The organism is Allobosea sp. 10L417, assembly GCF_056395485.1.
Genome location: NZ_JBFTJP010000008.1, coordinates 1 through 219,678, shown reverse-complemented (window position 1 = coordinate 219,678; position 219,678 = coordinate 1). Strand labels below are relative to the sequence as shown.

The window sequence follows — 219,678 nt, the reverse complement described above, 5'->3', positions numbered from 1 at the left end:
GGCAACACCGTAGCCGCCGCTTTGAATTGACAGTCCGGGCCGCCTTAAGCATATTTATCCACAAGGTGACGCGCCCCGTTCGGGCGGCGCTTATGTTTGCGGAATCAAGGCCCGAACGATGCGGATGACGGCGCGACGAGAGTTCAGGAGTTGGGTGCGACGATAACGTCGTAACCGGGTCTTACCGTGGCTGCGCGCCTGCAGCATCCATCCCGGATCGTCGTTCTCAGTTCAGCGCCAATCCGTTCTCACCCCGTCCCCTTCGCGAGGATCTTCGCCCCATGGCCCCCGCCCCTGCTTCCGCCAGCCAATCCGTGCTCGTGCCGACCTATGCCCGCGCCCCCGTCGCCTTCGAGCGCGGCGAAGGCCCCTGGGCGATCACGGCTGACGGCACCCGCTATCTCGATTTCGGCGCCGGTATCGCCGTCAACGCGCTCGGCCATGCCCATCCGCATCTGGTCAAGACATTGACCGAGCAGGCCGGCAAGATCTGGCACACCTCGAACCTCTATGGCGCACCCGAGGGCGAGCGGCTGGCCCGCCGGCTCTGCGAGGCGACCTTCGCCGAGCGTGTCTTCTTCACCAATTCGGGCGCCGAGGCGAACGAGTGCGCCATCAAGATGGCGCGGAAATACCATGCCGCGAAGGGCCATCCCGAGCGCTATCACATCATCACCTTCGAAGGCGCCTTCCACGGCCGGACGCTGGCGACCATCGCTGCCGGCGGCCAGCAGAAATACATCGACGGCTTCGGCCCGAAGGTCGAGGGCTTCGACCAGGTGCCGTTCGACGACGAGAAGGCGCTGCGCGCCGCGATCACGCCGGAGACCGCCGCCCTGATGATCGAGCCGATTCAGGGCGAGGGCGGGCTGCGCTCCGTGCCGCCCCGCTTCCTCAAGCTGCTGCGCGAGCTCTGCGACGAGAATGGCCTGCTGCTGATCTTCGACGAGATCCAGACCGGCGTCGGCCGCACCGGCAAATTCTTCGCTCATGAGATGTACGGCGTCGCGCCCGACATCATGTCGATCGCCAAGGGCATCGGCGGCGGCTTCCCGATGGGTGCCTGCCTCGCGACGGAGGAAGCCGCCTCCGGCATGACGCTCGGCACCCACGGCACCACCTTCGGTGGCAACCCGCTCGCCATGGCGGTCGGCAACGCCGTGCTCGATGTGGTGCTGGCACCGGGCTTCATCGAGAACGTCGGCAAGATCGCCCTGCGGCTGAAGCAGTCGCTGGCCGAGCTCAAGGACAGGCATCCCGATGTCATCGCCGATATCCGCGGCGAGGGGCTGATGCTCGGCCTCAAGCTCCACACGCCCAACACCGACTTCGTCAATGAAGCCCGGGCACAGGGCCTCTTGGTCGTCGGTGCCGGCGACAACGTCGTGCGCCTGCTGCCGCCGCTGATCATCACCGAGGCGGATGTCGCTGAAGCCGTGTCGCGGCTCGACAGGGCCGCCGGCGCCGTCGAGGCGACGCTGAAGCGCCCGGCCGCCGAATAAGTTCAACCCACCCACCCCGCGAAGCGAAGGAAGCGCCCGTGACGCGCCATTTCCTCGATCTCTCCGATTTCTCCGGCAGTGAGCTGCGTGCGATCCTGCGCGCGGGCGAGGAGATGAAATCGCGACGTCGCACACCGGCCGCCGCGGGGGATCGCCTGCTCGAAGGCAAGGTCATCGCCATGATCTTCGAGCAGCCCTCGCTGCGCACGCGCGTTTCCTTCGATGTCGGCATCCGTGAGCTCGGCGGTTCGCCGATGATGGTCGCCGGCCATGAGATCGAGCTTGGTGAGCGCGAGACCATTGCCGATACCGCCCGCGTCCTCTCGCGCTATGTCGATGCGATCATGATCCGTATCCTCGATCACGACTCGCTGGTGGAGATGGCGAAATACGCCACGGTGCCGGTGATCAACGGGCTGACCAAGCGCCAGCATCCCTGCCAGGTCATGGCCGATGTCATGACCTTCCAGGAGCGCAAGGGCTCGATCCAGGGCAAGCGCATCGCTTGGACCGGCGACACCAACAACGTGCTGACCTCCTGGGTCCACGCCGCCGGACGCCTCGATTTCGAGCTCGCGATAGCGACACCCGAGGAACTCGCCCCGCCTCCGGCCCTGATCTCCTGGGCCAAGAAGCAGGGTGCGAAGCTCTCGCTGACCAGCCGGCCCGAGGAAGCGGTGGAGGGCGCCGACTGCGTCATCACCGATTGCTGGGTGTCCATGGGTGACGAGGAGGGCACGCGCCACAATCTGCTGCGGCCCTATCAGGTCGATGAGAGGCTGATGGAGCGCGCCGAGAAGGACGCGATCTTCATGCACTGCCTGCCGGCCTCGCGCGGCGAGGAGGTCACCGACCAGATCATGGACGGTCCGCAATCGGCGGTGTTCGATGAGGCTGAGAACCGGCTGCATGCGCAGAAGGGCATCCTCGCCTGGTGCTTCGGCGGAGTGGCGGCCTGATGGCCGCCGACGACACAGGCGTCACCGCGGGGCTCGACGACCGGGTCGTGCCCTTCGCCGTGCCCGATCTCGATGTGCGCGGCCGCGTGGCGCGGCTGGGCCCGTCGATCGACACGATTCTCGAGCGACACAACTATCCCGCGCCGGTCTCGCGCGTGCTGGGCGAGGCGGCGGCGCTCACCGTGCTGCTGGGCACGGCGCTGAAGTTCGAGGGGCGCTTCCAGCTCCAGACCAAGAGCGACGGCGCGATCTCGATGATGGTGGTCGACTTCAACGCGCCCGACAATTTCCGCGCCGTCGCCCATATCGACGAGGCGAAGCTTGCCCAGGCGATCGCGCTCGAGAAGCTTTCCACCGGCGAGCTGCTGGGCGAGGGCCACCTCGCCATGACGGTCGACCAAGGGACGACCACGACCCGCTACCAGGGCATCGTCGCGCTGAAGCGGCAGGGGCTCGAAGAGGCGGCGCATCAGTATTTCCGCCAGTCCGAGCAGATCCCGACCCGCGTGCGGCTCGGCGTCGGCACGGTCACGACCGGCGGCCGGCCGCAATGGCGCGCCGGCGGCATCCTCGTCCAGTTCATGCCGCATTCGCCCGATCGCCTGCGGGCCGCCGACATCCATCCCGGCGATGCGCCGGAGGGGCATGAGATCCTGAGCGGTGATCCCGACGGCATCAGCGACGACGCCTGGATGGAGGCGCGCTCGCTGGTGGAGACGGTTGAGGACCATGAGCTGCTTGACCCGATGCTGGAGAGCGAGCGCTTGCTCTACCGGCTCTTCCACGAGCGTGGCGCCCGCGTCTTCGAGCCGGTCCTCGTCCGCGAGGCCTGCCGCTGTTCGCGTGAGCGCGTGCTGGCGATGTTGCGCGGCTTTTCGCCCGAGGACCGTCGCGCGATGATCGCCGATGACGGGAAGCTCGGCGTCACCTGCGAGTTCTGCTCGCGGCGCTACAGTTTCGACCCGGCCGAGGTCGAGGACGGGTTGTCGGCGGGGCTTTGACGTCATGCTCGGGCTTGACCCGAGCATCGCATGACGAGAAGGCTGCGTTTCCCGAACCTCTCCGGTGGAAGATTCTCGGGTCCGCGCCGGGCGCGGCCCGAGAATGACGTCAGCTTCAGCCGTTCTGACACTCCGCCATCAGCTTTCGCATGAACGCCTCGCCGGCCTGGAGCTGCTCCAGCGTGATGTATTCGTCGGGCTGATGCGCCTGGTCGATCGAACCGGGCCCGCAGACCACGGTCGCCAGCCCCGCATGCTGGAAATGCCCTGCCTCTGTCGCATAGGCGACCGCGATGGTGTGGTTGCGCCCGGACAGGCGCATGGCGAGCCGCTCGGCCTCTGAGCCCGGCTCGGGCGCGAGCCCCGGCACATCCGAGGTCATTTCCGTCAAGATCGCCGCGCTCGGTGCGGTCGAGCGCATGCGCGCCTGAACCTTGTCCGACACGCCGGCAAAGCGTGCGGGACCCGCCTCGGGATCGGAGGTCGGTAGCGTGCGGATCTCCCAGAGGATCTCGCTGTGATCGGCCAGGATGTTGCGGGCGATGCCGCCATGGAACGAGCCGATATGGACGGTGTCGTAGGGCGGGTCGAAGCGGCCGCTTGCATCCAGCTTCTGCTTGGCGTCCTCGGCCATGTGGTCGAGCTCGGCTGCGAGCAGCGCTCCGGCATGGACGGCGCTGGCGCCGAGCTGCGGCTTGGAGGAATGCGCGGCGAAGCCCTTGATCACGGTCTGGAACGTCCTGACGCCCTTATGCGCGTCGCAGATGTCGAGCGAGGTCGGCTCCCCGACGATGACCGCGCGCGGCCGCGGCAGCGTCTTGCTCATCGCGGCAATGCCGTCGACGACGCCGAGGCAGGTCACTTCCTCGTCATAGGACAGGAAGAGGTGGATCGGTGTCTTGAGGTCGGCGGCGAGGAAATCCGGCACCAGCGCCAGCCCCAGCGCCAGAAAGCCCTTCATGTCGACGGCGCCGCGGCCATAGGCGCGGCCGTCCTCGACATGCAGCGTGAACGGATCACGGCTCCATGCCTGGCCGGTCACCGGCACGACGTCGGTATGCCCGGACAGCACGACGCCGCCGCGATCCTGCGGGCCGATGGTCGCGAATAGCGCCGTCTTGTCGCCCGCTGCATTCGGAAAGCGCACGGACGGCACTCCCCAGCCGGCGAGATAGGCCTCGACGAAATCGATCAGGGGCAGGTTGGATTTGTCGCTGACCGTGTCGAAGGCGACGAGGCGGGCGAGCATCTCGAGCGGCGTGTAGCGCTGCCCGGTTTGAGCGGAGGCGGTCAATGCAGAACCTTCTTCACATAAGGGGAGTCGAGCGGGAAGAGCGGCACTTCCACGTCGAAGATCGTGCCGCTCTCATCCTGCATGGCGTAGAAACCGTGCATCGAGCCGTCCGGCGTCGTCAGCGGGCAGCCTGAGGTATAGTTGAAGCTCTCGCCCGGTCTAAGCACCGGCTGCCTGCCGACGACGCCCTCACCGCGCACCTCGTGCATCTCGCCGCGCCCGTCGGTGATGAACCAGTGGCGGGTCATCAATTGCACCGTCTGCGTCGAGAGATTCACGATCTCGATCGCGTAGGCCCAGAAATAGCGGCCCTGCGCATGCGAGGATTCCGCTTCCAGGAAGGATGGCGCCACGGTCACACGCACGCCGCGCGTCTGTGCCTGATACATGGTCGAGGCTCCGGCTGCAGCCTGTGACGACGTCTGCCGCCACGGTTCAGTTATCGGCCTGCCAGCGGCAGCGTCAATGCGTCCGTGCCGTGATTCTGGCGTGGACAACCCTGTGGCTATTGCCCGGCATGCGGTCCACCGTACTTGGCCTTTCCGGAGTGCTTCGCTAGCTATGATCGATTACCCCTGCGGACCTCGCATGTTGCCCTTCAAGCCCGGCATCCAGCCAGATAGCTCCATCCGCGCCTTCATCGAGCAGGGCGCGATCAGGCTTGCCCGGCCGCCGGCGGAAGGGCAGATTCAACCCGCGAGCCTCGATCTGCGGCTGGGCGATCGTGCCTATCGTGTCCGTGCCAGCTTCCTACCCGGCCCCGAGCGCACGGTGCGCAGCCGGATCGAGGATCTCTCGCTGCATGAGATCGATCTGACGCGCGGCGCGGTACTGGAAACGGACTGCGTCTATATCGCCGAGCTGATGGAAGGTCTGAAGCTGCCCAAGGGCCTGCGCGCCGCCGCCAATCCGAAGAGCTCGACCGGCCGTCTCGACGTCTTCACCCGCGTCATCACCGACCGGGCTCGTGAATTCGATCTGGTCGAGGACGGCTATGAGGGGCCGCTCTTCATCGAGATCTCGCCGCGCACCTTCCCGGTGCTGGTACGTTCCGGCTCGCGGCTCTCGCAGATCCGCTTCCGCTCCGGTGAGACCCGGCTCGGTGACCGTGCACTCGAAGGGGTTCATGCCCGCGAGACGCTAGTCACGGCCGCCGAACCCTCCTTCCAAGGCGGCGTCGCCGTCAGCGTCGACCTCTCGGGTTTCGACGGGTTGCTCGGCTATCGCGGCAAGCATCATACCGCGCTGATCGATGTCGATCGCGTCGGCGCCTATCGCGCCGCCGATTTCTGGGAGCCGATCGCCGCCGACGGCTCGCGCAGCATGATCCTCGACCCCGGCCAGTTCTACATCCTGGCCTCCAAGGAGGCTGTGCACGTCCCGCCGGACTATGCCGCGGAGATGACGCCTTTCGATGCGCTCGTCGGCGAATTCCGGGTGCACTATGCCGGCTTCTTCGACCCCGGCTTCGGCCACAGCGCTGCCGGTGGCCAAGGCGCGCGCGCCGTGCTCGAGGTTCGCTCCCGCGACGTGCCCTTCATCATCGAGGACGGCCAGATCGTCGGGCGGCTCGTCTACGAGACCATGGCGGCACGGCCGGAGGCGCTCTACGGCGCCGGGCTGAAATCGAACTATCAGGGCCAGGCCCTCAAGCTCTCCAAGCATTTCAAGGCCTGACCGGGACTGGGGCGGCGAACGCGCGATGCTTGACACGTCGTCTCAAGGCTGGTCCTTGCCCTGAGCTTCACGGCTGAAGACACTGGCTTGCTCGGAGGCGCGCAAGAATGCCCTCGCGTTTTCTCGTCACCGGCGGTGCCGGCTTCATCGGTTCGGCGGTTGTTCGGAAGCTGATCGGGGAGACCGAGCATCAGGTCTGCGTGGTCGACAAGCTGACCTATGCCGGCAATCTGGCATCGCTGGATCCTGTTGCAGGCAGCAACCGCTACCGCTTCGAGCAGGCGGATATCGGCGACGCCCTGCGGATGAAGGCGATCTTTGCCGATTTCGCTCCCGACGTGGTGATGCATCTGGCGGCCGAGAGCCATGTCGACCGCTCGATCGACGGACCGGCCGCCTTCATCGAGACGAATGTCGTCGGAACTTTCACGCTGCTGCAGGAGGCGCTGCGCCACTACCGGACGCTGCCGGGCGAGGATAAGGCGCGCTTCCGCTTCCACCATATCTCGACCGACGAGGTCTTCGGCTCGCTTGGTGCAGAAGGGTTCTTTCGGGAAGATACCGCCTATCAGCCGAACTCGCCCTATTCGGCCTCGAAGGCGGCGTCGGACCATCTCGTGCGGGCCTGGCACCACACTTACGGCCTGCCGGTGGTGATGACCAATTGCTCGAACAATTACGGGCCCTATCACTTCCCCGAGAAGCTGATCCCGCTGATCATTATCAACGCGCTCGAGGGCAAGCCTCTGCCGGTCTATGGCAACGGGCTCAATGTGCGCGACTGGCTCTATGTCGACGACCATGCCGACGCCCTGCTCACGGTTGCGACCGCCGGCAAGCTCGGCGAGAGCTACAATATCGGCGGCCATAACGAGAAGACCAATATCGAGGTGGTGAAGGCGATCTGCGCCATCCTCGACGAGCTCAGGCCCGATCCGAAGGGTGCGCGCGAGCGCCTGATCTCCTATGTCACCGACCGGCCGGGCCACGACGCGCGCTATGCGATCGATGCCGGCAAGATCGGCCGCGAGCTCGGCTGGACGCCGAAGCAGACTTTCGAGACGGGCTTGCGCCGCACCGTCGAATGGTATCTCGCCAATCCGAAATGGTGGGGCGACATCCGTTCCGGCATCTATCGCGGCGAGCGCCTCGGCGCGGCCTGAAAAGGGAACGGAAGCGATGCTGAGCGTCGAGGAAACGGCGATCCCTGCCGTCAAGGTCATCACGCCGAAGAAGTTCGGCGATCATCGCGGCTTCTTCTCGGAAACCTGGAGCCGGAAAGCCTTCGCCGAGGCTGGGCTCGATCTCGATTTCGTGCAGGACAACCAGTCGCTGTCGGCACCGGTGGGCACGCTGCGCGGGCTGCATTTCCAGTCGCCGCCCTTCGCGCAGGACAAGCTGGTGCGGGTGACGCGCGGCCGTATTCTCGACGTCACGGTCGACATCCGGGCCTCGTCGCCGAGCTTCGGCAGGCATGTCGCAGTCGAGCTCTCGGCCGAGAACTGGAAGCAGATCCTGGTCCCGGTCGGCTTCGCCCACGGCTTCGTCACGCTCGAGCCGGATACCGAGGTGCTCTACAAGGTTACGGCGCCCTATGCGCCCGAGAACGATCACGGGCTCGCCTTCGACGACCCGGCGCTCGGCATCGACTGGGGCGCGCCGCTGGCCTCGCTCACCCTCTCCGACAAGGACCGCAAGCATCCGCGCCTCGCCGAGATGCTGCGTTATTTCGACTGATGACACTCCGCATCGCCGTCACCGGCTGGACCGGCCAGGTCGTCCGCGCCATGCTGGAGCGCGTGCCCGTCGGCGCCGAGGTCATCGCGCTGCGCCGGCCGGACCTCGACCTCGCCATCCCCAGAACGGTCGCGCCGGCCCTGCGCGCAGCCCGGCCTGACGTCATCGTCAACACCGCGGCCTATACGGCCGTGGACCAGGCCGAGAGCGAGCCGGAGCTTGCCATGCGCGTCAACGGCGAAGCGGCTGGCGAGGCGGCCCGGGCCGCCTCGGCTCTCGGCATTCCCGTGATCCAGCTCTCGACCGACTATGTCTTCGACGGCGCGCTCGACCGCCCCTATCGCGAGAACGACCCGACCGGGCCGATCTCGGCCTATGGCGCCAGCAAGCTCGCCGGCGAGCAGGCTGTCGCTGCGGCGACCGACAACCACGCGATCCTGCGCACAGCCTGGATCTACAGCCCCTTCGGCAAGAATTTCGTCAAGACCATGCTGCGCCTGGCCGAGACGCGCGACGAGGTCGGCGTCGTCGCCGATCAGCTGGGCTGCCCGACCAGTGCGCTCGACATTGCCGACGCGATCTTCGCCGTGGCGCGCAATCTCATCGAGCGGCCGGGCGAGGCGTCCCTGCGCGGCATCTTCCATATGGCAGCCCGGGGCGAGGCCGTCTGGGCGGATGTTGCCGAGGCGATCTTCGCCGAACAGGTGCGCCTGGGCGGCAAGCCGGTCGCGGTGAAGCGCATTGCCACAGTCGATTACCCGACGCCGGCGCGCCGGCCGGCGAATTCGCGGCTCGACTCGACGAAACTGGCAGTGACACATGGCGTCGGCCTGCCGGAGTGGCAAGGCTCGCTTCGGACTTGTGTCGAGCGGCTTCTCAAGGATCAGGACTAGACGATGAAGGGCATCATCCTCGCCGGCGGCTCCGGCACGCGGCTGCATCCGATGACTCTGGCGATGTCGAAGCAGCTTCTGCCGGTCTACGACAAGCCGATGATCTATTATCCGCTCTCGACGCTGATGCTCGCCGGCATCCGCGAGGTTCTGATCATCTCGACCCCGCACGATCTGCCGAACTTCAAGCGCCTCCTCGGCGATGGTTCGGACTGGGGCATGAGCCTCAGCTATGCGGAACAGCCCCATCCAGGCGGGCTGGCCCAGGCCTATCTGATCGGGGCCGATTTCGTCGCCGGCGAACCCTCCGTGCTCATCCTCGGCGATAATCTGTTCTATGGTCACTCCCTGCCCGAGATGATGGCGCGGGCGGCGGCGCGGACCAAGGGCGCGACGGTCTTCGCCTATCACGTGCGCGATCCCGAGCGTTACGGCGTCGTCGCGTTCGATGCTTCCGGCAAGGCGATCTCGATCGAGGAAAAGCCTCCCGTACCGAAGTCGAACTGGGCTGTAACGGGCCTCTATTTCTACGACGGCCAGGTCGTCGACATCGCAAGATCCCTGAAGCCCTCGCGGCGTGGCGAGCTGGAGATTACCGACATCAACCGCATCTATCTGGAGCGCGGCGAGCTTTCTGTGGAATCCATGGGCCGCGGCTTCGCCTGGCTCGACACCGGCACCCCCGACAGCATGCTCGAGGCCGGCGAGTTCGTCCGCACGCTGGAAGCACGCCAAGGCCTGCGCATCGCCTGCCCCGAGGAGATCGCCTATCGCCAGGGATGGATTTCAAGCGTCAAGTTAAGAGTTCTCGGCGAGGAAATCGCTAAGAGCGATTACGGCCGCTACATCGTTCAGATCGCTGAAACGGGGGCATAGCTCGGCGGGCCAGGGCAACGGAGCCAGCAGCCGAAACGACGATTTGGGAGCGCCAAAAGCCGGTTCACACCGGTGCCGATTGCGCCGCCGAGAAGAAAAAGACGGCGAGCGCCAGCAGGAAAGCGAAGCTGACGAAGCGAACGGGAGACATGGTGACCTGCGGCGGATGGAACGTTGCGCGGGACGATGCCGGCAAGCTCTGAAATCGCGATCAATTCGACAGGTAAAATTGCGTCGATTTGCATGGTTCCGGCCTTTGAGGCTGATGTTTTGGCTTTCGCCCCCTCCCGGAGGCACCCCGGCAACGCGAGATTTGTTGGCTTCGCCCTCTGTCGGGATCGAAATCGCGTTTCGCGGGTTCATTCCTCGCGCTGCCAACCGGGCGCAAGGAGTAGGACATGATCACGATCAGGCACACCGCCGTTTCCCTCGCGGCCTTCATGATGTTGGCTCCGCCAGCCATGGCGCAGTCGGCGCGCTCGCTCGGGCCTTCCACGGGTTCCGTTCGCATCGAGCAGCTTCAGGCGGGCTTTATCGCCTCGGGCGAGGGAGGCGGCGGAACCTTGCGCTTCCGTGGCCGCTCCTATCCGATCACTGTCGGCGGTCTCGGAATCGGTACGGTCGGCGCCTCCCGGACCGTCGCGACGGGGACGGTCTATGGGCTGCGCAATGTCTCCGACTTCCCCGGCGCTTATGTCCAGTTGAAGGAAGGCTGGGCCGTGGGCAATAAGGGAAGCGGCAATGTCTGGCTGCGCAACGACAAGGGCGTGACCCTGCGGCTCGCGACGCGTCGGGAGGGGCTTCAGCTTTCGTTTGGCGCCGACGGCGTGTTGGTCGCCTTCAAGCAATAGCCTCCATCGCGGGCTGGCACGGGTCGGCGAAGGTCATCTCGCGCATTAGCCACTAGGCTTTTGCGCAGCCTCGGCTATGGTGCGGCCCGCCTTGTCGATGCTGTTGATCCCGTTTGTCGCTCTCTTCGCCGCCGCCTTCCTGGCGGCGTTGCTATGCGTTCGGCTGCGCCCGCTTCTGTTGCGCTATGCGCTGGCTCGGCCGAATGCGCGCTCAAGCCACAAAGTGCCGACGCCGCAGGGCGGGGGCATCGCTGTGCTGATCGGAACCCTCCTGGCCTTGGCCGTGGCGCTCTGGCTCGGCCGGGCGGAAAGCGAAGCGTGGCGGACGGTGCTGATCCTCGGCTCGGCAGTCGTGGCGCTGGCCGTGGTCGGAGCCTGGGACGATATACGGCCTCTGCCGGCCAGCCTCCGTCTGGTGCTGCAGGCCGCCTGCGTCGGCTATGTGCTGTTTGGCGCCGCGCCTGGATTGCGCCTGTTTCCGGAGATCGTGCCGCTGGCGGTCGAACGGGCGCTGGCCCTTCTGGCCGGAGTCTGGTTCGTCAACCTCGTCAATTTCATGGATGGGCTCGACTGGATAACCGTCGCGGGTATCGTGCCGCTTGCCGGGGCTCTCGCGCTGGCGGGAAGCCTGGGCGCGATCGATCCGGTTACCGGTTGGCTGGCCGCCGCGCTCTGTGGCGGGTTGATCGGCTTCGCCCCCTTCAACAAACCGGTAGCGCGGCTGTTTCTCGGAGATGTCGGCTCGCTCCCGATCGGCCTCGTCACGGCCTATCTGCTCTACCGGCTCGCCGGGACCGGCGCCTTTGCCGCGGCGGTGATCCTGCCGCTCTACCACATCGCCGATGCCACCATCACGCTGCTGCGCCGGCTGGCGCGCGGCGAGAAGGTCTGGGAGGCGCATCGCTCGCATTTCTACCAGCAGGCGACGACGAACGGCTTCAGCGTGATTGCTGTGGTCCGCCGCGTCGCGCTCTTGAATGTCGCTCTCGTCGTGTTGGCTGGCATCTCGATCGCCTGGCCGCAGACCGGGGTCCAGCTAGGTTGCCTCGTTGCCGCCGGCCTGCTGACGGGTTTGCTGCTGCGCCGCTTTGCGGCAGGTCCGCGCCATGGCTAGCCCATTGATCCTCGTGACCGGCGCCAGTGGCTTCGTCGGCCCGCATGTCGTTGCAGCTCTGACGCAGGCCGGCTATCGCCTGCGTCTCGCCCAGCGCCGGCCCCATGATGTGCCACCCGGCGTCGAAACCATCCTGACGGGCGACCTGGCGGGGCCGATCGATTGGACGCCGGCGCTCGAAGGCGTCGATCACGTGGTCCATATGGCGGGCTTGGCCCACGCCGGGCCTGGCTTGGACGAAGCGCTCTACGCCCGCATCAACACCGAAGCGACGCTGGAACTGGCACAGGCGGCCGCGGTGGCCGGCGTGCGGCGCTTCGTCTACCTTTCCTCGATCAAGGCATTGTCCGGCGCTTTCGACGGGCCTCCCCTGTCAGAAACAGCGGAGCCTGTGCCCGGCGATGCCTATGGCCGTTCCAAGCTCGCGGCCGAACGAGGGCTCGATCAGCTCTCTCTCGATTGGGTGGCGCTGCGGCCGGTGCTGATCTATGGCCCAGGCGTCAAGGCCAACATGGCGGCATTGCTCAGGCTGGCAAGCCTGCCGCTGCCCCTCCCGCTTGGTGCCCTAAACGCGCCACGCTCCTTGCTCGCCGTCGAGAACATGGCCGATGCCGTCCGTTTCGCGTTGACGCCCGATTGCCCGGCAAGGCAGGCCTATGCGGTCGCCGACCCCGAGCCGATGAGCGTCGCCGACATGCTGGCGGCGTTGCGCTCCGGCCTCGGTCGTTCGCCGGGGCTGATTTCGGTGCCGGAATCGCTTCTCAGGCGGCTGGCGCGTCTCGCCGGGCGCGAGGAAACCTTTCTCAAGCTGGCAGGGAGCCTCGTCGCGCGGCCCGAGCGCCTGCTCAAGGCCGGCTGGCGGCCGCCTGTAGAGACGGGCGCGGCTCTGGCGCGCCTTGCTGCTGCGCCTCGCGCTGGCTGAAATCGGGGATCGCCTCTTCGAGCACTGCATTGGCCGCGCCACGGTCGTCGGCCTTGATCGCCGCTTCAAGCCGGGTCAGCCAGCCTTGCAGGCGGGCGCGGCCGGCGAAGATCGGCTTGGCGGCCATGACGCCGTCAAGCCCCGTTTCGGCCATCGGCTCGTCCCGGGCAAACAGGATTTCGTTCAGGCGTTCGCCGGGCCTGACGCCTGACACGATGATCTCGATATCCTCGCCCGGCTCGAAGCCGGCAAGGCGGATCATCCGCTCGGCCAGATCCATGATCCGCATGGGCTGGCCCATCTTGAGCACATAGACCGCCGCCCGCTCGGCATCCTGCCCGCCGACGGTGGCGTGCGACGCCGCGGTCAGCACGAGGTCGCAGGCCTCGCGGATCGTCATGAAGTAGCGGATCATGTCGGGGCTGGTGACGGTGACGGGGCCGCCGCGCGCGATCTGCGCCTTGAATTTCGGCACTACGGAACCGACCGAGCCGAGCACATTGCCGAAGCGCACGGCCACGAGCCGCATGTCGGAGGCGGCGGCCACAAACTCGGCATCGCGCGACTGCGCATACATCTCGGCAAAGCGCTTGGTCGCGCCGAGCATGGAGACCGGCTCGATCGCCTTGTCGGTCGAGATCATCACGAAGGTCTTCGCCTGCGCCGCAACGGCGGCGTCGGTCACGTTCGCCGAGCCGAAGATGTTGGTCTTGATGCCCTCGCTCCAATCCGCCTCGAGATAGGGGACGTGCTTCAGCGCGGCGGCGTGGATCACGATATCCGGCCGGAAGGCAACGAAGAGGGGGACGATGCGCTCGCGGTCTCGCACATCGGCCAGGACGCCCGAGACAGCCGTGTCCGGGGCCTGGACGGCCAGCTGCTCGGTAATCTGGAACAGGGCGGGCTCGGAGCTCTCGACGATCAGCAGTTCGGCGGCGCCGAAGGCGGCGCAGCGCAGGCAGATCTCCGAGCCGATCGAGCCGCCCCCGCCCGTTACGATCACCCGCTTGTCTTTGAGGAACCCGCCCAGCCGTTCGCGGTCGATAGCGACCGTCGAGCGGACCAGCAGGTCTTCGATTTCCAGCGGTGCAACCTCGGTGTCGCGCGCGCCCTCGCCGAGCGCCTCGATGCGCGAGATCGGCAGGGCGAGTTTACGGGTCCTGGCGAGCCATTTCTCCGGCTGCGCCTCCGGCAACAGCGCCGAGGGCGTGGCGACGATGCGGCGGAAGGCCTCGCCACGTTCGGCGGCCTCGGACGCGATTCCTTCGATGTCGGACAGCAGGCCGAGCACCGGGACGCCGCGGATCGACTGGCCGAGATCGTCGGGGCGGGGCGACAGAATACCGGCAGGGCGTAGTCGCTTCATCGTTCCCGTCTCGATGGCGCGGATCACCATTTCGACTTCGACGCCGCGCCCGAGGATCAGCGTCGGCAGGGTCGCCTCGCGTCCGCTGGAGCGCGAGCGGGCATATTTCAGATAGCGATAGGCAAGGCGCGGTCCGCCCAGTAGCGAATTCTGGACGAGCCAGTAGAGAGCGATGGTGATTTTGCCAAAATAGAAATTGCCATAGAAGTTGGGCGCGACGAGCACATAGTCGACAGCCAGCAGCGAGACGGTGAGAACCGAGACGGCCTTGACGATATTCGATAGGTCCGGCAGCGAGGCGAAGCGCCACTTCGAGCGATAGAGCGAGAAGAACCAGTAGACCAGCCCGGCATAAGCCACGAAGAACGGCAGGAATCGCGGCAGATAGCGCAGATGCTCGTCGAGCAGCGCGCCTTCGAAGCGGACGACGAAGACGAGCCAGATCGCCAGCGCCGTCATCACGAGGTCGTGGACGACGACCGCCGTCTTCTTCAGATTCTGTTTGGGCAGGATGGCCATGTCAGGCGGGGTATCCCGCTCCCTCGATGGCTTGTCAACGCGCGATGGGCGCTTGCTCAGTTAGCGGGCGGCCTGGCTTCCAGCGCGCTGAGGACGAAGGCGATCATTTCGTCGGGCGATGGGCCGGGAATACACTCGCATTGCGTGATCAGCAGCGGGTGCATGAAGCGAATCATCGCCGTGCGGATGCAGCCCGTCGCATGGGCAGGCTCAACAGGCCGAAACTCGCCTCGGGAGATGCCGTCGGCCACGACACGGCGCAGGACAACGTCGAAGCGCTCGATATGGGCGATGATCGCATCCCAGCTTTCCTCCATGGCCGCGCAGACCATTTCCTGCATGCGGGCATGCCCGGCGAAGCGGGCGGCGTTAAGCCGGTAGGAGGTCGCGAGGATATCGCGAAGCCGGTCGGCCGCAGGCCGATCCTCGGCGGCGATGGTGGCGATCGCTTCTTCCTGCTCGCGCTTGTAGCGCTCCAGCACGGCTTCATTGATCGACTTCTTGGAATCGAAGAAGCGGTAGACATTGGCGGGGCTCATCCGTAGGGACTTCGCGATGTCCGCCACGGTCGTCTTCTGATAGCCGATGTCCCGAAAAAAGCGCTCGGCGGTGTCGACGATGATCTGCTTGGTATCGCGTTCGGAATGACTCACGGCGTCGCCGGCTTGTTTGTATTTCAACGAATGCGGTGAAGAATTGATCCTTATGACGAATTTCGTCATTCGTCAACGTTATGGCAGATAAAGACTTTTGCGTTGACCTGCATCAATTTTGGCTGAAGTGAAATCCTGACAAGCCGCTGCAATGGCCGATGGGCCGCGATCCGCGGGCGCTGCCCTATGCGGTCGGAGATCGCGATTTTGCGATGTCGAGCAGCGCATCGATGTCGAGATGGCGCTCTATATGGCCTGCAAGCGCGTCGAGCGTGCTGTCGACGGTGTCGCCATAGCCCAGCGCCGAAGGCAGTTTGGCCCCTGCGATACGGGCGAGCCAGGCGCTGCGCACTGCATCCGAGGCAAAGATGCCATGCAGATAGCTGCCGGCAACCCGTCCGTCGGCGCTGGCCGCACCCTCGGCCCGATCATCGACCTGGAATGGCGCGCGGGCGGTGTCGCCGCCCACGGTTCGGCCGAGATGGATTTCATAGGCCTCCCCGTTGGTGGCGCTGGCAATGTGGCAGAAGCCGACCTCGCGAACGGTCTTCTCGGCATCAAGGCTGGTTTCGACATCGAGAAGGCCGAGGCCGGTCGCCTCGCCGGCAGGGCCTTCCAGGCGGAGCGGGTCGCGCACCACGCGTCCGAGCATCTGATAGCCGCCGCAGAGGCCGAGGATATGCCCTCCACGTCGGCGATGGGCGAGGATGTCGATGTCCCAGCCCTCCCGTCGCAGTGCCGCAAGGTCCCGCAAGGTCGTCTTGGAGCCCGGCAGGATGACGAGATCGGCATCCCCCGGGAGCGCCTGGCCCGGGCCGATCATCGCGAGGTCGACGCAGTCCTCCAGCTTGAGCGGATCGAGGTCGTCGAAATTGGCGATGCCCGGCAGCACGGGCACCGCGATCTTGATGCGCGCACCGGGCTTGCGTCCTGAACGGATATCGAGGCCGTCTTCCGCAGGCAGGCGCGCCGCATCTGCGAACCAGGGGATGACGCCGAGCGAGGGCCATCCCGTGGCCGCCGCTATGGTGTCCAGGCCGGGGCCGAAAAGCCCCACATCCCCGCGGAAGCGGTTGATCGCGAAAGCGCGGATCATCGCCCGGTCGGCCTGATCCAGCACTGCATGGGTGCCGACGAGGCTGGCGATCACCCCGCCCCGGTCGATATCGCCGACCAGCACCGCAGGAACGCCGGCGGCTCGCGCAAAGCCGAGATTCGCGATGTCGCGCGCGCGCAGATTGGTCTCGGCCGGCGAGCCCGCTCCTTCGACGAGGATCAGATCGGCCTGCTCGCCGAGGCGCTCGAAGCTTTCCAGAACGCGGGGCAGAAAATCGCCGCGCCGAGCGAAATCGCGGGAAGTGAGCCGCCCGGCGACGCGGCCTTGCAGGATGACCTGGCTGCCTTGCTCGCCCTCGGGTTTCAGCAGCACCGGGTTCATGTCGGGATGCGGCGCGATGCGCGCGGCGCGCGCCTGCAGCGCCTGCGCGCGCCCGATCTCGCCCGCTGCCGTGGCGGCGGCATTGTTCGACATGTTCTGCGGCTTGAAGGGGGCTACGGCGAGACCGCGATTCGCAAAGAGCCGGCAAAGGCCGGCGACCACCAGCGACTTTCCGACATTGGAGCCGGTGCCGAGGATCATGATGGCGGGCGTGGACGCGCGGGACATCGCCCTGCTTAGCCCGGTTTCACGGGGTGCGGAAAGCCGCCAGCCGGGGCAATCGTCACGCAAGGAAGGTGTTGAACTTTGGTGCCGTCTGCATCGGGCGTGCCCAGGCGGAATACGCCCCGGAAGGATCACCATGCTGACAAGGTTCGCCGGTCCACTGCGGCACCTTGCTACGCCAAAGGGGCGAAGTCGTAACAGGATCCCGCCGAGGACCGGCTGAGACTCAATAGACACTGACCGATGATGAATGTCAACATTCATCACTCGGCACTTGATGCGGGCGCTCCGGCTCGGCACAAGCATCGGGATGCGCGCCGCCATCCGGCATGTTAAAGCCGGCTTCGTCCTCTTTTCTGCCGGCCTCTGCGATGAATCCGATCTTCTCCGCCCTTCCGACCACCGTCTTCGAGACGATGTCGCAGCTCGCGCGCGAAACCGGCGCGGTCAATCTCGGCCAGGGCTTTCCGGACGATCCCGGTCCGGAGGATGTGCGGCGCAAGGCCGCGGACGCCGTCTTGGACGGCTGGAACCAATACCCGCCGATGATGGGCCTGCCGGAGCTGCGTCAGGCCGCAGCCACGCATTACAAGCACTGGCAGGGGCTCGATCTCGATCCGAACACCGAGGTGATGGTGACGTCCGGCGCGACCGAGGCGATCGCCGGGGCGCTGATGGCTCTTGTCACGCCCGGCGACGAGGTCGTGCTGTTCGAGCCGATGTACGACGCCTATCTGCCGCTCGTGCGGCGCGCTGGCGGCATCCCGAAATTCGTGACGCTGACGCCGCCGCATTTCGGTCTGACGGAGGAGGCGCTGGCCAAGGCCTTCTCCCCCAAGACGAAGGTCGTGCTGTTCAACAACCCGCTCAACCCGACGGCGACGATCTTCGGCAAGACAGACCTCGATCTCCTCGCCGATTTCTGCGTCCGGCACGACGCCATCGCGATCTGCGACGAGGTCTGGGAACATGTCGTCTTCGACGGGCACCGCCATGCCTCGGTGCTGGGCCGGCCGGATATGCGCGAACGTACCGTCAAGATCTCCTCTGCGGGCAAGATCTTCTCGCTCACGGGCTGGAAGGTCGGGCTCGTCATGGCCGCTCCGGCGATCATGCGGGTCCTTGCCAAGGCGCACCAATACATCACCTTCACCACCCCGCCGAACCTGCAGGCGGCCGTCGCCTATGGGCTGGGCAAGGGCGATGACTATTTCGAGGGTATGCGTGCCGATTTCCAGCGCTCGCGCGACCGCTTCGCCGCCGGCTTGCGCGATCTCGGCTTCGCGGTGCTGCCCAGCGCCGGCACCTATTTCCTGAACGTCGATATCGCCCCGCTCGGCGAGAGCGACGACGCCGATTTCTGCCGCCGCCTCGTCACCGAAAGCGGCGTCGCTGCGATCCCGGTCAGCGCCTTCTACGCCGAAGGAGCGGTCAAGAACGTCGTCCGCTTCTGCTTCGCCAAGCGCGACGCGACGCTCGATGCGGCGCTGGAGAGGCTTGCGACCCGCCGTCCGCGTTGAGGCGGATGTATGTTCGTCAGCCGCCGATCAGCTTGGTCGCGACGGCGCCGGCGGCGACGAGCCGCTTCTGGAGGTCGGCAGCGAGCGAATCCCCGCCTGGCGTGCGCCGCGCCGTCTCCGTCGCCGCCATCAGCTGGGCCAGCGCCTTCTGCGCCAGCTCCTTGTCCTTGTTGCGCCGCGCCAGCTGAAGCATGGCTTCGGCCTGGTTGGCGAAGCTGCGTGCCCAGAGCAACGGCACCTTGTCCTGCCGTCGTTCCTGCAGGGCGGCGGCAAAGGCTGCGATCGCCTCCTCGACGACGACTGGTTCGCTGTAGCGTTCGCCCATGGCGGCGAGCACGCTGCCCATCTGATCCTGCAGCTCAGCCCAGCGCAGCGGCTCGCGGCTGCGCTCCGTCGCCATGGATACGCGGTTGAGGCCGTTGAAGGCGCGCTCCAGCAGCGAAAGATCGCTCCGGCGCCGGCCGAGCGTCGCCCGGGCGCGCGAGATCATATGCTCGGCTTCGAGCCAGCGCGGTTCGTCATCGGCGCGGTTCCAGGCGCTGAGGACGCTGGCGTAGGTGGCTATGGCTTCCTCGAGAAGCTCGTCATCCTTCTGCGCGACCCCGAGCTTGACCGCGATGCGGCCGATGCGCAGCTTGAGCGCTCGCCACAGCGGTGGATCCTCGTCGCGGCTGAGATATTCGGCGCCCGAACGGCAATGGGCGAGCGCGGTCGTAAGGAGTTTCGCCTCTCCGGTGAGCCCCGCAAGGCCCTCGAGAGCAGCAGCCAACGCGTCCTGGGCGCCGGCAAAAGCCACGGTATCCGCCAGACGGTCGAGACCTTCGAGCAAGCGGCGCAATGTTGCGACGGCCCCGTCATAGCCCTCACGCCCGCCGAAATCGTCGCTGATGCGTGCCAGAGCCTTGGCCTGTTCCAGCGCCGCCGCACGGCTGCGCTCGACATCGGCGAGGCCGATCAGGGTGGAGGCCTCGCCGTAGCGGGTTGAAGCCTCCTGATAGCTCTCGGCGGTCGTGCGCAGGAAGCTGAGCGCCGCCCGGTCCGCCCGGTTCTCGCCGATCAGCAGCCGGCGTTCGATCGGCAATGTCGAAAGGTCGGTCGATCCGCCGATGGCATGCAACTCGGCCTGCGCCAGAGCCCTGTCCGCTTCGGCAAGACGCCCGGTGGCCAGGGCGCCGGCGGCCTCACGGCGCAGGCGCTGGATCTCGCCGTCGCCGTGTTCCATCGCCAGGCGCTGGACCAGGGCCTGGAAATCCCCCGCCTTGCGATCGAGCAGGGCCTCAGTGGGAGGTGTCGAACCGGGGCGGCGCAGCCAATCCGCGATCATCGCCGCCAGCGCCACCGGCGGCAGGCCGTGGCGTCCGGCGACGCGCGCCAGAAGCGGGACGATCTCGTCGGGTTGACTGATGTTTGCCTCCCGCTCCGGCTCGGCCTCAAGCATTTTCGCGCGAAGTGGATACCGGTTCGCGTGAAGAAAATGCGACAGCACAAAGAGATAGAGCATTCCGCGCGTCGAAGAACACGGAATGCTCCAAATGCTTATTTCGCGGCGATGACCGCGATCTCGACCGTGAACTGCGGCGCGGCGAGCTTGGCCTCGACGGTGGCGCGGCCCGGGGTCTGGCCGGCAACGACCCATTTGTCCCAGACGGCATTCATCTCGGCGAAGGTCGACATGTCGGAGAGCCAGATGTTGACCATCAGCAGCTTCGACTTGTCGGTGCCGGCCTCGGCCAGGAGCCCGTCGATGATGCCGAGGATGTCGGCGGTCTGCTCGCCCACGCTCTTGCCGGCGGCCTTGTCCGCAACCTGGCCGGCCAGATAGACGGTGTTGCCGTGCACGACGGCCTTGGACATGCGCGGGCCGACGCCGATACGTTGAATGGTCATAATCTGATCTCCTTGAACGGACGCTTCGCTGGTAGCCCGGCCCGGTCGGTTTCGCAAATGATATGCGCCTGACCTTAGGGAAGATGTCGTCAAATCCCCCTGCCGCGGCAGGGGGGTCAGGCGAAGCTCGCCCAGCCCGCCCAGAGCGCCGCGTAGCGCCCGGCCTTGCCGACGAGCACGAGTGCGACGAAGCGGCCAAAGGGATAGTTCAGCGTGCCGGCAGCGAAGGTCAGGGGGTCGCCGACGATCGGCAGCCAGGCCAGCAGCAGCGATGGCCAGCCGAAGCGGGCGAAGAGGCCCTGTGCCTGAGTGAAACGCTTCGGATCGGGCCGCAGGCGGACCGGCAGCCGGTCGACGCCATGGCGCGCGATCAGCCGTCCGAGCCACCAGTTGAGGATCGAGCCGGCCGTGTTCGCCAGGCTCGCGGTCAGGAACAGCGCGAGCGGGTCGACGCTCTTTGCCGCGAGAAGCCCGACGAAGACGGCCTCGGACTGGGCCGGCAGCAAGGTTGCAGCGACGAAGGCCGCGCCCGCCATGGCGGCGAGGGATGCGAGCGGTTCCATGGGGCTCTCGGAGAGGCTGCTACGGCAAGGAGCGCTCGGTGGCTTGAAATGCTTAAAGCCGCCGCAGGGCGACCTGCTGGATGCGGTGGCTCGCGCCCTTGGTCAGGATCAGGCTGGCGCGCTGACGCGTGGGCAGGATGTTCTCTTGCAGGTTCGGTAGATTGATGCCGGTCCAGAGCTTCTCAGCGATCGCGAGCGCCTCTTCCTCGCCGATCTCCGCATATTTGCGGAAGAAGGAGCGGGGATCGCGGAAGGCGGTCTGGCGCAGCGTCATGAAGCGGTTGACGTACCAGCGATGCAGGTCGTTCTCATCGGCGTCGAGATAGACCGAAAAATCGAAATAATCCGAGACGAAGGGGATGGCCGTGCCATCCTTCGGCATCCGGCTCGGCTGCAGCACGTTGAGCCCTTCGAGGATCAGGATGTCCGGCCGCTCGACCGTCACCGTCTCGCCCGGCACGACGTCGTAGACGAGGTGCGAATAGACCGGCGCAGCTACCTGCGGCTTGCCGGCCTTCACATCCGACAGGAAGCGCAGGATCGCCGCCCCGTCATAGCTCTCGGGGAAACCCTTGCGCTGCATCAGACCGCGCCGTTCGAGCTCGGCATTTGGCAAAAGGAAGCCATCGGTGGTGACGAGCTCGACCTTCGGCGTGTTCGGCCAGCGCGAGAGCAGGGCCTTCAGCACGCGTGCGGTCGTCGACTTGCCGACCGCGACCGAGCCGGCGACCCCGATGACATAGGGCACCTTGACCTCGGACTCGGCGATCAGGAAGCGCTGCGTCGCCTTGAACAGCCCCTGCGTCGCCGCGACATAGAGCGAGAGCAGGCGCGACAGCGGCAGATAGATCGCGACGATCTCGTCGAGCGAGATCGGATCGTTGATCGATTGCAGCTTGGTCAGGTCGTCGACCGAGAGCGTCAGCGGAGCATCGGCGCGCAGATGCGCCCATTCGTCGCGCGAGAACAGGCGGTAGGGCGAGACCAGTTCGCGCTCGGGCGCAGGCGTGACGAGACGCTGGTCCATGACGCGGCCCGCAATCCAGGATTCGAGATTCAACGCGGGTCCATCCTCGCGGTACTCAACGGGGCCGGGCCGCCTTTTCCGCCAGTCCGGAGCGGGCGGTGCGGGCCTCAAGCTGGCTCAAGACGTCCCGCAATGCAACATTGCGCGCCTTGAGCACCACCAAAAGATGATACAACACGTCCGCGCTCTCGGCGATCAGCTCGTCGCGATCGCCCTTCACGGCGGCGATCACGGCCTCGACCGCCTCCTCGCCGAACTTCTTGGCGGCCCGTTCCGGCCCCGCCGCAAGCAGCTTGGCGGTCCAGGATTCCTCGGGCGAGGCGCTGGCGCGCTCGGCGATGCGGGTTTCGAGATCGGAGAGCGTGAAGTTGGCCATCAGTCCAGCCTCATCCGAAGCCCGGCTTCCGCCATATGCGCCTTGGCCTGCTGGATCGTATAGGTGCCGAAATGGAAGATCGAGGCTGCCAGCACAGCCGAGGCATGGCCCCTGCTGACTCCGGCGACGAGATCGTCGAGATTCCCAACGCCGCCCGAGGCGATGACAGGGACCGAGACTGCGTCGGCAATCGCACAGGTCAACCCGAGATCGTAACCCGACTTGGTGCCGTCCCTGTCCATCGAGGTGACGAGGAGCTCGCCCGCTCCCAGCGAAACGACTTCGCGCGCAAAGGCGACGGCCTCGATGCCGGTGGCGTTGCGCCCGCCATGGGTGAAGATCTCCCAGCGGCCGGGCGAGACCTGCTTGGCGTCGATCGCGACCGTGATGCACTGGGCGCCGAACTTCTCCGCCGCTTCCTTGACGAACTGGCGGTTGGTGACGGCGGCCGTGTTGATCGAGACCTTGTCGGCGCCGGCGAGCAGCAGCGCGCGGATATCCTCGACCTTGCGCACGCCGCCGCCGACGGTGAGCGGCATGAAGCAGGCTTCCGCCGTGCGCGTCACCACGTCCAGCAGGATGCCGCGATCCTCATGGCTCGCGGTGATGTCGAGGAAGCAGAGCTCGTCGGCGCCGGCCGCGTCATAGGCCTTGGCGGCTTCGACCGGATCGCCGGCATCGACGAGGTCGAGGAACTTGACGCCCTTGACCACACGGCCTTCCTTGACGTCGAGGCAGGGGATGATGCGGGTCTTCAGGGTCATGCCGCGGCTCCCTTCGTCGCGCTCCGAAGCCGCGCCAGCGCCGCCGCCGGGTCGATCCGCCCGTCATAGAGGGCACGGCCGGTGATCGCGCCTTCGAGGATGGCGGCATCATCGGCGCAGAGGCGCTCGATATCGGCCATCGAGGCAAGTCCGCCCGAGGCGATGACCGGGATCGAGACCGCCTTCGCCAGCGCGATCGTGCCTTCCCAGTTGATGCCCTGGAGCATGCCGTCGCGGGCGATGTCAGTGTAGATGATCGCGGCTACGCCGGCATCCTCGAAGCGCCGGCCGAGATCGGCCGCCGCCAATGTCGAGGTTTCAGCCCAGCCTTCCACGGCGACGAAGCCGTCGCGCGCATCGATGCCGACCGCGACCTGTCCCGGAAACGCCTTGGCCGCCTCGCGTACGAAGCCGGGATCGCGCACCGCCGCCGTGCCGATAATGACTCTGGCGATGCCCTTATCGAGCCAGCCGGCGACCGTCTTCATGTCGCGGATGCCGCCGCCGAGCTGCACCGGAAAGGCGACACGCTTCAGGATGGCCTCGACCGCCGCCGCGTTCATCGGCTTGCCGGCAAAGGCGCCGTCGAGATCGACGACATGCAGCCACTGGAAGCCCTGGGCCTCGAAGGCGGCAGCTTGCGCGGCCGGATCGTCGTTGAAGACGGTGGCCTGGGCCATGTCGCCCTGCTTCAGCCGCACGCAGCGGCCTTCCTTCAGGTCGATCGCGGGAAAGAGGATCATGGCTTCCAGCTCAGGAAATTGGCGATGAGCTTCAGCCCCAGCTTCTGGCTCTTCTCGGGGTGGAACTGCGTGCCGGCGACATTGCCATGCGCCACCATCGCGGTAACCGGCCCGCCATGGTCGGTCAGGGCCAGCACGTCCTGCGGGCGCTCCGCCGCCAGCGCGTAGGAGTGGACGAAATAGGCGTGCAGCCCCTGCGGCCCGGTCTCGATGCCATCGAGCAGCTTGTGCTCATCCTGCTTGTGCAGGACGTTCCAGCCCATATGCGGGATCTTGAGGCTGTCGTCGTCCGGCTCGATCAGCGTGACGTCGCCGGGGATCCAGCCGAGCCCCTGGGTGACGGTGTATTCCAGCCCGCGCGACGCCAGCAATTGCATGCCGACGCAGATGCCGAGGAAGGGGCGGCCCTTGGCGCGCACGACCTCTTCCAGCGCCTCGACCATGCCCGGCACGGCATCGAGCCCGCGCCGGCAATCGGCGAAGGCGCCGACGCCCGGCAGCACGATACGGTCGGCCGCGCGCACGATGCCGGTGTCGCTGGTGACGTGGATGGTCGAGGCGATGCCGCTTTCCTGCGCCGCCCGCTCGAAGGCCTTGGCGGCGGAGTGCAGATTGCCCGAGCCGTAATCGATGATGGCGACGCTCTGACTCATCGCCCGCGGGCCTCCGGGAACAGGCCGATGATCGGCAGCGGTCCGCTCGGGCGGACCATCGGGGCAGGAGCGGCAGGCTCTGCACGCGGCGGCGCGGCCTTGCCGGCCAGGCCCCGCTCGAAATAGCGGCGCTCGGCCTCGGGCAGGCTGCGGGCCTCGACCACGTCGGCGACGCGCCAGCCCTTGCGGAGCAGCTTTCGGACGACGAGGTCGTTGCCCTCGACGCCGAGGAACAGCGCGCTCGACCAATAGATCAGCGACAGCGCGCTCGGATGCAGGCCGAAGCGGCTGCGCAGATAGATGAGCCCGGCCACGGCCAGCGCGAACAGCAGGGTCATCAGCCACAGCCTCTTGCCGAGGAGCCAGAGGCCGGTGAGTAGGAAGGCGCCCCAGGAGAAGCTCTCGGGAATGAGGCGCGCCTGCTCGATTTCCTCGCCGCGGCCGCCTGCGGCCGGCGGCGGTGTCAGGACGGTGTAGAATGCCATGGCCGCCTCCTAGAGCATTTTCGAGCGAAGTGGCTACAGGTTCGCGTGAAGAAAATGCGTAGACGAAGAATCAGAGAGCGCCCTTGGTCGAGGGGATGCGGTCGCCCTCGCGCGCATCGACTTCCAGTGCCTGGCGAAGCGCGCGTGCCAGCCCCTTGAAGCAGCTTTCCGCGATATGGTGGGCGTTGTCGCCGTAGAGCGTCTCGACATGCAGCGTGATGCCGGCGTTGATGGCGAAGGCCTGGAAGAATTCGCGCACCAGCTCCGTATCGAAACTGCCGATCTTCTGCGCCTTGAACTCCGTGCGGAACACCAGGAACGGCCGGCCGGAGACGTCGATCGCAACGCGCGTCAGCGTTTCGTCCATCGGCAGGTGGACATCGGCATAGCGGCGGATGCCCTTCTTGGTGCCGAGAGCTTGCTTCAAAGCCTCGCCCATGGCGATGCCGGCATCCTCGACCGAATGGTGGTCGTCGATATGGGTGTCGCCTTTCACCGCGACCTTGAGATCGATCAGAGAATGGCGGGCGAAGAGGTCGAGCATATGGTCGAAGAAGCCGACGCCGGTGGCGATCTCGGCCTTGCCGGTGCCGTCGATCAGAAGCGAGACCGCGATATCGGTCTCGTTGGTGCGGCGCATCACTTCGCCCGAACGCATGCTGGCCTCTCAAGCCTTGGCGGGAACCGGCCCCGCTTTAGCAGGGGCGGGCGGAGATGGCCACTGGCCGCTCCAACAGCCGTCATGCTCGGGCTTGGCCCGAGCATCTCACGTCAGGAGAGGTTCCGAAACCTTATCCTGCTCGCGATTCTCGGGTCGTTGCTTCGCTACGCCCGAGAATGACGGCCAGAGTCAAACCCTCGCCAGCGCCTGCTCCAGATCGGCGATCAGGTCGTCGGCGTGCTCGAGCCCGATCGAAAGGCGGATCATGCCGTCGGTGACGCCCATATCGGCACGGACCTCCGGCGTGAAACGCTGGTGCGTGGTCGTCGCCGGATGGACGATGAGGCTCTTGGCGTCGCCGAGATTGTTGGAGATGCGGATCAGCTTGCAGGCGTTGAGCAGGCGGTAGGCGGCGTCCTTGCCGCCCGGCACCTCGAAGGCGATCAGCGTCGAGGGGCCGCTCATCTGGCGGGCGATGATCTCGGCCTGGGGGTGGCTCTTGTGGCCGCAGAAGATGACCTTGGACGGCTTGGCATGAGCGGCGAGCCAATCCGCGACCTTGGTGGCGTTCTCAGCCTGCTGGCGCACGCGCAGCGGCAGCGTCTCCAGCGCCTTGAGCATCACCCAGGCGTTGAAGGGGGAAATCGCCGGGCCGGTCTGGCGCAGGAAGGTCTGGATATCGCCTTCGATCAGCTCCTTCGAGCCGACGACGAGGCCGCCGAGGCAGCGGCCCTGCCCGTCGATATGCTTGGTCGCCGAGTAGACGACGAGATCGGCGCCGAGCTCGAGCGGGCGCTGGAAGAGCGGGGTCGCGAAGACGTTGTCGACGACGAGCCGGGCGCCGGCTGCCTTGGCGATCTTCGCGACGGCCGCGATGTCGATCACCTCGAGCGTCGGGTTCGACGGCGTTTCGAGGAAGAAGGTTTTGGTGTTCGGCCGGACCGCCTTGCGCCAGGCCTCGATATCGGTGCCGTCGACCAGCGTCGACTCGACGCCGTAGCGCGGCAGATGGTCCTCGACGATGTAGCGACAGGAGCCGAACAGCGCCCGGGCCGCCACGACATGGTCGCCTGCACGCAAGGGCGCCATCACGGCCGCGGTGACGGCAGCCATGCCGGTCGCCGTGGCGCGGCAGGCCTCGGCGCCTTCGAAGGCGGCCATGCGGCCTTCGAGCATCGACACCGTCGGGTTGGAGAAGCGGGCGTACTGGAAACCCGGATCCTTGTTCAGGAAGCGGGCCTCGCATTGCTCGGCGCTGTCGTAGACATGGCCCTGCGTCAGGAACAGCGCCTCGGAGGTCTCGCCGAACTGCGAGCGCATGGTGCCGGCGTGGACGAGGCGGGTTTCAGGATGCAGCTTGGCTGCGGCGTTGTCCGATGCCGACATGGGGAACCTCAGTCCGTTCTTTATAACGGACAACGCCACTAGCACTTCCCCTTCTGTTCGTAAAGAAGAACAGAATTTCCTTTTTTGAAAACCGCTCTCGCGACAAACCTTCTGCGGCTTCAGGTGCAGCGTTCGGTTGGGCGCCCGAGCGGCTTCAGGAAGCCGGTGAGGTCGGCCGTGACATGATGGACATGTCCAGCCTCGACTGCGACCTGTTCCCAGGTCTCGCGGAAGGGATCAGGCGTCTTCGGCACGATCAGCACGGTCTTCATGCCGAGCGCGCTCGGCACGACCAGGTTCTTCTCGATATCCTCGAACATCGCCGCCCGGCCCGGATCGACGGAATGCTTGGCGAGGAAGGTCTCATAGGTCGAACGCTCGGGCTTGGGCGTGAAGCCGGCCTGCACGATGTCGAAGATATCCTCGAAGTGATGGAGGATGCCGAGCTTGCTGGCGACGTTCTCGGCGTGCCCGCGCGAACCGTTGGTCAGGATCAGCTTGCGGCCGGGCAGGGCCGCGATCGCCTCGCCGAGATCGGGATTCGGGTCGAGCAGGGTCAGGTCGATCTGGTGGGCAAAGTCGAGGAAATCGCCGGGATCGACGCCGTGCTCTTCCATCAGCCCCTTCAGCGTCGTGCCATAGTGCTGGTAGTAATATTTCTGCAGCGCGCGCGAAGAGAGCCCATCAAGCCCGAACAGCTCTGCGAGGAACAGGGTGATGCGCTCGTCGACCTGCGGCCAGACCTTGGCCTCATGCGAGTAGAGGGTGTTGTCGAGATCGAAGATCCAGTGATCGACATGCGCGAAGCCCTCTGTCGGAAAGGGCGGTGCCGCGGCAGGTATGTCAGCGAGTATTTTCATAGGACTCCGTGATGTGGCGATCCGGAGTCTGCGCCGCAAGTCCTTGGCCAAGGCTTAATCGCCATAGCGCTTCCCACCGTCATGGTCGAGCTTGACCCGACCATCTCCGAAACCAGTGCTTTCTGGCCACGCGATTTCCCGGGTCGGCGCTTTGCGCCGCCCGAGAATGACGGGCGAAATCAGCGCCGGATGATCGTGCCGGCGCCGGTGTCGGTGAACAGCTCGATCAGCGCCGCATGCGGCACCTTGCCGTCGAGGATGACGACGGCCTCGACGCCCTTCTCCAGGGCGTAGATGCAGGTCTCGATCTTCGGGATCATGCCGCCCGAGATCGTGCCGTCGGCGATCAGGCGGCGGCATTCCTCGACTGTGAGTTCCGGAATCAGCTGCTTGTCCTTGTTGAGCACGCCCGGCACGTCGGTCAGCAGCAGCAGGCGCTTGGCATTCAGCGCGCCCGCAATGGCGCCGGCGAAGGTGTCGGCGTTGACGTTGTAGGTCTGGCCGTCGGCTGCGGCGCAGACCGGCGCCAGCACCGGGATGAGCTCGGCCTTAAGCACAGCGTCGAGCACCGTGGTGTTGACAGCCTCGGGTTCGCCGACGAAGCCGAGATCGAGAACCTCCTCGATCTTGGAATCGGGGTCGACGATCGTGCGGGTCACCTTGCGCGCGGTGACCATGTTGCCGTCCTTGCCGCAGAGCCCGATGGCGCGGCCGCCCTCGCGGGTGATGTAGCCGACGATCTCCTTGTTGACCGAGCCGGCGAGAACCATTTCGACGACCTCGACGGTCGCTTCGTCGGTGACGCGCAGGCCCTGCTTGAACTCGGACTGGATGCCGAGCTTCTTCAGCATCGCCGCGATCTGCGGGCCGCCGCCATGGCAGACCACCGGCTTCAGGCCGGACTGCTCGAGCAGCACGATATCCTCGGCGAAGTCCTCGGCGGTGGCGGCATCGCCCATGGCGTTGCCGCCATACTTGATGACGATGATTTCCTGGTCGTAGCGCTGCATGTGAGGCAGCGCCTGGACGAGCAGCTCGGCGGATTGCGACGGCGTCAGAAGGGGATGGTCGGTCATTCGGGCAGGCTCCGCGCGGCCGCAGGAAGGGTCCGGGCGCGCTTCTACCCGAACTTGCGCGGCGGCGGAAGGACGTCCGGCGCCGGTCAGGCGCGCCCGGTCGTCAACTCCGCCTGGCTGTCACGGCCGCGACGGCGAGGCCGAGCCAGCCGCCGAGCATGAACCAGCCGCCGATCGGCGCCGCGCGCGGGAACAGCGCCTCGTTGGCGAAGCCGCGGCGGGCCAGATCGGCCGCGAACAGCACCGCACCGAAGATGATGGCCGAGAGCGCGAAACGGGCCAGCGCATCCTGCAGATGCCCGCCCTTGCGGGCGGCGGTGGCGCCAATGACGACGGAAGCGTGGAACAGCAGCATCTGCCCGGCAGTCTGGACATTGGCCGTGCCCGTTACGTGGGCGGCAGCCGCTAGCAGCGCGACGCCCGCCAGGCCCATCAGGGCGGCGAAGGTGAGATGGGTCTTTGTCGCGTTCATGCGATTATCACAACCGCTCGGCGAGAACCCGGCCGATCGCGGCGCGCAATTCGGGAATGCCCACTCCCTTTTCGCTGGAGGTCAGCAGCACCTCGGGGAAGGCCGCCGGCCGGCGCTTGATCTCGTCATAGGTCGCCTCGCACATGAACTGCTGGTCGCCCGGCTTCAACGCATCGCCCTTGGTGAGCACCACCTGATAGGACACGGCGGCCTTGTCGAGCGTCTCCAGCACGGCGCCGTCGACATCCTTGATGCCATGGCGCGCGTCGATCAGCACGTAGACGCGCATAAGGTTCGAGCGGCCGCGCAGATAATCGTGGATCAGCCTGGTCCAGGCCGCGACCTTCTCCTTGCCGACGGCGGCATAGCCATAGCCGGGCATGTCGACGATGGTCAGCCGCTCGTCATGGTCGACCTGGCGGAAGAAGTTGAGCTGCTGCGTCCGGCCCGGCGTATGCGACGTCCGTGCCAGGGCGTTGCGCCGCGTCAGCGCGTTGATCAGGCTGGACTTGCCGACATTGGAGCGGCCGGCGAAGGCAATCTCCTGCCCGACCATCGGCGGCAGATCGTCGATCTTGGTCGAGGCCCAGACGAAATCCCACGGCCCCTCGAAGAGTTTGCGGGCGGCTTCGATCTCTTCGGCGTCATAGGGCTTGGTCGTGGAGGTGGTCATGGCTTCCGCTCTTTCGAAATCAGAAGCCCTCATCCTGAGGAGCCGCGCAAGCAGCGTCCCGAAGGATGCTCCCGCGCGTACCGGAACATCCTTCGAGACGCAGCCTGAGGGCTGCTCCTCAGGATGAGGGCTGAGGATGGCTCGCTCTTACACGGCTGCGCGCAGCGCGTCGATGTCGGCGCCCTGGATCGCGTCGATATGGCGCGCGATCCTGTCCGCCTCCCAGTCCCACCAGCGGGTCGCCAGCAGTTCCGCCACGATCTCGGGCGCAAAGCGCATCTTCACGACCCGGCCAGGATTGCCGGCGACGACCGCATAGGGCGGCACGTCCTTCGTGACCTGCGCCCGCGTGCCGATGATCGCGCCGTCGCCGATCCTGACGCCGGGCATGATCACCGCCTCGCGCCCGATCCAGACATCGTTTCCGATGACCATATCGCCGCGATTGTTCGGGCCGGGGCGCTTGAGCGCCTCGGGATCGCCGAGGCCGAACATCTGGAAGGGGAAGGTCGAGAAGCCGCCGATCGGATGATTGGCGCCGTTCATGATGAACTGCGCCGCCTGCGCGATGGCGACGAATTTTCCGATGATCAGCCGGTCGCCGATGAAGTCGAAATGATAGCGCACGCAGCGGGCGACGAAATGCTCGGGCCCGCGCGAGTCGTCGTAATAGCTGTAGTCGCCGACCTCGATCAGCGGATGATCGACGACCGCCTTCAGGAAGGCGGTGCCCTTCCAGCCGGGGATGGGATGGCGCGTCTGCGGATCGGGAAGCGGCATCGCGGGAAGGCCTTGGCCTGAAAAGGCGAAGGGCGGGAAGACCCGCCCTTCGATCACTCACTTCTTGTTGGTGTTGGCCGGCTTTGGCGGCGCCGGTGCGGCGGGCGCTGCAGCCGGCTTCTTGCCGAACATGCCCTTGATGTTGTCGAACAATTCGATCTTCACCCCGTTCTTGCGCATGATGAAGCCCTGCTGGGTCACCGAGAGCAGGTTGTTCCAGCTCCAGTAGATCACCAGGCCAGCCGGGAACGAGCCGAGCAGGAAGGTGAAGAACACCGGCATCCAGGTGAACATCATCTTCTGCACCGGGTCCGGCGGCTCCGGGTTCATCTTCATCTGGATGAACATCGTGATGCCCATGATGATCGGCCAGATGCCGAGATGCAGATAGCTCGTCATGGCCGCGGGCAGGAAGAAGAAGATGTTCGTCGGATCGGGCGCGGCGAGATCGTGGATCCAGCCGAAGAACGGCGCGTGCCGCATCTCGATGGTGATGAACAGGATCTTGTAGAGCGCGAAGAACACCGGGATCTGCAGCAGCACCGGCCAGCAGCCGGCCACCGGGTTGATCTTCTGCGTCTTGTAAAGCTCCATCAGCGCTTGCTGCTGCTTCATCTTGTCGTCGGCGTAGCGCTCGCGGATCGCCGTCATTTCCGGCTGCAGCGCCTTCATCTTCGCCATCGAGGCGTAGGACTTGTTGGCGAGCGGGAAGAACAGCGCCTTGAGCAGCACCGTGACGATCAGGATCGCGACGCCGAAATTGCCGACATGCTTGTAGATCCAGTCGAGCAGCAGGAACATCGGCTTGGTAATGAAATAGAACCAGCCCCAGTCGATCAGCAGGTCGAAGCGCGTGATCTGAAGATCGCGCTCATAGCCATTGATCGCCGCGACTTCCTTTGCACCGGCGAAAAGCTTCGACTGCGACGCAGCACTCGCGCCCGGCGCCACCGCCACGGCTTCGCCGAGGAAGTCGGCCTGGTAGGTGCGCTCCGAACCGGTCTGGACCGAAGAAAAACGGCCTTCGAACTTGCGCTTCTGGTCGGGGATGACGGTCGCCGCCCAATATTTGTCGGTGATACCGACCCAGCCGCCGACAGCATCCTTCCAGTTCCGGCCGACGGTTCCGGGCGACAGCGCCGGCTCTTTATCGAGCTTATCGTAGGTCCATTCCTGCAGGCCGTGGTCGCCAACATAGCCGACGAGGCCTTCGTGGAGAACGTAATAGCCCAGCGTGTGCGGTCGGCCCTGACGGACGACCTGGCCGTACGGGAAGAGCGTGACCGCGGTGGCGCCCTTGTTCTCGACCTCGTCTTGGATCGTGAACATAGCGTTGTTGTCGACGCTGATAATGCGCTTGAAAATCAGGCCCTGGCCGTTGTCCCAGCTCAGCGTGACCGGCGTGGTCTGCGTCAGGGTCTGGTTATCCGCAGTCCAAACGGTTTTTGCGTTGGGCACCGCTACCGAGCTGCCGGGCGCTGCGACCCAACCGAAATCCGAATAATAGGCGTTGGGGCCGCCGGCGGGCGAAAGCAGGACGATGATCGGGCTGTTGGGATCTACCGTCTCGCGGAATGCCTTGAGCGAGACGTCGTCCACGCGAGCGCCAGTGAGCGAGATCGAGCCAGCGATCCGGGGCGTGTCGATCTTGACGCGCGGGCTGGCGGCCAGTGCCTGCTCGCGCGTGCCGACGGCCTGCGTCGCGGGAGCGCCGGGCGCGGCGGAGCCGCCGGGCTGGCCCGGCGTGGCGGGCGTCGGGGTCGAGCCGGAAGCTGCGGGCGCCTGCTGGCTCTGGGCCTGCTGGTTCTGCCGCGCGGCCTCCTGCTGCTTCTCCATCTGCGGCTTGGCATAGAAGAATTGCCAGCCGAGCAGGATGACTACGGACATGACGATCGCGAGAAGCAGATTGCGGTTGTCTTCTTTCATCATGATCGGAAACGAATCTCGCTTGGTCCGGCAGGGGGCGGCGTGTCTGGTCAGCCTCGCGGCGCCACATCGCGCTTCATGCGCGAGCGGTGCCGGTCAGCATGCGGCTTTTGAGGCTTCGCCCGGTCGATGGCAATGGACAGATCGGCCACGAGTGCGTGAAAATCTGCCTTCAGCACTTCGGAGCGGGCAACGACCACGATGTCGCAGGGCTTCGCGGTCTGGTCACGCAGCGCCTTGGCGGCGGCTGCGCGCAGGCGGCGGCGGATGCGGTTGCGCTTCACGGCATTGCCGGTCTTGCGCGAGGCGGTGAGCCCGAGCCTGAGCCCGTCCCGCTCTTCCTCGGGCATGCAGTCGCGCACCTGTGCCATGAAGGCAGGCGAACGAAAACGGCGGCCGTGGTCGGCCGCCGCCAGGAATTCTTTGCGTTGCGTCAGACGGGCGAGGCGCATGGCGGTTGGCCAGTCTTCCGGAACGGGCGCGCTATGGTCACGCGCCAGTGCTTGTCAGGCCGACAGGCGCTTGCGGCCGTGCGCGCGGCGAGCAGCGATGACCTTGCGGCCACCCTTGGTCGCCATGCGGGCGCGATAGCCGTGGCGGCGCTTGCGAACCAGCTTGCTGGGTTGATAGGTTCTCTTCACGGTCCGTCTCCGGGGCCTTTATGAGCACGACGGCCGCGGCTTTCCGGGGAAAGCATGGCCAACCGAGCCTGTCATGCGATAAGGGTCGGCGCGGCCTTTCGGCTGCGCAGGTGGCGGGCTTATGACGGATGGACGACACCGAGTCAATGCCGAATGATCCGCGAAGCCGCCATCGGCGGGGAAGCTCTGCGCAGCATTCAGCGCGGCCGGCGCTTCGTGCCCTGGCGGACGTTGAAGGCCAGAACCAGGATGGAGCCGCCCGTCAGAGCCGCGGCCACGCCGGCCGGGCTGGCGTGCAGGCCGAAAGCGAGGCAGGCGCATAGCCCGACCAGTACAAGGATGGCGAGGGCGAGCCGTTCGTCATCGATGAACAGAGCGGCAATTTCGCGCAGGATCATGCCGATCGTCTTCATGCTGCAGTCTCCATGGAGTTCCGGCGAAAGGTTGCGGCGAGGGTGAGTCCGCTCGCCAGCAGGAGTGCCGCCAGCGCCGGGATTGCGAAGTCGCCGCCGGGCCAATCGACGCCCAGCCCTTCGCCCGTCCAGTAGATGCCGAAGGCCGATATCATCACGCCGACGGCGAATTTCAGGGTGTTCTCGGGAACGCTGGCGAGTGGCTTGCGCAGGACGAGGCCGAGCGCCAGCACGAGCGCGCAGGCTGCGAGCGCCCCGAGGCTGGCGGGCCAGAGCAGGCCCCGGCCGGCGCCGACGGCGAGCACGATGAAGACGACCTCGATGCCTTCGAGCATCACGGCTTTGAAGGCGGTGAGCCCCGCTATCCAGTCGTGATGACCTGCCGTTCCGGCATCGCCGGCCTGCAAGGCCCCGGTTTCCTTGATGAAGGCTGCCTCCTCGTCATGGAGAGCGATGAAGCCCGCGGCCCGGAGGATGGCTTTTCGGAGCCAGCGCAGGCCGAACATCAGGAGCAGAATGCCGATGGTAAGCTGCAGGGCTTGCAGTGGCACCCGTGTCAGGGCCGAGCCGAGCAGCAGCACCAGCAATGCGAGCACGGCCAGCGCGCAGCCCGTGCCGATGAGCGCCGGCCGCCAGCCGCGGACGGTCCCGACTGCGAGGACGATGGTGAAGGCTTCGACGACCTCGACCAGCGAGGCGAGGAAGGCGGCGGAAAGCGCTGGAGCGGCCATGGTCCACGTCATGAGCGACCTCTTGTGAATGGTCTCGCCGGTAGGTGACAATGGCGGCTTCTGCTGTCACTGCCGCTTCGGTCTTGAATGGCTGGGGTAAAATGCTATTTGTAACAGTGGTAACATTCAAGAGGTTCCATGGCGTCGCTAGAGTGGTTGTTGCTGACCTACAAGGTTCCGGCCGAACCGGCGCGCAAGCGGGTCTCCATCTGGCGCAAGCTCAAGGGGATGGGCGCGGTCTATCTGCAGGGCGGCGTCTGCCTGCTGCCGAAGACCGACGACCATCTGCGGCGTCTCAAGATGCTCGAGAACGAGATCGCCGAGGCGGAGGGCGAGGCGCTGCTGCTGGCGACGGTCGGCCTCGACCAGAAACAGCAGGAGAAGGTCGTCGCGCGCTTCAATGCCGATCGCGACGACGAGTACAAGGAATTCATCGAGAAGTGTCTCGCCTTCGAGGCCGAGATCGACGAGGAAACGCGGGTCTCGCATTTCACCTTTGCCGAGCTCGAGGAGAACGAGCAGGAGCTGATGAAATTCCGCAACTGGATCGAAAAGATCCGCAAGCTGGATTTCTACGGCGCGCCCCGCGCCGGCGAGGCGGCCGAGCGCCTGCAGCGTTCGGAAGCGATCCTCGACGCCTATGCGCATAATGTTTTCGCGGCGCAGGAGGAGAATCGCGCTCCCGAGGCGCCGAAGCGACCGTGACCGCGCTGGTGGATCTGGTGCCGGCAGGCTTGCGCTTCGCGCTGACATCCCCGATATAGCGCCCGGGAGGTTGGCGAGGGACGTCTCACTCGCCAACCGGGTCAGGTCCGGAAGGAAGCAGCCCTAACGAGACCGAACGGGTCTTCGTCCAGCCTCCCACCTCATGCGCCGCGTGAAAGCGCCGTGCACCCGCGCCAAGCCTGGGCCGAGGTCAAACGGCGCGGCGCGCAAGTTGCCATAGCGCCATTGACCCTCGCCTCCCGATTGGCGAAACCAGTTTTCATGACCGACCAGATCGACGCCGCCTCTGCTGACGAACCGGGTTTCGCCGGTTTCGATCCGGCGCCTGCGCCGCAGGCGGCGTCCGGTGCGGCGCCCGCGCCCTATCGCGTGCTGGCTCGCAAGTACCGGCCGGCGCATTTCGGCGATCTGATCGGCCAGGAAGCGATGGTGCGCACGCTCACCAACGCCTTCGCCGCCGGCCGCATTCCGCAGGCCTGGATGCTGACCGGCGTGCGCGGCGTCGGCAAGACGACCACCGCCCGCATCCTGGCGCGTGCGCTCAACTTCCAAAAGCCCGACGGACAGGGCGGCCCGACCACCGATCTGCGCGAATTCGGCGTGCATTGCCGCGAGATCATCGAGGGCCGCCATATCGACGTGATGGAGATCGACGCTGCTTCGAACAACAGCGTCGACAACATCCGCCAGATCAACGACGCCGTGCGCTATGCCCCGGTCTCGGCGCGCTACAAGGTCTATATCGTCGACGAGGTGCACATGCTCTCGACCGGCGCCTTCAACGCATTCCTGAAGACGCTGGAAGAGCCGCCGCCGCACGCGAAGTTCATCTTCGCGACCACCGAGATTCGCAAGGTGCCGATCACGGTGCTGTCGCGCTGCCAGCGCTTCGATCTGCGCCGAGTCGAGGCCGATGTGCTGGTCGATCACCTCGCCGGCATCTGCAAGGCCGAGGGCGTCGATGCCGAGCAGGAGGCGCTCGCCGCCGTAGCCCGCGCAGCCGAGGGCTCGGTGCGCGATTCGCTCTCGATCCTCGACCAGGCGATCGCCCATGCGGCCGGGCGGATCACGCTCGACGACATCCGTTCCATGCTCGGCCTCGCCGACCGGGCGCGCGTCATCGACCTCTTCGAATCAGTGATGAAGGGCGACATCGCCGCGGCGCTGGGCGAGTTGCGGGCGCAGTACGATGCCGGCGCCGATCCGGCGGTGGTGCTCAACGACCTCGCCGAGTTCACGCATCTCGTGACCCGCCTCAAGCTCGTGCCCGAGGCGGTGAAGGACAACAGCCTCGCCCAAGCCGAACGCGTGCGCGGCGGCGATTTCGCCCAGCGCCTCTCGATCCGCGTGCTCGCCCGCACCTGGCAGATGCTGCTCAAGGGCATCAGCGAGGTGAAGCAGGCCGACCGCCCGGTGATGGCTGCCGAGATGGTGCTCGTGCGCCTCGCCCATGCCGCCGACCTGCCGACGCCTGACGAGGCGTTGAAGCTGCTGCGCGACGGTATGGGGTCGATCCCAGCCGGAAACGGCAATGGTGGCGGCGCGCCGCGCCCGCCTTCCGGCGGCGGCAACACCGCGCTCGCCGCCCGGCCGATCCTCGCCAGCGCCAATCCGGCCCCTGTGCCGGTAGCGCGCATTGCCGCCGCCCCCGCCGCGATCGTCGCCTCGATCGAGGATGTCGTCGCGTTGGCGTCGCAGAACCGCGACATCACGCTGAAGATCGCCCTGGAGCGCGATATCCGGCCGGTGCGTTTCGAGCCCGGCCGCATCGAGTTCTCGCTTGCCGAGGGCGCCTCGCGTACCCTCGCGCAGGATCTCTCGCGCCGCCTCAAGGAGTGGACGAACCAGACCTGGATGGTCGCCGTCGTCAACGAGGAGGGCGGCGCGACCCTGCGCGAACAGGCGGTGGCGGCCAAGGACCGGCGCGAGAGCGACGCTGCGGCTCATCCCTCGGTCAAGGCCGTGCTGGAGCGCTTTCCCGGTGCGCGCATCGTCGACGTCCGTGATCCGCGCGCCATCGCCGCGGCCGAGAATGCAGCCTCGGCGCCGGCCGAGGACGAGTACCTGCCTGATGCCGAGCCGCTTTTCGATGATTCCGAGCCGGATTTCGACGGCATCGATTTCTGAGTTTTTTAAGGAGGATTTCCCATGCGCGACATGATGGGTCTGATGAAGCAGGCTCAGCAGATGCAGCAGAAGATGGCCGACATGCAGGCCGAGCTCGACGCCATCGAGGTCGAGGGCACGGCGGGCGGCGGCATGGTCACGGTCACGATGACGGCGAAGGGCGCGCTCAAGGGCGTGAAGATCGACCCGAGCCTGATGGTGCCGGACGAGCGCGAGATCCTCGAGGACCTGATCGTCGCCGCCGCGAACGATGCCCGGACCCGTGGCGAGCGCGTCATGCAGGAGCGCATGGCCGAGATCACCAAGGGCCTGCCGATCCCGCCGGGCATGAAGCTGTTCTGAGACAGGCCGCCATGCCCGGGCTTGACCCGGGCATCTCGTGCAGAAGGGCTCCCGTCCTGAGATGGTCGGGTCAAGCCCGACCATGACGTATCCATCGACGAGTCATCATGTCCCGCGCCATTGCCGGTCCCGAGATCGAAAGGCTGATCCAGCTCCTGGCCAAGCTGCCGGGGCTCGGGCCGCGCTCGGCCCGGCGCGCGGCGCTGCATCTGGTCAAGAAGCGCGAGCAATTGCTCGGGCCGCTCTCCGAGGCGATGGCGGTGGCGCGCGAGCGCATCGTCGTCTGCTCGCGCTGCGGCAATGTCGACACCAGCGACCCCTGCGGACTCTGCTCCGATCCGCGCCGTGACGACGGGCTGATCGTCGTCGTCGCCGATATCTCGGACCTCTGGGCGCTGGAGCGCTCCGGCGCGGTCTCTGGCCGCTATCACGTGCTCGGCGGCGTGCTCTCGGCGCTCGATGGCGTCAGGCCCGAGCATCTCTCGCTCGATGCCCTGGTGGCGCGCGCTTCCGATCCGGCGGTGAAGGAGATCATCCTCGCGCTCAGCGCCACGGTCGACGGCCAGACCACGGCGCATTTCATCACCGACCTGCTCGCGCATCTGCCGGTCAAGGTGACGAAGCTCGCCCATGGCGTTCCGGTCGGCGGCGAGCTCGACTATCTCGACGACGGCACGCTGGCCGCCGCGATACGCCAGCGCACGGGGTTTTGAGACGTCGCGCGTCATTCTCGGGCACAGCGACGCGCAGACCCGAGAATCGCTGGCCGGACGAGGCGCGCGAGCGTTTTTGTCACGGGATGCTCGGGTCAAGCCCGAGCATGACGGCCAAGCGGAAGCGTCCTCAGAACTTGTAGGCGATGCTGGCGCGGGCGCTGTGCGCCGTGAATTCCTGATCGCCTGTCAGGCCCGGAAAGGCGCCGGAGCTCGCGAAACGGTTCCGCCCGAAATCGGTGTAGCGGTACTCGGCGCCCAGGATCAGGTTGTCGGTGAAGGCGAAGTTGACGCCGGCGCCGAGGTTCCAGCCGGTGCGTGCGCTGGTCAGCCTTTCGCCGAAGCCGGCCGGATCGAAAACGCGCCGCTCATATTCGGTAAAGGAGGCGCCGCCTGCGGCATAGATCATCATGCGGTCGAAGGCATAGCCGATGCGGATGCGCGCCGCGCCCTGCCAGTCCTGCGAGACGCGGCCGTTGACGCCGATGCCGGCGAAGCGGCTGCGGCTGTTGACGGCTTCGATATCGCCCTCGAGGCCGAGCACCACGCTGCCGAACTGATAGTTGAAGCCGGCATGGGCGCCGCCGAAGGCGGAATCGTCGTCGATGCGGAAGCTCATCGGCGCGAAGGGGCCGATCGGCGCGCCGATCCGCACGCGGTTGCTGCCCCAGGAGTAGCCGCCCTGGAGACCGGCATAGACACCGGTCCAGGAATAGAGCGCCGGCAGTTCAGGCGCGGGCGGCAGGGCGACGCCGCGCAGATCGGCCGCGGCGGACGCGCCGGACAGCAGCGCCACGCATCCTGCCAGGGCATATCTCAGCTTCGACATCGGGCTTTCCGAGGACATGTGATGCGCCCGAATGGTCGAACGCGCCCGGACATAACGAAGCATTAAGGTTAACAATCGGCTAAATTGGTGCCGGGGGAGGAAAGCGCGGGAACGATTGCGGCCGAGCGCGGTTCACCGCAAGCTGCGGCGAGGCAGGGCGGAGCGCGAAATCCGAGATGGCATTCCTGAAGCGGATCACCGGTGCGGCCGGCATCGGCGTCGCGCTCGGCTATCTGTCCGGGGTACTTGCCAATCGCCGCGGCCGGCGCCGGCAAGAGGAGGCTCGCGGACGGCAAGCGCGTACGCCGCTTCAGATGACGTGGCTTGGCTGGAAGGACGTGCTGCTGCGCTTCGTCGGCAATGTCGCCGACAACCGGCTGACCTCCCTTGCCGGCGCGGTCGCCTTCTTCACCCTGCTCTCGCTGGTCCCGGCGCTGTCGCTGCTGGTGACGATCTACCGCTATTTCACCGATCCGGCGACCATCGCCGGGCAGCTCGACGCGGTGACGACCATGTTCCCGCAGGCCGCGCGGGAGCTCATCCACGAGCAGGCGATGCGGCTCTCGACCCAGTCGGGAGTCAGCCTGTCCCTGACCTTCTACATCAGCCTCCTCGTCGCGGCCTGGTCCGCCAACGCGGCGGTGAAGGCGATCTTCGACGCGCTCAACATCATCTATCGCGAACAGGAGAAGCGGAGCTTCCTCAAGCTCAACGCGATCTCGCTGTTAACCACGGTGAGCGGCGTCGTGCTGCTGGTCGCGGCGCTGGTCGCAATCGCCAGCTTGCCGGTCGTGACCGCGCTATTTCCCTTCCATTTCGAGCTGGAACGGCTGATCCGGCTGGTGCGCTGGCCCGCCTTCTTCGTCATGGCAACGCTCTCGATAGCGGTTCTCTACTGGATCGGCCCGAGCCGCCAGCGCATGCGCTTCGTCTGGGTCATGCCCGGCGCCATCGCTGTGGCCCTTCTATGGGGCGCGGCCTCCTATGCCTTCTCCTGGTATGTCAGCACGCTCGGCAACTACACCGCCGCTTATGGCTCGCTCGCGACCGTCGTGGTGTTCATGACCTGGCTCTGGCTCTCGGCGACCATCGTGCTCGCGGGGGCCGAGCTGAACGCGGAGCTGGAACACCAGACCGCGCACGACACCACGACGGGCAAGCCGAAGCCTCTCGGCCAGCGCGGCGCCACTCTCGCCGACCGGGTCGGCCCGGCGAAGGCGGAGTGATGCTCGATCCCGAAACCACACGCCAGGACGATCTGCGCAGTGGGACCGGTCCCTGGCGGGCCGGCATCGACCGGCCGGCCGGGCAGCCGCTTGAAGCCGATACGCGTTGCGACGTGGCCATCGTGGGCGCGGGTATCACCGGCGCGCTCTTGGCCGAGCATCTGACGGCGATGGGGCTCGACACCGTCTTGATCGATCGCGAGCGCGAAGGGTTCGGCAGCACGGCGGCCTCGACGGCCATGCTGCAATGGGAGATCGATCTGCCGCTGCGCGAACTGGCGGCGCTTTATGGTTTCGACCGGGCGGCCGAGATCTATCGGCTCAGCGCCGGAGCGGTTGCCGGGCTTAGCCGGCTTGTCGGCGAGCTCGAGCTTTCCTGCAGTTTCTCGCCGCGCCACACGATCTATCTGGCCGCCGGGGAGATTGGGCCGCGCGAGTTGCGCGATGAGGCCGAATTGCGCGGCCGCGCGGGATTGCAGGGCGAATTCGTCGAGCACGCAGCCCTGCTCGGCAGCTTCGGCTTCGACCGCAAAGTGGCGATCGTCTCCCCCGGCTCTGCCGAGGCCGACCCCGTGAGCCTCTGTCACGGCCTGATCGCGGTCGCCGCCCGGCGCGGCGCGCGCCTGATTCGCGACGAGGCGATCGGTTTCGATGGAGCCGCCCGTGGCGCGGCCGTCGGCCTGTCAGGGGGCCATGTCGTCGAAGCCGGGCATGTCGTGCTCGCAACCGGCTATGTCATGCCGGAGATCGTGCGCGACGACCTGCACCGCGTCGCGTCGAGCTGGGCGATCGCCACTGCCCCGCAGCCGCCTGGCGTTTTTTGGCCGGGTCCGGCTCTCGTCTGGGAAGCTTCCGAGGATTATTGCTACTGCCGGACCACGGCCGGCGGCCGCATCGTCTTCGGCGGCGAGGACGAGGATTTCGCGGACCCGGAGCGGCGCGAGGCGCTGGGAATACTGAAGACGCAAGCCCTGCTGCACCGGCTTCAGGCATTGATCCCCCAGGCGCGCCTCGATGTCGACCATGCGTGGTCCGGTGCTTTCGGCCAGACGGAGGACGGCTTGCCGCTGATCGGGCGCGTGCCGGGTCATCCGCGTCTCCTCGCCGCCTACGGCTATGGCGGCAATGGCATCACCTTCAGTTTCCTCGCGTCCCGCCTGATCGGCTCGCTCGTCCGTGGCCGGGAGGAAGGCTGGTTCGGGCATTTCGCGATCGACCGCTCGCGGCCTGGGTGAACGATCGCATTGCAGCGTTGCAATCTCGCCTTTGCCGGCGAAGGTGGCGACAAGCGGGGTGGGAAGCGCCATGTTTGATGACGGCGGCCAGTACGGCTGCCGTGAAAGGATCCCGCCATGTCCGCGACCGCAGAGAAGACCGCGCCTCTCGCCATTCTGGAGGCGCATGACGCTCCCTATCATGTCGGGGCTGTCACCTTGCGCGTGCGCGATCTCCCCAAGCTGGTTGCCTATTATCGCGATGCGATCGGGCTGCGGCTGAGCCGGCAAGACCGTGACAGCGCGGAGCTCGGCATCGGCGGGCAGGTGCTGGTCCGGCTTCAGGCCGGGGCGGCGCAGCCGAGTTCGGCGGCCGGCCTTTTCCATCTCGCCATCCTGCTGCCGTCGCGGCGCGATCTCGCCAACTGGCTGAAGCACGCCGCCGAGACGCGCATCCCGCTCGAAGGCGCCTCCGATCACCTTGTCAGCGAGGCACTCTACCTTTCGGACCCCGAGGGCAACGGCATCGAGATCTACCGCGACCGCAAACGGGCGGAATGGCCGCGCCGTCCCGATGGCGGCATTGCCATGGCGACCGAGCGGCTCGACCTGGACAAGCTGCTCGCCGAGGCCGAGAGCGCCCCCTATGCGGGCATGCCCGAAGGCACCGGCATGGGCCATATTCATCTGCGCGTCGGCGACACGGTGGCGGCCGAGGCCTTCTATCGCGACCTGCTCGGCTTCGATCTGATGGTCCATTATCCCGGCGCGAGCTTCCTCGCCAGCGGCGGTTACCACCACCATATCGCCGGCAATATCTGGGGCAGCCGCGGCGCCGGGCCGCGCCGGCCCGGGGAGGCCGGGCTCGATCGCTTCGAGGTCGTGGCGCGGGGCGAGGTAGATTTCGCGGCGATGCGCGAGCGCATCCTTGCCGGCGGCGGCAGCGAGGCCGAAGGGGCGCCGACGATTGCCGACCCCTGGGGCAACAGGCTGGTCCTGGCCCGCTGAGAAAGCTCAGCGCGTCAGCAGGTGGGACCGACGACTTCCGCCCGCATCGTGCTTGAAACCGTTCGCCTCCCAGAACGCTGCGGCATGTAGATCGCCAGCGCGCAGCGATAAGCGCGGCGCCAGTGCCAGCCCCTGCTGAATGAGCGCCGCGGCGAGCGCGCGGCCGACACCGCTGCCGCGATGCAGCGGCCTGACATAGACATGTCTGACCCGCAGGAGGTCCGGCTCGGGATCGTAGGGATCGGGCGTGAGGGCGCCGATGCCGGCGAGTTCCCCTTGCTGAAAGGCCGCGAAGGCAGCGAAGCGGTCGTCGCTGCCGGCATAATGCCCTGCCAGCCATTCCTCGCGCAGGCCTTCGACGAAACGATAGCTTTCCGCGCTCGCCTCGTGGCGCAAGGCCTCGAAATCGTCCGGCAGGCTTTCGGCCAGCCGGACGATCTGAATGGCTGGCGGGTTCACAGACCCTCGAACAGGGCGCTGGAGATGTAGCGCTCGGCGAAGGAGGGGATGATCACCACGATGGTCTTGCCGGCGTTTTCCGGCCGCGCGCCGACTTCGAGCGCCGCTGCAACGGCGGCTCCCGAGGAGATGCCGGCCGGAATGCCCTCGCTTCTGGCGAGCGCGCGCGCCGTTTCGAAAGCGGTCTGGTTGCCGACGGTGACGACCTCGTCGATCACGCTGCGATCGAGCACGCCCGGCACGAAGCCGGCGCCGATGCCCTGGATCTTGTGCGGGCCGGGCTGTCCCCCCGAGAGGACCGGCGAATCCTCGGGCTCGACCGCGACCATCTTCACGCTGGGCTTGCGTGCCTTCAGCACCTGGCCCACGCCGGTGATGGTGCCGCCGGTGCCGACGCCGGAGATGATGATGTCGACCTGGCCGCTGGTGTCGTTCCAGATCTCCTCGGCCGTCGTCTTGCGGTGAATCTCCGGATTGTGCGGGTTCTCGAACTGCTGCGGGATGATCGCGTCGGGAATCTCGCTCTTGAGCTCCTCGGCCTTGGCGACGGCGCCGCGCATGCCGCCGGGGCCGGGCGTCAGGACGAGCTCGGCGCCGAGCAAGGCGAGCATCTTGCGCCGTTCCAGAGACATCGTCTCGGGCATGACCAGGATCAGGCGATAGCCGCGTGCTGCCGCGACGAAGGCGAGCGCGATGCCGGTGTTGCCTGATGTCGGCTCGATCAGCGTGCCGCCCGGCTTCAGCGCGCCCGAGGCTTCCAGCGCATCGATCATGTTGACCCCGATGCGGTCCTTCACGCTGGAGATCGGGTTGAAGAATTCGAGCTTGGCGAGGATCGTCGCCTTGACGCCGCGGTCGGCCGGCAGGCGGTTCAACCTGACGAGAGGGGTGTCGCCGATCGTGTCGGTGATCGAGTTGTAGATGCGCCCGCGTCCGGGGGCCTTTGTCGCTTCAGCCATGGATGAATCCTCCTGGAGGGCCTGCCGGCGGTGAAGCTAGGTCAATTCACAGATTGTGTCGATTAAAGAAACAAATCACAATCTTAAATAGTGAAATCTGCTCCGGAACTACCTCTGCCGAAGACGGATTTAGCCTGCGCCCGCTGGCAGAGCTCTTCCACGGTCACCTTGTCGAGCATTGCCAGGAAGGCGGCCGACGCGGCCTCAACCTCCGGCCCGACGACCTCGTCGACCAGCCGCGATTGCGGCAGGGGGCCGAGCCCTTCTTCGCCGGATTCCTGCATCGCGGCGCGGGCGATGTCGCCGGCGGTGATCTTGCGCCTTTCGCGGGCGAGTTCATAGCCGCCGCGCGGGCCGCGCACGCCCTTGAGAATGCCGACGCGGACAAGCGTCTGAAGCAGCGTCTCCAGATGGCGCGGCGGCAGGGCATGGCGCGCGGCCAGAAGCTTTGCGGCGACCGGCGAAGGCCGGGCGTGCAGCGCGATGTCGACCACGGCTGCGATGGCAAGCAGGCTGCGGCGCGAGAGCAGCATCATGGCCGCTTCTCCCGGTTTTTGCCGCCGCCGACGCCGGTGGAGCCGAAGCCGCCCGCGCCGCGCGCGGTGGCATCGAGGCTTGCGACCTCCGTCAGCGTGGCATGCGTCGCGGGCGCGATCACCAGCTGCGCGATCCGGTCGCCGCGCGCAATGGCGAAGGCCTCCTGCCCGAGATTGATCAGCGGCACCTTGACCTCGCCGCGATAATCGCTGTCCACGGTTCCCGGCGCGTTCAGCACGGTGACGCCGTGCTTGACGGCAAGGCCCGAGCGCGGGCGAACCTGCCCCTCGAATCCATCAGGCAGCTGCATCGCGAGCCCCGTCGGAACCAGCGTCCTCTCGCCGGGAGCCAGCACGAGCGGCTCGCCGATGGCGGCGCGCAGATCGAGGCCGGCCGCGCCGGCCGTCTCATAGGCCGGCAAGGGCAGATCTGCGCCATGCGGCAGTCGTTGCAGCGCAACCGTCACCATCGCGATCAGCCCGCCCGGTCGGTCGGGGCAAGGCCCGCGATATGGGCGATCAGCCGGCTCGCAACCTCATCCTTCGGTAGCGTCGGCCAGGTTTCGACTCCCGCGGCCGTGACGAGATGGACCGTATTGGCATCGCCGCCCATCACGCCCGTGCCGCCGACGTCGTTGGCGACGATCAGGTCGCAGCCCTTCTTCGCGAGCTTGGCCTTGGCGTAGTCGATGACGCTCTGGGTCTCGGCGGCAAAGCCGACGACCAGCGGCGGGCGCCCGCTCTTGCGATGCGCCACGGTGGCCAGAATGTCGGGGTTCTCGACCAGCGCGAGCGGCGCGAGCGCCTTGCCGTCCTTCTTCATCTTTTCGGGCGCGGCATCGGCGACGCGCCAGTCGGCGACGGCGGCGGCGAAGATCGCGATATCGGCCGGCAAGGCGGTTTCGACTGCGGCCAGCATCTGGCGGGCGGATTCGACATGGACGGTCTCGACTCCGTCGGGATCGGGCAGATTCACCGGGCCGCTGACCAGCGTCACCCGTGCGCCCGCCGCCGCCGCCGCCGCCGCGATGGCGTGGCCCTGCTTCCCCGAGGAGCGGTTGGCGATGTAGCGGACGGGGTCGATCGCCTCATGCGTCGGCCCCGAGGTGATCAGAACATGCCGGCCAGCGAGCGGGCCCGGCTTGGTGTGGTCGCCGCCGGGCAGCCGGCCGAGGAAGCCGATGGCACGGGTGGCCGCGGGTTTTTCGCCGGCCAGCGCGGCCTCGATCGCGGCCAGCAGCTCGGGCGGCTCCGCCATACGGCCCGGCCCGCTTTCGCCGCGCTCGGCCATCGCCCCGACATTCGGGCCGACGACGAGGACGCCGTCCTTTTCGAGTTGCGCCATGTTCCGGCGCGTCGCCTGGTGCTGCCACATCCGCGGATTCATCGCTGGCGCGATCAGGATGCGCTTGTCGGTGGCGAGCAGGGCGGTCGAGGCGAGATCGTCGGCGAGGCCGTGCGCCATCTTGGCGATGAGATCTGCAGTCGCCGGCGCCACGACGATGAGATCGGTCGAGCGCGACAGCTGGATATGGCCGATATCCGCCTCGTCGGTCAGCGAGAACAGGTCGGTGAAGCAGCGCTCGCCGGCAAGCGAGGAGACGGTGAGCGGCGTGACGAATTGCTCGCCGGCCCTGGTCAGGATGCAGCGCGAGGCGATGCCGCGATCCTTCAGCCGGCGGATGACTTCGAGCACCTTGTAGGCGGCGATGCCGCCGCCGATGATCAGGAGAACGGAGCGGGAAGCGGACAAGGCGGCTCCTCGGGCAAAGGCTTGCGGCGAACTGACCGCTTCCTAGCACCCGTGGTGCGGCGCTGTCATGCGCCGCGCAAGCTGCCGCCTTCGTCAGTCGCGCGGCAGGTCCGGCACCTTGTAGGCCGTCGTCGCCTTGATCCGCTCCATGGCGAAGCGCGAGGTGACGTTCTTGAGCGGGATCGTCTCGATCAGCTTCTTGTAGAAGCCGTCATAGGCCGCCATGTCGGCGACGACGACGCGCAGCATGTAGTCGACATCCCCCGCCATCCGGTAGAATTCCATCACCTCCGGCATCGCCGCGACCATCTGCGCGAATTTCTCCAGCCAGGGGCCGGAATGATCAGCCGTCTCGATCTGGACGAAGACGGTGAGGCCGAGCCCGATCTTCTCCGGCGCGACCAGCGCGACGCGCTTCAGGATCACCCCGGCCTGTTCGAGCTTCTGGATGCGCTTCCAGCATGGCGTCTGCGACAGCCCGACCCGGTCGGCGAGCTCGGCAATGGAAATATTCGCGTCGGCCTGCAGGACAGTGAGAATTTTCCGGTCGATGGCGTCCATTCTCTCAAACTCGCTCTCTGGAGTGTTTTATGCTTCAATACCGCCATCATAGAGATAAAATATCTTTTTGAGGCTAATCTATTGCATTCAGATAGAAAATCCTTTTCTCAATCTGTCAATGGGGTGCCTTTCCGGCACCGTTCTGAAGGGTTTCGACGATGGATCGCCGCCAGTTTCTCATCGCCGGTTCGAGCCTGGCGGCAGCTTCAACTTTCGCCGGCGTTGCTCGCGCGCAGCAGAGCGTCACGGCCCGCGTCGGCTATATCCCGATCGTCGGTACGGCGCCGTTCTTCGTCGCCAATGGCGAGGGCTGGCTGAAGCAGGGCGGCATCGACGTCGCCGTCACCGTCTTCGAATCCGGCCCGAACATGATCCAGGCGCTCGCCTCCGGCACCATCGACGTCTATGTCGCCGGCGTAGCCCCGCTGGCCGTCGCCCGCTCGCGCGGCGTCGATATCCGCGTGGTCGCCTCGACGGCGATCGGCGAGAACGTGGTCGTCAGCGCGCCGTCGCTGACGAAGTTCTTCACGCCGAGTACCGGTGCCGCAGCCGCCTTCAAGGCCTTCCGAGCCGCCAATGGAAAAGCCGCCCGCCTCGCAACCCAGCCGGCTGGCTCGGTGCCGAATACGACGCTGCAATATTGGCTCTGGGAGGTCGCGAAGGTCGACAGGGCGGACGTCGAGATCGTGCCGATGGGCATCGACGCCACCCAGCAGGCGATTCTCGCCGGCGCCGTCGATGGCGGCAGCGTCCGCGAGCCGGCGCTGACGATCATCCAGAGCCGCAACCCGCAGATCAAGCTGATCGCCGGCGGCGAGGAGGTCTTCCCCGGCCAGCCCGGCACGGTCGTCGCCGTCTCCGGCGCCTTCGCCACCAAGAACCCGCAAGCCGTGCAGGCGCTCGTCGACGGCCTCGTCAAGGCCGCAGCGCTGATCAAGGCGAACCCCGCCAAGGCCGCACCGCATGTCGGCGCCGCCCTGGGCAAAGGCATTGTCGACCCCGAGCTGATCCAGAAGGCGCTGGTCTCGCCCGCGAGCCGGTTCGAGATCGATCCGCGCAAGATCATCGAGCCCTCGCGCGCCATGCAGGCCTATCAGGTCAAGCTCGGCTCGCTCGAGAAGGAGCTGCCCTTCGACGGCCTGTTCGAGACGCAGTATTACGAGCGCGCGGTCAAGACGAACGGCTGACACGGTGGCACGGCTTCGGGCTCCGGCCCTCGCCCTTGTGGGCCTCCTCGCCTTTCTGCTGCTGTGGGAGGCGATGCCTTGGTTCGGGTTGGTGAATCCGGCCTTCCTGCCGCCGCCCAGTGCGCTGCCGAAGGCTTTCATGCGTGAGGTCTCGTCCGGCGCCTGGTTGACGGCCATACTGGGCTCCCTCTGGCATTACTTCGTCGGGCTCTTCGTTGGCGCGGGGCTCGGCATCGCGGCCGGCGTCCTCGTCGGCATGTCGCGGATCGCCGAGGAGGCGACGGCCTGGGTCGTGCGCGTGCTCCGGCCGATCCCCGGCCTCGCCTGGGTGCCCTTCGCCATCATCTGGTTCGGCGTCACGCCGGGCGCGGCGGTCTTCATCATCGCCATCGGCGTGTTCTGGATCGCCTTCTTCGCGGCGCAGGGGGCGATCCGCGGCGTCGATCGCGATCTCGTCGAGGTCGCCGACGCCTTCGGCTTCCGCTCGCCCTGGCAGCGCCTCTTCAAGATCCTCCTGCCGGCGGCGATGCCGGGGATCCTCGTCGGCTTCCGCACGGCGCTGGGCCAGGCCTGGATGGCGGTGGTCGCGGCCGAGATCTTCGGCGTCGCCGGCGTCGGCCAACGCATGATGCAGGCCTCAAGTCTGCTCGCGACCGACATCGTCGTCGTCTACATGCTGACCATGGCGGCGCTTTACGGCCTGCTCGACACCGGCTTCGTCGCCTTCCAGAAATGGGTGCTGCGTTGGAAAGCGTGATCGAGATCAAGGGTCTGTCGCTGACCTTCACCCGCGACGGCGAACAGACCGAAGTGCTGCACAAGCTCGACCTCAGCGTCGGGCGCGGCGAGTTTCTGGCCATCGTCGGGCCATCGGGCGTCGGCAAGTCGACGCTGCTGCGCGTGATAGCCGGTCTTGCGCAGCCGAGCGGCGGCGAGGTCGTCATCCACGCGAAAGATACGACGCGAAGGCCGGTTGCCCTCGTCTTCCAGGATTCGCGCCTGCTGCCCTGGCGCAAGGTGGTGTCGAATGTCGGCTTCGGCCTCGAAGGCCGGGCCTCGCGTGCCGAGCGCCTGGCGAAGGCGGCCGAGATGCTCGATCTCGTGGGCTTGAGCCCACTGGCGCAGCGCTGGCCGCATCAGCTCTCCGGCGGCCAGCGCCAGCGCGTCTCGCTCGCCCGCGCGCTCGCCGTCGAGCCCGAGATCCTGTTGATGGACGAGCCCTTCTCCGCACTCGACGCGCTGACCCGCGAAACCCTGCAGGACGAACTCATCCGCGTCTGGCAGCGCACCGGCAAGACCGTGCTCTTCGTCACCCACGACATCGACGAGGCCGCCTATCTCGCCGACCGGGTCGTGATCCTCTCCGGCGCGCCCGGCCAGATCATCGCCGAGCATCGCACCGAAGCGGCCCGCCCCCGCCGGCGCGGTGCCGCAGCGGAGACAGAGATCGTGCGGGCCGTTCGCCAGGGGCTCGGCGCCGACATCGTCATGGACGGCGCGGCGATCTGATCGAACGCGCCGCTCAGTCCTTGCCGAGAAAAGCCTTGAATGCCTCGCTGTAGTCCTTGTGCCAGCGCGAGAGCGGCGGGCGGTTCTCGATGATGTCGCCCATTGCCCAGGCCATCCGCTTTTCGTCGAGAGTGCGGGTCGTCTCGCCATCGGGGCACAGGATGTAGAAGTCCCCGGCACCGAGACGCTCCAGCATGAAGTCTACAGTCTGCTCCGGCGTCCAGGCACCGTCCGGCTTCTCGACGCGTCCGCGCGCCGTCAGCGGCGTGAAGACGAAGCCGGGGATCAGCAGATGGGCGGTCACCTTGCAGCCTTTGGTGCTGCGCAGTTCGTGCTGCAGCGCCTCGGTGAAGGCCTTCACCCCGGCCTTTGAGACATTGTAGGCCGGGTCGCCCGGCGGGGTGGTGATGCCCTGTTTCGAGCCGGTGTTGATGATCAGCGCCGGCTCGCCATGGGCGATCATCTCCGGCCCGAAGAGCTGCGTGCCGGCGATGATGCCGCCGAGATTGACGGCGAGCGTGCGTTCCCAATTGTCCTGCTGTCCGAAGATCGCGCTGCCCGGCTGGGTACCGGCATTGTTCATCAGCACATGGACCTTGCCGAAGCGGGCGATGACCGCCTCGTGCAGATGGGCGATCTCGTCACGGCGCGAGACATCGGTTTGGACCGCGAGCACATTGGCGTCGCCGATCAGCGCCGCCAGAACCTGACCGGCTGCCTTGAGCGCCTCGGCGTCCCTGTCTGCGATCGCGATCCTCATGCCGCGCTCGGCGAAGGCGCGGGCAGCGGCGAAGCCGATCCCTGACGCGCCGCCGGTGATGACCGCGACATGCGAGGGAGCGAGAGCGGGGTGGCTTGTCATGATCTTCTCGGTCCGGGATTGGGGCGGTGGAGCTAAGGCGCGAGCCGCGGCGACATCATGGCACGCTGCCCGCCGCAAGCGCATGACGGAGAATGCGGCGGGATCCGCCTCACCTCCTTGTCATTGGTGTGGAAGACTGGATTGAGGCATGGGTCGGGTATTCGAGGACAGTGACGAGATCATGCAGCGCATTTTCGATGGGCGTTTCCTGGGCAAGGCCATGTTGGCGCTGGGGCTGTTGGCGCCCGGGCTGACGCTGGCGGGCGAGTCCGCCCCGGTGACCTCGCCGCGCGTTACCGCCACGCTGCTGTCTGGTCGCGATGCGGTGACGCCCGGCGAGCGCTTCAAGGTCGCGCTGGTCCAGAAGCTCGCGCCGCACTGGCATACCTATTGGCTGAACCCCGGCGATTCCGGCGAACCGACGGCGATTCAGTGGACGCTGCCCGCCGGTGCCACGGCCGGCGAGATCCAGTGGCCGGCGCCGAAGGCGATCCGGGTCGAGCCGCTCGTCAATTTCGGCTTCGAGGGCACGGTGCTGCTGCCGGTCGAGATCACAGTGCCCGCCGACGCCAGAGCCGGTGACAATTTCACGCTCAAAGCGGATGCGACCTGGCTGGTCTGCGAGAAGATCTGCATTCCCGAGGAGGGCTCGTTCACCCTCGATCTGCCGATTGCGGCTGCCGGCATCACCGACGAGGCGGCGCAGGCGCGCATCGATGCGGCCTTGGCAGCCCTGCCGAAACCGGCATCGTTCCGCGGCAAGCTCCGCGGCGAAGGCGACAAGCTCGTGCTGGATCTGCCGGGGCTTCCGTCCGGAGCGAGCGATCTGCGCTTTTTTCCGGTTCTCGATACGCTGATCGAGCATGCGGCCGACCAGCCGCTCGCCGCCGGCGCGAAGCCGATGCTGACGCTGGTGCGCTCGGGCGCCTTCAAGCTGCGGGAGCCCGAGGTTTCAGGCGTCCTGACCTTCAGCGAGAATGGCGAGGCCAGGGCCGTGACGCTCGCCGCCGATGCCGACCCCGCGCTGCTGACAGCGGCCGAAACAGCTACGCCGGAGGCTCGGCCCGCCGTGGTGCGGATTCCGGTCCCGGTCGAAGGCACCGATCTGACGATCTGGGCCGCGTTGGCACTGGCCTTCGTCGGCGGATTGATCCTCAACCTGATGCCCTGCGTGCTGCCGGTGCTTTTCATCAAGGCGCTCGGCTTTGCGCAGCTCGCTCACGCCCATCGCAACGCGGTGCGTGAGCAAGGTTTGCTCTTCCTCTGCGGTGTGCTCATCGCCTTCACGGTGCTGGCCGGTGCGGTGATTGCGCTGGGAGCGCTCGGCAACAGCGTCGGCTGGGGCTTCCAGCTCCAGTCCCCGCCGCTCGTCATCGCGCTGGCGGTGGTGATGGTGCTGATCGGCCTGAATCTGCTCGGCGCCTTCGAGATCGGAGCCTCGGTCGCCGGCGTCGGCGACGGCCTCGCCAGCCGTGGCGGCCGCGTCGGCGCCTTCATGACCGGCGTGCTCGCCGTGGTCGTGGCGACGCCCTGCACGGCGCCCTTCATGGGGGCGGCGATGGGTTATGCGGTGGCGCAGCCGCCAGCCGTCGCTTTCTCCGTCTTCGCGGCGTTGGCGCTCGGCTTTGCGCTGCCGGTGGTGGCACTCTCCTTCGCGCCCGGCCTGCTGCGCCTGTTGCCGAAGCCCGGCCGCTGGATGCTGGTGCTGAAGCAGGCCTTCGCCTTCCCGATGTTTGCGACTGCGGTCTGGCTGATCTGGGTCGCCTCGGTGCAGAGCGGCCCGCAGGGCGTTCTGGCGGCGCTCGTCGCCGTTCTGGCGGCGGCCTTCGTCGTCTGGCTTGTCGGCGTCACGCGCGGCTCTCTGCCGCGTCGCGTTTTCGGCTCGGTGCTGGCCGCGCTGGTCGTGCTCGGCGCCGGCTGGTTCACGGTCCAGAACGCCGTTCCCGGCGCGACGACCGAAGCGCATGCGGGCGATATCGAGGCCTGGTCGCCCGAGCGCGTCGTGGCGCTGCAGGCGCAGGGAAAGCCGGTCTTCGTCAACTTCACCGCTGCGTGGTGCATCACCTGCATCGCGAACGAGCGCGTCGCGCTCTCCCGCCAGGAGGTGAAGGATACTTTCGCCAAGCTCGGCGTGGCCTATCTCAAGGCCGACTGGACGAATCGCGATCAGCGCATCGCCAAGGCGCTGGCCGAGCAGGGCCGTGCCGGCGTGCCGCTATACCTGTTCTATCCGGGTCGCAAGGACGGGCAGGCCGAGATCCTGCCGCAGCTCCTGACGCCCGATGCTGTGATCGCGGCCGCCCAGCGCGCGGCGGGCCGGGAGGCGAAGACCGCGGCGGCAACGCCTTAATCTTCCGGTGAACAGAGAGGGAGACAGACATGAAAAGCCTGACCAGACAGATTTTCATCGCTGGCCTCGCTATGGCCGGCCTCGCCTTTCCGGCGGTCGCCTCCGCTCAGGGAGCCGCCAAGGTCGGTGCGTCGGCCCCGGCCTTTCAGGCCGTGGATGCCGACGGCAAGACCCGCAACCTCTCCGAGTTCGCAGGCAAGACCGTGATCCTCGAATGGACCAACCACGAATGCCCCTATGTGCGGAAGCACTACAGCAGCGCGACCATGCAGACGCTGCAGAAAGACATGGCGAAGGAAGGCGTCGTCTGGCTCTCGGTCATCTCCTCGCCGCCGGGCGAGCAGGGCTATGTCGACGGTGCCAGGGCCAAGGAGCTGACGGTTCAGCGTGACGCCGCGCCGGCCGGCATTCTGCTCGATCCGAAGAGCCAGGTGGCGCGGGCCTATGGCGCGCAGACCACGCCGCATATGTACATCATCGATCCCAAGGGCACGCTTGCCTATATGGGCGCGATCGACGACAGGCCGTCTTCCGCAGCCTCGAGCCTCAAAGGCGCCAAGAGCTATGTCCGCCAGGCGATCGCCGAGCTGAAGGCCGGCAAGCCTGTTTCTGAGGCGAGCACCAAGGCTTATGGCTGCGTCGTGAAATACGCGCCGCTGAGCTGAGGCTCAAAGCAGTCATTTTCGGGCAGAGCGTAGCGCAGGCCCGAGAATCTCCGGTAAGAGTTGCTCGGGTCAGGCCCGGGCATGACGGCCTGCTGTCGCGTGGTTATTGCGAGCGCGGGCCGAGATCGCGCGGGGCGGCGTTGATCGTCACGATCTGCCCGTTGCGCAGCTCCAGCACGGCAAGCCCGCGTTCCACCTGCCCGTCCGGCCGGAAGCGGAAGACGCCGTCGGCGCCGGCAAAGCCGGAGGCATTGGTCAGAACGCTCTCGGAAAAGCGCTGCGAGCCCTGCGTGCGGGCCAGCGCTGCTGACAGCGAAACCGCGTCATAGGCGAGCGTCGCGGTGCGGGTCGGTGCGCTGTTGAAGCGCTGCTGGTAGCGCCCGGCGAAGGCGTTGAAGCCGGCAGTGTCGGGCGAGGCGAACCAGCCGCCCTGGATCGCCGGCACGCGTGCGATCCCGGCATCGTTCCAGACGCCGGTGCCGAGCGGCTTCACCTTCGCGGGATTGTAGCCGGCTTCCTGCAGGAGCTGGCCGAGCGTCGGCATGGTATCGGCGGCGGCGGGCACGAACAGCGCATCCGCCTGCTGCAGCGAGGGCATCAGCCGCTGGACCGCGCTGCGCATCGCCGCGGGATCGGCGCCGAAATGCTCGATCGCGGCGACACGGCCGCCTCTGCTGGCGACGGCTTGCTGGAAAGCCGCCTCGACGACCTTGCCATAGGCGGTATCGGGGAGGAGTGCGGCAAAGGATTTCCGGCCCTGCTGGCTGGCATAGGCGATGACGCGGTTGACGTCGTTCTCGGGCGGGAAGGAAAGCAGATAGACGCCGCGCGAGGCGACGCTGGTGTCGCTCGAGAAGGCGATGATCGGACGATTCGCACCGCGCGCCACCTGCGCCGCCGCTTGCACCGAGGGGGCGAAGAGCGGGCCGATGATCAGTTCGGCCCCTTCCGACAGCGCTTCCTGCGCTGCCGCACGCGCGCCTTCCGGCGTGCCGCGGTCGTCCTTCACCAGGAGCGTGAGATCTGCGTTCGGAAACTCGGCCAGCGCCATCTCGGCGGCGTTCTTCAGCGAATTGCCGACGACCGCGCCCTGCCCTTCCGCCGTCAGCGGCAGCACGAGGCCGACCTTGACCTTGCCGTTGCCGATGGTCTGCCCGGTCGGTGCCGCGCCCGGCGCGGAATCGAAGCCCGGCAGGCCCGAGGTGCCGCCGCCGCAGGCGGCCAGCGTGAGCGGTAGAAGGACCGCGAGAGCCCGTGCCTTGAACCGCAGGACCGGCGCGACATACCGATGATGCAACACGGGCGATCTCCAGTCGTGGCCGGGCAGGCAGGCGCTCGCCCGGCGATGAGTTCCAGCGGAAGAATCTCCCCGCCGGACACGTGCCAGTGCGGAATCTTATTTTCAAGTTGTTAACTATGAGTTGCACACGCAGCGCGACGTTGTGCCATGGCGTGGTGGCTGCCGCTGTGGCAGCGTGGCGCGATGTCGAACGATGCCGCAGCCCGCCCTCCCAGTTACACCGCCTTCGGCCTGCGCGCCGAGGCCGAGCCGCTGGCGCCAGGGCTGCACATCGTCGCGACCCCGATCGGCAACCTGCGCGACATCTCGTTCCGGGCGCTGGCGACGCTCGCCGCCGCCGATGCGATCCTCGCCGAGGATACCCGCACGTCGAAGACGCTGCTGGCGCATTACGGTATCTCGACGCCGCTCCTGCCCTATCACGAGCACAATGCCGCGCAGATGCGGCCGAAGGTGCTGGCGAAACTGCGCGAGGGCGGCAAGCTCGCCCTGATCTCGGACGCCGGCACGCCGCTGGTCTCCGATCCCGGCTACAAGCTCGTGGCCGAGCTGGTGGCTGAAGGCCTGCCGGTCACCGGCATTCCCGGCCCTTCCGCGGTGCTGGCGGCGCTGGTGCTGGCGGGGCTGCCGACCGACCGTTTCTTCTTCGAAGGGTTCCTGCCGCCGAAATCGGGAGGACGTCGCACGCGGCTGACCGAACTTGCCGCCATTCCCGGAACGCTGGTCTTCTTCGAATCGCCCCGCCGCCTCGCCGAGATGCTGGCCGATGCAGCCGCCGTGCTGGGCGCGAGGCCGGGGGCTGTCGCGCGCGAACTCACCAAGTTCTACGAGACGGTCAGGCGCGGCACCCTTCCAGAGCTGGCCGCCCATTATGATGGCGAGGAGGAGGCGCGCGGCGAGATCGTCGTGATCATCGGCCCGCCCGGCGCCACCGAGCTCGTCCCGACCGATGATGTGATCGACGAACGGCTGCGCGTGGCGCTGGCCAGGGTCTCGCTGAAGGAGGCCGTCGCGCAGGTCGCAGCCGAGACCGGCCAGCCGCGCCGGAAAGTCTACGCGCGCGCCCTCGAACTCACCCGCGACCATCCGTGAGCGGAGCGGCGGCCGATCCGGGCAAGCGCAGCCGCAAGGCAAGACGCTCCGGGCTTACCGGCCACCGCGCCGAATGGCTCGCCATCCTCTGGTTGACCGCGAAGGGCTATCGGCTGCTCGAACGGCGCTTCGGCGGCAAGGGCGGCGAGATCGATCTCGTGATGAAGCGTGGCCGCACCGTGGCCTTCGTCGAGGTCAAGGCACGTGGCCGGCTGGAGGATGCGCTGACTTCGGTGACCCCGGAAAAGCGCCGTCTCGTCGAGCGGCGCATCCGGCACTGGCTCTCGCGCAACCCCTGGGCGAACGATCATCATCTGCGCGCCGATGCGGTGTTCCTGGCGCCCTGGCGACGGCCGCGCCATGTGCCGGCCGCCTTTGCGCTCGTCCTGTGACGCAAGAGCATTGCGCAAAAAAGTGGGTACCGGTTTTTGCTGCAGAAATGCTCTAAGATTTTAAGATCGATCACGTTTTTCGAATTTTGACGATTCCGTCAGAATGCGACGTGATCGATGCCACCCACTTGCAGGAACCCCGCCCGCGGCCCGATAAGAACCGGCCGCAACAGGAAGGCCTGCCATGACTCTCTCCGTCGCTATCCAGATGGACCCGATCGAGCGCATCCGGATCGCCGGGGACACCGGCTTCTCCCTGATGCTGGAAGCGCAGGCGCGCGGCCACACGCTCTACACCTACACTCCCGACAAGCTCTCGATGCGCGACGGCAAGGTCACGGCGCCGATGCGCCCGGTCACGGTGCGGGATGCCGAGGGCGATCATTTCACGGCGGGAGCCGAGGAGAAGATCGATCTCTCGACGCTCGATTTCGTCCTGCTTAGGCAGGACCCGCCTTTCGACATGGCCTATGTCACCACGACGCATATGCTGGAGCGCATCCACCCGAAGACGCTGGTGGTCAACAACCCGGCGGAAGTCCGCAACGCGCCGGAGAAGATATTCGTCACCCATTTCCCGGAGCTGATGCCGCCGACGCTGATCACCCGCGACAAGGCCGAGATCGAGGCCTTCCGCGACGAGCATGGCGAGATCGTCATGAAGCCGCTCTACGGCCATGGCGGCGCGACGGTGTTCAAGACCAGCAGGACCGACCCCAATTTCGGCTCGCTCTTCGACCTGTTCAGCAATCTCTTCCGGGAACCCTGGGTGGTGCAGGGCTTCATCAAGGAGATCACCGAGGGCGACAAGCGCATCATCCTGATCGACGGCAAGGCGGCGGGCGCGGTCAACCGCGTCCCGGCGGTGGGCGACCTGCGCGCCAACATGGTCCGCGGCGGCGCTGCCCGGCCGACCGACCTGTCGAAGAAGGAGCTTGAAATCTGCGAGGCGATCGGCCCGGCGCTGCGCGAACGCGGCCTTTTGCTCGTCGGCATCGACGTCATCCACGGCAAGCTCACCGAGATCAACGTCACTGCGCCGACCGGCGTTCGCGCGATCAAGAAGCTCGGCGGGCCGGATCTGGCGGCGCAGCTCTGGGACGTGATCGAGTCGAAGCGCTGAGCCACGCCTGGCTTCTGAGGGAGTGAGCCCTCATCCTGAGGGCAGCCTCAGGCTGCGTCTCGAAGGATGATCTAACTTGCTCCGGAGCTTCCTGCATCCTTCGAGACGCTATTCCTTGGGAATGGCTCCTCAGGATGAGGGCTCGGAGGGTTGGATTAGACTAAGCCGCGACGCTGCCGCCGCTCAGCGGGTTCATCTCGTCCCAGCCATAGCGCAGCGTCTCGAAGCGCATCGTCAGCGCGTCGAGCAGCAAGAGCTTGCCGACCAGTGGCTCGCCGAAGCCGGTGATGGCGCGGATCACCTCCAGCGCCATCAGCGAGCCGAGGACACCCGGCAGGGCGCCGAGCACGCCGGCTTCCGCACAGGTCGGGATCGAGCCGGGAGGCGGGGCCTCGGGGAAGAGGCAGCGCCAAGTTGGATTCGGCACGCCGTCCGGGCCGGTTTCATGGGCGCGGATCGTGGTCAGCGAACCGTCGAAGCGCCCCAGCGCCCCCATCACGACCGGCCGGTGCTCGTGGAAGCAGGCGTCGGAGACGGCATAACGCGTCGCGAAATTGTCGGAACCCTCGGCCACCACGTCGTAGAAGGCGATCAGCGCGCGGGCATTGTGCGGGTCGATGCGGGTGACATGCTCCTCGACCACGACGTTCGGGTTGAGATTGCGCACGAAGCGGGCGGCTGCGACAGCTTTGTGGGCGCCGATATCCTCGGTCGTGAAGATGGTCTGGCGCTGCAGGTTCGAGAGCGAGACGATGTCGTCGTCGACGATGCCGATCTTCCCGACGCCGGCTGCGGCGAGGTACTGGATCAGCGGTGCGCCCAGTCCGCCGGCGCCGATGACGAGCACGCGCGCATTCTTCAGCTTCTGCTGCCCCGGGCCGCCGATCTCCGGCAGCACGATATGGCGCGCATAGCGCTCGATCTCGTCGTCGCCCATCATCATCGTGGCAGCGTAAGACCACTGCCGAACTTCGGCAATCGGCATGGTCGATTGCGGCATCGCCGAGCATGAACTTTGGCTGGCTTGGCCGCGCCGCCGAGCCATGCCATCGTGTCGCCATCGAGGGCCGGACAACGGCGCCCGGCTTCAAAGGGGATCGGTTCATGCGTCTGGGTTCTTTTGCGGCGGCACTGGCCGGTGTTGCGCTTTCGGCTGTGGCGGCGCTGGCGCAGCAGGCGATCAAGCCGGCCGTGGTCTATGACAAGGGCGGGAAATTCGACAAATCATTCAACGAGGGCGTCTTCATCGGCGCCGACAGGTTCAAGAAGGAGACCGGCGTCGATTTCCGCGATTTCGAGCCGACGAACGATGCCCAGATCGAGCAGGCACTGCGCCGCTTCGCCCGCGACGGCCATTCGCCGATCATCGCGGTCGGCTTCTCGCAGGCGACTGCGCTGCAGAAGGTCGCGGCCGAATTCCCCAACCTGAAATTCACCATCATCGACATGGTGGTCGACCTGCCGAACGTGCAGTCGATCGTCTTCAAGGAGCATGAAGGCTCCTATCTCGTCGGCCTGCTCGCTGCGATGGCCTCGAAGACGGGCAAGGTCGGTTTCGTCGGCGGCATGGATATTCCGCTGATCCGCAAATTCGCCTGCGGCTATGTCCAGGGCGTCAAGGCGGGCAAGGCCGATGCCGAGATCTACCAGAACATGACCGGCTCGACGCCCTCGGCCTGGGCCGATCCGGTCAAGGGCGGCGAACTCGCCAAGTCGCAGATCGATCGCGGCGCCGATGTGATCTACCACGCCGCCGGGGGCACCGGCATCGGCGTGCTCAGGGCCGCGGCCGATGCCGGCAAGCTCGGTATCGGCGTCGATTCCAACCAGAACGCGCTCCATCCCGGCAAGATCCTGACCTCGATGCTCAAGCGCGTCGACGTCGCCGCCTACAACTCCTTCAAAGCTGCGCAGGACGGCTCGTGGAAGCCGGGCATCTCCGTGCTCGGCCTCAAGGAAGGCGGTATCGACTGGGCGCTGGACGACGCCAACAAGGCGCTGATCACGCCCGAGATGAAGGCCGCGGCCGACAAGGCAAAGGCCGACATTATCGCCGGTACAGTGAAGGTCCACGACTACATGTCCGACCAGAAATGCACGATGTGAGCGAGGGATCGTGCCGACGGGACCGAATGATGCGCGGAGAACCCTTCTCCCGTGTGGGAGAAGGGCAGGGATGAGGGCCCGCCCTATCCGTAGAAGGTGCAGCGGCGGTTGCCTCGCCCCAACAATCAGCGGCGGTCCCTCACCCCTGCCCCTCTCCCATCCGGGAGAGGGGTTCTGCGTCGTGGTTCCCGTGTGATGATGGAGGCCGTCTCTCCACCCGCCATCGAGCTCGTCGGGATCTCCAAGCGCTTCGGCCCGGTCGCTGCCAACAGGGACGTGTCCCTCTCGGTCGCGGCCAGCTCGATCCACGGCATCGTCGGCGAGAACGGCGCCGGCAAATCGACGCTGATGTCGATTCTCTACGGCTTCTACGAGGCCGATGACGGCGAAATCAGGATCGCCGGCACGCCGCGCCGCATCCGTTCCTCGGCGGATGCGATCGCGGCCGGGATCGGCATGGTCCACCAGCACTTCATGCTGGTTGAGACGCTGAGCGTGGTCGAAAACGTGGTGCTCGGCGCCGAAGGCGGCACCTTCCTCACGGGCGGACTCTCGCAGGCGCGGACGGCGCTGGCCAGGCTCTCGCAGGACTATGGCCTCGTCATCGATCCCGATGCGATCGTCGGCGAGCTTTCGGTCGGCCTGCAGCAACGCGTCGAGATTTTGAAAGCTCTCTATCGCGGTGCGGAGATCCTCATCCTCGACGAGCCGACGGCGGTCCTGACGCCCGCCGAAGCCGATCAGCTCTTCGCCCTGCTCCGGGCCCTGAAGGCGCAGGGCAAGACCGTCATCCTGATCACCCACAAGCTGCGCGAGATCATGGATGTCACCGACAGGGTTTCGGTGATGCGCCGTGGCGAGATGGTTGCTCATGTCGCCACTGCCGAGACCTCGCCGCCGCAACTCGCCGAGGCGATGGTCGGCCGGCGCGTGCTGCTGCGGGTGGAGAAGCCGCCGCGCGAGCGCGGTGCGCCCGTCCTGGAGGCGGTCGGCCTGTCCTGCCGTGATGCGCGCGGGGCTGACACGCTTCGGGACGTTGGCTTGACCCTCCATGCCGGCGAGATCGTCGGCATCGCCGGTGTCGCCGGAAACGGCCAGAGCGAACTCCTTGAAGTGCTGGCCGGGCTGATCCAGCCGACGCGCGGTGTCATCCGCCTCGGCGGCGAGATCCTGTCGGGCACCGATCGCCATCCGGCGCGGCTGCGTGAACTCGGGCTGATGCATATCCCCGAGGATCGCCATCGCAGCGGGCTCGTCACCGCCTTCTCGGCTGCCGAGAACGCGATCCTCGGCTATCAGCATGATCCCGCCTTCGGTCCCGGCCCGCTCCTGTCGCCCGCCCGGATCGAGGCCCATGCCCGCGATGCATTCACCGCTTATGACGTGCGCCCGCCCGATCCGGCGCTGAAGACGTCGAAGTTCTCCGGCGGCAACCAGCAGAAGATCGTCCTCGCTCGCGAGATTGAGCGGCATCCCAAGGTTCTGCTGGTCGGGCAGCCGACGCGGGGCGTGGATATCGGCGCGATCGAGTTCATCCATCGTCGTCTGATCGAACTGCGCGATCGGGGCGTCGCGATCCTGCTGGTATCGGTCGAACTCGAGGAGGTGATGGCGCTTTCCGACCGAATCATCGCCATGTGCGGCGGCCGGATCACCGGCGAGCGGGCCGGGTCCGGTGCTGATGAGCGCGAACTGGGCCTGCTGATGGCTGGCGTCGAGGAGGCCGCATGATGGAACAGAGGCTGACATTGGTGACGCTCGGCGTCGCCGATCTGGAGCGCTCGCGGCGATTCTATGGCTCCCTGGGTTGGCGCGAGATCGAGCCGCGGCAGGGCAGCGTCGCCTTCTTCCAGCTGAATGGCATCGGCCTGTCGCTGTTTCCGCGGGCCGAGTTGGCGAATGACGCGCAGGTGGCCGACGGACCGACCGGCTTCTCCGGCATCACCCTTGCCCACAACTTGCGCAGCGAGCACGAGGTCGATGCGCTGTTCGCGGAAATGGTTGCGGCGGGAGCTACGGCAGTGAAGACGCCCCGGAAAGTGTTCTGGGGCGGCTATTCCGGATATGTCGCCGATCCCGACGGCCATCTCTGGGAACTCGCCCACAATCCCTTCTTTCCGCTCGACTCCGCTGGCAACGTGACGCTCGCTGGATGACCGCGGCCCCGCTCGACCTGCCGCGCTGGGCCGATGTCGCGCTGGTGCCGCTGGTATCGGTCGCTGCCGCGCTGCTCGTGGCCGGGCTCGTCGTGCTCGGCATCGGCGAGAACCCGCTGGAGGCGACGACGCTGCTGTTGCGCGGCGCGCTGGGCAGCGCTGAGGGCATCGGCTTCACGCTGTATTACACGACGAATTTCATTTTTACGGGGCTTGCCGTTGCGGTCGCCTTCCATGCCGGGCTGTTCAACATCGGCGGCGAGGGGCAGGCGACAATAGCCGGCGTCGCGATGGCCGTTGCTTGCCTCGGCCTCTCCTGGGCGCCGGGCATCCTCGCGGTCCCGCTCGCTGTCCTGGCTGCGGCGGCGGGCGGCGCGTTCTGGGCCTTCATCCCGGGCTGGCTCCAGGCGAAGCGCGGCAGCCATGTCGTGATCACCACGATCATGCTGAATTTCGTCGCGGCGACGCTGATCGTCTACCTCCTGCGCGAGGTGATCGGGAAACCCGGCTCGATGCAGCCGGAGACGCCGGATTTTCCGGCCCAGGCCGTGCTGACGCCGATGCACCAGCTTCTCGCTCCGCTCGGGCTGAGCCTCCCTTCGACCCCGCTCAACAGCGCCTTCCTGCTGGCGTTGATGGCGCTCTTCGCCGTCTGGCTGCTGATCTACCGCTCGCGGCTCGGCTACGCGATCCGCACCGTCGGAGCCAATCCGCGCGCCGCTGCCTATGCCGGCATCTCGCCGGCTGCCGTCACGATGGTCGCGATGGCGATCTCGGGCGCGCTCGCCGGCGGCCTCGCGGTCAATGAGGCGCTCGGCGTGCAGCATCGGCTGGTGCTTGATTTCACCGCCGGCTACGGCTTCGTCGGCATCGCCGTCGCCTTGATGGGGCGCGGCCACCCCGTGGGCGTCGCGCTCGCGGCCCTGCTCTTCGGCGTCCTCTACCAGGGCGGGGCGGAACTCTCCTTCGACAAGCCGGCCATCACCCGCGACATGGTGGTGGTGATCGGCGGCGTGCTCATCCTCTTCGCGGGAGCGCTCGACGGGCTCTTTCGCCGGCTGGTTGCGGGTGTGCTGCGCATCTGCCGGGGTGCCGTCTGATGGATTGGCTCCAGACGCTCGCCGTCGTGCTCGATTCGACGATCCGGTTGTCGATCCCGCTGATCTGCGCGGCGATGGCTGGTCTGTGGTCGGAGCGGGCCGGCGTCGTCGATATCGGCCTCGAGGGCAAGATGCTGATCGGGGCCTTCGCCTCGGCCGTCGCGGCCTTCGTCACCGGCTCGGCCTGGATAGGTCTTGGCGCCGGCATCCTCGCGGCAGTGGCGCTGGCGCTGGTCCACGGCTTCGCCGCCATCACCTGGCGCGGCAACCAGATCGTCTCCGGCGTCGCCATCAACATGCTGGCTGCGGGTCTCACGGTTGTCCTCGGCAATGCCTGGTACGGGCAGGGCGGGCGCACGCCCTCGCTGGAGGGGGCCGCACGCTTCGGCGAGCTGACGCTGCCCTTCGCGCCCTGGGCGCGGGAGCACGTCCCGATTCTCGGCCAGCTCTATGACGAGGTCGTCTCGGGCCATGCCGCGCCGGCCTATCTTGCCTTCGCCTGCGTTCTCGTGACGGCCTTCGTGCTGGGCCGGACGCGCTTTGGCCTGCGCATCCGTGCCGTCGGCGAGAATCCGGCTGCGGTCGATACCGCCGGTATCTCCGTTGCCGGTCTGCGCTATGGCGCGGTCGCGATCTGCGGCGTACTCTGCGGCATCGGCGGCACCTATCTCGCCGTCGCGCAATCGGCCGGCTTCCTGCCGCATATGACGGCCGGGCGCGGCTTCATCGCGCTTGCCGCCGTCATCTTCGCGAATTGGCGGCCCTGGCCGGCGCTTGGCGCCTGCTTGCTCTTCGGCGTGCTCGACGCGGTCGCGATAAGGCTTCAGGGCGTGACATTGCCGGGTATCGGCCTCGTGCCGGTGGAAGCGATCCAGGCATTGCCCTATCTGATGACCATCGTCCTGCTCGCGGGCTTCATCGGCAAGGCGACGCCGCCCAAGGCCTCCGGCCTGCCCTATGTCAAGGAACGCTGATTTGCCGGCCGCGCCCGATTTCGACACGCTCTTTGCCGCGGCCGCGGCGATCCAGCCGCGCGCCTATGCGCCCTATTCGCGCTTCAAGGTGGGTTCCGCGCTCCTCGGCGATGACGGCGCCGTGTATGCCGGCTGCAATGTCGAGAATGCCGCCTATCCGGTCGGCACCTGCGCAGAGGCCGGCGCCATCTCCGCGATGGTCGCCGGGGGTGGGCAGGCGATCCGCGCAATCCTCGTCTTCGGCGACGGCGCCGAACTCGTGACGCCTTGCGGTGCCTGCCGCCAGCGCATCCGCGAATTCGCCGCGCCCGAAACGCCGGTGGCGATCGCGGGGCCCGAAGGCATCCGCGCGCGTTTCACCCTGGCGGAGCTGTTGCCAGCCTCCTTCGGACCGGCCAATTTGCCGCGGTGATTTGCGACGGCTGCTGCGGTGGCCGGGGAGAGGGACTGATGGCGGCCGATCCGGTGTTCGATGAGGCGGCATCCGTGCTGGCCGAGCGTGGCGTAGACACGATCGATTGCGCGCTTGTGCTGGGCACCGGCCTCGGCTCCATCGCCGAGGATGTGCAGGATGCAGTGCGGATCCCTTATGCCGAATTGCCCGGCTTTCCGCGCGGCGAGGTGTCCGGTCACGCCCGCCAGCTTTGCTACGGCACGCTGCATGGCCGCAAGGTTCTGATCTACCAGGGCCGCGCCCACTATTACGAGGGCGGCGATCCGGCCGTCATGCGTGTTCCGCTCGGTGTTCTCACGGCCTTCGGCTCGCCACCGCTGATCCTGACCAATGCGGCGGGATCGCTGTCCCCCGCCATGCGGCCGGGCAGCCTCGCCCTCATCACCGACCATATCAATCTCAATGGGCCCAATCCGCTGGTCGGCGACAAGGGCGACGGCCGTTTCGTCCCGATGGTCGATGCCTATGACCCGCATCTGCGCGGCCGGCTGAAGCGGGCTGCGCAGAAGGTGGCGCTGCCGCTCGGCGAGGGCGTGTACATGTGGTTCTCCGGTCCGAGCTTCGAGACGCCGGCAGAGATCCGCATGGCGAAGACGCTCGGCGCCGATCTCGTCGGCATGTCGACGGTGCCGGAGGTCATCCTGGCGCGGCGCCACGACATCCGCGTCGCCGGGCTCTCCATCGTCACCAATAKGGGCGCCGGCCTGCAGGGCGGCGCGCCGCACCATGCAGAGACGCGCGATGTCGCGGCTGTGGCGGCCGGCGCGCTGCGGCGCCTGCTGCGCGCCTTCCTTTCGGAGCTCTGAGCCATGTCGGACGCGGATATCGCCAGGCGCGCGCTCGCGCTGCTCGATCTGACCGATCTCGCCGACGAGGCGACCGCCGACGGCGCGCGCGACCTGTGCCGGCGCGCCGTCTCCGGCCCCGTGCCGGTCGCCGCCGTCTGCCTCTGGCCGCGCTTCGTCGCCGTGGCACGCCAGGCGCTCGGCGACAGCCCGGTGCGCATCGCGACGGTGGTGAACTTCCCGGAGGGCGACACCCCGATCGCGCCCGCCATCCGCGAGACCGAGGAGGCGCTCGAGGCTGGCGCCGACGAGATCGACCTCGTCCTGCCCTGGCGCGCCGTGCTGGCCGGGCAACTCGCCACAGCGGCCGCCATGGTCCGCAACGTCAAGATGCGCTGTGGCGACAAGCTGCTGAAGGTCATCCTCGAATCCGGCGAATATCCCGATCTCGACAAGGTCAGGGTCGCGTCCGAGCTCGCGATCGCGGGCGGCGCCGATTTCATCAAGACCTCGACGGGCAAGACCGCGCGCTCGGCCAGCATTCCGGCGGCGCGCGCCATGCTCGGCGTGATCGGCATGACAGCACGCCCGATCGGGCTCAAGCCCTCGGGCGGGATCCGAACTCTGGCGGATGCCAAGAGCTACCTTGCTCTCGCCGACGCGATGATGGGCCCGGACTGGGCGACGCCCGCGACTTTCCGTTTCGGTGCGAGCGGTCTCTACACCGCGCTCGTCGAGGAAATCGGCGGCGCTGCGCCCGGAGTGCCGCCGCGTGGGAGCTACTGAATGCGCCTGACCCAGGAGATCATCGCCGCCAAGCGCGACGGTGCCGAGCTGCCCGATGCGGATATTCGCCAGATCATCGCCGGTTTGACCGATGGCTCGGTGAGCGAAGGACAGGCGGCCGCCTTCGCCATGGCGGTCTATTTCAACGGCATGAACGAGAAGGAGCGCGTCGCGCTCACCCTCGCCATGCGCGATTCCGGAACCGTGCTGCGCTGGGATGATCTGCCCGGCCCCGCCCTCGACAAGCACTCGACCGGCGGCGTCGGCGATACGGTGAGCCTGCCTTTGGCGGCTGCGGTGGCGGCCTGCGGCGGCTACGTCCCTATGATTTCCGGTCGCGGCCTCGGCCATACCGGCGGCACGCTCGACAAGCTGGATGCCGTGCCGGGCTATGTCACCCAGCCGTGCATCAATCTGTTCCGCAAGGTCGTGCGGGAGGTCGGCTGCGCCATCATCGGCCAGACCGCCGATCTCGCCCCGGCTGACAAGCGGCTCTATGCCATCCGGGACGTGACGGCGACGGTCGAAACGATTCCGCTGCTGGTCTCCTCGATCCTGTCGAAAAAGCTCGCCGCCGGACTGCACGGCCTCGCCATGGATGTGAAGTTCGGTTCCGGTGCTTTCCTGCCCGACTACGCCAAGGCACAGGCGCTGGCGCAGGCTCTCGTCGCCGTCGCCAACGATTCCGGGCTGCCGACACACGCGCTCTTGACCGATATGGACGAGCCGCTCGCCTCGGTCGCCGGCAATGCGCTCGAGGTCGCCTATGCGCTCGACCATCTGACCGGCCGCCGCCGCGAGGCGCGCTTCCATGAGGTCACGGTCGCGCTGGGCGCCGAGATGTTGCTCCTGGGCAGGCTCGCCGCCGATCTCGATGCCGCGCGCGAAAAGATCGAGAATGCCTTCGCCTCGGGTGCGGCGGCCGAGCGCTTCGCGCGGATGGTGGCGGCGCTCGGAGGACCGACGGACTTGCTGGAAAAGCCGGCAAATCATCTCGCCTTTGCGCCGATCGTGAAGCCGGTCTTCGCCGAAACGGCGGGGTCGGTCGTCGCGGTCGACACGCGTGCGGTCGGGCTTGCGGTCGTCACGCTCGGTGGCGGCCGCGTCCGCCCGCAGGACCCGATCGACCATGCCGTCGGCATCGTCGAACTGGCTGGCATTGGAGCCGAGATTGGCGCGGAGCGTCCGCTCGGGATCATCCACGCGCGCGACGAGGCGCAGTTCGCCGCGGCGAGTGCGCGCTTGCGCAAGGCCTATTGGATCGGTGAGGGTGCGGCGCGCGGCCGGCTCGTCGCGGAACGGATCACGGAGAGGGTGTCGGCATGAGTTTGCTTCTGGCCATGACGGGCTGGCATGTCGAGGACTGGCGCGCCAGGTTCCAGGCGCTGCTGCCGGAGATGCCGATCGTGGTTCTCGGCGAGCCCTTCGACCGCCGCGCCGTCCATTATGTCGCGAGCTGGAAGCACCCGGCCGGCAGCCTGACCGGTCTGCCCAATCTCGCCGCCATCTTCTCGCTTGGCGCCGGCGTCGATTTCCTCTTCGCCGACGACAAGCTGCCGGCGGTGCCGATCGCCCGCGTCGTCGATCCCGATCTGACCACGCGGATGAGCGAGTACGTCGTGCTGCACTGCCTGATGTATCTGCGCCAGCAGCACCGCTACCTCAGCCAGCAGCGCGAAAGGCTCTGGGAGGACGATCGCAACCAGCCAGCGGCCCGCTCGGTTCGCGTCGGCATCATGGGGCTGGGCGAACTCGGATTGGATGCCGCCGCCAAGCTCAAGGTCATCGGCTTTGACGTCGCCGGCTGGAGCCGCTCGCCGAAGAGCATCGAGGGGCTGCGCACCTTCTCGGGTGAGGAGGGCATGAAGGAGTTCCTGGCGCGGACGGACATCCTCGTCTGCCTCGTGCCGCTCACGCCGGAGACGCGCGGCATCATCAACGCCGGGCTGATCGCAGGGCTGGCGCAGGATGGTCGCCTCGGAGGTCCGTTCGTGATCAATGCCGGCCGCGGTGGCTTGCAGGTGGAAGAGGATATCCTGGCGGCGCTCGAAGCCAGCACGCTGAAAGGCGCGACGCTCGATGTCTTCGAGACCGAGCCGCTGCCGACCGCCTCGCCGCTCTGGACCCATCCGGGCGTGACGATCACGCCGCATAACGCGGCGATGTCGGAGCCTGAAGCGATCGCTTCGCTGATCACGGCGCAGATCAGGCGCCTGGAAGCCGGCGAGCCCCTGCAGCATGTGGTCGATCCGGCCAGGGGGTACTAAAGGATCGGCCGCTTCTGTGGCTGTTCAGCTCCAGTCCTCATGCTGAGTGCCGCGAGAGCGGCGTCTCGAAGGATGGTTCGAGCGTACACTGGAACACCCTTCGAGACACAGGCTTCGCCTGTTCCCCAGGATGAGGGCTGGCGAGTTCAAATGCCCCGTCACCGAACGGTCGCCGCGCTGTCGTCGGGTCGCAATCCGGGCGGGCGAAGCGGGTTGGTCATTTCCAGCCCGGAGAATTTCATGCGCTTGTCGCTCGCCTTTGCCCTGCTCCTGTCCTCGACCATTCTCGCCGGGGCCCAGGACGCCCAGAAGGAGTTTCCGTCGAAGCTCGTCGGTCACGCCCTGCTGCCGGCGAACACGATCATCCCGGCTCCTGCCGATGCGCCGGCCGATCTTAAGGTGTCCGGCAAGTTCGTAACCCCGGGCAAGCGTGTCGAAACCGTCGGTTCGGTGATGGGCACCTCGGGCGGCCGCCCGACAGGTCTTTCCACGCCATTCGCCGGCCAGCCCGTGCAGGGCTTCTCCGGCATCCGCTCGCTCGGCAATGGCGAGTTCCTCGTCCTGACCGACAACGGCTTCGGCTCCAAGGTCAATTCGCCCGACGCGATGCTGTTCTTCCATCGTCTCAAGGCCGATTTCGACAAGGGCGCGATCGAGCGTCTCTCGACCATCTTCCTGCACGACCCCGACAAGAAGGTGCCGTTTCGCATCGTTCATGAGGGCACCGAGAAGCGCTATCTGACCGGCGCCGATTTCGATCCCGAGTCGATCCAGCCGATCGGCGGCAAGTACTGGATCGGCGAGGAGTTCGGCCCCTACCTCATCCGCGTCGATGCCAACGGCAAGGTCGAGGCGGTGTTCGAGACCACGGTCGATGGCAAGCCGGCCCGCTCGCCGGACCATTACGCCGTGACGACGCCCGGCGCACCGAACCAGTCCGTCGAATTCAATGTCCGCCGCTCCAAGGGCTATGAGGGCATGGCGCAGTCTCCCGACGGGCGCTTCCTCTACCCGCTGCTGGAGGGGCCGCTCTGGAACGCCGAGACCAAGGGCAATGAAGAGGTCGACGGCAAGGAAGTGCTGCGCATCCTCGAATTCGATGTCGCCAACGAGAAGTGGACCGGCCGCTCCTGGTACTTCCCGCTGGAGCAGAAGGGCCTCGCCATCGGCGACTTCAACATGATCGACGCGACGACGGCGCTGATCATCGAGCGCGACAACGGCGAAGGCACTGCCGACAAGGCCTGTGCCGCCGGACAGAAGGGCCCGGACTGCTTCCACGACCTCGCCAAATTCAAGCGCATCGTGAAGATCGAGATGACCGACGCCAATGTCGGCAAGCCCGTGCGCAGGATCGGCTTCATCGACCTGATGAAGATCGCCGACCCCGACAAGAAGGCGAAGCAGGGCGCCATCGACGGCGTGCTGCCTTTCCCGTTCTTCACCATCGAGAACGTCGACGTCGTCGATCTTGCCAAGGGCATCATCGTCGTCGGCAACGACAACAACCTGCCGTTCTCGTCCTCGCGTGATCCCAAGAAGGCGGATGACAACGAACTCGTCCTGCTCTCGGTGAAGGAACTGCTCGACGCGAAGTGAGAACGCCCGCATCGCTGGCTCGGTTGGGCGCAGCGATGCGGCTCATGTCGTCTTGCCCGGCGGTCGGATTCGATCGGCCGCCGGGCGTTCCTACTCTGTTCTTGAGCTATTGCTGACCTGAGCGTATAATAAAAATGACCAAGCGCCTCATGCGCGAGGCGTAGTGGTTGGATGATCGTCACCGATGGAGGTGATCATGTTGACCGCGAATACAAACGTCAGGCGACCGCAGGACTGGTGTAATCTGATCCTGGCCGGGCTGCTGTTCTTCTCCCCATGGTACATGGGCTTCGTCGGCGACTTCGTGCCGACGCGCAATGCCTGGATCGTCAGCGTGGCTCTCGCCGTGATTGCGGTCGCTGCGCTTTCGGCTTTCGCCGAATGGGAGGAATGGCTGAATCTCGCGCTCGGACTCTGGCTGGTGGCCTCGCCCTGGATGCTGGGCTTCACCGGTAACCTCCGCGCCTTCTGGCCTCACATGATCGTCGGCCTGCTGACTGCGGCGATCTCGGGCTGGGCAGTCTGGGATTATCGGCACGAGCCGCACGCGACGGCGTAGGGAGCTTCGCGCTCCCCGCCGCTCCAGAATCGACCCGGCGCGATCTAGCTGCGTAGCGCGCCGGGGCCGGCCACCGCGGCCGGCGGGCATTTGCCCGAGATGATCATGCCCAGCACCTCGTCCTGGGTGACGTCGGCAGTGCGCGCCGTGCCGACGACCTTGCCATTCTTCATCACCGTGACGCGGTCGGCGAGATCGAAGACGTCGTGCAGGTCATGGCTGATCAGGAAGATGCCGATGCCCTGCTTCTTGAGCTGGAGGATCAGCTCCGCCACCTGCTTCGTCTCGGCCGGGCCGAGGGCCGCCGTGGGCTCGTCCATGATCAGCACGCGGGCGTTGAAATAGATGGCGCGCGCGATCGCGACCGACTGGCGCTGGCCGCCCGAGAGCGCCTTCACCGGCTCCTTGAAGCGACGGAAATGCGGGTTGAGCCGACCCATCACCTTGCGAGTCTCGGCCTCCATCGTCGCATCGTCGAGCGTGCCCCAGCCGGAGAGTAGCTCGCGACCGAGGAAGATGTTGGCGGCGGCATCGACGTTATCGGCAAGCGCGAGCGTCTGATAGATCGTCTCGATGCCCTGCTGCTTGGCGTCACGCGGGCTCGTGATCGCCGCTTCATCGCCATTCACGCGGATCGTGCCGGCATCGGCCCGGTAGGCGCCCGACAGAATCTTGATCAGCGTCGACTTGCCGGCGCCGTTATGGCCGAGCAGGCCGACGACCTCGCCCGGCATCAGGTCGACGCTCGCACTATCGACGGCCTTGATGCCGCCGAAGGCGATCGAGATGTCGCGCATCTCGATCAGCGGCGTGCCCTGGCCCGGATGGGTGTCGGCGAGACCAGCCGATTCCGTGATGCTCATCGCTCCTCCTCAGCTCAGCCGCTTGCGGTAGACCCCGTCGAGCCAGACCGCGAGGACGAGGACGATGCCGACGACGATGTTCTGTAGCGGCGCGTCGACGCCGATCAGCACCATGCCGGACTGCAGCGACTGCATCACCAGCGCGCCGAGCATGGCGCCGACGATGGTGCCGACGCCGCCGGCAAGCGAGGTGCCCCCAATGACAGCGGCAGCGATGACATAGAGCTCGTCGAGCGTGCCGGCGGCGTTGGTCGAGGCGTTCAGGCGCGCCGTCGAGATGCAGGCGGAGATGCCGACGAGCACGCCCATCAACCCGAAGACCAGCATCAGCACCTTGCGCGTGTTCACGCCGGAGAGCTGCGCGGCCTCGGGGTTGCCGCCGATGGCGAAGACATAGCGGCCGAAGCGCAGGCGGTTGGCGATGAAGGTGATGATGACGCCGACCGCGAGCGCGATCAGCACGGGAACGGCGAGCCCGTGGCCGATGGTCAGGCCGCCCTCAGGCCATATGCCGCCTTTCGCCTCGGTGACGCGCCGGGCGATGCCGGCGGGCAGCGCATAGGCGTTCGCCACCATCACCATCGCCAGAACCGTGGCGCAGCCGAGCCCGGCGATCGTGATCTCGGCCCAGAGCGGGCGCAGCAGGAAGCCGAAGCGCTTGCGCCGGCGCCGGATCAGCGCCGCGCCGATCGAGATCGCGGCGCAGAGCGCGATGCCGATCGCCCAGGAGGCGCTTGTGCCGATCGCGCCCTCGACGCCGCCGCCGAGCGGGCGGAAGCGCGAATCCATCGGCGCGATGGTCTGGCCCTGCGTCACCCACCAGGCCGCGCCGCGCCAGATCAGGAGGCCGCCGAGCGTGACGATGAAGGAGGGGATGGCGAGATAGGCGATCAGCGCGCCCTGCAGCAGCCCGACGAACCCGCCCAGCGCCATCGCGAGCAGCAGGCTGACGACCCAGGTCAGCGGGTGCTCGAAGCCCCAGATCTCGGGCAGGAGCCGGACCTGCACGAGCCCGACCACCATGCCGACGAAGCCGAGCATCGAGCCGACGGAGAGGTCGATGTTGCGGGTGACGATGACCAGCACCATGCCGCAGGCCATAATCGCGATCGAGGCGGTCTGGACCAGCAGATTCCAGAGATTGCGCGGCGTCAGGAAGGCGCCGTCCGACAGCCAGTTGAAGCCGAGCCAGATCACCGCGAGCGCGGCGACCATGCCGATCATGCGCGGATCGAACTCGATCTCGCGCAGACGATCGGCAAGGCTGCGCTCATCCTGCGCCGGGTTGGCCGGCGCGGGTGCCACGTCAGAGCCGGACGATGTCAGATGGGATCGCATAGCGACCCCATCTGACATCTGAATCCATCTCTCACCAAAAAACTGGAGCAGGCTTCTCGCGGAAAACCGGTTCCCACTCTTTCGCAGCCTGCTCTAGTCACAGGCCTTGACCTTGCCGGACGCGACGCCCTGGCAAACCGCCGATTTCGGTGCCCAGCCGGCCTCGATCACGACGGCGAGGTTGTCCTTCGTCACCGGCACGGGCTTGAGGAAGAGCGCCGTCATCTTCTGCTTGGACGGGCCCTGGTCCCAGGCAGCCGAACCCGGAATCTCGGAGAGCTTGGCGCCACCTGCGAGCTTCAGTGCAATCTCGGCGGCGTTGCGTCCGAGTTCGCGCGCATCCTTCCAGATCGTCACGGTCTGGGTACCCAGCGCCACGCGGTTGAGCGCCGCGCGGTCGGCATCCTGGCCGGAGACAGGCACGGAGCCGGAGAGCCCCTGTGCATCCATCGCCGCAATGGCACCGCCCGCGGTGCCGTCATTGGCGGCGATGACGGCATCGACCTTGTTCTGGTTGCGCGTCAGGATCTGCTCCATGTTGCGCTGGGCGTTGGCCGGCAGCCAGCCATCGGTGAAGGCTTCGCCGACATTCTTGATCTTGCCGCCGTCGATCGCCGGCTTCAGCACCTCGATCGAGCCCTGATAGAGGAAATTGGCGTTCGGGTCGGAGCTCGAGCCCTTGATGAAGACGTAATTGCCCGCCGGCTTCGCCTTCTGGATCTCGCGCGCCATCATCCGGCCGACCTCGACATTGTCGAAGGTCAGATAGAAGGCCTGCGGGATCTCGATCAGGCGGTCATAACCGACGACGCCGATGCCCTCGTTGACCGCCTTCTCGACGGCGGGACGAATGGCCTGCGCGTCCTGCGCCAGCACGATGATCGCCTTGGCGCCGCGCGCGATCAGGCTCTCGACATCGGTGAGCTGCTTGGCCGGCGATGACTGCGCATCGGCGGAAAGATAGGTGCCGCCGGCCTTCTCGACCGCCGCCTTGATCGCGGCCTCGTCGGTCTTCCAGCGCTCTTCCTGGAAATTCGACCAGCTGACCCCGATGACCGGGCCTTTCGATTGCCCGAAGGCGCTTGCGTGAACGGATAGGGCGGCAACGGCGATGCTCGCCGCGAGGACGAAACGCTTCATCACACTGACCTCCTGAGCTTCCTCTGCCGCAGACTCTCAGGCTTCTCCGAGCCCCCAAGGCGTCCGGCGCACGAAGCTCAGCCTAGCCGCCGGAGACTGTCAAGCAGGCGAAGGGACGGCTCGGGCAGCGTCAGACGACGCGCTTGTCGGGAGAGTCGCAGAGGTCGTTCTGGATGCAGCGCCCGCATTCTGGCCTCAGCGCCTTGCAGGTGTAGCGCCCATGCAGGATCAGCCAGTGATGGGCATGGCGGCCGAACTCCTCCGGGATCGCCTTCTCCAGCCCGAGCTCGACCTGCAAGACGTTCTTGCCCGGCGCGATCCTGAGCCGGTTCGAGACGCGGAAGACATGGGTGTCGACCGCATGGGTGATCTCGCCGAAGGCGATGTTGAGCACGACATTCGCGGTCTTGCGGCCGACGCCCGGCAGGCTTTCCAGCGCCTCGCGCGTGGTCGGCACCTGCCCGCCGAACTCCGCGATCAGCTTCTCGCAGAGCGCGATCACGTTCCTTGCCTTGGTGCGGAAGAGGCCGATCGTCTTGATGTAGTCGCGCACCTTGTCCTCGCCGAGCGCCAGCATCTTCTCCGGCGTGTCGGCGATGGCGAAGAGCGGGCGCGTCGCCTTGTTGACGCCGGCGTCGGTCGCCTGCGCCGAGAGCACGACGGCAACCAGCAGCGTGAAGGCGTTCACGGATTCCAGCTCGCCTTTCGGCTCGGGATTGGCGGCTTGGAAACGCGCGAAGATCTCGCGGATTTCGGCCGGCTTGCGGGCGCGCGGCAACGTGATGCGCTTGACGGGGGCGCGGGGGCGGGCGGGCCTGTTCTGCGGGTCCATGACGGCGTTATAATGCCGCCATGGACCCCGGCAAGAGCCCTGCCAGCGAGATTCCTGCCAGCGGCAGCACCGACGCCATGAGGCGCCCGGTCTTCGACGCGACGATCACGCCGCATCGCTCGCTCGGCCAGAACGGCTTTCGCATCGTGATGACGCTGGTCTGCCTGGCGAGCCTGATCTCCTCGATTCCCTTCGTCGTGCTCGGCGCCTGGCCGGTGGCCGGCTTCTTCGGCCTCGACGTGCTCGCGCTATTCGTCGCCTTCCACGTCAATTTCCGGCATGCGCGTGCCTTCGAGCGCATCGTGGTGACGCCGCTGGAGGTCTTGCTGCGCAAGGTCTCGCATCACGGCCGCGAGGCGATCTGGCGCTCCAACCCCGCCTGGACGCGGCTCGAACGTCAGACCGATGAGGATTACGGCCTGCTCGGCCTCACGCTGGTCTCGCGGGGCCGGAGCGTCGCGGTCGCCACCGCGCTCTCGCCGCGGGAGCGCGCCGGCTTCGCGGATGCGTTGGGAAAGGCGCTGGCGAGCGCCCGGCGCGGCCCCGATTATGGCGCATCCTGAGACGATCAGCCCCTGCGGGCGAGCCAGATCGTGCGGCCGCCGCAGCTTGCATCCTCGACGACATGCGCGACCACGGAGAAGCCGTTCTCCGCCAGAAGCGCGCGATACTCCTCCGGCGCCAGGCTGCCGTGATAGAGCGGCTCGCCTTCGAAGGAGCCGATCGCTTCGCCATGCGAAGGTCCGCTGGTGAACATCAGCGCTGCGGTCGCGGTGGCGTGATCGGCAAAGACCGGGAACATCGCCCGCTGGTCCTCCGGCGTCAGGTGGAAGAAGCTGTCCCAGGCGACCAGCCCGTCGAAGCGGCGGCCGAGCGCAAGTCGGCGCATGTCCTGCACATGCCATTCGGCCTGCGGGAAACGCTGACGGCACAGTTCGACCAGCGCGGCGGCAGAGTCGATGCCGGTGATGGCGCGGTTCCTGCCGAGGAAGTAGCGGGCGATCGGCTCGCCCGAACCGCAGCCGATATCGAGGATGGCGGCATGCTCCGGAACAAGCGCGAGGAAACGGTCGAGCCATGCGCCTTCGAACAACGTCTTGCCGCGCAGCCGGTCGAAGGCAGCGGCGTGTCGCTCGTAGAGATCGATGATAGCGCTGGAGGCGGTCGCCATTGTCCATCCAAAATAGAGGGTCTCTCGGGCTCGGAAACTATAGCGGCTGCAAGCCGGCCCTTGTCAGCTTTCGGGTGGGAACGGCATGGTCGGCGCCCTAGATTCGCATCATGACGAATGATGCGAGGTTTCAAGCCATGAACGCTCATGCTCCGATGAAAACGGCGATGACCCCGACGCGTTTTTCCGATGCGGTGCTGGCGCGCGCTGCCGAAGCCATGCCGAGCGAGGCCGATTTCCCTGCCGTGGCGCCGGGCTCGGACTACGATACGGTCCGCCGCATCCTGGCCTTCATCACGCATAACTGGCGCGAGCAGCCGACCATCGAGGCGATCGCGGATGCGGCCGGCGCAACGCCGACCGATGTCCATCATCTCTTCCGGCGCTGGTGCGGCCTGACGCCCAAGGCCTTCCTGCAGGCGATCACGCTCGACCACGCCAAGGGCCTGCTGGCCTCCTCGGCCAGCATCCTCGACACTGCGCTTGAAGTCGGGCTTTCCGGCCCCGGCCGGCTGCACGACCTCTTCGTCACGCATGAGGCGATGTCGCCCGGCGAATGGAAGCTCGGCGGAGAGGGGCTGAAGCTCTCCTACGGCTTCCATGCCTCTCCCTTCGGTGAGGCGCTGATCGTGGTCACGGATCGCGGGCTCGCGGGGCTGGGCTGGGTCTCCAACAGCGTCGACGGCGGCAAGGTCGTCGGTGGGCGCGCCGAGGCTCTGGCCGACATGATGCGTCGCTGGCCGCATGCCGGTTATCACTACGATCCGGTGCTGACGGCACCCTATGCCGCCCGCATCTTCGAACCCAAGGCCTGGACGGCCGAGACGCCCTTGCGCGTCGTGCTGATCGGCACGGATTTCGAGGTCCGGGTCTGGGAGACTCTGCTCCGGATCCCGGTCGGCTGCGCCACGACCTATGGCGACGTCGCCAGCCATATCGGCAAGCCCAGTGCCGCGCGCGCCGTCGGCATGGCGGTGGGCAAGAACCCGATCTCCTTCGTGGTGCCCTGCCACCGCGTCATCGGCAAGTCAGGCGCCCTCACCGGCTATCACTGGGGTCTGACGCGCAAGCGCGCCATCCTCGGCTGGGAGGCGGGTCAGGCGATCACTGGCTGAGCTTGCTGCCTACATCGGAGATACATGTCCCAGAAGAGCGCGAGCGCGATCCGCCCGCGCCCTTTGCCTGCTCCGCCTAAAGCAGCCCGCGCTTCGCGAGGTGGCGCATCAGATGCGAGGCGCCGAAGGTCCAGGGCTCGCAGGCGTCGGTGCGCTTCATCCGGTTGACGAGGCTGCCGAGCTCGGGCGCGGCGATGGTGACGATGTCCCCGTATTTATGGGTGAAACCGCTGCCCGGTGCGTCGCGGTCCTTGATCGGCGCGAACATGGTGCCGAGATAGAGCGCCGCCCCGTCCGGATACTGGTGATGTGGGCCGATCATCTGTGCAGCGAGGTCGGCCGGGTCGCGGCTGATCTTGGCGATCGAGGACGAGCCATCCAGCGTGAAGCCGTCCTCGCCCTCCACCGTCAGGGTCACGGTCGTCTTGCGGATGTGATCGAGCGTGAAGCCGGCGTCGAAGAAGCGGATGAAGGGGCCGACGGCTGCCGCCGCGTTGTTGTCCTTGGCCTTGCCGAGCAGCAGGGCCGAGCGGCCCTCGACATCGCGCAGATTGACGTCGTTGCCGAGCGTGGCGCCGACGATCCGCCCGTCCGAGGCGACGATCAGGACGATTTCGGGCTCCGGGTTGTTCCAGCTCGACGCCGGATGCAGGCCGGCATCGGCACCTGTGCCGACCGTCGACATCGCCGGCGCCTTGGTGAAGATCTCGGCGTCCGGCCCGATGCCGACTTCGAGATACTGGCTCCATGCCCCCTGCTTGATCAGCACCTCCTTGAGATGCATCGCCTCGGGCGAGCCGGGCTTCAGCTTGGAAAGGTCGTCGCCGATCAGTTTTCCGATCTCCGTGCGGATCGTCGCGGCGGCGGCCGGGTTGCCGCGCGCCTTCTCCTCGATGACGCGTTCCAGCATCGAGACGGCGAAGGTGACGCCGGCCGCCTTCACCGCCTGCAGGTCGAGCGGCGAGAGCAGCCAGGGGCGCTTCGGATCGCGGCCGTCGACGGGCGTATTGGCCAGGATGTCGACGAGCGAGCCCAGAGCTTCGCCTTTCGCGGTGCGCAGCGCGGCCGCCGGATCAGCGCTCTCGCAGAGGTCGCGGCTGGTCGGGAATTCGGCTGTGATGTCGACGAGCTGTCCATCGCGCAGCGTGACCACTGCCGGGCCGCCGAGATTGGGCCGCCAGACGCGGCCGGCCAGCGCGGCGGCGCCGGCATCCTGCGGCAGGGTTGTCGAGGCGGAAAGGACGAGGCTCGTCATGATGCGGTCCGGAAAAGGCGAGGCAGGACGCGCAGATCAGCCGTTTATGCGTGAATGCGCAAGCCGGCCGCGGCCATAAGTGCCTTGCAAAAACTGTCGTCGTTTTGTCATTGAACTGTCGCCTGCGCTTCATGCTAGCTTGCGCACCAACGACAAGAACCGCGGCGGCGCCCGCCCGCGGAAGGGAGACACTCCATGAGCATCAAATCGCGCATCCTGATGTCGGTCGCCGCCTTTGCGCTCGCTGGCGCTTCGCCGGCTCTGGCGCAGACCGAGATCCAGTGGTGGCATGCCCTGACGGGCGCCAACAACGACGTGGTCGTCAAGCTCGCCGAGGACTTCAACGCCTCGCAGAAGGACTACAAGGTCGTTCCCGTCTACAAGGGCTCCTATCCCGACACGCTGAACGCCGGCATCGCCGCTTTCCGCGCTGGCCAGGCGCCGCACATCCTGCAGGTCTTCGAGGTCGGCACCGGCACGATGATGTCGGCCAAGGGCGCGATCAAGCCGGTTCATGAGGTGATGAAGGAAGCCGGCGAGAAGTTCGATCCGAACGCCTATCTCCCCGCCATCACCGGCTATTATTCGACGGCTAAGGGCGACATGCTCTCGATGCCGTTCAACTCGTCCTCGATGGTGATGTGGTACAACAAGGACGCCTTCAAGAAGGCGGGCCTCGACCCGGCGAAGCCGCCGAAGACCTGGCCCGAGACCTTCGAGGCCGCCAAGAAGCTGAAGGCCGCCGGCTACGACAAGTGCGCCGTCTCGAACGCCTGGGCGACCTGGGCCAATATCGAGCAGTTCGGCGCCTGGCATAACATCCCGCTCTCGACCAAGGTCAACGGCATGGCCGGCTTCGACGCCGTGCTGAACTTTAACAAGAGCCCGGCCTTCCTCAAGCACTGGACCAATCTGGTCGAGCTGCAGAAGGACAAGACCTACGACTACTCCGGCCGCACCAACAATGGCGAAGGCCGCTTCACCTCGGGCGAATGCCCGATCTTCCTGACCTCCTCGGGCTTCTTCGGCAACGTCAAGGCGAACGCCAAGTTCGACTGGGGCAACGCGCCGATGCCGTATTATCCCGATGTGCAGGGCGCGCCGCAGAACTCGATCATCGGCGGCGCCTCGCTGTGGGTGATGGGTGGCAAGAAGGCTGACGAATACAAGGGCGTCGCCAAGTTCTTCACCTTCCTCTCGGATGTCGATCGTCAGGTGAAGCTGCACACCGAGTCCGGCTATCTGCCGATCACCAAGGCCGCCTATGAGAAGGTCAAGGCGTCGGGCTTCTACAAGGACAAGCCCTATCTCGAGACCCCGATCCTCGAGCTGACCAACAAGACCCCGACCGACAACTCGAAGGGCCTGCGTTACGGCAGCCTCGTCCAGATCCGTGACATCTGGTCGGAGGAGCTGGAAGCGGCGCTGAACGGCCAGAAGTCGCCGCAGGCGGCGCTGGACGCGGCGGCCGAGCGCGGCAACCAGATGCTGCGCCAGTTCGAGCGGACAGCCTCGCGCTGAGCGGATAGCCCTTGCATCTTCAGGCCATCCCGGACAAATCCGTCCGGGATGGCCGTCTTGTTCAAGGAAGCCGATGCAGAAGAACGCGTACTTCCGGGGGCTGACCATCCCCTTCCTGCTGCTGATGCCGCAGCTCGCGATCACCGTCGTGTTCTTCTATTGGCCGGCGAGCCAGGCGGTCTGGCAGAGCTTCCTGCTTGAAGACGCCTTCGGCACTTCGACCGAGTTCGTCTGGTTCGAGAACTACCAGCTGCTGTTCGCCGATCCCGGCTATCTCAAGGCCTTCATCAACACCGTCATCTTCTCGACCTTCGTCTGCGTGTTCTCGCTGTCGATCGCGCTGCTCTTCGCGGTGATGGCAGACCGGCAGATCCGCGGCGCTGAAATCTACAAGACCCTGCTGATTTGGCCCTATGCGGTGGCGCCCGCCATTGCCGGCGTGCTCTGGATCTTCATGTTCGATCCCTCGCTGGGCATGCTCGCACGGGGTCTGCAATCGCTCGGCATTCCCTGGAACCCGCGGCTCAACGGCAATCACGCCATGCTGCTCGTCATCCTCGCGGCGACCTGGAAGCAGATCAGCTATAATTTCCTGTTCTTTCTCGCCGGCCTGCAGTCGATCCCGAAGAGCGTGATCGAGGCTGCCGTCATCGACGGTGCCCGGCCGATGCGTCGCTTCTGGACCATCGTCTTCCCGTTGCTCTCGCCGACGACCTTCTTCCTGCTCGTCGTCAACATCGTCTACGTCTTCTTCGACACCTTCGGCATCATCGACACCGTCACCGGCGGCGGTCCCTCGGGCGCGACCGAGACGCTGGTCTACAAGGTTTTCTCCGACGGCAAGGGCGGCTCCAATCTCGGCGGCTCGGCGGCGCAGTCGGTGATCCTGCTGATCATGGTCATCGGAATGACCGCGATCCAGTTCCGCTTCATCGAGCGCAAGGTGAGCTACTGATGGCGTCCGTGCTCTGGATGGACCTAACCGCCGAGGAGCTGCGCGCCAAGGCGGCGAAGGACGCGATCGTCGTTCTTCCCGTCGCCTCGATCGAGCAGCACGGGCCGCATCTTCCCGTCGGCGTCGACACCATCCTTTGCAGCGGCGTCTGCAAGGCCGCGGCTGAGCGTGCTGATGATGTCGACGTCGTCGTCGCGCCGACGCTGTGGTGCGGCATGGCCGAGCATCACATGGCCTTCGGCGGAACCTTCACCTTCGATATCCCGACCTATCGGGCAGTGCTGCTCTCGCTCCTGAAGAGCATCGAGCGCCACGGTTTCCACCGCGTGCTGATCGTCAACGGCCATGGCGGCAACATCGCCGCGCTGACCGCCTTTCTGCCCGACTTCGCCCGTGAGACGCGGCTGCATGTCGAGGCGACCACCTATTTCCTGCTGGCCGAGGCCGCGCTCCCGGCGCTGCTCGAGGACCAGAAGGGTGTGCAGCACGCTTGCGAGGTCGAGACCTCGATGATGATGGTGCTGGCGCCGGGCTGCGTTCGCGAGCCGCGCCTGTCGGAAGCGTTCGGTGCGCGGGGTGGGTCGTCTGGACGCCCGGAGGTTTCTCGCCACCGTTCCTTCCGGGACATGACCGAAACCGGCGTGATCGGCGATGCACGCCGCGCGACGGCTGAAAAAGGTCAAGCCTGTCTCGATGCCTGCGCGGAAGCGCTGGCCGGCCTGCTGCGCGAGATGGGGAAGGGGATCTGATGGTCGAGGACCGCCGCCTGGGCGACATCATCGCCTATGTCATCCTGACGATCGGCGTGCTGATCGTCGCCTTCCCGGTCTGGCTGACCTTCGTCGCCTCGACCTGGGATGCCTCGACCGTGATCAACGGCCAGATGCCGCTCTATCCCGGCCCGTATTTCCTGGAGAACTACAACCGCATCCTCTTCATCGGCACGTCGAGCACGACGCGCGAGCCGGTGATCCACATGATGCTGAACTCCTTCATCATGGCGATGGCGATCGCGCTGGGTAAGATCTTCATCTCCGTGCTCTCGGCCTATGCGGTTGTCTATTACCGCTTTCCGTTCCGCATGGCCGCCTTCTGGATCATCTTCATCACGCTGATGCTCCCGGTCGAGGTCCGTATCTTCCCGACGTTCAAGATCGTCTCGGACCTGCGGATGCTCGACACCTATCAGGGTCTCGCCGTCCCGCTCATTGCCTCCGCGACGGGCACGTTGCTCTTCCGCCAGTTCTTCATGACGATCCCGGATGAGCTGCTCGAAGCCTCCAAGATCGACGGTGCCGGCCCCTTCAAGTTCTTCAAGGACACGCTGCTGCCGCTCTCGATAACAACGATCGCGGCGCTGTTCGTGATCCAGTTCATCTATGGCTGGAACCAGTATCTCTGGCCGCTTCTGGTGACGACCAAGGACTCGATGCAGACCATCGTCATCGCCATCAAGAAGATGATCGTCACCGCCGACGCGCTGACCGAATGGCAGCTCGCCATGGCCACGGCCATGCTCGCGATGCTGCCGCCCGTCCTCGTCGTCATCGCCATGCAGAGGCTCTTCGTGAAGGGCCTGGTCGAAACCGAGAAGTAATCCGCGAATGGCCCAGGTCACTCTCAACAGCGTCAAGAAGGTCTATGCCGGCGGCGTCGAGGCCGTGAAGGGCGTCTCCTTCGACATTCCCGACGGCGGCTTCTGCGTGCTCGTCGGCCCCTCCGGCTGCGGCAAGTCCACGCTGCTGCGCATGGTCGCCGGTCTCGAGACCATCTCGTCCGGCGAGGTCGCGATCGGCGAGCGCGTCGTCAACCAGATCGAGCCGGCCGACCGCGACATCGCCATGGTGTTCCAGAACTATGCGCTTTACCCGCATATGAACATCTACGACAACATGGCCTATGGGCTGCGCAACCGCGGCACGCCGAAGGACGAGATCGACAAGCGCGTGAAGGAGGCGGCCCGCATCCTCGCGATCGAGCCCTTCCTGGAACGCCGGCCGCGCCAGCTCTCCGGCGGCCAGCGCCAGCGCGTCGCCATGGGCCGCGCCATCGTGCGCAAGCCGCAGGTCTTCCTGTTCGACGAGCCGCTCTCGAACCTCGACGCCAAGCTGCGCGTCCAGATGCGCGTCGAGATCAAGAAGCTGCAGCGGGCACTCGGCGTCACCGCGATCTACGTCACGCATGATCAGGTCGAGGCGATGACGCTCTCCGACAAGCTCGTGGTGATGAATGCCGGGCAGGTCGAGCAGATCGGCCTGCCCGCCGAGGTCTACCGCAAGCCGGCGAGCAAATTCGTTGCGACCTTCATCGGCTCGCCACCGATGAACATCCTGCCGGGCGTGGTCGACGGCCACGGCATCGTCGCGCTCGGCGACACCGTGTTGCAGGCGCACGACCTGCGCGAGGATCTGCCGCCCCAGATGCCGGTCGAGGTCGGCCTGAGGCCGGAGGATGTCGAGATCGTCTCCGATGACGATGCCGGCTCGCTGCCTTTCGATGTCGAGTTCATCGAGGAACTCGGCGCGACCCAGCTCTTCCACGGCAAGCTCTCCGGCCAGCCCTTCGTGATGCAGGCGGCGACCGGCGACGTTCCTGCTCAGGAGGGCCGGCTCTGGATCACGGTCGATCCCGGCAAGGTCCATGTCTTCGACCCGAAGACGGGCGCGCGGCTGGGGAAGGACTGAGCGGGGCGCTGCGGAAGCCGCAGGCGCTTGTACCCCGTCATGGTCGGGCTTGTCCCGACCATCCACGTCTTCGCTGGTCGAGGCTCGTGCTCAGGACCTGGATGCTCGCCACAAGGGCGAGCATGACGGCGGTGACGCCCGCGAATGACGGCGAACCTCAAGCCGCCAGATCGGCCACCAGCGCGTCGAGCAGCAGCGCGCCGTCCGGCGTCGCCGCGAGCCGGCCGCCTTGCCGGTGCAACAGCAGCTTCTCCTCGATCAGGCTGGCAATGCGCTTGGCATTGAGCTCGCGGCCTGCGAGCGCCTTGAACACTGCGGGATCGATACCTTCGACCAGACGTAGGCCCATCAGCAGATATTCGTCGCCCTGCGATTCCTCGCTCAGGCGCTCGTCCTCGACCAGGGCCTGACCCTCGGCCTCGACCCGTTCCAGCCAGATTTCCGGCCGCTTCTCGGTCGAATGCGCCATCCGCCCTTGCGCCGTCACCAGCCTGCCATGGGCGCCGGGGCCGACGCCGGCATATTCGCCATAGTGCCAGTAGACAAGATTGTGGCGGCATTCCGCGCCCGGCCGGGCGTGGTTGGAGATCTCGTAGACCGGCAGGCCGTGCTTGGCCGTGATCTCCTGCGTTGTCTCGTAGAGCGCCGCACCCGCATCATGGTCGGGGATGGCGAGCTTGCCGGCCCGGAACAGCCGCTCGAAGGCGGTGCCGGGCTCGATGGTGAGCTGGTAGAGCGAGAGGTGCTCGGCCGCGTGGCTGATCGCCAGCTCCAGCTCCGCGCGCCAGAGCGCCGGCGTCTGCGCCGGCGAGCGGGCATAGATCAGATCGAAGGAATAGCGCTCGAAATACTTGCGTGCGATAGCGACGGCCGCGAGCGCTTCCTCGGCCGAATGCATTCGGCCGAGCGCCTTGAGATCGGCATCGTTCAGCGCCTGCACCCCGAGCGAGACACGGTTGACGCCTGCCGCCCGGAAGTCACGGAAGCGGCCGGCCTCGACGCTGGTCGGGTTCGCCTCCAGCGTCACCTCGCAATTCGGATCGACCGTCCAGTGCTCGCCGATCGCGTCGAGGATCGCCCCGACCGTGCGGCCCTCCATCAGCGAGGGCGTGCCGCCGCCGAAGAAAATCGAGGAGACCGTGCGGCCCGGCGCCAGCGCGGCGCGATGCGCGATCTCGCGGTGGAAGGCGGCGATGTACCGGGCCTGATCCGGCGGCTGCAGGCGTACATGCGAGTTGAAGTCGCAATAGGGGCATTTGGCCAGGCAGAATGGCCAATGCACATAGACGGCAAAGCCCGCATCCGCAGTCGGATGCGAGGCGGTGGGCCGCTCCGACAGGGCGGCCGCGGCACTCACGCCGATTTCCTCAGGCAGGCGGCGGCAAGCACATGGAACGCGCGCGCCCGATGCGACAGGCCGGGCGAGCCATCGGCCGGGATGCCGTGCTTCTCGTCCGCCGTCATCTCGCCGAAAGTCTTGCCCTGGCCATCGGGGAGGAAGATCGGGTCGTAGCCGAAGCCGCCCGCGCCACGGGCCTCATGAGTGACCGTGCCGAAGACGCGCCCCTCGAACAATTCCTGATGGCCGTCCGGCCAGGCGATGACCAGCGCCGAGACGAAATGCGCCCTGCGTTTGTCGGGCGTGGCGGCACCGCGCTTGGCCAGCTCCATCTGCACGCGTGCGATCGCCGGGGCGAAATCCTTGCCCGGCCCGGCCCAGTTGGCCGAGAACAGGCCGGGCGCACCGTCGAGCGCATCGATGCAAACGCCCGAGTCGTCGGAGAGCGCCGGTAGCCCGCTCGCTTTGGTGGCGGCCACCGCCTTGATCGCCGCATTCTCCGAGAACATGGTGCCGTCCTCGACCGGCTCGGGCAGGCCGAGCTCTCCGGCCGAGACGAGCTCAATGCCGTAGGGAGCCAATAGCTGGCGCATCTCGCGCAGCTTGCCCTGGTTGTGGGTCGCGATCACGACCTTGCCGGTGAGGAGGCGGTGGTTCGACATCGGTTTTCTCGTATCCGCCTCGTCATCCCGGGCTTGAGCTGGGATCCATCGAAAGGCGCCGAAGCTCTACGATGGATTCCGGATCTCCGCTTCGCCAAGTCCGGAATGACGGCGTTGTTTCGTTGTCTATGCGATCAATCGATCAGGCTACCGCCGCCTTCTGCAGCGCGACGAGCTTGGAAACGCCGCCCTTGGCGAGCTTGAGCAGCGCGAGCAGCTCGTCCTCCGAGAAGGGCGCGCCTTCTGCCGTGCCCTGCACCTCGACGAGGCCGCCTGCGCCGGTGATGACGAAATTCGCATCGGTCTGCGCGCCGGAATCCTCGACATAGTCGAGATCGATCACCGGGTTGCCGGCGACGATGCCGCAGGAGACGGCGGCGACATGGTCCTTCAGCGGGTGGGTACCCTTGAGGAGCCCGCGGCCTTCCATCCACTTCAGCGCATCGTGCAGGGCGACCCAGGCGCCTGTGATCGAGGCAGTGCGTGTGCCGCCATCGGCCTGCAGCACGTCGCAGTCGACGACGATCTGGCGCTCGCCGATCGCAGTCAGGTCGACGACGGCGCGAAGCGAGCGCCCGACCAGTCGCTGGATCTCCTGCGTGCGGCCGGAGGGCTTGCCGGAGGTGACCTCGCGGCGCGTGCGCTCATGCGTGGCGCGCGGCAGCATCGAATATTCGGCGGTGACCCAACCCTTGCCGGTCCCGCGCAGCCACGGCGGCCCCTTTTCCTCGACAGTCGCGGCGCACAGCACCTTGGTCTCGCCGAACGTCACCATGCAGGAGCCCTCGGCATAGCGCACCACGCCGCGTTCGAGCGTGACCTTGCGCATCTCGTCGGCGGCGCGTTTGGAGGGTCGCATGAAATGATCCTGTCTTGCGGAGAAGTGGCGGCTTTTAGGCTCTCCCGCCCGGTACGGCAAGGCAGGAGCCTTTCCGCCCCTTGATCCATGCGCATCGTATGACGACAATAGGATGGAGGAACGGTTCGCCCGTAAAGGTTCATGAGCGCCCATACCCCCCGCCCCGAGACGATCAGCAGCCTGGTCGAGACCGATCAGCGCTCGCGCGAGATCTTCCGCCAGATCGTCGACGGCTTCCTGGCGACCGGCGAGCCGGTCGGCTCGCGCAACATTGCCCGCCTGCTGCCGATGTCGCTCTCGCCCGCGACGGTGCGCAACGTCATGACCGATCTGGAGCTGGCCGGGCTGATCTACGCGCCGCATACCTCTGCGGGGCGACTTCCGACAGAAAGAGGCCTGCGCTTCTTCGTCGATGCGATGATGGAGGTCGGCAATCTCACCTCCGACGAGCGCAAGCGCATCGAGGCGCAGATCAGGGCTGCCGCAACCAACCGCAGCCTCGACCAGACGCTGACCGAAGCCTCGGCGCTCCTCTCCGGCCTGTCGCGCGGCGCCGGCGTCGTCGTCACCACCAAGGCCGACCCAAGGCTCAAGCACATCGAGTTCGTCCGGCTCGATCCCGCCCGTGCGCTGGTCGTTCTGGTCGCGGACGATGGCACCGTCGAGAACCGCCTGCTGGCGTTGCCGCCCGGCCTGCCGGCCTCGGCGCTGAGCGAGGCGGCGAACTTCCTCAACGCCCGCATCATCGGCAAGACGCTCGCCGAGCTGCGGGGCGAGATCGCGACCCAGCGCTCGCAGATGGAGCGCGAGCTCGATGCGCTGACTGCGCGCCTCGTCGAGAACGGCATCGCCACCTCGTCGGGCCCGAGCAGCGACCGCCATCTGATCGTCCGTGGCCAGGCTAACCTGCTCGAGGATCTGAAGGCGCAGGAGGATCTCGAGCGCATCCGCCTGCTCTTCGGCGATCTCGAGACCCAGACCGACATGATCGATCTTCTGTCGCGGGCGGAGGACGGCGATGGCGTGCGCATCTTCATCGGCTCGGAGAACAAGCTGTTCTCGATGTCGGGCTCCTCGATGGTGGCGGCGCCCTTCCGCGATGCCGAGCAGCGCATCGTCGGCGTCGTCGGCATCATCGGCCCGACGCGCCTGAACTATGCCCGCATCGTCCCGATGGTCGACTACACCGCCAAGGTGGTCGGCAGCCTGCTCGACGGCGAGCGTTGAGGCGAGAGCAGGGTGCAAAAATAGTGAGAACCGTTTTTTCGCGATCCTGCTCTGACTTTTGAAGACGGATTTGGCTTCCGGCGCGGATGAGGCTACCTCTGCGCGCGAAAGCGACCCGTTCGCGCCCGAACATCCAAGGCCAGAGCCATGTCAGACCAGCTTCCCGACCGCCTCTCCGTCAACCCGGACAGCCCGTTTTACGACGCCGAGGTGCTGGCGCGCGACATCGGGATCCGCTTCAAGGGCGTCGAGAAGACCAATGTCGAGGAATATTGCGTCTCCGAAGGCTGGGTGAAGGTCGCGGCCGGCGCCGCCAAGGACCGCTTCGGCCGCCCGATGACGATCACGCTCAAGGGCGCTGTCGAGCCCTATATCCGCGGCGCGGCTCAGGCCGAGGGCTGACGGAAGGTTCCCCTACGGCTGAGGAGACGAGGCGCCGGGCAGTGGCCGGCGCTCTCGGGAGCCTCTCGCATTAACGCAGTTGCCGCTACGGCATTGCGTTGAGGCGGCGTATATGCATTGATCATGCAACCAATGGTTGCGTGAGGCGATGATGCTGTCTCCTTGGTTGCTGATTGCGAACACCCTCCGAGGCATCTCCGAATACAAGGGCCCAGCCGCGGAACCGCGGATCTTGGAGATGTTCCGCCTGTCGGGGCACGGTCAGGTCCGCAGCGACGAACAGGCGTGGTGTGCGGCTTTCGTCGGTGCCTGCCTCGTGCTTTCCGGCTACGCGTCGAGCCGCTCGCTGATGGCCCGCAGCTATCTCAACCTCGGTGCGAAGCTCGAAGAGCCACGCGAAGGCTGCATCGTGGTGCTCTCGCGCAACGAGGCGAACAGCTCTTACGGGCATGTCGGCTTTTTCCTGCGCGAGGATGACGAGCACTTGTTCGTGCTCGGCGGCAATCAGAGGGACAGCGTCACGGTCTCCAGCTATTCGAAGTCCAGGCTGCTTGGTTTTCGGTGGCCAACCGAGCGGGTGCCGGTTGCGGCCAGCGGCCTCCTGCCGAACATTCTGCAGCTCGGCGTACCCGACGAGCAGATCACGACGGAGGCTTTGGAGAACGAGCAACGCGGGGTGCTCGGCGCGATCGATGGAGGGCAAGGCCTCCCCGAGTTTCTGCCCCTCGGTCCTGGCGTCAATCCAGATTTCATCGACAAGGTCGAGGCCGTCCAGAAGCTGCTGAACAAGCAAGGCTATCCGCCCGGGACCGAAGATGGCGATTACGGGCTGCGGACAATGACGGCCGTCTTCTCCTTCCAGCAGGCCAACGGCATCCCGCCGACGGGCATCGTCGATGCCTGGACCTGGTTCCAGCTCCAGAACGGGGAGCCGATGCCGCTCTGGCCGGAGCGGCGCAACGAGACGGCGCGGGAGCTGAAGCGGGAGGGCTCGCAGACGATCGCGCTGACCGACCGCGGGCGCTGGCTCGCGCTCGCGACCGCGCTGTTCGGCGTATTGGGGCTGACGGATGCGCGAACCGGCCTCTTCGAGAAGACCGGTCAGTTGGCCACCAAGGCCGAAGCAGCCGCAACGCAGGTCGTGCAATCCTCTTCGGTGACGGACTGGGTCATGCCTGCGGCCCTTGCCGACGAGGCGGGGAGCTCCCTGCCCACGATCCTGCCGGTCCTTCTGGGTGCCAGGGGCGGAGTCTGGATCATATTGATCGCGCTTGCCGTCATGCTCTGGCGCAATGCTCAGGCGACCACCGCCCAGCGTGTCGACGAACACCGGACGGGCGCGAATCTGCGTTACTGATCGAGGGGGGAGCCTATGGTCGATTTCACGCAGGACATCGTCAACGAGATCACGCGGCTGGCCCAGACACAGGGGCTGGAGCCGGCCGTAGCTCTCGCCGTCGTCGAGGTCGAGAGCAATGGTCGCGCCTTCGAGGCCGACGGCGCCACTCCCGTCTTCCTGTTCGAGAAGCATGTCTTCCATCGGCTGCTGCGCGAGGCTGCGCCATCGCTGCTGGCGCGGGCGGAAGCGGAGGGTCTCGCCATCCCGAGCTGGCAACGCGCCTCTCAATACGCCGATCAGGGGCGTGCGGGCCGTCTGAGTGTGCTGCAGCGCGCCCGGGCGATTCACGAGGAGCTCGCCAATCGCTCGGCGTCTTGGGGCCTCGGCCAGATCATGGGCTTCAACGCGGTCGCGCTGGGCTACGCCTCGGCCACCGATATGGTCGCGAGCATGGCAACGGGCGTGACCGCGCAGATCGAGGCGATGCTGCGCTTCATCGCGATGAACCCCGCGATGACGCGGGCCTTGCGGAGCCGCGACTGGGCCGGTTTCGCGTATCGCTATAATGGCAAGGGCTACGCCGCGAACCGCTACGACACGCGGCTGGAAACAGCCTACGGGGCCTGGGCGGCGCGGTTGCGCATGCCCGGTGCTGCCGCCACGGTCCTGTCCCCTTCGGTCACGCGCGGGCGGACCGAGATGGAACGCGTGCAGGAGCACCTTGCCCGTCTGGGCTATTCGGTGGGCAAGATCGACGGTCTCTTCGGTCCAATCACCTCCGGCGCCCTCTTCGCCTTCCAGATGCAGAATGGCCTGTCGGCGACGGGACAGCCCGACGATGCGACCTTGCTGGCTCTCGCGGGCGGGTTGCCGATGCCGATCGCGCGGGCGCGAGCGCAGGCGACGCCGGGAGATCTGTATGAGGATGGCGTGCCTGCCATCGTGGCCGCCGACAACAACCGCAAGGCCGCGATCGGTGTCGGCGCAGCCGGTGTCGTCGGCGGGCTGGGAGCGATCCCCGGCATCGGTCAGTCGGTCGAAGGCATTTTCAAAGCCATTTTCATGCCGGGGGCCGGAACTGGCGATGTTGCGAAATCTCTCGGCGACCTCGCTGTCGGCGCCCTGCCATATCTCGGGTCCGCTGGCCTCGTTCCGGCGGCGGCCGTCGGGGCGGGATTGTTTCTGTTTCGCAGTATCGCGGGAATTGCAGAGGAGCGCGTCGCCGACCGCCGCAAGGGCTTCGAGAGGAACTCACCGTCACGTGCGGTCTTTGCGCCGGTCGAGCACTGGAGGGGATGATGCTAGGCAGATCGATGCATGTGGCATGTCGCGGCATCGCCGTCTGCGGTGCTGTTTTCGCCGTGATCGAGCCCCTCGCCGCGGCGCCCGCCCTTTCCGATCTCAAAGGCGACTGGGTTCTCGTCGTTGAGCGCGAAGGCCATCTCGGCCTGGCGATCGATGTCGTCGGCCAAGAGGTGATGCTGCGGGAAACGATCCGCGTTGGCTATGCCGAATGCATGCTGACAGGCAGCGGCGTCCAGATAGGCGGCACCGCAAGCGCCAAGGTCAACGCCTTCGTTGTTCACTGCAGCGGCAGACGCATGTTCGGCCACCCGCGGGATTGCACGTTCAAAGCCGGCCAGTTCGCTGACATCGCCGAGGTTTCCTGCAGCACCGGCAAGCAGGCCGGTCCGACCGTCGTGCTGCGGAGGATCCGCAAGAGCTGACCTCGCAAGAGCCCCTCAGCGCAAATCCTTGTAGAAGAAGGTCGATCCGCAATCGGCCCCGCCGGGCATCAGCGCAAAGCGCGGGATGGTGCCGACCTCCGTCCAGCCGAGGCGGTTGTAGAGCCGGCGCGCGGCACCATGTTCGTCGGTGTCGAGCACGAGCAGATTGCGGCCCATGTCCCGCGCCGCCGCCTCGGCATGCCGCATCAGCGCTTCGCCGATGCCTTGTCGGCGCGCGCGTGAATGCACCAGCACCTTGGCGATCTCCGCCCGGTGCGGCTGGTTCGGCTTGCCGATCAGATGCAATTGCGCCGTGCCGACGAGGCCCCCGGCAGTTCGTGCAACGAACAGGGTGACCTGCCGGCTTGCGACGCCGGCTGCGACATCGCGCCAGAAGCGCTCATAATCCGCCAGAGTGTTCCGATCCATGAAGCCGACGGAGGCGCCATTGGCGACGCAGTCGCGCAGGATTTCGGTAAGCGCGGGAATGGCTGCCTCGATAGCGCCGGCATCGAGCGTTTCGACGGCGACGGTGAGCGTGGTCGCGTTCATGCGGTATGTCCCGGAAAGGCGCCGCTTCTGGCGGCGAGGATGACGGTGTAACGAGCGGGCGCGCTGCCCGGATTGCGGTAGATGATCGCGCCGCGCAGATGCATCTGCAGGCAGTCGCCCTCGGCGAGCTCGTGGCGGGCGCCTTCGACCGTCAGGTCGAGCCGGCCCCGGAGCACCCAGACCTGCTGATCGAGCGCCGGAGCGCCGGTCGCGCTGTCGAGCCGCACTTCCGCGCCTGCGGGTAATTCGACCTCGACGATCTCGAAGCCCGAGCCCGTGCCGCGCGGCGAGACATTGCGGCGCAGATAGCCGCTCGCAGGATCGCGCCAGACCGGCTGGGCGTCGCGGCGTGCGAGCGGGCCGGTTCCTGCTTGCTCTTCCAGCAACGCCGAAAGCGAGAGGCCGAGCCCGGAGCCGAGCCGGACCAGGAGCGCCGCCGTCGGACTCGATTCTCCGCGCTCGACGCGCGAGATCATGGCACGGCTGACGCCGCTACGCTCGGCGAGGGCGTCGAGCGTCAGGCCATGGCGCTGGCGAGCCGCTTTCAGCCGCTGCCCGAGCAGGCGGTCGATCTCGATGTCGTTTTCAAATTCCATATTAGGAGAATAATTCTGATATATTGGAATTGGCAAGGGGGTGCGTTCGGACGGGTCCGCGACGGAGCCTCCGCCATCCGGCGGCTTGACCCGGGGCCTACTGGAGGGTTCTGTCGCGCTAAGATGGATCCCGGATCTCCGCTTTCGCTTCGTGCGGGATGACGAGGCGGCTCCGGGAAAAGCGCCCCGGAGCGACCTTCGGACAGGCCAACCGCTTGGCGCGAGGCGGCTTCACTGCTATGGCGCGCGCATGAGCACCCGCACCATCGACAATATCCGCAACTTCTCGATCGTCGCGCATATCGACCACGGCAAGTCGACGCTGGCCGATCGTCTGATCCAGCAGACCGGCACCGTCGCCGCCCGCGACATGAGCGAGCAGATCCTCGACTCGATGGATATCGAGAAGGAGCGCGGCATCACCATCAAGGCCCAGACGGTGCGGCTCGACTACCGTGCGCAGGACGGCAAGGATTACGTCCTCAATCTGATGGACACCCCCGGCCACGTCGATTTCGCCTATGAGGTCTCGCGTTCGCTGGCGGCCTGCGAGGGTTCGCTGCTGGTCGTCGACGCCTCGCAGGGTGTCGAGGCGCAGACGCTCGCCAACGTCTATCAGGCGCTCGACGCCAACCACGAGATCGTCACCGTCCTCAACAAGATCGACCTGCCCGCCGCCGACCCCGAGCGGATCAAGCAGCAGATCGAGGATGTGATCGGGCTCGATGCCTCCGAGGCCGTGCCGATTTCGGCCAAGACCGGACTCAATATCGAGGGCGTGCTCGAGGCCATCGTCCAGAAACTGCCGGCGCCCAAGGGCGATCCCGACGCGCCGCTGAAATGCCTGCTGGTCGATAGCTGGTACGATGCCTATCTCGGCGTCGTCGTTCTCGTGCGCGTCATCGACGGCGTGCTCAAGAAGAACATGACCATCCGGATGATGCGGGCGAAGGCGTCCTATGGCGTCGACCGCGTCGGCGTGTTCAAGCCCAAGATGCAGGAGGTCAAGGAACTCGGCCCCGGCGAGGTCGGCTTCTTCACCGCCTCGATCAAGGAGGTCGCGGACACCGCCGTCGGCGACACCATTACCGACGACAGGAAGCCGATCGCCGAGCCGCTGCCGGGCTTCAAGCCGGTGCAGCCGGTGGTGTTCTGCGGCATCTTCCCGGTCGACGCCGCCGATTTCGAATTGCTGCGCGCCGCGATGAGCCGGCTGCGGCTGAACGATGCCTCGTTCTCCTACGAGATGGAGACTTCGGCCGCGCTCGGCTTCGGCTTCCGCTGCGGCTTCCTCGGCCTTTTGCATCTGGAGATCATCCAGGAGCGGCTGGAGMGCGAGTTCAACCTCAACCTGATCTCGACCGCGCCCTCGGTGGTCTATCATCTCAAGCTGCGCGACGGCACGACGCTGGAGCTGCACAATCCGGCCGACATGCCGGATGTGATGAAGATCGAATTCATCGAGGAGCCCTGGATCAGGGCGACGATCTTCACGCCTGACGAGTATCTCGGCTCGGTGCTGAAGCTGTGCCAGGACCGGCGTGGCCTGCAGATCGACCTCAACTATGTCGGCTCGCGGGCCAAGGTCGTCTACGACCTGCCGCTGAACGAGGTGGTGTTCGACTTCTACGACCGGCTGAAGTCGATCTCGAAGGGCTATGCCTCCTTCGACTACCAGATCACCGACTATCGCGAGGGCGACCTCGTGCGCATGTCGATCCTGGTCAATGCCGAGCCGGTCGATGCGCTCTCGATGCTGGTCCACCGCTCGCGCGCCGATGCGCGCGGCCGCGCCATGTGCGAGAAGCTCAAGGAGCTGATCCCGCCGCACATGTTCCAGATTCCGGTGCAGGCTGCCATTGGGGGTAAGATCATCGCCCGCGAGACCATCCGGGCGCTGCGCAAGGACGTGACCGCCAAATGCTATGGCGGCGACGCCACCCGCAAGCGCAAGCTTCTGGAGAAGCAGAAGGAAGGCAAGAAGAAGATGCGGCAGTTCGGCAAGGTCGAAATCCCGCAGGAAGCCTTCATCGCCGCCCTCAAAATGGACGATTGAGCCGGCGCAGCCGCGCGGTTCCTCGTCACAACCACCACTGTCATTCCGGGGCTTCGCGAAGCGAAGAGCCCGGAAGCCATGACTGGGTCACGGTTTATGACGAGGTGCGGGATGGCTCGCCCGGTCGTGGGTTCCGGGTTCGCGCCATGGCGCGCCCCGGAATGACAAGGGTAGCGCTCAACGACCGCAATTGACCTGCTAGAGCGCTTCCGCGCCGAGCTTCGCCTGCCAATGGGCGAGACGCTCCTTCAGCACGCGATCCCGCACATAGGCGATATCCTCGTCCGCCAGCCTTTCCAGCGCCTCGAAGCGAAAGGCATCGGGGCCATGCGCGTTCCACGCCGCCTGTAAGGAGCGCTGGCGGTGGCTGCCATGGCGCAGCGTGAAGCGCAGGCGGTTCTCGATCGTCGTGAGATCGGGCGCCCGCCCGACCCATGTCAGCCCGGCCGCCTCACAGCGGAGGGCGAAGATGCCCGCCACCGTCTTCCGTTCCTTGTAGGCGGCCGTCGCCGCTTTCCTATCCGCCATCTGCATCGGTGCAGTCCGTCCTGTTTGATGGCACACAAATAATACCCGGATTTTAATAAGGCAATATTTTATCCGGGTATTTATACCGCCGTGGCATTCCAGGTGAACAATCGCGCCGTTGAGGCGTTCTTTCCGGGAATCCACACTCGCCTAAGGAGGTCCCGATGGACTGGAACCGCGTCGAAGGAAACTGGAAGCAGCTCAAGGGCAAGGTGAAGGAGCAGTGGGGACAGCTGACCGATGACGATCTCGACGTCATCGCCGGTAAGCGCGACCAGCTCGAGGGCAAGATCCAGGAGCGCTACGGGATCGCCAAGGACAAGGCCCGCAGCGATGTCGACGCCTGGTACGGCCGCCAGACCTGGCAGTGAGCGACGGCCGTCGGCCGGCCATGAATGAACCGAGGAAGCCCGGCGCATCGCGCCGGGCTTCGACGTTTGGGCGCCTTGATCGCAGCGCGCGGCCGGCCGAGACTGGGCCGGATTCGAGATGGGATGCCGGATGTTCGAGGATCTCTCAGGAAAAAGCGCCCTGGTGACGGGGGCCTCCGGTGGGCTGGGGCTGCATTTCGCCAAGCTGCTCGCGCGCCACGGTGTCGAGGTCACGCTGGCCGCGCGCCGGCAATCGGCGCTGGATCAGGCGAGCGGGGAGATTGCCGAAGCAGGCGGCATCTCGAAAAGCATGGTGCTGGACGTGGCCAGCGCTCCGTCGATCGTGGAAGCTCTCGCCGGTCGGCATTTCGACATCCTGATCAACAATGCCGGCGTGAGCGGGGTGGGCATGGCGGCGGATCTCTCCGAAGGTGATTGGGATGCCGTGCTCGACACCAATCTGAAGGGCGTCTTCTTCGTTGCCCAGGCCGTCGCGCGCGGCATGCGCGAAAGCGGCCGGGGCGGCAGCATCGTCAATATTGCTTCGATCCTCGGTCATCGCGTTGCCGGCAACGTCAGCGCCTATGCCGCCTCGAAGGCGGGCGTGATCCAGTTGACCAAGGCGCTGGCGCTCGAATGGGCGCGTGACGGCATCCGCGTCAACGCGCTCTGCCCCGGCTATGTCGAGACCGACATCAACCGGGATTTCTTCGCGACCGAACCCGGCATGCAACTGATCAAGCGCATCCCGCAGCGAAGGCTCGGCAGGCCGGAAGAGCTCGACGGAGCCTTGCTGCTGCTCGTCTCGGCCGCGGGCAGCTACATCACCGGCGCGACCATCGAGGTCGATGGCGGCCATCTCGTTTCGTCGCTGTGAGAACGACCATGGATTTCGAGATTTCCCCGCGCATCGAAGATTACCGCGTCCGCATCGCCTCCTTCGTCGAGCGTGAGATCATGCCGCTGGAAGCGGACCGGGCCTCCTATGATGCTCATGGCAACATCGCGCTGCCCCTGCTGCAGACGCTCCGGGGGAAGGCACGCGCCGAGGGGCTCTGGTGCCTGCAGCTCAAGCCTGAGACCGGTGGGGCGGGGCTCGGCAAGATGGGCATGGCGGTCGCTTACGAGGAGATGAACCGCTCGATCTTCGGCCCCGTCGTGTTCAATTCGGCCGCCCCTGACGACGGCAACATGATGGTGCTGGAGGCGCTCGGCACGCCCGACCAGAAGGAGCGCTGGCTGAAGCCGATCGTGGAGGGCAGGGTCCGCTCGGCTTTCGCCATGACCGAGCCGCATCCGGGGGGCGGCTCGGACCCCTCGATGATTCTGACCAGGGCCGAGCGCCGCGGCGACAATTACGTCGTCAGCGGCCGCAAATGGTTCATCACCGGCGCGGAGGAGGCGAAGCACTTCATCCTCATCGCCCGCACCTCGGACGATCCGCGCAACGGCCTCACCGCCTTCCTCTTCCATGCCGACCAGCCGGGCTGGCGCATCCTGCGCCGCATCGAGATCATGGGGCCGGAGGAGCATGGCGGCCATTGCGAGATCGAATTCGACGGGCTCGAAATCCCCGTCGAGAACGTGCTCGGCGGCGAGGGCAGGGGCATGAAGGTGACGCAGGTTCGCCTCGGGCCGGCCCGCCTGACCCATTGCATGCGCTGGCTCGGCCTTTCCAAGCGCTGTATCGAGATCGCACAGGCCTATGCTGCCGAGCGCTACGGCTTCGGCCAGCGCCTCGCCGATCGCGAGAGCATCCAGCTCAAGCTCGGCGATCTCGCCATGCGCATCGAGATCGGCCGCATCCTGGTGATGAAGGCCGCCTGGGAGCTCGACCGCGGCGGCTTCGCCCGCAAGGAAGTCTCGATGGCCAAGGTCCAGGTCGCCAATGTCCTGCACGATGCCGCCGATGTCGCCATCCAGATCAATGGCGCGCGCGGCTATTCGAAGGACACCGTCTTGGAGTGGATCTACCGCTATGCCCGTCAGGCGCGGCTGGTCGATGGTGCCGACGAGGTCCACAAGATGGTGCTGAACCGCTTCCTCACCGAGGAAGGCCGGGATTTCTGGCGCTGGCCCGTCGCCGGGCAGGCACGAGGCTAGGGCATCGCCATGACCGGAGGGAGCGGCGAGACTGCAGGCGGCAAAGCGGATTTCGACCCCGCCGCACTGGCGGGTTTCCTCGACGAGCGCTTTGGCCGCGCTCCGCTATCGCTTGAGCGGATTGGCGGAGGCCAGTCGAACCCGACCTATTTCGTCGATCACGGCGGGTGGCGGCTGGTGCTGCGCAAGCAGCCGACAGGGCCGATCCTGCGCGGCGCCCATGCGATTGATCGCGAGTTCCGCGTTCTGGAAGCCCTGGCATCGACCGATGTGCCCCTGCCCCGCGCCGTGCTGTTCCACGCCGAACCTGAACCGCTCGGCACGCCCTTTTACCTGATGGAACGGCTGGACGGCCGCGTCTTCCACGATTGCGCCTTGCCCGGTATCGCGCCGGCAGAACGGCGCGGCCTCTATCTCGGCATGGCCGAGGCCCTGGCGAAGCTCCATGCCGTCAGGCCCGATGATGTCGGTCTCGGCGATTTCGGCAGACCGGGAAACTATTTCGAGCGCCAGATCGCGCGCTGGACCAAGCAGCTGCGGGAGTCACGGGGGGAGGCTATCGCCGAGCTGGAAACGGTGGCCGGCTGGCTGCCCACGCAGCTGCCTGTCGATGACGGGCAGGTCTCGATCGCCCATGGCGATTTCAGGCTCGGCAATCTGCTTTTTCATCCGACGCAGCCCGAAGTGATCGGGATCCTCGACTGGGAGCTCTCGACGCTCGGCCATCCGCTCGCCGATCTCGGCTACTGCGCCATGCCCTGGCATACTGCGCCGGACGAATATGGCGGCATCCTCGGGCTCGACCATGCGGCGCTCGGCATTCCCAGCGAGGCCGAGTTCCTCGCGCATTACTATGCGCTTGCGGTTCCGACCGCTCCGCTCACCCGCTTCCACCTCGTCTTCGCGCTGTTCCGCTTCGCCGTGATCTTCGTCGGCATCGCCGACCGTGTCAGGAGCGGCACGGCGGCGGCTGCCAATGCCGCCGACTTCGCGCCGCTGGCACAGCGCTTCGCGCGGCGGGCGCTCGAAGCCATGGAAGAGGCAGGCGTCATTCTCGGGCGAAGCGAAGCATAGAACCTAGAATCTCTGGACCAGACCGCGCTGGTCACGAGATGGCCGGTTCCAGCCCGGCCACGACGGCAGGGTTCAGGGCGCGTCGGCGGCGAGGCGCGGGCTCGCACCGGCCGTGCTCTCGTCCTTGAGCGCGACGCCCGAGAGACCCCGCGACAGCGAAGCCTCGATCAACCAGGCGGCCCGGCCGGCGGCTTCGATCGGCGATAGGCCGGCGCCGTGGATGTTCGAGACACAGTTGCGTTCGCCGTCGTTGCGGCCAGGATGGGGGGCGTAGGTGACGTAGAGCCCCAGGCTGTCGGGGCAGGAGAGGCCCGGTCGCTCCCCGATCAGCAGCAGCGTCAGCCTGGCGCCAAGGAGCTCGCCGATCTCGTCGCCAACGACCACCCGGCCCTGCGAGACCATGATGGCCGGCGACAGCGACCAGCTGCTGCGTTCCGCCAGCGGGAGGAAAGCCGCGATGAAGGGCGCAGCATGAGCCTGCACAGCCCGCGCCGAAAGGCCGTCGGCGATGACGAGCGCGATATCGCAGCCGGCAAGGCCGCTGGCCGCGACCGCCGCGCGGCTTTCCGGGGCGAGACTGCGGCCAAGATCGGGCCGCAGCAGATAGGAGGCGCGCCCGGCCGCCCGGCTGGCGACCTGCAGGGAGGCAAGCCCCAGAGATGCCAGCTCGGCGGCGACCACGGCCGCATCGAGCTCGGCATGGACGGCGTCGCGAGCCCGCGCATGGGCGAGGGCGAAGCGCAGGGTTTCGTGCGTGCCGAGGCCCGAACCAGCGCGGCCGATGCCGATGCGCGCCGGCGTCAGCGCGGAAAGCCGCCGCCAGGGATCGGGCGCGCTCACGCCACCATCTCCGCCAAAGACGTGACCAGGCGCGGTGCGCCAGCCTGGGCCAGCAGCCGGCCATCCGTCCCCGTAAGGCCCTGCTCCCGGAGCCAGCGCTCGAATTCGGGTGCGCGCTTCAATCCGAGGACGTCGCGGATGTAGAGCTGGTCGTGGAAGGAGGTCGACTGATAGTTCAGCATCACGTCGTCGGCGCCGGGCACGCCCATGACATAGGTGACGCCGGCCGCACCGAGCAGCGTCAGCAGGGCGTCCATATCGTCCTGATCGGCCTCCGCATGGTTGGTGTAGCAGACGTCGCAACCCAGCGGCAGGCCGAGCAGCTTGCCGCAGAAATGGTCCTCCAGTCCGGCGCGGGTAATCTGCTTGCCGTCATAGAGATATTCCGGGCCGATGAAGCCGACGACGGTGTTGACCAACAGGGGATCGAAGGCACGGCAGACCGCATAGGCGCGCGCCTCCAGCGTCTGCTGATCGACGCCGTGATGAGCCTCCGCCGAAAGCGCCGAGCCCTGGCCGGTCTCGAAATACATGAGGTTCTGCCCGAGCGTGCCGCGCTTCAGCGAAAGCCCGGCCTCGTAGCCCTCGCGCAGCACGGAAAGGTCGATGCCGAAGGTATGATTGGCCGCTTGCGTGCCGGCGACGGACTGGAAGACGAGGTCAACCGGCGCGCCGCGCCCGATCAGTTCGATCGAGGATGTCACATGGGTCAGCACGCAGCCCTGCGTCGGGATGGCGTAGCGCTGGATGACCTCGTCGAGCAGCTTGAGCAGGTCCGAGAGCACGCCGAGATTGTCGGAAACCGGGTTGATGCCGATCACGGCATCCCCGCAGCCATAGGAGAGCCCGTCGATGATCGAGGCGGCGATGCCGCGCGGATCGTCGGCGGGGTGGTTCGGTTGCAGCCGCACGGCCATGGTCCCGGCAAGGCCGATCGTGTTGCGGAAGCGGGTCACCACCCGGCATTTGCGCGCGACTGCGATCAGGTCCTGCAGCCGCATGATCTTCGAGGCTGCCGCTGCCATTTCAGGCGTGATGCCCCGGGCGAGCCGGGCCAATGCTTCGCTTGACGCCTCGTCCGAAAGCAGCCAGTCGCGGAAGTCGCCGACCGTCAGGCTTGCAACGGGCGCGAAGGCCGCCGCGTCATGCGTGTCGAGGATCAGGCGGGTGACCTCGTCGGTCTCGTAGGGGACCAGCACTTCACTGAGGAAGGTCTTGAGCGGCAACTCGGCCAGCGCCATGCGGGCAGCGACGGCCTCTTCTGCGGAGGCAGCTGCGAGGCCGGCGAGCTGATCGCCCGAACGCAGCGGCGTGGCCTTGGCCATGAGGTCGCGCAAATCCTCGAAGACATAGCTCTGCGAGCCGATGACATGGCGATAGGGCACGGATCCTATCCTTTCCGCTGCCGCCGGCCTGGGCGGGCCGATCATGAGCGATGCAATTTCCAGCACAAATCGTGCCGTCCGGCAAAAGCCTCGTCGGCCCCCTGCGCCTGGGTGGAAATCCGGGTCTCAGCGAGCGCGCGATGCTCTTGGGGGGCAATGTTCCGTGATCGAATGCTGTGCGTTCCCAAAGAAAATCACAGTATTCATTTCTTTAGAATAATTAAAATCTGAAGATTTGCTTTGTCTCCCGGCGAATGATTGTGTTAGCGCGGGGCGATCTTCTCGATATGGACGGCTATCATGTTCGCTCTGTCCCGCCTGACGCGCCTCCTGCCTGCGGCCGCATTGGCTCTGGCGGTCTTCTCCGCTCCCTCCGCCAGCGCCGAAACGATCGAGGTCACCGATCTCGCCGGCCGCGTCGTCAGCGTCACGCGCGATCCGTCGAAGATCGTGCTGAGCGAAGGCCGCCAGCTCTATACGCTGGCGATGCTCGATCGCGAGGACCCGTTCAAGCGCGTCGTCGGCTGGGGCAACGATCTGATCGAGAATGATCCCGGCGCCTGGGCGAAATATCTCGCCAAGTTCCCGAAGGCCAAGGATGTCGCGAACATGGGCAACCCCTATGCCGCCGATGTCAGCATGGAGAAGATCGCCGCGCTCGGCACCGAGGTTTACGTCCTCGATCTCTCCAATTACTTCAAGGCGCAGGAGACCGGCCTGCTCGGGAAGCTGGAGAAGGCCGGCATCGCTACGATCTTCGTCGATTTCCGCCAGGATCCGACCCAGAACGCACTGCCGAGCGTACAGCTCCTCGGCCGCGTCCTGGGCCGCGAGAAGGAGGCGAACGCCTTCGCCGATTACTATCTGCGCCAGACCCGGAGCATCTACGCCCGAATCGGCGCGATCCCCGACAAGCAGAAGCCCATGGTCTTCGTCGAGCGGGCTGCCGGCCTCCTGCCCTGCTGCGCCACTTTCGGCCCCTTCAATTTCGGCCGCTATATTGAGGAGGCCGGCGGCCGCAACTGGGGCAGCCAGTTCTTCTCCGCCTTCCAGGCGCAGGCCGCGCAGGAAAAGGTGCTCTCGGACAACCCCGACATCTACTTCCTGACCGGCGCCAACTGGTATGGCAGCAATCCCGGCAGCAATGCCGTCAGCCTCGGTTATGACGCGACGCCCGAGAAGGTTCAGAAGGAGATGGCGGCGCTGATGAACCGGCCCGGCTTCCAGCAGCTCAAGGCCGTGCAAGGCAAGAAAGTAATGGCCTTCTACCATCAGTTCTACGACATGCCCTATTATTTCATCGCCGAACTCGCCATGGCGAAGGAGTTCTATCCGGATCGCTTCAAGGACGTCGATCCGGAGGCCGTGTTCAAGGAATTCCACGAGAAGTTCCTGCCGATCTCCTATTCCGGCGTGTTCTGGGCCAAACTCCAGTGAGCGCGGCCAAGCGATGACGGCAGTCCTGCCCGTGACGCCGGCTGCGACCGCAGATTACCGCAAGCGCAGCACGAAGCGCCTGAAGCTCGTTCTGCTCGGTGTGCTGGCCTTGCTGCTTGCGGTAGCGCTCGATGTCTCGATCGGGCCCGGCAATCTGCCGCTTGGCGACGTCCTGCGCACGCTCGCCGACCCGCAATCGGCCTCGCCGCGATTGTCCGTCATCGTCTGGGACCTGCGCCTGCCGATCGCGCTGATGGCGCTCACCGTCGGCGCCATGCTGGGCCTGAGCGGGGCCGGCATGCAGACCATCCTCGCCAATCCGCTGGCCGATCCCTTCACGCTCGGGGTCTCCGCCGCAGCGACGGTCGGCGCCTCCGTGGCCATCGTCTTCGGCTGGAGCGTCCTGCCCGGCGCCGGCCCCTTCATCGTCACGGCCAACGCCTTTGTCTTCGCTCTCTCCGCCTCGCTCGTGCTGTTCTTCATGACGAAGCTGCGCGGCGTCAGCGCCGAGACGATGATCCTGGTCGGCATCGCCCTCCTCTTCACCTGCAACGCCATCACCGCGCTGCTGCAGTATCGTTCCAACGAAGTTCAACTCACCCAGATCGTGTTCTGGACCCTGGGCAGCCTCGCCCGCGCGAGCTGGGGCAAGGTCGGCGTGGCCGCAGTGCTGATTGCGCTGGCCCTGCCCTTCTTCCTGATGCGCGGCTGGGCACTGACTGCGCTCCGGCTCGGCGACGAGCGGGCGGAAAGCCTCGGCGTCCGCGTCGACCGGCTGCGGCTGGAGATCCTGATCGCGACCTCGCTGCTGGCGGCGGTCTCGGTGTCCTTCGTCGGTGGCATCGGCTTCATCGGCCTCGTCGGCCCGCATATCGCGCGGCTTCTGGTTGGCGAGGACCAGCGCTTCTTCCTGCCGGTCGCGACGATCGCGAGCGCGGTGCTGCTCTCGCTCGCCTCCACCGTCTCGAAGGTGATCACGCCGGGCGTGATCTATCCGATCGGCATCATCACCGCGCTGATCGGCGTGCCCTTCTTCGTCAGCCTGGTCATGTCGATCCGCAACAGGGGGGCCTGAGCCGTGGCGCTGCTAATCCGCGATCTCGATTTCCGCTATGGCGCCACGCCTGTCCTGCAAGGGCTGGGCACCGGCGAGTTGCCGCGCGGCGAACTGACCGCCTTGGTCGGTCCGAACGGCTCGGGCAAGTCTACCCTGTTCCGCTGCGCGGCTGGCCTGCTTGCCCCGCAGGCAGGCATGGTGAAGCTCGACGATCGCGACCTTGCGATGCTTCCGGCGCGGGAACGCGCGCGCAAGGTCTTCTATCTCGCCCAGGACACCGACGCGCGCGTGGCGCTCTCGGTCTTCGACATCATCCTGCTCGCCCGCAAGAGCCTGCATCGCGGTTTCGCGCTCGCGGCCTCTTCCGAGGATATACGCGCCGTCGAGGCGGTGATCGCGGAGCTAGGCCTCGCTCCCTTCGCCTCGCGTGACATCGCCACGCTCTCGGGCGGCCAGCGCCAGCTCGCCGCCATCGGCCAGGCGCTGGTGCGCGAGCCCGACGTGCTCCTGCTCGACGAGCCGACGTGCGCCGCCAGCTCGACGTAATGGCGACGATCCGCGAGGCCACGCGCCGGCGCGGCATCGTTACCGTCGTGGCGATCCACGATCTTTCGCTCGCGGCGCGCTTCGCCGATCGTGTCCTCGTGATGAACGGCGGACGCATCGCCCAGGCGGGCGCACCGGCCGAAGTGCTTGCGCATCCGGCCGTCTCCGAGACATATGCGGTCGGCGTGCATCTGGAGCATTCCAGCCGAGGCACGCTTCTGGTCGAGCCCTATATCCAGGTTCATTGAGCCATGTCCGCTTCCGCTCCGCACGACAATTTCACACTGAAGGAAGAGATCCGGGCCTATTGGTCGGCGCGGGCCGAGAGCTTCGATCTTTCCTTCGGCCATGCGATCAAATCCGACCGGGAGTTGCAGGCCTTCCAGCGCCTGATCCGCGATTCCTTCGGCCCCGCACCGCTCGACGTGCTGGATCTCGCCTGCGGCACCGGCGAGATCACCCGTGCGCTGCTTTCGCTGAACCACCGTGTCACCGCGCTCGACTTCTCCGAGGCCATGCTGGAGCGCGCCCGCGCCAAGCATGGCAAGGCGGCGCGTTTCCGGCTCGGCGATGCCGAGCACTTGCTCGACGACGACGCCAGCTATGATGCGGCGATCACCCGCCATCTCGTCTGGACGCTGACCGATCCGGAGGCGGCTCTTGGAGAATGGTTCCGGGTTTTGCGGCCCGGCGGGCGGCTGCTCGTCATCGACGGCGACTGGGTCAATCGCACGCGCTGGCAGGCCCTGGTCAACCGTTTCGGCAATTGGTTGCGCGACAGGCGCGGAGCGCCCGTCCACCAGATCGACGCGGACACCCATGCCTCGATCACCAAGCGCTTCTATTTCAAGGACGGCCTCAGCCGGCAGCGTCTCGAGGAGATGCTGAAGGCCGCGGGCTTCGTCGATATCGTCCCGGCCGACTATATCCAGGTCGTTCGCGAGCAGCAGCGAGCTGCTCCGCTGCACGACGCGATCCGGCTGGCATCCTCGACCCGCTTCGCCCTGCTCGCACGGAAGCCTTCGGCATGACCGCAAAGCCCGACTGGGACGCCGCACAATATCTGCGCTTCGAGGATGAGCGTACGCGCCCGTCGATCGATCTTCTCGCCCGGGTCCCGCTCGGCGATCCCAAGCGCTGCATCGATCTCGGCTGCGGCCCCGGCAACAGCACCGAACTGGTCGCGCAGCGGTTTGCGGGTGCCGCGACCGAGGGGCTCGATTCCTCGCCGGACATGCTGGAGAAGGCACGCAAACGCCTGCCGAACCTGTCCTTCGTGCTGGGCGACGTGAACTCATGGTCGGATGCGGCGGGCTACGACCTGATCTTCGCCAATGCCGTGCTGCAATGGCTGCCCGACCATGAAGGCCTGTTTCCGCGGCTGGCAGGTTCGCTCAAGCCGGGCGGCTGCCTCGCCGTGCAGATGCCGAACAATCTCGCTGAGCCCTCGCATGTCGCGATGCGCGAGGTCGCGGCGCAAGGGCCTTGGGCAGTGCGGCTGGCCACCGCCAAGGCGGAGCGCTCGGCAATCGGTTCCTTCGGCGATTACCGCCGCTGGCTGATGGCCGCAGGCTGCCGGGTCGACATCTGGCAGACGACCTATGTGCATGCGCTCGCCGGCGTCGAAGCCATCGCCGAATGGTTCAAGAGCACGGGCTCAAGCCCTATCTCGACCGTTTGACGGCTGAGGAGCGGGAGGTCTTCCTCACGCGCTATCTCGCGCGCATTGCGCCGGCCTATCCGCCCGAACAGGACGGCAAGGTGCTGCTGCGCTTCCCGCGCCTGTTCATCGTCGCGGTTCGCGAGGGCTGACGCTGCCGGCGCCGGGCACGCGGCCTAGAGATAGGGCGGCGTGCAGGCGCTGACGACGATGCAGCGCTCCGTGCCGATATTGCGGTAGCGATGCGGGATGCGGCTGTCGAAGAGATAGGCGTCTCCCGGCTTGAGCACCTTGACCTGGTCGCCGACGGTGATCTCGAGCTCTCCGGCGAGCACGACGCCGCCTTCATGCGAATCGTGCTTGAGCATCGCGATGCCGGTATCGGCGCCGGGCTCGTAGGATTCGTGCAGGATCTGCAGGTTGTGCGCCTGCGCATCGCCGACCTGGCGGAAGGACATCTGCCCCCGGCTTTCGCCGCCATTGACCTGATGCAGCCGCGAGGTGAGGTCGAGCAGGTCCGGCGCCTCGAAGAAGACCTTGTCCTTCGGCGCCCGGGCTTCGTCAAAAAAATTCACCATGCTCATCGGGATGCCGTCGAGAATCTTGCGCAGCGACGCCACCGACGGGCTGTTCCGATTCTGCTCGATCAGCGAGATCAGGCTGTGTGTCACGCCCGAGCGCGCCGCAAGTTCGCGCTGGGAAAGCCCGGCTGCGAGCCTTATTTCCTTCAGCCTTCCGCCGACATCAAAGCTCATCGCTGTTCAGCCTCCCCGTTTTGCGCGCCTTGTCGTTTCTGCGCGTCATGCAGGGCGCGCCCGCTCGACGGCCCTTGCCATGCTCAATATTCTGAGCAATGCTGACGGAAAGCCAATAAGAAAATAGTGTCATGGGGAACCGGCGGAGTGGAATAGTTTTCGCGTTTAGAGCAGGCCGTCCAGACTAAATTCTTGATCCTGTCCGGTAGGACCGCGTGGAAGCGATGTTTCGTTCCCATGTGACGGTAGCTGCTTGCCGAATACTAGTCGCGTGCCAAGACCCCTGGCGAGAATTCAACAGGGAAAACAGGGTAAACAGGGTCGATGACGCAGGCCGAGACCGTTTTGTTGAATGGCCGCATCTTCTGCGGCTTGGCGGAAGGCTTCGTGGAAGCGCTGGCCATCGCGGGCGACAAGGTGCTCGCAGCCGGATCGGCTGCTGAGATTGCCGCTCTGCAGGGCGCGGGAACGAAGGTCGTCGATCTCGCCGGTCGCGTCGCCATTCCCGGCCTCAACGACGCGCATATGCATCTGCTGCCGCTTGGCCTCGCCATGGGCGAGGTCAATCTGCGCCCTGAGGAAGGCGTCAACAGCATCGACGAAATCCTGCGTCGCATCGCTGCCGCGGTGAAAGGCAAGAAGCCCGGCGAATGGGTCACCGGCCGCGGCTACGACCATAACGAACTCGCCGAGGGGCGCCATCCCACGGCCGAGGAGCTGGATCGCATAGCGCCGGACAATCCCGTCTACATCAAGCGCACCTGCGGCCATGTCGGCGTCGTCAACGGCCGGGCCATGGCGGCCGCGGGCATCGGCCACAATACTCCCAGCCCGGCTGGCGGCCTGATCGAGCGGCGCGACAACAAGCTGACCGGCCTGCTGGCCGAGAGCGCCATGCGGCTGATCGTCGAGGCCATGCCGCAGCCGAGCATTGCCGAGCTGAAGGCAGCGATCGAGAAGGCCGGCCACTACATGCTCGCGCAGGGCTTCACCAGCGTGATGGATGCCGGTGTCGGCATGGGCGCGGGCATGGCCGAGATCGAGGCCTATGAGGAGGTCGCGCGCGCCGGCACGTTGCCGGTCCGCACCTGGGTCTGCATCTACGGCAATGCCGATGGCATCGGCGACGAGGCGCATGCGGCCGGCTATCGCTTCGGCCGCGAGACGGGCCTGCTGCGCTACGGCGCGATGAAGGTCTTCGGCGACGGTAGTGCCGGCGGTCTGACCGCCGCGATGAGCGAGCCCTACTTGGTCGGCGACCCCGACAATCGCGGCATCTTCATCTATTCCGACGCCGATATGCACGGCTATCTCGCGCATTATCACAAGCTCGGCTACCAGCTCGCTATCCACGCCATCGGCGACGCCGCGATCGAGCAGGTGCTCTCCGGTATCGAGAAGGCGGACAGCCCCGAGTACCCGATCCGCGGGCGCCGCCACCGCATCGAGCATTGCGGCTTCCTGACCGACGGCCAGCTCGCGCGCATGGCGGCGGCCGGCATTGACCCCGTGCCGCAGCCGGCCTTCATCTACGAGTTCGGCGATCTCTACGTGATCAATCTCGGCGAGCAGCGCGCCGGTGCCTCCTATCCGATGCGCAAATGGCTTGATGCCGGGCTTCACGCCGCGGCGAGCTCGGATGCGCCGGTCTGCGCCACCGATCCGTTCAAGAACCTCTTCACCATGGTCACCCGCCAGACCAAGCGCCACACGGTGATAGGCGGCGCCGAGCGATTGAGCATGGAGGAGGCGGTCCACGCCTATACGCTTCTCGGCGCGTACACCCAGTTCGCCGAGGACAAGCTCGGCCGGCTCGTTCCCGGCCAGCTCGCTGACGTCGCCGTGCTCTCGCACGACATCTTCTCGGTTCCGGTCGAAGCGGTCGAGAACGAGGTGCGTTGCGACCTGACGCTGCTCGGCGGCGAGGTCGTTTTCGACCGTCACGGTCAGCTTGCCGCTGCCGCGCAATAGGCCGGGGACCACTTCATGCTCCGACATACGCTGCAAAGGCTGCTGCTGGTCCTCCCGGTCCTGCTCGGCGTGCTGCTGATCGGCTTCCTGCTGATGCAGGTGGTGCCGACCGACCCGGCGCAGGTCCGCGCCGGCCCGACCGCGACGCAGGACGTCGTCGAGGCCATCCGTCAGGAGCTGGGGCTCAATCAGCCCCTCTGGAAGCAGTTCCTGATCTATATCGGGCGCCTTGCGCAGGGCGATCTCGGCGTCTCCATCATCAACAACGTCCCGGTCGTGCAGGAGCTTGGCAATACCATCGGCCCGACGCTCGAGCTGATGTTCGCATCGCTGGTCTGGGCGATCCCGCTCGGCATGCTGCTGGGCACGCTCGGCGCCTATTTCCGCGGCTCGCTGCTCGATCGCGCGATCATGGCGGTTTCGGTCGCGGGCGTCTCGCTGCCGGTCTTCTTTCTGGGGCTCGGCCTGATCTGGCTCTTCGGCTTCAAATACCCGATCCTGCCCTTCACCGGCCGCGTCGGCCCGCTCTGGACCTGGGAAGGGTTGCAGGGCGTCATCCTGCCGGCGCTCACACTGGGCGGCGTCTTCGTCGGCCCGGTCGCACGTATGACCCGTACCTCGGTTCTCGACGAACTCGGCGCCGACCATGTTCGCACCGCCCGCGCCAAGGGGCTGGCTGAGTGGGTTGTGCTGATCAGGCACACGCTGCGCAATGCGCTGGTGCCGGTCGTCACGCTGATCGGCCTGCAGATTGGCTTCCTGCTCGGCGGCGCAGTGGTGACCGAGACCGTGTTCAGCTGGCCGGGCATCGGCCGGCTCGCGGTCGGTGCCATCCTGTCGAGCGACCTGCCGATGGCGCAGGGCACGATCATCGTGTTGTCGCTGGGCTTCATCCTGGTCAATCTCGCGGTGGACGTCCTCTATGCCGTGCTCGACCCACGTGTGAGGGGCGCCTGATGAGTTCCGTCACCAGCCCGCTCCAGCCCGGCACCAGCGCGGTGGAAGCCGCCGTGAGTGTGGCCGCCGCCACGCCTGTCCGCCGGAAGACGGTGCTCAGGATGCTGCTCTCCGATGTCGGCGCCTGCATCGCGCTCGCCCTAGTCGTGCTCGCGATCCTCGGCGCGGTGTTCGCGCCCTGGCTCGCCCCGACCGATCCCTACGGCAACGACCTCGCCAACACGCTGAAGCCGCCGGGCGAGATGGGCCTGCTCGGCACGGACGGGCAGGGCCGCGACATGATCACCCGCCTGCTCTTCGGCCTCAGGACGACGCTGCTCATGGGTAGCGCCTCGGTGATCTTCGGCTGCCTGATCGGTGGCGTCATCGGCTTCGCCGCGGCCTATTATCCCAAGCTCTCGGGCGTCCTGATGCGCCTGATGGATGTGCTGCTCTCCTTCCCGGCCATCCTTTTCGGCCTCGCCATCGCCGCTATCTTCGGGCCCGGGCTGACGGCGGTCATCATCGCGCTCTCGATCGCGACCGTGCCGCTGATGGCGCGCGTCGTGCGCGGCTCGGCGCTGGTGGTGCTGCAGCAGGGCTATATCGAGGCGGCCCGCTCGCTCGGCCTCAGCGATCTCCGCATCATCCTGCGCTATGTCCTGCCGAACTGCCTCTCGGCGATGTTCGTCTTCGTCACCTTGCGCTTCGGCCAGGTCATTCTGCTCGGCGCGGCGCTCTCCTTCCTTGGACTGGGCGCCCAGCCTCCGACAGCCGAGCTTGGCGCGATGGCCGCCGACGGCCGCAACTTTCTGTTCTTCGCGCCGCATGTCTCGGTGCTGCCGAGTCTCGCGATCTTCGCGGTCGTCCTCGCCTTCAACGTGCTCGGCGATGCGCTGAGGGACGCTCTCGATCCGAAGCTGCGCAAGTAAGCCGCTCATTCCAGTCAAGAAACGTCAAAAGGGGACCAGACCGATGATGAAACGATCCACCTTGCTTCTGGCCGGTGCTGCTGCCGCGACCTTGGCCGCCATGCCGGCCCTGGCGCAGCAGAAGGCGCCGCTCTCGATCCTGCGCGTGATCGACGCCGACAACTACGATCCGATCCGCACCACCGCCACGGCCGCCGCCGAGGTGCTCTACATGATGGCGGATACGCTCGTGACGGTCGACTTCGACATGAAGACGATCAAGCCCGGCCTCGCCAACAGCTGGACGGTTTCGCCGGACGGCATGACCTACACCTTCAAGCTGCGCAACGACGTCAAGTTCTGCGACGGCCGGCCGATGACGATCGACGATGTCGTCTATTCGCTGAAGCGCTGGACCGACCCGGCCAACAAGTCGCCCGTCTCCTTCCGTGGCGGACCGGTCAAGGATATCCGCGCCGAGGGCGATTCCACGCTGATCTACGAGCTGAAGGAGCCCTATAGCGACCTGCTGTTCCAGATGGCGCTGTCCTTCGCCTCGGTCGTCGACAAGAACACGGTCGAGAAGCTCGGCCCGAACTTCGGCGTGCAGGGCTTCAACGGAACCGGCCCCTATTGCTGGTCGAAATGGACCCCGCGCCAGGAGCTGGTGCTCAAGAAAAACCCGCACTACAGCTGGGGCCCGCCGATCTACAAGGACCCGAAGCCGCAGATCGACGAAATCGTCTGGAAGGTCATTCCCGAGTCGAACACGCTGATGGCCGCGATCCAGGCCAAGCAGGCCGACGTGACCTATTACATGCCCTATATCGCGCTCGACACGATGCAGCGCATCCCGGGCATGACGGTGCAGCGGCAGGAAAACTACATCTACGACATCTTCATGGGCTTCAAGGTCGACAAGCCCGTTTCGAAGGACGCGGCGATCCGCGAAGCGGTCAACATGGCCGTCGACAAGCAGGCCATCGCCAAGGCGATCTTCTTCGGCAAGGGCACCGCGCTGCCTTCGCTGCTCAACCCGGCCGTGCTCGACTACGACAAGGATTCGGCCGGCAAGATGCCCAAGCATGACGCCGCCCGCGCCATCAAGGTGCTGGAAGCGGCTGGCTGGAAGCCGGGCGCCGACGGCATCCGCGAGAAGGACGGCCAGAAGGCAACCTTCATCGTCTACGGCATCCGCAACGACGTGAATCCGCGCATCTCCGAGGCGATGCAGGCCGATCTGCGCAAGGTCGGCATCGACCTGAAGATCCAGCTTTGGGACGCCACCGTCGCCTGGGGCAAGCTCGCGACGCAGGAGTTCGATGCCTTCTACATGTCCTACCCCTATGTGACGGCCACCGAGGCGCTGAACCTCTACTTCGCCAGCCGGCAGGCACCGACGCCGAACCGGATGAACTGGAAGGACGCGAAGACCGACGAGCTGCTCAAGGCGGCGGCGACCGCCGTCGATGCGGACAAGCGCAAGCAGGCGATCGGCGCCGTGCAGAACCAGCTCACCGAGGCGAATGTCTGGGTGCCGCTGGCGTCGCAGCCGCTCTGGGTGGTCGCGGGTGACCGGGTCGAGGGCGTGCGCGCCCACGGCATCTACGGCGCCGGCCTCTACAAGGGGCTGGATATCAAGCTGAAGCGCTAGCTTCCTCAGCGCCGCGTGGCCCCGGTCGCGCGGCGCTTTTTCGACGTCTGGCTGGAGAAGCATTTTCGAGCGAAGTGGCTACCGGTTCGCGTGAAGAAAATGCGTCAAAACAAAGGGATAGAGAATTTCAACGCTTCGAAGCGGCGCGGGAATGCTCTGAGGAGGGAACATCATGACGATCACGGTCATCAAGAACGCCGACGTCGTTGTCGCCTGGGATGCGGAAGCCGCCCGGCATGTCTATCTGCGCGGAGCCGATGTCGCCTTCGAGGATGGCACGCTGCGCTATGTCGGCGCCCGCTATGAGGGGCAGGCCGACGAGACCGTCGACGGCCACGGGCGCATGGTCATGCCCGGCCTCGTCAACATTCATTCGCACCCCTCGAGCGAGGCGCTCAACAAGGGCTTCCTCGACGAGCTCGGCTCGCCCGCGCTCTACAATTCCTCGCTCTACGAGTTCATGCCGATCCTGCGGCCCGATGCCGAGGCGGTGCCGGACTGCGTGCAGGTCGCCTATTCCGAACTGTTGCTCTCCGGCGTTACCACGCTCGCCGATCTCTCGGTCGCCCATCCCGGCTGGCTCGATCTGGCCGCCGATAGCGGCCTGCGCGTCTGCGTCTCGCCGATGTTCCGCTCGGCACGCTGGTACACCAAGAACGGCCATGTCGTGGAATACGAATGGGACGAGAAGGCCGGTGCCGCTGCCATGGCGACCGCCTTCGACGTCATCGAGCAGGCGCAGAAGCACCCGTCCGGCCGGCTCTTCGGCATGGTCTGCCCCGCCCAGATCGACACCTGCAGCGAGGGCCTGATCAAGGACAGCTACGCCGAAGCCAGGCGTCGCGGCCTGCCCTGGCAGATCCACGCCGCCCAGTCGACGGTCGAGTTCCACGAGATCACCCGCCGCCATGGCGTGACGCCGATCCAGTGGCTGGAGAAGCTCGGCGTCCTCGGCGAGACCAGCATCGTCGGCCACGGCATCTTCCTCGACGATTATCCGCGCCTCGGCTGGCACAGCCGCCGCGACCTCGCGCTGCTCGCCGAGACCGACACCATGGTCGCCCATTGCCCGACGGTCTTCATGCGTCGCGGCATCGCGCTCGATGATTTCGGGCGTTATCGCCGCGCCGGCGTCCGGATCGGCCTGGGCACCGACACCTATCCGCATAACATGCTCGAGGAGATGCGCCATGTCGGCTATGTCGCCCGGCTGATGGCGGAGAACCCGCGTACGCTCACCACCACCGACATCTTCGAGGCCGCGACCACGGCCGGCGCTGCCGCGCTCGGCCGCGACGACATCGGGCGGCTTGAAGCCGGCTGCAAGGCCGACCTCGTCATGGTCGATCTCAGGCACCCGATGATGCAGCCGCACCGCGACCCCGTTCGCAGCATGGTCTATGCCGCTGCCGAGCGCGCGGTCGACCGCGTCTATGTCGACGGGAAGCTCGTCGTGCGCGACGGCACCGTCCTGACCATGGACTATCCCGCGGCGGCTTTGCGCCTCCACGAAGCTCAGAAGCGGACGGAAGCTGCGGCACCGGGCAATGACTGGATCAAGCGTCCGGTCACCGACTATTCGCCGCTGACCTTCCCCGTGAAGTAAGCCGGCGGCAGAGCCCGGGCCGCGTCGTCGTGCGGCGGCCAGCCCGGGCTGTGCCTTGCGCATGGCCGCATCGCCGCATTGTGAGCCCCTGCGTCACGCCGCCCGCTTTCGGGCGGCGCCGGCTGGCGATAGGGTGGCGGAATGGTGCAGGTGGATCCGACAGCGCAAGCCGGGGCGGGCTCTTCGAGCCGCAACGGGCTTCTGTTGCTTGGCGGCGGCTTCTTCGGGCTGTTGCTGGCGGGCCTGCTGCTGTGGTGGCGCGAGGGGGACCGGCTCTTCACCGACGGGCTCATCGCCGCCATCGTCGCGTGTTTCTAGCGGCTTGTAGTCCGCTCTTCCGGGAAGCTCTTCGTGAACCGCCGTATCGTCCTTCCTCTCGTCGTGTTCCTTGCCGGCGCGCTCGCGCTGGCCGCGGCTGCGATCCTGACCTTCGCGCCTGGTCGCCAGGGCGGAGGGAGCGGCACCGCGAGCGTCGGCGGCCCCTTCACGCTGACGACGCAGGACGGAACGCCGCTTTCGGACACGGATCTGAAGGGTTCGCCGTTCCTGGTCTTCTTCGGCTTCACCCATTGCCCGGATGTCTGCCCGACCAAGCTCTTCGAGATATCCGAGGCGCTGCGGGCCGCTGGCGAGAGCGACAAGGCGAAGAGGCTCAAGGCGCTGTTCATCACCGTCGACCCGGAGCGCGACACGCCGGAAACCATGAAGAGCTATCTCGGCTCCTTCGATTCCCGCATCATTGGCCTGAGTGGCGACCGGCCGGCGATCGACGCCGTGGTCAAGGCCTACCGCGCCTACGCCAAGAAGGTGCCGCTGAAGGATGGCGACTACACGATGGACCACACCGCACTGGTCTATCTGATGGGCAAGGACGGCAGCTTCATCGGCGCGTTCAATATCGAGCAGACTCCGGCACAGGCTGCAGCGGAATGGCTGCGTCACTCGTAGCCGGCGCCTCGACGGGCGCGCGCCGGCGCGCCAGCCCGTGCTCGGTTTTGTTCCAGACGAAGCGGCGATTGAAGTACTCGTAGAGCGCCATCCAGGCGGCGACCGAGACCAAAGCGTAATAGAGCGGCAGCAGCGGCAGCAGCAGGAGCAGGCCGGGTGAGCCCCTGCGCAGCGCGCCGACCGCCGGGGGCGCGAAAAGTGCGACGCTTCCGAGAAGCCAGACGCAGAGGGCAATCGTCGAGGTGACGGTCGCGAACGTGCCGACCGGGGCGAACAGCGAACCATCCCAGTAGGCGAGCAGCGCGGCGAGGGCGAAGACCGGATAGCCCAGCGCTGTCGCGATCGTGCCGAAAGTCAGCGACAGGAAGGCAAAGCTCGCGCTCAAACCGGCCTCTCGCAGCAGCGCGAGCGGGTTGCGCGAATGCGTCACCAGGGTCTGCATGTAACCCTTGATCCAGCGCGAGCGTTGCTTGAGCCAGGCCAGGATCGTCAGAGGCGCCTCCTCACGCGTCGTCGAGGGCAGATCGCAGATGCGATAGCCCGCGCGTACCAGCCGCAGGCCGAGATCGGCATCTTCGGTGACGTTCCAGGCGTCCCAGCCGCCGACCTTGCGCAACACCTCGGTCCGGAAATGGTTCGAGGTGCCGCCCAGCATAATCGGCAGCTGGAACAGAAGCAGGCCGGGGTTGAGCACCTCGAAGAGCCCGGCATATTCGAGGGCGAAAAGGCCAGGGAGAGTGCCTTCCTCGGCGTGGTCGATCACGAGCCTCGCCTGCAGGCAGGCAAGTTCAGGTGGCGCGCCAAGGAAGCGTGCTGCCGCCATGCGCAACTGCTGCCGGTCCGGGATGTCCTCGGCAATCGAAGATGGTGAACAGCGAACCGCGGGCTTCGAGCAGCGCGAGATTGAGCGCCCGCGGCTTCGTGCGCGGCACGCCCGGCGGCACGACCGTCACGGTGAAGTGCGGCGGCAGCGCCATCTTTGCCAGCGCCGTGCGCATGCCCGCATCGTCGGCCTCGATCAGCAGGCGGATATCGAGCTTGGCTGGCGGATAGTCGAGGGCGCAGAGCGCATCGGTCAATTGCCGCAGAACCGCCTCCTCGCGGTACATCGGCACGGCGACCGTGTAGACCGGCAGGCGCGCATCGTCGACGCGCCACCGATGGCTTTGCCAGAGATCGGGCGTCGTGCGTTCGATCGTGGTCGCGAGGCGCAGCATGATGAGGCCGAGAAAGAGCGGGCCGAGCAGCAGGGCGAGCGCGAAGAACGTTTCGAGGGGCGCGAAGATGCCGCCGATCGCCGCCGCAGTGAGACTGATGCCCGTGGCGATCACCTGGCCGCGGCCGGCGCCGGTGCGGGCGCTGTCGCGGAGGAGCCCGGTCTCGTCGAGCCCAGCGGCATGGCGCGCCAGTTCGGCGGCATTGGAACGGCGCAAGGCCTCGGCGAAGCGGCGCGGCGTTGTCACCGCGATATCCGCGCGCCGTCGCGGGCCGCCTTCGAGCATTCGACGCAGCGCCGGCCCTTCCGGCGCGAGTACGAAGCGGAGCGAGGTCCCTTCCTCCGTGGGCGCGATGCCCTGGCGCAGGATCGCGCCATATCCGCCACCCGGCAGCAGCGACGGGGGAGTGGATCGGAATGATAGGCCCATCTCGGCCGCCAACGCACGGTAGAAACCGACTTCGTCGATCAGGCCGAGCGCCATGGCTTCGCGCGCGGGATCGGTGCGGTTGCGCATGGCGCGCTCGGCTGCCCGCCTCAGCGCGGCAGGGGCTACGCCGTGCCGCGCGAGAAAAGCGATTTCGACCGGAAAACCCGCAGTCGCGAGTCCGGGATCGATCGAACAGCTGTCGCTACCGCTGTCCCCCACCGGCCCGGTCCCGCCTCATGCAGCAGTTCCGGCGCGAACGCGCCTGAACAACTCATGGTTGCCGATTATATACCGGGAGTCGAGAGCCTCGAGGCAAGAACTTTGGGCGTGCGAGGCGACGATCAGCGTCCCGCCAGGATCTCCGCGACCTGCGGGATATCCTTGTCGCCGCGGCCGGAGAGATTGACCACCATCAGATGGTCCTTCGGCTTCTGCGGGGCAAGCTCGGCGACGCGGGCGAGGGCATGCGCCGACTCCAACGCTGGAATAATACCCTCCAACCTGGAGATCAGCTGGAACGCCTCCAGCGCCTCCTCGTCGGTGGCCGAGAGGTACTTCACCCGGCCGACATCGTGCAGCCAGGAATGCTCGGGGCCGATGCCGGGATAATCGAGCCCGGCCGAGATCGAGTGGGCGTCCTTGATCTGCCCGTCATCATCCATCAGCAGGAAGGTGCGGTTGCCGTGCAGCACGCCGGGGCGCCCGCCGGTGAGCGAGGCCGCATGCAGGCCGCTCGGGATGCCGTGGCCGGCGGCCTCGACGCCGTAGATCTCGACGGAGGCGTCGTCGAGGAAGGGGTGGAACAGCCCCATCGCATTGGAGCCGCCGCCGATGCAGGCGATCAGCGAATCCGGCAGGCGGCCTTCGGCCTCCTGCATCTGCTCGCGGGTCTCCTTGCCGATGATCGACTGGAAGTCGCGCACCATCGCCGGGTAGGGATGGGGGCCCGCGACCGTGCCGATGCAGTAGAACGTCGTCGCGACATTGGTCACCCAGTCGCGCAGCGCCTCGTTCATCGCGTCCTTCAGCGTCTTGGTGCCGGATTCGACCGGAACGACGGTGGCGCCGAGCATCTGCATGCGGAAGACGTTGGGAGCCTGACGGGCGACATCGACCGCGCCCATATAGACGATGCATTCGAGGCCGTAGCGGGCGCAGAGCGTCGCGGTCGCGACGCCATGCTGGCCGGCGCCGGTCTCGGCGATGATGCGCTTCTTGCCCATGCGCCGCGCCAGCAGGATCTGGCCGAGCACGTTGTTCACCTTGTGGGAGCCGGTGTGGTTCAGCTCCTCGCGCTTCAGGTAGATCCTGGCGCCGCCCGATAGGCCGGAGGCCGTCGACTGACTACGAAAATGCTCGGTCAGTCGTTCGGCGAAATAGAGCGGCGAGGGCCGGCCGACATAATGCTTCAGCCCGTCCGTCATCTCGGCATGATAGGCCGGATCGGCCTTGGCTGCGCTATAGGCCTGCTCCAGCTCGAGGATAAGCGGCATCAGCGTCTCCGCGACGAAGCGGCCGCCGAACAGGCCGAAGCGGCCGTTCTCATCGGGGCCGTTGCGGTAGCTGTTGGGGTTGGAGGGGGCGTTCATGCGCTCGAGCCTTCCTGTACTGCCGCAGCGGCCTTGCGGGCCGCCGCGATAAATTCCGCGATCCATTGCGGGTCCTTGACCCCCGGCGCGCTTTCGACGCCCGAGGAGACGTCGACGGCCGCCGGCCGGGCGATACGAATAGCGTCCGCGACATTCGCCGGATCGAGCCCGCCCGATAGCATGAAGGGAAAGCCGGGGTCGAGATCGGCGAGCAGCGTCCAGTCGAAGGGCCGGCCGTGGCCGCCGGGATAGGCCGCGTCCTTCGGCGGCTTGGCGTCGAGCAGGATGCGGCCGGCCACGTCGCGATAGGCCGCGATGGCTGCGAGATCGCCGGTTTCGGCGATGCCGAGCGCCTTCATCACCGGCCTGCCGCTTGCCGCGGCGATGGCTGAGACCAGTTCCGGCGGCTCGGAGCCATGAAGCTGCAGCCAGTCGGGCTTCAGGAACCGGGCCAGTTCGGCGGCGCGCTGCAAGTCCCAGTCCACGACCAGCGCGACGATCTCGGCCTTGCCGCGTGCCATGTCGGCCAACTCGGCGGCGCGCTCGGGCGTGACGAAGCGCGGGCTCTTCGGGTGAAAGTTGAGCCCGATCATGTCCGCGCCGGCATCGAGCGCGGCACGCATGGTCTCGGGGGTTGAGAGACCGCAGATCTTGACCAGGAACGGGGAGCCAATCGACATGGCCGAGCCTTTAGCATGGTCCGTTCGCCGGTGCATGCCGTACTTGCGACATGATGGCGAAGGAAGTCATGCTGAACGGGGCGACGAAGGGGGCACGGATTGGTCCGGCTGGGCATGGGCAGGCGCGGTCTGGCGGTTTTGGCGGCATTGCTCGCCATGTCCGGCCTCGCTGCCGCGGGGTTTTACTATGTCAGCCAGCCGCACACGCTGCGTCTGGCTGTCGGCCCCCTCGGCTCCGAGGATGCGCGTATGGCGGCGGCCTTCGTCCAGGGCCTCAACCGCGACAAGGCCGCCATCCGCCTGCGCCTCATCCTGACGGAAGGCTCCGAGGACAGTGCGAAGAAAATCGATGCCGGACAGGCCGATCTTGCCATGCTGCGGGCCGACATCGCCATGCCTTCCACCGCAGACACGGTTCTGATCACCCGGCGGACCTTTCCCTTTTTCATCACGACCAAAGAGAGCGCCATCGCCCGCATTGCCGATCTGCGCGGCCGCAAGGTCGGCGTGATCCGCAACCCGCCGGGAAATCTCACCCTGCTCAAGCGCGTCCTGACGCAGTACGAGGTGCGGCCCGAGGATGTCGAGATCGTCGCCCTGGCGCCCGACGAGGTGATCCCGGCGGCGAAGGAGGGGCGCATCGAGGTGTTTTTCTCGATCAATGCCGTCGGCTCGCACACCAACAATGAAGGCCTGCGCCGCCTGCGGACCGCCTGGGGCGAGGACCCGGTCCTGATCCCGATCCGCGAGGCCGACGCGCTGGCGGCTCACTATCGCGCGATCGAATCCGGTGAGATCGTCCGCGGCGCGCTGGGCGGCGACCCGCCCCGGCCGGCCGAGGGCCTGCAGACGATCTCGATCACCTCGCGCCTCGTCGCTGCGCAAAGCCTCGACGACAATCTGGTCGGCGACCTGACCAAGGACGTCCTCGGTCTGAGACTGACGCTTGCGGGGGAGGTGCCGGCAGTGCAGGCGCTGGAAACTCCCTCGACCGACAAGGACGCGCCGCTGCCGGTCCATTCGGGCGCCGCAGCTTATATCGACGGCGAGCAGGAGACCTTTTTCGATCGTTACGGCGATTGGTTCTATATCGGTGCGATGGCCCTGTCGGCGGTTGGCACCGGCGGCGCCGCGCTGCTCAGCCGCGACAGCGCCAACCGGCGCCGCCGCGCCATGTCCGGCCTCGACGAGCTATTGGAGTTGCTTACCGTGATCCGCTCCTGCGAGGACGAGGCGGAACTCGCCCGGCTCGGGCGCGAGGCGGACCAGATTCTGACCCGCGTTCTCGCCGACTATGCCAAGGGCGACCTCGATACCGCCGCTCTGGCCGCCTACCGGCTTGCCATCGATCAGGTCGGCCGGGCCGTTGCCGAGCGGCAGCGGGCACTGGCCGAAGTCTGAGCATGCTCACCTTTCGGCAGCCTCAACGGTTGCCGAAACGCCTTCCAGCGTTTATGTGCAGCGCAACGAATTCCGGATTCACGTGAAACTGGCTGCGCCGGCAGGGCTTCGAACCTGACCGGCTCGTGGCCTTGAAAGCAAGGCCCTATCCGCATGTCCATGCGCAACATCGCCATCATCGCGCACGTCGACCACGGCAAAACCACGCTCGTCGACAAGCTGCTGCAGCAGTCTGGCACCTACCGCGACAATCAGCGCGTCATCGAGCGCGTGATGGATTCGAACGACCTCGAGAAGGAGCGTGGCATCACCATCCTGGCCAAGGCGACCTCGGTCGTCTGGAAGGATACGCGCATTAACATCGTCGACACGCCCGGCCACGCCGATTTCGGCGGCGAGGTCGAGCGCATCCTGAACATGGTCGACTCCGCCATCGTGCTGGTCGACGCGGCCGAAGGCCCGATGCCGCAGACCAAGTTCGTGGTCTCGAAGGCGCTGAAGCTCGGCCTTCGCCCGATCGTGGCGATCAACAAGGTCGACAAGCCCGACGCACGCGTCACCGAAGTCATCAACGAGGTCTTCGATCTCTTCGCCGCGCTCGACGCCACCGACGAGCAGCTCGACTTCCCGATCCTCTACGGTTCGGGCAAGCAGGGCTGGATGGCCCATTCGCCGGAGGGCCCGCAGGACAACGGCCTCGCGCCGATGTACGACCTCATCCTCTCCCATGTGCCGGAGCCGACCGTCGAGGAAGGCCCGTTCCGCATGATCGGCACGCTGCTGGAGGCCAACCCCTATCTCGGCCGCATCATCACCGGCCGCGTGACCTCGGGCACGGCCAAGCCGAACCAGACCGTCAAGGTGCTCTCCGGCGACGGCTCGGTCGTCGAGACCGGCCGCATCTCGAAGATCCTCGCCTTCCGCGGGCTGGAGCGCCAGCCGATCGAGGAGGCCGTCGCCGGCGACATCGTCTCGATCGCGGGCCTGGTGAAGGGTTCCGTCGCCGATACCTTCTGCGACCCCTCGGTCGAGACCCCGATCAAGGCGCAGCCGATCGATCCGCCGACGGTGTCGATGACCTTCATGGTCAACGATTCCCCGCTCGCCGGCACCGAGGGCGACAAGGTCACCACCCGCGTCATCCGCGACCGCCTGTTCAAGGAGGCCGAGGGCAACGTGGCGCTGAAGATCGAGGAAGCTTCCGACAAGGACAGCTACATCGTCTCCGGCCGCGGTGAATTGCAGCTCGCGATCCTGATCGAGACGATGCGCCGCGAGGGCTTCGAGCTCGGCGTCTCGCGTCCCCGCGTGGTGCTGAAGCGTGGCGAGGACGGCCAGCTGCTCGAGCCGATCGAAGAGGTCGTGATCGACGTCGACGAGGAGCATTCCGGCGTCGTCGTGCAGAAGATGTCGGAGCGCAAGGCCGACATGCTGGAGATGCGCCCGTCGGGCGGCAATCGCCTGCGTCTCGTGTTCCACGCCCCGACCCGTGGCCTGATCGGCTACCAGGGCGAACTGCTGACCGACACGCGCGGCACCGCGATCATGAACCGGCTGTTCCATGACTACCTGCCCTATAAGGGCGAGATCGGCGGGCGCCGCAACGGCGTGCTGATCGCGATGGAGACCGGCGAGGCCGTGGCCTATGCGCTGTGGAACCTCGAGGATCGCGGCCCGATGATGATCGAGCCGGGCTGGAAGGTCTATCAGGGCATGATCGTCGGCGAGCACACCCGCGAGAACGATCTCGAGGTGAACGTGCTCAAGGGTAAGAAGCTCACCAATATCCGCACGACGTCGAAGGACGAGGCGGTCCGCCTGACCCCGCCGATCCGCATGACGCTGGAGCGCTCGCTGGCCTGGATCGACGACGACGAGCTCGTCGAAGTCACGCCGAAGTCGATCCGCCTGCGCAAGGCGATCCTCGACCCGAACGAGCGCAAGCGCTCGCAGAAGCAGAAGGCCGAAGTGGCCTGAGGAATTGGGCCGCCATATTGGCGGCCCTTTTCATTTCGGCCCGGTTCAGCGGCTCATCAAGAGCGGCAGYGGCGTGGACTTCAGCAGCGACTGCGTGACACCGCCGAGCAGCCATTCGCGCAGTCGCGAATGCTTGTAGGCGCCGCAGACGATCAGATCGGCGCGGAAATCCGCTGCCGCCTGCCGGATCGTCTCGGCCACATCGTTCTTTCCGCTCACCGCGACGTTCCGAACGGTCACGGACGCGCCGTGGCGCGCCAGATGCGGCGCCAGCTCCGTTCCCGCGACGAAGCGCGACAGATCCTTCTCGCCGGTGACGGAGAGAATCTCGACCTCGGCACCTTTCAGGAACGGCCGGACTTCTGCGACCGCGCGCGCGGCGCCCGCACTGCCGTCCCAGGCGATCAGGATGCGCTTGGCGGCAAAGGCTTCGGCACCTGGCGGCACGATGATCACTGGCCGGCCGCTGTCGAACAGGGCGGCTTCGATCAGGCCCCGGTCGCGCTCTGCCGCGTCCTTCTCGACATCGAGCACGGTAAGGTCGTGGACGCGGGCTTCGCTGACGAGCCGGTCGGCGAGCTCGGCATAGACCAGTTGTGGCGTCTCGATGGTGCTGGTTACGCCCGCGAGGCCGGCGCTGGTCTTGGCGTGCTCGGCGAAGCGCTCGGCGAGCGCGCTGATGCGGCGGTTCTCGACGTTGACGAAGCTGGCGCCAAAGTCTCCGACGAACGAGGCCGGAACGGCGTAGCGCATCGCCGCCGCCTGGATCGTCAGATGCGCGCCGGCCTGCTCGGCGAGCGACAGGGCATAGCCCAGCGCGGTGTCATGCTCGCCCAGACCTTCCTCGGTATAGGCGGTGAAGACGCTCTTGATCGACGGGGCCATCGAAATCTCCGGTTGTTGGGCAATGTCCGGCACACGTTTGCCGGATCATTCTGCCTGCGCCTTGCGCTGGGTCAAATGCCCCAGGGGAAACCGGAGGCGCGTCGGCATCGAAGTCTCCGTTCTGCGCGGGGCGCAGTGCCTGGGTGACGGCGGCTGCGCTTGTCGGCCTGTCCCGGCTCTGATCCTGTGTGCGCCTTCCGGAGGAGGATCACTGCCATGCAATTCCGCAATCTCGGCCGTTCGGGCCTGCGCGTCTCGCTCGTCGGGCTCGGCTGCAACAATTTCGGCGGGCGCATCGATCTCGACGCGACCCGCAAGGTGGTCGATGCTGCGATCGAGCACGGCATCACCCTGTTCGACACCGCCGATGTCTATGGCGAGCGCGGCGGCTCGGAGACGGCGCTGGGCGAGGTGCTCGGCGCAAGGCGCAAGCAGATTGTGCTGGCGACCAAGTTCGGCATGGAGATGGATGCCGAGGGCGTGAAGAAGGGCGGTTCGCGCCGCTACATCATGAGTGCGGTCGAGGATTCGCTGCGCCGTCTCAAGACCGACTGGATCGATCTCTACCAGCTCCACCGGCCCGATGCGCTGACCCCGATCGAGGAGACGCTGCGCGCGCTCGACGACCTCGTCCGCCAGGGCAAGGTCCGCTATGTCGGCTGCTCGAACGTCGTCGCCTGGCAGGTTGCCGATGCGCAATGGACGGCGCGCGATCTCGGCATTCCCGGCTTCGCCTCGGCGCAGGACGAGTACAGCCTGCTGAAGCGTGGCGCCGAAAAGGACCTGATCCCGGCCATCGCCCATTACGGCATGGGTCTCCTGCCCTATTTCCCGCTCGCCAATGGCGCACTGACCGGCAAGTACAAGCGCGGCGCGGCGATGCCGGAAGGCGCACGCCTGACCAAGCTGCCGCAGCGTGCCGGCGAGATCTTCAGCGAGGATAACTGGCGCAGGATCGAGGGTTTGACTGCCTTCGCCGAGGCGCGCGGCCACAGCCTCGTCGAGCTCGCCTTCTCCTGGCTCGCCGCGCAGCCGGTCGTCTCCAGCGTCATCGCCGGCGCGACCAAGCCCGAGCAGGTCGCGGCCAACGTCAGAGCGGCCGACTGGGCGCTGAGCGCCGAGGAATTGGCGGAGATCGATGCGATCGTGAAGTAACGTGTCGTCTTTCTCGGGCCGCGCATCGCGCGGACTCGAGAATCTCAGGACAAGCGTGCACTGGTGAAAGAGATGCTCGGGTCAAGCCCGAGCATGACGGCTTGGGCGCCGCCATTCCTGACAGCTTCTTGCACGTCGCGCCGCCATCGCAATGGACCCGCTGCCTGCGCCCGCTTATGGTCCGCGCCATGAGCGATGCAGCCACGAACGCCCCCGCCCTGAAGCCCGGCGACCACCTCTTTCTGGTCGACGGCTCGAACTTCATCTTCCGGGCCTATTTCCAGTCGATCAACCAGGACCGGAAATACAACGCCCGATCGGACGGTCTGCCCTCCGGCGCGGTCAGGCTCTTTGCCACCAAGCTCTTCCAGTTCGTGCGTGAAGGCGTGCTCGGCGTCAGGCCGACTCATCTCGCCATCGTCTTCGACAAGTCGGAGAACTCGTTCCGCAAGGCGATCTACCCCGCCTATAAGGGCAACCGCTCCGAGCCGCCGGCCGATCTCATCCCGCAATTCCCGCTGATGCGCGAGGCGGTGCGCGCCTTCGGTCTCATCCCAGTCGAGCAGGATGTCTACGAGGCCGACGACCTGATCGCGACCTATGCCCGTCAGGCCCGCGAGGCCGGTGCCGAGGTGCTGATCGTTTCCGCCGACAAGGACCTGATGCAGCTCGTTGGGCCGGGTGTCGCGATGTACGACCCCGCCTCCGGCGACCAGAAGAAGGGTGCCGGCTTCCGGGCCGAGCGCCGCATCGGCGAGCCGGAGGTGGTCGAGTATTTCGGCGTCACGCCGGATAAGGTCACGCATGTGCAGGCGCTCGCGGGCGACGCCACCGACAATGTGCCGGGCGCGCCCGGCATCGGCATCAAGACGGCCGCGCAGCTCATTGGCGAATATGGCGATCTCGAAACCCTGCTGGCGCGGGCCGGCGAGATCAAGCAGCCGAAGCGCCGGGAGACGCTGACCAATCCGGAAGTGATCGAGAAGGTCCGCATCTCGCACAAGCTCGTCACGCTGGTCGACGATGTGAAGGTCGAGACGCCGCTGGAACACCTGACGCTCGAACAGCCGGACCCGGCGAAGCTCGTCGCCTTCCTCAAGGCGATGGAATTCACCACCATCACCAAGCGCGTCGCCGAGGCCTATGAGGCCGATGTCGGCGCGATCGACCCCGATCCCGCGCTGGCGCCGGGCGGCTCGCGCGCGGCCGAGCTCAAGGCGCTCTATGCCGGCGCCGATGCCATAGAGGACGCCGTCTCTGCCACCGGCCCCGCTGCGCCGTCGCCGGCCGCGACTGCGCCGGAGGCCGGCGGTGGCGAGGCCGGCTGGATGAAGCCAGCCGATCTGGCCGCGTCCCGCAAGAACGAGGCGATCGCGGCCAAGATCGACCGCTCCAAATACGAATGCCTGCGCACGCTCGCCGATCTCGAACGCTGGATCGGCTGGGCCTATCAGGCCGGCCATGTCGCTCTCGATACCGAGACGAATTCGCTCGACGCGATGCAGGCCGATCTCGTCGGCATCTCGCTGGCGGTTGCGCCCGGCCGCGCCTGCTACATCCCACTTCAGCACCGTGCCGGGGATGGCGGCCTCTTCGACGAGGGCTTGCTGCCGGAGCAGATCCCGCTGGCGCAGGCCGTCGCGGCCTTGAAGCCCCTGCTTGCCGACAAGGGCGTGCTCAAGATCGGCCAGAATCTGAAATACGATCTACTGGTGCTGGAGCGCCACGGGCTCTCCGTGTCCCCGATCGAGGACACGATGCTCATTTCCTATGCGCTCGATGCCGGCACCAACAGCCACGGCATGGACAAGCTCTCGGAGCTGCATCTCGGCCACGAGACGATCCCCTATGCACAGGTGGCCGGCAGCGGCAAATCGCAGGTGACCTTCGACAAGGTGCCGCTCGACAAGGCGACCGACTATGCCGCCGAGGATGCCGATGTCACGCTGCGCCTCTGGCTCGCGCTGAAGCCGCGGCTGGCCGCCGAGAAGAAGACCGCGGTCTACGAGGTGCTGGAGCGGCCGATGGTCGCCGTGCTCGCCGCCATGGAAACGCGCGGCATCGCCATCGACCGGCAGATCCTGTCGCGCCTCTCCGGCGATTTCGCGCAGGGGCTGGCGCGGCTCGAGGACGAGATCTACGAGCTTGCCGGCGAGAAGTTCACCATCGGCAGTCCCAAGCAGCTTGGTGACATCCTGTTTGGCAAGATGGGGCTGGCAGGCGCCAAGAAGACCGCGACCGGCCAATGGGCGACCGGCGCCGGCGTGCTGGAGGATCTCGCCGAGCAGGGCCACGCGCTGCCTTCGAAAATTCTCGAATGGCGCCAGCTCGCCAAGCTGAAATCGACCTATACGGATTCGCTGCCGGGCTATGTGAACCCGCAGACCAGCCGGGTCCACACCTCCTATGCGCTGGCGGCGACGACGACGGGCCGGCTCTCCTCCTCCGAGCCCAATCTGCAGAACATCCCGATCCGCACGGAAGCGGGCCGCAAGATCAGAACGGCCTTCGTGCCCGAGAAGGGCTATAAGCTCGTCTCGGCCGACTACAGCCAGATCGAATTGCGGTTGCTCGCCCATATCGCCGAGATCCCGCAGCTCCGGCAGGCCTTCGCGGATGGCATCGACATCCACGCGATGACGGCCTCCGAAATGTTCGGCGTGCCCGTGCAGGGCATGCCGAGCGAGGTGCGCCGCCGCGCCAAGGCGATCAATTTCGGCATCATCTACGGCATCTCGGCCTTCGGCCTCGCCAACCAGCTCGGCATCGGCCGCGAGGAGGCGAGCGCCTATATCCGCAAATATTTCGAGCGCTTCCCCGGCATCCGCGACTACATGGACCAGACCAAGACCCATGTGCGCGCCCACGGCCAGGTCACGACGATCTTCGGCCGGGTCTGCCATTTCCCGGCGGTTTCCTCGAAGAACCCGTCGGAGCGCGCCTTCGTCGAGCGCCAGGCGATCAACGCACCGATCCAGGGCTCGGCCGCCGACATCATCCGCCGCGCCATGACCCGCATGGACAACGCACTGGCCGCCAACCGGCTCAATGCCCGGATGCTGTTGCAGGTCCATGACGAGCTCGTCTTCGAGGTGCCGGAGGAGGAAGTCGCAAGGACCCTGCCGATCATCGAGAAGGTGATGGTCGAAGCCCCGCATCCGGCCGTGCAGCTCAGGGTGCCCCTCGCCGTCGAGGCCCGCGCCGCCGACAACTGGGACGAGGCGCACTGAGGCCGCCGGGAACCGGGCCGATCCATCCCGCGTTGACGCTACCGACGCGCCAGGGGGGCGCGTGCTCTAACGCGTTGGAAGCAGGAACATGCTCAGCTCATCGGCCTGGCGGCCGTTTCCGCGTTATATGGCGGAACCGGATCCGGTGGAGGAAAGCGCCGAGGTCACGGCTTACGAGCATGATCTCATCGTCCGCTACGCCATTGTCGGCATCTTCGTCATCCTGGCGACGGCCTCGCTCGCGCTGACCAAGGTCATCGCCATGCCGGTCATGGCAGGCGTCATCTTCGGGCTGGTGCTCGGCCCGCTGGCCGACGGGCTCGTTCGCTATGGCGTGCCGCAGCAGGCGGCATCGGCGCTCGTGGTTCTGTTCTTCATTGGCCTGCTGCTCGGAGCGGTCGCGATCCTTGCCGTGCCGGTCGCAGGCTGGAGCGATCAGGCCCCCGCGATGATGGCGGCCCTCCAGACCAAGCTCGCCGGCGTCTTCGCCTTCATGGACGAGTTCAAGCGCGGCATCGCCGCGATGACGGGCAAGGGCGCCGAGCTCAGCGTCTCCCAGGGCAACCCGCTCTTCGATATCGCCCTGACGTCCTCGGCGGCCGCGGGCGGCATGCTGATCTTTGTCGCCACCGTCTATTTCTGGCTGGCGACACGGCGTCACCTCAAGGCCCGGATCCTCAGGCTCTGCCTCGGCCGCGGTGCGCGCCGATCCGCCGGCTCGTTCTTCGAGGAGATCGAGATCCGGGTGGCGCGCTACTTCGCTTTGGTGACGGTGATCAATCTCGGGATGGGCGTGCTGACCATGGCCATTGCCTGGTTGGCAGGGTTGCCTTTCCCGGTTTTCTGGGGTGCGCTCGCCTTCCTGCTCAACTATCTCGCCTTCATCGGTCCGGCGATCGTCGCCGTTCTGCTGCTGGCGGGCGCGCTCCTGGATGCACCGTCACTTCTCTCCGCGCTCTGGCCGGCCGCGGCCTACTACGCCCTCCATCTCGTCGAAGGGAATGCCGTGACGCCGGTCTTCGTCGGCAATCGGCTGACGATCTCCCCCTTCCTCGTCTTCATCGCCTTCATCTTCTGGCTCTGGCTTTGGGGGCCGATCGGAGCGGTGCTCTCGACGCCGATCGTGATCGTCGCCATGGTGGCGCAGGAGGAATTCGCCCGCTATCGCCGCGAGAAGGCCAAGGCTGACGGCGAGGAGGCGCAGGAAGCCCAGGCGGCCTAGCCGGAACAGAACCGCGGCCGGGCGCGTTGCGACAGCGGCGGGGCCTCTTGCGGCGGCGCAGCCGCCCCGGCACCATCCCCTTTCAGGAAAGCGACAGGAACCGATCGCCATGGCAACAACGACATCCGCGAAACGTCAGGCGGCCGCGGCCGCCAAGCGCGCCAAGGCCGAAGTCGAGGCGGGTGCCGAGGATGTTGCGGCCGAGATGCGCCAGTCCGGTGCCCGTGCCAAGCGGCAGACGAGCGCGCTCGAGGACACCTTGACCCGCAGCGCCGAAGAAATCGCGGCGACCGTGACGGATCGGCTGCGCGCCGTCGGCGTCGACACCGACAAGATGGTCGATGTCGCCAAGGAGCAGGCCACCGAGTTGCAGAGGTTGATCGAGGACGAGATCCGCGAGCGCCCGCTGCGCGCCCTCGGCCTGGCGGCCGCGGTCGGATTGTTCGTCGGCTATCTGTCGGCGCGCTGACCATGCTGGGGGGGCTCGGATCTTTCATCGCTTCGGAGGTTTCCGGGGCGGTGAAGCGCAACGTCACCGTTTACGGCCTGTTCGGTGTTGCGGCCTTGCTGCTGCTCTGCGCGGCCGGCTACGCGCTGAACGCCCTGCACACGCTGCTGGCGCTTCGCTACGGCGCGATCGCTGCGAGCCTGTGGATCGCGGGAGGGCTGTTTGCAGCGGCTCTGCTGGCCTTCAGCATTGGGCTTTTCGTCAAGAACCGGCGCCGGCCGCCGCGCCCGACCGCCGCGGCGGCGCTCGCTGCAGCGCCATTGGCCGCAAAGCTGATCGGTCCGCGGCTGAGCTGGCGCATAGCTGTCGCCGGTGGCGTAGTCGTGCTCGGCGCCATTCTCGGCCGACAGATCGTTGCCGGCGGCGACAAGGACAAGGACGAGGCGTGACCTCACAGACCTGTTCGGCGCCGCCGCGGTGGACGGCCTGTGTCATTTTACATAGGGATATCGGCATGCGTCCTTTAACAAGGCTGGCATGCCTGCCCAAGTGAGCACACGCAGTCGATTTTCGCTTCCGGCCCTCCCGGCCTTCGGCACGCGGCTTCGCTCGGCGACGACCACGATCATTGCGATCGGCGTCGTTGCCGTGGCGATCGTCGTGGCTGCGTGGATCAACCAGCAGGCGCGCGAGGCCGCCGACTCGGCCGCGCATGCCGTTGAGATCCGCGAGCGGGCCGAGCGCTTCCTCGGCCGGCTCCGCGATGCCGAGACCGGCCAGCGCGGCTATCTCCTCACGGGCCAGGCGAGCTATCTCGAACCCTTCACGGAAGGGCGGGCGGCAGCCGGGCCGGAGCTCGATATCCTCGCCGCCCTCGTCGATGCCGATCCGCTCCAGACGGCGCAGGTGGCCAAACTGCGCGACGACATGCGCCTTAAATTCGAGGAGCTCGACCGCACGATCGTGCTCGAGCGGGCAGGGCGCCGCGATGAGGCGCTGGCCCTCGTGCGCGATGCCACCGGCAACGACGCGATGGATCGGCTGCGCGACACGGTGCGGGAGATCCAGCAGACGGAGAACGTCCGCCTCCTGTCTCTCTATCGCCGGGAGGAGCGCCGCCGGCTCTGGGGCAGCACGGGTATCGTCATCGCGCTGGCGGGATTGGCGTTCGCCGCCTGGCAGCAGCTGCGCCGGCGCCAGCGCCGCAGCCTGGCGCTGGCGCTCAGCAATGCCGAGCTCGAAAAGATCGTCAGCGAACGGACCAGGCAGCTCGAGAACGAACATCTGCGGATCGAGGCGCTGCTGCGCGACGTCAATCACCGTGTCGGCAACAACCTGGCTATGGTCTCGGCGTTGCTCAACGTTCAGAGCCGGCAGACGCGGGAGCCGGCGGTGAAGGCAGCGCTGGCTCAGGCGCAGTCGCGCATCCAGGCGATCGCGGCCGGCCAGAGGCGGCTGCGCCTCGATATCGAGACGGACGAGATCGACGCGCGCCCTTATATGGAGGACCTGCTCGCCGAGATCGGCAAGGCGGCGGAAGGTCGCCCGATCACCATCGATCTCGATATGGATTCGATCCGCCTGCCGGGGCGCGATGCCGTCTCCTTCGTCGTCATCGTCAACGAGCTCGTCACCAACGCGATCAAGCATGCTTTTCCGGACGGTATGCCCGGGAAAGTCATGATCCGCTTCGCACGCGAAGACGCTGAGGACGCGCCGGCCCTCACCATGTCGATCGAGGACGATGGCGTCGGTCTGCCCGCCGCAGCCGAGAATAAGGGCCTGGGACAGACGGTGATCGCGAGCCTGCTGCGCAGCATGCGGGCCACAATGACGACCGAGCCGCTGCGCCCGGGGAACGAACGGCCCGGGACGCGTGTGACGTTGACGTTTCCGAAGCGGGAGAACTCGCAGCCTTCGCCTTGATGCGTTGAGTTTGTGCGCTGATCGAGCGCTTGGCCGCTAGCCTTGGGTGGCCTCGTCGCGGGCCCCGATCGCATTCACGACGAAACGGGCCACTTCGCCAATCGAGAACGGCTTGCGCAGGAAGCGTTCGCTGCGCAGAGGGGCGGGAACATCGCTCGGAGCCGATCCCGAGACGAAAGCGAAGGGTGTTCCGGCTTTCTGAAGAGCACGCGCGACGTCGAAGGTCTTGCCGTCGACGACGTCGATGTCGAGCAGCGCGCAGGACAATTTTCTAGCCGCGGCGCGGTGTGCTTCGGCGACGGATTCGACCACGATCAGCTCGGCCTCGGCGCCTAGCTGCTCCGCCACGGCACTTTCGATGTCCATGGCGATGAACGGGTCATCTTCGACGATCAGAACGCGGATATCAGCCATCGACCGGCGGCTTCTCACTCTGCAACCCCATGATGTCTCGATAACGTCATGGGATTGGCGATGTTCCTGCTTCCATCTCGATAGTGGGGTAGAAACGTTGACTTTGAGTCAATTTTGCCAGGTCAAGGTTAGCGAAAAGTAATTCTTCGGGGAGGATCACGCTGGCCCAGAGGTTTTGATCAGGTCGTGGGAACGCGTTCCCGCCCTATCGAATGTCGGTCTTTCAGCGCCGCTTGCCGGGAGGCACAAGCGTCAGTTCCAGGGCGGTCACGCCCGTCGCGACATTGATGCCGCGATGGCCCTGGAACGGCAGCGGCTGCAGGGTCACTTGGTTTTTCTCTCCCCCGTTCAGGACATGTCCGCTTGTTCCGGCGCCCGTCCCCGACGCGCTGTACTGACCCGTCAGCGCTCCGAGGGGCGCGCGTGCATACGGACCGAAGACGCGCCAGGCCATCGCCGCGCTGCGAATCGACGCGAGATCCATGCTGAAGCCGCGGACGACGCCGGTATATTGCTGGAGCGGCCCGCGCCTGGGGCGGAAGCGGCACTCCATCGGCTTCTGCGTCGTCACCGTTGCGGCAGGGGGGCTGCTGAGCGTGCAGGATAGCCGCCCGGTGGACGGCCCGGTCGGCTGCTGGGCCGATACCGGGCTGGTCAGGCATGCCAGGCCTGCGAAGGCGGCGAGGGCAAGGCTGGATCGGGAATGCCCAGTAATCATCGCATATGCTCCTGGCGGTGGACCGATCGAAACGCCCCAAGAAACCCACAGTTCCGCCGTAAGGGAACCAAAGCTAGCCTGTTGCGTTGACTCGTTATCTTGGCATGGGAATGTCGATGTCCGTGAGTCGTCTGCGGGGAGAAATCCCAACAATCCACGACCAGGCCTCCGAGGCGGCTCTTCCGCCATTCTGGGAGCTTGAGGATCTGCTGGCGACCGGACTTGATTGCGACGCGGCGCTGGCTGTGATGGCGGCGCGGCGCGCCGCTCCGCGGCTTGTCGATGGCGACGGGGTTGATGATACCCCGGAATCCCGGTCTTTCCTGCTGCGCTTCGACACTGGCGCCTAGATCTCCCCTACTGGCAAAAACGTGATGTGCGCGAACGTCGCGTCTGGATATCGACGTGCAGGTGGTTGGCATGGGCGGCGTCGGAGCCCGGCCCCAGCGCCGTCATGAACGCCCCGCACGCCGACTGACGGACTGCGTCGAGGAAGCGGTTCTGGACAAGGCCGGAGGGCTTCTCGACCAGGACTGTTTCCGACGTGCCGCCTTCCGCGAGTTTGAAGGCGAAGATGTCCAAGGCCTGACCGCTCGCATGCTCGCTGATCGGGCCGGTGGAAGCTCCATTGCGTCGCCGGCATTCCTGCCCGCCGCCGACACGCATCGCGGTGAGGCTGAGGTTGAAATATCCGCGCGCCAAGGGCTGAATGCTGGTGTCGAGCCAGTCTGCGATGGCCGATGCCATCGCGCAGCTGATCAGCGGCGCCGGCTCGAAGGTCACCGTCTGTCCCGATGCGCTGCCCCGGATTGCCAGCGCGTGGAGGCGGACCGGCTCGTCCACGCGGCAGGCGGGGTCGGCCTTCGAAACTTTCGAAACGGCAGACTCCAACCTGTTTCCGGGAATGGAGGCCATCCTGACGAGGCAAGCCTGGGGCTCTACGCTTGTCGTCTGGGGCAAGGGCTGGGAAGGCTGGGCGGGCGGGGGGGGCGAGGGCTTGGCTTGCTCCGGGGGAGGAGCGGGCGTGCGCGCCGGAAGCTCTGCGGGCCGCGGCGGCGGCAATCTTTGCAGGGACCAACTTGGCACGGACCCCTGGAACCGCGGTGACGCGACCTCCGCGCGGACTGACGCGGAGACGAGGCCGACTGCGGTCAGCAGAAGAATTCGTGCGGCTGAACCGCCGAGGCGACTTGCCGGGATCAGCTGTCGAGAGCGGCTGCTCCCGCCACAGCCAGGCTGGTCAATGCGGCCAGTACCAGTGACAGAATCTCGCCGCTCATGGCGCCCGGTGCCACGGCTCCTGAAAACAGCGTTGCCGCGACCGAAATCGCTGCGATCGCTGCCGACAAGCAGGTCATCGCCATGGTCCATGCCCTCCCGCACCGAAAACCAAACCGACATCGTGTTGCGGAACGTGCGGCGGCGGTGCTGGTTCCGGGCGCGACAAAAAAAGCCCGCGGCGCGCCGCGGGCTTCTGATCAGCAAGTAAAGGGGCTCAGGCGGCCTTGCGGCCGGCCCGCCGATCGAAGAACAGCGCCTGGCTGATCGCGGCCTTCACCGCTTCCGGCTGGAACGGCTTGGTAATCAGGAAGGCGGGCTCCGGCCGGTCGCCCGTGAGCAGCCGCTCAGGGTAGGCTGTGATGAAGATCACGGGCACGTCGATCGAGGTCAGGATCTCGTTGACCGCATCGAGCCCGGAGCTGCCATCGGCCAGCTGGATATCGGCCAGCACAAGGCCGGGGCGCTTCTTGCCGACCAGCGCGATCGCCTCGCGCTGCGTGCGGGCCACGCCGGTGACGCTGTGGCCGAGTTCCTCGACCATCGTCTCGATGTCGAGCGCGATGATCGGCTCGTCCTCGATGATCAGCACGTCGGTCGCGACCTGCTCGGCAATCTCCTGGCCGGCGGTCTGGACGAGCGCGGCCGCCTCGGTCGTGTCGACGCCCATGATCGTCCCGACCTCTTCGATCGAGAAGCCCTCGACGGTTCGCAGCAGGAAGGCTTGCCGTGGCCTTGGCGTCAGCGCCTCGAGATTGCGCTCGGCCGGAGCCCGCGTGAGCTCGACGATCGGCTCGCTGGTATCGACGCCGGCCGAGGACCACAGCTTCAGGAAGGACTGATAGAGACCGACGCGAGGATCGATGCCACGAGGAAAGCCTGATGGATCGGCGACGAGCGCTTCCAGCATTGCGACGACATAGGCGTCACCGCTGGCCTGAGTGCCGCTGAGGGCGCGCGCGAACCGGCGCAGGTAAGGAAGATGAGGCGCAATTTCTTTTGCGATAGACATGAACGCGTCCCTTTTATCGTGCCTGGATAATGGCTTAGGATGAGCCGCTGACAAGGAATTTATTTTTTGCCGGATGCGGAACCTTTTGAAATCGCGGCTGTTATTAGGGCGCATTGGTGTCGCCACCGCCATCTGGCTCTGGTTTCGCCGACAGAGAGATGAAGTGCGGGACTTGCTGGAAAAGCAGGCCCGGTTGCGGCGCGAGGGCTGAGATGAGCAACGTGGATACAGCGATGTCCGAGCCGGACGGAGGCGACAATGACGACTTCGAACTGGTTCTGGATGCGAAGGTGCAGGAATCCATAGGTCGCTCGCTCAAGGCGCACTACGACGACATTGTGAACGCACCTGTCCCGGACAAATTCCTTGTGCTGCTGGCGCAGCTCGAAGCGACGGAACTGCGCGCAGCCGGAGCGTCGTCCGATGAGTGCAAATGATCTCCCTCAGGCTTCCCGCGCTGCCAACGAGTTCAAGGACGGCCTGATTCGCGAAATCCCGAACTTGCGCGCCTTCGCGGCTTCGTTGTCGGGGTCGATGCAGCTCGCTGACGATCTCGTCCAGGATACGCTTCTCAAGGCGTGGGGCAACTCCGACAAGTTCGAACCGGGCACCAGCCTGCGCGCCTGGCTTTTCACCATCCTGCGGAACACCTATTACTCGCTCTATCGCAAGCGCGGGCGCGAGGTGCAGGACAGCGAAGGCACCTATGCCGAGAGGATGGCGACGCATGGCAATCAGGAAAGCCATCTCGACCTCGCCGATTTCCGCAAGGCGCTGGCGAAGCTTCCCGAGGAGCAGCGTGAAGTCCTGATCATGGTGGGCGCGACCGGCTTGTCCTACGAGGAGGCGGCGGACATCTGCGGCGTGGCGATCGGCACGATCAAGAGCCGGGTGAACCGCGCTCGGACGAAGCTCGCCGAGCTGCTTTCCATCGGTGGCGTCGACGATCTTGGGCCGGACCGCACCAGCGCGGCCGCGATGCAAAGGGTCGGTTCCGAACCAGTCGGCTCCTGATGCGTCTGGCGCGGTTCAGCACCGTTCGAGGGCGCCTTCTGGCCCTTCTGATCGCTATTGCGGTCCCGGTTGCTTGCGCCACGGCTTTCGCTGCCTATGCCACTTATCGCGCTGCCGTCGCGACGATCGAGGCAGCCCAGCTGCGCGCGGTCGATGATTTCGCGGTGCGCACGCGCGTCTGGTACCGGGGGGCTTCGCGCGCACTGCTCGCCTTTGGAACGATGGCGAGCGATCCGCGCGTCGATCCTGCTGTCTGCGAGGAAGCGGGGCTGGAAGCGATGCAGCGGGCGAGCGGCTTCCACGCCTTCTTCCTGCGCAGCGCCGATGGTCGCATCTGCGCGGCTTCTCTCAATGCCGATCTCTCGAAGGAGACACTGGGCGACGTCGCCAGACAGCTGGCAAAGCTTCCTTCCGTCGCGAACTGGAACGGCGCCGATCTCGGCAGAATCCGCTATGATCAGGTCACGCTCGCCGGCCGGCGTTATCTCGCCATCCTGATGGCCGACCCGGAGACGGCCGGCAGGGGTCTGCAAGAGGCACTTCTCCTGACCGCGCCGGAGCTGCTGGAGAACGTCTTCGATCTTGGCGATGGGCGGCGGGACATGAATGTCGCGTTGATCGGCCGGGGCAGTGACATCGTGGCCAACCGCGGCGACGATGCGGATATGAATTGGCTGCCGCAACAGAATCGGGTTCCGAACGGCCGCGAACGTTGGACGGCGCCCAGTCGCGCCGGTCCCGATCGCGTCTATTCGGCCCGGATGGTCGCCGATCCCGACTTCTACGTCATCGCCAGCTTCGACGACGGGCCGGCCCAAGCCGCGCGCCTGCAGTTCTTCGTGCTCCTGCTCGCGCCGCTGACCACTCTTGCACTGCTTTGCGTCGTCTACCTGCGCGCGATCGACAAGCATTGCGCCCGCTGGCTGCGCGGCATCGAAGCGGCGGCCCGTGCGCGGGCTTCGTCCGGGCGGGCGAGAGTGGCGCTCGCCGAGGACATGCCGAGCGATATCCGCAGCGTGGCGGAAGCTTTCAACGCCATGGTCGACGAGCAGGAGGTGCGTCAGCGCCGCCTGCAAACCGCCCTGGACGACAACCGTTTCCTCGTGCGTGAGCTGCATCACCGGGTGAAGAACAGCCTGCAGGTCGTCCAGAGTTATATCGGCCTGAGTAAGCGCGATTACCGCGACGAGGCCCGGCTGGCTCTCGCCGATGCCGAATGTCGCGTCCATGTCCTTTCGGCAGCCTATCGCTTCACGCTGGCGGACGGAGAGATGCAGCCGGTCCGCGTCGATCTCTTCCTCGACGACGTCGTCACGATGATCTCGAATCTGATCCGCAGCCGCGATCAGTGGGTGACGAGCCGGATCGATACGGCGGCGACGCTTTCGGTGGATCGCATCATCCCGCTCGGATTTCTTGTGGCTGATGTCGCTTCGCGCGCGCTGCGCAGCACGCCGGGCGTGCGCGTCACGGTCAATGTCGTCGATATCGACGACGACACGATCGAGGTCTGGCTCGACGCCGATCGCGAGATCAGCCACGGCGCGCCGCCGCGTATTTTTGCCGGCCTCCTCGCCCAGATCGAGGCGGTGCAGACAGCAGAGCCTCAAGGCGGTTCGCTTGGCCGCTGGCGTGTCAGTCATACGTCCTGACCGAGCTCTTTCCAAGTCAGAGCGGGACTGGCCGATCACATTGATTCAGCCAGATCCGATCCGGCTTGGGGCGCGTCGACCGGTTCGATCGATACGCCGACGCTCAGCCCCAGGAAGGACCCTGCCGGGCCGGTGAAGCTGCCGGCGATGGGTGAGGCATCCTCCGGCACGCGGGCGACTGCGACGCGCAGGAGTTGGCGATCGGCAACGAGATCATTGGTCGGATCGAACTCGACCCAGCCATCGCCGGGGATGAAGACGTCCGCCCAGGCATGGGTCAATCCCACCGCGCTGGTCAGCAGGGCGTCGTCCGGGCTCCTGTCATGGATGTAGCCGGTGACGAAGCGTGCGGCGAAACCCATGCGCCGTGCGAGTTCGATGAACAGCCAGGCGTAGTCGCGGCAGGAGCCAAAACCGCTCTCCAGGGTGTCGACGGGGTGCTGCGTGCCTTCGTCGAAACGGGTGGTGTAGCTGAGTGCGCCATGGAGCGCGTGAGCGAGATCGCGCAGGAGATGGCCCGAGCCCTGGCCGGTTCTCGCCCTGAAATCGGCGAGCCAGCGGTCGAGCATCTTGTCGGGGTCGGCGCTGGCGAGAGCGAGGAACGGCTGCAGCGCCGACCGCTCGTTTTCGCCGTAGACGACCCCGGTCAGCGCTGTGCCGGGCTTGATCTCGGAGCGCGGAATGGCGGGGCCGAAGCGCTGGAGCATCAGGGTGCTGACGATGTCGAGCGTATCGGCCTCGGCCTCGAAATTCGCGATGGCGACGGGATTGCCGTAGGCGTCGTGCATCCAGCTCAGGCTGGCGGACGGCGAGATCGAGAGGGCGGTATCGACGACGCGTAGGTCGAAGCTGTCGCGTGGCCGCAGCATCAGCCGATGTGGGCCGAAGGCGACGGGCTGCGCATAGCGATAGGTCGTTGCGTGTCGGATACGCAGCATGGGGGCTCTGCCTGCACTCAAAAAATAAGCCGCCAGAGGCGGCCTTGAAGTGCGACGCGAGGATGCGCCGCGCGTTTAACGCGGGGAACCGCGTCAGGTTCCGCTGGCAGGCTCAGCGTACGACATGCGTTATAGGCCCGCTTGCAAGCGCCTGCTGAGACGGTGAGGCGATCGCCCTCTTCGCCGTGCTGCGCGTCCGGTCAGCGGAATCGACCGCGGCGAAGCGGAGATCCGCGGCCTTGTCGCGTTCGCCCCTGGCCATGGCGACGCTCGTCGAACTCTGGTCGGAGGGGATTTGCAGTTGCGCTCCGATGGTCAGACCCGTGACGGCCGCACCCATGAAGCCGAAGAAAAGCAGGGCTCGTACAGCGGGGGCAAGGCTGGCTTTCGGCATGTCCATCTCCCAACGCTTCCGGCCCGGATGGGCCGGATTTCGACAGGAAAACGCAGCGGAAGCCGAGATGGTTCCTTTGGAGCCGATTCGGAACGCGCCGCCGTCTTGCGCGTTGGACGCTTGCCGATGCGTTCCGCGGCGGAGTCGGGGGGACCGGTGGGTTCATGAACATCGTCAGTAAGCAGGGCCGCTTGGGAACGCCTTGCCTTGCCTGCCCGCTGCGGCTCAAGCCCGCCTTCAAGGACAAGGCAGACGACGAGATCCGCTTCATTCAGGCCATGAAGATCGACCATCGCAGCCTTCCGGCCGGCGCCGACATCATTCACCCCGGCCAGGAGGATGCCGAACTCTACACGCTCTATTCGGGCTGGGCCTTCCGCTACCAATCCCTGCCAGACGGGCGCCGCCAGATCCTCAATTTTCTCCTTCCGGGGGATCTCGTAGGCCTGCAGGCTTCCCTGCTCAGCGCGGCCGAGCACGGCATCGAAGCGCTCACGGATGTCGAGCTCTGCGTCTTCCCGCGCAGGCGGATCTGGGACCTCTTCGTCAGAATGCCGACGCTGGCCTATGAGTTGGCCTGGCTGGGCTCACGCGAGGAGAGCCTGATCGACGACAATCTGACCACGGTCGGCCAGCGCAATGCGGGCGAGCGGATCGCCGCGCTGGTGATCTCGCTCTACCATCGCGCCGATACGCTAGGCCTCGTCAGCAACCACAGCTTCGCCTTTCCGCTCTCGCAGCAGCAGCTCGCCGATGCGCTGGGCTTGTCTCTGGTCCACACCAGCAAGACCTGGTCGCGTCTGCGCAAGGCCGGGCTGTTCTCGCTCTCGGGCGGGCGGCTGACGCTGCTCAACCCGCGCCTGACCGCACATATGGCTGCGGTCTACGAGCAGGCTTCGCCGCCGAGGCCGTTGATCTGACAGCTTTTTGCCGGAACTGCGGAAAAGAACTTGGCGGGCGGCCGCTCTTGACCCCATATGCCGCGCAGGTAACGTTCGGCTGCGTCAGACGCGTCGTCTCTGCGGCGATCAAGGGGTGCCATGTCTTCGACGATCCGTCATCGTCCGCGCGCAACGTCGCTCGCCGCTCGCCTCGGGCAATCCCGCGTGGCGTCGCGGATCGAGGGCGAGGTGCGGGTGACGGCGGCTGACCTTGTCGACAGCGTCGCCGAAGCCAAGCTCAAGGTGGCGGCCGTCCGCTACAAGGTCGAGAGCGAAGTTCGCAGCACCGCCGAGAAGTTCAAGAGTCGAGTCAGCGAAGCCAGGGCGAAGCTCGGCGACGAGGCCCGCTTCATCAAGTCCTGGATCGACGACCCGCTGCGCACCGGCTCGGTGACGCCGTCGAGCCCGGCGCTCGCGCGGCGGATGGCCTCCTTCGTCGATCCCGAACAGCCCGGCCCGGTCATCGAGATCGGCCCCGGCACCGGCCCGGTCACCGAAGCGCTGATCGAGCGTGGCATCGACGAGAGCCGTCTCATCCTCGTCGAGTACAGCCCGGAGTTCTGTGAGCTCCTGCGTCAGCGCTTTCCGCATGCGACGGTGGTGCAGGGCGATGCGTATGCCCTGTCCAAGACTCTCACCGGCCATCTGCACGAGAAGGCGATCGCGCTCGTCTCGAGCCTGCCGCTGTTCAACCGGCCGCCGGCCACCCGCACGGCCTTGGCGCGCGAGGCCTTTCCGCTGCTTGTCGAGGGCGCGCCGTTCATCCAGTTCACCTATTCGGTGATCTCGCCGATCCCGCGCAAGGGATCCGGCCTCAAGGCCTTCGTCTCCGATTGGGTGCTGCGCAACATTCCGCCTGCGCGGGTCTGGGTCTACCGCCAGATCCGGTGACGATCCGAGTTTTCGGCAGCCCTGCATTGCATACAACGCTTGATTCGCGCGGCGTTCCTCACTGAATCGTAACCCCTGATTGCTAGGCACCCTTCGCGACCGGGTGCTCCGCTGGCCTGCTCGCCAGAGGAGCCGGATCAGCCGATGAGTGCCCCAGTCCTCCGTTTCAGCCTGCCGCGTTGGCGTGTGACGCGCTGGCTTGCGGATGCCGGCCCGGATGTCCCCCCCGATATCCGGGGCGCGCTGGTTGCAAGCCTCTACGGCACGCTGCCGATCTTCGCCGGCGGCGTCATCAACTCGCTGGCGGTGTCCTTCCTGATCGCCTGGCGCATCCCGACCCTGCCATTCACGCTCTGGTGTGCTTTCGAGATCGTTTGCTGCGTCGTGCGCCTGTGCGTCCTGCTTGCGGCGCGCAAGCGTGCCGCGCGCGGCCAATCGACCCCCACCGACATCTATCTCCTGCTCGGCGTCGCCTGGGCGGCCGGCATCGGCGCCGGCACGTTCCTGAGCCTGATGAGCGGCGACTGGGTGGCGTCCACGCTCGCCTGCCTGTCGGCGGCTGCGATGGTGGGCGGCATTTGCTTTCGAAATTTCGCGGCGCCGCGCATGGCCGGCGTGATGGTCGCACTCACGCTCGGTCCCTGCGTGCTTGCGGCGCCTTTCCTGTCCGAGCCGATAATGCTCATCACCTTCATGCAGATCCCGTTCTATCTCTTCAGCATGACGATGGCGGCCTACAAGCTGAACGGGATGCTGATCTCCACCATGCGGGCGGAACGCGAGAATGCCTTCCACGCGCGGCACGACATGCTGACGGGGCTGTCGAACCGGACCGGGTTGGCCAAGGCCTTCACGACGAAATTCGACGATGCGAAGCCTCCCAAGGGGCTTGCCCTGGTCTATCTCGATCTCGACGGCTTCAAGGCCGTCAATGACAGCTACGGCCATATGGCGGGGGACGCTTTGCTCCAGCTGGTGGCCGAGCGGCTGCGCGGCCTCGTCCGGGCGTCCGACATCGCGGCGCGCATCGGCGGCGACGAGTTCGTCGTCCTCTCCGAGCAGACCGAGCACGTTCAGCTTCAGCGCTTCGGCGAGCGGATCGTGCGGGAAATCTCGGAGCCTTACGAGCTCGACAGCGGCCACAGGCTCCATATCGGCGCCTCCGTCGGCATTGCGCTCGCTCCCGAGCATGGCCGCGACATGAACAGCCTGATGACCGCGGCCGATGCCGCGCTGTACCAGGCGAAGTCGCGCGGCAAATCGCTGTGCGTCATCGCTTCGCAGCGTCCGGTGATCGGGGGCGCCTCCTCCGGCGGGACGCTTCGCCTGCAATAAGCGGTTGCCGGCGCGGAGGGGCTTGACCCGGCGGTCCCGCTCGGGCTTGCCTGCCATGCGCAGCAGCCGGGATCTCAGGCGTGACGGATATCGGGCGGCTCGTCCGCGACATTGCCGACGAGATGCGCGACGCCGGCGAGCGCGGCGAGGTCGCGACCTATATCCCGCCGCTCGCCCGCATCGATTCGCGTCAGTTCGGGCTCTGCGTCGTGACGGCGGATGGCGCAGTGCACGCCGCCGGCGACAGCGAGGAACCCTTCTCGATCCAGAGCGTCTCCAAGGTATTTGCTCTGACCCAGGCGCTCGGCAAGGTCGGCGACACGCTCTGGCGCAGGGTGGGGCGCGAACCCTCCGGCACGCCTTTCAACTCGATCGTTCAGCTCGAACGCGAGCAGGGCGTGCCGCGCAATCCCTTCATCAATGCCGGCGCGCTCGTCGTCGCCGACATCAATCTCGCCGGCCACGAGCCACGCGTCGCGATCGGCGAATTGCTGCGCTTCGTGCGCTACCTGGCGGATGACGACAGGATCGTCATCGACGACGCTGTCGCGCGGGCCGAGCAGGCGACCGGTTTCCGCAACATCGCGCTCGCCAACTACATGAAGGCCTTCGGCAACGTCACCCACGCGCCGGAGCTGACGCTCGGCGTCTATTTTCATCAATGCGCGATCGCCATGAGCTGCCGCCAGCTCGCCATGGCCGGGCGGTTCCTGATGCATGGCGGGCTCTACGAACCGGGCGGGCCGCGCGTCGTCTCGGCCCAGCGGGCGCGGCGCATCAACGCGCTGATGCTGACCTGCGGCCACTATGATGCTTCGGGCGACTTCGCCTTCCGCGTCGGCCTGCCCGGCAAATCGGGTGTCGGCGGCGGCATCCTCGCCGTCGCTCCAGGCAAGGCCGCGATCGCTGTCTGGTCGCCCGGCCTCAACGCCAACGGCAATTCGCTGCTCGGCACGCAGGCGCTGGAACGCCTGGCCGAGGCGACCGGCTGGTCGGTCTTCGCGCGCTAGCGAGAACGTCTAGCTCCGCAGGCCCGGCGCCTCTTGCCCGGTGCGCGCAACGTATTCCGTGTAACCGCCGCCATAGGCGTGGACGCCTTCGGGCGTCAGCTCCAGCAGCCGGTTCGACAGCGCAGCGAGGAAATGCCGATCGTGCGAGACGAAGAGCATCGTGCCCTCATATTGCGAGAGCGCGGTGATCAGCATCTCCTTGGTCGCGATGTCCAGATGGTTGGTCGGCTCGTCCAGCACGAGGAAGTTCGGCGGGTCGTAGAGCATCATCGCCATCACGAGGCGCGCCTTCTCGCCGCCGGACAGGAAGCGGCAGCGCTTCTCGACATCGTCGCCGGAGAAGCCGAAGCAGCCGGCCAGCGACCTGAGCGAGCCCTGCCCTGCCTGCGGAAAGCGGTCTTCCAGCGCCTCGAACACGGTGCGCTCGCCGTCGAGCACCTCCATGGCGTGCTGGGCGAAATAGCCCATCTTGACGCTGCTGCCCACGGTGACGGTGCCCGCGTCGGCCTCGGTCGCGCCGGTGACGAGCTTGAGCAATGTCGATTTGCCAGCCCCGTTCACGCCGAGGATGCACCAGCGCTCCTTGCGACGGATATGGAAGTCGAGCCCCTCATAGATGCTGCGGCTGCCATAGGCCTTGTGCACGTTCTTGAGGCTGGCGACATCGTCGCCGGAGCGCGGCGCCGGCTGGAACTCGAAGGCGACGGTCTGGCGCCGGCGCGGCGGCTCGACGCGCTCGATCTTGTCCAGCTTCTTCACCCGGCTCTGCACCTGCGCGGCATGCGATGCGCGGGCCTTGAAGCGCTCGATGAAGGCGATTTCCTTGGCGAGCATCGCCTGCTGGCGCTCGAACTGCGCTTGCATCTGCTTTTCGGCCAGCGCGCGCTGCTGCTGGTAGAATTCATAGTCGCCGGAATAGGTGGTCAACGCGCCGCCGTCGATCTCGATGATCTTGCCGACGATGCGGTTCATGAACTCGCGATCGTGCGAGGTCATCAGCAGCGCGCCTTCGTAACCCTTGAGGAAGGATTCCAGCCAGATCAGGCTTTCGAGGTCGAGATGGTTGCTCGGCTCGTCGAGCAGCATCGCGTCCGGGCGCATCAGCAGGATGCGGGCGAGCGCGACACGCATCTTCCAGCCGCCCGAGAGCGCGCCGACATCGCCTTCCATCATCTCTTCGCTGAAGCCAAGGCCCGCCAGAACTTCGCGGGCCCGCCCGTCCAGGGCGTAGCCGTCGAGCTCCTCGAAGCGGCCCTGCACCTCGCCATAGCGGGTGATGATGTCCTCCATCTCGTCGGCCCTGTCCGGGTCGACCATGGCGGCCTCGAGCTCTGCGAGCTCCGCCGCGACCGTGCTGACCGGCCCGGCCCCGTCCATCACCTCGGCGACCGCGCTGCGGCCGGACATCTCGCCGACATCCTGGCTGAAATAGCCGATGGTGATGCCGCGATCGATCGAGACCTGACCCTCGTCCGGTCCTTCCTCGCCAGTGATCATCCGGAAAAGCGTGGTCTTTCCGGCGCCGTTGGGCCCGACGAGGCCGACCTTTTCGCCCTTGAGGAGCCCGGCCGACGCCTCGATGAAGACGATCTGCTTTCCGTTCTGCTTGCTGATGTTCTCGAGGCGAATCATTCGTTTGGAAACCCTGGGAAGCGGCGCCCCCGTGCCACTAAGCCATCGGGAGCGAGTGGGAAAGGCGGCGCGAGGCCGCGATCAGGTTGAGAGCGGGGCGCTGCGCGCGTCGGCAGCACGCAGGAGATCGGCGGGCGTGAGCGCGATCTGCAGGCCGCGCTGGCCGCCATTGACGTAAACCAGCGCCTCGCCGGACGCCGCTTCGTCGACGATGGTCGGCAACTTGCGCTTCTGGCCGAAGGGACTGACGCCGCCGACCTTGTAGCCGGTGAGCCTTTCGGCATCCGGCACCGGCATCATCGCTGCCGACTTGCCGCCGAAGGCCGCCGCGACCTTCTTCATGCTGGCCTCGCGATCGGAGGCGAGCACGATGCAGACCGGCTTGCCGTCGACCTGTGCGATCAGGGTTTTGAGGACGCGATGGGGCGGCTCTCCCAGCGCTTCGGCTGCCTGCAATCCGACCCGCTCGGCATTGGGATCATAGTCGTAGCTGCGTAGCTCGAAGCCGATGCCGAGCCGCTTCAATGCCTGGGTGGCAGGGGTCGTCTGGGCCATGATCCGGTGAATACTGGGCTAGCGGCGGAACCGGTGCAGGGCGCGAGCGCACTCACCGCGACAGCCAAGTACCCCCTTGCCGGCGACTTGGAAAGCGCAGCGCCCGCGACTTCCTGCAGATCCTTCGACGTCGGTCGGCTAGTACTTTACCACACGGGCGCCAGGCACGGGCTCGGGCGGCGGCGCTGCCTGCGCGACGGCGCCGAGCGGGAACGCGATGCTGAAAAGACCGATCGTCCCCTGTGGCCGGTTTTCGACGCTCACCTCGCGCAGCACTTTGAGGCGTGCCGTGACCGGCGTGCCGGCGACGGCGAAGGAATAGGCGATCGTGCCGCCGACAGCGGTCACACGGCCCTTATAGGGGCCGAGCGACGCGCCCGAACCGCTGTCGCCGGTGATCTGCTGGTAATGTGCGAACAACGCGCCGACCGAGAATTCCTTGCTGAAATATTGGCTGACGGCGAGGTCGACATGCACGGCGTTGCCGCTCTTGTAGTCGGTCGCGTCGTTGGTGCCGTTGATCTCGAGGCCGACCGCGCCGGAGATGTCCAGCCCGATCTTCGGATCGAGCCAGGTCGCGGCGGCGTAGATGTCGCCGATCCAGCGGTTGAACGAGAGGTTGGACAGCGAGCCGTCTTGATAAGTGCCCGACGGGATGTTGACTGCGCCGCCGACTTGCCAATGGAAGTTGCCGGCATGCCAGCCGACGAAGCTGGTGAGAACGGGGTCACCAAACAGGAAGTCCGAATCCCGCAGCTTTGCGCCGAAGGCGCGGCCGAGGCGGGGCGCGGCGATCAGCGCGCCCGCACTGACGCGGGGCTGGCCGAACGGCAGGGTCAGGGCGAAACCCAGATTGCCACCGAAAATCTCGATCGGCGTTACCCAGGTCGGTGTGACGAAATCGACCCGCGCCTCGACTTTCACATTGGCCAGGACGGCGCCGCCGATCTGCGTCTGCCGGCTCGCCGAGAGGCGCCCCGAATAAGAATAGAAATCGTTCTCGAAGTAGAAGCCGGGCGGCGGGACGATGCCTGCGCCGGGTCCCCGAAATCCAGGAACATAAAGGCTCGCGCCGCCCTCGGTGGCGAATGCGGTATCTGGAATTGCACCGGCGACGACCCACGCCGTCGCTGCGAAGACGGCCGTACCGATGCGCCGCATGAACGATTTCCCTGACCCCTGCCGTCGACGCTGGGCTGATTTGCTTCAGTCGTCAAGAAGCGCGGTCTTTCCGTTTCTGGTCCCAGGACCGGCATTGTTACGGTTACATGATGTTCAGCAAGCGATGACCTCAGCCAGAATGTGGACGTGCCCGTTCCACTGAAGAAGGCGCGGCCGATGGAAAAGGCGCAAAGACGCGGCCTGGCTCGCCTGATGCTTCGGTGGCCACAGAAACGCGCGGCGCTCAAGACCCTGTTCGACAGGGATGCGCGGATTGCGGAATTATGCGAAGCCTATGAGGTCGCCTGCGAGGCGGCGTCCTATTGGGACAAGTCTGCGGCTCCTGCCGCCCTCGAGCGGTCGCAGGAATATCGCTCGCTGATGATTGCGACAGAGCAAGATATCTTGAATCGACTTTCTTGAGGTAGGGAAGATTCGCGAGCGCGCCATGCGTATTCGCGCTTGCCCACGGGATTGACAGAGAGTCATAGTGCGATCGGCATATAGCGAATATCGACGTGGTTTCGGTCCAGCAGCGGGGCTGAGCGATGGGCGAGAGCTTGAATAGCGGGCAGGAGCCACCAGGAGCCGATCAGGTTCTCGGAGCGCTCGAAGTACTGCTGAATTCCGATGATCTACGCCTGTCCGAGCGCAACCGACGCTTTCTCGCATTTGTGGTGACGCAGGCCGTCAAGGGCTCGGCCGATCGCATCAAGGCCTACACCATCGGGGTCGATGTTTTCGGCCGTGACGAAGCCTTTGACCCGACGACGGATCCGATCGTCAGGATCGAAGCGACCCGCCTGAGAACGGCCCTGGCGTCCTATTACGAAGGCGCCGGATCTGATGCCGCTCTCCGGATTTCACTTCCTAAAGGCGGTTACGTCCCGGTTTTCGCCTGGTCCTGTGTGGTCGACGGTATCGAAGCTGGCTGTGGTCTTGTCGAGAGCGGGGCCGACCATTCGTCGTTCGCCCCGCAAGTCATCCTGCAGGACCATACCGGGCGCGGCAACGACGACATGGCGGCGCGGGCCGAGCTTTTCGTCGATGCACTTGCCATGATGCTGCAGAGGGCTTCCTTCTCCATCCGCGTGGTGCCGTCGGATGAGCGCCGGGCGGCAGTTGAGTCGATCCAGGCCATCTACTCCGCGCCGCACGAGGCGTTCTCGCTCGATATCGCCGTGCGCCCCGTCGACAGCACGATGCGCTATTCCTGGCGCCTGGGCGATCTCGGCACCGGAGAAGTCCTGGCCACCAGTTTCCGGGACTATGTGGTCGCGGGTGCATGTGGCTATGAGCGCGTCGACAACCTGGCCGCCGAAGCCACGAGCGCGATCTCCGCCGCCATCGGCCTGCGTCGGCACGCGCGCGGCGCCGGGCGACCGTAACTGTTACAAGCTTAAGCTCGGAATGCCCCCGTGCGATGCATTCGATCGCGTGCGCGGACGAACGCTGTGTCGGCAATGTCTCCACTGTCGCGATGCGAAACCAGGAGCATTTCATGGAACGCCAAAAATTCCTGGCTGCGGTGGCGGCGGCGGCGTTGGCCACCGTCATGGGCCTCTCAGGGGCCGCAAAGGCCCAGCAACCCGCCCCGGCCTCGGCCCCTGCCCGGCCCAACATCCTCGTGATCTTCGGCGACGACATCGGGCAGAGCAACATCAGCGCCTATTCGCATGGGGTCGTCGGCTACCGGACGCCGAACATCGACCGTATTGCCCGGGAAGGCACGATGTTCACCGACTATTACGCGGAGAACAGCTGCACGGCCGGCCGTTCCACCTTCATCACCGGTCAGGTCTGTCTGCGGACCGGCCTCTGCAAGGTCGGCATCCCCGGCGCCACTGTCGGGCTGCAGGACCGCGACGTCACCATCGCGCAGGCGCTCAAGCCTTTGGGCTACGCGACCGGACAGTTCGGCAAGAACCATCTCGGCGATCGCGACGAATATCTGCCGACCCGGCACGGCTTCGACGAGTTCTTCGGCAATCTTTACCATCTCAATGCCGAGGAGGAGCCGGAGCGCCCCTATTATCCGAAGAACGACGCCAATTTCGTCAAATCCAATTCACCGCGCGGCGTGCTCAAGACCTCCGCCGACGGCAAGATCGAGGACACCGGCCCGCTCACGGCCAAGCGGATGGAGACGATCGACGACGAGACCACCGCGGCTGCGATCGATTTCATGCAGCGGCAGGTGAAGGCGCAGAAGCCCTTCTTCACCTGGATGAACACCACCCGCATGCATGTCTACACGCATGTGCGCGAGTCCATGAAGGGCCGCAGCGGCATGCCCGGCAACGACTATGCCGACGGGATGCTCGAGCATGACGAGGATGTCGGCAAGCTCCTGAAGGCGCTCGACGATCTCGGCGTCGCCAACAACACCATCGTCGTCTACACCACCGACAACGGCCCCAACCAATGGTCCTGGCCCGATGCGGCGACCACGCAATTCCGCTCGGAAAAGGATACGAATTGGGAAGGCGCCTTCCGCGTCCCGGCAATGATCCGCTGGCCGGGCAAGATCAAGGCGGGCGAGGTCTCGAACGAGATGGTCTCCGGCCTCGACTGGTTCCCGACACTGGTCGCCGCCGCTGGCGATGGCGATATCAAGGACAAGCTCGCCAAGGGCACGACGCTCGGCAACCAACAGGCCAAGGTCCATCTCGACGGCTACAATCAGCTGCCCTACCTGACCGGCCAGCAGCCAAAATCGGCCCGCAACGAGTTCTTCTACTTCAATGACGATGGTGAACTCGTCGCCTATCGCTACAACGACTGGAAGATCGTGTTCTGCGAGCAGCGTCAGCCCGGCGGTTTCATCGTCTGGGCGAACCCCTTCACCTGCCTGCGCGCGCCGAAAGTCTTCAACCTGCGCATGGACCCGATGGAGCGGGCCGACATCGTCTCGGACCAGTATTATGACTGGCTCGCGAAGAACGCCTATCTGATCCAATACGGCGTCTGGAAGGTCGCGCCGTTCCTGCAGACCTTCAAGGAGTTTCCGCCGAGCCAGCGTCCGGCGAGCTTCAGCGTCGACCAGATGGTGGATGCTCTGATGCGCAATCTGGACCGCACGGGCGCCTCAAAATAGCCGCCGGCCGAACGAGGGGGCCTGCGAAGGCGGGCTCCCCAGCTTTCGCGGGGGCGGAGGACGGGCGTGGTCGCAAATGGCGATTGCGCCCTCTTGGGGCGGCATGCGATCCAAGCAGGGAAGTGTAGCAGAATGCCGCGGCGTTGCCTGCGCGGCCGATCTTCGCGAGAAAGGGCTGGCGATGCGGCCGGATGACATCATCGCTCGTTTCCGGGTCGCCGATGGCGACAGCTTCCGACTGAAGCAGTTCGATCCGGCCGAGACCTGCGGTCTCGACATCGAGAAGGACGAGGCGAAGGAGCTGCTGCAGCTCGGCGTCAAGCGTCTGCACGACCTCCAGGAGCGCCTTTACGCCGAGCGCCGCTGGTCGATCCTGATCGTTCTGCAGGCGATCGACACGGCGGGCAAGGACAGCACGATCAAGCACGTCATGTCGGGCGTGAACCCGCAGGGCTGCATCGTGCATTCCTTCAAGGCTCCGAGCCTGTCGGAGCTTCGCCACGATTTCCTGTGGCGGGCCGGCTGCAAACTGCCGGAGCGCGGCGAAATCGGCATCTTCAACCGCTCCTATTACGAGGAGGTGCTGGTCGTGCGCGTCCATGAGGATTTGTTGCGCAAGCAGAACCTGCCGCCCGAGCCCGCCGGCGAAGAGCTCTGGACCAAGCGCTTCGAGAGCATTCGCGACTTCGAGAAACATCTCGCGCGGAATGGCACGGTCGTGCTGAAGTTCTTCCTGAACCTCTCCCGGGAGGAGCAGAGGCGTCGGTTGCTCGCGCGCATCGACGAGCCAGACAAGAACTGGAAGTTCGATCTGAACGACATCGTCGAGCGGGAACATTGGGACGACTACCAGCGGGCCTATCAGGCCGCGATCGCCGCCACCGCGACGAAGGTCGCTCCGTGGCATGTCGTGCCGGCCGACAATAAATGGTTCACGCGGCTCGTCGTGGCGGCGACGATCGTCGAACGCCTTGAAAAGCTCGACCCGCGCTTTCCGGCCTTCGACGAAGATCTGCGCAAGGCGATGGCGAAGGCGCGCAAGCAGCTTCTCGCCGATGGCGAACGCAAGAACGGCAAGGGAGACTAGGGCCATGGCAGATGCCGCGGAGATCGAGGCCCGCGCCGGGACGGATGGAATGGTGCATCTCCCCGGCGGCCTGTTCCGGATGGGCTCGGACAAGCACTATTCCGAGGAGGCGCCGAGCCATCGTGCCTGCGTCGACCCGTTCTGGATCGATGTGACGCCGGTCACCAACCGGCAGTTCCGCGCTTTCGTGGAGGCGACGGGCCATGTCACCTTCGCCGAAATCGCCCCGGACCCGAAGGACTATCCGGGCGCCCTGCCGCATATGTTGCGGGCGGGGTCGCTGATGTTCGACCCGCCTTCGCATCCCGTCGATCTGCGCGACTGGTCGCAATGGTGGACCTTCAAGTTCGGTGCGACCTGGCGCAAGCCCTATGGCGCAGGCTCCTCGCTCAAGGGGCTGGACGATCACCCGGTGGTCCATGTCGCCTATCGCGATGCCGAAGCCTATGCGGCCTGGGCCGGCAAGGCGCTGCCGACGGAGGCGGAATGGGAATTCGCCGCCTGGGGCGGCCGCGACGATTCTGAATTCGCCTGGGGCGACGAGCTCATGCCGGGTGGCCGGCACATGGCCAATACCTGGCAGGGGAACTTCCCCTTCGAGAACACCAAGGAGGATGGCTGGGCCCGTACCTCGCCGGTCGGGACCTTCCCGCCGAATGGCTATGGCCTCTATGACATGATCGGCAATGTCTGGGAGTGGACCGCCGATTTCTGGTCGGTGCAACATCAGGGCGATGCGCCGAAAGCCTGCTGCGTGCCGCAGAATCCGCGCGGCGGCCCCGAAGCCGAGAGCTATGATCCGCGCATGCCGGACATCCGCATCCCGCGCAAGGTCCTGAAGGGCGGCTCCCATCTCTGCGCGCCGAATTATTGCCGGCGGTACCGGCCGGCGGCACGTCACGCCGAACCGATCGATACCTCCACCAGCCATGTCGGCTTTCGCTGTGTTGTCCGCGGGCGCTGACCCCTCTAGAGATGAGCTGCAACCACGCGCGACAAAAGGACGGCTGAGGCCGAAATCCGCATGATCGACACCAGCAGTCTCCGTTTCTCCGCCTTGCTCACGCTCATCGTTCCCGCCGCCATGCTGGGTGCCTGTACGACCCAGGAGGCTGCTTCGTCGCCGGAGCCGCAGCTCAGCGTGACGTCGGTGCCGCCGCCGCGCAGCTATCTTGATCCCGGTCCGATCCCGGCGCGCGCCGGCGGACCTGCCTACATCCAGGCCGGCACGAACAGCTTCGCGCGCCAGACGGACAGCTTCGGCAACGATCTCGTTCCCAAGATTCCCTGAAGCCGGCGATGCCGGTTCGGGGCTTCGGCCCCGACCCGGCATTTACGGTTACACGCTTGACGACGCAGGCATGGGCCGCACAGAGCCGCTTCTCGCCATGGCGCGGGCGCGGGCCGCCCCCTGCCGCCGTAACGGTTACGCGGCTGACTTGAGCTCAGCTTTCGCCACAGTCCGATCCGGATGCAGTTGAGGGATCGGGCCATGGATGGAGCCGGGCGGACCGCGCGCGATACCGTGAATGACCTGCAGAGCCGGATGAATGCCGACATCATCGGGCAGGCGCGGGTCGTCGAGCGCATCGTCGTCGCGCTGCTCGCCAATGGCAATGTCCTGCTCGAAGGACTGCCGGGCCTCGCCAAGACGCGGGCGATCAAGAGCCTCTCGGCCAATCTCGAATCCGCGTTCAGCCGCATCCAGTTCACGCCGGACCTGCTGCCCTCCGATGTGACCGGCGGCGAGATCCTGCGGGCCAATGGCCAGTTCGAATTCCGCAAGGGCCCGGTTTTCGGCAACCTGATCCTCGCCGATGAGATCAATCGCGCCCCGCCCAAGGTCCAGTCGGCCTTGCTAGAGGCGATGGAGGAGCGCCACGTCACCGTGGCTGGCAAGCGCTACGACCTGCCGCCGCTCTTCATGGTGCTCGCCACGCAGAATCCGATCGAGCAGGAGGGAACCTATCCGCTGCCCGAGGCGCAGATGGACCGGTTCCTGATGCATGTTCGCATCGACTACCCCTCCGATGCCGACGAGGTGAAGGTGATGCGGCTGGTGCGCTCCGAGACCGCCGCCGCGAATGTGAGGCCGCCGGAGACAGCCGCGTCGATCCCGCAGCAAGTGATCTTCGATGCCCGCGCCGAGATCGACCGGGTGACGACGAAGGGTGTTGTCGAGGCCTATATGGTCGGGCTCGTCGCGGCGACGCGGCGGCCCGCCGAATATGGCGAGCACCTCAAGAACTGGATCGCGGTCGGCGCCAGCCCGCGCGGGACGCTGGCGCTCGACAAATGCTCGCGGACCTATGCCTGGCTGCAGGGGCGGGACTACGTCACCCCCGAGGATGTGCAGGCCGTGGCGCATGACTGCCTACGGCATCGGATTTCGCTCGGCTACGAGGCGGGTGCCGCGGGCGTCAGCGCCGATGCGGTGCTCGACGAGGTGGTGAAACAGGTCGCCGTTGCGGCGTAGCGAGGCGCGTCATGGCGTTGATGCGGGAGAGGGCGAGGACGGGAGGGCCGGCTCCGGCCGCGGGAGCCCGTGCCTTCGCCACGCTCGACGACCTGCTTCGGCTCAAGCATCGCGCCCTTGGCTTCAGCTTCCTGCCGCGCCAGCCCGTGCATAGCCTGCTCGCCGGCCGCCACGCCTCGCGCCTGCGCGGGCGCGGCCTGAATTTCGAGGAACTCCGGCACTATTTCGAGGGTGACGACACCCGCACCATCGACTGGCTCGCGACGGCGCGGCTCGGCAGCCCGCATGTGCGGGTCTATTCCGAGGAGCGCGATCGCCCGGTCATCCTGCTTGTCGACCAGCGCAGCACGATGTTCTTCGGCAGCAGGCGGGCGATGAAGTCGGTTGCCGCTGCTGAGGCTGCCGCGCTCGCGGCCTGGCGTGTCACCTCCCTCGGCGATCGCGTCGGAGCCGTCGTCTTCGGTGACGATGAGGTCGTGACGGTCCAGCCGCGCGCCCGGGATCTGGGTGCCGTACGTGTCCTCAGCGAGGTTGCCCGGCAGAATGCGGCGCTCGAACATGCCTCGCCATCCGACCGCAGCCCGGGCCGGCTCAACGAAGCGCTGAGCGCGGCTGCACGCATGGTGAAGCATGACGGGCTGATCTGCGTCATCTCCGATCTTGCCGGCGAGGACGAGGAAACCCGGCGGCTTGTGACCCGTCTCTGCGCCCATAACGACGTGCTTGCGGTCTTCGTCCAGGACCCCCTGGAGCAGGATCTGCCGGATATCGGCAGGGCGACCTTCAGCTCGGGGCAGGCGCAGATCGAGGTCGATGCCTCCGGGGCGTCGCTGCGCCGGCGCTTTTCCGACGAGCGTGTGGAATGGCGTGCGCGAATGGCGGGGCTCTCGCGCAGCCGCGCCATCCCGGTGCTGCCGATCGCGCCTGATCGCGACGTGGCCGAGCAGATGCGCGAGCTGATCGGCCGGCGGCAGGCGCAGAGGCTCGCAAGCGCCAGCGGGAGATCGCCATGAGCGGCGATCCCGGCGATCTCGCCAACATGGCCGATCTGGCGCTGCCGCCGGCGCTCGCCTTTTGGCCGCCGGCCGTCGGCATCTGGATCGTCGGAAGCGCTGCGGTCGCGGCTCTCGCCGTGTTCGGCTGGCGCGCCCTGCAGCGTTATCGCGCCGACGCCTATCTGCGCCGTGCCGCCAAGGAGGTCGATAGCGCTGCGCGAGATGGCGATGCGGCCGGCGCCATTTCGGCCGTGCTCAAGCGCGCGGCCATGGTCGCCTATGGGCGCGAGCGCGTAGCCGCCCTGACCGGCGCGTCCTGGACGGCCTTTATCCGCGCGACCGCACCTTCCGGCACGCCGATGGACGGATTGGCCGCCCGTCTCGATGCGTTGTTCGCGGCAAATGACGGGGCGCAAGCTCAAGCTCAGGTGGCGCTGTCCACAGAAGCGAAGGCCTGGCTGCGCGGCCAGCGCGGCCGTGTCTCAGGGCGGAGGTGACGATGCTCTCCTTCGCCTATCCCTGGGTCGGATTGCTGGCGCCGCTGCCGCTGCTCGTCTGGTTCGCGCTGCCCGCCCATGCCGAACGGCGCGCCGGCCTGCGGGTGCCCTTCTTCGACAGGCTGGCGCGGCTGAGCGGAGAGCAGCCCTATTCCGGCGGCGTGGTCGCGCGCCGTCATCTCGGGCGCCTGCTGCTCCTGACGCTGGCCTGGTTCCTGACGCTCGCCGCGCTCGCCCGGCCGCAATGGATCGAACCGCCCCTGCATCACGATGTGCCGACCCGCGACCTGCTCGTCCTGGTCGATCTCTCCGGTTCGATGGACACCAAGGATTTCGTCGACGCATCCGGCAAGACTGTGGATCGGCTGACGGCGGTGAAGCAGGTGCTCGACGAGTTCCTCTCGCGCCGCAAGGGCGATCGCGTCGGCGTGGTCGTCTTCGGCGATGCACCCTTCGCGCTCGTGCCCTTCACCACCGATCTGGAGTTGTGCCGCACGATGTTGCGCGACACCGATGTCGGCATGGCCGGCCCGCGCACGGCCTTCGGCGATGCCATCGGCCTCGGGATCGGCCTGTTCGCCCATAGCACGGTCAAGGCCAGGACGATCATCGCGTTGACCGATGGCAACGACACGATGAGCAAGGTCCCGCCGGCCGAGGCCGCGCGCGTCGCCAGGGACAAGGGCATCGTCATCCATACGGTCGCAGTCGGCGATCCGCAGGCGGCGGGCGAGGACAAGCTCGACGAAGCCGCGCTGAAGGAGGTCGCGGATACGACCGGCGGCGGCTTCTTCCGTGCGCTCGACCGTGCCCAGCTTGCCGATATCTATCGCAGGCTCGACGAGATCGAGACCCGTCATATCGATACGGTGAGTTTTCGCCCGCGCCGCGACATCTACTGGGTGCCGGTGGCGGGCATGCTGGTGCTGAGCATGCTGGCCCAGGCGCTGTTCATTCTGCGGCGTCACCGGCGCCGGGGAGCGTCCGAGCCCGCAGCGATCGCGGGAGCGCTGCGATGATGGACGCACTCGGCGCCTTCCATTTCCTGCGGCCGCTCTGGCTTTTGGCGCTGCTCCCGGCGGCGGCGCTGTGGCTGATCGAGCGCCGCAGCTCCGACGCGTTGCAGCAATGGCGCCGCGTCATCGATCCGGCGCTGCTGCCCTATCTCCTCGTCGGCGCGGATCGGCACCAGCGCATCACCCCGTCGGACTGGCTCTTCCTCGCCTGGATCATCGCGACGCTCGCCGTGGCCGGCCCTGCCTGGCAGCGCGAGCCCTCGCCCTTCGCGCAGGCCAAGCCTGCCGTCGCGGTCGTGCTGAAGGTCACGCCCTCGATGCTGACGCAGGACCTCGCGCCGACGCGGCTCGACCGTGCCCGGCAGAAGCTCGCCGACATCATGGCCGCGCGCGAAGGGGCTTCGACGGCGCTCGTCGCCTATGCCGGCTCCGCGCATCTCGTGCTGCCGGCGACGCCGGATAGCAGCGTCGTGCTCGATCTCGCCAAGGCGCTCTCGCCGCGCATCATGCCGAAGGAGGGCGACGATCTCGCGGGGGCGCTGAAGCTGGCCGGGCGCGCGCTCGCAGGCAGTGCCGATGGCGGCTCGATCCTGGTCATGGCCGATACGATCGCGCCCGAGGCGGTCGTCGATCTCGGTCGGATCAAGGGGCCGGCCGTGACGCTGCTCGCCCTGGTCCCGCCGGAGGTCGATACGAGCGGCGTGGCCGATGCGGCGCGGGCTATGGGCGCCGCCACGATTCCGACCACGCCGGATCAGACGGACGTCGCCGCCGTGGTGCGCCGCCTCGACAGCGGCGATGCCGCTGCCAGCGTCGCGGGCGAGGGCGAGCATTGGCGGGAAGCCGGCTACTGGCTGGTCCCCTTGCTCGGTCTGCTCAACCTGCTCTGGTTCCGCCGCGGTTGGGTGCTGACATGAAAAGCGCCCGCTCACTGTGGTCTTCTCCCTATGCGGCCATCGCGCTTGTTGCGATCCTGGCACTGTCGGCTGCGGCATATCGGATCGGCTGGCGCGATCTCTGGCTGACGCCCGATCAGCGTGGTCGGCTGTTGATGAGCCGCAGCCGTCCGGCGGATGCTGCGAAGGCGTTTCGGGATCCGCTCTGGCGCGGTGTCGCGCTGTTCCGGGCCGGGGAATTCAAGGAAGCGGCGCAGGCCTTCGCCGCGCGCGATACGGCCGAAGGCGCCTTCAATCAGGGCAATGCGCTGGTGATGCTCGGTCAGTACGATGACGCGATGAAGCGCTATGGCCGGGCGCTGGCGCTGCGCCCCGATTGGCCGGCGGCGGTAAACAACCGCGAGATCGCCCGTATCCGCGGCGAGCGGAAGAAGACGGAGGGCGGCGAGACCGGCAACACCGACGACAAGCCCGACGAGATCGTCTTCGACAAGACGAAGAAGGGCGGCGAGGATTCGACGGTCGAGGGCGAGAAGCCGATGTCGGACGAGCAGGTCCGCGCTCTCTGGCTGAAGCGCGTCCAGACGCAGCCCGCCGATTTCCTGCGGGCCAAGTTTGCCTATCAGCTCCAGTCGCAAGCGGAGGGAGCGGCGCCATGAAGCTCGCCATGGCGTTCGTCTGGACGCTGATCCCGGCTTTGGCCTGGGCGCAGGCCCCTGCGGGCCAACCGGTGATCCGCACGACGATCAGCCCCGCTCAGGGCATCGTGATCGGCCAGCCGGTGCGGCTCGACGTTCAGGTCATGTTTCCGGGCGAGATGCTTCATCCGCCGCGTGTCAGCGTTCCCGAGGCACCCGGCGCGCAGATCCTGCGCTTCGAGACGCAGGCGACGACGATGCGGGACCGGATCGACGATCAGGACTATGTCGGCCAGAGCTTCGAATTCATCGTCTTTCCGCGCCGCGGTGGCGAGATAGCCGTTCCCGCGCCGAATGTGACGCTGCTCGATCGCAATGGCGATTCCGTCGGGGCGGCGAAGGGCGAGCCGATGCGGATCGCGGTAACGGTGCCGCCCGGTCTCGATCCGTCCGGTCCGGTGCTCGCTGCCGACGGCGTCAGCGTCGCGCAGAGCTGGTCGCCGGATCCCCGGACCGCGCAGTTCAGGCCCGGGAGCGCGCTTGTGCGGACCATTCGGCGGCAGGCGGATGGCGTGCCGGCGCTCGGCATGGCCGAGTTCACATTCGCCGCGCCTGACGGCGTGCGCATCTATGCCGATCCGCCGGTCGTCGAGGATCGCAGCGAGCGCGGTGCCGTCGAAGGCCACCGCACCGACAAGGTCACCTATGTCTTCGAGAAGGCTGGAGCCTATGATCTGCCGGCGCTGACGCAGCCCTGGTGGAGCCTCTCGGCCAAGCGGGCGCGGACGGAAACTCTGCCCGGCGTCGCGGTGACGGTCGCAGCGCCGGCGGGCCGTCCCGAAGTTCGCTTGGGTTGGACGTCGAGACCTCTATGGCTCGCAGCCGGCTTCATTCTCGCCGCACTCGCTCTTGGTTTGATCCTGCTGCGCGGGAGGTTGGCCGCGCTCTGGCAGCGGGCCGAACAGCGCCACCGCGCATCGGAAGGCGCGGCGCGACGGGAGCTGGCGCGTACAGCCAGGGCCGGAGATGCTTCAGCGACCTACTGCGCGCTCATTCAATGGCTCCAGCGTCTGCCGGCCGAACAGCAATTACATGCGCGTTCGACCGGCGAACTGGGCTCGGCCATCGCGTTGCTCGAGCGCAGCCTCTTCGGCGCAGGCCCGACCTGGGATCGCAAGATGGGGGAACGGCTGGCGGGTGCGGCAGTCGCCTTTCGCAAGCGGAGCGACGGCTCATTGCGAGGCTCCGGGAATTCACTGCCACCACTGAATCCAACTGCTTGGAGCGCGAGCATGAACAAAGCGTCCAGCGATGTCCGGCCTTGATCTCTTCGCCTGGATCGTCCTGATCGTGCTGGCCGCCAGCACGGTCTTCGTCATCGTCTTCATGGCGATGTGGCCCGGCATGGTCGCAAGACGACGCAACCATCCCTGGGCCGAGGCGGTGGCGATCGGCGGCTGGATCACGCTCTTCTTGGGCTTCGTGCTCTGGCCGGCCGTGCTGATCTGGGCCTATGTCGATATCCCCGCGAGGCCGGAGCGCGCATCCTCCGGAGCGGAGGCCGCGCGATGATCGTCGTCCTCCTCAACGCCTATCTCGCCCTGCTCTTCATCCTGGTGAAACTCAGGATCGTGCCCTTCAACTCCTTCTGGAAGGTCTCGCCTGTCCTTGTCTTTCTGCTGCTGCTCATCGGCCTTTTCATCCCGATGGGCTGGGGCGCGCCGCAGGGCAGCGTGCTTGTCGTCCGCAACTCCGTCGCGATCGTTCCCGATGTCGCCGGCGAGGTGATCGACGTTCCCGTTCAGGCCAATCAGCCGTTGAAGGCGGGCGACATCCTGTTCCGGATCGATCCGACGCCTTTCCAGTCGCAGGTCGACGCCATCCAGGCGCAGCTTTCGCTCCAGGAGACGCGCCTTGTCCAGATGACGCAATTGCAGAGCCAGGGCACCGGCCGCGCCTTCGATGTCGAGGAGCGCCAGGCCTCCGTGGCTCAGCTCCGGGCCCAGCTCGACGGCGCGAAATGGAATCTCGACAAGACGACAGTCCGCGCGCCGGCCGACGGTTATGTCACGAATGTCGCGTTGCGCAAGGGCGCTCGCGTCTCCAGCCTGCCGCTCTCGCCGGTCATGGCCTTCATCGACACGGCAGACACGATCACGGGGGTCGAGATCAACCAGGTCGATTCGCGCTATCTCGCGCCGGGCCAGCCGGTTGAGCTCACCTTCAAGATGACGCCGGGAACGGTCCAGGCCGGCAAGGTCGAGAGCATTCTGCAGGCCGTCTCGACCGGACAAGTCCAGACCTCGGGTGCCGCCGTTACGCCGAGCGCGATCAGGGCCGCTCCTTTCGTGGTGCGCGTGAAGCTCGACGACGAAGCCTTCGCCCGTTCTCTGCCGGCGGGCAGCACAGGCACGGCGGCGATCTTCACCGACCGCGTCAAGCCGGCCCATCTGATCCGCAAGGTCCTGCTGCGGCAGATCGCGATCACCAACTACATCAATCCATTCTGAAGCGAGGAGACCATGATGAAGCACGTTGCAAAAGCTCTTTCCCTGCTCGCGGCGATCCTGATGCTGGCGCTGCCGGCCAGCGCGCAGCAGGGCAATCTTGGCCCGGCGACGGGCAGGGTCCATATCGAGCAAGTCCAGGTCGCGTTCATCGGCTCTGGCCAGGTGGGTGGCGGCACGCTCAACTTCCGCAAGCGGAATTACGGCATCACTGTCGGAGGCCTCGGCGTCGGCGGCATCGGCGCATCGAAGCTGACGGCGAACGGAACCGTCTATGGGCTGACCCGGCTCGACGACTTCCCGGGCGCCTATCTCCAGCTGCGTGAAGGCTGGGCGCTTGGCGGCCAGGGGCGCGGCACGCTCTGGCTGCGAAACGACAAGGGCGTGACCCTGAAGCTGGCCACCCGCCGCAAGGGGCTGCAGCTTTCGCTGGGCGCGGACGGCGTGCTGATCGGCTTCAAATAACGAGAAAACCCGCGCAGATCAGGGTCTGCGCGGGCCGACTTCCCGGATCGACCTCCGCACCGAATGCGGGGTGGCCGGGCGTCCTCGCCTCGGCCTCGTCGGCGGTCTTCCTCAGCCCTGAGCCGGTGCCGGCGCCGCGGGAGCGCGCACCAGCGGCACCATCTGGTCGCCCCAGTTGCCGCTGCCGTCATGAAAGCGGGAGGCGCGCACCAGCTCGATCGAAATGCCCGCCTCGACCGCGCGTTGGACGGCCTCATTGAGGCGGTGAACCGCATCCGCAAGGCGGTGGATGGCGCGATCCTCGGTGGAAAGTTCGGCCTTCGGGACGATCTTGAATTCCGGCTGGGACATGACGGCCTCCCTCTGGTTGATGGGGCAGAAGCCGGCGCGGGAGCGCGCCGGCCGATTGGATCAGGCGGCGGCGAACTGGTTCATGGTGTTGGCGTGGCCGCCCGCCTTCAGCGCGCGCTCGCCGGCGACCATTTCCTTGAAGCTGTCGCCGAGATCGGAGCCGACTTCGTGCTGGTGCTTCACCGCCGAGATCCCGCGCCGGATTTCCTCGCGCTGGACGGTGTTGACATAGGCCTTCATCCGGTCCGCCCCGAAATAGCCGCGGGAGAGCTCGTCGACGCTCTTCGCGGTGAGGTGGAAGGTCGGCAGCGTGATCAGGTTGTGGAAGACGCCGGCCTCGGCCGAGATATCGACCTGGAAGCGGGCGAGCCTTTCATCGGCCTCGCGCCCCAGTTCGCTGTCGTCGAAATCGGGGCCCATCAGCGCATTGTTGTCCGGGTAGTCCCCGGCCTTGACGCGATCGTCCTTCAGCCACTCGGCCCGGACCTGCTTGCGCAGGTTCAGCGTCCAGTTGAAGGAAGGCGAGTTGTTGTAGGCGAGCTTGGCGCTCGGTGCCGCCTTGCGGATCTCGGCCACCATCGAGGCGATCTCGTTGACGTTGGGCGTGTCGGTCTCGATCCAGAGCAGGTCGGCTCCGCCGTCGTTGATGAAGGCGATGCAGTCCTCGATGACGCGCGCGCGCCCCGAGCCTTCCTGGAACTGGAACAGGCCGTTGGGCAGCCGTGCCGGCTTGACGAGCTTGCCGTCCTTCCAGAGCGCGACGTCGCCGTCGCGCAGCGGCGCCTCGGCCGTCACCGGCTCGGTCTTGAGCCATTTCATATACTCCGCCGCGAGGTCGCCCGGCTGCTGGCTGACCGGGATCTTCTGGGTGAGGCCGGCGCCGAGACTGTCGGTGCGGGCGACGACGACGCCGTCGGTCACGCCGAGCTCCTCGAAGGCGAGGCGGCAGGCGCGCAGCTTCTCGATGAAGTCCTCGCGCGGCACCGTGACCTTGCCGTCCTGATGGCCGCACTGCTTGGCGTCGGAGACCTGGTTCTCGATCTGCAGGCATGAGGCCCCGGCCCTGATCAGCTCTTTCGCGAGCACATAGGTCGCATGCTCGTTGCCGAAGCCGGCATCGATATCGGCGATGATCGGCACGACATGGGTCTCGAACGCGTCGATGGCCGCGATCGCCTCGGCCTCGGCCTTGGCGTCGCCCGCCTCCCGCGCCGTCTTCAGCGCACGGAACAGGTCGTTCAGCGCGACCTCGTCGGCCTGGCGCAGCGAGACATAGATCTCCTCGATCAGGTCGGCGACCGCCGTCTTCTCATGCATGGATTGGTCCGGCAGGTGGCCGAAGCGGTTGCGCAGGCCGGCGATCATCCAGCCGGAGAGATAGACATACGCGCCCTTGGCCGTGCCGCGCAGCCGCTTGACCGACTTGATCATCTGCTGGGCGTGGAATCCCGACCAGCAGCCAAGCGATTGCGTGAATTGCGATGGGTCGGCGTCGTAGATCGCCATGTCGCGGCGAACCACGCTCGCCATGGCGCGGGCGATGTCGAGATGCGTGTCGAAGCTGTTCTGCTGCCGCAACTGCACGATGTCATCCACCGCGACGCCGCCGGGGCCGAAGCCGGAGGGATAGCGGGCGAGAAGCTCGGCCCTCAGTTCCGAATAGGTTTTGCGCGGAGCCGCCTGCGCCTTGGCGGCGGTGTTCGTCCCGCGATGTCCGGCGACTGGGTCGAAACCGATCACATCCATTGCGAAAGCCCTCTCGTTTGATAAGAATAACTCACACAATATTCGCTATTGCTGCGGCGCAAAATGACTGAAAATGTGAAATAATGCGAATGGCATAGGACGTGTTTGCGAATTTTGCGAATGGAACTTGCCTATGAAGAAGGTCTTTGCGGGCGTCCGCCTCAAGCGCCTGCGCGAAGAGCGCGGCTTGACCCAGCTTGCGCTCGCTCAGGCGCTCGAGGTGTCGCCGAGCTATCTCAACCAGATCGAGAAGAATCTGCGCCCGCTGACCGTCCAGGTGCTGCTGAAGATCAACGCGGTCTTCGGCGTCGACGTCCAGCTCTTCTCGGAAGGGGATGAGGCGCGGATGGTCGCCGACCTGCGCGAGGTCTTCGCCGATCCGGCCAATGGCGATTCCGTGAGTGTCAGCGAGATCCGCGAGGTGGTGGAGAACATGCCCGCGCTCGGCCGGGCGGTCGTCGCGCTGCATCGGCGCTACCGCAACGCGCTGGAGCGGGCCGATGCGATGGCGGGCGAACTCGGGCTCGGCAGCGGCGGCGAGGCGACCTTCCGGGCGCTGATGCCGCATGAGCAGGTGCGGGACTTCTTCTACGCGCACCACAATCATTTTTCCGAACTCGACGAAGCGGCGGAGCGCATCTTCGAAACGGCGGATTTGAAGGTCGGGCAGGTGGCGGAGGGGCTAGCCCGCCGCCTCGATCGCCGGCATGGCGTCCGTATCCAGCTCTCCAATGACATGGCGGGGCAGGCCCAGCGGCGCTATGACCCGAAGGAGCGCCGGCTTCACCTTTCGGCTCTCCTCGATCCCGGACAGCGCGCCTTCCAGATAGCCACGCAGATCGGCTTCCTGGAAATGGAGGAGGCGATAGGGCGGCTGGCCGAGGAGGCTGCGGCCGGGGCGGCGGAGGTGCACGCGCTCGCCCGCATTGGCCTCGCCAATCACTTCGCCGCGGCGCTGCTCATGCCCTATCGCACCTTCCTCGATGCAGCGGAGGCCGAGCGCTACGATATCGACCGCCTCGCCCGGCGTTTCGGCGTCGGCTTCGAATCCGTCTGCCACCGCCTGTCGTCGCTGCAGCGGCCGGGGGCGCCGGGCGTGCCGTTCTTTTTTGTCCGGGTCGACCGGGCCGGCAATATCTCCAAGCGGCAATCCGCGACCGATTTCCACTTCTCGCGGGTAGGCGGAACCTGTCCGCTCTGGAACGTCTACGAAGCCTTCGCGCAGCCCGGGCGCATTCTGACGCAGACCGCGCAGATGCCGGACGGGCGGACCTATCTCTGGATCGCCCGCACCGTGAACGACGCGGTTGGCGGCTACGGCGACATCGGCAAGACCTTCTCGATCGGGCTTGGCTGCGATATCCGCCATGCGAGCCGCCTCGTCTATTCGAAGGGCCTCGATCTGGGCGACCCGAGCGCGGCGACGCCGATCGGCGCCGGCTGCAAGGTCTGCGAACGCTCGAACTGCCCGCAGCGGGCTTTCCCGCCGATCGGCAAGCCGCTCGCCATCGACGAGCGCATGCACGGCTTCGTGCCGTACAACGCCGTGTAAGGCCTTTCATACTGGGCGTGGCGAGGCCTTGGGCTCGCGTTGCGGTATGCCTGCCGGGCCGACGGTGGCGATGATCGAAGGCGCCGAATGAAGGGCATAGCGACCTATTGACACCGGAACAGCGTTGGCCACTAGATCTGGTGGTCGATGGTCTCTCGAATCGCAAGATCGAGAGCTAAGAGGGAAGCCGGTGCGAAGCCGGCGCTGCCCCCGCAACTGTAAGCGGCGAGTTCACGTCCACGATTGAGTCACTGAGACCGCAAGGTCTTGGGAAGACGGGACGAGAGCGCTGACCCGCGAGCCAGGAGACCTGCCGCGACACCATGAACGTCCACGGGCGGGGTGTCCCGGTGGTGCGCTTGGCAGGTCGCGGCCTTGTGGTGCCGCGCGCCTTCTCGACGCAACCGCTCTGGCCTTTGCCCCCAACATTTGGGGTTGATGCCATGTCTCTTTCTCTTGAAGCCGAGCGGCCGGTTGCCGTTTCTCCGGCCGCCGATCCTGTGGTGGCCAAGGCCGCGGCTAGCGAACCCGGCTACCAGGTCATTCGCCGCAACGGCGCAGTGACGCCGTTCGACCCTTCGAAAATCTCGGTCGCGCTGACCAAGGCGTTCCTGGCGGTCGAGGGATCGAACGCCGCCGCTTCGCGTCGCATCCACGAAGCCGTCGCGGAAATGACCGACCAGGTCGTCGCCGGGCTGACCCGTCGCGCCGCGAACGGCCGCACCTTCCATATCGAGGACGTCCAGGATCAGGTGGAGCTCGCGCTGATGCGCGGCGAGCACCACAAGGTCGCTCGCGCCTATGTGCTCTATCGTGAGGAACGCGCGCGCGAGCGAGCCAAGGCGCTGTCTGAAGCGAAGCCTGCTAAGTCGGCCGCACCAGCCTTCCGAATGAAGCTGGCCGATGGCGCGATGGTGCCGCTGGATTCTGCTCGCCTCGACAAGGTGGTGCGCGAGGCCTGCGCCGGTCTCGATGGTGTCGCGGCCGAGCCGATCCTGACGGAAACCCGCCGCAACCTCTATGACGGCATTTCGCTCGACGAGCTGGCGCTGGCGCCGATCCTAGCTGCCCGCACGTTGATCGAGAGCGAGCCGAACTACGCCAAGGTCTCGGCCCGCCTGCTGCTCGACAAACTGCGCCGCGAGGCGCTCACCTTCGTCCAGGGTCATACCGAGCAGGCGACGCAGGAAGAGATGGCCGCCGGCTACGGCGACTATTTCGCGGCCTACCTCAAGACCGGCATCGAGAACGAACTGATCGATCCCGAGCTCGGCCGCTTCGACATTGTCCGTATCGCTACGGCGCTGAAGCCGGAGCGCGACCTGCAATTCGACTACCTCGGCTTCCAGACGCTTTACGACCGCTACTTCCTGCATGTCCGTGGCAACCGCTTCGAGCTGCCGCAGGCCTTCTTTATGCGCGTCGCCATGGGCCTCGCCATCCGCGAGATCGACCGGGAAGCGCGGGCGATCGAGTTCTACGACCTGCTGTCGTCCTTCGATTTCATGGCCTCGACGCCGACCCTGTTCAATTCGGGCACGCTGCGTCCGCAACTCTCCTCCTGCTTCCTGACCACGGTCGCCGACGACCTCGACGGCATCTTCAAGGCAGTGAAGGACAACGCCCTGCTCGCCAAATATTCCGGCGGGCTCGGCAATGACTGGACGCCGGTGCGGGGCTTGGGCGCCCATATCAAGGGCACCAATGGCGAGAGCCAGGGCGTCGTACCGTTCCTCAAGGTTGCCAACGATACAGCCATCGCGGTCAACCAGGGCGGCAAGCGCAAGGGCGCGGTCTGCGCCTATCTCGAGACCTGGCATGTCGATATCGAGGAGTTCCTCGACCTCCGCAAGAACACCGGCGACGACCGCCGCCGCACCCATGACATGAACACGGCGAACTGGATTCCCGACCTGTTCATGCAGCGCGTCGAGGCGGGCGGCGACTGGACGCTGTTCTCGCCCGACGAGGTGCCGGACCTGCACGATCTCTATGGCAAGCCGTTCCGGGAAGCCTACGAGACCTATGAGGCGAAGGCCGCCCGCGGCGAGCTGCGTGTCCATAAGAAGTTGAAGGCCGTCGATCTCTGGCGACGCATGCTGACCATGCTGTTCGAGACCGGCCATCCCTGGATCACCTTCAAGGACGCCTGCAATCTCCGCTCACCACAGCAACATGCCGGAGTGGTGCATTCATCCAATCTTTGCACCGAGATCACCCTCAACACCTCGGCCGACGAGGTCGCGGTCTGCAATCTCGGCTCGGTCAATCTCGCCGCCCACGTCGGCCCCGACGGGCTCGACCAGGCTCGGCTGGCGCGGACCGTGAAGACGGCGATGCGCATGCTCGACAACGTCGTCGACATCAATTTCTACACGATCCCGGAAGCGCGCCGCTCGAACCTGCGCCACCGTCCGGTTGGGCTCGGCATCATGGGCTTCCAGGACGCGCTCCAGACGCTGCGCCTGCCGACGGCGTCGGAGGAGGCCGTCGCCTTCGCCGATACGTCAATGGAGGCGATCAGCTTTCATGCGATCTCGGCCTCGGTCGATCTTGCCGCCGAGCGCGGCCGCTACCCGAGCTTCGAGGGTTCGCTCTGGTCGAAGGGCATCTTGCCGATCGACTCGCTCGACATCCTCTCGGAAGCCCGCGATCGCGATGCCGAGCTGGATCGCTCGGCGACGCTGGACTGGCAGGGCCTGCGCGAGCGGGTGAAGACCACCGGCATGCGCAACTCGAACACGATGGCGATCGCGCCGACCGCGACGATCTCGAACATCGTCGGCGTCTCGCAGTCGATCGAGCCGTCCTACAGCCAGCTCTACGTCAAGGCGAACATGTCGGGCGACTTCACCGTGGTGAATGCCGGGCTCGTCCATGACCTGAAGGCGAGGGGGCTCTGGGACGAGGTGATGGTCTCGGACCTCAAATACTACGACGGCAAGGTCAGCCAGATCGACCGCGTCCCGGCGGACCTGAAGGCGCTCTACGCGACCTCCTTCGAAATCCCGACCGAGTGGCTAATCCGCGCCGCCGCCCGACGCCAGAAATGGATCGACCAGGGCCAATCGCTGAACCTCTACATGGCGCAGCCCTCCGGCCGGAAGCTCGACGAGGCCTATCGGCTGGCGTGGCGGCTGGGCCTGAAGACGACCTATTACCTGCGGGCGCTGTCGGCGACCCACGTCGAGAAGTCGACGCTGAAGGGCACCGACGGCAAGCTCAATGCGGTCTCGGCCACCGTGCCGGTCGCTGCCAAGGCCGCCGCGCCAATCATCATCGACATCCCGCTGGAAAACGGCGTGGCCGTGCCAAACGCCTGTTCGATCGACGATCCGACCTGCGAAGCTTGCCAGTAACGGCCGCCTTCATCGCAATCCGCGTCATCCTCGGGCGAAGCGAAGCGCAGACCCGAGAATCTCCGGCAGGACGAGGCGCTAGAGCCTCCTCGGCAAGAGATGCTCGGGTCAAGCCCGAGCATGACGCCCCGCACTCCATTGAACGGAACATCCCATGCTCGACTGGTCCGACACCAAGCCGGCGGCCCCGGCCAATCCCGCCATCCTGACCAACCCATCGCCTGTCGTCGATGCCACCGGCCTCGGCGAGATCGACCGCAACGGCGGACGCGTCACGGTCGACGACAAGCGCATGATCAACGCGCGCGCCGACGTGAACCAGCTCCTGCCGCTCAAGTACAAATGGGCCTGGGAGAAGTACCTCTCCGGCTGCAACAACCACTGGATGCCGACCGAGGTCTCGATGCAGGCCGACATCGCGCTGTGGAAGTCGAAGGACGGGCTCAGCGAGGACGAGCGGCGCATGCTCAAGCGCAATCTCGGCTTCTTCGCGGCGTCCGAGAGCCTCGTCGCCAACAACATCGTGCTGGCGATCTACCGCCACCTGACCAACCCGGAGTGCCGGCAGTACCTGCTGCGCCAGGCCTTCGAGGAGGCGATCCACACCCACACCTTCCAGTACATCGTCGAGAGTCTCGGCTTCGACGAGGGCGAACTGTTCAACATGTATCGCGAGGTGCCCTCGATCACCGACAAGGCGGCCTGGGCGCTGAAGCACACGCAGAGCATCGAGAACCCGGAGTTCTGCACCGGCACGCCGGAGAACGACCAGGCCCTGCTGCGCGACCTGATCACCTTCTACGTGATCTTCGAGGGGATGTGGTTTTACACGGGCTTCGCGCAAATCCTCTCGCTCGGCCGGCGTAACAAGATGGTGGGGATCGCCGAGCAGTACCAGTACATCCTGCGCGACGAGTCGATCCATCTGAACTTCGGCATCGACGTCATCAACCAGATCAAGATCGAGAACCCGCATCTCTGGACCAAGGCCTTCCAGGACGAGGTGCGCGGCATGCTCCGGGAAGCCGCGGAGCTCGAAGCCGCCTATGGCCGCGACACGATGCCGAGGGGCTTCCTCGGGCTGAACGCCGCGCTTTGCGAGCAGTACATGCACTTCATCGCCAACCGCCGCTGCGCCCAGCTTGGCCTGGCCGCAGTCTTCGCCGAGGCCGAGAACCCGTTCCCCTGGATGAGCGAGGCGATGGACCTGAAGAAGGAGAAGAATTTTTTCGAGACCCGCGTCATCGAGTACCAGAACGGGGGCGCGCTGAGCTGGGAGTGAGGATGACCGGCGAGGCGACCGAATATGGCGGCGCCGCCGAGTTGGCCGTCGAGCGCATCATCGCGGAACACATGCTCGGAAACGAACCAGCGGCGGAACCGAGCGGGCTCGCATCGGCGGCGCGCCGAGCTTCCCGATGCCCGGGGCTCGCCTGAGCGGATCAATGCGCTCCTGGCCAATTGCGAGCGGAGAAGCCGACGCAAGTTCCTGTCGGCCTGCGACCGCAAAGCCATTTGATCTCGGCCGCGTCGGTGATATCGAGGCATCGGAGGTCGATGCTTTGAGCCATCGCAGCGGATCTGATGTCAGGAGCTGGGTCGCGATTTTCGCGGCCTATCTGCTCGTGATCCAGGCCCTGTTCGCTGGCTTCGCCGCCGGTACATACGCCAATGCGCTCTCGCTCGACCGCACACTCGCGTTGACGCACTGCGCGCCGGGCGGCGATGTGCAGACGGGAAGCGATCATGACAAATCGCAGAGCCATGCCGGCATGAGCTGCTGCACGGCCGGCTGCCCAATGCTCGCTGGAGCCGATCCGGCGCAGCCGGAATTCCAGCTACTGCTGCATCGGCCGGTCGATCAGGTCGCCTTCGCTCGCCGGCTCGACCGGCCCGTCGGATTCCTGTCCGAGCATTCTCTCGCTAACCCGCGCGCGCCTCCGGCTATCGTCTGAGCCGCCGTCCGGCGCCCTGAGCGTCCGCGACGGCTGACTTCAGCCTGCCGCCGGCCGTTGTGACGCGCTTCATAGCCCGATCCGACGCCGGCACGGCGCGGATTCGGTGCCATGCCATCCCATCCCCCGGCTCGCCTTGCGGGCTGCTTCGCGACAGGCGCGCTCGCAGCCGCCATCGCGCTCATCGATGATGTCCTGGGCGGACGCGAGCGGCCACTTGCCGCCGCTGGGTTGCCGCATGGCGCATCTCTTCCGCACTGTCGTTCCCCGCTTTTCCCAATCCGGCGGGCTGCCAGCCTGTCGCAAACCGGCCGACGAAACGGCCTCAATCAGCAAGGGCAAGCATCATGAAATATCTTCTCGCAGTGGCCGGCCTCATCGCTGCCGGCCCGGCTTTCGCGCATATCACGCTTGAAGGCCCCTCAGCCGCCCTCGGCTCGACCTACAAGGCGGTGCTCCGCGTACCGCATGGCTGCAAGGGCGCGGCGACGACCAAGGTCCGCGTCCAGATTCCGGAAGGCGTCATCGCCGTGAAGCCGATGCCGAAGCCGGGCTGGACCCTCGAGACCGTCAAGGGCAAGTACGACAAGTCCTACGACTACTACGGCACGCCGACTTCCGAGGGCGTGAGGGAAGTGGTCTGGAGCGGCGGCAAGCTGCTCGACGAGCATTACGACGAGTTCGTCCTGCGCGGCTATCTGACCAAGGATCTGAAGGCCGACACGACGCTCTATATGCCGGTCGTGCAGGAATGCGAGGGCGGCGCCGTCGAGCGCTGGATCGAGATTCCGGCCGCCGGGAAGGTAGCGGACGATTACAAGTTCCCGGCGCCGGGCGTGAAGCTCACCCCCGCGAAGTGACCGCTTGGCGGCGGGGCGCATCCTGCGCTCCGCCGCGAGGATTAGCCATGTCAGTCCGATTCCGCCGCTATTTGCTGCTGCTTCTCCTTGCTCTGGTTGGCGCCGGGGCGCCCGGTCTCGCCTGGGCGCATGCGGCGCTGAACCGTGCCGTTCCGGCCGATGGCAGCGTGCTCGTGGCTCCGCCGGGGCAGATTGATCTCGTTTTCAGCGAGCCGGTCTCGCCGCTTGCGCTGAGGCTGCTCGGGCCGGATGGCGCAGCCCGCATACTCGATCGCTTCGCGCTGAAGGACGGCACGGTCGTGATCACTGCTCCGGCCGGACTGGTGAGCGGCACCTACGCGCTGAGCTGGCGCGTCGTCTCGGAGGACGGCCACCCCGTCGGCGGCACGTTGGTGTTTTCGATCGGTGCGCCCAGCAGCACGGCGCCCGAGACCGGCGAGCAGTTCGATACGAGCGTGCGAATGCTCGTCTGGCTGAGCCGGCTGGGTCTCTATCTCGGATTGTTCCTCGGCTGCGGCGCCGCTGCGAGTGGGGCATGGGTCGGCCCGCTCCCCGGCTCGGCGAGGCGCTTCGCCACCGTCATGACCGTGCTCGGCCTGATCTGCGTGCCCGTCGCTTTGAGCGCGCAAGGCCTCGACGCGATGGGGGCTTCGCTCGTTGCCTTCTTCCAGCCGGCGATCTGGAAAGCCGCGGCGTCGACCAGCTATCTCTGGACCGCCGTCGGCGCGGCCATGGCCCTGGCCATCGCCTTCGTCGGAATCCAGCTGCGTGGAACGGCGGCGGGCGTAGCCGGGCTTCTCAGCGCATTGCTGGCCGGGGTTGCCCTCGCGAGCAGCGGCCATGCCAGCGCCGCCCATCCACAATGGCTGATGCGTCCTGCCGTGTTCCTGCACGCGAGCGCGATCGCCCTCTGGACAGGCGCGTTGCTGCCGCTGTCTCTGGCCCTGCGGATCAAGGCAGGTCGTGGCGCACTGCGGCGATTTTCCTCCGGGATTGCGGTCGTCGTCGCCGCGCTTCTGCTCAGCGGATTCGTTCTGGCCGTCGTGCAGGTCGAAACGCCGGCGGCGCTGCTGTGGACGGCTTATGGCCGCGTCCTGCTCGCCAAGCTTGCCCTTGTCGCTGTCGTCTTCACGCTGGCCGGTTTCAACCGCTGGCGCCTGACGCGGCGGACCGAGGCCGGCGACCTCATCGCCGCACGCGTCATGAGGCGTGTCATCGCTGCCGAGCTTGCTGTGCTGGTCGCGGTCCTGGGCACCGCTGCGCTCTGGCGCTTCACGCCGCCGCCGCGCTCCATTCTGGCGGCGCAGACGCAGCCAGCCTTGGTCCATATCCACACCATGCAGGCGATGGCGGACGTCACCGTCTCGCCCGGCCGGGTGGGACGGGTCTCGGTCGATGTTGTGCTGATGAACGGCGAGTTCGGTCCGCTGCCCGCCAAGGAGCTCAGCCTCGGCTTCAGCAACCCCGCGGCCGGGATCGAGCCGATCGAGCGGCGCGCGCGTCTTGGGGAGGACGGCATCTGGCGGGTGGATGAGCTGAACCTGCCGGTGCCTGGCCGCTGGGAGGTCGAGCTCGAAATCCTGATCTCCGACTTCGAGATGCGCCGGATCAAGGACGCCGTCCTGATCCGGCCATGAGTTTCAAACCGCGGACGACAGGAGCATTCCATGAACAAGCGCATTCACTATGTGGCTCTGAGGGCGATGTGACGAGGTGCTCTACCGGAACGGGGGCGAGTATTGCAGTCCGCCTTCCATCCAGAGGGCGTTGGGGCCCCGCTGGAGCTTCATGGGCGAGCTCATGCCGAGATTGCGCTCGAAGCTCTCGCCGTAATTGCCGACCGCGGTGATGATCCGAACGGTCCAGTCGGCGGTCACGCCGAGACCTTCGCCATATTTCCCGTCCTTGCCGAGAAAGCGGCGGATCTCGGGATTGGCTGAAGTCTCCGCCAGCTCCCTGACATTCGCCTTGGTCACGCCGAGCTCCTCCGCATTGATCAGGGCGAACAGGGTCCAGCGTACGAGATTGAACCAGGTATCGTCGCCGCTGCGGACCCAAGGACCCAGCGGTTCCTTCGAGATGATCTCGGGCAGCACGACATGTTCGCTTGGGTCTCGGAACTTGAGCAGATTCGCAGAGAGCGCAGAGACGTCCGTGGTGTAGGCGTCGCACCGTCCGGACTCGTAAGCCTTGAGAGCATCCTCCGCCGTGCCGAAGGCCGCGACCTCGTATTTCATCTTGGTGCGGCGGAAATAGTCGGCGAGGTTAAGCTCGCTCGTCGTGCCCTGCGCGACGCAGATCGATGCTCCGTCGAGTTTGCTCGCGCTGGCGACCCCGAGCTTCTTCGGCACCATGAAGCCTTGCCCGTCATAGTAGTTCACGCCGGTGAAGGTGACGCCCTGGCCCGTGTTGCGCGCCAGCGTCCAGGTGGTCGTGCGCGGCAGAACGTCGACCTCTCCCGCCTGCAAGGCGATCAATCGGTCCTTGGAAGTCAGCGGTACGAAGGAGGCTTTCTCCGTATCGTTGAAGATTGCGACGGCGAGTGCGCGACAGATGTCGATGTCGAAGCCCTGCCAGCGGCCATTGGCGTCCTGGGTCGAGAAGCCGGCGACGCCTGTGCTGGTGCCGCATATGATTTTGCCGCGATCTCGAATCGTCTTGAGCGTATCCGCGGCAGCCGGCTGCGTGGCGAGACACGCCGCCACGAGGGCTGCGCCGAGCCCGGTGAAAACCATCTTCATCGTACTTCCCCTTCTTTTTGTGTTCCAGACGCCGTCTTCGGGCAAAGTTCTCCCGATCACGGCGCGAGCCTCGCGCCGTGTCTTCGTCGTCCCCGGCTTGGCTTTGCTTCTTGTCAGGCAGCCTTGTTCGCGGGGGCCTGTCCGAGGACCGAAAGCAGTCGGCTCAGGTCGGCCCACAGCTCCTCCGGATCTTCGAGGCCGATGCTGATGCGCAGCAGCGGACCTTTGGCCGTCCAGTTCGTCGCGGTCCGATCCTGCACGACCGCCTGCGGCGCGACGAGGCTGCGCGTGCCGCCCCAGGAGGCTCCGATCGCGAAGATGCGCAATGCGCTCAACGCCGCGCTCATGGCGTCGTCGTCGACAGGCTTCAGCACGAGGCTGAAGAGCCCCGAGGACCGCCCCATATCGCGCTTCCAGATCGCGTGGCCCGGGCATGACGGCAGGGCCGGATGCAGCACGCGCTCGACCATGGGATGATCGACGAGCCGGCGCGCGAAATCCTCCGAGACCTTCCCCATATGGGCGACGCGCAGGCCCATGGTCTCGATGCCGCGCAAGGCGAGCTGGCATTCGTCCGGCGAGACGCCGACGCCGAAGCCGCGCAGGATCTCCTTCATCTTCTGGCGCAGCGCCATGTCCTTGACGGTGATGGAGCCGAGCAGCAGGTCGGAATGGCCGCCGACATATTTGGTGAGCGCCTCGCAGGCGAAATCGGCGCCATACTCCAGCGGCTTGAAGATCAGCGGCGTCGCCCAGGTGTTGTCGCAGCCGACGAGCGCGCCCTTCGCCTTGGCGGCAGCCACGATGGCGGGCACGTCCTGCACCTCCATCGTATTGGAGCCGGGCGACTCGACCCAGACCAGCTTGACGGTCTCGTCGATGAGATCGGCGATGCCGGCGCCGATCAGCGGATCATAGACGCCATAGGCGATGCCGCGCGGCGCCAGATATTCGGCGCAGAAACTGCGGACCGGCGGATAGACATGGTCGGGGATCAGGACCTTGTCGCCGGGCATCAGCACGGACAGCATTACGAGAGTGACGGCCGCCTGCCCTGAGGGCACCAGCACGGTGCGGACACCATCGTGCAGGACCGTCAATTGCGCTTCGAGCGTGCGGGTCGTCGGCGTGCCGTGCAGGCCATAGGTATAGCCGTCGAAGCCGCGATACTTGCGGGCCATGAAGCTTGCTCCGTCCGGATAGACGATGGTCGAGGCGCGATGCGTCGGCACGGCGAGCGAGGCATAGCCCTCCTCGTCGACGGCCGGGTGATGAACGCAAAGTGTCAGGTCGTGCATGGTCGTTTTCCCTTGTCGGGCTGATACTCAAAGCTTTGGAAATTGGCGGCAATCGACCGGAGGGTATCGAGCGATGCCGGGATGTTATGGATTCGGAGGGTCGGCCCGCAGCGCACGCGTGCATTAAGCTGCTCGCGACGGGCGAGATGGCGTCATTGACGCCGTGGCGGACCGTCCGGCCGATACAATCTCGACATCCGGCGCTGGCAGGCCGGCCTGACGCCGGCCACAGGCCCATCGACGCGGCGCGTAGCCTCGGATTGAACCTTCCGGCAGTGTGTGTGGTGCTAGCGCCGCATATCCTGAAACAGGGCGAGAAATCGATCCTGTGCAGGCAGCATGTCCATTCTCGCCAACTCGCGATCACGCGGTTGCCGGCCTGCGAGGCCTTCCGCATTCTGCGGAAAGAACTGGACCGCCGGTGTGCCGATGATCCCGTAACGGGCGGCAAGCCGCTTTTCGGTCAGCCTTATCCCATCGAAATCCGTCACCTCGCGCGAACCCAGGATGTTCAGGTGCAGGATGGCGAAATGGTCGCGGATATAGGTCTCGATCGAGGGGTCGGCCATGCAGACCTCATGCATTCGCCGGCAGGCGGGGCAGTTGCGCAACCCCCACAGGATCGCAAAGCGCTTGCCGTCTCGCGTCGCCGCTCCGAGATCGTCCGCGAGATCCAGAAAGCTCTCGAGATACCAGTCGAACGCGTAGAGGCCGTCCTCGCCGAGCCGCGCCTTGCCGAAGACCGGCCGCAGGTTCGACGCGGCGAGGGCCGCGCCCAAGGCCGGGGCGAGCAGGTCTCTTCTGGTGATCATGGGCAGCCTCCCGCGGCAGGCTTGGAAGTCGCTGGTATAAACATATGAATATGACTATGTTGTCGATATGATTGCAAGCTGGTGGCATGGGGGGAAGATCGCTGCGGCAGCCTTTGTGCTGTCGGCCCAATCCCTCGCATCGGCAGGTGCTGCGGAACTTGTCATGTACCGGCGCAACGGCTGCCCGTTTTGCGTCCGCTTCGAGCGCGAGGTCGCGCCGGTCTACGCCAAGACGCGCGAAGGCGCGCTCGCCCCGTTGAGGCGCATCGATCTTTCGGCAGGAGGAGTGCGAGATGCTGGCCTGCGGGAGCCGGTCATCGCGACGCCGACCTTTGTGCTGGTCGACGATGGCCGTGAAGTCGGCCGCATCACCGGCTATCTGAACGACGATATGTTTTGGGGTTTGCTCGGGCAGCTCTTAGCTGGCATGGACAAGCGCGATGGCAAACCGAAGCCTTGAGATGGGGGCAGAATGACCGCGATCGTCTCGAAAGCGCTCGAAACCGAGCTGCGCGACGGCGCCGAATTCTCGCCGGAGCTCGATCAGCTCATGCGCAAGGCGCGCAAGGCGAGCGATTTCCTGAAAGCGCTCTCGCATGAGAATCGGCTGCTGCTGCTGTGCCTGCTGGCCGAGCGCGAAAGGACGGTGACGGAGCTTGAGAACCTGCTCTCGCTTCGTCAGCCGATGGTTTCTCAGCAATTGGCGCGGCTCCGGCTGGATCAGCTCGTCACGACGCGGCGCGACGGCAAGGCGATGTATTACAGCCTCGCCAATGACGATGTCCGCCGCGTGATCTCGGTCATCTACGATATCTTCTGCGGCACCGGCGCAAGCGAGACGACCAAGCCGTGAGCCCGTTTCCGGCGGACCGGCTGCTCGGACCATGACGGAGTTCTCCGCCTGGGGCGCAGCGCTGGCGGGCGTCGCAACTGGAGCGGTCTGCGGCTTCACGGTCCGGCGCGCGCGGCTGTGTTCCTTCGGCGCGGTCGAGGATGCCTGGATCGGCGGGGATACGCGCCGGCTGCGCATCTTCGGGCTGGCCCTGGCGGTCGCGCTCGCGGGAACGCAGTCTCTGGTCGCTCTCGGCCTGCTCGACCCTTCCAGCTCGACCTATGTCCAGCCCGCCTTGCCATGGCTGTCGATCATGGTCGGCAGCACGCTGTTCGGGCTCGGCATGGCGTTGGTCGGAACCTGCAGCTTCGGCTCTTTGGTACGGCTTGGTGCCGGCGATCTGCGCAGCCTGATCGTCATGATGGTGTTCGGCTCGGTGGCCTATGCCACGTTGCGCGGAATGCTGGCGCCCGTTCGTATCGATGTCCTCGAAAAGGTCGCCTGGCCGCTGCCGGGCCAGATCAAAGGCAATCTCGACAGCGTGCTGGACTATTTCGGGTTTCCGCACTCCCGGCTGCTTTTGACGCTGCTCGGAGCCGTCTTGCTCGGAACGCTGGTCTGGATCGATCCGCGGCTGCGGCGGTCGCCTCGCCTGCTCATCGCCGGGGCGACGCTGGGGTTGGCGGTTGTGGCGGGCTGGTGGGTGACGGGCGTTGCGGTCGATGCTTTCGAGCATGTTCCGCGCGCCCAGAGTCTGACCTTCGTTTCGCCTGTCGGCCGCGCCCTTTACGCCGTTCTGACGGCGCCGGCGGCGCTGCTCGAATTCGGCATCGGGACGCTGGCCGGCGTCGTGCTCGGTTCCTTCCTCTCCGCGCTCTATGACAGGGAGTTTCGTTGGGAAGCGTTCGATGACGATCGCGAAATGCGCCGCCATCTGCTGGGTGCCGTGCTGATGGGCGGCGGCGGCGTGCTGGCAGGGGGATGCACGATCGGGCAGGGGATTTCGGCCGGTTCGATGATGGCGCTTTCCTGGCCGCTCGCGATCGCGGGCATGATGATCGGGGCAAGGATCGGCATCGCCTTTCTCATGGAAGGCTCGCTCAGAGGGCTTCTGCCGAGACGCTGACACCGGCTTCGCTTCCGCAATAGAGGCGGTGAAGCGTTTCGAGAATGGCCGCCGCCTCCACGCTCGCCAGGGAAAACATCACGGAAATCCCGCGCCGGCGCGCGGCGATCAGGCCGAGCCGCCGCAGCTGAGCGAGGTGCGACGCGACGCCGGCCGAACTCAGGCCCGTGACGCCCGCCAATTCGGCGGCTGCAGCCTCGCCCTCGACGAGCCGGCACAGGATGGCCAGCCGCCGCGGATTCGCCATGGCCCCGAGCAGGGCGGCAGCTTTCTCGATTGGCGGCGCCGTCAGGCCGGCTCCGGAGGCGAACGTGATTGACATATTCTAATTTCGATATATATCGACTATTGCATATCAAATAGACCCGGAGCCTGACATGGTCAATATCGGTTCTCGCGATCGCATGCTGCGCTTCATTTTCGGCGCCGTGCTCGTCGCAGCCGCCTTCGTACCGCCGCTGGCCGGTTGGGCCGCGCCGCTCGGAGCCTGGAAATACGCGCTCACCGCGTGGGGTGCGGTGATGCTCCTGACGGCGACCATCCGGCATTGCCCTGCGTATGGTCTGCTTGGCATCAGCACTTGCAGCGCGGGGCGTTCGTCATGATCGCGACCAGCTTTACGCCGTTCGCCTCGCTTGCCGGCGGCGCCCTGATCGGCCTAGCGGCCGTCGCGCTGATGCTGTTCCAGGGACGCATCGCCGGTATCAGCGGTATCGTCTCGCGTCTGTTGCCGCCGGAGCGCGACGGGCAGACCTCCGGTCGCGTCGCGATGGTCCTGGGGCTGGTGCTGGCGCCTCTCGCCTATGCGGCGCTTGCCGGGGTCTGGCCGGTGCCTCAGGTGAGCGTGGCGATGCCGGTGCTCGCGGCTGCGGGGCTGTTGGTCGGCTTCGGTTCGGTCTGGGGCAATGGCTGCACCTCCGGACACGGCATCTGCGGGCTCTCGCGGCTCTCGCTGCGCTCGCTCATCGCGGTAGCGACCTTCATGACGACGGCGATCGCGACCGTCTTCGTCGTCCGGCACCTGTTGTGAGCCGACCATGTCGATTCTGATCCAATTCCTCGTAGGGCTGGTCTTCGGTCTCGGCCTGATCCTGGCCGGCATGTCGGACCCGGCCAAGGTCCTGGCCTTCCTCGATCTCGGCGCCATACCGCGCGGAATGTGGGATCCGAGCCTGATCTTCGTGATGGCCGGCGGCATCGGCGTGACCCTGGTCGGTTATCGTCTCGTGCTGGGCCGGGGCCGCCCGCTGCTCGCGGAGCGCTTCGCATTGCCAGCAGCGAACCGGCCGGACAGGCGGCTCGTCACCGGGGCGGCGCTGTTCGGTATCGGCTGGGGGCTCGCCGGCTTCTGCCCRGGCCCGGCTCTCGTCGCCACCCTGACCGGCGGCCTGCCCGCTCTCGTCTTCATCGTGGCGATGCTCGCCGGGATGGCTCTCGCGCGGCGGCTAGCCGCAAGCCCGGCAACACCGCCGACCGCGCCGGCTCACCGCAACTGAGGATCGATCCCATGCAAGGCATTCCCCATCCCGTCGACCTCGCGACCAGGCCCGAGGTCACCGCCTTCTTCGACAGGGCGACCAACACAGTCAGCTATGTCGTGAAAGACCCGGCCTCGACCGCCTGCGCAGTGATCGATTCCGTCATGGATATCGACTATGCCGCCGGCCGCATCTCCTATGAGTCCGCCGACGCGATCATCGCCTTCATCCGCGAGCGCGGGCTTCTCCTCGAATGGCTGATCGAGACCCATGTGCATGCCGACCATCTCTCGGCCGCGCCCTATATCCAGGGCAAGCTCGGCGGCAGGATCGGGATCGGCGACCGGATCACCGTCGTTCAGGAAACCTTCGGAAAGATCTTCAACGAAGGCACCGAATTCCAGCGCGACGGCAGCCAGTTCGACCGGCTCTTCGCCGATGGCGACACCTATGGCATCGGGGGATTGACCGCCTTCGCCATGCATACGCCCGGACATACGCCGGCTTGCATGACACATGTCATCGGCGACGCCGCCTTTGTCGGCGACACCTTGTTCATGCCGGATGGCGGGTCCGCGCGCGCCGATTTTCCGGGCGGGGATGCGCGCACGCTCTACCGCTCGATCAAGCGGGTCCTGGCGCTGCCGCAGCAGACGCGGCTGTTCATGTGCCATGATTACGGTCCCAATGGCCGTGAAATCCGCTGGGAAACCACGGTCGCCGAGCAGCGCGAGCACAACGTCCACGTGCGCGACGGCATCGGCGAGGATGAATTCGTGGAGAAGCGCGAGGCGCGCGACCGCACGCTCGACATGCCCAAGCTGATCATCCCGTCTCTGCAGGTGAACATGAAGGCAGGCGAACTGCCGAAGGCCGACGACAGCGGCAAGCGCTTCCTCAAGGTGCCGCTCAACGTGCTCTGAGCCGCCCGCGACCCACTCCGGGGGCCGGTTCACGGGCTCCCCGACCTTGCCCAGAGAGAGAGCGGATGGCGCCGGACTCGGGAGGATGACCATGCAGATCGAATGCATCGACGATACCCTGTTGGGATCGGGAGGGATCGGGCGGGCGGACGCCGCAAAGCCGGAGCTCGCGGCATGATCGCGACGCCCGATATCGCCTCGGTCGGATCCGGCTCGCTGGTCGGCTTCGTTCTCGGCCTCATTGGTGGCGGCGGTTCCATCCTGGCCGTGCCCCTGCTGGTCTATGTCGTCGGCGTGGGCTCCCCGCATATCGCGATCGGCACCAGTTCGGTCGCGGTGGCGCTCAGTGCATTTTCCAACCTCGTCGGGCATGCGCGGGTGGGCAATGTGCGCTGGCCCTGCGCGCTTGTCTTTTCCGCCGCCGGCATCGCCGGAGCCGCTGCCGGCTCGGCCATCGGCAAGCGCTTCGACGGGCAGAAGCTGCTTTTGCTGTTCGGGCTGCTGATGATCGTGATCGCGGTCATGATGCTTGTTCGCAAGAAGGGCGATGGCGTCGCGTTCCAATCGCTCGGCCGGGCGACGGCCAGGACGCTGTTGCCGAGGTTGCTCGGCATGGGCGGGCTTGTCGGCGGCCTGTCGGGGTTCTTCGGAATCGGAGGCGGTTTCCTGATCGTGCCGGGTCTGATGGGTGCGGCGCGGATGCCGATGATCATGGCAATCGGCTCTTCGCTCGTCGCGGTCACCGCTTTCGGGATCACAACGGCAGTGTCCTATGCGCTGTCAGGCCTGGTCGATTGGCGCATTGCCGCCCTCTTCGTCGCCGGCGGGATTGTCGGCGGCATCGGAGGGACGCTGCTCGCGCATCGGCTCGCAGCCGGCAAAACGCTGCTCACGCGTGTCTTCGCTGGCATTGTCGCGCTGGTGGGGCTCTACGTCGTGTGGAGCGGCTATGGCGCGGTGTTCGGCGGGGTTGCCACCTGATCGCCGCTCAGCTTGCGGTGAACCGATAGGCCGGGCCGTGCTTTTCGACACGGCCTGCCGCTCCGGGAAGATGATAGCCGATCGCGATCGTCCGGTCCGCGCTCAGCCTGTCGAGCAGGGATCGACGCGTGGCGACCGCCACATCGGCATCTTGGTCGGATGCGGGCCGCCATTCGGGATAGGCGAAGGAAATTCGCGGATGGGTGAGCGCATCGCCCAGAACCATCACGGGCTGGCCTCCCGCCTCGAAGGCGAAGGAGACGTGTCCGGGCGTGTGACCGGCCGTCTCGACTGCCGCGATTCCGGGCAGCCATTCGCCCCCGGCCTGCAGACGCTCCAGCTTGTCGCCAAGCCCTCTGGCGATGCGCTGCGCCCCTGCGGCGAAGGCGTGCCGGTCGGCCGGCAATTGTTCGTAGACCTTCGGCGCCGTCCAGAAATCGATCTCCCGGGCGGCGGCGAGCCAGCGCGCATTCGGGAAGAGCGGGCTATCGAACTCGTCGAGCGCCCCCCAGAAGTGATCCGGATGCAGATGGGTGAAGAGCACATGCGTCACGGCTTCCGGCTCGATGCCGGCGGCGCGCAGGCTCTCCTGCAATTGCCCCGAGCCGGGCAGAAAATGTGCGCCGGCTCCGCAATCGAACAGGATGAGGTCGGCGCCGCGCCGCAGGCAGGTGACGTTCAGCACCGTCCGATAAGGATCGGCCGGTCCGGTCTCGGCCGCGATCGCGTCGGTCGGCACCTCGCGCGCCAGCATCGCGAGCGGCATTTCGAAGCCCCCATCGCTCAGGATGGTGAGCTGCTCCGCCTCGGGCCCGAGCCTGGTCACGACTTGCGCGGCGGCCGGAGCGGCGAGGCTCGCGGCTCCGGCGGCGAGCAGCAGGCGGCGTGTCAGCATGGCCCGGCCTATTTGTTGACCGGCGATTCGGGGTCGAACAGATAGCCCATTACATCCTTGATCTGGGCCTCGCTGAGGACCTTGTTCACGCCGAAGCGCGGCATGTTGGAGCAGGGCACCACCGCCATCGAGTTGTAGATTTTGGTGTAGGCGTCCTTGACGCTCTCGGCATCGTATTTGCGGTCCTTGCCATAGCCGGCGAGGCTGGGGCCCAATGTGCCGTAGCTCACTTCCTTGGGATCGAGCTGGTGGCAGGCGAAGCAGTTGCCGCCGGCGACCGTGCCGGGCGGATCGGAGAACTGGCCGCCGCGGCCGTTATTGGCGACGGCGTAGCCCTTCTTCCAATCGCCGAGGAACTTGCCGTCGGCCGGGTAGGTCACGCGCGTGGCCTCACGCTTCAGGATCTCGTCGGACTGCGCCGACGACGGATTGTTCCGCGTCGTGTTGCAGATCGCGAGGGTTTCGTCGGGCTTGATCCGGGCCTGCCATTCCGGCGAGGCCTTGCCGAAGGTCGAGTGCAGATAGGCGTCGATGACCGCCTGGCTGGGGCGCTCCTGCGCGGCCGCCTGTCCGGCGAGGAGAACGCCGGCGGCGAGCGCGATGGCGAGTTTCAGCATCGTCTTGTCCTCAGCGCTTGATTGAGGGAACGTTGAGCTCGCCGCCTTCCGCCCGGGTCTCCAGGAAGACGGTCAGGGCGGTCAGTGCCTCCGAGCCGTAGGCCGGCTCGGGCCAGCGCTGCTGGCGGTAGCAGTCCCAGAGCCGATGCTGCATGGTGCGCAGCGCGCTCTGCGAGACGCGATAGGTCGGCCAGGAGGCCATGGTTTCCTGCGCGGTCTTTCCCTTGACCGAGAGATTCGGCAGGCCCTGAAGGCGGATGCGCTTGCCTTCCTCCGCATGGCAGGTGGCGCAGGAGAAGTCGTTGACGCCGCCGCGCGTGTAGAACAGGGCCTCGCCGACGGCGGCCGCCTCCTTCTCCTTCGGGTGCGAGAGCGGTGGCTCGATCTTCATGCCATTCGACTTGTTGGCGATGAAGGCGACGAGATCTTCCAGGTCGGAGGCCTTGCCTGGACCGGAGAAGCGGCGGGCGACGACGTCCTTGGTGTCGAGTCCCTGGACCTTCTCCATGCACCAGAGCAGGCGCTGCTCCAGATCCATGACCTTGTCCGCATCGGCGAAATGGCGTGGCAGCTTCGCATAGGCGCCTTCGAGCTTGCCGGCGCCTTCGCCGAGGTCGCAGCCTTCGAGCGAAACGTTCTTCGTTCCTCTCGCCTCGCTCCACAGCGCCTCGCCGCGATCGACCGCCAGGAAGCCGGGATTCGAGAACGGGTCCGACAGCATCTGGCGATAGCGTTCGATCTCTTTCTCGCTGTCGTCCTGTGGTGACTGCGCCGACACGAGGCCGGCAGCAAATGTCAGGGCAGCCGCGAATGCGGCCGCCGCGATCACCGGAATCTTCATCCCTAGCCCTTTCGTTTCCTCATCGCCCGCTTATGCTGCGGGTGCCTTCAGCCCTTCGAGGGGCTTTACATTCAAAAAAATCGATATAACGATACGTGCAAATGATGTGCGGCGTTTCGCCGCCCCGTCAAGCATTAAAATGAGACCAGTTCCAGGGAGGAACGCGAATGAAGAAGGGCCTTTCAGGGCTGTCGCGCCGCGACTCGATCAAGGCTGCGGCCATGGCTTTCGCCGCTGCGGCGATCGCGCCGCGCCTGGCTTTCGCCGACGAGAAAGCGGTCGCTGCCGAGATCAAGAAGCTCTACGGCGACAAGAAGATGGCGCAGGGCAAGATCAAGCTCGACGTCCCGGAAATCGCTGAGAACGGCCTCGTCGTACCGGTCAATGTCGAGGTCGAAAGCCCGATGACGGATGCCGATTACGTCAAGGCGGTCCACGTCTTCGCCGACGGCAATCCGCAGCCCGGCGTGGTCAGCTACCAGTTCACGCCGGCCTGCGGAAAGGCTTCCGCCGCGACCCGCATGCGCCTCGCCCAGACGCAGGATGTGATCTGCATCGCCGAAATGTCGAACGGCGACCTCTACTCCGCCAAAGCGAATGTGAAGGTCACGATCGGCGGCTGCGGCGGCTGACAAGCCGACCCCGCGAAACGACGAAAAAAGGCGAGGAAACCATGAGCACGAAACCGACGCCCCGCGTCCGCGTCCCGGCCAAGGCTGCGCCCGGCGAGATGATCGAGATCAAGACGCTGATCTCGCATGAAATGGAATCCGGGCAGCGCAAGGACGCCAGGGGCGAGACGATCCCGCGCAAGATCATCAACAAGTTCACGGCGAGCTTCAACGGCAAGCCGGTCTTCGTCGCGGACTGGAACCCGGCGATCTCCGCCAACCCCTACCAGTCCTTCTTCTTCAAGGCCGCCGAGTCCGGCGAGTTCACCTTCGTCTGGAAGGATGACGACGGCTCCGATTACACGGCCAAGAGCAAGCTGACTGTCGGCTGACGCCGGTCCCTGCCGGCGCGCGCCGAGGGCGCCTCCGGATCCGCTTCGACCATCGATCATCTCCCGGGGCGCGACATGCGCGTCTCCGAAGGACGACACATGATCTCAAGACGCGAATTTCTTCAGGCGACGGCCGCGGCGGCGGCGATCACCGCCGCCTCGGGGCTCGGTCCCCTCGGACGTGCGGCCGCACAGCAGAAGCTTTCGCAGGCCGACATCCTGCGCTTCGATCCGCTGGGCACGGTCACCATCCTCTACCTGGCCGATATCCATGCCCAGCTCGTGCCGCTGCATTTCCGCGAGCCCTCGGTCAATCTCGGCGTCGGCGAGGTCAAGGGCCTGCCGCCGCATCTGACCGACGCCGCCTTCCGCGATTACTTCAAGATCGCCGCGGGAACGCCCGACGCCTTCGCTCTCACCTCTGACGATTTCGTCCAGCTTGCGCGCAACTACGGCCGCATGGGCGGGCTCGATCGTATCGCGACGCTGGTCAAGGCGGTACGGGCCGAGCGTGGCGACGGCAACGTGCTGCTGCTGGATGGCGGCGATACCTGGCAGGGCAGCTGGAGCGCGCTGCAAACCAGGGGCCAAGACATGGTCGACGCCATGACAGCGCTGAAGGTCGACGCGATGACCTCGCATTGGGAGTTCACGCTCGGTGCAGACCGGGTCAAGGAGATCGTCGAAACCGCGCCTTTCGCCTTCCTCGCGCAGAATATCCGCGACAAGGAATGGAACGAGCCGGTCTTCCCGCCGCGCAAGATCTTCGAGAAGGGCGGCGCCAGGATCGCCGTGATCGGCCAGGCCCTGCCGCGCACCGCCATCGCCAATCCGCGCTGGATGTTCCCGGACTGGGAGTTCGGTATCCGCGAGGAGGAACTGCAGAAGCAGGTGGACGAAGCCCGCGCCGAGGGCGCCCAAGTCGTGGTGCTGCTCTCGCATGATGGCTTCGACGTCGACCGCAAGCTCGCTTCGCGGGTCAAAGGTATCGACGTCATCCTGACGGCTCACACCCATGACGCGATGCCGGGATTGATCCGCGTCGGCGACACCGTGCTCGTCGCGACCGGCTCGCATGGCAAGTTCCTGTCGCGTCTCGATCTTTCGGTGAAGGACGGCAAGCTCGCCGATCTCCGTTTCAAGCTGTTGCCGGTTTTCGCCGACGCGATCGCGCCCGACCCTGAAATGGCTGCCTTGGTGACGAAGCTGCGCGAGCCCTTTGCCGCCGATCTCGCCAGGGAGATCGGCCGGACGGACGCGCTGCTGTATCGTCGCGGCAATTTCAACGGCACCTTCGACGACCTGATCTGCGATGCGATGATGCAGCAGCGCGACGCCGAGATCACGCTCTCGCCGGGCTTCCGCTGGGGCGGCTCGCTGCTGCCGGGCGAGGCGATCACCTGGGAAGCGATCACCAATGCCACCGCCATCACCTATCCGAACTGCTACCGGATGGAAATGACCGGCCAGCAGCTCAAGGATGTGCTGGAGGACGTCGCCGACAACATCTTCCACCCCGATCCTTATTTCCAGGGTGGTGGCGACATGGTCCGAGTCGGCGGCATGGGCTACGCGATCAACGTCGCCAAGCCGATGGGCAGCCGCATCTCCGAGCTCACCCACCTGAAATCCGGCCAGCAGATCGAGGCGGGCAAGCACTATGTCGTCTCCGGCTGGGCGAGCGTCAACGAAGGTACGCAAGGTCCGCCGATCTGGGACGTGGTGCGCGATCATGTGGCCGCGACCAAGACGATCGCGCCGAAACCCAACAACGCCGTGAAGGTCAGCGGCGCATGAGCGCCGCGACCGCCTGGCCGCGAAACTGATCGGAGGACATGAGAGAATGACCTCGCACGCTGACAATCCGGCGCCGAGCCGGCGTGGTTTCCTCGGTGGCGCCGCATTGGCCGGTGCCGGCCTCGCGACGGCAGGCGTCGCCCGCGCGGAAACGGCCAAGCCCGATCCGCTGATTACCGAGGTGCAGGATTGGAACCGCTATCTCGGCGAGGGGGTCGACAAGCACCCTTACGGTTCGCCCTCGCGCTTCGAGAAGAATGTGATCCGTCGCGACGTGCCCTGGCTCACGGCCTCGCCGGAATCCTCGGTGAACTTTACGCCGCTGCACGATCTCGACGGCATCATCACGCCCTCGGGGCTGTGCTTCGAGCGTCACCATGCTGGCATCGCCGATATCGACCCGGCTAACCACAGGCTGATGATCCACGGTCTCGTCGACAAGCCGCTCGTCTTCACCATGGAGGACATCAAGCGGATGCCGCGCGAGAATCGCGTGCACTTCCTCGAATGCGCGGCGAATTCCGGTATGGAATGGCGCGGGTCGCAGCTCAATGGCTGCCAGTTCACCCATGGCATGGTCCACAACGTCATGTATACGGGCGTGCCGTTGAAGGTGATCCTCGCCGAGGCGGGGCTGAAGCCCAGCGCGAAATGGCTGATGCTGGAAGGGGCCGACGCTGCCGGCATGAACCGGTCCCTGCCGCTGGAGAAGGCGCTCGACGATGTGCTCGTCGCCTTCGCCATGAACGGCGAGGCGCTGCGCCCGGAGCAGGGCTATCCGCTGCGTGCGGTCATCCCGGGCTGGGAAGGCAATCTCTGGGTGAAGTGGCTTCGCCGCATCGAGGTCGGAGACATGCCGTGGATGGCGCGCGAGGAGACCTCGAAATACACCGACTTGCTGGCGGATGGGCGCTCGCGCCGCTTTACCTTCATCATGGATGCGAAGTCGGTCGTCACCAACCCTTCGCCGCAGGCGCCGCTGAAGGCCAGGGGCCGCAATGTGCTCTCGGGTCTCGCCTGGTCGGGCCGCGGCACCGTCAAGCGTGTCGACGTCACCTTGGACGGCGGCAAGAACTGGCAGCAGGCCCGCATCGACGGCCCTGTTCTCGATAAATCGCTGACGCGCTTCTATGTCGATTTCGATTGGAATGGCGGCGAGTTGCTGGTGCAGTCGCGCGCGATGGACTCGACCGGCTACGTCCAGCCGACGAAGGAGGAACTTCGCAAGATCCGCGGCGCGAACTCCATCTACCACAACAACGGCATCCAGACCTGGCATGTGAAGCCGAACGGGGAGACCGAGAATGTCGAAATCTCCTAGGATCGCGCTGCTCGCCGGCGCGGCCGGGCTCGTGGTCGCCATTGCCGGGCCCCTGCTGGCACAGCCCGCGCACAAGCAGCATTCCCAGCCGAAGCATCCCCATGTCGTCCAGTCGCAGCCGCCCGGCGGAGGCCCGGCGGCTCCCGCCAGGACGGGTCTCGGCCGCGAGGCGCTGCCCGAGGAAGTGAAGGCCTGGTCGATCGACGTCCGGCCCGATGGCAAGGGCCTGCCGCCGGGCAAGGGCACGGTCCGCCAGGGCGACGAGATCTTTCAGGCGCAATGCGCCAGCTGCCATGGCGAGTTCGGGCAGGGCAATGGTCGCTGGCCTGTGCTCGCGGGCGGGCAGGGTTCGCTCAAGGACGACCGGCCGGAGAAGACGATCGGCTCGTTCTGGCCCGATCTCTCGACGGTTTACGACTACATCCATCGCGCGATGCCCTTCGGCAATGCGCAGTCGCTGGAGCCGGATCAGGTCTACGCGCTGACGGCCTATCTGCTCTATCTGAACGACATCGTGAAGGACGAGGATTTCGAGCTCTCGGACAAGAACTTCACCTCGGTGAAGCTGCCGAATGCCTCCGCCTTCTATGACGACGACCGCGAGACGGCGGAGAAGTCGTTCTGGGGCAGGCAGCCCTGCATGAAGGACTGCAAGAGCGAGGTGCGGATCACCGGGCGCGCCACTGTGCTCGACGTGACGCCGGACTCCAAGACCGCGCCGAAAGTCGATTGATGGGGATGGCCCAGGGCGCGCCCGGCTGGATTGGCTTTGCCGCCGTGGCGGCAGGGCTGGCTGTCGGGCAGGCCCATGCCGCGGGCGATCGCGCGCTCGGTGAATATCTCTCGGCGGAATGCGCGACCTGTCATGGCAATGCGCCGAAGGCCGGCGCCATCCCTGGGCTCGCGGGAATGCCGGTGGATCAGTTCACTGCATTGATGGATGCCTATCGCTTGGGAGACCGGGACAACGCCGCGATGCGCAACGTCGCCCGGCAGCTTTCCGCGGAGGAAGTTGCGGCTCTGGCCGCCTATTACGAGGGGCTGAAAACGGCCCCCTGACCGTCGATATGCGGCGGCGAACAGGGAGGAAGACGATGACGGATTGCGCTGGGATACCGTCGCGCCGCGGGCTGCTCGCGGCTGCGGCTTCTGGCTTGGCCGCCGCTGCGACGGCAGCCGCGGCCGCTCCGCCACAGGTCAGCCTGGCGGATCTCAAGAAGGAGGCCGATGTCGCCTGCCTATACCACTGCGATTTTGGCGACCCGCAGCGTTTCGTGCAGATGCTGACGAATATTTCGAACCATTATTCGGCTTATGGGGCCGATCCCTTCGCCTTGCAGATCGTCGTCGTCGCCCATGGTGCAGGCGTCAAGTTCTTCCTCAACTCCCTGGAGGGAACGAGTTGGGCGGACGAGGCCATGGTGCCGAAAATCTTCGAACGGGTCGAGGATGTCGCCAAGAGCGGCCTGCGGATCCACCTCTGCGAGATCACCTTTCAGCGTAACAGGATCGACAAGGCCAAGGCGCGTGACGCGTCCTTCATCAGCTTCGTGCCCTCGGGAGTGGCTGCCGTCGCGGCGCTGCAATCCAAGGGCTTCACCTATATGAAGATCGGTTAGCGCCATGCGGATCGATCGCAGGGGATTGATGCGCTCCGGCCTCATCGCCGCGGCGACGCTGGCGGCGCCTGCCGTGCTCGGCCAGGCCAGGGCGCGCGTGGTGGTGATCGGCGGCGGTGCCGGCGGGGCCACGGCCGCCCGCTACCTGGCCAAGGACGCCGACGGGGCCCTCGCCGTAACGCTGGTCGAGGAGAACGAGCTCTACCACACCTGCTTCCACTCGAACCTCTATCTCGGCGGGTTCAAGAGCTACGACGAGATCACCCATCGCTATGATGCGCTGGTGAGCCGGCACGGCATCACGCTCGCCAGGGCCCGCGCCACGCAGATCGATCGAGACAAGCGCGAGGTCGTGCTCGCCGACGGCCGCAGGCTGCCCTACGATCGCCTCGTCGTCTCGCCCGGCATCGACCTCAAATATGATTCCGTTCCCGGTTGGTCGAAAGCCGGGGAGGAGGCGATGCCCCATGGCTGGAAGCCGGGAACGCAGACGCAGCTCATCAAGCGCAAGCTCGATGCCGTGCCGAATGGCGGCACCATCGTGATGATCGCGCCGCCCAATCCCTATCGCTGTCCGCCCGGACCTTATGAGCGCGCCTCGATGTTCGCCCATGTGCTCAAGAGCAGCGGCCGGGGCGATGCGCGAATCGTCATCCTCGATCCCAAGGAAAGCTTCTCGAAGCAGGGAGTCTTCCAGGAAGGCTGGGAGGCGCATTACGGCACCATGATCGAATGGCTCGGGCCGAAGGTGCATGACGGCATCAAGTCGGTCGATCCGGCGACGAACACCGTGGTGACCGGCTTCGAAACCTACCGCGACTGCGCCTTCGTCAACGTGATCCCGGCGCAGATGGCCGGCGAGATCGCGCGCAGCGCCGGCCTTGCGCCTATGGGCGGCTATTGTGCGATCGACCCCGCGACGATGAAATCAACGGCCGATCCGAACATTTACGTCCTCGGCGATGCCTGCATCGCCGGTGATATGCCGAAATCCGCCTTCGCGGCCAACAGCCAGGCCAAGGTCGCGGCAATGACGATCCGCGCGGAGCTCACGGGCGCGCGCAGCTTTCCGCCGCGCTATCTCAACACCTGCTGGTCGTTGGTCGAGACCGACGACGCGATCAAGGTCGGCGGGCGCTACGAGCCGCGCGACGGACGCATCGCGGCGATCGAGACTTTCGTGTCCCAGAACGGCGAAGCGGCCGAGCTTCGTAAGCAGAACGAGGTCGAGAACCTGTCCTGGTATGCCGCGATGACGGCCGACATGCTCGGTTAGCGCAGCTTTTTCCTGTTCACACCGCCACAGAGGAATCCGATGAAGACGTTGATCCCCGTTCCCTTCCTGCTCGCACTTGTCGCGGCACAGCCGGCCCCTGCGCAGGATGTCTCCGCCGGCGAGCGCTCCTTCAATAAGTGCAGGGCCTGTCACCAGCTTGGTGAGACGGCTAAGAATGGCGTCGGTCCGGAGCTGAACGGCCTCTTCGGGCGCCATACGGGCTCGGTCGAGGGCTACAGCTATTCGACGGCGAACAAAGCGGCGAATCTGACCTGGGACGAAACCAATTTCGCCGAATACATCAAGGACCCGAAGGCCAAGATCCCGGGAACGAAGATGGTCTTCGCGGGCATCAAGAACGAGAAGGAAATCATGGATCTGACGGCCTTCCTCAAACAATTCGGCAAGGACGGCAAGAAGATGTGATTTCCAGACCGGCCGCCATCCGGCGGCTGGTCTCCCGTTCGCGGCCTTCCACCTGCGCGTCGCAGCCTCGGTCTCGATTCAAGGCGTTCGGATAAGCAAAACCGAAATCAGATGTCGACGGTCGCGTTCAGCGCGTTCGTCTGGATGAACTCGCGTCGCGGCTCGACGACATCGCCCATCAGCTTGACGAAGAGATCGTCGGCCTCGTCGTTCTGGTCGTTCTTGACCCGCAGCAGCGAGCGCACGTCGCGGTCGAGCGTCGTTTCCCAGAGCTGGTCGGGGTTCATCTCGCCCAGTCCTTTGTAGCGCTGCAGCGCGACGCCCTTGCGACCGATGGTCGAGACCGCATCGAACAGATCGCTCGGCCCATTGATCGTGAAGGAATCACCCTTGCGGGCGAGCGTGCCGGGCTTGGCATAGGCCTCCTGCAGCGAGAGCGCCGCGGCATCGAGCTTGCGGGCCTCGGCGCTGGCGAGCAGGCCGGCATCAATCGTCGCCGCCTGCTTCACGCCGCGGACCATGCGCGAGAAGACGAAGCCGCCTTCGCTGACCTTGCCTTCCCAGCCGCGCTCCAACTCGTCAGAGATCGCATCGAGCCGGCGCGCGACATAGGCTGCGGCCTCGTTCGCCTGCGCCTCGTTCTCCTCGCTCACCGGATGCAGCACGCCGGCGATCGCCATCTGCTCGACGACGCGCCGGTCATAGCGCGAATGCAGCTGCGACAGCGCATTGCGCACGTTGCGAGCTTCCTCGATCAGGACGCGCAGATCCGCGCCGCCGCGCTCGATGCCGTCGCCGGTGCGGAAGGTGGCGCCGTCGACCGTCGAGTCGACCAGATATTGCTCCAGCGCCCGCTCGTCCTTCAGGTAGACATGGCTCTTGCCGCGTGCCGCCTTGTAGAGCGGAGGCTGGGCGATGAAGAGATGGCCGGCATCGATCAATTCCGGCATCTGCCGGTAGAAGAAGGTCAGCAGCAGGGTACGAATATGGGCGCCGTCGACGTCGGCGTCGGTCATGATGATGATCTTGTGGTAGCGCAGCTTCGCCAGGTTGAAGCCGCCCTGTTCGGCATCGGCCCGGCCGATGCCGGCGCCGAGCGCCGTGATCAGCGTGCCGACCTGGTCGGAGGAGAGCATCTTGTCGAAGCGGGCTCGCTCGACGTTCAGGATCTTGCCGCGCAGCGGCAGCACAGCCTGGTATTCGCGGGCGCGGCCCTGCTTGGCGGAGCCGCCGGCCGAGTCACCCTCGACGATGAAGAGTTCGGACTTGGCCGGGTCGCGTTCCTGGCAATCAGCCAATTTGCCCGGAAGCGAGGCGATATCGAGCGCGCCCTTGCGGCGGGTGAGGTCGCGTGCCTTGCGGGCGGCCTCGCGGGCGGCAGCGGCTTCCGCCACCTTGCCGACGATGGTCTTGGCCTCGCTCGGATGCTCTTCCAGCCACTCGGAGAGCGCCTGGTTGACGACGTTCTCGACGACCGGGCGGACTTCAGAGGAAACCAGCTTGTCCTTGGTCTGCGACGAGAACTTCGGATCGGGGACCTTGACCGAGACGATCGCGGTCAAGCCTTCGCGGCAGTCGTCGCCGGTCAGCGAGACCTTTTCCTTCTTCGAGATGCCCGAGCTCTCGGCATAGCCGGTGACCTGGCGCGTCAGCGCGGCTCGGAAGCCGGCGAGATGGGTGCCGCCGTCGCGCTGCGGAATGTTGTTGGTGAAGCAGAGCACGTTCTCGTGGTAGCTGTCGTTCCACCACAGGGCGACATCGACGGTGATGCCGTCCTTCTCCGAGGTCAGCATGATCGGCTTTTCGATCACCGCCGTCTTGGCCCGGTCGAGATAGCGCACGAAGGCTTCGACGCCGCCATCATACATCAGCTCTTCACGGACCACCTCGGCATGGCGGGCATCGGTCAGCACGATTCGCACGCCCGAATTCAGGAAGGCGAGCTCGCGCAGCCGGTGTTCCAGCGTCTTGTAGTCGAACTCCACCATGGTGAAGGTCTCTTGCGACGGCAGGAAGGTGACCTCCGTGCCGCGCTTGTCGCCCTGCGGGCCGACCACCGCGAGCGGCGCCACCGCGTCCCCATGGCGGAATTCCATGAAATGCTCATGCCCGCCGCGCCAGATGCGCAGCTTGAGCGAGACCGAGAGCGCATTGACGACGGAGACGCCGACGCCGTGCAGGCCGCCCGAGACCTTGTAGGAGTTCTGGTCGAACTTACCGCCGGCATGGAGCTGGGTCATGATGACCTCGGCCGCCGAGATGCCTTCCTCGCTGTGGATATCGGTCGGGATGCCGCGGCCGTTGTCGGTCACGGTGACCGACCCGTCGGCATTCAGCGTCACCGTGACGAGGTCCGCATGTCCGGCGAGCGCCTCGTCGATCGCGTTGTCGACGACTTCGTAGACCATGTGGTGCAGGCCGGAGCCGTCATCGGTGTCGCCGATATACATGCCAGGCCGCTTGCGAACGGCATCCAGACCCTTGAGAACCTTGATGGAATCGGCGCCGTAGTCGTCTGGCTGGGCGCTGAGCGCGGCATCGGTCATGAAGTGGTCCCTGAGCGGGCGAGCGAGTGCCCGCGATGATCCTGATTCGAAAGGACAATATAGGGGTAGACGATGGCTTTTTCACGCGCATAGGCGCGCGTGTGCGAGTCGGCGCGTTGATGCCGGTGTCTTCGGCGTCGGAACAGAGCGTCATGCTCGGGCTTGACCCGAGCATCGCATGCCGATGGAGGCTCCGGCGTTGCCGCATGTCAGAGATTCTCGGGTCTACGCTTCGCTCCGCCCGAGAATGACGGCTGCCCAGGCCGGAGCGCCTACCCCCGAAATTCCGTTATCGCCTCGATGAAGGCCTCGCCATATTGCGCGAGCTTGCGCTCGCCGACGCCTTCGATCGCGCGCATCTCTTCGAGACCGAGCGGCCGCTCGCGCGCCATCGCGATCAGGGTCCGATCGGTGAAGATGATGTAGGCCGCGACGCCTTCCTCGCGGGCGAGCTGAAGCCGAAGCTTGCGCAGATGCTCGAAGAGGGCGGCCGTGCCCTCGTCGAGACCGTCGGCGCGGGCGGCATCGCGCTCTCCGCGGCGGGAGCGACGCTCGGCGAAGGGATCGGCCCTGAGCGCGATGCTCTCCCGGCCGAACAGGATGTCCTCGCCCTTCGGCGTCAGGCGGAAGCCGCCATGCTCGGTGCTGGCCTCGGCCAGCGCGCCGGCGGCGAAGAGCTTGCGCGTCAGCCCGGTCCAGGCCGCCTTGGGCTTGTCCGAGCCGACGCCGAAGGTCTTGAGCCCGTCATGGTTCTGGCGGCGGATCGTCTCGGTCGCCGTCCCAGTCAGGATGTCCGCGAGGTGACCGGCGCCAAAGCGCTCGCCCGAGCGGATCACGGCCGAGAGCAGTTTTCGCGCATCGAGCGTCGCGTCCTGAAGCGCCGGCGCCTCGGCGCCGCAGAGATCGCAGCGGAACGGGGCCTGGCCATGCCTGCAGGGTGGCGTCTCCTCGCCGAAATAGCTGAGCAGCGCGCTGCGCCGGCACAATGCATTCTCGCAGAGGTCGATCATCGCGTTCAGGCGCTTGTGTTCGATGCGCTTGCGCTCATCGTCGACCGGCTTCTCGTCGATCTGGCGGCGGCGGAGCGCCATGTCGTCGACGCCGTAGAGGGTGAGCGTGTCTGCCGGCAGGCCGTCGCGGCCGGCGCGGCCGATCTCCTGATAGTAGCTCTCGATCGAGCCGGGCATGTCGGCATGAACGACGAAGCGCACATCCGGCTTGTTGATGCCCATGCCGAACGCGATGGTGGCGCAGACGACGACGCCGTCCTCCTGCAGGAAGGTGTCCTGGTTGCGGTTGCGCTCCGCCTGCTCCAGCCCGGCATGGTAGGCGAGCGCGTTCCAGCCCTTCTCGCGCAGGCCTTCGGCGAGCCGTTCGGTCTTGTTGCGCGACGAGCAGTAGACGATGCCGGAGCCGTTGCGGTGGCGCCGCAGAAAATCGTCGATCTGCCGACGCGGCTGATCCTTCGGCGCGAAGGCGAGCTTCAGATTCGGCCGGTCGAAGGAATGCACCACCATCTGCGGCGGCTGCGGAAAGAGCTGGGCGGCGATGTCGGCCTGGGTCTGCCGGTCGGCGGTGGCGGTCAGCGCCGTCACCGGCACGCCGCCAAGTGCTTCGCGCGTCTTGGCGAGCAGCCGATATTCCGGGCGGAAGTCGTGGCCCCATTGCGAGACGCAATGCGCCTCGTCGATGGCGAGCCGCGTCACCCCGATGCGCTTGAGGCGCGAGACCAGCCCCTCTCCGGCAAGCCGCTCCGGCGAGACGAAGAGGAGCCGCAGATCGCCCGCGTTGAGGCGGTCCCAGGCCTCGGTGGCCTCGCTCTCGCTGTTCATCGAGTTGAGCGAGGCAGCCGGCACTCCGGCCCGGACGAGCTGGCCGACCTGATCGCGCATCAGCGCGATCAGGGGCGAGACGACGAGAGTGAGGCCGCCCGCGACCAGCGCCGGGAGCTGGTAACACATCGATTTGCCGGAGCCGGTCGGCATCACCGCGAAGACGTCGCGGCCGGTAAGGGCAGCTTCGATCACCTCCCACTGGCCGGGGCGGAAATCATCGTAGCCCCACACGGATTTCAGGATCGCGCGGGCTTCTGATTCGCGGGATGGCGACATGGGGAAGGGGTGTGCCGCAGCCGGACGCGCTTGGCCAGTCTTTCGCCCGCCTAGCCGCGCGCCGCCAACAGATGAACGAGTGCGGTCAATGCGAAGATCGCGGCGATCAGCCTCGACGGCCAGGGCCGTAGATCGAACCAGATGAATTGCAGGACGAGCCTCAGGCTCCAGAAGCCGGCACCGGCCAAGGGTAGCAGCGGCTGGGCGCTCGCTTGCTCCGACTGCCAGAGCAGCGCCGCCCCATAGGCGAGGAAGATGAAACCCAGCATGACGTTGAGCGTCTGGGTGATCGCGGTGTTCAGGCTGCCGGAGCGCTCGAGCTTCTCCGGCCAGCCGAACAATCGCCAGAAGGCGGCGTGGAACAGGGCGAAGCCGAGATCGAGCAGGCCGGCGGCCAGCAGCACGACGGCTCAGCTTCGCGTCGCGATGGCTGCTGCGGCGCCAGCCATCACGCCGCCGGTCGTCCGGTTGATCCAGCGCATGGCGCGCGGGCTGGCGACGAGGCGCCGTGCCCGATCGGCCGCATAGGCATAGGCCAGCATCGTCCCACCGAGGATCGGCGCGATCAGCGCCATGACTTCCAGATAGGCGAGCGGGGTCAGCGCGTTGAGATCGATGACCAATGGCAGGATCGACAGGAAGAAGATCATGACCTTGGGATTGCCGAGCGTCAGCGCGATGCCGCCCAGGAACAGGCGGATGCCCTCGCCGCGCGCGGCGGGGGAAGGTTTGGGCGGCTCGGCCGGAGCCGTCCAGGCTTTGAAGGCGAGATAGATGAGATAGATGAGATAGGCACAGCCGGCATATTTGATCGCGACGAAGACGCCGTGGAAGCTCTGCATGAGGACGCTGAGGCCGAGCGCCGAGAGCGTGAACCAGACGAGGTCGCCTGCGACGATGCCGGCGAGGAAGGGCAGGGATCGCCGAAAGCCGGTGGAGAGGGAGCGTGCGACGAGAGCCGCAATCGCCGGCCCGGGCGAGGCGACGGCGAGGAAATAGACGCCCGCGAACAGGGCGAGGCTGGCGAGTTCCATGGGCGTCTCCCGATTTATCGAGATGCTAACAGCGACGCTCCGCCCCGTCCCATCGCAAGACGTGGTCCGATCGATCAATCCAGCGGGTCGGCCCGGCCCGGCGTGATCGCGAAACGCTGCGCGCCGGCCGGCAGGTCGCCGAACAGGGCGGCGTCGGCGCCGGTCATCCAGACCTGGCAGCCCAGCCCGGTGAGGCCCTCGTAAAGCGCCGCGCGCCGGCGCGGGTCGAGATGCGCGGCGATTTCGTCGAGCAGGACCAGCGGGGCGATGCCGTTCATCGCCGCGACGAGCCGGGCATGGGCCAGCACCAGCCCGATCAGCAGCGCCTTCTGCTCGCCGGTCGAGCCCTGTCCGGCCGGGATGTCCTTCGGTCCGTGGCGGACATCGAGATCGGAGGCCTGCGGGCCTGCGAGCGTGCGCCCGGCTGCCCGGTCGCGATGGCGGCCCTGGCGCAGCAGGTCGCGATAGGCGTCCTCCGCATCGATGGCCGGCAGGCGGGCCACGAGTTCGTCGATCTCGCCCGAAAGCGTGATATCGGCATAGGGGAAGGGCGAGGCTTCATCGCGGGTCTCGGCTATGATCGCGGACAAACGCGCCACTGTCTCGGCGCGCGCAGCCGCGACGGCGACGCCGAGTTCGGCGACCTCGCGTTCGATCGCGTCGAGCCATTGGGCCTGTCCAGGGCTTTCCTCGAGGATGCGGTTGCGCGAGCGCAGCGCCCGTTCCAGCGCATTCGAGCGGGTGGCGTGGCCCGGGTCGATCGCCAGCACCAAACGGTCGAGGAAGCGGCGGCGGTCGCCGGCGGAGCCCCGGAACAAGCCGTCGAGATCGGGCGTGAGCCAGACCACGCGCAGATAGTCGCTGAAGGCGAGCGCCGAGCCGACCGCGGCACCGTCGATGCGGGCGAGACGCGGCCGGCGCCCCTCCGCGTCGAGGGGGCCGAGGCCGATGCCGAGCCGACCAGCATCCTCGGCGAGCGTGATCGAGGCGGCGAAGGAACCGTCGCCACCTTGCCGCGCCATGACTGAAAGCTCGGTACGGCGCAGGCCCCGTCCCGGTGTGAACAGCGAGAGCGCTTCGAGGATATTGGTCTTGCCGGCTCCGTTCTCGCCGATCAGCGCAACGATTTGGCCCCCGACCGGAAGATCGAGGGCCTCGTAGGAACGGAAGTCCTGCAGGATCAGGCGCGCGACGGCGGCCATGGGCCGCTCGTTCAGACGCGCATCGGCATCAGCACATAGAGCGCGGAAGCGCCTTCGCGATCCTGGATCACGGTCGGCGACCCCGGATCGGCGAGCTTGAGCAGGGCGGTGTCGCCGTCGAGCTGGGCGGCGATGTCCATGAGGTAGCGGGCGTTGAAGCCGATATCGAGCGGGCTGGCTTCATAATCGACCTCGATCTCCTCGGTCGCCGAGCCGGAATCCGGATTGGTGACGGAGAGCGTCATGCGCCCGTCAGCCATGGAGAGCTTCACGGCACGGCCACGCTCCGACGAGATGGTCGAGACGCGGTCGACGGAAGCGGCGAAATCGCCTCTGTCTACCGTCAGCCGCTTGTCGTTCCCACTCGGGATGACGCGCTGATAATCGGGGAAGGTGCCGTCGATCAGTTTCGAGGTCAGCACCACGCTGGCGGTCGCGACGCGGATCTTCGAGCCGGAAAGCTCGACCGCGACTTCGCTCTCGCCGTCTTCCAGCAGCTTCTGGATCTCGGCCACGGCCTTGCGCGGCACGATCACGCCGGGCATGCCGACCGAGCCCCGCGGCGCCGCGATGTCGACGCGGGCGAGCCGGTGTCCGTCCGTCGCCACGGCGCGCAGCACCGGGCGGCCATCGACGTCGATGGTGTGGAGATAGATGCCGTTGAGGTAGTAGCGCGTCTCCTCGGTCGAGATCGCGAACTGTGTCTTGTCGATCAGCCGCTTCAGCTCGCCGGCCGGCAGCACGAAGCGATGCGCCATCTCGCCTGCGGTGATGTCCGGGAAATCGCTCTCCGGCAGTGTCTGCAGCTGGAAGCGCGAGCGGCCCGAGCGCAGCACAAGGCCGCTATCGCCGGTCGTCTCGAGCGAGACCTGCGCGCCGTCGGGCAGCTTGCGGACGATGTCGTAGAGGGTATGGGCGGGAACCGTCGTGGCACCGGGCTCGGCTGCGTCGGCCGGAATCGTCTCCACCACCTCGATGTCGAGATCGGTCGCCTTGAGCCGCAGGCCGTTCTCGGAGGCGCTCAGCAGCAGGTTCGACAGGATCGGGATCGTGTTGCGGCGCTCCACCACGCGATGCACGTGGCCAAGCGACTTGAGCAGCGTGGAACGTTCGACCGTGACCTTCATGATTGTCTAGTCTTCTGGCGCTAGCCGCCCGGGCATGGCTGCCCGGGCCGATGAATGGCCAGCGACATTGCAGGACGCGGGGCGGGCGCGCAAGACCTGTGCGCTCCGGCAGCCACAACCTTTGGCGGCAACGGGCGCGTGCCCGCGTATCGGCCCGAAAAGTGGAGCCCACCTTTCGGGCGAAGTCGACACTTCGACAAAGGGATAGACCGCTTCACGCCCGGAGGGACGCAGGGCGATCTGTCCGCGCCGGGCTCACTCCTGCAGCATGCGCTTCAGGAGATCGACCTCGTCATGCAGCGAGCGGTCCTCGCTGATCGCCTTCTCGATCTTGCGCACGGCGTGCAGCACCGTGGTGTGATCGCGTCCGCCGAAGCGGCGGCCGATCTCGGGCAGCGAGCGCGGCGTCAGCGCCTTCGACAGATACATCGCGATCTGGCGCGGCTTGACCACTGCCGCGGTGCGGCGCTCCGAGAGGATGTCGGCGCGGCTGACATTGTAGCGCGTCGCGACGAGCTTCTGGATGTCCTCGATCTTGACCCGGCGCGGCTCGCGCGTCCGAACGAGATCGCGGATTGCGGACTCTGCCGTTTCCAGCGTTACGAGTTGGCCCGACAGCGTCGCGTGGGCGAGCAGGCGGTTGGCGGCGCCGTCGAGATCACGGCCGTTGGTCGTGACGACGCGAGCGACATAGGCGATCACATCCGGGCTGACTTGGAAGTTCGGATGGGCGCCCTGCAGCGCGTCCATGCGGGTCGCCAGAATCTTGACGCGCAGGGCCTCGTCGAGCTCGCCGACCTCGACGACGAGGCCGCCGCCAAGCCGCGAGCGGATGCGCTCATCGAGCGCTTCCAGTTCACCGGCGAGGCGATCGCCGGCGACGACGATCTGCTTGCCGGCATCGAGCAGTGCGTTGATCGTGTGGCCGAACTCCTGCTGGATCGACTTGCCCTGGATGAACTGCACGTCGTCGACGATGAGCAGGTCGATGCCGCGCAGCTTCTCCTTGAAGGCGAGCGCGGTCTGCGACTTCAGCGCCGCGACGAAGCCATACATGAAGCGGTCTGCGGTGAAGTAGGCGACGCGCTTGCCCTGGCGGCGCGCTTCCTGCGCCACAGCCTGCAGCAGATGCGTCTTGCCGAGGCCGACGCCGGCATGGAGATAGAGCGGGTTATAGGGGCTCTGGCCCGCCGGTGCGCCGGCGATGCGTTCGGCCGCCGCGAAGGCGAGCTGGTTCGACTTGCCGACGACGAAGCTCTGGAAGCTCATGCGCTTGTCGAGCGCAGTGCCGCAGGCATCGACGAGATCGGATTCGCAGGGTTGAGCGCCGCCAGCGGCAGCCGGCCGGGCGGCTTCGGCCGCGACGGGGGAGGGCGTCGTGGCAGGCCGGGCGCGCAGGGCGGCGTCGACGCGTGGTGCGACGACCGTGGTTTCGCGCGAGACCGTGCGAACCGAGAGCAGCACGCCCCCCGGCGCCGGCAGCTCCGCCATGCAGTTCACCCGCAGGCGCTCAGCATAATGCGCCTCGAGCCAGCTCTTCAGGAAGCGGGTCGGGACCGTGAGATAGGCCACGCCCTCGACAATGCCGGCGAGCTCGAGCCGGCCGAACCAGCTGGAGAAGACGTCTTCGCCAAGCTCGGCGCGCAGGCGCCGCCGAACGCGTTCCCAGGCGTCCTGAACCGAAACCTCGTCCAGCTGAACCCCGGCGGCCTCGTCAGCCGCGATCACCACCACAGACGCTGTATCGACCGTATCACCGAGTTCCTGTCGCTCGAACATCAATGGCCCCATTCTTTGAAATGCACGCGCCTTCGGAGCGGCGGCCACAGGGCGGCCGCGTTCCTGGCACTGTTGTCCGGTTAAAAAAGGATCCCGTCCTGTCGGGCGCTTTATCGCCCGCAGGTTCCGATCCATGCTCTGTCGATTACGCTTGGAAGGCTCGTCGAGGGACGATGCCGCCCTTTATCTCAACACTAAAAGACAAAGGAGCTACATCCTCCAACCTCCATGGTCGCGAGCCAAAACGCTTATCATCTCTGGAAAACGCCTGGCGGTCATTGCTGTCCGCCGGGCGATGAAGGGACCTTACAAGGCGCTCTCGACGGGCTGCAACATCCCTTTCAGCCGGCTTCGAAGACTTGGCCTGCGAGGTGGCTCCGCCAAAGCGAGGCTGCGCCCTGCAATTGGTTGGGGAACTTAAGATTTTCTTGATGCCCGGCTCCCCTGCACGCCGCGAATCTTTTTTTCGCTGGTCTCGAAAAGCCCGCCGCAGAGTCGCCGCGATTCTACTCGCCAAAATCCTTTGCCCACTAAGGTGATGATAATACAGGTCTTTTTGTGAGCGGCGGAGTCTGTTGCGGAGGCCGATTTTTCGCTCTGAAGCGCGCCTGAGAGTCAAGTCCGCAAACCCGTGGAAAGCCTGCGGAAATGGCTTGCGGGCGAGGTTTTTCTGTTCCGTCGACGCATGTGGCCGAGTCGCAACAGGAGAGGCTTTAGCCAACGAAAAAGCCCGGCCGCAAGGCCGGGCTTTTCGCCGTCGAAACAGACGGATTTTTACGCTCAGGAAGCCAGCGCGCCGATGCGGTGAGCAAGGCGGGAAACCTTGCGCGAGGCGGTGTTCTTGTGAACCACGCCCTTCTGCGCAGCGCGCATGATCTCGGGCTGAGCAGCCTTCAGGGCCTCGGCTGCGGCAGACTTGTCGCCCGAGGCGATCGCCTCCTCGACCTTGCGCAGGAAGGTGCGCATCCGCGAACGGCGGGTCTTGTTGACCTCGGTGCGGCGGGCGATCTTGCGCGTAGCCTTCTTGGCCGACGTCGTATTGGCCATCGAAACGTCCTCGTTCTCATCGCGGTTGGGCGCCTGGCATTATTGCCGGCGGGCCTGGCCGCTTCCTTGCTGGAAAAACGTGAGCGGCGGCCGAGCTTGCGCGGGCCGCCGCGAGTGGTGGGGCTATAGTCGCTTGCGACACCGCCGTCAACGCCGGAATCGCTTTCGCCGCGCTATCCTCACGCGGAGGGCGCGATGAAGCGGGCGAAGCTCGCCAGATCGACGTTGCCGCCGCTGATGATGACGCCGACGCGCTGGCCTTCGACCGGAACCTTGCCGGTCAGCGCCGCGGCTGCGGCGAGACAGCCGGTCGGCTCGACCACGAGCTTCATCCGCTCGGCGAAGAAGCGCATGGCCTCGATGAGCTCGGCGTCGCTGACGGTGACGATGTCCTCGACCAGCGCCTGGATGATCGGGAAAGTGCGATCGCCCAGGAATGCGGTCTGCGCGCCGTCGGCTATGGTCTTCGGCACGCCGATCGTGACGATCTTGCCGGAGCGCAGCGACTGCTGGCCGTCATTGCCGGCCTCGGGCTCGACCCCGAAGATGCGGCAATTGGGATTGAGCGCCTTGGCCGCCAGGGCAGCCCCGGCGAGAAGCCCGCCGCCGCCGAGCGGCACGATCAGGATGTCGAACGGCCCGGCATCCTCGATCAGCTCCTTGGTCGCGGTGCCCTGGCCGGCGATGACGTCGGCATGGTCATAGGGCGGGATCAGCGTCAGCCCGCGCTCGGTGGCGATGCGGTTGCCGATCTCCAGCCGGTCCTGGGTGTAGCGGTCGTAGCGAACGACCTCGCCGCCATAGCCCTGGGTCGCCTCGACCTTCGCCTTCGGTGCGTCTTCCGGCATGATTATGGTGGTGGGTACGCCGAGCAGCTTGCCGGCATAGGCGATGGCCTGGGCGTGGTTGCCTGAGGAGAAGGTGAGCACGCCCGCCTTCTTCCGCTCGGGGGAGAGCGCGGAAATGGCGTTGTAGCCGCCGCGGAACTTGAAGGCGCCCATGCGCTGCAGGTTCTCGGGCTTGAAGACGAGGCTCGCCCCGCTGCGCCGGTTGGCCGTCGCCGAGCTCATCGCCGGGGTATGATGCGCGACGCCCTTCAGGCGCTCGGCGGCGAGCTCGACATCGGCATAGGTCGGTAGCGTGATGCCCTCGGGGGCGGCGATGCGGGCTGCGGTGGTCATGGGTTTCGTCCTGCTGATGAAGGTGCATCGTGTCAGCAGGGCGGGGCCGGGTTCAAGTCAAAGATCGACGCCCCGGCCATGCATGGAGGTGATCGGTCGTGCGCGCCGGCGCGGCGTCGGCCCGCACGCGCGGCGTCAGGCGTTCTTGAAGTCCGGCTTCCGCTTCTCGGCGAAGGCGGACATGCCTTCCTTCTGGTCGGCGGTGGCGAAGAGCGAGGAGAAGACGCGGCGCTCGAAGCGCAGGCCTTCCTGCAGCGTCACCTCGAAGGCACGCTCGACCGATTCCTTCGCCATCAGCACGGAGGGCAGGGACTTCGCCGCGATCGTCTCGGCCGCCTTCAGCGTCTCGGCCATCAGATCGGCGAGCGGCACGATGCGGGCTACGAGACCGGAACGCTCGGCTTCCTCGGCATTCATCATCCGGCCTGTGAGGATGAGGTCCATCGCCTTGGCCTTGCCGACCGCCTTGGTCAGGCGCTGGGTTCCGCCGGCGCCGGGGATGACACCGAGATTGATTTCGGGCTGACCGAACTTCGCATTGTCGGCCGCAATGATGAAGTCGCACATCATGGCGAGCTCGCAGCCGCCGCCGAGCGCGAAGCCGGCGACCGCCGCGACGATCGGCTTGCGGCGCTGGCCGATCCGGTCCCAATCCGCGAACTTGTCGTCGAGATAGGTGCCGGGAAAGGTCCGGCTCTGCATCTCCTTGATGTCGGCCCCGGCGGCGAAGGCCTTCTCGGAGCCGGTGATGATGATGCAGCCGATGCCGGCATCCTTTTCGAAGCCGTCGAGCGCCGCGTTGATCTCGCCGATGAGCTGGCCGTTCAGCGCGTTCAGCGCCTGCGGACGGTTGAGGGTGATCTGCCCGACCTTGCCCTTGGTCTCGACGAGAATGGTCTCATAAGCCATGGCGGCCTCCCCGATGATGCTGTCGTCGCAGCTTTAGCGGGCCGGCAAGGCTCAAGTCCATGCGCGTTGCGCGCATCCGCGCATTCGCACCCGGGATCAGGGGCTCGTCATGCTCGGGCTTGACCCGAGCATCTCCTGCAGAATGAGGCACCCGTGCCTTTCCGGCCTGAGATTCTCGGGTCAAGCCCGAGAATGACGCGAGGTCCTCACCGTCGTGGCTGGCAGCTCTCGCAATAGAAGGTCGAGCGGCCCGACTGCACCAGCCGCTTCACCGGCTGACCGCAGCCCGGCGTGAGGCAAGCCTCGCCCTCGCGGTCATAGACCCGGAAGCGATGCTGGAAATAGCCGAGCGAGCCGTCCGCATGGGCGAAGTCTCTGAGCGTCGAGCCGCCGGCCGCCACCGCCTCCTCCAGCACCTCGCGGATGATGCGGGCGAGTTCATGCGCCTTGTCGCGTGGGCGGCCGGTCGGCGTCGCGATCGTCCCGGCTTCCGCCTCGGGATGAAGCCCGGCGCGGAACAGCGCCTCGCAGACATAGATATTGCCGAGACCGGCGACGAGCCGCTGGTCGAGCAGCGCGGCCTTGAGCGGAGCGATCTTGCCGGCGAAGAGCTTGGCCAGCATTTCGCCGGACAATTCGTTGCCGAGCGGCTCGATGCCCATGCCCGAAAAATGCTTCGACGTTGCGAGCGCGGCACGTGGCACGAGGTCCATGAAGCCGAAGCGACGCACGTCGTTATAAGTGATGCGCGCGCCCGTCCCCATCTCGAACACGACATGGTCGTGGATCAGGTGCCGGCCGATTTCATTATAGTAGGAGCCCGGCTCGGTCGGGGGCGTGCCGGGCGCCTCGACGATGAAGCGCCCGCTCATGCCCAGATGCATGACCAGCGCCTCGCCGTCGTCGAGATCGGCGATCAGATATTTTGCCCGGCGCGACAACGCCTCGATGCGTCGGCCGGTCAGCCGCTCGGAGAACCGGTCGGGCAACGGAAAGCGCAGATCGGGCCGGCGCTGCTCGACGCGCGCGAAGCGCTCGCCCAGCATGGCAGGCTCCAGCCCGCGCCGGACGGTTTCGACCTCGGGTAGCTCGGGCATGAGTTGAGACCTTCGTAAAGCCTGCGTCGAGACGGGCCGCGACAAGCCCGCCGCCTTTGGCTATTCATCGCCTCAGCCGAATACAAGGTCCGCCCGCAAAAGGTCCGCCCAAACGTGACAGCAGCCTCCGACACCACTCATTTCGGCTTCGAGACGGTGAAGCTCGCCGAGAAGCAGGCCAAGGTCGACGACGTCTTCCACAAGGTCGCCAATCGCTACGACCTGATGAACGATTTGATGTCGGGCGGCTTGCACCGCGCATGGAAGAGCGCGCTGCTGACCGCGATCAACCCGGCCAAGGACCGGCCTTTCCACCACCTCGATGTGGCCGGCGGCACCGGCGACGTCGCCTTTGCGGTGCTCGAGGCCGGCGGGCCGCAGACCGACGTCACCGTGCTCGACATCAACGCCGATATGCTGCGTGTCGGGCGCGAGCGGGCCGACAAGCGCTTTCCGGAGGATGATCGCGTCCGCTTCGTCCAGGGCAATGCCGAGGCGCTCGGCCTGCCGGACAACCATTTCGACTGCTATACGATCGCCTTCGGCATCCGCAACGTGCCGCGCATCGACAAGGCGCTGGCCGAGGCCTATCGCGTCCTGAAGCGCGGCGGCCGGTTCCTTTGCCTCGAATTCAGCCATGTCGACGTGCCCCTGCTCGACAAGATCTACGAGACCTATTCCTTCAAGGTCATTCCGCCGATGGGCCGCATGGTCACCGGCGAGGCCGAGCCCTATCAGTATCTCGTCGAATCGATCCGCAAATTCCCGAAGCCGCAGGCCTTCGCGGGGATGATCGAGGATGCCGGCTTCCGCCGGGCCAAGTTCACGCCCATGACCGGCGGGGTCGTGGCGCTGCATTCCGGCTGGAAGCTGTGATGATCCTGCTGCCGTCATGCTCGGCCCTGTGCCGAGCATCCACGTCTTGCGACGCGAATGAAGGAAAGACGTGGATGGCCGGGACAAGCCCGACCATGACGACATGGACCCCTCCGCGGGCGAGCCGCGCATGATCTCCTCCTTCTTCCACATGCTGCGCGGCGCACGCGTCGGCTTCGTCTTGGCGCGCGAGGGCGCGCTCTCCCTGGTCGATCCTTCCGTGCTGCCGCCCCTGGCACGTGGTCTCATCCGCCTCGGCCGACTGATCGAGCGGCGGGGCGCCGGTTCCTCGGCGACGCGGCTCGCTGCGGCCCTGACACGGCTCGGCCCGTCCTATGTCAAGTTCGGGCAGTTCCTGGCGACGCGGCCTGATGTCGTCGGCATGAAGATCGCGGAGGACTTGTCTGCCCTGCAGGACCGGATGCCGGCCTTCCCGATGGCGGAAGCGCGCGCCATCGTCGAGGCCGCGCACGGCGTCCCGTTGCAGACGCTGTTTCCGGAATTCAGCGAGCCGGTCGCCGCCGCTTCGATCGCGCAGGTCCATCGCGCCCGGCTGAAGGACGGGCGAGAGGTCGCGGTCAAGATCCTGCGGCCGGGCATCCGCGACCGCTTCAACCGCGACCTCGCCGCGATGCGCTTCGGCGCCGAGCAGGCCGAGCGCCGCTCGGCCGAGGCGCGGCGCCTGCGCTTCACCGGGGTCGTCGAGACGCTGGCGCGCTCGGTCGCGATGGAAATGGATTTGCGGCTGGAAGCGGCCGCCCTCTCCGAATTCGCGGAAAATACCAAGGAAGACGCCGATTTTCGCGTGCCGGAGCCGGACTGGCAGCTCACCGCCCGCGAGATGCTGGTCGACGAATGGATCGAGGCGATCAGGCTCTCCGACATCGAGGGCCTGCGCGCTGCCGGCCACGATCTGCCGGAACTCGCGCGCACGATCATCCAGTCGTTCCTGAAGCACGCGATCCGCGACGGCTTCTTCCATGCCGACATGCACCCCGGAAACCTCTTCGTCGATGCGGAAGGGCGGCTCGTCGCAGTCGATGGCGGCATCATGGGCAGGCTCGGGCTGAAGGAGCGGCGCTTCCTTGCCGAGATCCTGCTCGGTTTCATCACCCGCGATTACCGCCGCGTGGCGGAGGTGCATTTCGAGGCGGGCTATGTCCCGGCCCATCACGATGTCGAGGATTTCGCTCAGGCGATCCGCGCCGTCGGCGAGCCGATCCACGACAAGCGCGCCGACCAGATTTCGATGGCCAAGGTGCTGACCCTGCTCTTCGAGATCACCGGCATGTTCGACATGGCGACCCGCACCGAGCTCGTCATGCTGCAGAAGACCATGGTGGTCGTCGAGGGTGTCGCCCGCTCGCTGGATCCGCATTTGGACATGTGGGGCACGGCCGATCCGGTCGTCCGCAGCTGGATCACCCATCATCTCGGGCCGATCGGCAAGCTGGAGGAGGCCGGGCGCGGCGCCCGCTCGCTGCTCGGTTCGCTTGCAGCGCTCCCGGACACGATCGTTCGTGCAGAGCGCGTGCTCGGCCAACTGGAGGACGCCTCGCGCAACGGCTTTGCGCTCGACGAGCGGAGCGTCGAGGCGATCGGGCGTGCCGAGGCGCAGCGCAATCGCTGGGGCACCGCCGCGCTCTGGGTGATCGCGGCGCTGGTCGCCTACGGCGTGTTCGGCTGAGGCAGGCGCTGAATCGTCATTCTCGGGCGAAGCCTTGCTTCGACCCGAGAATCTCTCGGAGGAGAGGGCGCTTTTCCGTCACGAGATGCTCTGGTCAAGCCCGAGCGTGACGCCGCTTCTCCCCTCGCCTACCGGAACGGCGGCTCATCGAAGCTCCGGAGCTTGCGCGAATGGATGGCGGAGCCCGCCTCCTTCAGCTTCTCCAGCGCAGCGAGCCCGATCCGCAGATGCTCGCCGACGGCGCGCTCATAGAAGGCGTTGGCGGCGCCCGGCAGCTTGATCTCGCCATGGAGCGGCTTGTCGGAGACGCAGAGCAGCGTGCCGTAGGGCACGCGGAGCCGATAGCCCTGCGCGGCGATGGTGCCGGATTCCATATCGACCGCGATGGCGCGCGACAGGTTGATGCGCCGCCGTTCCTTGGTCCATTGCAGTTCCCAGTTGCGGTCGTCCTGGGTCACCACGGTCCCGGTGCGCAGCCGCTGCTTCAGCCGGTCGCCCTTCTCGCCGGTAATCTCGGCGGCGGCCTGCTGCAACGCGACCTGGACCTCCGCCAGCGCCGGGATCGGAACTTCGGGGGGCACCAGCTCGTCGAGAATGTGGTCCTGCCTGAGATAGGCATGGGCGAGGACGTAGTCGCCGATGATCTGGGTCTGGCGCAGGCCCCCGCAATGGCCGACCATCAGCCAGCAATTCGGCCTGAGAACCGCCAGATGGTCGGTGATGTTCTTCGCATTGGACGGGCCGACGCCGATATTGACCAGCGTCACCCCCTCGCCGGTCTTCCGGATCAGGTGGTAGGCGGGCATCTGGAAGCGGTGCCAGGGCGCCGACATCACCCGTTCCGCCGCCGAGACGTCGAGGCCGTCGCGCCCGATGCGGATGCCGCCCGGCGCGACCAGCGCCTCGGCCGTTCCGGCTTCGATCTCGGCCAGCCCAAGCCGCACGAACTGGTCGACATAGCGGTGATAGTTCGTCAGCAGAACCCAGGGCTGCACCGCCCGCCAGTCCGTGCCGGTGTAGTGCACGAGGCGCCGCAGCGAATAATCGACCCTCACCGCGTCGAACAGGGAGAGCGGGCGCGGCTCGCCTTCGATAAGCTCATAGGTCCCGTCGGCAATCTCGTCGCCGACCAGCGCCAGCAGCGGCGTCGGGAAATGCCGTGCGAGTTCGGCGGGCGTGGTCTTCCCGCGTCCGAGCTCGTCGCCGCCTTCCAGCGCATAGGGGTAGGGGATTTCCTGCGTGCTGATGCCGGTCTCGATCGTCGCGCCGTATTCGGCGACGAGCGGCTTGAGCTGATCCAGCAGATAGGCCCGGAATTCGGCGGGCTGCGTCACCGTCGTCGAATAGATGCCGGGCGCAGCGAACTTGGCATAGCCGCGCCGCGTGGCCTCCGGGAGCTTCGACGGTTCGTAGGTCACCCGCAGCATGGGGTAGCGGTAGCGCTCCCGATCCTCCGTGGTCGGGGCCTTTCCGGTATCGAAGAAGTGCTGCAGGTCGCGGCGCAGCGCCGAGCGGGCTTCGTCATAGAGCTGCTCGAGCCGGTCGATGGCGGCTTCGGGTGTCGCTGCGGTCTCGAAGCTCATGAGCGGGTCCGTCCTCCTCGTATGTCGGTTCTAGAGCATTTTCGAGCGAAGTGGACACCGGTGCGCGTGAAGAAAATGCGCCAGGGCGAAGAGCCCTGTTTGCGTGTCCTTGCTCCTGACAACAACCGGCGGTGGCTTACGACAAACTGCTTACGAAGGCGGTTGACAGGTGGGAAGGGCAGCATTACAAAACCAATCGGTTAATTAACTGATCGGTTTCATACGATGTCGACGGACCCGCTCAGCCTGACCTTTGCCGCCCTCGCCGATCCGACGCGCCGCGCCATTCTGGCCAGGCTGTCGCAAGGCGAGAGTTCGGTGAAGGAACTGGCCGAGCCCTTCGCGATGAGCCTCCCCGCAGTCTCGAAGCACCTGAAGGTGCTGGAGCGCGCGGGGCTGATCACGCGGGGGCGGGAAGCCCAGTGGCGACCCTGCCGGCTCGACCCCAGCCCCTTGCAGGACGTCTCGGAATGGCTGGAACACTACAGCCGTTTCTGGGACCAAAGCCTGGGCCGGTTGGACGAGGTTCTGCGTGAGATCAGGGCGAAACCACCCGATGAAACGAGCGTGTGACGCTCGACCATTCCCCTCAGCCTTTTTGCAGGTGACTACCATGCTCAAGACCGTTCTTCTCAGCCTGCTCGGCATCGTCGTGGTCGGGATCGCCGTCGTGCTGATCCTCGCCGCCCGCAAGCCCGACACCTTTCAGGTGACCCGCACCGCCACGATCAATGCGCCACCCGAGCGGGTCTACCCGTTGATCGCCGATTTCAAGGCCTGGGGCGCCTGGTCGCCCTGGGAGAAGAAGGACCCGGCGATGAAGCGCAGCTATGGCGGCCCCGAGACCGGCGTCGGCGCGACCTATGCCTGGGCAGGCGATAAGAACGTCGGCGAAGGCAGCATGCGCATCATGGAAGCCAATACGCCGAGCCGGGTCGCGCTCAAGCTCGATTTCGTCAAGCCGTTCGAGGCCAATAACGACGTGACCTTCACGCTGACGCCTCAAGGTCCGGCGACGCTCGTGACCTGGACCATGACCGGTCCGACCCCGTTCGTCGGCAAGATCATGCACGTCTTCATGGACATGGATCGCATGGTCGGCGGCGATTTCGAATCCGGCCTGACGGCGATGAATGCGGCGGCCGAGCGCCCCGCCTGAGCCGCCCTCGGCAACCGCGATCAGCTGGCCGACGGCAATCATTAAGGATCATGCGCATGATGGGTGAACCGCAGAAGGAACATGAGTGGCTTCATCAGCTCGTCGGCGCGTGGACCGCGGAGATGACGTGCTCGATGGGGCCGGGCCAGCCGCCCACGACATCGACGGGCGCGGAGACCGTCCGCTCCCTCGGCGGGCTCTGGACGCTCGGCGAAGGCGAAGGCACCTGTCCGGACGGCACGCCGGTTACCAGCCTGATGACTCTTGGCTTCGACCCGGCAAAGGGCCGCTTCGTCGGCACCTTCGTCGCCTCGATGATGACGATGATCTGGCGCTATGACGGCGCGCTCTCGGCCGACGACAAGTCGCTGGTCCTCGATACCGAAGGGCCGAGCATGGCGGGCGACGGCTCCACGGCGAAGTATCAGGATATCATCACCTTCCTGTCGCCCGATCACCGTACGCTGACCTCGCGCGCTCTCGGCGCCGACGGCCAGTGGACCGAGTTCATGGCGGCTCACTACCGCCGCATCGCCTGAACGTTTCAACATAGCGAGGAGGAAAGACGATGAAACTCTCGACCTATCTGATGTTCGAGGGCAATTGCCGCGAGGCCTTCACCCATTACGAGAAGGTACTGGGCGGCAAGATGCTGGCCATGATGGACCACAAGGGCACGCCGGCCGAGGCGCATATCGCGCCCGAGTGGCACGACAAGATCATGCATGCCTGCCTCGAGGTCGACGGGCAGATGCTGATGGCGTCCGATGCGCCGCCGGATCGCTCGGACGGACCGATGCGTTCGGTCTTCGTCAGCGTCGGCGTGAAGACCCCCGAGGAGGCCGAGCGCATCTTCGCGGGTCTCTCCGAAGGTGGCGCCAAGATCACCATGCCGATGGCCGAGACCTTCTGGTCGCCCCGCTTCGGCATGCTGGTCGATCGCTTCGGCACCAGCTGGATGGTCGGCGCCGAGCAGCCCGCCGATAAAGCGAACTGCGGCTGAGGCCACAAACGCTCGTCATGCTCGGGCTGGGCCCGAGCAACTCCTGCCCGATGCACCTTTTCGGAACGAGATTCTCGGGTCGACCCTCGGTCGCCCGGGAATGACGGCTGCAGGCTCAGGACCGCCCGCCATCCACCGAGAGGATTTGGCCGGTGATCCAGCCGGCCTGTTCGCTCAGGAAGAACAGCGTAGCGTTGGCGATGTCCTGCGGCGTGCCGAGGCGCCTTGTGTGGATGCTCTCGACGAGGCGCTTCTGCCCTTCCGGCCCGTAGCTCTGCCATTGCCGCTCGGTCGCGGGGTTCGAGCGCACGAAGCCCGGCGCGACCGAGTTTACCGTGACGCCATGCGGGCCGAATTCCCAGGCGAGTTGCTTCGTCAGCCCGACCAGCGCGTGCTTGGCGCTGGCATAGGCCTGGATGCCGGTGAGGCTCGGCCGCAGGCCAGCGCCCGATGAGATGGTGACGATCCGGCCGTAGCCTCCCTGCTTCATCGCCGGCGCCGCCGCCTGCGCGAGGAAGAAGGCGGCATCGACATTGGCGGCGAAGATCACCCGCCAGTCTTCCTCCGAAATCTTCTCTATCGCGCGGCCGACCTGTCCGCGCACGCCGCCGGCGGCATGGATCAGAAGTTCGAGCCGGCCTTCCGTCGCGACGATGTCGCCTACCAGCGCCTGCGCGGCCTCGGGCGAGCCGAGATCGACCCCATGCCCGGTCGCGCCGATCTCCCGCGCAGTCTCCTGCACGCCGCCTGTATCGATGTCGGCGATGTGGACGCAAGCTCCGGCTTGGGCGAGCGCGGCAGCGATGGCGCGCCCGATTCCCTGGGCCGCGCCAGTGACGAGGGCTACGCGGCCGTCGAAACGGATCTGCATCGGTCGATCAGCACTTTCAGCGTTTCGAAGGCCATCGGGCGGCGGCCTTCCTCGATGTCGTGGATCAGCGCGACCAGCGTCTCCAGCGCCGGCGTCGCCACGCCGACCTCGCGGCCAACAGTCGCGATGATGCCGATCTGCGGATCGACCTCGGTCCTGCGCTTGCGCACGGCAAGGTCACGCCAGATGCCGGAATGGGTCTTGGCCGTCTGCGCGGTGTAGTGGGCGAGCCAGCGGATGGTCTCGATCTGCGCGCCTTCCGGCCGGCCCGGGGCGAAGACCATCGGGTCGAACTCCCCGAAGCCTAGCGAGATCACGCCGCGCTTGGCTGCGACCGCACCGACCTCGCGGCCGAGCGCGAGCCAGACCGGCAAGCGGGTGGGATCGGCGAAATTCGCCGACATAGAATCGTCGGTGAGCGCCGTGGCGAACAGCATCGCGCCATAGGCGAGCTTACCCCAGAGATAGCCGAAGACATTGTCGGTCAAGATCGCATCCGGCTCGAACAGCCCGAGCAGGCGATGCATCTCGGTGGCGCGCTCGCCGATCGACCCGTCGAGCTCACCGACCACGACCGCGCCACGGTTGCCGTAGAGAATTTCACCCGGCCCGAGCCAGTCGGCGCCGAAATTGACGAAGCAGCCCATGGTGCGCCGTTCGCCGACGGCCCTGGCGATGGCTAGCTCGTTGAGCCCGTTCTGGGCGGAGAGGACGAAGCCGTCCTCGGCCAGATGTGGCTTGAGCGCCGCGAGCGCCGCTTCGGTCGCGCCCGCCTTCACGGCGAGCACGATGCGGCTGTAGGGGCCGTTGAGCTCAGCCGGTGTCACGGCAGGCACCACCTGCGTGAATTCCTCGACCGGTCCCGAGATGGCGAGGCCGCGGGTCCGGCAGGCCTCGACATGCTCGGCGACGATGTCGACCAGCAGAACCGGCACGCCCGCCCGCGCCCAATAGGCGCCGAGCGTGCCGCCGATGGCTCCCGCACCCCAGATCAGGATCGGCTCGCTCATCGGTGCTGTCTCACGCCTGGCCGGCCATCTCGACGCTGCTGTGGGTGGCGACATGAAGCAGGCCGTCGGCCGTCACCCAGCCGCGATACATGCCGTCGGTGTTGAAGGGAGCGACGACCGTGCCATCCGCGCCGACTGCTACGAGCCCGGCCCCAATCTTGTGCTCGGAGAGCTCCGCCATGACGGCCTGCGTCGCGGCCTCCAGCGAAAGGCCCTTATAGGCGATCAGCGATGCGATCTCATGGCCGACGCAGTAGCGGATGAAATACTCGCCCTTGCCGGTGCCGGAGACGGCGCAGCGCCCGTCGCGGGCATAGGTGCCGGCGCCGATGATCGGGGTGTCGCCGACGCGGCCGGCCGGTTTGTTGGTGTAGCCGCCGGTCGAGGTCGCGGCGGCGAGATGGCCCTGCACGTCGCAGGCGACGGCGCCGACCGTGCCGTGCTTCTCGGCCTCGCTCGCCTCGGCGGCGGTGCCGACGATCTCCCGGATCTTCATCGAGGCCAGGCTTTTGCGCCGACGCTCGGTCGAGAAATGCTCGTTGTCGACGGTGTCGACCCCCTCATTCTCGGCGAAAGCGTCGGCGGCCGGGCCCGCGAGCAGCAGCGGGTCGCCGCGCAGCATCAGCGCCTTAGCGGCGGTAATCGGGTTGCGGATGCGCTGGGCTGCGCAGATCGCGCCGGCCGCCAGTGTCGATCCATCCATGATCGAGGCATCGAGCTCGTGCTCGCCATCGGTGTTGAAGGCCGCGCCATGGCCGGCGTTGAAATGCGGCGAATCCTCCATCACCCGCACGGCGGCCTCGACGGCATCCACCGCCTTGCCACCCTTGGTCAGGATCGTCCAGCCGGCCCTGAGCGCGGCGGCGAGGTCGGCGCGAGCCTGCGCCCATTCGGCCTCGGTCATCTCGGCCTTGGGCAACGTGCCGCAGCCGCCATGGATGGCAAGCGCGAGGGTCATGTCGATTTCCTGTCAGGTAACTGAAGCGGTCTGGTCGAACGGCGTCATGGCCGGGCGGGCCGATCATGACGCCTGAGGGCCGCGGCGTTACTTCTTGGCGGGCTTGATGTCCATGGCCAGCGTGTCCTCGTCGACGCGCGGGCTGATCGTCACCTTGTCCTTCTGCATCGCCCAGGCCGAGCCCACGGCGGTGATCGGCAGGCGCGGCCGGTCCTTGGCGACGATGGCTGCGACATCGGCCAGCATCTGGTTGCGCTTGGCCTCGTCCATCTCCACCGCAGCATCTTCGATCAGCTTGTCGACCTGGGGATTCGCGTAGTTCTGGACGTTGAAGGCGCCGAGCTTCTTGGCCGGGTCGTTCGAATGCACCAGTGAGGACAGGGTGTAGTTGGCCTCGCCCGTCAGCGTGCCCCAGCCCGACATCGACATCGAGAAGTCGCCGCGCAGGCGGGCGGGGAAGAACACGGCGCCCGGCTGGGCGTTGGCGTTCACGTCGATGCCGATGCGCGCCAGCATCTGCGCGATCGAGGTGCCGACCTGCCGATCGCCGGGCAGGCGGTCATTGGTGAAGGAGAAGCTGATCTTGAAGCCGTTGGGATAGCCGGCCTCCTCCATCAGCTTCTTGGCCTTGGCGATGTCGGGCTTGAGCGCCGGCAGGCTCTTGTTGAAGCCGGCGATGGTCGGCGTCACCAGCTGGTTGGCCGGGGCGCCGAGGCCCTCCATCGCGATCTCCGCCAGCGCCGGCCGATCGATCGCGAGATCGATCGCCTCGCGCACGCGGACGTCCTGCAGCGGGTTCTTAGGCAGGGCCGAGCCGTCCTTGGCGGTGACCTGCGGGGTCTTGTCCCGCATGTCGAGCTCCATGTTGAACAGATAGACGCTCTCGACCGTGGCGACGTTGAGCTTGGCGTCGCGCTTCAGCGTCGGCACGTCGGAGGCCGGCGCGCGTACGATGATGTCGACCTGCCCGGCCTTGAGCTGGGCGACGCGGGCGGCATCGTTCGGCAGCTCCTTGCGCACGACCTTGGCCCAAGGCTCCTTCGGACCCCAGTAGCCATCGAAGCGATCCAGCACCATCTGGTCCTTCGGCGTCCAGGAAACGAACTTGTAGGGGCCGGTGCCGACAGCTGCCTTGCCGGAGTTGAAGGCCTCGTTGGCGTTGTCCTTGTTCAGGCCGGCAGCTGCCTTGTGCGAGACGATGAACAGGCGGATGAAGTCGTTCGGCAGGTTCGGGGCCGGCCCGTCCGTGACGATATGCACCGTCAGCGGGTCGATGATCTTCACCTCCTTGACGCGCCGGACATAGATCGTCGTCGGGTTGGGGCCGGCGACGACGGGGATGCGTTCGATCGAGAACTTCACATCCTCGGCGGTGAAGTCCGAGCCGTCATGGAATTTCACGCCGGGGCGCAGCTTGAACTCCCAGACGGTCGGCTCGAGCGTCTTCCAGCTCAGCGCCAGCCGCGGCTCGATCTGCAGCTTGTCGCCGGACCAGGTCAGCGTGTCGAAGACATGCTTCAGCGCCTCGGCATGGGTGCCGGTGGCGGTGAAATGGGGGTCGATCGATTCAGGCCCGGCGCGCACGCCGATCGTCAGGGTCTGGGCCAGCGCGCCGGTCGAGACGGCAGCGGCGAGCAGGCTGGCAAAGGCCGCGAGGCGGAAGGTGCGGGCCGGTTTCATGATGATAAGTTCCCCTCGTTTTCGAGTTCGTTGGGCCAGACGGGCGAAGCGATGACGAGCTTGTCGAGCAGCACGCAGAGCTGATGCTGCTCGTCTTCGCCGAGGCGGGAGAGCATGGTGTTCTGGTGCTGCACCATCAGCGGCATGGTTTCGTCGTAGATCTTGCGGCCTGCCGTCGTCAGATGCAGCACATAGCTGCGCAGGTCGCCGGGATCGGTCTCGCGCTTGAGCAGCCGCCTCTGCAGCAGCTTCTGCACGGCGCGTGACAGCGTGTTCTTCGGCAGGCCTGACGAGGCGACGATGTTCTTGGCGGCGACTCCCTCCCGCAACCCCACGGCATAGAGCGCGACGAATTCGGGCCGCACCAGGCCGTAGCGGGTCTCGATCCAGCGATAGACCGGATCGTTGAAGCGGAAGGCGAGGAAGTTCAGCCGAAATGACAGCCAGCAGGGATTGTCCCAGAGCTTCGTGACGGTGAGCGGATCGAGCGTCGCCAGCGCGGCCTCCCGTTCCGGATCGACGGGCGAAAGAGAGGTTGGCGAGCGCCGCATGCGAGGGTTCCCTGCCAATTTAGTTCCAAATGGAACTTGACGCTCCGGAATGCCAGAGTCAAGGATGGTTTTGGCGGGTGGCTGGGCGAACTGTCTACTGCCTGCGGAAGCAAAGCAAGGAACGCGCCGTGCTGGTCGCAGAGATGAACTGGATGCAGATCGAAGCCCAGGCGAAGCGGGACGACCGCTGCGTCCTGCCGCTCGGCAGCGTCGAGCAGCACGCCTATCTGAGCCTTGCCACCGACGTGATCCTTTCCGAGCGGGTGGCGAAGGAGGCGGCCGCGCCGCTCGGCATCCCCGTCTTCCCGGTGCTGGCCTATGGCATGACGCCGGGCTTCCTCGATTTTCCGGGCAGCATTTCGCTCAAGCTCGACACCTACACGGCGCTGCTGGGCGACATCTTCGATGGCTTCTATCGCTCGGGCTTCCGCCGGATCGTGCTGGTCAACGGTCATGGCGGCAATTCGCCGGCGCTGAATTTCGCGACCGAATGGCTGGGCCGCCATCCGGATGCGAGCATCCGGCTGCACAATTGGTGGGCGGCGCCGTTATTCCAGGCCGCGGTAAAGGCCATCGACCCCGCCGCCTCGCACGCCTCCTGGATGGAGAACTTCCCCTGGACGCGGCTTGCGGGCGTGACGATGCCCGATACGCCCAAGCCGCCCTTCAATACGGCGCAGTACCAGGCGGCGAGCCCCGTGAGGCGGCGCGAGATCATTGGAGATGGCAATTTCCACGGCCTCTATCAGCGGCCGGACGACGAGATGCTGAAGGTCTGGCAAGTGGGTGTCGAGGAGACCCGCGCGGCGATGGTGGAGAACTGGCCGTGACGCCATCTCGGAGGCCGGCCGCATGCTAGGGCATGTCGCCCTCCGTCTGCTGCAGGCGCTCGTCGTCATGCTCGTCATGTCGGTGCTGGTCTTCGTCGGCGTCTATGCGATCGGCAACCCGATCGACGTGCTGATCGGCCCCGATGTCAGCCAGGAACTCCGGCTCCAGACCATCGCGCATTACGGGCTCGACCGGCCGCTCTGGGAGCAGTACCTCACCTTCCTCGGCCGCGTTCTGCACGGCGATTTCGGCCGCTCCTTCGTCTTCGGCATGCCGGTGATGCAGCTCATCCTGTCGCGGCTGCCCGCGACGCTTGAGCTGACGCTGGCCGCCGTCTGCGGCGCGGCGCTGATCGGCATCCCCGCCGGCATCTATGCCGGCTACAGGCCGGATGGCATCGCCTCCAAGCTGATCATGACGGTCTCGATCCTCGGCTTCTCCGTGCCGACCTTCTGGATCGGCCTCGTGCTGATCATGGCCTTCGCCGTCGAACTGCAATGGCTGCCTGCCGGCGGGCGCGGCGAGACCGTTTCCGTCTTCGGCATCGAATGGAGCTTCCTGACTCTGGACGGGCTCACGCACCTCCTGTTGCCCGCGCTGAACCTCGCCTTTTTCAAGCTTGCCCTGATGACGCGTCTGGCCCGGGCCGGCACGCGCGAGGCCATGCTGTCGGATACGGTGAAGTTCGCCCGCGCCGCCGGCCTCTCGGAATGGACCGTGCTGCGCCGGCACGTGCTCAGGCTGATCTCGATCCCTCTGGTCACCGTCTTCGGCCTGGAATTCGGCTCGACGCTCGCCTTCGCCGTCGTCACCGAGACGATCTTCTCCTGGCCCGGCATCGGCAAGCTGATCATCGACTCCATCCAGTCGCTCGACCGGCCGGTGATGGTCGCTTATCTCATGCTCGTCGCCTTCGTCTTCATCACCATCAACTTCCTCGTCGACCTCGCCTATGTCGGGCTTGATCCGCGCCTCAGGAAGGGGGGCGCGCGATGAAGGACGCTTCTCCCGCCGCTCGCTTCTGGGCCGAGTTCCGCGAGAGCAAGACCGCGGTCGTAGCGCTCGCCGTGGTCGTGCTGATGATCGGCATCGCGCTGCTGGCGCCGCTCGTCGCGCCGCAGGACCCCTACGACCTCGCCAATCTCTCGCTCTCCGATGCGCGCCGCCCGCCGGGATATGTCGGCGAGGGCGGCTATACGCATTGGCTCGGCACGGATGCGCAGGGGCGCGACCTGTTCTCGGCCATCCTCTACGGTCTGCGGATTTCCCTGCAGATGGGGCTGGTGGCGGGCGCGCTGGCCTTCGCGCTCGGCGTCTCGCTCGGCATCGGCGCCGCCTATGCCGGGGGGCGCTGGGAAGCCTTCATCATGCGCGTCATCGACCTGCAACTCGCCTTCCCGGCGATTCTGCTCGCGCTCGTGCTTTCCGCCTTGCTGGGGCAGGGCAAGGTCCAGCTCATCGCCGCGCTCGCCGCCGCGCAATACGCCTATTTCGCCCGTACCGCCCATGGCGCGGCCTCGGCCGAGCGCGGCAAGGACTATGTCGAGGCGGTGCTGTCGACGCCGCTGCCCGGCTGGCGCGTGGTGCTGCGCCACATCTTCCCGAACTGCCTGCCGCCCCTGATCGTCGTTGCGACCGTGCAGGTGGCGAACGCCATCGCGCTGGAGGCGACGCTGTCCTTCCTCGGTGTCGGCCTGCCCGTCACCGAGCCTTCGCTGGGCATGCTGATCGCGAACGGCTTCCAGTACATGCTCTCGGGCCGCTACTGGATCTCGATCTATCCCGGCCTCGCCCTGATCATCCTGATCGTCGCCATCAATCTTGTCGGGGACCGCGTCCGCGATCAGGTCAATCCGAGGCTCAAGCGATGAGGGCTCGGGGCACGCCATACCCGTCATGGTCGGGCTTGTCCCGACCATCCACGTCTTTGTTCTTTGAGGACTGTGTTCAAGACGTGGATGCTCGCCACAAGGGCGAGCACGACGGCGGAGGTCAACGCCGATGACCGAGACCCCTCTCCTCGAAGTCACGAATCTCGCCACCCATTTCCACACGCGTGCCGGCGTGGTGAAGGCGGTCGACGGCGTTTCCTTCGCGCTGAAGCGCGGCGAAGTGATGGGCCTGGTCGGCGAGTCCGGCTCGGGCAAGAGCATCACCGGCTTCTCGATCATCGGGCTGATCGACCCGCCCGGCCGCGTCGAGTCCGGCTCGTCGGTGAAGCTCGAGGGCCGCGAACTCGTCGGTTTGCCTGCCTCCGACTTGCGCAAGATCCGCGGCAAGCAGATCTCGATGGTCTTCCAGGACCCGATGATGACGCTGAACCCGATGCTGACCATCGGGACGCAAATCCGATTGGCTCTGGAAGCGCATGAGACGGTCTCGGGCGCCGAGGCGCGCCGCCGCGCCGTCGCGGCATTGGCGCAGGTCCGCATTCCCGACCCCGAGGGCAAGGTCGATTTCTACCCGCACCAGTTCTCCGGCGGCATGCGCCAGCGCGTCGCAATCGCAATCGCTCTGCTGCATCGTCCCAAGCTGATCATCTGCGACGAGCCGACCACCGCGCTGGACGTGTCCGTGCAGGCCGAGATCCTCGCCGAGATGAAGGAACTGGTCGCCGAACTCGGCACGGCGCTGATCTGGATCAGCCACGACCTTGCGGTCGTCGCCGAGCTCGCCGACCATGTCTGTGTCATGCGCCATGGCAAGATCGTCGAGGCCGGGCCGACGCTTTCGGTGCTGACCCATCCGAAGCATCCGTACACGCGGGCCCTACTCGACGCGCTGCCTTCGCGCGCCGAACCCGGCACCCTGCTCGCCGGTGGCGTAGGCTCAGACGTTGCTCCGCCGCCGCGCGTGGTCAGGCAGGCCGAAGCGGTAGCTGCCGATGCGGCGCATTACGTCCGCATCGAACACGTCGCCAAGCGCTTCGCAGGGACGCCCGGTCTGTTCCGCAAACTCGCCCAGAAGGCCGGTCTGTCGAAGGCGCCGGCCGCCGTGCAGGCTGTCGACGACGTCACGCTGGTGCTGAAGCGTGGTGAGGCGCTCGGCCTTGTCGGCGAATCCGGCTCCGGCAAGTCGACGCTGGGACGCGTGGCGGCCGGCATCTACGCGCCGGACCATGGCCTCGTCCGCATCGACGGCGCGCCGGTGATGAGCACCGGCGAACGGCCCCGCAAGCTCACGACCCGCGTCCAGACGATCTTCCAGGATCCCTTCGCTTCGCTCAATCCGCGCATGACGGTGGGCGACAGCATCGCCGAAGGGCCCCTCGCGCATGCGCTCATCAAGAGCGGCGAGGCGAAGGACTATGTCCGGCAATGGCTGGCGGCAGTCGGGCTCGATCCCGCCTTTGCTGCCCGCTATCCGCATCAGTTCTCGGGCGGCCAGCGCCAGCGCGTCGCCATAGCGCGGGCGCTCGCGATGCAGCCCGATGTCGTGGTCTGCGACGAGCCGGTCGCTTCGCTCGACGTCTCCATCCAGGCGCAGATCATCAATCTGCTGATCCGCCTGCGGCAGGAACTCGACCTGACGCTGATCTTCATCTCGCACGACCTCTCGGTCGTCCGCCATCTCTGCGACCGCGTCGCGATCATGTATCGCGGCCGTATCGTCGAGAGCGGCCCGGCCGGCGAGGTCTACGACCATCCGCAGCACGACTACACCAAGCGACTGCTCGCCGCCGTGCCGGTGTTGCCGGGCGCTGCGACGATCTGAGGAGACAGCCGATGAGCGACGCCGAACTCGTGGAACTCCTGCCCTGGCAATGGCCGGAAGAGATCTGGCGCGGCAAGGTCGAGCAGGTGCGCGCCGGCCGCAACCTGAAGCCGGCCAAGTGGAAGAACGGTGCCCGCTGCGCGATCGCGCTCTCCTTCGACGTCGACCACGAGACCAATGAGCTGAGAGACGGCGGCAAATCGGTCGGGCGCTTGTCCTGGGGCCAGTACGGCAATCGCGTCGGCATCCCGCGCATCCTGAATCTCCTCGAGAAGGAAGACATCAAGGCGAGCTTCTTCGTACCGGCTGTGACAGCACTGCTCTATCCCGACGAGCAGCGCCGGATCGTCGGCGAGGGGCACGAGGTCGGCCTTCACGGCTGGATCCATGAGGTCAACACGGCCGTCCCGCCGGCCGATGAGCGTGAACTGCATCTGCGCTCGGCCGATACGCTGGAGAAGATCACCGGCATCCGCCCGGTCGGCATGCGCACCCCGTCCTGGGATTTCTCCGAGGTGACGCTCGCCGTCGAGCGCGAACTCGGGCTGCTCTACGATTCCTCGCTCTTCGCCGATGACGATCCCTATGAGATCGTCGAGAAGGGCGAGGCGACCGGCATGGTCGAGCTGCCGGTCGAATGGATTCGCGACGACGCGGCCTATCTCAGCATGAACCGCTTCCAGGCACTGCGGCCCTACACACCGCCGGAGGCGGTCTTCGACATCTTCCGCCGCGAGTTCGAGGGAGCTTATGCCGAAGGCGGCCTCTTCCTGCTGACCATGCATCCCCATGTCATCACCTACCGCTCGCGCTTCTGGATCCTCGAAGAGCTGGTCCGGCTTGCCAAGGCCAAGGGCGATTGCTGGTTCGCGACCCATGCCGAGATCGCAGCCTATGTGAAGGCCGAAGCCGGGCTCTGACCCGTCCGATCGGAACCGCTGCCCGATTCCTGCCGTTTTCGCTTCATCGCGGGTTCAGGCCCTGACCGGCCTGATACCCTCGCGTTGAAACGAACAACGGGAATTGCAATGCGCACGAAACGCTGGTTGCTGGTCGGGACCGTCCTGCCGGCCCTCGTCATTTCGCAGGCCGGGCAAGCCTTTGCCGAAGCCGGATACCGGCTGGCCCAGGCCCCCGCAGCCGGCGACGAGGAGCCGGGACGGGGACCACGCCAGCGGCCACAGGAGCAGCACCGTCCGCCGGGTGGGCAGCCGGGCCAGCGCGGTCCTGAGCGGCCCGCCGCGCCGGGCGCCCCCCAGGCTCCGCGCCCGCCGCAGATGCAGCCCGGCCCGGCTGTTCCCCGGCCGCAGCCTCCCACGATGCCCGCGCCGCAGCCG

Annotated in this window: 228 protein-coding genes, 1 other RNA gene, 1 pseudogene and 1 riboswitch; of the genes and pseudogenes, 137 read left to right on the top strand and 93 right to left on the bottom strand. The window is 66.4% G+C overall.

The genetic code is table 11. From position 1 onward, the window contains the following. Positions 1-281: 281 nt before the first annotated feature. From AC1DE3_RS20140 to AC1DE3_RS20130, 3 genes are read left to right on the top strand one after another with little or no spacing between them, the layout of a single operon-like run. Positions 282-1,502, top strand: a complete 1,221-nt coding sequence (locus AC1DE3_RS20140) for an acetylornithine transaminase (protein WP_476780180.1) — start codon at positions 282-284, stop codon at positions 1,500-1,502. 38 nt (positions 1,503-1,540) lie between these two features. Next, positions 1,541-2,461, top strand: a complete 921-nt coding sequence (gene argF / locus AC1DE3_RS20135) for an ornithine carbamoyltransferase (RefSeq protein WP_476780179.1) — start codon at positions 1,541-1,543, stop codon at positions 2,459-2,461. Next, positions 2,461-3,462, top strand: a complete 1,002-nt coding sequence (locus AC1DE3_RS20130) for an Hsp33 family molecular chaperone (protein ID WP_476780178.1) — start codon at positions 2,461-2,463, stop codon at positions 3,460-3,462. The genes argF and AC1DE3_RS20130 overlap by 1 nt, the downstream gene beginning before the upstream one ends. Before the next feature lie 115 nt (positions 3,463-3,577). Here the strand turns inward: AC1DE3_RS20130 and argE are convergent, their stop codons facing one another. Next, positions 3,578-4,756, bottom strand: coding sequence for an acetylornithine deacetylase (gene argE, locus AC1DE3_RS20125; protein WP_476780177.1), 1,179 nt, complete (start codon positions 4,754-4,756; stop codon positions 3,578-3,580). After that, on the bottom strand, positions 4,753-5,145 hold the full coding sequence (apaG, locus tag AC1DE3_RS20120) for a Co2+/Mg2+ efflux protein ApaG (protein ID WP_441510047.1): 393 nt from the start codon (positions 5,143-5,145) through the stop codon (positions 4,753-4,755). Before apaG ends, argE begins: the two co-directional genes overlap by 4 nt. Positions 5,146-5,344: 199 nt before the next feature. On the opposite strand from apaG, the gene AC1DE3_RS20115 reads away from it, so the two are divergent. From AC1DE3_RS20115 to rfbA, 5 genes are all read left to right on the top strand, one after another. After that, positions 5,345-6,433, top strand: a complete 1,089-nt coding sequence (locus tag AC1DE3_RS20115; protein ID WP_476780176.1) for a 2'-deoxycytidine 5'-triphosphate deaminase — start codon at positions 5,345-5,347, stop codon at positions 6,431-6,433. Positions 6,434-6,540: 107 nt separating this feature from the next. Then, entirely contained in the window at positions 6,541-7,596 is a 1,056-nt protein-coding gene (gene rfbB / locus AC1DE3_RS20110) for a dTDP-glucose 4,6-dehydratase (protein ID WP_476780175.1), read from the top strand. 16 nt (positions 7,597-7,612) lie between these two features. Further along, the gene (gene rfbC / locus AC1DE3_RS20105; protein ID WP_476780174.1) at positions 7,613-8,170 is read left to right on the top strand and encodes a dTDP-4-dehydrorhamnose 3,5-epimerase; all 558 of its coding nucleotides are present in this window, start codon (positions 7,613-7,615) and stop codon (positions 8,168-8,170) included. Then, complete coding sequence (gene rfbD / locus AC1DE3_RS20100) at positions 8,170-9,063, top strand: dTDP-4-dehydrorhamnose reductase (protein ID WP_476780173.1); 894 nt, start codon at positions 8,170-8,172, stop codon at positions 9,061-9,063. Before rfbC ends, rfbD begins: the two co-directional genes overlap by 1 nt. A gap of 3 nt (positions 9,064-9,066) precedes the next feature. Then, positions 9,067-9,939, top strand: a complete 873-nt coding sequence (rfbA, locus tag AC1DE3_RS20095; protein ID WP_476780172.1) for a glucose-1-phosphate thymidylyltransferase RfbA — start codon at positions 9,067-9,069, stop codon at positions 9,937-9,939. Here rfbA and AC1DE3_RS20090 read toward each other — a convergent pair. Beyond that, on the bottom strand, positions 9,915-10,184 hold the full coding sequence (locus tag AC1DE3_RS20090) for a hypothetical protein (RefSeq protein WP_476780171.1): 270 nt from the start codon (positions 10,182-10,184) through the stop codon (positions 9,915-9,917). The two genes, rfbA and AC1DE3_RS20090, sit on opposite strands and share 25 nt — an antisense overlap. 153 nt (positions 10,185-10,337) lie before the next feature. Between AC1DE3_RS20090 and AC1DE3_RS20085 the strand changes: the two genes are divergently transcribed. From AC1DE3_RS20085 to AC1DE3_RS20075, 3 genes are all read left to right on the top strand, one after another. Continuing rightward, positions 10,338-10,790 (top strand): hypothetical protein, encoded by a 453-nt coding sequence (locus AC1DE3_RS20085; protein WP_476780170.1) that lies wholly within the window; start codon positions 10,338-10,340, stop codon positions 10,788-10,790. Positions 10,791-10,887: 97 nt separating this feature from the next. After that, positions 10,888-11,904 (top strand): MraY family glycosyltransferase, encoded by a 1,017-nt coding sequence (locus AC1DE3_RS20080; RefSeq protein WP_476852698.1) that lies wholly within the window; start codon positions 10,888-10,890, stop codon positions 11,902-11,904. Further along, a complete protein-coding gene (locus AC1DE3_RS20075) occupies positions 11,897-12,826 on the top strand; it encodes an NAD-dependent epimerase/dehydratase family protein (RefSeq protein ID WP_441510038.1) in 930 nt (309 codons plus the stop codon). The genes AC1DE3_RS20080 and AC1DE3_RS20075 overlap by 8 nt, the downstream gene beginning before the upstream one ends. Here the strand turns inward: AC1DE3_RS20075 and AC1DE3_RS20070 are convergent. The 3 genes from AC1DE3_RS20070 to AC1DE3_RS20060 all read right to left on the bottom strand — a co-directional run bounded on the left by AC1DE3_RS20070 (position 12,750) and on the right by AC1DE3_RS20060 (position 17,030). Next, positions 12,750-14,702 (bottom strand): SDR family NAD(P)-dependent oxidoreductase, encoded by a 1,953-nt coding sequence (locus AC1DE3_RS20070; protein WP_476780212.1) that lies wholly within the window; start codon positions 14,700-14,702, stop codon positions 12,750-12,752. The genes AC1DE3_RS20075 and AC1DE3_RS20070 overlap by 77 nt on opposite strands. A gap of 65 nt (positions 14,703-14,767) precedes the next feature. Further along, positions 14,768-15,364, bottom strand: coding sequence for a TetR/AcrR family transcriptional regulator (locus AC1DE3_RS20065; protein ID WP_441510037.1), 597 nt, complete (start codon positions 15,362-15,364; stop codon positions 14,768-14,770). Positions 15,365-15,548: 184 nt separating this feature from the next. Further along, the gene (locus tag AC1DE3_RS20060) at positions 15,549-17,030 is read right to left on the bottom strand and encodes a cobyric acid synthase (protein WP_476852690.1); all 1,482 of its coding nucleotides are present in this window, start codon (positions 17,028-17,030) and stop codon (positions 15,549-15,551) included. Positions 17,031-17,398: 368 nt separating this feature from the next. Here AC1DE3_RS20060 and AC1DE3_RS20055 point away from each other — a divergent pair, with 368 nt between their 5' ends. Further along, positions 17,399-18,547 carry an aminotransferase gene (locus AC1DE3_RS20055; protein ID WP_476780168.1) on the top strand — a complete coding sequence of 383 codons (1,149 nt, stop codon included), beginning with the start codon at positions 17,399-17,401 and terminating at the stop codon, positions 18,545-18,547. Positions 18,548-18,563: 16 nt separating this feature from the next. Here AC1DE3_RS20055 and AC1DE3_RS20050 read toward each other — a convergent pair whose 3' ends face one another. The 21 genes from AC1DE3_RS20050 to AC1DE3_RS19950 form a co-directional block, all read right to left on the bottom strand. Continuing rightward, entirely contained in the window at positions 18,564-19,985 is a 1,422-nt protein-coding gene (locus tag AC1DE3_RS20050; protein WP_476852689.1) for a coiled-coil domain-containing protein, read from the bottom strand. Positions 19,986-20,083: 98 nt separating this feature from the next. Beyond that, entirely contained in the window at positions 20,084-20,434 is a 351-nt protein-coding gene (locus AC1DE3_RS20045; protein ID WP_441510033.1) for a RidA family protein, read from the bottom strand. Between the two features lie 116 nt (positions 20,435-20,550). Beyond that, complete coding sequence (locus AC1DE3_RS20040) at positions 20,551-20,997, bottom strand: YqaA family protein (RefSeq protein WP_476780166.1); 447 nt, start codon at positions 20,995-20,997, stop codon at positions 20,551-20,553. A gap of 52 nt (positions 20,998-21,049) precedes the next feature. Next, a complete protein-coding gene (gene coaA / locus AC1DE3_RS20035; protein WP_476780211.1) occupies positions 21,050-22,024 on the bottom strand; it encodes a type I pantothenate kinase in 975 nt (324 codons plus the stop codon). 55 nt (positions 22,025-22,079) lie between these two features. After that, a complete protein-coding gene (locus tag AC1DE3_RS20030) occupies positions 22,080-22,400 on the bottom strand; it encodes a phosphoribosyl-ATP diphosphatase (protein ID WP_476780165.1) in 321 nt (106 codons plus the stop codon). After that, entirely contained in the window at positions 22,400-23,164 is a 765-nt protein-coding gene (gene hisF, locus AC1DE3_RS20025; protein ID WP_441510030.1) for an imidazole glycerol phosphate synthase subunit HisF, read from the bottom strand. The genes AC1DE3_RS20030 and hisF overlap by 1 nt, the downstream gene beginning before the upstream one ends. Then, complete coding sequence (hisA, locus tag AC1DE3_RS20020; RefSeq protein WP_476780210.1) at positions 23,161-23,916, bottom strand: 1-(5-phosphoribosyl)-5-[(5-phosphoribosylamino)methylideneamino]imidazole-4-carboxamide isomerase; 756 nt, start codon at positions 23,914-23,916, stop codon at positions 23,161-23,163. The genes hisF and hisA overlap by 4 nt, the downstream gene beginning before the upstream one ends. Continuing rightward, positions 23,904-24,560 (bottom strand): imidazole glycerol phosphate synthase subunit HisH, encoded by a 657-nt coding sequence (gene hisH, locus AC1DE3_RS20015; protein ID WP_476780164.1) that lies wholly within the window; start codon positions 24,558-24,560, stop codon positions 23,904-23,906. Before hisH ends, hisA begins: the two co-directional genes overlap by 13 nt. Beyond that, positions 24,557-25,045 (bottom strand): DUF2628 domain-containing protein, encoded by a 489-nt coding sequence (locus AC1DE3_RS20010; protein ID WP_476780163.1) that lies wholly within the window; start codon positions 25,043-25,045, stop codon positions 24,557-24,559. The genes hisH and AC1DE3_RS20010 overlap by 4 nt, the downstream gene beginning before the upstream one ends. A gap of 70 nt (positions 25,046-25,115) precedes the next feature. Next, complete coding sequence (hisB, locus tag AC1DE3_RS20005) at positions 25,116-25,703, bottom strand: imidazoleglycerol-phosphate dehydratase HisB (protein ID WP_476780162.1); 588 nt, start codon at positions 25,701-25,703, stop codon at positions 25,116-25,118. Between the two features lie 192 nt (positions 25,704-25,895). Continuing rightward, positions 25,896-27,092, bottom strand: a complete 1,197-nt coding sequence (locus AC1DE3_RS20000; RefSeq protein ID WP_476780161.1) for an O-succinylhomoserine sulfhydrylase — start codon at positions 27,090-27,092, stop codon at positions 25,896-25,898. Positions 27,093-27,211: 119 nt separating this feature from the next. Then, positions 27,212-27,952, bottom strand: a complete 741-nt coding sequence (locus AC1DE3_RS19995; RefSeq protein WP_476780160.1) for a pyrimidine 5'-nucleotidase — start codon at positions 27,950-27,952, stop codon at positions 27,212-27,214. A gap of 179 nt (positions 27,953-28,131) precedes the next feature. Next, the gene (argB, locus tag AC1DE3_RS19990) at positions 28,132-29,028 is read right to left on the bottom strand and encodes an acetylglutamate kinase (RefSeq protein WP_476780159.1); all 897 of its coding nucleotides are present in this window, start codon (positions 29,026-29,028) and stop codon (positions 28,132-28,134) included. Between the two features lie 103 nt (positions 29,029-29,131). After that, positions 29,132-29,500 (bottom strand): DUF423 domain-containing protein, encoded by a 369-nt coding sequence (locus AC1DE3_RS19985; RefSeq protein ID WP_476780158.1) that lies wholly within the window; start codon positions 29,498-29,500, stop codon positions 29,132-29,134. Positions 29,501-29,507: 7 nt separating this feature from the next. Beyond that, positions 29,508-30,173: a ribosome biogenesis GTP-binding protein YihA/YsxC gene (gene yihA / locus AC1DE3_RS19980; RefSeq protein ID WP_476780157.1), complete on the bottom strand. Its 666-nt coding sequence runs from the start codon at positions 30,171-30,173 to the stop codon at positions 29,508-29,510. A 147-nt stretch (positions 30,174-30,320) separates the two neighbouring features. Beyond that, complete coding sequence (locus tag AC1DE3_RS19975) at positions 30,321-30,953, bottom strand: CatB-related O-acetyltransferase (RefSeq protein ID WP_441510122.1); 633 nt, start codon at positions 30,951-30,953, stop codon at positions 30,321-30,323. A gap of 57 nt (positions 30,954-31,010) precedes the next feature. Further along, positions 31,011-32,879, bottom strand: coding sequence for a membrane protein insertase YidC (gene yidC / locus AC1DE3_RS19970; protein WP_476780209.1), 1,869 nt, complete (start codon positions 32,877-32,879; stop codon positions 31,011-31,013). Between the two features lie 50 nt (positions 32,880-32,929). After that, on the bottom strand, positions 32,930-33,331 hold the full coding sequence (rnpA, locus tag AC1DE3_RS19965) for a ribonuclease P protein component (RefSeq protein WP_476780156.1): 402 nt from the start codon (positions 33,329-33,331) through the stop codon (positions 32,930-32,932). A 54-nt stretch (positions 33,332-33,385) separates the two neighbouring features. Further along, entirely contained in the window at positions 33,386-33,520 is a 135-nt protein-coding gene (gene rpmH / locus AC1DE3_RS19960) for a 50S ribosomal protein L34 (protein WP_038364779.1), read from the bottom strand. Positions 33,521-33,717: 197 nt separating this feature from the next. Beyond that, positions 33,718-33,933: a hypothetical protein gene (locus AC1DE3_RS19955; RefSeq protein WP_476780155.1), complete on the bottom strand. Its 216-nt coding sequence runs from the start codon at positions 33,931-33,933 to the stop codon at positions 33,718-33,720. After that, positions 33,930-34,676 (bottom strand): COG4280 domain-containing protein, encoded by a 747-nt coding sequence (locus AC1DE3_RS19950; RefSeq protein ID WP_476780154.1) that lies wholly within the window; start codon positions 34,674-34,676, stop codon positions 33,930-33,932. The genes AC1DE3_RS19955 and AC1DE3_RS19950 overlap by 4 nt, the downstream gene beginning before the upstream one ends. Positions 34,677-34,802: 126 nt before the next feature. Here AC1DE3_RS19950 and AC1DE3_RS19945 point away from each other — a divergent pair, with 126 nt between their 5' ends. From AC1DE3_RS19945 to recR, 5 genes are all read left to right on the top strand, one after another. Beyond that, positions 34,803-35,369 (top strand): Chromate resistance protein ChrB, encoded by a 567-nt coding sequence (locus AC1DE3_RS19945; protein WP_441510018.1) that lies wholly within the window; start codon positions 34,803-34,805, stop codon positions 35,367-35,369. Positions 35,370-35,433: 64 nt separating this feature from the next. After that, an RNA gene (gene ffs / locus AC1DE3_RS19940) (signal recognition particle sRNA small type) lies at positions 35,434-35,530 on the top strand. A gap of 121 nt (positions 35,531-35,651) precedes the next feature. Further along, on the top strand, positions 35,652-37,517 hold the full coding sequence (locus AC1DE3_RS19935; RefSeq protein ID WP_476780153.1) for a DNA polymerase III subunit gamma/tau: 1,866 nt from the start codon (positions 35,652-35,654) through the stop codon (positions 37,515-37,517). Between the two features lie 21 nt (positions 37,518-37,538). Continuing rightward, complete coding sequence (locus AC1DE3_RS19930; protein ID WP_441471122.1) at positions 37,539-37,859, top strand: YbaB/EbfC family nucleoid-associated protein; 321 nt, start codon at positions 37,539-37,541, stop codon at positions 37,857-37,859. A gap of 107 nt (positions 37,860-37,966) precedes the next feature. Continuing rightward, a complete protein-coding gene (recR, locus tag AC1DE3_RS19925; protein ID WP_441510016.1) occupies positions 37,967-38,572 on the top strand; it encodes a recombination mediator RecR in 606 nt (201 codons plus the stop codon). A 130-nt stretch (positions 38,573-38,702) separates the two neighbouring features. Here recR and AC1DE3_RS19920 read toward each other — a convergent pair whose 3' ends face one another. Continuing rightward, entirely contained in the window at positions 38,703-39,401 is a 699-nt protein-coding gene (locus AC1DE3_RS19920; RefSeq protein ID WP_476780152.1) for an outer membrane protein, read from the bottom strand. A gap of 176 nt (positions 39,402-39,577) precedes the next feature. On the opposite strand from AC1DE3_RS19920, the gene AC1DE3_RS19915 reads away from it, so the two are divergent. The 3 genes from AC1DE3_RS19915 to AC1DE3_RS19905 all read left to right on the top strand — a co-directional run bounded on the left by AC1DE3_RS19915 (position 39,578) and on the right by AC1DE3_RS19905 (position 42,849). Beyond that, a complete protein-coding gene (locus AC1DE3_RS19915; RefSeq protein ID WP_441510014.1) occupies positions 39,578-40,627 on the top strand; it encodes a YihY/virulence factor BrkB family protein in 1,050 nt (349 codons plus the stop codon). After that, positions 40,627-41,862: an NAD(P)/FAD-dependent oxidoreductase gene (locus tag AC1DE3_RS19910; protein WP_476852688.1), complete on the top strand. Its 1,236-nt coding sequence runs from the start codon at positions 40,627-40,629 to the stop codon at positions 41,860-41,862. Before AC1DE3_RS19915 ends, AC1DE3_RS19910 begins: the two co-directional genes overlap by 1 nt. A gap of 117 nt (positions 41,863-41,979) precedes the next feature. Further along, complete coding sequence (locus tag AC1DE3_RS19905) at positions 41,980-42,849, top strand: VOC family protein (RefSeq protein ID WP_441510012.1); 870 nt, start codon at positions 41,980-41,982, stop codon at positions 42,847-42,849. Between the two features lie 6 nt (positions 42,850-42,855). Here the strand turns inward: AC1DE3_RS19905 and AC1DE3_RS19900 are convergent, their stop codons facing one another. The 6 genes from AC1DE3_RS19900 to AC1DE3_RS19875 all read right to left on the bottom strand — a co-directional run bounded on the left by AC1DE3_RS19900 (position 42,856) and on the right by AC1DE3_RS19875 (position 47,117). Beyond that, positions 42,856-43,308 (bottom strand): GNAT family N-acetyltransferase, encoded by a 453-nt coding sequence (locus tag AC1DE3_RS19900; RefSeq protein WP_476780150.1) that lies wholly within the window; start codon positions 43,306-43,308, stop codon positions 42,856-42,858. Continuing rightward, positions 43,305-44,267 carry a cysteine synthase A gene (gene cysK, locus AC1DE3_RS19895; RefSeq protein ID WP_476780149.1) on the bottom strand — a complete coding sequence of 321 codons (963 nt, stop codon included), beginning with the start codon at positions 44,265-44,267 and terminating at the stop codon, positions 43,305-43,307. Before cysK ends, AC1DE3_RS19900 begins: the two co-directional genes overlap by 4 nt. Positions 44,268-44,350: 83 nt before the next feature. After that, positions 44,351-44,803, bottom strand: coding sequence for an RrF2 family transcriptional regulator (locus tag AC1DE3_RS19890; protein ID WP_441471129.1), 453 nt, complete (start codon positions 44,801-44,803; stop codon positions 44,351-44,353). After that, entirely contained in the window at positions 44,800-45,273 is a 474-nt protein-coding gene (dut, locus tag AC1DE3_RS19885; RefSeq protein WP_476780148.1) for a dUTP diphosphatase, read from the bottom strand. The genes AC1DE3_RS19890 and dut overlap by 4 nt, the downstream gene beginning before the upstream one ends. Positions 45,274-45,278: 5 nt before the next feature. After that, positions 45,279-46,556 (bottom strand): phosphopantothenoylcysteine decarboxylase domain-containing protein, encoded by a 1,278-nt coding sequence (locus AC1DE3_RS19880; protein WP_476780147.1) that lies wholly within the window; start codon positions 46,554-46,556, stop codon positions 45,279-45,281. 93 nt (positions 46,557-46,649) lie between these two features. Then, positions 46,650-47,117 carry an Lrp/AsnC family transcriptional regulator gene (locus tag AC1DE3_RS19875; RefSeq protein ID WP_149131741.1) on the bottom strand — a complete coding sequence of 156 codons (468 nt, stop codon included), beginning with the start codon at positions 47,115-47,117 and terminating at the stop codon, positions 46,650-46,652. A 158-nt stretch (positions 47,118-47,275) separates the two neighbouring features. Here AC1DE3_RS19875 and AC1DE3_RS19870 point away from each other — a divergent pair, with 158 nt between their 5' ends. From AC1DE3_RS19870 to AC1DE3_RS19860, 3 genes are all read left to right on the top strand, one after another. Next, complete coding sequence (locus tag AC1DE3_RS19870) at positions 47,276-48,304, top strand: ABC transporter substrate-binding protein (RefSeq protein ID WP_476780146.1); 1,029 nt, start codon at positions 47,276-47,278, stop codon at positions 48,302-48,304. A 73-nt stretch (positions 48,305-48,377) separates the two neighbouring features. Further along, positions 48,378-49,061 (top strand): ABC transporter permease, encoded by a 684-nt coding sequence (locus AC1DE3_RS19865; RefSeq protein WP_441510120.1) that lies wholly within the window; start codon positions 48,378-48,380, stop codon positions 49,059-49,061. Beyond that, positions 49,037-49,813 (top strand): ABC transporter ATP-binding protein, encoded by a 777-nt coding sequence (locus tag AC1DE3_RS19860; RefSeq protein ID WP_476780145.1) that lies wholly within the window; start codon positions 49,037-49,039, stop codon positions 49,811-49,813. The genes AC1DE3_RS19865 and AC1DE3_RS19860 overlap by 25 nt, the downstream gene beginning before the upstream one ends. 13 nt (positions 49,814-49,826) lie before the next feature. Here the strand turns inward: AC1DE3_RS19860 and AC1DE3_RS19855 are convergent, their stop codons facing one another. Next, positions 49,827-50,675, bottom strand: a complete 849-nt coding sequence (locus tag AC1DE3_RS19855; RefSeq protein WP_476852687.1) for an SDR family NAD(P)-dependent oxidoreductase — start codon at positions 50,673-50,675, stop codon at positions 49,827-49,829. 148 nt (positions 50,676-50,823) lie between these two features. On the opposite strand from AC1DE3_RS19855, the gene AC1DE3_RS19850 reads away from it, so the two are divergent. Next, on the top strand, positions 50,824-53,025 hold the full coding sequence (locus AC1DE3_RS19850; RefSeq protein ID WP_476780143.1) for a protein-disulfide reductase DsbD family protein: 2,202 nt from the start codon (positions 50,824-50,826) through the stop codon (positions 53,023-53,025). A 29-nt stretch (positions 53,026-53,054) separates the two neighbouring features. Beyond that, positions 53,055-53,690 (top strand): thioredoxin family protein, encoded by a 636-nt coding sequence (locus AC1DE3_RS19845; protein ID WP_476780142.1) that lies wholly within the window; start codon positions 53,055-53,057, stop codon positions 53,688-53,690. A gap of 103 nt (positions 53,691-53,793) precedes the next feature. Here AC1DE3_RS19845 and AC1DE3_RS19840 read toward each other — a convergent pair whose 3' ends face one another. Continuing rightward, positions 53,794-54,990: a penicillin-binding protein activator gene (locus AC1DE3_RS19840; RefSeq protein ID WP_476780141.1), complete on the bottom strand. Its 1,197-nt coding sequence runs from the start codon at positions 54,988-54,990 to the stop codon at positions 53,794-53,796. A gap of 183 nt (positions 54,991-55,173) precedes the next feature. Here AC1DE3_RS19840 and rsmI point away from each other — a divergent pair, with 183 nt between their 5' ends. From rsmI to gshB, 3 genes are all read left to right on the top strand, one after another. Continuing rightward, on the top strand, positions 55,174-56,082 hold the full coding sequence (gene rsmI / locus AC1DE3_RS19835) for a 16S rRNA (cytidine(1402)-2'-O)-methyltransferase (RefSeq protein ID WP_441510119.1): 909 nt from the start codon (positions 55,174-55,176) through the stop codon (positions 56,080-56,082). Further along, positions 56,079-56,474 carry a YraN family protein gene (locus tag AC1DE3_RS19830; protein WP_476780140.1) on the top strand — a complete coding sequence of 132 codons (396 nt, stop codon included), beginning with the start codon at positions 56,079-56,081 and terminating at the stop codon, positions 56,472-56,474. The genes rsmI and AC1DE3_RS19830 overlap by 4 nt, the downstream gene beginning before the upstream one ends. Positions 56,475-56,658: 184 nt before the next feature. After that, positions 56,659-57,597 (top strand): glutathione synthase, encoded by a 939-nt coding sequence (gene gshB, locus AC1DE3_RS19825; RefSeq protein WP_476852686.1) that lies wholly within the window; start codon positions 56,659-56,661, stop codon positions 57,595-57,597. 160 nt (positions 57,598-57,757) lie between these two features. Here the strand turns inward: gshB and AC1DE3_RS19820 are convergent, their stop codons facing one another. Beyond that, positions 57,758-58,540: a HesA/MoeB/ThiF family protein gene (locus tag AC1DE3_RS19820; RefSeq protein ID WP_476780208.1), complete on the bottom strand. Its 783-nt coding sequence runs from the start codon at positions 58,538-58,540 to the stop codon at positions 57,758-57,760. Positions 58,541-58,701: 161 nt separating this feature from the next. Between AC1DE3_RS19820 and AC1DE3_RS19815 the strand changes: the two genes are divergently transcribed. The 12 genes from AC1DE3_RS19815 (at position 58,702) to AC1DE3_RS19760 (ending at position 70,383) form a co-directional block, all read left to right on the top strand. Then, on the top strand, positions 58,702-59,703 hold the full coding sequence (locus tag AC1DE3_RS19815) for a BMP family lipoprotein (RefSeq protein ID WP_476780139.1): 1,002 nt from the start codon (positions 58,702-58,704) through the stop codon (positions 59,701-59,703). 195 nt (positions 59,704-59,898) lie between these two features. After that, complete coding sequence (locus AC1DE3_RS19810) at positions 59,899-61,434, top strand: ABC transporter ATP-binding protein (RefSeq protein WP_476780138.1); 1,536 nt, start codon at positions 59,899-59,901, stop codon at positions 61,432-61,434. Continuing rightward, positions 61,431-61,859 (top strand): VOC family protein, encoded by a 429-nt coding sequence (locus AC1DE3_RS19805; protein WP_476780137.1) that lies wholly within the window; start codon positions 61,431-61,433, stop codon positions 61,857-61,859. The genes AC1DE3_RS19810 and AC1DE3_RS19805 overlap by 4 nt, the downstream gene beginning before the upstream one ends. After that, complete coding sequence (locus tag AC1DE3_RS19800) at positions 61,856-62,959, top strand: ABC transporter permease (RefSeq protein WP_476780136.1); 1,104 nt, start codon at positions 61,856-61,858, stop codon at positions 62,957-62,959. Before AC1DE3_RS19805 ends, AC1DE3_RS19800 begins: the two co-directional genes overlap by 4 nt. Then, complete coding sequence (locus AC1DE3_RS19795; RefSeq protein ID WP_476852685.1) at positions 62,959-63,933, top strand: ABC transporter permease; 975 nt, start codon at positions 62,959-62,961, stop codon at positions 63,931-63,933. The genes AC1DE3_RS19800 and AC1DE3_RS19795 overlap by 1 nt, the downstream gene beginning before the upstream one ends. Before the next feature lies 1 nt (position 63,934). Continuing rightward, positions 63,935-64,345, top strand: coding sequence for a cytidine deaminase (locus tag AC1DE3_RS19790; protein WP_476780134.1), 411 nt, complete (start codon positions 63,935-63,937; stop codon positions 64,343-64,345). A 38-nt stretch (positions 64,346-64,383) separates the two neighbouring features. Then, positions 64,384-65,193, top strand: a complete 810-nt coding sequence (locus AC1DE3_RS19785) for a purine-nucleoside phosphorylase (RefSeq protein WP_476852684.1) — start codon at positions 64,384-64,386, stop codon at positions 65,191-65,193. Positions 65,194-65,196: 3 nt separating this feature from the next. Continuing rightward, positions 65,197-65,958 (top strand): deoxyribose-phosphate aldolase, encoded by a 762-nt coding sequence (gene deoC, locus AC1DE3_RS19780; protein WP_476780133.1) that lies wholly within the window; start codon positions 65,197-65,199, stop codon positions 65,956-65,958. Then, positions 65,959-67,284, top strand: a complete 1,326-nt coding sequence (deoA, locus tag AC1DE3_RS19775) for a thymidine phosphorylase (RefSeq protein ID WP_476780132.1) — start codon at positions 65,959-65,961, stop codon at positions 67,282-67,284. Beyond that, the gene (locus AC1DE3_RS19770; RefSeq protein WP_476780131.1) at positions 67,281-68,225 is read left to right on the top strand and encodes a 2-hydroxyacid dehydrogenase; all 945 of its coding nucleotides are present in this window, start codon (positions 67,281-67,283) and stop codon (positions 68,223-68,225) included. The genes deoA and AC1DE3_RS19770 overlap by 4 nt, the downstream gene beginning before the upstream one ends. A 240-nt stretch (positions 68,226-68,465) precedes the next feature. Beyond that, entirely contained in the window at positions 68,466-69,824 is a 1,359-nt protein-coding gene (locus AC1DE3_RS19765; protein ID WP_476780130.1) for an esterase-like activity of phytase family protein, read from the top strand. Positions 69,825-70,020: 196 nt separating this feature from the next. Beyond that, entirely contained in the window at positions 70,021-70,383 is a 363-nt protein-coding gene (locus AC1DE3_RS19760) for an SPW repeat protein (protein WP_476780129.1), read from the top strand. 44 nt (positions 70,384-70,427) lie between these two features. Here AC1DE3_RS19760 and AC1DE3_RS19755 read toward each other — a convergent pair whose 3' ends face one another. From AC1DE3_RS19755 to nth, 4 genes are all read right to left on the bottom strand, one after another. Beyond that, positions 70,428-71,246 carry an ATP-binding cassette domain-containing protein gene (locus AC1DE3_RS19755; RefSeq protein WP_476852683.1) on the bottom strand — a complete coding sequence of 273 codons (819 nt, stop codon included), beginning with the start codon at positions 71,244-71,246 and terminating at the stop codon, positions 70,428-70,430. 9 nt (positions 71,247-71,255) lie between these two features. Continuing rightward, positions 71,256-72,584, bottom strand: a complete 1,329-nt coding sequence (locus AC1DE3_RS19750) for a sugar ABC transporter permease (RefSeq protein ID WP_476780127.1) — start codon at positions 72,582-72,584, stop codon at positions 71,256-71,258. 93 nt (positions 72,585-72,677) lie between these two features. Then, positions 72,678-73,724, bottom strand: coding sequence for a D-xylose ABC transporter substrate-binding protein (xylF, locus tag AC1DE3_RS19745; protein WP_476780126.1), 1,047 nt, complete (start codon positions 73,722-73,724; stop codon positions 72,678-72,680). Positions 73,725-73,854: 130 nt separating this feature from the next. Continuing rightward, positions 73,855-74,556 carry an endonuclease III gene (gene nth, locus AC1DE3_RS19740; protein ID WP_476780125.1) on the bottom strand — a complete coding sequence of 234 codons (702 nt, stop codon included), beginning with the start codon at positions 74,554-74,556 and terminating at the stop codon, positions 73,855-73,857. A 20-nt stretch (positions 74,557-74,576) separates the two neighbouring features. Between nth and AC1DE3_RS19735 the strand changes: the two genes are divergently transcribed. Continuing rightward, positions 74,577-75,119: a DUF2244 domain-containing protein gene (locus AC1DE3_RS19735; protein ID WP_441509982.1), complete on the top strand. Its 543-nt coding sequence runs from the start codon at positions 74,577-74,579 to the stop codon at positions 75,117-75,119. A 5-nt stretch (positions 75,120-75,124) separates the two neighbouring features. Here AC1DE3_RS19735 and AC1DE3_RS19730 read toward each other — a convergent pair whose 3' ends face one another. Continuing rightward, positions 75,125-75,727 (bottom strand): class I SAM-dependent DNA methyltransferase, encoded by a 603-nt coding sequence (locus AC1DE3_RS19730; RefSeq protein ID WP_476780124.1) that lies wholly within the window; start codon positions 75,725-75,727, stop codon positions 75,125-75,127. A 218-nt stretch (positions 75,728-75,945) separates the two neighbouring features. Here AC1DE3_RS19730 and AC1DE3_RS19725 point away from each other — a divergent pair, with 218 nt between their 5' ends. Next, the gene (locus tag AC1DE3_RS19725; protein WP_441510117.1) at positions 75,946-76,842 is read left to right on the top strand and encodes a methylated-DNA--[protein]-cysteine S-methyltransferase; all 897 of its coding nucleotides are present in this window, start codon (positions 75,946-75,948) and stop codon (positions 76,840-76,842) included. 76 nt (positions 76,843-76,918) lie between these two features. Here AC1DE3_RS19725 and AC1DE3_RS19720 read toward each other — a convergent pair whose 3' ends face one another. After that, positions 76,919-78,097, bottom strand: a complete 1,179-nt coding sequence (locus AC1DE3_RS19720) for a fumarylacetoacetate hydrolase family protein (RefSeq protein WP_476852682.1) — start codon at positions 78,095-78,097, stop codon at positions 76,919-76,921. Between the two features lie 195 nt (positions 78,098-78,292). On the opposite strand from AC1DE3_RS19720, the gene ugpB reads away from it, so the two are divergent. The 5 genes from ugpB to AC1DE3_RS19695 all read left to right on the top strand — a co-directional run bounded on the left by ugpB (position 78,293) and on the right by AC1DE3_RS19695 (position 83,257). Continuing rightward, positions 78,293-79,618 carry a sn-glycerol-3-phosphate ABC transporter substrate-binding protein UgpB gene (ugpB, locus tag AC1DE3_RS19715; RefSeq protein WP_476780122.1) on the top strand — a complete coding sequence of 442 codons (1,326 nt, stop codon included), beginning with the start codon at positions 78,293-78,295 and terminating at the stop codon, positions 79,616-79,618. 73 nt (positions 79,619-79,691) lie between these two features. Beyond that, on the top strand, positions 79,692-80,573 hold the full coding sequence (ugpA, locus tag AC1DE3_RS19710; protein WP_441509978.1) for a sn-glycerol-3-phosphate ABC transporter permease UgpA: 882 nt from the start codon (positions 79,692-79,694) through the stop codon (positions 80,571-80,573). After that, on the top strand, positions 80,573-81,322 hold the full coding sequence (locus AC1DE3_RS19705; protein ID WP_441509977.1) for a creatininase family protein: 750 nt from the start codon (positions 80,573-80,575) through the stop codon (positions 81,320-81,322). Before ugpA ends, AC1DE3_RS19705 begins: the two co-directional genes overlap by 1 nt. Next, a complete protein-coding gene (gene ugpE, locus AC1DE3_RS19700) occupies positions 81,322-82,170 on the top strand; it encodes a sn-glycerol-3-phosphate ABC transporter permease UgpE (RefSeq protein WP_441509976.1) in 849 nt (282 codons plus the stop codon). The genes AC1DE3_RS19705 and ugpE overlap by 1 nt, the downstream gene beginning before the upstream one ends. Before the next feature lie 7 nt (positions 82,171-82,177). After that, a complete protein-coding gene (locus AC1DE3_RS19695) occupies positions 82,178-83,257 on the top strand; it encodes a sn-glycerol-3-phosphate import ATP-binding protein UgpC (protein WP_441509975.1) in 1,080 nt (359 codons plus the stop codon). A gap of 157 nt (positions 83,258-83,414) precedes the next feature. On the opposite strand, the gene hemW is transcribed toward AC1DE3_RS19695, so the two are convergent. The 3 genes from hemW to rph all read right to left on the bottom strand — a co-directional run bounded on the left by hemW (position 83,415) and on the right by rph (position 86,117). Further along, positions 83,415-84,620, bottom strand: coding sequence for a radical SAM family heme chaperone HemW (hemW, locus tag AC1DE3_RS19690; protein WP_476852697.1), 1,206 nt, complete (start codon positions 84,618-84,620; stop codon positions 83,415-83,417). Beyond that, positions 84,611-85,258: an RdgB/HAM1 family non-canonical purine NTP pyrophosphatase gene (rdgB, locus tag AC1DE3_RS19685; RefSeq protein WP_476780120.1), complete on the bottom strand. Its 648-nt coding sequence runs from the start codon at positions 85,256-85,258 to the stop codon at positions 84,611-84,613. Before rdgB ends, hemW begins: the two co-directional genes overlap by 10 nt. A gap of 142 nt (positions 85,259-85,400) precedes the next feature. Next, the gene (rph, locus tag AC1DE3_RS19680; RefSeq protein WP_476780119.1) at positions 85,401-86,117 is read right to left on the bottom strand and encodes a ribonuclease PH; all 717 of its coding nucleotides are present in this window, start codon (positions 86,115-86,117) and stop codon (positions 85,401-85,403) included. 141 nt (positions 86,118-86,258) lie between these two features. Between rph and hrcA the strand changes: the two genes are divergently transcribed. From hrcA to AC1DE3_RS19655, 5 genes are all read left to right on the top strand, one after another. Continuing rightward, positions 86,259-87,344: a heat-inducible transcriptional repressor HrcA gene (hrcA, locus tag AC1DE3_RS19675; RefSeq protein ID WP_441509971.1), complete on the top strand. Its 1,086-nt coding sequence runs from the start codon at positions 86,259-86,261 to the stop codon at positions 87,342-87,344. Between the two features lie 147 nt (positions 87,345-87,491). Further along, positions 87,492-87,746: a DUF3297 family protein gene (locus tag AC1DE3_RS19670; protein WP_476780118.1), complete on the top strand. Its 255-nt coding sequence runs from the start codon at positions 87,492-87,494 to the stop codon at positions 87,744-87,746. Between the two features lie 148 nt (positions 87,747-87,894). Continuing rightward, positions 87,895-89,103, top strand: a complete 1,209-nt coding sequence (locus AC1DE3_RS19665) for a C40 family peptidase (protein ID WP_476852681.1) — start codon at positions 87,895-87,897, stop codon at positions 89,101-89,103. Between the two features lie 15 nt (positions 89,104-89,118). Continuing rightward, a complete protein-coding gene (locus tag AC1DE3_RS19660; protein ID WP_476780116.1) occupies positions 89,119-90,384 on the top strand; it encodes an N-acetylmuramidase domain-containing protein in 1,266 nt (421 codons plus the stop codon). Beyond that, on the top strand, positions 90,384-90,812 hold the full coding sequence (locus AC1DE3_RS19655; protein ID WP_476780115.1) for a hypothetical protein: 429 nt from the start codon (positions 90,384-90,386) through the stop codon (positions 90,810-90,812). Before AC1DE3_RS19660 ends, AC1DE3_RS19655 begins: the two co-directional genes overlap by 1 nt. Before the next feature lie 15 nt (positions 90,813-90,827). Here the strand turns inward: AC1DE3_RS19655 and AC1DE3_RS19650 are convergent, their stop codons facing one another. After that, positions 90,828-91,364 carry an N-acetyltransferase family protein gene (locus AC1DE3_RS19650; RefSeq protein ID WP_476780114.1) on the bottom strand — a complete coding sequence of 179 codons (537 nt, stop codon included), beginning with the start codon at positions 91,362-91,364 and terminating at the stop codon, positions 90,828-90,830. Further along, positions 91,361-91,960, bottom strand: a complete 600-nt coding sequence (locus tag AC1DE3_RS19645) for a helix-turn-helix domain-containing protein (protein ID WP_476780113.1) — start codon at positions 91,958-91,960, stop codon at positions 91,361-91,363. Before AC1DE3_RS19645 ends, AC1DE3_RS19650 begins: the two co-directional genes overlap by 4 nt. Before the next feature lie 250 nt (positions 91,961-92,210). On the opposite strand from AC1DE3_RS19645, the gene lepA reads away from it, so the two are divergent. Next, complete coding sequence (gene lepA, locus AC1DE3_RS19640) at positions 92,211-94,016, top strand: translation elongation factor 4 (RefSeq protein ID WP_476852680.1); 1,806 nt, start codon at positions 92,211-92,213, stop codon at positions 94,014-94,016. 198 nt (positions 94,017-94,214) lie between these two features. On the opposite strand, the gene AC1DE3_RS19635 is transcribed toward lepA, so the two are convergent. Then, positions 94,215-94,550 carry a GIY-YIG nuclease family protein gene (locus AC1DE3_RS19635; RefSeq protein WP_441509962.1) on the bottom strand — a complete coding sequence of 112 codons (336 nt, stop codon included), beginning with the start codon at positions 94,548-94,550 and terminating at the stop codon, positions 94,215-94,217. A gap of 158 nt (positions 94,551-94,708) precedes the next feature. On the opposite strand from AC1DE3_RS19635, the gene AC1DE3_RS19630 reads away from it, so the two are divergent. The 4 genes from AC1DE3_RS19630 (at position 94,709) to AC1DE3_RS19615 (ending at position 98,092) form a co-directional block, all read left to right on the top strand. Next, positions 94,709-94,915 carry a CsbD family protein gene (locus AC1DE3_RS19630; protein ID WP_441509961.1) on the top strand — a complete coding sequence of 69 codons (207 nt, stop codon included), beginning with the start codon at positions 94,709-94,711 and terminating at the stop codon, positions 94,913-94,915. Between the two features lie 130 nt (positions 94,916-95,045). Further along, positions 95,046-95,792 (top strand): SDR family NAD(P)-dependent oxidoreductase, encoded by a 747-nt coding sequence (locus AC1DE3_RS19625; RefSeq protein ID WP_476780111.1) that lies wholly within the window; start codon positions 95,046-95,048, stop codon positions 95,790-95,792. 8 nt (positions 95,793-95,800) lie between these two features. Beyond that, a complete protein-coding gene (locus tag AC1DE3_RS19620; RefSeq protein WP_476780110.1) occupies positions 95,801-97,018 on the top strand; it encodes an acyl-CoA dehydrogenase family protein in 1,218 nt (405 codons plus the stop codon). 9 nt (positions 97,019-97,027) lie between these two features. Then, the gene (locus tag AC1DE3_RS19615; RefSeq protein WP_476780109.1) at positions 97,028-98,092 is read left to right on the top strand and encodes a phosphotransferase family protein; all 1,065 of its coding nucleotides are present in this window, start codon (positions 97,028-97,030) and stop codon (positions 98,090-98,092) included. 72 nt (positions 98,093-98,164) lie between these two features. Here the strand turns inward: AC1DE3_RS19615 and eutC are convergent, their stop codons facing one another. Together eutC and AC1DE3_RS19605 are read right to left on the bottom strand one after the other, a co-directional pair. After that, positions 98,165-98,932, bottom strand: coding sequence for an ethanolamine ammonia-lyase subunit EutC (gene eutC, locus AC1DE3_RS19610; RefSeq protein WP_476852679.1), 768 nt, complete (start codon positions 98,930-98,932; stop codon positions 98,165-98,167). Then, positions 98,929-100,317 carry an ethanolamine ammonia-lyase subunit EutB gene (locus AC1DE3_RS19605; RefSeq protein WP_476852678.1) on the bottom strand — a complete coding sequence of 463 codons (1,389 nt, stop codon included), beginning with the start codon at positions 100,315-100,317 and terminating at the stop codon, positions 98,929-98,931. Before AC1DE3_RS19605 ends, eutC begins: the two co-directional genes overlap by 4 nt. A 300-nt stretch (positions 100,318-100,617) precedes the next feature. Here AC1DE3_RS19605 and AC1DE3_RS19600 point away from each other — a divergent pair, with 300 nt between their 5' ends. The 6 genes and pseudogenes from AC1DE3_RS19600 (at position 100,618) to tam (ending at position 105,169) form a co-directional block, all read left to right on the top strand. Beyond that, entirely contained in the window at positions 100,618-101,754 is a 1,137-nt protein-coding gene (locus tag AC1DE3_RS19600; protein ID WP_476780106.1) for an ABC transporter substrate-binding protein, read from the top strand. Between the two features lie 13 nt (positions 101,755-101,767). Next, positions 101,768-102,829: a FecCD family ABC transporter permease gene (locus AC1DE3_RS19595; protein ID WP_476780105.1), complete on the top strand. Its 1,062-nt coding sequence runs from the start codon at positions 101,768-101,770 to the stop codon at positions 102,827-102,829. A gap of 3 nt (positions 102,830-102,832) precedes the next feature. Further along, positions 102,833-103,357 (top strand): ABC transporter ATP-binding protein, encoded by a 525-nt coding sequence (locus AC1DE3_RS19590; protein ID WP_476852677.1) that lies wholly within the window; start codon positions 102,833-102,835, stop codon positions 103,355-103,357. Then, positions 103,336-103,605: a hypothetical protein gene (locus AC1DE3_RS19585; RefSeq protein ID WP_476852676.1), complete on the top strand. Its 270-nt coding sequence runs from the start codon at positions 103,336-103,338 to the stop codon at positions 103,603-103,605. The genes AC1DE3_RS19590 and AC1DE3_RS19585 overlap by 22 nt, the downstream gene beginning before the upstream one ends. 3 nt (positions 103,606-103,608) lie before the next feature. Next, positions 103,609-104,388: a class I SAM-dependent methyltransferase gene (locus tag AC1DE3_RS19580; protein WP_476780103.1), complete on the top strand. Its 780-nt coding sequence runs from the start codon at positions 103,609-103,611 to the stop codon at positions 104,386-104,388. Further along, a pseudogene (tam, locus tag AC1DE3_RS19575) lies at positions 104,385-105,169 on the top strand (trans-aconitate 2-methyltransferase). Before AC1DE3_RS19580 ends, tam begins: the two are co-directional and overlap by 4 nt. 24 nt (positions 105,170-105,193) lie before the next feature. Here the strand turns inward: tam and AC1DE3_RS19570 are convergent. After that, complete coding sequence (locus AC1DE3_RS19570) at positions 105,194-105,772, bottom strand: cupin domain-containing protein (protein ID WP_441509950.1); 579 nt, start codon at positions 105,770-105,772, stop codon at positions 105,194-105,196. A gap of 324 nt (positions 105,773-106,096) precedes the next feature. Here AC1DE3_RS19570 and AC1DE3_RS19565 point away from each other — a divergent pair, with 324 nt between their 5' ends. The 7 genes from AC1DE3_RS19565 (at position 106,097) to AC1DE3_RS19535 (ending at position 113,798) form a co-directional block, all read left to right on the top strand. Beyond that, complete coding sequence (locus tag AC1DE3_RS19565) at positions 106,097-107,743, top strand: amidohydrolase (RefSeq protein WP_476780102.1); 1,647 nt, start codon at positions 106,097-106,099, stop codon at positions 107,741-107,743. Positions 107,744-107,758: 15 nt separating this feature from the next. Further along, complete coding sequence (locus tag AC1DE3_RS19560) at positions 107,759-108,700, top strand: ABC transporter permease (RefSeq protein WP_441509948.1); 942 nt, start codon at positions 107,759-107,761, stop codon at positions 108,698-108,700. Next, positions 108,700-109,611: an ABC transporter permease gene (locus AC1DE3_RS19555; RefSeq protein ID WP_476780101.1), complete on the top strand. Its 912-nt coding sequence runs from the start codon at positions 108,700-108,702 to the stop codon at positions 109,609-109,611. Before AC1DE3_RS19560 ends, AC1DE3_RS19555 begins: the two co-directional genes overlap by 1 nt. A 43-nt stretch (positions 109,612-109,654) precedes the next feature. After that, a complete protein-coding gene (locus tag AC1DE3_RS19550) occupies positions 109,655-111,244 on the top strand; it encodes an ABC transporter substrate-binding protein (RefSeq protein ID WP_476780100.1) in 1,590 nt (529 codons plus the stop codon). Positions 111,245-111,416: 172 nt separating this feature from the next. Continuing rightward, positions 111,417-112,850, top strand: a complete 1,434-nt coding sequence (locus tag AC1DE3_RS19545; RefSeq protein WP_476780099.1) for an amidohydrolase family protein — start codon at positions 111,417-111,419, stop codon at positions 112,848-112,850. A gap of 141 nt (positions 112,851-112,991) precedes the next feature. Further along, the gene (locus AC1DE3_RS19540; RefSeq protein WP_476780098.1) at positions 112,992-113,168 is read left to right on the top strand and encodes a hypothetical protein; all 177 of its coding nucleotides are present in this window, start codon (positions 112,992-112,994) and stop codon (positions 113,166-113,168) included. A 33-nt stretch (positions 113,169-113,201) separates the two neighbouring features. Next, positions 113,202-113,798 (top strand): SCO family protein, encoded by a 597-nt coding sequence (locus tag AC1DE3_RS19535; protein WP_441509943.1) that lies wholly within the window; start codon positions 113,202-113,204, stop codon positions 113,796-113,798. Here AC1DE3_RS19535 and AC1DE3_RS19530 read toward each other — a convergent pair. The 4 genes from AC1DE3_RS19530 to AC1DE3_RS19515 form a co-directional block, all read right to left on the bottom strand. Next, complete coding sequence (locus AC1DE3_RS19530) at positions 113,743-114,621, bottom strand: glycosyltransferase family 2 protein (protein WP_476852675.1); 879 nt, start codon at positions 114,619-114,621, stop codon at positions 113,743-113,745. The genes AC1DE3_RS19535 and AC1DE3_RS19530 overlap by 56 nt on opposite strands. Next, on the bottom strand, positions 114,587-115,531 hold the full coding sequence (locus AC1DE3_RS19525) for a glycosyltransferase family protein (protein WP_476852674.1): 945 nt from the start codon (positions 115,529-115,531) through the stop codon (positions 114,587-114,589). Before AC1DE3_RS19525 ends, AC1DE3_RS19530 begins: the two co-directional genes overlap by 35 nt. A gap of 254 nt (positions 115,532-115,785) precedes the next feature. Further along, a complete protein-coding gene (gene trpB, locus AC1DE3_RS19520) occupies positions 115,786-117,033 on the bottom strand; it encodes a tryptophan synthase subunit beta (RefSeq protein ID WP_476780096.1) in 1,248 nt (415 codons plus the stop codon). Beyond that, positions 117,030-117,713, bottom strand: a complete 684-nt coding sequence (locus AC1DE3_RS19515; RefSeq protein WP_476780095.1) for a phosphoribosylanthranilate isomerase — start codon at positions 117,711-117,713, stop codon at positions 117,030-117,032. Before AC1DE3_RS19515 ends, trpB begins: the two co-directional genes overlap by 4 nt. A gap of 114 nt (positions 117,714-117,827) precedes the next feature. Between AC1DE3_RS19515 and AC1DE3_RS19510 the strand changes: the two genes are divergently transcribed. Together AC1DE3_RS19510 and typA are read left to right on the top strand one after the other, a co-directional pair. After that, complete coding sequence (locus AC1DE3_RS19510) at positions 117,828-119,114, top strand: TAXI family TRAP transporter solute-binding subunit (protein ID WP_441509939.1); 1,287 nt, start codon at positions 117,828-117,830, stop codon at positions 119,112-119,114. A gap of 153 nt (positions 119,115-119,267) precedes the next feature. Then, a complete protein-coding gene (gene typA / locus AC1DE3_RS19505) occupies positions 119,268-121,091 on the top strand; it encodes a translational GTPase TypA (RefSeq protein ID WP_441509938.1) in 1,824 nt (607 codons plus the stop codon). 45 nt (positions 121,092-121,136) lie between these two features. Here the strand turns inward: typA and AC1DE3_RS19500 are convergent, their stop codons facing one another. Next, the gene (locus AC1DE3_RS19500) at positions 121,137-121,976 is read right to left on the bottom strand and encodes a universal stress protein (protein ID WP_476780094.1); all 840 of its coding nucleotides are present in this window, start codon (positions 121,974-121,976) and stop codon (positions 121,137-121,139) included. Between the two features lie 216 nt (positions 121,977-122,192). Between AC1DE3_RS19500 and AC1DE3_RS19495 the strand changes: the two genes are divergently transcribed. The 6 genes from AC1DE3_RS19495 (at position 122,193) to AC1DE3_RS19470 (ending at position 129,957) form a co-directional block, all read left to right on the top strand. Then, a complete protein-coding gene (locus tag AC1DE3_RS19495) occupies positions 122,193-123,131 on the top strand; it encodes an aldo/keto reductase (RefSeq protein ID WP_476852673.1) in 939 nt (312 codons plus the stop codon). Positions 123,132-123,319: 188 nt separating this feature from the next. Next, positions 123,320-126,361: a DNA polymerase I gene (gene polA, locus AC1DE3_RS19490; RefSeq protein ID WP_476852672.1), complete on the top strand. Its 3,042-nt coding sequence runs from the start codon at positions 123,320-123,322 to the stop codon at positions 126,359-126,361. An 88-nt stretch (positions 126,362-126,449) separates the two neighbouring features. After that, positions 126,450-127,583 carry an AI-2E family transporter gene (locus AC1DE3_RS19485; RefSeq protein WP_476852671.1) on the top strand — a complete coding sequence of 378 codons (1,134 nt, stop codon included), beginning with the start codon at positions 126,450-126,452 and terminating at the stop codon, positions 127,581-127,583. 109 nt (positions 127,584-127,692) lie between these two features. Beyond that, positions 127,693-128,052: a glycine zipper domain-containing protein gene (locus AC1DE3_RS19480; RefSeq protein WP_476780090.1), complete on the top strand. Its 360-nt coding sequence runs from the start codon at positions 127,693-127,695 to the stop codon at positions 128,050-128,052. Positions 128,053-128,054: 2 nt separating this feature from the next. Next, complete coding sequence (locus AC1DE3_RS19475; protein ID WP_476780089.1) at positions 128,055-128,480, top strand: hypothetical protein; 426 nt, start codon at positions 128,055-128,057, stop codon at positions 128,478-128,480. A gap of 88 nt (positions 128,481-128,568) precedes the next feature. Next, the gene (locus tag AC1DE3_RS19470) at positions 128,569-129,957 is read left to right on the top strand and encodes a sensor histidine kinase (RefSeq protein ID WP_441509931.1); all 1,389 of its coding nucleotides are present in this window, start codon (positions 128,569-128,571) and stop codon (positions 129,955-129,957) included. 36 nt (positions 129,958-129,993) lie between these two features. Here the strand turns inward: AC1DE3_RS19470 and AC1DE3_RS19465 are convergent, their stop codons facing one another. Both AC1DE3_RS19465 and AC1DE3_RS19460 read right to left on the bottom strand, forming a co-directional pair. Beyond that, positions 129,994-130,371 carry a response regulator gene (locus AC1DE3_RS19465; protein WP_476780088.1) on the bottom strand — a complete coding sequence of 126 codons (378 nt, stop codon included), beginning with the start codon at positions 130,369-130,371 and terminating at the stop codon, positions 129,994-129,996. A gap of 223 nt (positions 130,372-130,594) precedes the next feature. Continuing rightward, positions 130,595-131,089: a DUF992 domain-containing protein gene (locus tag AC1DE3_RS19460; RefSeq protein WP_476780087.1), complete on the bottom strand. Its 495-nt coding sequence runs from the start codon at positions 131,087-131,089 to the stop codon at positions 130,595-130,597. Between the two features lie 110 nt (positions 131,090-131,199). Between AC1DE3_RS19460 and AC1DE3_RS19455 the strand changes: the two genes are divergently transcribed. After that, on the top strand, positions 131,200-131,439 hold the full coding sequence (locus AC1DE3_RS19455; protein ID WP_476780086.1) for a hypothetical protein: 240 nt from the start codon (positions 131,200-131,202) through the stop codon (positions 131,437-131,439). Between the two features lie 7 nt (positions 131,440-131,446). Here the strand turns inward: AC1DE3_RS19455 and AC1DE3_RS19450 are convergent, their stop codons facing one another. The 3 genes from AC1DE3_RS19450 to AC1DE3_RS19440 form a co-directional block, all read right to left on the bottom strand. Further along, the gene (locus tag AC1DE3_RS19450; protein ID WP_476780085.1) at positions 131,447-132,004 is read right to left on the bottom strand and encodes an extensin-like domain-containing protein; all 558 of its coding nucleotides are present in this window, start codon (positions 132,002-132,004) and stop codon (positions 131,447-131,449) included. A gap of 284 nt (positions 132,005-132,288) precedes the next feature. Further along, complete coding sequence (locus AC1DE3_RS19445; protein WP_441509926.1) at positions 132,289-132,453, bottom strand: hypothetical protein; 165 nt, start codon at positions 132,451-132,453, stop codon at positions 132,289-132,291. Positions 132,454-132,584: 131 nt separating this feature from the next. Then, complete coding sequence (locus AC1DE3_RS19440; RefSeq protein WP_476780084.1) at positions 132,585-133,379, bottom strand: response regulator; 795 nt, start codon at positions 133,377-133,379, stop codon at positions 132,585-132,587. 212 nt (positions 133,380-133,591) lie between these two features. On the opposite strand from AC1DE3_RS19440, the gene AC1DE3_RS19435 reads away from it, so the two are divergent. Genes AC1DE3_RS19435 through AC1DE3_RS19425 form a run of 3 tightly spaced genes read left to right on the top strand, consistent with a single transcriptional unit; the run spans position 133,592 to position 136,045 of the window. Beyond that, on the top strand, positions 133,592-133,816 hold the full coding sequence (locus AC1DE3_RS19435; RefSeq protein WP_476780083.1) for a NepR family anti-sigma factor: 225 nt from the start codon (positions 133,592-133,594) through the stop codon (positions 133,814-133,816). Continuing rightward, entirely contained in the window at positions 133,803-134,393 is a 591-nt protein-coding gene (locus AC1DE3_RS19430) for a sigma-70 family RNA polymerase sigma factor (protein WP_441509923.1), read from the top strand. The genes AC1DE3_RS19435 and AC1DE3_RS19430 overlap by 14 nt, the downstream gene beginning before the upstream one ends. Continuing rightward, on the top strand, positions 134,393-136,045 hold the full coding sequence (locus AC1DE3_RS19425) for a sensor histidine kinase (protein ID WP_476780082.1): 1,653 nt from the start codon (positions 134,393-134,395) through the stop codon (positions 136,043-136,045). The genes AC1DE3_RS19430 and AC1DE3_RS19425 overlap by 1 nt, the downstream gene beginning before the upstream one ends. Positions 136,046-136,080: 35 nt before the next feature. Here the strand turns inward: AC1DE3_RS19425 and AC1DE3_RS19420 are convergent, their stop codons facing one another. Both AC1DE3_RS19420 and AC1DE3_RS19415 read right to left on the bottom strand, forming a co-directional pair. Further along, positions 136,081-136,983 (bottom strand): transglutaminase family protein, encoded by a 903-nt coding sequence (locus tag AC1DE3_RS19420; RefSeq protein WP_476780081.1) that lies wholly within the window; start codon positions 136,981-136,983, stop codon positions 136,081-136,083. A gap of 112 nt (positions 136,984-137,095) precedes the next feature. Then, positions 137,096-137,377, bottom strand: coding sequence for a hypothetical protein (locus AC1DE3_RS19415; RefSeq protein ID WP_476780080.1), 282 nt, complete (start codon positions 137,375-137,377; stop codon positions 137,096-137,098). A 164-nt stretch (positions 137,378-137,541) separates the two neighbouring features. Between AC1DE3_RS19415 and AC1DE3_RS19410 the strand changes: the two genes are divergently transcribed. The 4 genes from AC1DE3_RS19410 to AC1DE3_RS19395 all read left to right on the top strand — a co-directional run bounded on the left by AC1DE3_RS19410 (position 137,542) and on the right by AC1DE3_RS19395 (position 141,554). Further along, positions 137,542-138,297, top strand: a complete 756-nt coding sequence (locus AC1DE3_RS19410) for a Crp/Fnr family transcriptional regulator (RefSeq protein WP_476780079.1) — start codon at positions 137,542-137,544, stop codon at positions 138,295-138,297. Between the two features lie 120 nt (positions 138,298-138,417). Next, entirely contained in the window at positions 138,418-139,209 is a 792-nt protein-coding gene (locus AC1DE3_RS19405; protein WP_476852670.1) for a class I SAM-dependent methyltransferase, read from the top strand. A gap of 144 nt (positions 139,210-139,353) precedes the next feature. Beyond that, positions 139,354-140,544 (top strand): diguanylate cyclase domain-containing protein, encoded by a 1,191-nt coding sequence (locus tag AC1DE3_RS19400; protein ID WP_476780077.1) that lies wholly within the window; start codon positions 139,354-139,356, stop codon positions 140,542-140,544. 80 nt (positions 140,545-140,624) lie between these two features. After that, positions 140,625-141,554, top strand: a complete 930-nt coding sequence (locus tag AC1DE3_RS19395) for a glutaminase (RefSeq protein WP_476780076.1) — start codon at positions 140,625-140,627, stop codon at positions 141,552-141,554. A 9-nt stretch (positions 141,555-141,563) separates the two neighbouring features. On the opposite strand, the gene AC1DE3_RS19390 is transcribed toward AC1DE3_RS19395, so the two are convergent. The 3 genes from AC1DE3_RS19390 to AC1DE3_RS19380 form a co-directional block, all read right to left on the bottom strand. Beyond that, positions 141,564-143,186, bottom strand: a complete 1,623-nt coding sequence (locus AC1DE3_RS19390) for an ABC-F family ATP-binding cassette domain-containing protein (RefSeq protein WP_476780075.1) — start codon at positions 143,184-143,186, stop codon at positions 141,564-141,566. Between the two features lie 81 nt (positions 143,187-143,267). Then, positions 143,268-143,741, bottom strand: coding sequence for a Cys-tRNA(Pro) deacylase (gene ybaK, locus AC1DE3_RS19385; RefSeq protein ID WP_476780074.1), 474 nt, complete (start codon positions 143,739-143,741; stop codon positions 143,268-143,270). Between the two features lie 138 nt (positions 143,742-143,879). After that, the gene (locus AC1DE3_RS19380) at positions 143,880-144,902 is read right to left on the bottom strand and encodes a SphA family protein (protein ID WP_476780073.1); all 1,023 of its coding nucleotides are present in this window, start codon (positions 144,900-144,902) and stop codon (positions 143,880-143,882) included. A 147-nt stretch (positions 144,903-145,049) separates the two neighbouring features. Between AC1DE3_RS19380 and AC1DE3_RS19375 the strand changes: the two genes are divergently transcribed. The 16 genes from AC1DE3_RS19375 (at position 145,050) to AC1DE3_RS19300 (ending at position 158,576) form a co-directional block, all read left to right on the top strand. After that, positions 145,050-145,325, top strand: a complete 276-nt coding sequence (locus AC1DE3_RS19375; protein ID WP_441509912.1) for a hypothetical protein — start codon at positions 145,050-145,052, stop codon at positions 145,323-145,325. Between the two features lie 125 nt (positions 145,326-145,450). Then, complete coding sequence (locus AC1DE3_RS19370) at positions 145,451-146,290, top strand: hypothetical protein (protein ID WP_476852669.1); 840 nt, start codon at positions 145,451-145,453, stop codon at positions 146,288-146,290. Between the two features lie 113 nt (positions 146,291-146,403). After that, the gene (locus AC1DE3_RS19365) at positions 146,404-147,999 is read left to right on the top strand and encodes an arylsulfatase (RefSeq protein ID WP_476852668.1); all 1,596 of its coding nucleotides are present in this window, start codon (positions 146,404-146,406) and stop codon (positions 147,997-147,999) included. Between the two features lie 181 nt (positions 148,000-148,180). Continuing rightward, on the top strand, positions 148,181-149,086 hold the full coding sequence (locus AC1DE3_RS19360; RefSeq protein ID WP_441509909.1) for a polyphosphate kinase 2 family protein: 906 nt from the start codon (positions 148,181-148,183) through the stop codon (positions 149,084-149,086). Between the two features lie 4 nt (positions 149,087-149,090). After that, complete coding sequence (locus AC1DE3_RS19355; RefSeq protein WP_441509908.1) at positions 149,091-150,050, top strand: formylglycine-generating enzyme family protein; 960 nt, start codon at positions 149,091-149,093, stop codon at positions 150,048-150,050. A gap of 60 nt (positions 150,051-150,110) precedes the next feature. Then, a complete protein-coding gene (locus AC1DE3_RS19350) occupies positions 150,111-150,377 on the top strand; it encodes a hypothetical protein (RefSeq protein WP_476780070.1) in 267 nt (88 codons plus the stop codon). A 201-nt stretch (positions 150,378-150,578) separates the two neighbouring features. Then, positions 150,579-151,562: an AAA family ATPase gene (locus AC1DE3_RS19345; protein WP_476780069.1), complete on the top strand. Its 984-nt coding sequence runs from the start codon at positions 150,579-150,581 to the stop codon at positions 151,560-151,562. A gap of 11 nt (positions 151,563-151,573) precedes the next feature. Continuing rightward, a complete protein-coding gene (locus AC1DE3_RS19340; RefSeq protein ID WP_476780068.1) occupies positions 151,574-152,575 on the top strand; it encodes a DUF58 domain-containing protein in 1,002 nt (333 codons plus the stop codon). Next, on the top strand, positions 152,572-153,054 hold the full coding sequence (locus AC1DE3_RS19335) for a DUF4381 domain-containing protein (protein ID WP_476780067.1): 483 nt from the start codon (positions 152,572-152,574) through the stop codon (positions 153,052-153,054). The genes AC1DE3_RS19340 and AC1DE3_RS19335 overlap by 4 nt, the downstream gene beginning before the upstream one ends. Before the next feature lie 2 nt (positions 153,055-153,056). Continuing rightward, entirely contained in the window at positions 153,057-154,073 is a 1,017-nt protein-coding gene (locus AC1DE3_RS19330) for a VWA domain-containing protein (protein WP_476780066.1), read from the top strand. Next, on the top strand, positions 154,070-154,987 hold the full coding sequence (locus AC1DE3_RS19325) for a VWA domain-containing protein (RefSeq protein WP_476780065.1): 918 nt from the start codon (positions 154,070-154,072) through the stop codon (positions 154,985-154,987). The genes AC1DE3_RS19330 and AC1DE3_RS19325 overlap by 4 nt, the downstream gene beginning before the upstream one ends. Then, positions 154,984-155,625: a tetratricopeptide repeat protein gene (locus tag AC1DE3_RS19320; protein ID WP_476780064.1), complete on the top strand. Its 642-nt coding sequence runs from the start codon at positions 154,984-154,986 to the stop codon at positions 155,623-155,625. The genes AC1DE3_RS19325 and AC1DE3_RS19320 overlap by 4 nt, the downstream gene beginning before the upstream one ends. Then, on the top strand, positions 155,622-156,929 hold the full coding sequence (locus AC1DE3_RS19315) for a BatD family protein (RefSeq protein WP_476780063.1): 1,308 nt from the start codon (positions 155,622-155,624) through the stop codon (positions 156,927-156,929). The genes AC1DE3_RS19320 and AC1DE3_RS19315 overlap by 4 nt, the downstream gene beginning before the upstream one ends. Continuing rightward, the gene (locus AC1DE3_RS19310; RefSeq protein ID WP_476780062.1) at positions 156,916-157,176 is read left to right on the top strand and encodes a DUF3302 domain-containing protein; all 261 of its coding nucleotides are present in this window, start codon (positions 156,916-156,918) and stop codon (positions 157,174-157,176) included. The genes AC1DE3_RS19315 and AC1DE3_RS19310 overlap by 14 nt, the downstream gene beginning before the upstream one ends. After that, positions 157,173-158,114, top strand: a complete 942-nt coding sequence (locus AC1DE3_RS19305) for an HlyD family secretion protein (RefSeq protein WP_476780061.1) — start codon at positions 157,173-157,175, stop codon at positions 158,112-158,114. Before AC1DE3_RS19310 ends, AC1DE3_RS19305 begins: the two co-directional genes overlap by 4 nt. Positions 158,115-158,129: 15 nt before the next feature. Next, a complete protein-coding gene (locus tag AC1DE3_RS19300) occupies positions 158,130-158,576 on the top strand; it encodes a hypothetical protein (RefSeq protein ID WP_476852667.1) in 447 nt (148 codons plus the stop codon). A 111-nt stretch (positions 158,577-158,687) separates the two neighbouring features. Here AC1DE3_RS19300 and AC1DE3_RS19295 read toward each other — a convergent pair whose 3' ends face one another. Beyond that, positions 158,688-158,927 carry a hypothetical protein gene (locus AC1DE3_RS19295; RefSeq protein WP_441509896.1) on the bottom strand — a complete coding sequence of 80 codons (240 nt, stop codon included), beginning with the start codon at positions 158,925-158,927 and terminating at the stop codon, positions 158,688-158,690. A gap of 60 nt (positions 158,928-158,987) precedes the next feature. After that, entirely contained in the window at positions 158,988-160,673 is a 1,686-nt protein-coding gene (locus tag AC1DE3_RS19290; protein ID WP_476852666.1) for an isocitrate lyase, read from the bottom strand. A 133-nt stretch (positions 160,674-160,806) separates the two neighbouring features. Between AC1DE3_RS19290 and AC1DE3_RS19285 the strand changes: the two genes are divergently transcribed. From AC1DE3_RS19285 to AC1DE3_RS19255, 7 genes are all read left to right on the top strand, one after another. Next, complete coding sequence (locus AC1DE3_RS19285; protein ID WP_441509894.1) at positions 160,807-162,225, top strand: short-chain fatty acyl-CoA regulator family protein; 1,419 nt, start codon at positions 160,807-160,809, stop codon at positions 162,223-162,225. Positions 162,226-162,355: 130 nt separating this feature from the next. Next, a riboswitch (cobalamin riboswitch) is annotated at positions 162,356-162,557 on the top strand. A gap of 111 nt (positions 162,558-162,668) precedes the next feature. Then, positions 162,669-165,584: a ribonucleoside-diphosphate reductase subunit alpha gene (locus AC1DE3_RS19280; protein WP_476780058.1), complete on the top strand. Its 2,916-nt coding sequence runs from the start codon at positions 162,669-162,671 to the stop codon at positions 165,582-165,584. Between the two features lie 154 nt (positions 165,585-165,738). Further along, on the top strand, positions 165,739-166,866 hold the full coding sequence (locus AC1DE3_RS19275) for a ribonucleotide-diphosphate reductase subunit beta (protein WP_476780057.1): 1,128 nt from the start codon (positions 165,739-165,741) through the stop codon (positions 166,864-166,866). Positions 166,867-166,868: 2 nt separating this feature from the next. Continuing rightward, positions 166,869-167,021: a hypothetical protein gene (locus tag AC1DE3_RS19270; RefSeq protein ID WP_476780056.1), complete on the top strand. Its 153-nt coding sequence runs from the start codon at positions 166,869-166,871 to the stop codon at positions 167,019-167,021. 125 nt (positions 167,022-167,146) lie between these two features. Continuing rightward, positions 167,147-167,539, top strand: coding sequence for a hypothetical protein (locus AC1DE3_RS19265; RefSeq protein ID WP_476780055.1), 393 nt, complete (start codon positions 167,147-167,149; stop codon positions 167,537-167,539). Positions 167,540-167,883: 344 nt separating this feature from the next. Continuing rightward, the gene (locus AC1DE3_RS19260) at positions 167,884-168,399 is read left to right on the top strand and encodes a YcnI family copper-binding membrane protein (RefSeq protein ID WP_441510116.1); all 516 of its coding nucleotides are present in this window, start codon (positions 167,884-167,886) and stop codon (positions 168,397-168,399) included. Positions 168,400-168,446: 47 nt separating this feature from the next. Beyond that, a complete protein-coding gene (locus AC1DE3_RS19255) occupies positions 168,447-170,036 on the top strand; it encodes a copper resistance CopC/CopD family protein (protein ID WP_476780054.1) in 1,590 nt (529 codons plus the stop codon). 81 nt (positions 170,037-170,117) lie between these two features. Here the strand turns inward: AC1DE3_RS19255 and AC1DE3_RS19250 are convergent, their stop codons facing one another. The 3 genes from AC1DE3_RS19250 to AC1DE3_RS19240 all read right to left on the bottom strand — a co-directional run bounded on the left by AC1DE3_RS19250 (position 170,118) and on the right by AC1DE3_RS19240 (position 173,250). Next, entirely contained in the window at positions 170,118-171,140 is a 1,023-nt protein-coding gene (locus tag AC1DE3_RS19250; RefSeq protein ID WP_476780053.1) for an amino acid ABC transporter substrate-binding protein, read from the bottom strand. Positions 171,141-171,253: 113 nt separating this feature from the next. Continuing rightward, positions 171,254-172,438, bottom strand: coding sequence for a trans-sulfuration enzyme family protein (locus AC1DE3_RS19245; RefSeq protein WP_476852665.1), 1,185 nt, complete (start codon positions 172,436-172,438; stop codon positions 171,254-171,256). A gap of 287 nt (positions 172,439-172,725) precedes the next feature. Continuing rightward, a complete protein-coding gene (locus AC1DE3_RS19240; protein WP_476780051.1) occupies positions 172,726-173,250 on the bottom strand; it encodes a thioredoxin family protein in 525 nt (174 codons plus the stop codon). 67 nt (positions 173,251-173,317) lie between these two features. Between AC1DE3_RS19240 and AC1DE3_RS19235 the strand changes: the two genes are divergently transcribed. From AC1DE3_RS19235 to AC1DE3_RS19225, 3 genes are read left to right on the top strand one after another with little or no spacing between them, the layout of a single operon-like run. After that, a complete protein-coding gene (locus AC1DE3_RS19235) occupies positions 173,318-173,710 on the top strand; it encodes a thioredoxin fold domain-containing protein (RefSeq protein WP_441509887.1) in 393 nt (130 codons plus the stop codon). A gap of 12 nt (positions 173,711-173,722) precedes the next feature. Then, positions 173,723-174,103 (top strand): ArsR/SmtB family transcription factor, encoded by a 381-nt coding sequence (locus AC1DE3_RS19230; protein ID WP_476780050.1) that lies wholly within the window; start codon positions 173,723-173,725, stop codon positions 174,101-174,103. 31 nt (positions 174,104-174,134) lie between these two features. Beyond that, on the top strand, positions 174,135-175,208 hold the full coding sequence (locus tag AC1DE3_RS19225; RefSeq protein ID WP_476780049.1) for a YeeE/YedE family protein: 1,074 nt from the start codon (positions 174,135-174,137) through the stop codon (positions 175,206-175,208). Here AC1DE3_RS19225 and AC1DE3_RS19220 read toward each other — a convergent pair. After that, complete coding sequence (locus tag AC1DE3_RS19220) at positions 175,183-175,530, bottom strand: ArsR/SmtB family transcription factor (RefSeq protein WP_476780048.1); 348 nt, start codon at positions 175,528-175,530, stop codon at positions 175,183-175,185. The genes AC1DE3_RS19225 and AC1DE3_RS19220 overlap by 26 nt on opposite strands. Before the next feature lie 55 nt (positions 175,531-175,585). On the opposite strand from AC1DE3_RS19220, the gene AC1DE3_RS19215 reads away from it, so the two are divergent. From AC1DE3_RS19215 to AC1DE3_RS19195, 5 genes are all read left to right on the top strand, one after another. After that, positions 175,586-175,813, top strand: coding sequence for a YgaP family membrane protein (locus AC1DE3_RS19215; RefSeq protein WP_476780047.1), 228 nt, complete (start codon positions 175,586-175,588; stop codon positions 175,811-175,813). Further along, the gene (locus AC1DE3_RS19210) at positions 175,810-176,238 is read left to right on the top strand and encodes a YeeE/YedE family protein (protein ID WP_476780046.1); all 429 of its coding nucleotides are present in this window, start codon (positions 175,810-175,812) and stop codon (positions 176,236-176,238) included. The genes AC1DE3_RS19215 and AC1DE3_RS19210 overlap by 4 nt, the downstream gene beginning before the upstream one ends. 7 nt (positions 176,239-176,245) lie before the next feature. Then, the gene (locus AC1DE3_RS19205; RefSeq protein ID WP_476780045.1) at positions 176,246-176,704 is read left to right on the top strand and encodes a DUF6691 family protein; all 459 of its coding nucleotides are present in this window, start codon (positions 176,246-176,248) and stop codon (positions 176,702-176,704) included. Positions 176,705-176,715: 11 nt separating this feature from the next. Continuing rightward, positions 176,716-177,609: an MBL fold metallo-hydrolase gene (locus AC1DE3_RS19200; RefSeq protein WP_476780044.1), complete on the top strand. Its 894-nt coding sequence runs from the start codon at positions 176,716-176,718 to the stop codon at positions 177,607-177,609. A gap of 174 nt (positions 177,610-177,783) precedes the next feature. Further along, the gene (locus AC1DE3_RS19195) at positions 177,784-178,590 is read left to right on the top strand and encodes a sulfite exporter TauE/SafE family protein (RefSeq protein ID WP_476780043.1); all 807 of its coding nucleotides are present in this window, start codon (positions 177,784-177,786) and stop codon (positions 178,588-178,590) included. A 7-nt stretch (positions 178,591-178,597) separates the two neighbouring features. Here AC1DE3_RS19195 and AC1DE3_RS19190 read toward each other — a convergent pair whose 3' ends face one another. From AC1DE3_RS19190 to soxA, 3 genes are read right to left on the bottom strand one after another with little or no spacing between them, the layout of a single operon-like run. Further along, on the bottom strand, positions 178,598-179,485 hold the full coding sequence (locus AC1DE3_RS19190) for an MBL fold metallo-hydrolase (protein ID WP_476780042.1): 888 nt from the start codon (positions 179,483-179,485) through the stop codon (positions 178,598-178,600). Between the two features lie 8 nt (positions 179,486-179,493). Further along, on the bottom strand, positions 179,494-180,102 hold the full coding sequence (gene soxX, locus AC1DE3_RS19185) for a sulfur oxidation c-type cytochrome SoxX (protein ID WP_476780041.1): 609 nt from the start codon (positions 180,100-180,102) through the stop codon (positions 179,494-179,496). 10 nt (positions 180,103-180,112) lie between these two features. Next, positions 180,113-180,943 carry a sulfur oxidation c-type cytochrome SoxA gene (gene soxA / locus AC1DE3_RS19180; RefSeq protein WP_476780040.1) on the bottom strand — a complete coding sequence of 277 codons (831 nt, stop codon included), beginning with the start codon at positions 180,941-180,943 and terminating at the stop codon, positions 180,113-180,115. Between the two features lie 167 nt (positions 180,944-181,110). Between soxA and soxY the strand changes: the two genes are divergently transcribed. The 9 genes from soxY (at position 181,111) to AC1DE3_RS19135 (ending at position 188,385) form a co-directional block, all read left to right on the top strand. After that, positions 181,111-181,575, top strand: a complete 465-nt coding sequence (gene soxY / locus AC1DE3_RS19175; protein WP_476780039.1) for a thiosulfate oxidation carrier protein SoxY — start codon at positions 181,111-181,113, stop codon at positions 181,573-181,575. 41 nt (positions 181,576-181,616) lie between these two features. Further along, the gene (gene soxZ, locus AC1DE3_RS19170; protein WP_476780038.1) at positions 181,617-181,946 is read left to right on the top strand and encodes a thiosulfate oxidation carrier complex protein SoxZ; all 330 of its coding nucleotides are present in this window, start codon (positions 181,617-181,619) and stop codon (positions 181,944-181,946) included. 99 nt (positions 181,947-182,045) lie between these two features. Beyond that, a complete protein-coding gene (gene soxB, locus AC1DE3_RS19165; RefSeq protein ID WP_476852664.1) occupies positions 182,046-183,743 on the top strand; it encodes a thiosulfohydrolase SoxB in 1,698 nt (565 codons plus the stop codon). A gap of 46 nt (positions 183,744-183,789) precedes the next feature. Further along, on the top strand, positions 183,790-185,064 hold the full coding sequence (gene soxC, locus AC1DE3_RS19160; RefSeq protein ID WP_441509872.1) for a sulfite dehydrogenase: 1,275 nt from the start codon (positions 183,790-183,792) through the stop codon (positions 185,062-185,064). Beyond that, positions 185,048-185,797, top strand: coding sequence for a c-type cytochrome (locus tag AC1DE3_RS19155; protein WP_476780036.1), 750 nt, complete (start codon positions 185,048-185,050; stop codon positions 185,795-185,797). Before soxC ends, AC1DE3_RS19155 begins: the two co-directional genes overlap by 17 nt. A gap of 5 nt (positions 185,798-185,802) precedes the next feature. Further along, positions 185,803-186,123, top strand: a complete 321-nt coding sequence (locus tag AC1DE3_RS19150) for a c-type cytochrome (RefSeq protein ID WP_476780035.1) — start codon at positions 185,803-185,805, stop codon at positions 186,121-186,123. A gap of 35 nt (positions 186,124-186,158) precedes the next feature. After that, a complete protein-coding gene (locus tag AC1DE3_RS19145) occupies positions 186,159-186,683 on the top strand; it encodes a DsrE family protein (RefSeq protein ID WP_476780034.1) in 525 nt (174 codons plus the stop codon). Between the two features lie 4 nt (positions 186,684-186,687). After that, positions 186,688-187,959: an FCSD flavin-binding domain-containing protein gene (locus AC1DE3_RS19140; RefSeq protein WP_476852663.1), complete on the top strand. Its 1,272-nt coding sequence runs from the start codon at positions 186,688-186,690 to the stop codon at positions 187,957-187,959. Between the two features lie 39 nt (positions 187,960-187,998). Beyond that, on the top strand, positions 187,999-188,385 hold the full coding sequence (locus AC1DE3_RS19135) for a c-type cytochrome (protein ID WP_441509867.1): 387 nt from the start codon (positions 187,999-188,001) through the stop codon (positions 188,383-188,385). Positions 188,386-188,492: 107 nt separating this feature from the next. Here AC1DE3_RS19135 and gyrB read toward each other — a convergent pair whose 3' ends face one another. From gyrB to mutM, 11 genes are all read right to left on the bottom strand, one after another. Continuing rightward, entirely contained in the window at positions 188,493-190,931 is a 2,439-nt protein-coding gene (gene gyrB / locus AC1DE3_RS19130) for a DNA topoisomerase (ATP-hydrolyzing) subunit B (protein ID WP_441509866.1), read from the bottom strand. A 272-nt stretch (positions 190,932-191,203) separates the two neighbouring features. Further along, on the bottom strand, positions 191,204-193,042 hold the full coding sequence (gene recQ / locus AC1DE3_RS19125; protein WP_476780032.1) for a DNA helicase RecQ: 1,839 nt from the start codon (positions 193,040-193,042) through the stop codon (positions 191,204-191,206). Between the two features lie 50 nt (positions 193,043-193,092). Beyond that, entirely contained in the window at positions 193,093-193,446 is a 354-nt protein-coding gene (locus AC1DE3_RS19120) for a hypothetical protein (protein WP_476852662.1), read from the bottom strand. A 6-nt stretch (positions 193,447-193,452) separates the two neighbouring features. After that, a complete protein-coding gene (locus AC1DE3_RS19115) occupies positions 193,453-194,076 on the bottom strand; it encodes a LysE family translocator (RefSeq protein WP_476852661.1) in 624 nt (207 codons plus the stop codon). Positions 194,077-194,150: 74 nt separating this feature from the next. After that, positions 194,151-195,278: a DNA replication/repair protein RecF gene (gene recF, locus AC1DE3_RS19110; protein ID WP_476780031.1), complete on the bottom strand. Its 1,128-nt coding sequence runs from the start codon at positions 195,276-195,278 to the stop codon at positions 194,151-194,153. A gap of 11 nt (positions 195,279-195,289) precedes the next feature. Continuing rightward, the gene (gene dnaN, locus AC1DE3_RS19105) at positions 195,290-196,405 is read right to left on the bottom strand and encodes a DNA polymerase III subunit beta (RefSeq protein ID WP_476852660.1); all 1,116 of its coding nucleotides are present in this window, start codon (positions 196,403-196,405) and stop codon (positions 195,290-195,292) included. Positions 196,406-196,660: 255 nt separating this feature from the next. After that, complete coding sequence (dnaA, locus tag AC1DE3_RS19100) at positions 196,661-198,184, bottom strand: chromosomal replication initiator protein DnaA (protein ID WP_441509860.1); 1,524 nt, start codon at positions 198,182-198,184, stop codon at positions 196,661-196,663. 780 nt (positions 198,185-198,964) lie between these two features. Then, positions 198,965-199,231 (bottom strand): 30S ribosomal protein S20, encoded by a 267-nt coding sequence (gene rpsT / locus AC1DE3_RS19095; protein ID WP_149131629.1) that lies wholly within the window; start codon positions 199,229-199,231, stop codon positions 198,965-198,967. A gap of 179 nt (positions 199,232-199,410) precedes the next feature. After that, the gene (locus AC1DE3_RS19090) at positions 199,411-200,412 is read right to left on the bottom strand and encodes a threo-3-hydroxy-L-aspartate ammonia-lyase (RefSeq protein WP_476852659.1); all 1,002 of its coding nucleotides are present in this window, start codon (positions 200,410-200,412) and stop codon (positions 199,411-199,413) included. Between the two features lie 135 nt (positions 200,413-200,547). Beyond that, positions 200,548-201,321: an enoyl-CoA hydratase gene (locus AC1DE3_RS19085; RefSeq protein WP_476780029.1), complete on the bottom strand. Its 774-nt coding sequence runs from the start codon at positions 201,319-201,321 to the stop codon at positions 200,548-200,550. Between the two features lie 206 nt (positions 201,322-201,527). Further along, positions 201,528-202,418 carry a bifunctional DNA-formamidopyrimidine glycosylase/DNA-(apurinic or apyrimidinic site) lyase gene (mutM, locus tag AC1DE3_RS19080; protein WP_476780028.1) on the bottom strand — a complete coding sequence of 297 codons (891 nt, stop codon included), beginning with the start codon at positions 202,416-202,418 and terminating at the stop codon, positions 201,528-201,530. A gap of 114 nt (positions 202,419-202,532) precedes the next feature. Between mutM and ubiE the strand changes: the two genes are divergently transcribed. Beyond that, a complete protein-coding gene (gene ubiE, locus AC1DE3_RS19075) occupies positions 202,533-203,294 on the top strand; it encodes a bifunctional demethylmenaquinone methyltransferase/2-methoxy-6-polyprenyl-1,4-benzoquinol methylase UbiE (RefSeq protein ID WP_441509856.1) in 762 nt (253 codons plus the stop codon). Between the two features lie 130 nt (positions 203,295-203,424). After that, entirely contained in the window at positions 203,425-204,981 is a 1,557-nt protein-coding gene (gene ubiB / locus AC1DE3_RS19070; RefSeq protein WP_476780207.1) for a 2-polyprenylphenol 6-hydroxylase, read from the top strand. Positions 204,982-205,109: 128 nt separating this feature from the next. On the opposite strand, the gene AC1DE3_RS19065 is transcribed toward ubiB, so the two are convergent. After that, complete coding sequence (locus AC1DE3_RS19065; protein ID WP_476852658.1) at positions 205,110-206,564, bottom strand: AMP nucleosidase; 1,455 nt, start codon at positions 206,562-206,564, stop codon at positions 205,110-205,112. A 225-nt stretch (positions 206,565-206,789) separates the two neighbouring features. Between AC1DE3_RS19065 and AC1DE3_RS19060 the strand changes: the two genes are divergently transcribed. The 4 genes from AC1DE3_RS19060 to AC1DE3_RS19045 are packed head-to-tail and all read left to right on the top strand — an operon-like array spanning position 206,790 to position 208,726. Continuing rightward, positions 206,790-207,137 (top strand): ArsR/SmtB family transcription factor, encoded by a 348-nt coding sequence (locus tag AC1DE3_RS19060; protein ID WP_476780026.1) that lies wholly within the window; start codon positions 206,790-206,792, stop codon positions 207,135-207,137. Positions 207,138-207,177: 40 nt separating this feature from the next. Next, positions 207,178-207,723, top strand: coding sequence for an SRPBCC family protein (locus AC1DE3_RS19055; RefSeq protein ID WP_476852657.1), 546 nt, complete (start codon positions 207,178-207,180; stop codon positions 207,721-207,723). Between the two features lie 56 nt (positions 207,724-207,779). Continuing rightward, the gene (locus tag AC1DE3_RS19050) at positions 207,780-208,262 is read left to right on the top strand and encodes a DUF1579 domain-containing protein (protein WP_476780024.1); all 483 of its coding nucleotides are present in this window, start codon (positions 207,780-207,782) and stop codon (positions 208,260-208,262) included. A gap of 29 nt (positions 208,263-208,291) precedes the next feature. Then, positions 208,292-208,726 carry a VOC family protein gene (locus AC1DE3_RS19045; protein WP_441509851.1) on the top strand — a complete coding sequence of 145 codons (435 nt, stop codon included), beginning with the start codon at positions 208,292-208,294 and terminating at the stop codon, positions 208,724-208,726. 115 nt (positions 208,727-208,841) lie between these two features. Here AC1DE3_RS19045 and AC1DE3_RS19040 read toward each other — a convergent pair whose 3' ends face one another. The 5 genes from AC1DE3_RS19040 to AC1DE3_RS19020 all read right to left on the bottom strand — a co-directional run bounded on the left by AC1DE3_RS19040 (position 208,842) and on the right by AC1DE3_RS19020 (position 213,796). Beyond that, positions 208,842-209,597, bottom strand: a complete 756-nt coding sequence (locus AC1DE3_RS19040; RefSeq protein ID WP_476852656.1) for an SDR family NAD(P)-dependent oxidoreductase — start codon at positions 209,595-209,597, stop codon at positions 208,842-208,844. Further along, entirely contained in the window at positions 209,570-210,607 is a 1,038-nt protein-coding gene (locus AC1DE3_RS19035) for a ketopantoate reductase family protein (protein WP_476780022.1), read from the bottom strand. The genes AC1DE3_RS19040 and AC1DE3_RS19035 overlap by 28 nt, the downstream gene beginning before the upstream one ends. Positions 210,608-210,617: 10 nt before the next feature. Continuing rightward, positions 210,618-211,565: an isoaspartyl peptidase/L-asparaginase family protein gene (locus AC1DE3_RS19030; protein ID WP_441509848.1), complete on the bottom strand. Its 948-nt coding sequence runs from the start codon at positions 211,563-211,565 to the stop codon at positions 210,618-210,620. An 87-nt stretch (positions 211,566-211,652) separates the two neighbouring features. Continuing rightward, a complete protein-coding gene (locus tag AC1DE3_RS19025; protein WP_476780021.1) occupies positions 211,653-213,245 on the bottom strand; it encodes an ABC transporter substrate-binding protein in 1,593 nt (530 codons plus the stop codon). Beyond that, positions 213,242-213,796, bottom strand: a complete 555-nt coding sequence (locus AC1DE3_RS19020) for a MarR family winged helix-turn-helix transcriptional regulator (RefSeq protein WP_476852655.1) — start codon at positions 213,794-213,796, stop codon at positions 213,242-213,244. Before AC1DE3_RS19020 ends, AC1DE3_RS19025 begins: the two co-directional genes overlap by 4 nt. Before the next feature lie 77 nt (positions 213,797-213,873). Here AC1DE3_RS19020 and AC1DE3_RS19015 point away from each other — a divergent pair, with 77 nt between their 5' ends. The 5 genes from AC1DE3_RS19015 to AC1DE3_RS18995 all read left to right on the top strand — a co-directional run bounded on the left by AC1DE3_RS19015 (position 213,874) and on the right by AC1DE3_RS18995 (position 219,261). Further along, complete coding sequence (locus AC1DE3_RS19015) at positions 213,874-214,626, top strand: creatininase family protein (protein ID WP_441509845.1); 753 nt, start codon at positions 213,874-213,876, stop codon at positions 214,624-214,626. 22 nt (positions 214,627-214,648) lie between these two features. Beyond that, on the top strand, positions 214,649-215,623 hold the full coding sequence (locus AC1DE3_RS19010) for an ABC transporter permease (protein ID WP_476780019.1): 975 nt from the start codon (positions 214,649-214,651) through the stop codon (positions 215,621-215,623). Beyond that, entirely contained in the window at positions 215,620-216,498 is an 879-nt protein-coding gene (locus tag AC1DE3_RS19005; protein WP_476780018.1) for an ABC transporter permease, read from the top strand. The genes AC1DE3_RS19010 and AC1DE3_RS19005 overlap by 4 nt, the downstream gene beginning before the upstream one ends. A 130-nt stretch (positions 216,499-216,628) precedes the next feature. Continuing rightward, on the top strand, positions 216,629-218,341 hold the full coding sequence (locus tag AC1DE3_RS19000; protein WP_476780017.1) for a dipeptide ABC transporter ATP-binding protein: 1,713 nt from the start codon (positions 216,629-216,631) through the stop codon (positions 218,339-218,341). Positions 218,342-218,352: 11 nt separating this feature from the next. Then, the gene (locus AC1DE3_RS18995; RefSeq protein WP_441509841.1) at positions 218,353-219,261 is read left to right on the top strand and encodes a polysaccharide deacetylase family protein; all 909 of its coding nucleotides are present in this window, start codon (positions 218,353-218,355) and stop codon (positions 219,259-219,261) included. Positions 219,262-219,678: the final 417 nt, after the last annotated feature.

Excerpts from the sequence above, each read along its gene's own strand:
- AC1DE3_RS20140 (WP_476780180.1), top strand. The coding sequence starts at position 282 with ATGGCCCCCGCCCCTGCTTCCGCCAGCCAATCCGTGCTCGTGCCGACC.
- AC1DE3_RS20130 (WP_476780178.1), top strand. The coding sequence starts at position 2,461 with ATGGCCGCCGACGACACAGGCGTCACCGCGGGGCTCGACGACCGGGTC.
- apaG (WP_441510047.1), bottom strand. The coding sequence starts at position 5,145 with ATGTATCAGGCACAGACGCGCGGCGTGCGTGTGACCGTGGCGCCATCC.
- AC1DE3_RS20115 (WP_476780176.1), top strand. The coding sequence starts at position 5,345 with ATGTTGCCCTTCAAGCCCGGCATCCAGCCAGATAGCTCCATCCGCGCC.
- rfbB (WP_476780175.1), top strand. The coding sequence starts at position 6,541 with ATGCCCTCGCGTTTTCTCGTCACCGGCGGTGCCGGCTTCATCGGTTCG.
- rfbC (WP_476780174.1), top strand. The coding sequence starts at position 7,613 with ATGCTGAGCGTCGAGGAAACGGCGATCCCTGCCGTCAAGGTCATCACG.
- rfbD (WP_476780173.1), top strand. The coding sequence starts at position 8,170 with ATGACACTCCGCATCGCCGTCACCGGCTGGACCGGCCAGGTCGTCCGC.
- rfbA (WP_476780172.1), top strand. The coding sequence starts at position 9,067 with ATGAAGGGCATCATCCTCGCCGGCGGCTCCGGCACGCGGCTGCATCCG.
- AC1DE3_RS20090 (WP_476780171.1), bottom strand. The coding sequence starts at position 10,184 with ATGCAAATCGACGCAATTTTACCTGTCGAATTGATCGCGATTTCAGAG.
- AC1DE3_RS20085 (WP_476780170.1), top strand. The coding sequence starts at position 10,338 with ATGATCACGATCAGGCACACCGCCGTTTCCCTCGCGGCCTTCATGATG.
- AC1DE3_RS20080 (WP_476852698.1), top strand. The coding sequence starts at position 10,888 with ATGCTGTTGATCCCGTTTGTCGCTCTCTTCGCCGCCGCCTTCCTGGCG.
- AC1DE3_RS20075 (WP_441510038.1), top strand. The coding sequence starts at position 11,897 with ATGGCTAGCCCATTGATCCTCGTGACCGGCGCCAGTGGCTTCGTCGGC.
- AC1DE3_RS20060 (WP_476852690.1), bottom strand. The coding sequence starts at position 17,030 with ATGTCCCGCGCGTCCACGCCCGCCATCATGATCCTCGGCACCGGCTCC.
- AC1DE3_RS20055 (WP_476780168.1), top strand. The coding sequence starts at position 17,399 with ATGAATCCGATCTTCTCCGCCCTTCCGACCACCGTCTTCGAGACGATG.
- AC1DE3_RS20050 (WP_476852689.1), bottom strand. The coding sequence starts at position 19,985 with ATGCTTGAGGCCGAGCCGGAGCGGGAGGCAAACATCAGTCAACCCGAC.
- AC1DE3_RS20045 (WP_441510033.1), bottom strand. The coding sequence starts at position 20,434 with ATGACCATTCAACGTATCGGCGTCGGCCCGCGCATGTCCAAGGCCGTC.
- AC1DE3_RS20040 (WP_476780166.1), bottom strand. The coding sequence starts at position 20,997 with ATGGAACCGCTCGCATCCCTCGCCGCCATGGCGGGCGCGGCCTTCGTC.
- coaA (WP_476780211.1), bottom strand. The coding sequence starts at position 22,024 with ATGGACCAGCGTCTCGTCACGCCTGCGCCCGAGCGCGAACTGGTCTCG.
- AC1DE3_RS20030 (WP_476780165.1), bottom strand. The coding sequence starts at position 22,400 with ATGGCCAACTTCACGCTCTCCGATCTCGAAACCCGCATCGCCGAGCGC.
- hisF (WP_441510030.1), bottom strand. The coding sequence starts at position 23,164 with ATGACCCTGAAGACCCGCATCATCCCCTGCCTCGACGTCAAGGAAGGC.
- hisH (WP_476780164.1), bottom strand. The coding sequence starts at position 24,560 with ATGAGTCAGAGCGTCGCCATCATCGATTACGGCTCGGGCAATCTGCAC.
- AC1DE3_RS20010 (WP_476780163.1), bottom strand. The coding sequence starts at position 25,045 with ATGGCATTCTACACCGTCCTGACACCGCCGCCGGCCGCAGGCGGCCGC.
- hisB (WP_476780162.1), bottom strand. The coding sequence starts at position 25,703 with ATGCGTTCGGGCGAAGTGATGCGCCGCACCAACGAGACCGATATCGCG.
- AC1DE3_RS20000 (WP_476780161.1), bottom strand. The coding sequence starts at position 27,092 with ATGTCGGCATCGGACAACGCCGCAGCCAAGCTGCATCCTGAAACCCGC.
- AC1DE3_RS19995 (WP_476780160.1), bottom strand. The coding sequence starts at position 27,952 with ATGAAAATACTCGCTGACATACCTGCCGCGGCACCGCCCTTTCCGACA.
- argB (WP_476780159.1), bottom strand. The coding sequence starts at position 29,028 with ATGACCGACCATCCCCTTCTGACGCCGTCGCAATCCGCCGAGCTGCTC.
- AC1DE3_RS19985 (WP_476780158.1), bottom strand. The coding sequence starts at position 29,500 with ATGAACGCGACAAAGACCCATCTCACCTTCGCCGCCCTGATGGGCCTG.
- yihA (WP_476780157.1), bottom strand. The coding sequence starts at position 30,173 with ATGACCACCTCCACGACCAAGCCCTATGACGCCGAAGAGATCGAAGCC.
- AC1DE3_RS19975 (WP_441510122.1), bottom strand. The coding sequence starts at position 30,953 with ATGCCGCTTCCCGATCCGCAGACGCGCCATCCCATCCCCGGCTGGAAG.
- yidC (WP_476780209.1), bottom strand. The coding sequence starts at position 32,879 with ATGAAAGAAGACAACCGCAATCTGCTTCTCGCGATCGTCATGTCCGTA.
- rnpA (WP_476780156.1), bottom strand. The coding sequence starts at position 33,331 with ATGCGCCTCGCCCGTCTGACGCAACGCAAAGAATTCCTGGCGGCGGCC.
- AC1DE3_RS19955 (WP_476780155.1), bottom strand. The coding sequence starts at position 33,933 with ATGAAGACGATCGGCATGATCCTGCGCGAAATTGCCGCTCTGTTCATC.
- AC1DE3_RS19950 (WP_476780154.1), bottom strand. The coding sequence starts at position 34,676 with ATGACGTGGACCATGGCCGCTCCAGCGCTTTCCGCCGCCTTCCTCGCC.
- AC1DE3_RS19945 (WP_441510018.1), top strand. The coding sequence starts at position 34,803 with ATGGCGTCGCTAGAGTGGTTGTTGCTGACCTACAAGGTTCCGGCCGAA.
- AC1DE3_RS19935 (WP_476780153.1), top strand. The coding sequence starts at position 35,652 with ATGACCGACCAGATCGACGCCGCCTCTGCTGACGAACCGGGTTTCGCC.
- AC1DE3_RS19930 (WP_441471122.1), top strand. The coding sequence starts at position 37,539 with ATGCGCGACATGATGGGTCTGATGAAGCAGGCTCAGCAGATGCAGCAG.
- recR (WP_441510016.1), top strand. The coding sequence starts at position 37,967 with ATGTCCCGCGCCATTGCCGGTCCCGAGATCGAAAGGCTGATCCAGCTC.
- AC1DE3_RS19920 (WP_476780152.1), bottom strand. The coding sequence starts at position 39,401 with ATGTCGAAGCTGAGATATGCCCTGGCAGGATGCGTGGCGCTGCTGTCC.
- AC1DE3_RS19915 (WP_441510014.1), top strand. The coding sequence starts at position 39,578 with ATGGCATTCCTGAAGCGGATCACCGGTGCGGCCGGCATCGGCGTCGCG.
- AC1DE3_RS19910 (WP_476852688.1), top strand. The coding sequence starts at position 40,627 with ATGCTCGATCCCGAAACCACACGCCAGGACGATCTGCGCAGTGGGACC.
- AC1DE3_RS19905 (WP_441510012.1), top strand. The coding sequence starts at position 41,980 with ATGTCCGCGACCGCAGAGAAGACCGCGCCTCTCGCCATTCTGGAGGCG.
- cysK (WP_476780149.1), bottom strand. The coding sequence starts at position 44,267 with ATGGCTGAAGCGACAAAGGCCCCCGGACGCGGGCGCATCTACAACTCG.
- AC1DE3_RS19890 (WP_441471129.1), bottom strand. The coding sequence starts at position 44,803 with ATGATGCTGCTCTCGCGCCGCAGCCTGCTTGCCATCGCAGCCGTGGTC.
- dut (WP_476780148.1), bottom strand. The coding sequence starts at position 45,273 with ATGGTGACGGTTGCGCTGCAACGACTGCCGCATGGCGCAGATCTGCCC.
- AC1DE3_RS19875 (WP_149131741.1), bottom strand. The coding sequence starts at position 47,117 with ATGGACGCCATCGACCGGAAAATTCTCACTGTCCTGCAGGCCGACGCG.
- AC1DE3_RS19870 (WP_476780146.1), top strand. The coding sequence starts at position 47,276 with ATGGATCGCCGCCAGTTTCTCATCGCCGGTTCGAGCCTGGCGGCAGCT.
- AC1DE3_RS19865 (WP_441510120.1), top strand. The coding sequence starts at position 48,378 with ATGCCTTGGTTCGGGTTGGTGAATCCGGCCTTCCTGCCGCCGCCCAGT.
- AC1DE3_RS19860 (WP_476780145.1), top strand. The coding sequence starts at position 49,037 with ATGGGTGCTGCGTTGGAAAGCGTGATCGAGATCAAGGGTCTGTCGCTG.
- AC1DE3_RS19855 (WP_476852687.1), bottom strand. The coding sequence starts at position 50,675 with ATGACAAGCCACCCCGCTCTCGCTCCCTCGCATGTCGCGGTCATCACC.
- AC1DE3_RS19850 (WP_476780143.1), top strand. The coding sequence starts at position 50,824 with ATGGGTCGGGTATTCGAGGACAGTGACGAGATCATGCAGCGCATTTTC.
- AC1DE3_RS19845 (WP_476780142.1), top strand. The coding sequence starts at position 53,055 with ATGAAAAGCCTGACCAGACAGATTTTCATCGCTGGCCTCGCTATGGCC.
- rsmI (WP_441510119.1), top strand. The coding sequence starts at position 55,174 with ATGTCGAACGATGCCGCAGCCCGCCCTCCCAGTTACACCGCCTTCGGC.
- gshB (WP_476852686.1), top strand. The coding sequence starts at position 56,659 with ATGACTCTCTCCGTCGCTATCCAGATGGACCCGATCGAGCGCATCCGG.
- AC1DE3_RS19820 (WP_476780208.1), bottom strand. The coding sequence starts at position 58,540 with ATGATGATGGGCGACGACGAGATCGAGCGCTATGCGCGCCATATCGTG.
- AC1DE3_RS19815 (WP_476780139.1), top strand. The coding sequence starts at position 58,702 with ATGCGTCTGGGTTCTTTTGCGGCGGCACTGGCCGGTGTTGCGCTTTCG.
- AC1DE3_RS19810 (WP_476780138.1), top strand. The coding sequence starts at position 59,899 with ATGATGGAGGCCGTCTCTCCACCCGCCATCGAGCTCGTCGGGATCTCC.
- AC1DE3_RS19805 (WP_476780137.1), top strand. The coding sequence starts at position 61,431 with ATGATGGAACAGAGGCTGACATTGGTGACGCTCGGCGTCGCCGATCTG.
- AC1DE3_RS19800 (WP_476780136.1), top strand. The coding sequence starts at position 61,856 with ATGACCGCGGCCCCGCTCGACCTGCCGCGCTGGGCCGATGTCGCGCTG.
- AC1DE3_RS19795 (WP_476852685.1), top strand. The coding sequence starts at position 62,959 with ATGGATTGGCTCCAGACGCTCGCCGTCGTGCTCGATTCGACGATCCGG.
- deoC (WP_476780133.1), top strand. The coding sequence starts at position 65,197 with ATGTCGGACGCGGATATCGCCAGGCGCGCGCTCGCGCTGCTCGATCTG.
- deoA (WP_476780132.1), top strand. The coding sequence starts at position 65,959 with ATGCGCCTGACCCAGGAGATCATCGCCGCCAAGCGCGACGGTGCCGAG.
- AC1DE3_RS19770 (WP_476780131.1), top strand. The coding sequence starts at position 67,281 with ATGAGTTTGCTTCTGGCCATGACGGGCTGGCATGTCGAGGACTGGCGC.
- AC1DE3_RS19765 (WP_476780130.1), top strand. The coding sequence starts at position 68,466 with ATGCGCTTGTCGCTCGCCTTTGCCCTGCTCCTGTCCTCGACCATTCTC.
- AC1DE3_RS19760 (WP_476780129.1), top strand. The coding sequence starts at position 70,021 with ATGTTGACCGCGAATACAAACGTCAGGCGACCGCAGGACTGGTGTAAT.
- AC1DE3_RS19755 (WP_476852683.1), bottom strand. The coding sequence starts at position 71,246 with ATGAGCATCACGGAATCGGCTGGTCTCGCCGACACCCATCCGGGCCAG.
- AC1DE3_RS19750 (WP_476780127.1), bottom strand. The coding sequence starts at position 72,584 with ATGCGATCCCATCTGACATCGTCCGGCTCTGACGTGGCACCCGCGCCG.
- xylF (WP_476780126.1), bottom strand. The coding sequence starts at position 73,724 with ATGAAGCGTTTCGTCCTCGCGGCGAGCATCGCCGTTGCCGCCCTATCC.
- nth (WP_476780125.1), bottom strand. The coding sequence starts at position 74,556 with ATGGACCCGCAGAACAGGCCCGCCCGCCCCCGCGCCCCCGTCAAGCGC.
- AC1DE3_RS19735 (WP_441509982.1), top strand. The coding sequence starts at position 74,577 with ATGGACCCCGGCAAGAGCCCTGCCAGCGAGATTCCTGCCAGCGGCAGC.
- AC1DE3_RS19730 (WP_476780124.1), bottom strand. The coding sequence starts at position 75,727 with ATGGCGACCGCCTCCAGCGCTATCATCGATCTCTACGAGCGACACGCC.
- AC1DE3_RS19725 (WP_441510117.1), top strand. The coding sequence starts at position 75,946 with ATGCCGAGCGAGGCCGATTTCCCTGCCGTGGCGCCGGGCTCGGACTAC.
- AC1DE3_RS19720 (WP_476852682.1), bottom strand. The coding sequence starts at position 78,097 with ATGACGAGCCTCGTCCTTTCCGCCTCGACAACCCTGCCGCAGGATGCC.
- ugpB (WP_476780122.1), top strand. The coding sequence starts at position 78,293 with ATGAGCATCAAATCGCGCATCCTGATGTCGGTCGCCGCCTTTGCGCTC.
- ugpA (WP_441509978.1), top strand. The coding sequence starts at position 79,692 with ATGCAGAAGAACGCGTACTTCCGGGGGCTGACCATCCCCTTCCTGCTG.
- AC1DE3_RS19705 (WP_441509977.1), top strand. The coding sequence starts at position 80,573 with ATGGCGTCCGTGCTCTGGATGGACCTAACCGCCGAGGAGCTGCGCGCC.
- ugpE (WP_441509976.1), top strand. The coding sequence starts at position 81,322 with ATGGTCGAGGACCGCCGCCTGGGCGACATCATCGCCTATGTCATCCTG.
- AC1DE3_RS19695 (WP_441509975.1), top strand. The coding sequence starts at position 82,178 with ATGGCCCAGGTCACTCTCAACAGCGTCAAGAAGGTCTATGCCGGCGGC.
- rdgB (WP_476780120.1), bottom strand. The coding sequence starts at position 85,258 with ATGTCGAACCACCGCCTCCTCACCGGCAAGGTCGTGATCGCGACCCAC.
- rph (WP_476780119.1), bottom strand. The coding sequence starts at position 86,117 with ATGCGACCCTCCAAACGCGCCGCCGACGAGATGCGCAAGGTCACGCTC.
- hrcA (WP_441509971.1), top strand. The coding sequence starts at position 86,259 with ATGAGCGCCCATACCCCCCGCCCCGAGACGATCAGCAGCCTGGTCGAG.
- AC1DE3_RS19670 (WP_476780118.1), top strand. The coding sequence starts at position 87,492 with ATGTCAGACCAGCTTCCCGACCGCCTCTCCGTCAACCCGGACAGCCCG.
- AC1DE3_RS19665 (WP_476852681.1), top strand. The coding sequence starts at position 87,895 with ATGATGCTGTCTCCTTGGTTGCTGATTGCGAACACCCTCCGAGGCATC.
- AC1DE3_RS19660 (WP_476780116.1), top strand. The coding sequence starts at position 89,119 with ATGGTCGATTTCACGCAGGACATCGTCAACGAGATCACGCGGCTGGCC.
- AC1DE3_RS19655 (WP_476780115.1), top strand. The coding sequence starts at position 90,384 with ATGCTAGGCAGATCGATGCATGTGGCATGTCGCGGCATCGCCGTCTGC.
- AC1DE3_RS19650 (WP_476780114.1), bottom strand. The coding sequence starts at position 91,364 with ATGAACGCGACCACGCTCACCGTCGCCGTCGAAACGCTCGATGCCGGC.
- AC1DE3_RS19645 (WP_476780113.1), bottom strand. The coding sequence starts at position 91,960 with ATGGAATTTGAAAACGACATCGAGATCGACCGCCTGCTCGGGCAGCGG.
- AC1DE3_RS19635 (WP_441509962.1), bottom strand. The coding sequence starts at position 94,550 with ATGCAGATGGCGGATAGGAAAGCGGCGACGGCCGCCTACAAGGAACGG.
- AC1DE3_RS19630 (WP_441509961.1), top strand. The coding sequence starts at position 94,709 with ATGGACTGGAACCGCGTCGAAGGAAACTGGAAGCAGCTCAAGGGCAAG.
- AC1DE3_RS19625 (WP_476780111.1), top strand. The coding sequence starts at position 95,046 with ATGTTCGAGGATCTCTCAGGAAAAAGCGCCCTGGTGACGGGGGCCTCC.
- AC1DE3_RS19620 (WP_476780110.1), top strand. The coding sequence starts at position 95,801 with ATGGATTTCGAGATTTCCCCGCGCATCGAAGATTACCGCGTCCGCATC.
- AC1DE3_RS19615 (WP_476780109.1), top strand. The coding sequence starts at position 97,028 with ATGACCGGAGGGAGCGGCGAGACTGCAGGCGGCAAAGCGGATTTCGAC.
- AC1DE3_RS19600 (WP_476780106.1), top strand. The coding sequence starts at position 100,618 with ATGTTCGCTCTGTCCCGCCTGACGCGCCTCCTGCCTGCGGCCGCATTG.
- AC1DE3_RS19595 (WP_476780105.1), top strand. The coding sequence starts at position 101,768 with ATGACGGCAGTCCTGCCCGTGACGCCGGCTGCGACCGCAGATTACCGC.
- AC1DE3_RS19580 (WP_476780103.1), top strand. The coding sequence starts at position 103,609 with ATGTCCGCTTCCGCTCCGCACGACAATTTCACACTGAAGGAAGAGATC.
- AC1DE3_RS19570 (WP_441509950.1), bottom strand. The coding sequence starts at position 105,772 with ATGAGCTTTGATGTCGGCGGAAGGCTGAAGGAAATAAGGCTCGCAGCC.
- AC1DE3_RS19565 (WP_476780102.1), top strand. The coding sequence starts at position 106,097 with ATGACGCAGGCCGAGACCGTTTTGTTGAATGGCCGCATCTTCTGCGGC.
- AC1DE3_RS19560 (WP_441509948.1), top strand. The coding sequence starts at position 107,759 with ATGCTCCGACATACGCTGCAAAGGCTGCTGCTGGTCCTCCCGGTCCTG.
- AC1DE3_RS19555 (WP_476780101.1), top strand. The coding sequence starts at position 108,700 with ATGAGTTCCGTCACCAGCCCGCTCCAGCCCGGCACCAGCGCGGTGGAA.
- AC1DE3_RS19550 (WP_476780100.1), top strand. The coding sequence starts at position 109,655 with ATGATGAAACGATCCACCTTGCTTCTGGCCGGTGCTGCTGCCGCGACC.
- AC1DE3_RS19545 (WP_476780099.1), top strand. The coding sequence starts at position 111,417 with ATGACGATCACGGTCATCAAGAACGCCGACGTCGTTGTCGCCTGGGAT.
- AC1DE3_RS19540 (WP_476780098.1), top strand. The coding sequence starts at position 112,992 with ATGGTGCAGGTGGATCCGACAGCGCAAGCCGGGGCGGGCTCTTCGAGC.
- AC1DE3_RS19530 (WP_476852675.1), bottom strand. The coding sequence starts at position 114,621 with ATGGCGGCAGCACGCTTCCTTGGCGCGCCACCTGAACTTGCCTGCCTG.
- AC1DE3_RS19525 (WP_476852674.1), bottom strand. The coding sequence starts at position 115,531 with ATGCGCAACCGCACCGATCCCGCGCGCGAAGCCATGGCGCTCGGCCTG.
- trpB (WP_476780096.1), bottom strand. The coding sequence starts at position 117,033 with ATGAACGCCCCCTCCAACCCCAACAGCTACCGCAACGGCCCCGATGAG.
- AC1DE3_RS19515 (WP_476780095.1), bottom strand. The coding sequence starts at position 117,713 with ATGTCGATTGGCTCCCCGTTCCTGGTCAAGATCTGCGGTCTCTCAACC.
- AC1DE3_RS19510 (WP_441509939.1), top strand. The coding sequence starts at position 117,828 with ATGGGCAGGCGCGGTCTGGCGGTTTTGGCGGCATTGCTCGCCATGTCC.
- typA (WP_441509938.1), top strand. The coding sequence starts at position 119,268 with ATGTCCATGCGCAACATCGCCATCATCGCGCACGTCGACCACGGCAAA.
- AC1DE3_RS19495 (WP_476852673.1), top strand. The coding sequence starts at position 122,193 with ATGCAATTCCGCAATCTCGGCCGTTCGGGCCTGCGCGTCTCGCTCGTC.
- polA (WP_476852672.1), top strand. The coding sequence starts at position 123,320 with ATGAGCGATGCAGCCACGAACGCCCCCGCCCTGAAGCCCGGCGACCAC.
- AC1DE3_RS19485 (WP_476852671.1), top strand. The coding sequence starts at position 126,450 with ATGCTCAGCTCATCGGCCTGGCGGCCGTTTCCGCGTTATATGGCGGAA.
- AC1DE3_RS19480 (WP_476780090.1), top strand. The coding sequence starts at position 127,693 with ATGGCAACAACGACATCCGCGAAACGTCAGGCGGCCGCGGCCGCCAAG.
- AC1DE3_RS19475 (WP_476780089.1), top strand. The coding sequence starts at position 128,055 with ATGCTGGGGGGGCTCGGATCTTTCATCGCTTCGGAGGTTTCCGGGGCG.
- AC1DE3_RS19470 (WP_441509931.1), top strand. The coding sequence starts at position 128,569 with ATGCCTGCCCAAGTGAGCACACGCAGTCGATTTTCGCTTCCGGCCCTC.
- AC1DE3_RS19465 (WP_476780088.1), bottom strand. The coding sequence starts at position 130,371 with ATGGCTGATATCCGCGTTCTGATCGTCGAAGATGACCCGTTCATCGCC.
- AC1DE3_RS19460 (WP_476780087.1), bottom strand. The coding sequence starts at position 131,089 with ATGATTACTGGGCATTCCCGATCCAGCCTTGCCCTCGCCGCCTTCGCA.
- AC1DE3_RS19455 (WP_476780086.1), top strand. The coding sequence starts at position 131,200 with ATGTCGATGTCCGTGAGTCGTCTGCGGGGAGAAATCCCAACAATCCAC.
- AC1DE3_RS19450 (WP_476780085.1), bottom strand. The coding sequence starts at position 132,004 with ATGGCCTCCATTCCCGGAAACAGGTTGGAGTCTGCCGTTTCGAAAGTT.
- AC1DE3_RS19445 (WP_441509926.1), bottom strand. The coding sequence starts at position 132,453 with ATGGCGATGACCTGCTTGTCGGCAGCGATCGCAGCGATTTCGGTCGCG.
- AC1DE3_RS19440 (WP_476780084.1), bottom strand. The coding sequence starts at position 133,379 with ATGTCTATCGCAAAAGAAATTGCGCCTCATCTTCCTTACCTGCGCCGG.
- AC1DE3_RS19435 (WP_476780083.1), top strand. The coding sequence starts at position 133,592 with ATGAGCAACGTGGATACAGCGATGTCCGAGCCGGACGGAGGCGACAAT.
- AC1DE3_RS19430 (WP_441509923.1), top strand. The coding sequence starts at position 133,803 with ATGAGTGCAAATGATCTCCCTCAGGCTTCCCGCGCTGCCAACGAGTTC.
- AC1DE3_RS19425 (WP_476780082.1), top strand. The coding sequence starts at position 134,393 with ATGCGTCTGGCGCGGTTCAGCACCGTTCGAGGGCGCCTTCTGGCCCTT.
- AC1DE3_RS19420 (WP_476780081.1), bottom strand. The coding sequence starts at position 136,983 with ATGCTGCGTATCCGACACGCAACGACCTATCGCTATGCGCAGCCCGTC.
- AC1DE3_RS19415 (WP_476780080.1), bottom strand. The coding sequence starts at position 137,377 with ATGCCGAAAGCCAGCCTTGCCCCCGCTGTACGAGCCCTGCTTTTCTTC.
- AC1DE3_RS19410 (WP_476780079.1), top strand. The coding sequence starts at position 137,542 with ATGAACATCGTCAGTAAGCAGGGCCGCTTGGGAACGCCTTGCCTTGCC.
- AC1DE3_RS19405 (WP_476852670.1), top strand. The coding sequence starts at position 138,418 with ATGTCTTCGACGATCCGTCATCGTCCGCGCGCAACGTCGCTCGCCGCT.
- AC1DE3_RS19400 (WP_476780077.1), top strand. The coding sequence starts at position 139,354 with ATGAGTGCCCCAGTCCTCCGTTTCAGCCTGCCGCGTTGGCGTGTGACG.
- AC1DE3_RS19390 (WP_476780075.1), bottom strand. The coding sequence starts at position 143,186 with ATGATTCGCCTCGAGAACATCAGCAAGCAGAACGGAAAGCAGATCGTC.
- ybaK (WP_476780074.1), bottom strand. The coding sequence starts at position 143,741 with ATGGCCCAGACGACCCCTGCCACCCAGGCATTGAAGCGGCTCGGCATC.
- AC1DE3_RS19380 (WP_476780073.1), bottom strand. The coding sequence starts at position 144,902 with ATGCGGCGCATCGGTACGGCCGTCTTCGCAGCGACGGCGTGGGTCGTC.
- AC1DE3_RS19370 (WP_476852669.1), top strand. The coding sequence starts at position 145,451 with ATGGGCGAGAGCTTGAATAGCGGGCAGGAGCCACCAGGAGCCGATCAG.
- AC1DE3_RS19365 (WP_476852668.1), top strand. The coding sequence starts at position 146,404 with ATGGAACGCCAAAAATTCCTGGCTGCGGTGGCGGCGGCGGCGTTGGCC.
- AC1DE3_RS19360 (WP_441509909.1), top strand. The coding sequence starts at position 148,181 with ATGCGGCCGGATGACATCATCGCTCGTTTCCGGGTCGCCGATGGCGAC.
- AC1DE3_RS19355 (WP_441509908.1), top strand. The coding sequence starts at position 149,091 with ATGGCAGATGCCGCGGAGATCGAGGCCCGCGCCGGGACGGATGGAATG.
- AC1DE3_RS19350 (WP_476780070.1), top strand. The coding sequence starts at position 150,111 with ATGATCGACACCAGCAGTCTCCGTTTCTCCGCCTTGCTCACGCTCATC.
- AC1DE3_RS19345 (WP_476780069.1), top strand. The coding sequence starts at position 150,579 with ATGGATGGAGCCGGGCGGACCGCGCGCGATACCGTGAATGACCTGCAG.
- AC1DE3_RS19340 (WP_476780068.1), top strand. The coding sequence starts at position 151,574 with ATGGCGTTGATGCGGGAGAGGGCGAGGACGGGAGGGCCGGCTCCGGCC.
- AC1DE3_RS19335 (WP_476780067.1), top strand. The coding sequence starts at position 152,572 with ATGAGCGGCGATCCCGGCGATCTCGCCAACATGGCCGATCTGGCGCTG.
- AC1DE3_RS19330 (WP_476780066.1), top strand. The coding sequence starts at position 153,057 with ATGCTCTCCTTCGCCTATCCCTGGGTCGGATTGCTGGCGCCGCTGCCG.
- AC1DE3_RS19325 (WP_476780065.1), top strand. The coding sequence starts at position 154,070 with ATGATGGACGCACTCGGCGCCTTCCATTTCCTGCGGCCGCTCTGGCTT.
- AC1DE3_RS19320 (WP_476780064.1), top strand. The coding sequence starts at position 154,984 with ATGAAAAGCGCCCGCTCACTGTGGTCTTCTCCCTATGCGGCCATCGCG.
- AC1DE3_RS19315 (WP_476780063.1), top strand. The coding sequence starts at position 155,622 with ATGAAGCTCGCCATGGCGTTCGTCTGGACGCTGATCCCGGCTTTGGCC.
- AC1DE3_RS19310 (WP_476780062.1), top strand. The coding sequence starts at position 156,916 with ATGTCCGGCCTTGATCTCTTCGCCTGGATCGTCCTGATCGTGCTGGCC.
- AC1DE3_RS19305 (WP_476780061.1), top strand. The coding sequence starts at position 157,173 with ATGATCGTCGTCCTCCTCAACGCCTATCTCGCCCTGCTCTTCATCCTG.
- AC1DE3_RS19300 (WP_476852667.1), top strand. The coding sequence starts at position 158,130 with ATGAAGCACGTTGCAAAAGCTCTTTCCCTGCTCGCGGCGATCCTGATG.
- AC1DE3_RS19295 (WP_441509896.1), bottom strand. The coding sequence starts at position 158,927 with ATGTCCCAGCCGGAATTCAAGATCGTCCCGAAGGCCGAACTTTCCACC.
- AC1DE3_RS19290 (WP_476852666.1), bottom strand. The coding sequence starts at position 160,673 with ATGGATGTGATCGGTTTCGACCCAGTCGCCGGACATCGCGGGACGAAC.
- AC1DE3_RS19285 (WP_441509894.1), top strand. The coding sequence starts at position 160,807 with ATGAAGAAGGTCTTTGCGGGCGTCCGCCTCAAGCGCCTGCGCGAAGAG.
- AC1DE3_RS19280 (WP_476780058.1), top strand. The coding sequence starts at position 162,669 with ATGTCTCTTTCTCTTGAAGCCGAGCGGCCGGTTGCCGTTTCTCCGGCC.
- AC1DE3_RS19275 (WP_476780057.1), top strand. The coding sequence starts at position 165,739 with ATGCTCGACTGGTCCGACACCAAGCCGGCGGCCCCGGCCAATCCCGCC.
- AC1DE3_RS19270 (WP_476780056.1), top strand. The coding sequence starts at position 166,869 with ATGACCGGCGAGGCGACCGAATATGGCGGCGCCGCCGAGTTGGCCGTC.
- AC1DE3_RS19255 (WP_476780054.1), top strand. The coding sequence starts at position 168,447 with ATGTCAGTCCGATTCCGCCGCTATTTGCTGCTGCTTCTCCTTGCTCTG.
- AC1DE3_RS19250 (WP_476780053.1), bottom strand. The coding sequence starts at position 171,140 with ATGAAGATGGTTTTCACCGGGCTCGGCGCAGCCCTCGTGGCGGCGTGT.
- AC1DE3_RS19245 (WP_476852665.1), bottom strand. The coding sequence starts at position 172,438 with ATGCACGACCTGACACTTTGCGTTCATCACCCGGCCGTCGACGAGGAG.
- AC1DE3_RS19240 (WP_476780051.1), bottom strand. The coding sequence starts at position 173,250 with ATGATCACCAGAAGAGACCTGCTCGCCCCGGCCTTGGGCGCGGCCCTC.
- AC1DE3_RS19235 (WP_441509887.1), top strand. The coding sequence starts at position 173,318 with ATGATTGCAAGCTGGTGGCATGGGGGGAAGATCGCTGCGGCAGCCTTT.
- AC1DE3_RS19230 (WP_476780050.1), top strand. The coding sequence starts at position 173,723 with ATGACCGCGATCGTCTCGAAAGCGCTCGAAACCGAGCTGCGCGACGGC.
- AC1DE3_RS19225 (WP_476780049.1), top strand. The coding sequence starts at position 174,135 with ATGACGGAGTTCTCCGCCTGGGGCGCAGCGCTGGCGGGCGTCGCAACT.
- AC1DE3_RS19220 (WP_476780048.1), bottom strand. The coding sequence starts at position 175,530 with ATGTCAATCACGTTCGCCTCCGGAGCCGGCCTGACGGCGCCGCCAATC.
- AC1DE3_RS19215 (WP_476780047.1), top strand. The coding sequence starts at position 175,586 with ATGGTCAATATCGGTTCTCGCGATCGCATGCTGCGCTTCATTTTCGGC.
- AC1DE3_RS19210 (WP_476780046.1), top strand. The coding sequence starts at position 175,810 with ATGATCGCGACCAGCTTTACGCCGTTCGCCTCGCTTGCCGGCGGCGCC.
- AC1DE3_RS19200 (WP_476780044.1), top strand. The coding sequence starts at position 176,716 with ATGCAAGGCATTCCCCATCCCGTCGACCTCGCGACCAGGCCCGAGGTC.
- AC1DE3_RS19195 (WP_476780043.1), top strand. The coding sequence starts at position 177,784 with ATGATCGCGACGCCCGATATCGCCTCGGTCGGATCCGGCTCGCTGGTC.
- AC1DE3_RS19190 (WP_476780042.1), bottom strand. The coding sequence starts at position 179,485 with ATGCTGACACGCCGCCTGCTGCTCGCCGCCGGAGCCGCGAGCCTCGCC.
- soxX (WP_476780041.1), bottom strand. The coding sequence starts at position 180,102 with ATGCTGAAACTCGCCATCGCGCTCGCCGCCGGCGTTCTCCTCGCCGGA.
- soxA (WP_476780040.1), bottom strand. The coding sequence starts at position 180,943 with ATGAAGATTCCGGTGATCGCGGCGGCCGCATTCGCGGCTGCCCTGACA.
- soxY (WP_476780039.1), top strand. The coding sequence starts at position 181,111 with ATGAAGAAGGGCCTTTCAGGGCTGTCGCGCCGCGACTCGATCAAGGCT.
- soxZ (WP_476780038.1), top strand. The coding sequence starts at position 181,617 with ATGAGCACGAAACCGACGCCCCGCGTCCGCGTCCCGGCCAAGGCTGCG.
- soxB (WP_476852664.1), top strand. The coding sequence starts at position 182,046 with ATGATCTCAAGACGCGAATTTCTTCAGGCGACGGCCGCGGCGGCGGCG.
- soxC (WP_441509872.1), top strand. The coding sequence starts at position 183,790 with ATGACCTCGCACGCTGACAATCCGGCGCCGAGCCGGCGTGGTTTCCTC.
- AC1DE3_RS19155 (WP_476780036.1), top strand. The coding sequence starts at position 185,048 with ATGTCGAAATCTCCTAGGATCGCGCTGCTCGCCGGCGCGGCCGGGCTC.
- AC1DE3_RS19150 (WP_476780035.1), top strand. The coding sequence starts at position 185,803 with ATGGCCCAGGGCGCGCCCGGCTGGATTGGCTTTGCCGCCGTGGCGGCA.
- AC1DE3_RS19145 (WP_476780034.1), top strand. The coding sequence starts at position 186,159 with ATGACGGATTGCGCTGGGATACCGTCGCGCCGCGGGCTGCTCGCGGCT.
- AC1DE3_RS19140 (WP_476852663.1), top strand. The coding sequence starts at position 186,688 with ATGCGGATCGATCGCAGGGGATTGATGCGCTCCGGCCTCATCGCCGCG.
- AC1DE3_RS19135 (WP_441509867.1), top strand. The coding sequence starts at position 187,999 with ATGAAGACGTTGATCCCCGTTCCCTTCCTGCTCGCACTTGTCGCGGCA.
- gyrB (WP_441509866.1), bottom strand. The coding sequence starts at position 190,931 with ATGACCGATGCCGCGCTCAGCGCCCAGCCAGACGACTACGGCGCCGAT.
- recQ (WP_476780032.1), bottom strand. The coding sequence starts at position 193,042 with ATGTCGCCATCCCGCGAATCAGAAGCCCGCGCGATCCTGAAATCCGTG.
- AC1DE3_RS19115 (WP_476852661.1), bottom strand. The coding sequence starts at position 194,076 with ATGGAACTCGCCAGCCTCGCCCTGTTCGCGGGCGTCTATTTCCTCGCC.
- recF (WP_476780031.1), bottom strand. The coding sequence starts at position 195,278 with ATGGCCGCCGTCGCGCGCCTGATCCTGCAGGACTTCCGTTCCTACGAG.
- dnaN (WP_476852660.1), bottom strand. The coding sequence starts at position 196,405 with ATGAAGGTCACGGTCGAACGTTCCACGCTGCTCAAGTCGCTTGGCCAC.
- dnaA (WP_441509860.1), bottom strand. The coding sequence starts at position 198,184 with ATGTTCGAGCGACAGGAACTCGGTGATACGGTCGATACAGCGTCTGTG.
- rpsT (WP_149131629.1), bottom strand. The coding sequence starts at position 199,231 with ATGGCCAATACGACGTCGGCCAAGAAGGCTACGCGCAAGATCGCCCGC.
- AC1DE3_RS19090 (WP_476852659.1), bottom strand. The coding sequence starts at position 200,412 with ATGACCACCGCAGCCCGCATCGCCGCCCCCGAGGGCATCACGCTACCG.
- AC1DE3_RS19085 (WP_476780029.1), bottom strand. The coding sequence starts at position 201,321 with ATGGCTTATGAGACCATTCTCGTCGAGACCAAGGGCAAGGTCGGGCAG.
- mutM (WP_476780028.1), bottom strand. The coding sequence starts at position 202,418 with ATGCCCGAGCTACCCGAGGTCGAAACCGTCCGGCGCGGGCTGGAGCCT.
- ubiB (WP_476780207.1), top strand. The coding sequence starts at position 203,425 with ATGATCTCCTCCTTCTTCCACATGCTGCGCGGCGCACGCGTCGGCTTC.
- AC1DE3_RS19065 (WP_476852658.1), bottom strand. The coding sequence starts at position 206,564 with ATGAGCTTCGAGACCGCAGCGACACCCGAAGCCGCCATCGACCGGCTC.
- AC1DE3_RS19060 (WP_476780026.1), top strand. The coding sequence starts at position 206,790 with ATGTCGACGGACCCGCTCAGCCTGACCTTTGCCGCCCTCGCCGATCCG.
- AC1DE3_RS19055 (WP_476852657.1), top strand. The coding sequence starts at position 207,178 with ATGCTCAAGACCGTTCTTCTCAGCCTGCTCGGCATCGTCGTGGTCGGG.
- AC1DE3_RS19050 (WP_476780024.1), top strand. The coding sequence starts at position 207,780 with ATGATGGGTGAACCGCAGAAGGAACATGAGTGGCTTCATCAGCTCGTC.
- AC1DE3_RS19045 (WP_441509851.1), top strand. The coding sequence starts at position 208,292 with ATGAAACTCTCGACCTATCTGATGTTCGAGGGCAATTGCCGCGAGGCC.
- AC1DE3_RS19040 (WP_476852656.1), bottom strand. The coding sequence starts at position 209,597 with ATGCAGATCCGTTTCGACGGCCGCGTAGCCCTCGTCACTGGCGCGGCC.
- AC1DE3_RS19035 (WP_476780022.1), bottom strand. The coding sequence starts at position 210,607 with ATGAGCGAGCCGATCCTGATCTGGGGTGCGGGAGCCATCGGCGGCACG.
- AC1DE3_RS19030 (WP_441509848.1), bottom strand. The coding sequence starts at position 211,565 with ATGACCCTCGCGCTTGCCATCCATGGCGGCTGCGGCACGTTGCCCAAG.
- AC1DE3_RS19025 (WP_476780021.1), bottom strand. The coding sequence starts at position 213,245 with ATGAAACCGGCCCGCACCTTCCGCCTCGCGGCCTTTGCCAGCCTGCTC.
- AC1DE3_RS19020 (WP_476852655.1), bottom strand. The coding sequence starts at position 213,796 with ATGCGGCGCTCGCCAACCTCTCTTTCGCCCGTCGATCCGGAACGGGAG.
- AC1DE3_RS19010 (WP_476780019.1), top strand. The coding sequence starts at position 214,649 with ATGCTAGGGCATGTCGCCCTCCGTCTGCTGCAGGCGCTCGTCGTCATG.
- AC1DE3_RS19005 (WP_476780018.1), top strand. The coding sequence starts at position 215,620 with ATGAAGGACGCTTCTCCCGCCGCTCGCTTCTGGGCCGAGTTCCGCGAG.
- AC1DE3_RS19000 (WP_476780017.1), top strand. The coding sequence starts at position 216,629 with ATGACCGAGACCCCTCTCCTCGAAGTCACGAATCTCGCCACCCATTTC.
- AC1DE3_RS18995 (WP_441509841.1), top strand. The coding sequence starts at position 218,353 with ATGAGCGACGCCGAACTCGTGGAACTCCTGCCCTGGCAATGGCCGGAA.